Origin of the sequence: Embleya australiensis (genome assembly GCF_051903075.1) — a bacterium.
GTDB lineage: Bacteria > Actinomycetota > Actinomycetes > Streptomycetales > Streptomycetaceae > Embleya.
Genome location: NZ_CP182423.1, coordinates 1,089,475 through 1,320,160, shown reverse-complemented (window position 1 = coordinate 1,320,160; position 230,686 = coordinate 1,089,475). Strand labels below are relative to the sequence as shown.

Genomic DNA, 230,686 nt, shown 5'->3' with positions numbered 1-230,686 from the left:
GCGAGCAGGGGCGCGGCGGCGGTCTGTTCGGTACGTACGGCGGTGTTCGGCCGGAACCCGGCGGCGGCGCAGGCACGATCCAGCACGTCGGCAAGGCCGTTGCCCGCCGCGTAGTGCACCCAACTGCGCTCGGCCAGCGTGTCGATCCGGACCCGCGTCGCGCCGTCGGCGGCGGCCGGATCGTCGGCCGGGACCACCACGACGAACTCCTCGACGCCCAGGTCGCGCAGCGGTCCGTCCCAGCGCGGTGGGGGAGGGCCGACGGCGAGGTCGGCGCGTCCGGCGGTCATGGTCTCGTGCAGTTCGCCGGCGTGCCGGTGGTCCACCAGGCTCACCCGGATCTCGGGGTGGGTGCGGCGCCACCGGTGCAGGACGGGCGGGAGCACGCCGAGGCTGACCGAGTACACCGAGGCGAGGTGCAGTTCGCCGGTCTCCAGACCGGCCACGCGGCGGGCGGCCGAGCGGGCCCGGGCTGCGTCGGCGAGCGCGGCACGGGCGTACGGCAACATCGCGCGGCCCATCGGGGTGGGCCGGACCGAGCGGGGGAGCCGCTCCAGGAGCGGGCCTCCGCTGTCCCGCTCCAGGGCCTGGACCTGGTGCGAGAGCGCGGGTTGGGAGACGTGCAGCAGCTCGGCGGCGCGGGTGAAGGACCCGGCGTCGACGACGGTCACCAGGTATTCCAACTGCCGCAACGTCGCCATAGACACAGTTTATGGCAGGGATAGAAAGTATGCCTTGGACGCATGGGTGGGATGTGCCGCAGAGTCGAGATACAAGGCCGTATGCACCCGAAATACGGCATGAGCAACGAAGGTGCCACCCATGTCTGTCACGCCCGACCTCTCCCGGACCGCCGCGCACACCCCCGCCCCGACCCTCGAAGGGCGGCGGATCGTCGTCGTCGGGGCCGGATCCGGCATGGGCCGGGCCCTGGCCGCGCAGGTGTCGGCCGCCGGGGCCGAAACGATCCTCGCCGGCCCGGACCCGGCCCGGCTGCGGGAGACGGCGGACACCCTGCCCGGGCCGGCCGCGGTCCTGGCCCTCGACCTCGCCGACGAGGACTCGATCGCCGCGTTCGCCGCCGAGGTCGGGAGCTTCGACGACCTGGTCTCGACTGCGGCGATGCCCGCCAACGGTCCGGTCGTCGACCTCGAACTCGCTTCCGTGGAACGCGCGTTCGCGGCCAAGGTGATCGGGCCGATGTTGCTCGCCAAGCACCTGGCCGGCCGGATGCGCGAGGGCGGCTCGTTCACCTTCTTCTCCGGTGTGGCCGCGTGGCGGCCCGCGCCCGGGCGGGTGGTGATGGCCACCACCAACGGCGCACTGGCCTTCCTGGTCCAGGCGCTCGCGGTGGAACTGGCCCCGCTGCGGGTCAACGCCGTCTCGCCCGGCATCGTCGATTCCGGCGCCTGGGACGGCATGGGCGCCGACAAGGAGGCGTTCCTGCGTCAGGTCGCCGAGCGCAACCCGGCGCGCCGGGTCGGTACGCCCGACGACGTGGTCCGGGCGGTCCTGTTCGCGCTCACCAGCCCGTACGTGACCGGTACGGTTCTGCACGTCGACGGGGGTGGGCGTCTCGCCTGACGTCCGGGCTGCGGGCTGCGGGCTGCGGTCTCCGGGCTCCGTGCTCGGGGTGAGCGGCGGGCGGGCCGCGTCGGGCCCGTGTGGCAGGCGCGCCCGTCCGGCAGGATTGGGCCGGATGACGACCAACGGCCCGTGGAGTACCCACGCCCTCGAATTCCGACCCGACACGGTGGTCAAGACGTTTCGCGCCGGAGCGCACGACAACCACCGGCGGGAATGGACCGCGCTGACCCTGCTGCACCGCTTCGCGCCCGACCTGGCCCCGCGCCCGGTGAGCCGGGATCCTCGACCGTCGTGCCCGGTCGTGGTGATGTCCCGGCTGCCGGGGGTCGCGCTGCGCGGCATGAGCGTGCGGGACGAGCGTGTCGACGCATTGGCCACGACGTTGAACACGCTGTACGCGGCCGTCCCGGACGAGGTCGTCCGCGAACTCCCGGTCCGGCCGGGGCAGCAGGACCCGATCATCGCCCGGATCGACGAGTGGGCGGGGTGGGGGATCGACACCACACGCTCGGTCGGTCGGGCCCTCGCGGCGGGCGTGCACTGGCTGAATCGTGGTGGTGGTCGGCGGGCTCTCGGTCGCGGGCAGGTGCCCGCCGTCTTCGGCCCCGGGGACGGGAATCTCGCCAACTACCTGGAGGATCCCGGGGATTGCCCGGAAACCGGAGCGCGCGGGACACGGGCGCGGATCCGGGTCGTGGACTTCGAGGAGTCCGGGCGCAGCGACCGGGCCTTCGAACTCGCGGAGATCACCGAACACGTATCGAGCTGGGTGGACACGTCCCTGGACGTGCGTCGACTGCTCGATCGGGTCGACCTCACCCCGGCGGAGGCCGCGCGCGTGCCGGACTGCCGACGCCTGCTCGCCCTCGTCTGGCTGTTCCTGCTGTCGATGGAGGACCCGGAGAACCCCCGGAATCCGCCGGGGACCGCCGAGCGCCAGGCCGCCCGCCTCACCGAACTCTTCGGCTGAGCAAGGGCGTCGAGGTGCACTCCGCCGGTTTGGGACGGCCGGCGGCATGCCCCGACTCGGCGCGTAGCCGGTCCCGAGTCGGGGAAACATCGGGACGCCCTCGCCCGGTGCCCCGAGCAGACCGTCCCCGACCCGGTCGCGACGCCCCGGCGAGAGCACGCAGCAAGTCACCGTCACCGTCCGACGATCGCCTGCGAGGTGCCCCGTGTCCGGGACCAGTGCAATCCCCCTGCCCAGCGTCCGCCCCGAGGGACGTCCCTTCGACCCACCCGACGTCTTCCACCGACTGCGTGCCGAAGAGCCCCTGCGCAAAGTGTCGTTACCCGACGGCAGCGCGCTGTGGTTGGTCAGCCGGGACCGGGACGTACGCCGCGTCCTGGTCGACCGTCGGTTCGGTACCGCCCGCACGCCCGACCTGCTGCGCCCGACCGGCCCGGACCTGGAGGCGCGACGGGTGGGAAACCTGCTACGCCTCGACCCACCCGAACACACCCGGGTCCGCCGACTGCTCGTCGACGCGTTCACCCCGAGCCGAATACGCGGGATGCGCGCCGACCTCGAACGCACCGTGTCCGACGCCCTGGACGCCCTGGAACGTATGCGACCCCCGGTGGACCTCGTCGCCCACTTCACGCTCCCCGTCCCGTCCCTGGCGATCTGCGCACTGCTCGGCGTGCCCTACGCCGACCGCGAGGGATTCCAACGCCGCACCACCACCCTGCTCGACTTCGCCCGCCCCACCGAGCAGGTGGCCGCGGCGGCGGCCGAGGCGCACGCGTACATGGCCGACCTCGTCGCCCGGGAGCGCAAGCGGCCGGGCGACGGACTGCTCGGCAGCCTCGTCCGGGACCACGCCGACACCCTCACCGACGCCGAACTCATCGGCCTGGCCAACCACTTGCTGGAGGCCGGACACGAAACCGTGGCCGCGACGCTGGGCCTGGGCACCTTCCTGCTCCTTCAAGAACCCGAAGCGGCCGACCGGCTGCGCGACACCGGGGACCCGGCCGCCGTCGCCGACGCGATGGAGGAACTGCTGCGATATCTCAGCGTCATTCCCTACGGCCTGCCCCGAACGGCCCTGACGGACGTGGTGATCGGGGACCATACGATCGCCGCCGGCGATCACGTCGTGGTCTCGCTGGCATCCGCGAACCGGGACGAGGCCGTGCACGACCGACCGGACCGCTTCGACCCCGACCGCCGGCCCACCCCGCACCTCGCCTTCGGACACGGCACCCACCACTGCCTGGGAGCCCAACTCGCCCGCCTGCAACTGGGCATCGCCATCCCCGCGCTGCTGCGCCGATTTCCCACCCTGAGCTGCGCCGTGCCGCCGGAGCGGGTGCGGCTGCGGGCGTCGTCGGCGGTGTATGGGGTCGCCGAACTGCCGGTCACCTGGTGAGCGGCCGGCGGTCGGTCGCGGCCGGGCGACGGCGGTACAGCGCCACGCAGTGGCGGGCCAGTGCGACGGTGGCAAGCAGCGCCACCAGGGCACACACCCCCCGCCAGCCGGCCCGCCCGTACACCCGGACGCCGAGCCAGGAACCCGCGCTGCCGCCGAGGTAGGCGCACGTCATGTAGGCCGTGTTGAGTCGGCCGCGGGCGTCGGGGCGCAGCGCGAACACCCGGGCCTGGTTGGCGACCATCCCGCACTGCATCGCCACGTCGAGCAGCAGCGTGCCGGCGACCAGGGCGGTCAGGCCCCAGGCGCCGCCCCGGGCGCCCGGGACCAGGACGGCGGCGGAGACGAGCACGCCGAGCAGGCAGATCAGGGTGACCGGATCCGACCCGCGCCGATCCACCAGGCGCCCGGCGAGTGGGGTGCAGACCATGGTCGCCGCGCCGACCAGGGCGAGCAGCCCCACCGCCTGGGCGCCGAGGTGGTAGGCGGGACCGGTGAGCAGGAGCGTCAGGCAGGTCCACACGGCGGAGAACCCGGCGAAGACGGTCGCCTGGTACAGGCAGGAGCGGCGCAGTTCCGGCTCGGCCCGCAGCAGTCGCAGCGGCTCGGCGAGCAGTGCGGGGTACGCCTGGCGCGAGGTGGGCTCGGTCTCGGGCAGGGCCCGGGCGAGCGCGGCGGCGAGCAGCGCGACCACGCCCGCCGCCACCAGGTACGGCGCGCGCCAGCCCAGCCCCTCGCCGAGTGCGCCGCTGAACGTGCGGGCGAGCAGCATGCCGCCGATCGAGCCGCTGAGCAGGGTGCCCATCATCGTGGCGCGATGTTCGGCGGCGACCAGTCCGGCCGCCAGCGGGCCGACGATCTGCGCGGCCACGGTGGTGGCGCCGATCACGACCCCGGCGGCGACGAGCACACTCAGACCGGGCGCGCAGCCCGCGAGGAGCAGTCCGGTGGCGGTCACGGAGAGCAGGGTGACCAGGAACGCACGGTTCGGCAGGCGGTCGCCGAGCGGTACGAGCAGGAAGATCCCGAGCGTGTAGCCGATCTGCGTCGCGGTCACCACCAGGGCGGTGGTGTCGGGCGATTCGTGCAGGCCGGCGGCGATCAGCGGGACGATCGCCTGCGGGAAGTAGATGTTGCCCACGCCGACCGCGCAGGTCAGTGCCAGGATCAGGACCAGCCGACGGGGCATTCCCGGCCCGTCGGGCCGCGCGGGAGAAGCGGGATCCGGCGGGAGGCGGACCCCGCTCGGGGGCCCGGGCGAGGTGTCGTTGCCCGTGTCTGTCATATCCGGTAGTCCACGGCACCGCCGCGCCGGCGCCAATGGATGTAGCGTGGAGCTTGATGATCAGCTACGAACTCGGCGTCGAGGACCTCGCCGACACACGGTTCGCCCTCTCCCCGCTGCACGAAACCGTGTGCAGCCTGCGGGTGTTGCGCGAGCCGGGATTGTCCGCGTTGTTGCTGCCGTGGCGCAGGTCGGTGGTCGACCGACTGGACGGGCTCGACACCGACCTCCTGCTGTCCCTCGTCGCGGTCCGGCGCACCCTCCCCGACTACCTGACCCCGCGACCCGGCACCTTCGCGCCGAGCTTCGCCGAGGAACTGGCCGCCGTTCGACGCACCTCCCCGGATCTGGTCCGCCGCGACCTGATCGACACACACGCCCCGGAGCCGGTCCCCGCCCCGCTGCGGGAGGTGGCCGGGGACGACGAAGCGGTGGCCGCGCTACGCGATCGCATCTGCGAACTGCTGGGGCGCTACTGGGAGATCGCCATCCGGCCGACGTGGCCGCGGATCCGGCTCCTGCTCGAAGCCGACATGACCTACCGCGCGCGGCAACTGGCCCTGGGCGGCGCGCGGTCGTTGTTCGCCGACATGCACCCGAACCTGCGCTGGGACAACGGCGTGTTGTACATCGACAAGATGATCGGCCGGCACCACGTGGCGGCGGCCGGTCGGGGACTGCTCCTCGTACCTTCGGTGTTCGCGCACAAACCCGCGCCGCCGCTCAGTGCGGAGGAACCGCCGATGCTGATGTATCCCAGTCGCGGCGTGGCCACCTTGTGGATCCGGGAGCCCGTCCCCGACGCCGGCGCCCTGGCCTGTCTCGTCGGCGCCGCCAAGGCCGAACTGCTCGTCCTCCTCGCCGAGCCGATGGCCGGCGTCGAGATCGCCGACCGACTCGACGTCACGCCGAGCGCGGTGTCCCAACACCTGCGCGTCCTGCACGCCACAGGCTTGGTGACCCGCAGCCGGGCCGGCCGCCGGGTGCTCTATCACCGGAGCACGCTGGGCGACCGGCTGGCCGACGGGCGGCCGGCGGACTGACCCAAAGCGACCGGATTCGGCCGCCGAGTGTTCAGCCGCCGAGGGTACGGCCGCCCAGTGTGCCGAAGCCCGCCTCGACGGCGGCGAGCCCGGCGCGGACATGGGGCGGTTCGGTGGGGGCGGGATCCGCGAGCGCGGCCTCCTGTTCGGCGATCGTGTCGCCGTACAGCCCCCATCGTCGGGATCGGCGTCACGACGGCGGAGGGCGCTTCCCGTGCGGGCCGGGGGATGGCGTGGGGCCGCTCCCGCCGTTGCCTCGACGGGGGGTGGCGGATCGGTTACCGTGCGGGTTTTCGGTGACTACGCGACGCCGATGGCGCCGAGGGCGTACTCGACCGCCCTGGCGAGTTCGTCCGCGGTCACCGGGCGGGCGACGAAGCCGTCGTGGTCGTCGAGTTCGTCGACCCGCTGGTCGGCCACGTCGAGGGCGAGATGTTCGGCGAACTCCGCGACCGCCCCGGCGTCGCCGTCGAAGTCGGCGGCCCGGTCGGTGGGCGCGTCGAAGAGTACGCCGATCCACAGATCCGGATCGCGCAGCACCAGCATCTCGCCCAGATGCACCCCGCACCCGGGCGGACCGTCCTCGTCGCCGACGGCCGGAGAGCGGCCCAGCATCGGCACGCCGCGCTCGTCGGTCGGGCCGCCGCACGCGTGCGCCGACGCGGCGCCCAGCGGACAGCGCCGGCCGTGCTCCTGATCCTCGATGTGCGTGCCGCGTGCCATCACCGCTCCTGTCCACGACTGCCGCCGATGCCGATCGCGACCGATGCCGCGCGCGCCGTATGTCCGCGCGCCCACCGCCTCGCCACGCCGCCGAGTCCAACACGGGGGACGACCGACTCGGAGGCAAACGCGCCGTACCGGACCACGGCATGCCACGAATGCCGTAATCCGACCGTCCGGCGACCCTGCCCGCCCGACGGTGACCGATCGTCACGCGATGTGCGGCCGATACCGGCGCTGCGGGGTTCGGTCGCGCGAGGGTGTCGCGGAAGGGGCACACTCGGACACGTGGTACTGCGACGGCGTCTCGCGGAGTTCCGGCACCCATGGCAAACGGCCCATGCACTGCCGGTACTCACCGTCGCACTGATCGTGGTGATCACGGTCGTGGACCTGATCTCCTCACCCGACGTGCACCTCGGTCCGCTCCTGGGCGTGGCGCCCGCGCTGGCCGCCTCGTTCGCCGGGCCGCGGCTGACCGCCGGGATCGGGGCCGCCGCCGTCGGCGCCCAAATGCTCATCGCCACGCTGCGCGGCGGCCTGGTCACCCGCAACCACCTCATGCAGGTCATCGCCGTCGCCATGATCTCCGTACTGGTGTGGTATCTGTGTCTGCGCCGCGAACAGCGCCGACGCGAGGTGGTCCGGCTGCGTTCGGTCGCCGAGGCCGCGCAGCGGGTCCTGCTTCGGCCGCTGCCGCGTCGGGTCGGCTCGTTGCGGATCGCGTCGTTCTATCTGGCCGCCGACGACGAGGCGCAGATCGGCGGCGACCTGTACGCGCTCGCCCGCACCGACGCCGGGGTCCGCCTGATCATCGGCGACGTCCGCGGCAAAGGACTGGCCGCCATCGGTGACGCCGCGCAACTGCTCGGCGCGTTCCGTGAGGGTGCCCATCGGTTCGCCGCGCTGCCCGAGCTGGCCGCCGCGCTGGAGGAGAGCATCTGCCGCTACCTGGCCGAGTTGTCCCCGACCGACACGGACGCGGACGAGCGTTTCATCACCGGCATCGTCGCGGACCTGCGCGAGCACGACGGCGTGGGCGCGCTGACCACCTTCGGACACCCGCCCCCGCTGGTTCTGCACGACGGCCGGGTGCACACCCTCGACGCGCGGCGGCCCGCACCCCCGCTGGGCCTGTGCCAGGGCATCGACGCCGCCGACTACGTGGTCGACACCTTCACGCTCCGCGCTGGGGACATCCTGATGTTGTACACCGACGGTGTGATCGAGGCCCGGGCGCCCGACGGTACGTTCTATCCCCTGACCGAACGTGTCGCAGGGTGGAGCGACCTCGGCCCCGAGGGGCTGCTCGACCACCTCCGGCACGACCTGCCGGCGTACGTCGGCGGCCGGCTCGCGGACGACGCCGCCGTGGTCGCGATCGAACGCACCCCCACGCCGCTGCCGGGCCGGCACCGCTACGGGGCGGTGGCCGTGTCGAAGGTGGCGCGGTAGGCGCTGGGGGGTACGCCGAGGCGGCGTTTGAAGAGGGTGCGCAGGTTGGCGGGGGTGCCGAGGCCGGATCGGCGGGCCACGGCGGCCATGGACAGGTCGGAGTCCTCGAGGAGTTCGCGGGCCCGGTCGACGCGCGCGTCGGACAACCACTGCATGGGCGGCAGTCCGGTCTCCTCGTGGAAGCGGCGGATGAGGGTGCGCCGGGACAGCCGGGCCCGTCGGGCCAGCACGTCGACGGTCAGCGGTTCGTCCAGGTGGCGCAGCGCCCAGGCGCGCAACTCGTCGAGCCCGCCGCCGCGTTCGGGCGGGGTGGGGTGGGCGATGTACTGCGCCTGGCCGCCCGCGCGATGCGGGGCGGCGACCAGGGCGCGGGCCCGCTGATTGGCGATCGTGGCGCCGAGGTCGGCGCGGATGATGTGCAGGCACAGGTCGATGCCCGCGGCCACGCCCGCCGAGGTCAGCACGTTGCCCTCGTCGACGTAGAGCACCTGCGGTTCGATGCGCACCGACGGGTATCGGTGGGCCAGTTCGGCGGCGCGTTGCCAGTGGGTGGTGGCACGACGGCCGTCCAGCAGTCCCGCGCCGGCCAGGACGAACGCGCCGGTGCAGATCGACACCATGCGGGCGCCTCGGGCGGCGGCCTCGGCGAGGGCGGTGCGCAGTCGCGGCGACGGGGGGTCGGGCGGGACCAGGCCGGGCACGACGATCGTGTCGGCGTCGGTGAGGGCGTCCAGACCGCGGTCGACGAGCAGCGACGGGCCGCCGTGGAGCGGGACGGGGCCGGGGCGCTCGGTGCAGACGGTGACCCGGTACGGGCTTCCCTCCCAGTCGCCGAACGCCTGGATCGGGATGCCGAAGTCCAGGGCCAGGACCCCGGGTTGGGCCAGGACGACGACGTGGTGGGGCGGGCGTGGCACCGGGGCGTCGGCCCCGGTACGGGCTGCGGCGGGCATGGCACGATACTATCGATGAATGGCAATCGTGCCACTGCCTCGGGCACCGATCCGCGGATTACCGTCGGGGCATGGACACAATCGCCGCCGTTCCCACCACGCCCCTGGCCCACCGGACGATCGAGTACGTGCGGGCCCGCACGTCGCGGCCGACCGCGGAGCACAGTTTCCGCAGCTACCGGTTCGCCGTGTTGCAGGCCGCGTACGACAGGCTGCGACCCGGCGCGGACTTCGACCCCGACCTGCTGTTCTCGGCCTGCGCGCTGCACGACCTCGGGACGTCGCCCGACGCGGAGGGCCGGCAACGATTCGAGGTCGAAGGGGCCGACATGGCCGCGGCGTTCCTGACCGAGGGCGGGGTGGCCGCCGCCGACGTCGACCGGGTCTGGGAGGCCATCGCGCTGCACACCTCGGCCGGGATCGCCGAGCGCCGCGGCACGCTGACGTACCTGACCCGCAGGGGCATCGCCATCGACTTCGGCGTGGACACCGAATGCGTCGACGACGCCCAGGCCCGGGCGATCCACGCCGAACACCCCCGGCTACGGATGGCCGAGACCCTGACCGGGGAAATCGTCCGCCACGCCCGCCGGAATCCGCAGAACGCCCCCCGCTACAGCCTCCCCGGCGAACTGCTCCGCGAACGGGGTGAGGACGGGACGGGCCGCACCGGGATGGAGGCGGGGGCGGCGGCTTCGCGCTGGGGCGCGTGAGCGGGTCGTCCCGGGTATGGGGTGCGCTGCGGGTGCGGGGCGGCGGGCGGGAAAACGGTTGAGGGGTGTCGTGGGTGGGCGGTCGGATGGTCGGTGATGAACACAGGACAGATGCACTCCGGTATGCACCCCGTCGACGGCGACCTCGTGTGGCGGCTGGTTGCCGGGCAGTTCCCCCGATGGGCGGGACTGCCGGTGGAGCGGTTCCCGTCGGGTGGCACGGTGAACGCGATGTACCGACTGGGTGCGGACATGGTCGTGCGGTTGCCGCTGGTGCGCGGCGGGGTCGCGGACGTCACGCTGGAGCGGGAGTGGTTGCCGCGCCTCGCCGGGCTGCTGCCGACGGCCGTGCCGGAGGTGCTGGGCGCGGGGGAGCCGGCCGACGGGTACCCCTGGCCGTGGTCGGTGTACCGGTGGCTGGCGGGGGAGAACCCGGAGCCGGGGGCACTGCGGGCACCCGCGCGACTGGCCGAGGACCTGGCCGGGTTCGTGGCGACGATGCGCGGGGTCCGGTTGCCGGGAGCGCCGAAGGCCCATCGGGGCGGACCGCTCGCCGCGCTGGACGCCTCGACCCGGTCGGCGATCGAGGAACTGCGCGCGATCCCGGCGGAGGGCGTCGACTGCGATGCCGCGATCGCGGTATGGGAGGACGGACTGCGGGCCGACGTGGGGCGGGACGAGCCGCCGGTGTGGCTCCACGCCGACCTGATGCCGGGCAACCTGCTGGTGGACGGCGCCGGGCGGTTGACCGCGGTGATCGACTTCGGGTGTGTGGGGCTGGGCGACCCGGCCTGCGACCTGTTCCCGGCCTGGAACCTGCTGCCCGCCGGCGCGCGGCGGACCTTCCGCGACGCCCTCGGCGTCGACGACGCGACCTGGCTCCGGGGCCGGGCCCGCACGCTGTCGCAGGCCGTGATCGCCCTCCCGTACTACCGCGAAACCAACCGGGCGATGACCACCAGCGCCCGCCACGTTCTGGCGGCGGTGCTGGGCGAACGGGACGCTTGATCCACGCGGTTGTCTTCGCCTTCGATCCACGCCGTTGCCTGTGGCCTTGCTCTACACGGTTGCCTGCGGCTTCGCTCTACGCGGTTGCCTTCGCCTTGAGGGTGGCGATGTGGTCGAGGAGGCGAGGATCCGCACGGAACCATTCGCCGCGGAGGCGGAGGTCCTGGAACGCGGCGTGCAGACGGCGTTCGTCGGCGATCGAGCCGGGTTCGGTGTGCAGGACCTCGCCCGGGGCGGACTGGGCCAGTCGCCGGCGCAGGTCGGTCGTGAAGCCGATCTTGATCCGTCGATCGGTGCGGACGAAGTAGACGAGCCCCTCGCCGAGCATGGTGACCTCGGTGGGTTGTCGGCGCGGGCGCCGGCCGGAGGGAGTCTCCTCCTCGTCGTCGCCGGGTAGGCCGTCATGGGCGAACTCGCAGGTGGCGGCCACGTGTTCGGCGCACAGCGGAACCGGGGCGTCGGGGAGGGCCGGTGCACGGCACCCGCCGTCGGGGCGGGGCGCGATGCACAGGCCGGTGGCGTCGCTGATGATGACCTCCTCGGCAGGCCGACCATTCCCGGGTCGTCGACACGACTCCGGGAACCCCCATGTTTCCATCCCGGTCCGACACCCCGACGCCGGGGACGGCGGTGTCGGCACCGTGCTGCCGACCCCCGTCACCCGTGGACTCCCCTGGAGGATCAGGAAGTTGGTCCGATCGTCACCACGTGGGCCCAGTCGGGTGGCAGGTCCGGAGTGTACTCGGGGTTGTCCTCGTTCACGGAATAGCCGTGGACGCGGGGGAACAGGCCCACCACCGTGCGACAGGACGGGCGGGCACTGGGCCAGGGCGTCTGACCGTCCGTCAACACCACGACGACGTCGGGGCGAGGGCTGCGGCGCAGGGCCTTGGCGAACCCCGAGCGCAGGTCCGTACCGCCGCCGCCGAGCAGCGTGATGCCCTCGCCGTCGCACAGCGGTTGCACGATCCGGGCCGCCGCGTCGCACGACACCACGGTGACCAGGTCGCGCCGGCCGCCCACGGCGCGGGAGATGGCGGCCACTTCGAGGAGGGCGCTGCCCAGTTCGGCGTCGCTCACCGACGCGGACGTATCGACCACCACGGCCACCCGAGGCGGCTTGCGACGCAGGCTCGGCAACACGACGCCGGGCACGCCGGCCGAACGGCGGGCCGGCCGGCCGTACGTGTAGTCGTCGGCACCGCCGGCTCCGGCCACCGCCGAGCGCACCGCCGCGCCCAGCAACTGCCGCCACGGCTGCGGCGGATGGAACACCTCCTCGGCCCACCGCCGCCACGACTTCGAGGCATGCCCGGGCCGGCCCCTGATGCCCTGCGCCACCCGGTACCGGACCGCGTCCCGTTCGTGCTCGCTCAGGCCGTGCGCGCCGTCCGGCCCCAGATCCCACTCCCGATCCAACCCGTCGGCGCCGCTGCCGCAGTCCAGCCACGCCAGGTCCTGCGTGACCAGTCCCATCACGATCTCGCGCAGGTAGGTCTCCATCAACTCGCCATTGGACATTCCGAACAAGCCCGGTAGCACGGCGCCTTCGGGCTGGGGCAGTCCGTCGTCGAACGCGTCGTCGTTGATCTCGCAGTCGGCGGCGAGGTTCATCCGCAATCGGTCACCGCGGCCGGTCAATCCGCGCTCGTACGCCACCCGGTCGCTGCGCCCGTGGTGGTCGCGAAGCAGGTGCGACACCTCGTGCACCCATACGGAGGCCAGTTCCTCCTCGGGGGTTCGGGCCACGAACGCCGGTGAGACGTAGCATCGCCAGTGCCGGTCGACGGCCATCGTCGACACGGCCCGCGACTCGACCACGTGCAGCGCGTACAGGGCGGTGGCCAGGTACGGGCGGGCGCGGGCGGCGTACAGGCGGGCCGCGTAGAGCTTGTCCAGGTCGAGGGCTCCCGGCGCGTCGGCGATCATCGGCCGGCCCGTGCGGTCACCGCGGTTCGGGCCGCCGCCCGGTCCGCGCGCCGGGACAGCGACACGGCTCCGGCCAGCCGCTCGATCGATGCCGGCACCTCCCAGTCCTGGTCGCGCAGCGAGGCGAGGGTGGTGGCGGGGACGACCACCAGGTCCGGGGCGCCGGTGTCGAGTGCGCGGACCAGGATCGCCCAGGCCGCGTCCCATCGGGGCTTGTCCGGGCGGTTGCGGACCGCCTCGACGACGCCGTCGAGTACGGCCTGACGCAGGTCTCCGCGCTCGGGCAGGATCGCGCGGGTCGGGTCGGCGAGCAGGTCCTCGGGGTCCGGGAGGTCCATCCGGTCCAGGGCGGCCAGCAGTTCGAGCCCCGGGCCGTCCCCGACGGTGCCCCTGACCAGCAGGGACACCACCTCGCGGGAGGACCCGGCGGCGGTGGCGAAGGCGATCAGCGACACCGTCATGTCCCAGCTGCGCGGCGACGGCCAGGCGCCGCCGCGACGGGTTTCCGTGGTGGGAAGGAGGTGGACGAGCTTGGGGCGGCCGGCGAGCAGGCCGCAGACCGCCCGGCGGGCGAAGGCCACGGCCTCGGCGAGTCGGGTCGGGTCCAGGACGGGCAGGGTGGCATGCGGCCAGGTGCCGCCGAGGCCGCGCACCACGACGTCGTGGTCGTGTACCCATTGGAGGTGTACGAAGCGGTTCGCCATCGGCGGGCTCAGCTCCCAGCCGTCGGCGGCCGACCCGCGCGGGTTGGCGGCGGCCACGATCCGGATGCCGGGCGGCAGTTGCAGGGCGCCGACCCGGCGTTCGAGGACGAGCCGGAGCAGGGCGGCCTGTACGGCCGGCGGCGCGGTGGACAACTCGTCCAGGAACAGCAGTCCGCGTCCGGCGCGCACGAGGCGAACGGCCCACTCCGGCGGGGCCATCGGTACACCGTTGGTCGCCGGATCGTCGCCGACGATGGGCAGGCCGGAGAAGTCCGAGGGTTCGTGCACGCTGGCGATCACGGTGGTGAGCGGCAGGTCCAGGGTCTCGGCGAGTTGGGTGAGCGCGGCGGTCTTGCCGATCCCGGGTTCACCCCACAGCAGTACGGGCAGGTCGGCGGCCACGGCCAGGGTCAGGGCCTCCAGTTGGGTATCGGGGCGGGGCTCGGTGGCGGTGTCCCGCAGGAGAGCCAACAACTCTGCGGCCACGTCGAGTTGGGGCGTGCTGCGCGGTGCGGTGGTGGTGAGTGGGGTGGGTGTGGGCATGGGTGATCACCTTTTGGGTTCGGTGGGGGAGCTTCGGGCGCGCGAAGGTGCGCACGCCGAAGTGCGCACGCAAGCGCGCGGCGAAGTGCCTGCGGCGGCGCGCCCGGCAGCGCACACGTGTGTGCGTCGGCTCGAAGTCCCCGGGTTGGTCGGCGGGTTCGCCTCAGTGCGGGTACATGTTGCCCGGATGGGCGCGGCGGGTGTGTGGGGGACGTGGACGGTTTCGGAGCGGGATGCGGTCGGGCGCCGGTCCGCCCAGGCCCGCTCGGAACAACCCGTGGGTGATCAACCGTTCGGCGGCGTCTTCCAGTTCGTCGCGGAGGAGGCCGCCGCGCGGTAGTGCGTCGGGGCCGAGCAGGCTCTCGACGACGGCGAGTGCGCCGGCGATGTCGCCGTGGTCCAGACGTTCGCGGACGCCCGCGATGCAGTCCGGGCGGCGGTGTGCCGCGTCGATGGCCTGGAGGCAGGGCAGCGGGGTGCCGGTCAGTGCGTGCAGCAGTTCCTCGCGACGGATCTCGTCCGGATCGTGGTCGAGTGGTGCGAGTACGCCGTCGACCAGGCCGATGCGGTGGCGAGCGCCCCGGCATTCCACGATGTCGGGTCGTCCCGAGACGTGGTCCGCGAGGACGGGTGCCGCGCCCGCGACATGGCCCGGTACCAATGCCGCGGCGACCAGCGGGTGCAGCCGATCGGGTCCGATCAGGCCGGCGCGCAGCAGTTCCAGGTCGGGCGGTATCCAGGTGGCCGCGTCGGGCAGGACCGGCAGCCCGGTGATGTCGCCGCCGGCGGGTCGCGGTTCGACGACCGCGATCCGTACCGTCGACGGCCCGGGACCGTCGTCGTCCGCGACCACGTGCAGGACCAGCCGGCGACGGCCCCCGCAGCGCACCGCGACCGAGCCGGTGCCGGTGGGTCGCCCCTCGGCCCGGAGCAGGATCGCGGCCTCGGCGGCCCATCGGTCGACGGCGCACTCGGCCGGGACCGGTCCCGGCCAAGTCGGATCCGGGCCCGAACCGCCGTCGCAGGGCGGCCGGTCGGCCCCGGAACGGATCCACAGCTCGTCGCTGCGGCGGGCGTCCCAGAGATGTCGGTGCAGGTCCAGACGGAACCGTCGATGGGGATGGCGGTGCGGATGGTGACGGAAGCCGGCGACGTCGCGGTGCGATCCGTCCCACAGGGCGAGGGCGATGCGCTGACCGGCGTCCGCCCACGCGGGTGGGGTACGGGCCACCAGGTGCACCGGGCGCGTGCCGCCGGGCTCGCCGACGTCGTACTGCGCCAGGGACACGGTCAGACCCGGGCGCAGCAGCCCGTCAGGAGCGATTCTCGGCATGTGCCAGCGCAGCAGATCCGGTGCCAGACCACGCAGGTCGTTCCGGATCCGGGCGGCGAACTCCCCGCCACGCGTGCGGGCTTCGAAGCGGAGATCGATGTCGACGTCGACACCTGCGGCGGTGCAGGCGGCCTGCCAGTCACCGGCCAGCCGGCGAGCGGTCGCGGTCTCGATCATGGAGGGCGGCACGGCGAACTCGCGCACGCGCAGCCAGAGGGTGAGGCGGGAATCCCGATTCGCGATCGCGGTGAGCATCAGCACTCACCTTGCGCGGTGGGGACCCCCAATCCGTTTACGGAGTGAGTAGTCATCGGCAGGAGCCTAGCGCCCTCGACCGCGGAGGGCCAGGGACCCCCCTGGCTCACTGTGCGAAGGCTCGGCGGCTCGTCGAGAGTGGCGCGTAGGCTCCCCATATGGCGATCTTGGAGATGGAGACGGATGCGGGGCTGGCCGTACGGGCGGCGCGGGCGGGTTCGGCCGTGGTGCGCGGGATGTACGGGACGTCGCCGGAGCGGTTCGACAAGGGCGCCGGAGACTTCGCCACGGCCGCCGATCTGGACGCGGAACAGGCCATCCTGGACATCCTCCGCGACGCGCGGCCCGACGACGCGGTCACCGGCGAGGAGAGCGGCCACACCGGCACGGCCGGCGCGGAACGCCGGTGGCTGATCGATCCGTTGTGCGGCACGTTGAACTACGCCGTGGGCAACATGTTGGTCGCGGTGAACGTGGCCCTGCGGGTGGGTGCCGAGACCGTCGCGGCGGCCGTGGCGGATCCGTTCGCCGACGAGGTGTTCTGGACCGACGGTTCCGGGGCGTACCGTCAACTCGACGGCACAGACCGGGACTTGGTGCCGTCGTCCGGGTCGCGGCTGGTGGATGTGAACCTGGATCCGCCGTTCCCGAATGCGCCGTCGTTCCGCGCGGTCCGGCTCCTCGCCGACCCGGACTTCGTCGCGGGTTTCCGGCCGCGCGTGGTGTCCACCACCCTGGCCGTCGCGTGGGTGGCCGCCGGTCGCCGGGCCGCCTATGTCACCGACGGCGACCTGCGCGACAGCGTGCACTTCACCGCCGGCATCGCGCTGTGTGAGGCCTCCGGTTGCGTGGTGACGGACCTGTACGGCCGACCGCCGTACACCGGGGCGGCCGGCCTGATCGCCGCGGCCGACCGGGAAACCCACACCGCACTCCTGGGCATGATCCGGTAGGTGGGATCGGCCGGACACGCGTCACTCGCCCCGAGGCGCCGATGGGTCGGGGTCGGGGTCGGGGTCGGAAACAGGGTCGGAATCGGGGTCCGGTCGGCGGCTCGGCAGGCGCAGGTGTCGTCGTGTCGTCGTCGTCACCACGACCGCCATCAGGAGCGCGCCCGCCGCATGGGCGAGGGCGAGCATCATCCGGGAGTGCAGGAAACCCATCTCCGACCGGATCTGCCCGTCGAGTGGCCCGCTCCAGTCCGTGCCGACCAGGCCCAACAGCCGGGTGAGCGTGGTGAACACGAGTATCCCCACGGCCGACACCAGCACCGGGGCAGGGCCTATCCCGGCGTGTCCGGCGTCCCCCGCCCGCCGGTGCCCCGAGCGGCACAGGACGCCGAAGCCGCGCGAAGGGCCGTACCAGGCCGAGCGGTTCCGGGAGACCAGCACGGTCCACCACACGACCAGGGCGACCATCGTCACACTCGTGACGAACACCGCCGCGGCCGCCGCGTCGGTGGCGCCGTTCCCGCGCGGCACCATCCGCGCACCGGTCGATATTGCCTCCGGCTCGACCGACGTGTGCACACGCGACGCCAGGCAGGCCCGCCAGTCCCGATAGACGAAATACGCGTACACATCCGCGACTACCACCCCCAACGACGCCGCGCCCGCCGCGATCCCCGCACACCACAAACGCCCGGACGCAACGGGGGACACATCCGAATCCCCCACCCGGACCGCCAAGTTAGCCAAACCCACGGATCGACCGCCCACGGCCCGCCCCTCGCTCTGTAATTCCCGCGCCCCCCAAGAATGCTGACCCGGATGCCCCCCGACCAGCCCAAACCCACATCGGCCCGACCGACCGGCATCGCGGTCGACATGGGCACACATCCCGGCCGGGCGAGGGCCCGATTCGGGTGCTCAGGGTGGATTGGGCGTTGTGTGGGTGTGTGCGGGGCTTCACAGGGAGGTGGGGCGGCGTCAGACTGTCGCGATGAACTCGAATCCCTCCGACCCGGCCGCGGTGCGTGCGCGTGAGTCCGCGGAGGTGGTCGAGGCGCAGCGGCAGAGGGTGTCGAGGTCGTGGGCGTCGAGGCGGTTGCGACACGAGGTCGACCGGCCTGACGGGTCGTATCCGCATTCGTGAGCGGGGCACCGGGGACGTGTTCGACGAAGTGGCTCCGCCTGGGAGGCCGTTGCCGTGTGTTGGCCCACGCGCCGGCGGATCTGGGGCCGGCGGTGGTGGGAAACGCCTCCGACTTCGGCAAGTTCGAGGTGTGAGGCCCCGGGCCGCTCGGGGAGAGCGGCGCGGGGCGGTGGGCTATCCGTGGCGACGAGCCAGGCAGGCGACCCGGACGACTGACCCGCTGCGCGACGGCTACGCCGTCGGGTCGGGGCGCGAGTCGGCGTCCGGCTCGACGTGCGTGGCGTGTTGGAGGGCGTTGTCGATGGTGTCGGCCAGGGCGTGGAGTTGGTCGGCCCAGTCCGGGCGGGACATGGTCAGCGGCGCGATGCGGGCGCAGCCGGTCGTGGTGAGCACCGCGACCGTCTCGGCGGGGGTCAGGGGCACCGCGCCGATCACCGGTCCGGCCGGGCCGGCGTAGGGGTCCAGGTACGGCAGCAGGTCCCGGTCGACGCCGGGCCGGGCCAGACCGGGGCGGGGGTCCACCTCGGTCGGCCCGTACGGACGCAGCTCGGCGAGCGTGTGTTCGATGGCGCCGGCGAGGGCCCAGGCGGGGCCGCCCGGACGGCCCAGACCACACAGCCAGGCACCGGCCCGACCGCCCGCCGCGGTGATCCGCTCCAGGGCCGCGCGTTGCTCGGGGGAGATCTGCGGGTCCGTGGCGGGGTGGGAACCGTCGGGCGGCGAGGCGTGGTTGCTCATACCCCGTTGAACGAGCGACGGCCGAACACGATGCTGTGCACGCTGCGGACACCCGCGCCCACGCGCTACCGACGGGCCTGGGACAGGTGCACCTTGGCGTCGTCGTACGAGGCGTCGCCGGCCGCCGCGGCCGGGCCGTACACCAGGTGGAGCACGCCGGACCCGAACGCCTTCGACGAGATCAGCCGCAGCGGGATCGACCCCTCGCCCTCGGTGAACAGCCGCATGCCGGTGCGCACCGCGATCGGGTGCACGAACAGGTGCAACTCGTCCAGCAGCCCGGCGTCCAGCAACAGGCGCACGATCGAGACCGAGCCGCTGATCGAGATGTCCGCGCCCGGCTCGTCCTTGAGTGCGGTGACGGCGCTCACGACATCACCGCGCAACTGCTCGGAGTTGCGCCAGGTGAAGGTCAGCTCGCTGCGCGACACCACGATCTTGCGCGCGTCGCCGATCGCCTTCCCGAAGGCCGCGTCGTCGCCACCGGCCGTTTCCCGCTCGGGCCAGGCGCCGGCGAAGCTGTCGTACGTCTTGCGACCCAGCAGGAGGGTGTCGGACGTTTCGAGCAGCGCGCCGACGGCCGCACCCATCTCGTCGTCGAAGTAGGGGAAGTGCCACTGGTCGGGCGCCTCCACGACCCCGTCGAGCGAGATGAACAGGCCGGCGGTGATCTTCCTCATGATGTGCTCCAGGTGCTGCGGTCGGTGCGGTGTCGTTGTCATGGAGGTAGACGACGGCCGCCCGCGAAACTCATCGGTGCGGGTGCGACCCGATGGGAAACCGTTCGACGGATGTCACGGCCGGGCCGTCGGCAGGCTCCCGGAATCGTGCGCCGGCAGGCCGCCGCCCAGCTCGCGCAACGCCCGCTCGGACGCCGACCCCGGCTCGGCGGCGAACAGGTCGAGCCCCCGACACGCCGGCTCGTCCGGCAGCGCGACGAGTTCGCCGTGCAGGGTCGGCTCGCCCGCCGTCGGGTGGTGCAGGACGTACACCCGGTCCCGGCGAGATTCCGGCACTGGACGTCGAGGACTTCCTGCGCTGGACGCGGGGTACGCCGGGCATCACGGTTCCGGCGGCGCGGGTGCGCGGGCTGGTCGACTCGGCGGTGCGGCGGCCGGCGGGGGCGGCGGGGCTGCCCAGCGCCGATCGACCCGGCGTCGGCTGACTCGGCACGGCTGATCCGGCGTCCGACCCGGCGCACGCCGACGGCCGCCCGGGTCGGGGCGGCCGTCGGGGGTTCAGCGGGTGGGCGCGGCGAATTCGGGCTGGTCGAGCACCCGCAGCCAGCTTCCGTCGGGCTGGCGCCGGACCACCTGGGCCCGGGCGCCGGAGCCGTCCTTCGGCGGGGTCGAGGTGAGCGCGATGTCGCCGTTGATCAGCGTCGGCAGCGGTTCCTCGGGCTCGAAGTGGGGCCGGTCGGCCAGCACCTTGGCCCACAGCTCGCGGATGGCCTCCCGGCCCACGGTCGTGCTGCCCGGCGGGTAGGCCAGTACGGCGTCCTCCGCGTAGAGCGCGGCGACCCCGGCGGCGTCGCCGGCGTTGGACCGCTCCACGAACAGGCGGGTGATGTCCTCGGGACGCATGGCCTTCTCGTACTCGGACATGGTTCGTGTTCCTTTCCTCGTGGTGTCGCGGCCTTTCGTGGTTCCATCCTGCTCGGCCGCCGATCAGAAATCCAACAGATGGATCCGATGGATGCCAGAAGTGATGGTTATGGTCGACGAGGATGGAGCGGACGTTGGTACGGCACCGCCGCGGCCTGCATGTGGCCCATACACCCCGGACCGGGTACAGCGGATCCGGTACTCCGGTACTCGTCCCCCGGAAGGACGCCCGGGCGCCGCACCCGTTCATAGGGTCGCCGTAGTGTGCGCGGCCCCCGAGGTCGCCGCGCGTGGAATGCGTGGTGTGCGTCCGGAACGGGGCCGAGAAAGTGGCGAGTGTGCGGGATCGAGCGAAATCGCTGTGGTGTGAGGTGTGGCGTGACCGAGGGTGCCTCCGCGCCCCGAACCGGGAGCCGGTCGTCGCCGCGCGGGCGGCGAAGGCGGTCCCGAGCCGGGCGGACGTACTCGACGCCCACGGCGCGGAGTTGCGCCGCATCGAACGCGACCTGCACGACGGCGCCCAGGCCGGTCTCGTCGCGGTGGCCATGCGCCTCGGCGTCGCCCGGGACCTCCTCGGCGCCCAACACCCGGTCGTCGCCGACCTGTTGCGCGAGGCCCTCGAGGGGGCGGAGGAGGTGTTGACGGAACTGCGCGACGTCGTCCACGCCATCTACCCGCCGATCCTGGCCGACCGCGGCCTCGCGGGGGCGGTGGACGCGGTCGCCGCCCGGACCGGGGTCGCCACCGACGTCCGGCTGGGCGAACTCGGCCGACTGCCCGCCGCCATCGAGGCCGCCGCCTACTTCGTCGTGGCGGAAACGCTCGCCAACACCACCAAGTACAGCCGGGCACAACGCGCCCACGTCGGCCTGACCCGCCGCGACGGCACCCTGGTCGTCGAGGTCGCGGACGACGGTGTCGGCGGCGCGGACGAGCGCAACGGCACCGGCATCGTCGGCATCCGGCGCCGCGTGGCCGCGCTGGACGGCCGGGTGGCGATCACCAGTCCGGTCGGCGGACCCACCGTCGTCATCGTGGAGTTGCCGTGCGCGTCGTGATCGCCGAGGACAACGCGCTGCTGTCGGCGGGACTCGAACTCATCCTGTCCGCACGGGACATCGGCGTCGCCGAGGTGGTCACCGACGGCCCCGGCCTGATCGCCGCGGTGCGAACGCACGAGCCGGACCTGGTCGTCACCGATGTCCGGCTGCCACCGACCTTTCGCGACGAGGGACTTCGCGCCGCGCTGGAACTGCGGCGCATCCGCCCCGGTCTGCCGATCCTGGTCCTGTCGCAGTACGTCGAGCACGTCTACGCCCGGGAGTTGTTGTCCGACGGTGTGGGCGGCGTCGGCTACCTGCTCAAGGACCGTGTGGGTCGGATGAGCGAATTCGTGGACAGCCTGCGGCGGGTCGTGGCCGGCGAGACGGTGATGGATCCCGAGGTGCTGTCGCAACTGATGACGGCCGCGGCCGGCAGCCCCCTGGACCCGCTCAGCCCCCGAGAGCACGAAGTGCTCGCGCTGATGGCCCGCGGCCTGGGCAACGGCGAGATCGCCGAGATCCTGTTCATCACCGCCAACGCGGTACACAAGCACGTCGGCGGCATCTTCGGCAAACTCGGCCTGCCCGCGTCCGACGCGGGTCATCGCCGCGTCCAGGCGGTGCTCACGTACCTCCGCGACGGGCGCTGACGGGCGTAGGTCGTCGGCGCCCGGGGGCCGTGTCGGCTTCGATCGGTACAGTCGCCGGCCGGGGCGGAGGCGCGGACGTCGAGGAGGAGCGCATGGCATACGGCGTCGACCCGGACGGGGATACGTCGGCGCGTCGGCGGGCGGCCCATCGTGCCGTGCTCGACCACCTGTTGGGGCTCGTCGCGGCCGCGCCCTGGAGTGACTGTGTGATGCTGCGCGGGAGCATGGCCATGGCCGCCTGGACGGGGGAGCGGGCGCGGGAGCCGGCGGACCTGGACTTCGTGGTGCTGCCCGCGCCGATCGTCCACATCGATCCGTCGGCGCCATACCCCTACCTCGACACCGTCGCGGCCGTACAGCAGTGGCCGGAGGCGGTCGGCGGGGCGGCCGGATACGAGATCTGGGCCGACGGGGAGCGGGAGTTCGAGACGCGCGGCGTGCGGGTGATCGCGCCGCCCGAGGGGCTTCGCTGGGATACGGACCCGGATCCGGTGGGCTCGATCCCGGCATACGAGGACCTGACGCAATGGATCGGGAAACGGCCGGAGGCGGCACCGGGCCTGGTCCTGGACGCGAACGGCATGCGACGGGACGGCGATTGGGACTACGCGTACGACGGGCAGGGCGCGGGCGGGATGCGCATCCTGATCCCCTGGGAGGCGGAGGGGCTGCCGCCGGGGGAGGCGCGGCTCGACTTCGCCTTCGACGAGAAGCTGCACCAACCGCCGGTGTGGACCCGGATACCGCGCGCCGACGGCGGACCGGCGCCGGTGGTGCGTACCGCGAGCCGGGAGTTGTCGCTGGCCTGGAAGCTGGTGTGGCTGCATCTCGACGGCGGCGAGGGCGGCCGACCTCGGAGCAAGGATCTCTACGACGCGGTCCTGCTGGCCGAGGACGAACGCGTTCGGCTCACCCCGGCGTTGCTGCGTCGGGTCGGCAGCGGTTTCATCCGGAGCGTGCCCGAGCACGGCTTCGACCCGGACGCGATTCCGGTCGACGAGTCGGACTGGTCCGCCCTGCTCGCGGACCTCCCCGGCGCGCGCGGCACCGCCCGGGAGTGGCTCGGCCGGCTGGACGCGGCGTTGGCGCCGGTGTTCGCGGCACGGGAAAACTGATCGCCCGCGGGCGACTGCTCGCGTAGGGTGCCCCGGTTGTCGAACCGGGAAGGCGGTCGCGGACGTGGCGCCGAGAAATGTGACGCGGGATCAGCTGGCGGGAGCGGTACGGGCCGCGCTGGGCGGCGGGCGGCGGTTGGCGGGGGTCGAGCGGCTCACGGGCGGCACCCGGAAGGGGGTGTACCGGCTGACGATGGACGACGCGGCGTCGGTGATCGCCTATCTGTGGGAGGACTCGGAGAACTACTGGCCGGCACACGAGGGCGACGACGACGTGGCCGACCCGTTCTCGCCGGGTGTCGGGCTCGACCTGTTCGAGGCGGCGCACGCCCGGCTGGACACGCTCGGGCTGCGGGTGCCGGAGGTGTATCTGGTCGACCGCGACCGGGCTTACTACCCGGCCGATCTCGCCATCGTGGAGGACTTCCCCGGCGAGGACCTGATGACCCGGTTCGAGCGCGACCCGCAGGCGGTGGAGCCGACGATGGCGCGTCTGGTGGAGGGGTTGGCGGCGATGCGCGCGTATCGGGCGCCGACGTACGGCAAGGTGGCGCTGATCGACGGGGGCGGTACGGCGCGGGGCACGTCCTGCGAGGGCGTCGTGCTGGACTCCGCGTTGCGCCACCTCGCCGAGGCGGCCGGGCGCGACGCGAGGATCGCCGGGGCCCATGACCGCCTGGAGGAGAGGTTGCACGAACTCGCCTCGGCGGTACGGCCGCGCGCCGAATACTCGGTGATCCACGGCGAACTGGGCCTGGACCACGTGCTGGTGGACCGGGACGGCAATCCGGTGCTGATCGACATCGAGGACCTGATGTACTTCGACGTCGAATGGGAGCACGTGTTCCTGCGCATCCGCCTCCACGACGACTACCGCCGGGTGGCGGCGGACAACCTCGACGAGGCCCGCCTCGCCCTCTACATGCTCGCCCAACGCCTGTCCCTGACGGCGGGCCCCCTACGCCTCCTCGACGGCGACTTCCCCAACCGAAAGTTCATGCAGGACATCGCCGAACACAACCTCAACGAGGCCCTGTCGCTGGTCGCCCCCGTGTAGTGCCCGAAAGGTCGTAGTCCTAGACGTGATCGGTCGGCGCGTGCGACACGAACAGGCTGGTCGGCATCAGGGCGACCTCGATCGCGGGGATGCCCATCGCCTCGGCGTCCGGTGCCTGGATCAGCATCTGCGGTTGGCCGAGCAGGTACGGCAGTTCGACGCCGAGAGCGTCGGCGAAGGCGGTTATGGCCGAGGAACGCGAACACCGCCATCGGTACCCACACCGTGATCGCCCCCGTGGCCGGGGTGTCGAAGAGCAGTTCGCTGCCGTAGCCCTTCTGCCGGATCAGTACGACCGCGCCGTAGGCGGCGGCCATCGACACGGTGTTCAGCACGAGCGCCTTGACCGGCAGCCAGATCGACCGCAACGCCCGCATCGGTACGAGGAACGTGAGCACCGCGATCGCCGCCAGGACCAGCGGCAACGAGCCGTACACCGCGTCCGCGAAGTCGCCCTGCGCCGGGCCGCCACCCGCGTGCACCCCGGGCGTTGCGCGGGCTGCCGCCAGGACCCGCCCACCGCGGCGCGACCCGCGTTGGTGGCGGGGTCCGTGGCCGTCCACACCTCCACGACCCGCAGGCCCCCGCTGTCCCACCCGGCGGGGGCGATCGCGCCGGCCACACCCCGCTCGGCTGCCAACCGCCGGGCCGGCGCCTTCGCGTCGCCGTCGGTCGCCACCTCGATCGGCTGGGCGATACCCGTGCCGAAGCCGGCCCGCTCGATCGCGGCGAACACCCGCGCGGGCTCACCGCCACGGCCGAGCGCCGGCACCTGGGGCTGCCCCACCCGCATGGTCAGCGCGGGTGCGGCGAGGGCGAGCAGCAGCGCGCCGCCCAGCACGGCCGCCAGGACCGGCCGACGTGTGGTGGTCCGGGCGATCGCCGACCACGCTCGGCCGTCCGCGCGCCGAGTGCGGCGCGGCACGTCCAGCCGGGCGCCGCACGCGTACAGCGGCACCGGCAGCAGGGCCAGCGTGACCGCGACGCTCACCAGCGGCATCAGCAGACCCGCGTAGCCGACGCTGCGCAGGAACGGCACGGGCAGCACGACCAGCGCGGCCAGGGACAGGGCGACGGTCGCGCCGCTGAGCGGGACCGCGCGGCCGGCGGTGGTCGCGGCGCGCACGATCACCTCGATGCTCCCGGCCGGATCGGGTCCGCCCGGATCGGCCCCGCCCACGCGGTCGCGTTCCTCGCGCCATCGGGCCACCACGAGGAGCGCGTAGTCGATCGCGATGCCCAGGCCGATCAGGGCGACCAGGTACTGCACGATGAACGACACGTCGGTGACCCGGGTCAGGCCGCCGACCAGCAGGAACGTCGTGGGGATGGCGATCGCGGCGGTCAGGAGCGGGATCAGGGCGAGGCCGCCGGCGAAGGTCAGGCCGAGCACGACCAACGCGCCCAGTGCGCCGAGCAGGGTCTCGGCGATCGGGCTGCGGGCGGCGCCGCTGTCGCGTCCCGACAGCAGCGGCCGGCCGGTGACCCGTACGGGCGCGCCGGCGACCTCGACCCCGGCCACCGCGGCCCGCACCCGGGCCGGCGCGTCGCCGTACGCCTTCGGCCCCTCGCCGCCGGGCGGGGAGACCAGGGCCACGGTGGTGCGCCCGTCAGCCGAGATCAGCGCGGGGTCGCCGGTGGTCGCGAACGACGCGTGCCGGCCACCGGGCGGGTGGCGCGCCGTACGGCGGCGTCGAACGCGTCGCGCACCTCGACCTCGTCCGCGCGGCGGCCCTCCGGGACGGTCACCTCGACGAGCAGCGGGGCGTCACCGCCCCCGCCTCGCTCGCCTGACCGCTGATCGCCCCGGCCGCAGTGCTGAATCCCGCCTTCGGCGCACACCTGGCCGGCACCTGGCGCCGCCTGCGCGCGCACCGCCCCGTGCGTACCCGCCGGCCCTGACGGCCGCGCCGCCGTCACTCTTTGGCGCCACACCGCTCGCCGGGAGCGGGCCCAACGCGTTTCCTGAGGTGGGGCGGCGTGCCGTCCTCGCCCCCGGGCCGCCCAGGCGACCGGGGGCTCCCGTTCGGACGAACCGCGTCGGCCGCATGCGCGGATCGTGTGTGCCTCGATGCGGCCCCGGAGGGCTTGCGATGACGCCGAAGGCCGAAGTCCGTACCCGCGCGACCCCGCCGCCCACACCCCGAGAGCGCGCCGAGCGCGGCCGGGCGGCGCGGGCGAACACGCCGCGGTCGAGTCACGCCGAGTTCGCGCCGACCCGGCGGCCCGACCCGATCGACCTGATCGAGCGGCAATCGGCGTCGCGGGTACCGGAGTTGGTGCCCATCCGGTACGGGCGCATGGCCGAGTCGCCGTTCCGGTTCTATCGGGGTGCCGCCGCTATCATGGCGAGCGACCTTGCCGGCACGCCGAGTTCGGGGCTGCGGGTGCAACTGTGCGGCGACGCGCACATGCTCAACTTCCGACTGCTGGCCTCGGCCGAACGCCTGCTGCTGTTCGACCTCAACGACTTCGACGAGACGTTGCCCGGGCCGTGGGAGTGGGACGTGAAGCGGCTGGCCGCGAGCCTGGTCATCGCGGGGCGCGAGAACGGTTACACGGACGCCGAACGCGCCGACGTGGTCCGGGCGACCGTACGGTCCTACCGTGAGGCGATGCGCCGCTTCGCGGGCATGCGCAACCTCGACGTCTGGTACGCCAAGGCCGACGCGGATCGGGTCCGGGCGCTGGCGTCCGGGCGGTTGCACAAACGCGGCCGGCGGCAACTGTCCAAGGCCATGGGCAAGGCGCGCGGTCGGGACAGCCTCCAGGCATTCGCGAAGCTCACCCGCATGGTCGACGGCGAGCCGCGGATCATCTCCTCGCCGCCACTGGTCACCCCGATCGCCGAACTCCTGCCCGACGACGAACGGGCCGCGCTCGCCGGGCGGATCGGCGACCTGATCGACCGGTATCGGCAGACGCTCCGCTCCGAACTGCGCCACCTGCTCGGCCAGTACACCGTGGTGGACATGGCCCGCAAGGTCGTCGGCGTCGGCAGCGTCGGCACCCGCTGCTGGATCGTGCTCCTGCTCGGCCGCGACCTGGACGACCCGCTGATCCTCCAGGCCAAGGAGGCCGACGAGTCGGTCCTGGCCGCGCACGTCGGCCCCGCCGAGACGGCCACCCAGGGCGAACGGGTCGTCGCGGGCCAGCGGTTGATGCAGGCCGCCGGCGACATGCTCCTGGGCTGGGAACGGGCGGACGGCATCGACGGACGGCAACGCGACTTCTATGTCCGCCAACTCCGCGACTGGAAGGGCATCGCCGAACCGTCCCTGATGGTGCCGCGCGGAATGCGCGTGTTCGGCGAACTGTGCGGCGCCACCCTGGCCCGCGCGCACGCCCGCTCCGGGGACCGCATCGCCGTGGCCGCCTACCTGGGCGGCGGGGACACCTTCGACCGCGCGGTGACCACCTTCGCGGAAACCTACGCCGACCGCAACGAACGTGACCACGCCGCGCTCCTCGCGGCGGTGAAGTCCGGCCGGCTCACCGCCGAGAACGCGTAGGACGGTGGGCCACCGGGCGTCCGCCCCGTGGCCCACCACCCACCGCTACCGGCTCAGTGCTTGCGCTTGAACTCGTACACCGTCGCGCGCGCCGCGCAGTCGCGCGGCGGGATCATCTCGACGCGCAGCACACCGGTGTGCCGGTCGTAGTCGTTGCCCTCGGTCTCGAAGTCGACGGCCGTGCCGGGGCAGGCGCTGAGCTGCGGAAGCGCGCCGAGCGAGGTCACGTGCCCGGTGACCGTGCGACCGTTCAGCGCCTTCTTCAGTTCGATCTGCAACAGGGGCTTGGCCTCGGGGAACAACTTCCGGTCGGAGTCGTCCGACGCGCACAGCAGCCGCTTCGCGTCCAGGAACGTACAACCCTGGATGTCCTTGACCGGACGGTCCAGTTCGATGGTGCCCGCGAGCGCGAGGTCGCCGCCGGTGCGCCCCGTGGCGGGGTTGAGCAGCGGGGTGGGGAAGACGAGCAGGCGGTTCATCGTGTCCCACTCGCCGGAGACCATCCAGCGGCTGTCGGGGGAGATCGCGGCGAACGAGTTGTTCATCGCCTCGCCGGCCGCCAGGGGGTGCACATACTCGTAGGCCGCGCCCGACGGCGTGGTCACCCGGAACATCTTCGCCGTCGCGTCGCCACCGCCCTGGTACGCGTCGAACAGGTAGCCGCGCGAGGAGTCCGGGTCGCCGATGTGCGACCAGCCCCGCTCGCGCACCGGTGCGGGGATCGAGGTGTTGCCGGTGTAGTACAGGTACGGCTTGGCGCCGGGCGGGCGCACGTTGGCCAGTCCCTGGGCCTGCGACGCGGCGTCGATCTCGTACCGCCCGATCGGCTGCCACCCCTTGATCTCGGACGGGAACGCCGGCTTCGCCCGCGCCGCCTGCTCGTCGGACACCTCCGCCGCGTGCGCCGTGCCCGTGAGCCCGACCGTCGCACACAGCGCGACGCAGGCCGCCCCGGCCGCCACGCCGCGTACCGCCGACCGCAAACCTCGGACCATCGACCTCATGTGCACCGAACTCCTCTGCCGTGCCAGTGCCGTACCGACAGGTCCGGCCGCCAAGACCCTGGCGCAACACGATGGCCGCCAGACACCACACACCTGAACACCGGCGAACCAATGCCCCACGATCCGGAATCCCACCGTCCGCATACCGCCGGCACGCATATACGTTCGACAAGCGCGAACCCGCCGGCAGACTGCGCCCATGACCTACGGAAACGAGTTCCACCCCGGCCGGTGAACGGCCCGGACGAGCGCGAGGCGCTCGACCCCGCACCCTCGCTGTACGCGTACGCCCTGCGGCGGGTGCGCGAATCCCCTGAAGACGAGGTGCCGTTCGGCGCCGGCTTCGACCTGCCCGACGGCCTCGCATCCGACGACCCGCCGTTCTCGTCATGGGACGAGGCGTGGATGGTGGTCCGGGACGCCCTGACACCGCTGCCCGACGACCCCGACATCCTCCGGCGCCGGTTCGCCGAATTCGGCATCGGGACAACCCACGCCAACGCGATCCGGGCCGTGGTGACGGAACTGCCGCTGTCCGCCGAGCAGGAGGCCGCAGCGCGGACCCTCGGCCGATGCCTGGCCTACACCGGCACCGACCCGACCAGCGTTGCCACCGGCATGGCCCTGCTCGGCCGCCTCGGCGGGCCCGAGGACGTCGCGTGCCTGCGGGTGCTCGCCCGGATCGATGATCTCGGCCGGGCGGCCGTCGAGGCCCTGGACGCCCTCGATCGTCCCACCGCCGCGCTGACCTGGTTGGCCCGGCGGATCCGGCGCGCACCGCCGCGCTCGCTCGTCCGCGCCCTGTGGAGCGGGGACGAGGCGGCCGTCCGTACCGAACTCCTCGCGTTCCCGACCCGACCGCCTCTCGTCGGCGGCGCGATCGCGCGTCGGGTCGCCGAGGCCGCGCGGTTGCCCGAACTGCTCGACCGACATGCCGGCGACCCGGAACTGCTCGCCCGGGCGGGTCGCCTGCTCGCTCGCATGGGCGACAATCATCACGATTCGGTCGGACTGCTCACGTATCGCGACGCGGTCGCCCTGTACGAGACCGTCGTCGCGGGAGCCGACCGGCTGTCGCCCACCGTCGAGCACTACGCCGTGCTGCTCTCGCTCGCCCTGGACCTGAGCAGCGGCCCCGGGGTGCTGCTCGACTGGCCGGCGGGTCGGCGGGAGGCCCTGTCGGAATCTCTTGGGCGACTGTTGGCCACGCGGCGCTGGGCCGCGGTGGCCGACACCGCGGTCGACGACGCGGATCCGGTGCTGCGGCTGCGGGTGGAGTGGATCCGGCGCTTCGGGCGGCGGCCCTTCGCCGTGCCGGGCACCCGGGCCGGACTGCGGGTCGAGGTGGTGTGGACCGATCCGGTCGACCGGGAGGCCGTCGAGACCCGGATCCTCCTGGACGGACGCCCGTTGGTCCCGGAGGCATTCGGGCGCGGCGCGGCCAACGGCCCGGAGTACCTGCTCGATGTCGGCCGGCTCCGGGCGGAGGCGGAACCGCACGAGGTGCAGCTTGCGCAGGCATGGTGCACCGAGGGGTGTTGTGGGGCGCTGTACGTCACCATCCACCGTGAGGGTGACGAGGTGGTGTGGCGGGACTGGCGGCGTCCGGGCATGGCCCCGGGCTCGCGGGAGCCGCTGCCGGAACTGCCCGCGTACCGGTTCGACGCCGCGGCCTACGACGCGGAGATCGAGCGCGCCGAGGCCGACGACGCGTGGTCCTGGCCGGCCTGCACCGTGGCCCGGATGATCGCGGCGGGGGTGCGCGCCCGGCCGGAGCTGCTCACCCGGTGGGACGTGCGACCGGGCTGGATCAGCACCGACTTCGAGGATCCGACCACGGCCGTGGTGACCTTCCTGTATGGGCGCGGGGAGGGGTTCCCCCTCCAGTTCCTGTGGAAGGTGCCGGACGACGGGAGGCCGCCCGAGGCGCAGGCCGACGCCGCGTTGCGGCGGTTGGCCGAGGAGGATCCCAAGGGCTACGGGCGGGTGAGCGGGGGAAGCCGGGAGCGGGCCGAGGAACTCGGGTATCCCTGGCCCGACGACGGTTGATGGGTGTGGGTGAGCCGGTGCCCGGTGGTGCGGAATCGGGGGTGGGCGGGGTTCGGGGGGTGGGTGGGGTGGGCAACCGGGGGGTGGGTGTGCTTCCTGTCGAGAGGTGGGGTCGATGACGGACGGGTCCGGTGGGGCGCGGCATGTGATTCCGGCGGCGGTCGAGAGGACCTATGGGGCGGACGATCTCGGGGCGACGGGGTTGTTCGGCGGCGGGTTCATCAACTTCGGCTACTGGCAAGGGATCGATCTCGATCGGGCGCTCACCGAGGAGGATCGCATCGCCAGCCAGCGGGCCCTGTATCGGCACGTGCTGGACGGGTTGGCGCCGGGCGAGGGGTTGCGGGTTCTGGAGGTGGGCTGCGGGATGGGGGCCGGGGGCGTGGTGGCGCTGGAGGAGTACGGTTTCGCCCTCGTCACCGGCATGGACATCCATCCGGAGCAGTTGCGGCGGGCCGAGCGGGCCACCGCCGAGGTGTGTGCCCGCCGGCCCGGGGGGTTGCGGTTCGTGCGCGGGGCGGCCGAGGACATGCCGTTCGGCGACGGCGAGTTCGACTGCCTGTACAGCGTCGAGGCCGCCCAGCACTTCCGGGACCTCGGGGCGTTCGCCCGTGAGGCCGCGCGGGTGTTGCGGCCCGGGGGGCGCATGGTCGTGGCCACGTTCCTCGTTCCCGACGCCGATCCGGTCCGGGCGCGGCGGCCGGCCGAGGTGTTGCCCACGTTCGCCGAGGGCCTGGATGTACCGCACACCGTCCCGGAGTTGACCGACGCCCTCGAACGCGCCGGGCTCGGCGACATCCGGGTCGCCTCGATCGGCGAGTCGGTCTGGCCCGGATGGGACCGCTGGCTGGATCGCACCTGGGCGCCCGGCACCTGGCCGCACAACTTCCTCCTGGCCTACCGCGAGGGCACCCTCGACTACTTCACCGTCACCGCCCACCGCCCCGAGAGCGGGGCCACCGGTCAGGGGTTGCGGCCGCCCAGCAGTCGCACCGCGCGGTCGAAGGCGGAGTCGCGGTCGGCGGCGAACTCCGCGTCGGTGAAGACCGGGGTGCGGAAGTCGACCGGCAAACCCACACCTTCGTAGCCGCGGCCGGTGGGGGAGACGTAGCGTTCGTTGGACAGGGTGAACGCCCAGCCGTTGGGGAGCGTGCGGCCGAACATGTCGGAGAAGATGCCCTGCGTGTTGTCGCCGACGAAGGTGGTGGGCCCCGGGCGTTCGCGCAGGGCCAGGGCGAACGTCTCGCCGGCGCTCACCGTGGCGGGGCCGGTGAGGACCGCGACCGGGCCGGTATAGCGCGGTGCGCCGGTGGCGGGCTCGATCCGGAACGCCTGGGGGCGGGTGAAGCGGGTGGGGTCGTGCGGGTCGTCGCGGGCGCTCTTGACGTAGGCGGGATGGACCCGGTCGGTCAGCCGGGCGGCGACGCGTCGGCCGAGGTCGTCCAAGCCGCCGAGGTTGACCCGCACGTCGATGATCAGGCCGTGCCAGGCGTCGGGACCGGCGGTGCGCCGGGCGGTGACGATCGTGTCGAGGGCGCGATCGAGTTCGGCCGCCTCGACCGCGAACGGGGCCTGGTCGCCGGTGTAGCCGACGAACCGGTTGATCCGCAGATAGCCGATCCGGCCCGGGAGTTCGGCAAAGCCGATCGCGCCCGCGGCGAAGGTCCGCAACGGCGTGCCGCCGAGGTCGCGGCGCTCGACGAAGGCCCGGATCCGGTCCTCGTACGCCTGGTCCAACTCGGGTGTTCCGGAGCGGCCGACCCGCCAGAAGCGATCCAGGGCCGGGGCCCGCAGGGAGGTGTGGCCGTCGCGCAGTGGTTCGGCCATCGTGGTGAGGATCTCGAAGAGGCGATCGTCGGTGGTGTCCGGGCGCACCATCGGCCGATACCTGTCCCGGGCCGCCGCCCAGTCGACGCCGCGTTCGGCGAAGAAGGCGTAGTTCTCCCGGAACGTCTGCCAGAACACGTCGAAGACGGCCCGCGGATCGGCGGGCGCGGACCGCAGGCAGTCGGCCGGGAGCGTGCGGACGCGCCGCAACTCGCGGCGGCCCAGGGTGCCTTCGATGGTCAGGGCGGCCCGATCGGGGCGCCCGGGGAGCCGGCGTACGGTGATCGGGAAGTAGCTGTCGGGGGCGTCGCGGGCGCGGAACCGCACGGAGCCGTCCGGTGTGTGCTCCCGGTACGCGGGGGTGCCGGGCGCACACCCGAGGTCGGTCGTCTCGTACGGCCGCAATACGCCGCCGTCGATCGTGAGGACCGTCCCGTAGCCGTCGGAGCGCCAGATCCCGTCCGGGGCGCGATCCGCGGCGGGGGTCGCCTCCGCGCCGACGGCCACGCCCGCGGAACCGAGCAGAGCCAGGAAAACCGTGCCCATCAGGACGAGTCGATACCGGCCGCGGCACACGCGGCCCACGTGTCGTGTGGTCATGAGCACCACGCTTCCAGGCCCGACGAATCCTCGACACCACCACAGGTCGGAGAACGAACTCCCTCTCGCGAGGCGGTACGTCTCCCCCGACGGCCGGTAGCCGATATGCGCGGTTGCGCGTCGGCGGGCGTGGCCTCGGCGCGGATCAGGGGGCAGGATCGAGGTCATGACCTCATCACCCGCATACCTTCTGCCGAGCGAGATCCGCGTACAGGGCCACGGGCTGTGGCTGCGCGAGTGGAACGACGACGACGTGCCGGCCATGGTCGAGCTGTTCGACGAACCCGAGATCGACCGATGGACGCCGTTGGTCTCGCCGTTCGACGCGGAGGCCGCGCGGGCGTACCTGGCGCGGGCCCGCGCGTCCCGCGCCCTGCATCGGGGCATCCAACTCGCGATCACCCTCGACGGCGGCGAACCGTGCGGCGAGGTGCTGCTGTTCCCGGACGCCGACGGCCCCGACATCGACCTCGGCTCGGAGGCCGCGCGGCCGAGTCGGGTGGGGGAGATCGCCTACGGCATCGGCGCGCGGCACCGCCGCCAGGGTCTGGCCGGCCGCGCGGTGCGCCTGATGACGGACTACGCCCGCGACGAACTCGGAGCCGACGCGGTGATCCTGCGCATCGCCGCCGACAACGCCCCCAGCATCGCCGTCGCCGCGAAGACCGGCTTCCACCTCACCGACGCCAAGCCCGTCACCCGCCCCCGTCCCGACGGCCACGTCGTCCTGAACACCTGGCTCCACCGGGGGCGACGGTAGGCGCGGGGCGGGTGAGTCGCTATCAGCGATCGTTCAGGTGCGGCCAGTGTTGGACGCGGAGCACGGGCGGTAGTTCGAGGCGTCGGTGTTCCATGTACCAGAGAATCAGGCGGCCCTCGGCGTGGTCGCGGATTCCCGACACGCCGGAATCGTGATCCGACGGGCCGTCGACGTATCGCACCGAGGTGGCGTCGGCCAAGCGTTGTGCGAGGGATTCGACATCTGCTCGGACGTCGGCCACGAGCCCGCCGACGACGTGGTCCGCGTCCGGGTCGTACTCCCAGGTCCAATCGCTCACGCGACGGTTTCGCGGGAGGCTTCGTCGAGCATGGCGGCGATCTCGGCGGCTTCGTCCGTCGCTCGGCGCGATCGCCGGGTGTGGCGCGGAAGCGCTATGCGCACGCGGGACACAGGCCTCGGTAGGTGACCTCGACCGCGGAGACCGTGAAGCCGAAGCGTTGGTCGGTGGGGAGGTCGGTCAGGGGGTCGCCGGCCGGGTGTACGTCGCGGATGGTGCCGCACCGGGAGCAGACCAGGTGCTGGTGTGGGCGGTGTGCGTTGGGGTCGTAGCGCTTGGCGCGGCCGTCGGTGGACACCTCGATGACCTCGCCCAGCGAGACCAGCTCGCCCAGTGCGTTGTAGACCGTGGCGCGGGAGATCTCGGGCAGGCGCGCCACCGCGCGCGCGTGGACCTCGTCGGCCGTCAGATGCACGTGGTCGCCGTCGAGGACCTCGGCCACGACGCGCCGCTGCGACGTCATCCGCCAACCACGCGCGCGCAGTCGCTCCAGCAGGTCACTCATATCGCTTCACCTATTCAGGTTCGGTGGAGACCCGAGTTTACCGGCGGAGGTCCGGGTTCCGTTTGAATATGGAATTGGCGCACATCTTGACTTGGACTCTGTCCATCGTAGGATCGGTTCTGGCGATAGCCAAGAGTCGGGAACACCCCACTACGGCAGGAGACGGAGACGTGACGGGACCACCGCCGTGGAACCGCGCGGTGCCGGCCTGACGAAGTCGGCCGCCGGCGCGGGACCCGTACCACGTGGTGAACCGACCGCGATGCGGCCCGGTTCCGCCGATCCGTCGTGTCGCCGCCGACGTGGACCGCACGACCGTAGAGGTTGTCGATGCTCCCGGGCCGAGCACGTCCGGCGAGTCCGGCTTCTCCCCCCGACGTTGCACCGCTCGCATTCCCCGAGTACCACGATCCGCCTGGTCCGGAAGGATTCCCATGTCCGAGAACAATGATGCAATCGTCGTAGACGCGAAGACGGAGGGCGGAGGGGGCTGCCCGGTCGCGCACACGCGCGCACCGCACCCGACCCAGGGCGGTGGGAACCGGCAGTGGTGGCCGGAGCGACTGAACCTGAAGATCCTCGCCAAGAACCCTGCGGTGGCCAACCCCCTCGGCGCGGACTTCGACTACGCCGAGGCGTTCAAGACGCTCGATCTCCCGGCGGTGAAGCGGGACATCGCCGAGGTGCTGACCACCTCGCAGGACTGGTGGCCGGCCGACTACGGCAACTACGGCCCGTTCATGATCCGGATGGCCTGGCACAGCGCCGGCACCTACCGGATCAGCGACGGCCGCGGCGGCGCCGGTGCCGGGCAGCAGCGCTTCGCCCCGCTCAACAGCTGGCCGGACAACGCGAGCCTGGACAAGGCCCGTCGGCTGCTGTGGCCGGTCAAGAAGAAGTACGGGCAGAGCCTGTCCTGGGCCGACCTGCTGATACTCACCGGCAACGTGGCCCTGGAGACGATGGGCTTCGAGACCTTCGGCTTCGGCGGCGGTCGCGCCGACGTGTGGGAGGCCGACGAGGACGTCTACTGGGGTCCGGAGACCACCTGGCTCGGCGACGAGCGCTACAGCGGCGACCGGGATCTGGAGAACCCGCTCGGCGCGGTCCAGATGGGCCTGATCTACGTCAACCCGGAGGGCCCGAACGGCAACCCGGACCCGCTGGCCGCCGCGCGCGACATCCGCGAGACGTTCCGCCGGATGGCGATGAACGACGAGGAGACCGTCGCCCTGATCGCCGGCGGGCACACCTTCGGCAAGACGCACGGCGCGGGCCCGGCCGACAATGTCGGTCCCGACCCCGAGGCCGCCCCGATCGAGCAGCAGGGCCTGGGCTGGAAGAACACGTTCGGCACCGGCAAGGGCGCCGACGCGATCACCAGCGGGCTGGAGGGCGCCTGGACCGCAACCCCGGTGAGCTGGGACAACAGCTTCTTCGAGACGCTGTTCGGCTACGACTGGGAGCTGTCCAAGAGCCCGGCCGGCGCGCACCAGTGGAAGCCGAAGGGCGGCGCCGGCGCGGGCACCGTCCCGGACGCGCACGACCCGTCGAAGACGCACGCGCCGACCATGCTGACCACCGACCTGTCGCTGCGCTTCGACCCGGCGTACGAGCAGATTTCGCGTCGGTTCCTGGCCGATCCGCAGGCGTTCGCCGACGCCTTCGCGCGCGCGTGGTTCAAGCTGACCCACCGCGACATGGGCCCGGTCGTGCGCTACCTCGGCCCGGAGGTGCCCACCGAGACGCTGCTGTGGCAGGACCCGCTGCCGGCGGTCGACCACGAGCTGATCGGCGCCGAGGAGATCGCCGACCTCAAGGCCAGGGTGTTCGCCTCCGGTCTGACCGTGTCCCAGCTGGTGTCCACCGCGTGGGCGTCGGCGTCCTCCTTCCGCGGCAGCGACAAGCGCGGCGGCGCCAACGGCGCGCGGCTGCGCCTCGAACCGCAGCTCGGCTGGGAGGTCAACGAGCCCGACCGGCTGGCCGCGGTGCTGCACGGCCTGGAGGAGATCAAGGCGGCGTTCGACGGCGGTCGCACGGACGGTAAGCGGGTCTCGCTCGCCGACCTCATCGTGCTCGCCGGCGGCGCCGCGGTCGAGCAGGCCGCCAAGGCCGCCGGGGTCGACATCGAGGTCCCCTTCACCCCGGGCCGGGTGGACGCCTCGCAGGAGCAGACCGACGTCGAGTCGTTCGCCGCGCTGGAGCCGACCGCCGACGGGTTCCGCAACCACCTCGCGAAGGGTAACCGGCTGCCGGCCGAGTACCTGCTCATCGACCGGGCGAACCTGCTGACCCTGAGCGCGCCGGAGACCACGGTCCTGGTAGGCGGGCTGCGCGTGCTGGGCGCCAACCACCAGGAGTCGTCGCTCGGCGTGTTCACCAGCACGCCCGGCGTGCTGAGCAACGACTTCTTCGTCAACCTGCTCGACATGGGCACGACGTGGAAGGCGACGTCGGAGGACGCGAACACATTCGAGGGTCGCGACGCGGCCACCGGCGAGGTCAAGTGGACCGGCAGCCGCGTCGACCTGGTCTTCGGGTCGAACTCCGAGCTGCGCGCGCTCGCGGAGGTCTACGCGAGCGACGACGCCAAGGAGAAGTTCGTCACCGACTTCGTCGCCGCCTGGACCAAGGTGATGGAGCTGGACCGGTTCGACCTGGTGTGACGACGACGTCCGGGTCGGCCCACGCGGGCCGACCCGGACGTTGTTCCCACAAGCCGCTGCGCGGTCAGCGCCACCAGTCGTCGTCGGGGGTGACCGGCTGGGCCCGCTTGTGCCGGGTCGCGCGATGGGTCGACTCCAGGCGCGCCGCCACCTCCGGCGCGACGTCGCCGCCCTCCAGGTACTCGTCGATCTGAGCGTACGTCAGACCCAGTGCCACCTCGTCGGGCAGCGCGGGCCGGTCGTCCTCCAGGTCGGCGGTCGGCACCTTCTCCCACACGCTCGGCGGCGCGCCCAACTCCTGGAGCAGCGCCGCGCCCTGACGCTTGGTCAGACCGGTCAGCGGGGTGAGGTCGACACCGCCGTCGCCGTACTTGGTGAAGAAGCCCGTCACCGCCTCGGCGGCATGATCGGTGCCCACCACGAGCAGGCCCAGCTGCCCGGCGATGGCGTACTGGATCACCATGCGCTCGCGGGCCTTGAGGTTGCCGCGCACGAAGTCCCGCAGCTCGGACTCCCCGCCCGCCGAGCCGGACTCCTCGCCCGCCGACTCGGCTAGACCGCGGGCCACCTCGGCGGCCACCGCGTCGGCGCCCGGCTTGACGTTCACCGTGACCGAGCGGTCGGGCCGGATGAACCCCAGCGCGATCTGTGCGTCGTGCTCGTCGGCCTGCACGCCGTAGGGCAGCCGTACCGCGACGAACCGCGCCTCGCGGCCCTCGGCCCGCAACTCCTCGGCGGCGAGCTGGCACAACCGGCCCGCCAGCGTGCTGTCCTGGCCGCCGCTGATCCCGAGCACGTAGCCCTTGGCCGGTGTCGACCGCAGGTAGTCCTTGAGGAAGTCGATCCGGCGCCGGATCTCCACCTTGGGCACGACGGCCGTCCGCACGCCGAGTTCGGCGAGAATCTGCTCCCTGGGGTTTGCCATCCCCGTACTGTACCGAGCGGGGCACGACCCGACGCCGGGGAGCGGTGTCGGCGGCTCACGGGCCGCGCGGTCCGTGGTGGGAGGGGCGATACGCATGGGCAACGGCGCACTGCTTGTGATGGACGTACAGCAGGAGATCGTCGACATGGCCGACGACGGCTCCGGATACCTGGACCGGCTCGGCGCGGCGATCGAAGGCGCCCGCGCGGCGGGCATGTCCGTGATCTACGTGGTGATCGGGCTGCGGCCGGGGCTGCCGGAGGTGAGTCCGCGCAACCGGGTGCTCACCGATTCCGCGGCGATGGGGCTGTTCACCGAGGGCGCCCCGGGCACCGCGATCCACCCCGCCATCGCGCCCCGCGAGGGCGACGTCGTGGTCACCAAACGACGCGGCAGCGCATTCTCCGGCAGCGACCTCGACCTGGTCCTGCGGGCGCGCGACATCGACCGTCTCGTCCTGGCCGGCATCGCCACCAGCGGTGTCGTGCTCTACACCCTGTGTCACGCGCAGGACCTGGACTTCGGCCTGACCGTGCTCGTGGACGGCTGCCTCGACCTCGACCCCGAGGTGCACCGCTTCCTGACCGAGAAGTTGTTTCCGCAGTGGGTGGAGGTCGCCCTGGTCGAGGACTGGCTGAAATCTGTCGCCGGCGCGGTGGAAGAGCAGGCGCAGGCGCAGTGAGCCGACCCGTCGACGCCGCGCCTCAGCGGCTCGGCGGGCGGGTGCCCGTGTAGACGCCGATGGCCCGGTAGCGCAGACCGGGCTGTCGGTACTCCTCCATCGCGTGGGCCAGCCAGCCGATCGACCTGGCCATCGCGAAGACCGCCTCGCCGGCGTCCGGCCGCATGTCCATCGCGTGCGCCAACGCGGCCAGCGCCAGGTCGGCATTGGGGAACACCTCGGCGCGCGCCGCCGGTTCGCGGGTCAGCGCGTCCACGGCACGGATCACCCGGGCGACCCGCTCGTCGTGCTCGGCGTGTTCGCGGAGCAGACCGAGCAACAGGTCGGCGCGCGGGTCGTGTTCGGCGTAGAGCAGGTGGCCCAGGCCCGGCAGGTGCTCCCCGGCGCGCAACCGGTCGGCGACCGCGCCGGTCGGGCCGCCGCCCGCCGGGTCGAGCGCGTCGCGCAGGAAGCGGTACGCCAATCCGATCGCCGCGCCGTGATGCCGGCCGTCGAACACCCCGAGCCCGGCCGAGACCACCGCGTACACGTCCGCCCGGGCGCCGGCCGCCACCCGCGCGGCCAGCGTGGACACCGCCAGGTCGTGGTCGGCCTTGAGCACGAGCGCGGCGTTCAGCAGCCGGATGCGCTCCGGGGTCGCCGCGCGAGCGGTCAGTTTCGGCCACAACCGCGCCGCGAGGGAGGGCCCGGTCGGCGGGGCCGTGCCCGGGCACGGGGGCAGCGTGTCCGCGATCATCGCGAGCAGCGCCTCGCCCGCGCGGACCACGGCCTGCTCCGACAGGTCGAAGCGCAGCGGATCGGCAGTGCCCGCCGCGGCCACGATCATCCGGATACGGTCGGTGAGCCGCGCGGTGGCCGGCAGCGGGGCCACCGTGCGCCGGACCAGATCCGCAGGCCCGGCGGGGGCCTCGAACGGGGGCACCTCGGCGAGGTCCACGCCCCGCCACAACCAGTGCGCCACCGACTCCAGGCGATACCCGGTGAGTTCGGCCACGTCGCGGCCCCGGTAGTAGAGCCGGTCGTCGGCAAGCAGGGTCACCCGGGTGTGGATACGTTCGATCGAGCCGTTGGCGGGGCGGGCGCGCCGGCCGCCGGTCCGGCTCGCCAACTCCTCCACGTCCGCGGCGGCGAACCGGCTGCCCCGCTGTCGCGACTCGCGCACGCTCGTCAACAACCCGCGACTGACGTAGGCGTACACGGTCTCGGGTTTGACCCCCAACCGTTGCGCGACCTGGGCGGTGGTCAGGTAATCCCGGTCACTTTCGTCGCCCGGCACGGCCCGTCTACCAGCCATTTCGTCGCCGCCTTCCGCTCGTATTGAGGCAATCAACATTGACGATAGTTGATCGTCGGGACGACATTCGAGGTGGCCGAAGCGGAACTGTGCGCAGAGCGGGAGGCGTGTCATGTCGGTCGTCGTCGACGGCGGGATCGAAGTACCCAGGGGGCTGAAGGGGGTGGTGGTCACCACCACCGAACTGGGCGATGTGCAGGGCGCGAAGGGCTTCTACCACTACCGGCAGTACTCGGCGATCGAACTGGCCGACACCCGGACGTTCGAGGACGTGTGGTTCCTGTTCGTGCACGGCCGACTGCCCGAGGCCGACGAACGGGCGGCGTTCGCAGCCGAGTTGGCCCGACTGCGAGTGTTGCCCGAGGAGCTGCGCCCGGTGTTGCGCGCCATCGCCACGGCGGGCGAGCGCTTCGATCCGCTCGCCGGACTGCGCACCGCGCTGTCGCTGATCGGCGCCGCGCGTACGCTGCCGCCGCTGTGGGAGTCGTCGCCGGAGCGGCGCCGGGCGGACGCGCTCCTGGTGGGGGCGGTGACCCCGACGATCCTGGCGGCGCTGTACCGGATCCGGGCCGGGGCCGAGCCGTTGCAGCCCCGGGCGGATCTGTCCACGGCGGCCAACTGGCTGTACCTGGTGACCGGCGAGGAGCCCGAACCCGAGCGGGTGGCGGCGATCGAGCGGTATCTGATCGCCACCGTCGACCACGGCTTCAACGCCTCCACGTTCACCGCGCGGGTGATCGCCTCCTCGGGGGCCGACCTGGTGTCCGCGGTGGTCGGGGCGATCGGCGCGTTCTCCGGTCCGCTGCACGGCGGCGCGCCGGATCGGGCGCTGGAGTCGCTGGACGCGATCGGCTCGCCCGACGCGGTCGACGCGTGGGTACGGCCCAGGATCGCCGAGGGCGAGCGGATCATGGGATTCGGCCACCCGGTCTACCGCACCGAGGATCCGCGTGCGGTGATGCTGGCCGAGCTGGCCCGCGAACTCGCCCCGCACACCGACGCGCGGGGCGTCGCGCTGGTGGAGTTCGCCGGCACGGTGCACCGACGGGTGACCGAGATCCTGGCCGAGCTGAAGCCGGGGCGGGAACTGCACGTCAACGTGGAGTTCTACGCGGGTGTGGTGATGGAACTGTGCGGCATTCCCCGGAACATGTTCACGCCGACCTTCACGGTGAGTCGGGTGATCGGGTGGTGCGCGAACATCCTGGAACAGGCCGAGGACACGAAGATCATCCGGCCGATCGCCCGGTACACCGGGCCGCCCGCGCCGCAGCCGGTGCCCACCGGCTGAGGCCGGCCGCACCGGCGGGCCGACCTCGGGGCCGGCCCGCCGGTGGGTGCGCGGACGGTGGTGACCGTCAGGCCGGGTCGGAGGTCGCGCTCATGTCCATGTACATGACCTCCCACAGGTGCCCGTCGAGGTCCTGGAAGCTGCGGCCGTACATGGCGCCCTCGTCCAACGTGTCGTTGGCCGCCGTCGCGCCGGCCGCGAACGCCTTCTCGGCCAGGTCGTCGACGCCCGCGCGGCTCTCCGCGCTCAGGGCCAGGATCGTCTCGGTGGTCCGTGTCGCGTCGGCGATCTCCTTCTTGGTGAAGGTCTTGAAGAACGGCTCCGCGAGCACCATCAGGTGGATCGTGTCGCCGATCACGAACGAGCTCGCGTTCTCGTCGGTGAATTGCGGGTTCGGCGTGAAGCCGAGCGCGGTGTAGAAGGCGGTCGCCTTCGGCAGGTCCTTGGCGGGCAGGTTGACGAAGATCATCGTGGCCATGGTGGGTGTCCGTTTCACGCGTCGCGGTGTTGTCGAAGAGGTGGACGGTCCCGACCGGGAAAACTCATCGGTCGGGCCGGGATCCGTGCTCGACTTCCCCGCGCGCCGCCCCCGGACACGCCACACCCGGGCCCGCCGGCCGAGCCGGGCCGGCCGGATTCAGCGGGCGCTGCCGAGATTCCGGTCGGTCTCGTCGCCTCGGAGCATGAGGGTGACCTCCTCGATGCGGTGGAAACGACCGTCGGGGGCCAGGTCGGCGAAGACGTAGACCTCGGTGCGTACGGTCGAGCCGTCGTGCTTGGTGATGTCGACCGTATGCCGGTCGGCGTAGCGGGACCCGTCGCGCAGTTCGTCGTGGACCTCGACGGAACCAGCGGCCACGATCGTGCGCAAGTGGGCGATGTGCGCGAGGAATTCGGCGCGGTCGGCCCACTCCCCGTCGGTGCGCTGGCGGTAGTCCGGGGCGAAGTGCCGGTCGGCGGCCTCGGCGAGCGGGAGGTCGCGGTCGAAGAGCAGGTCGGTGAGCGCGGCGGCGATACCGGTGGGGGCCATGGGAGGTCCTGTCTTTCTGGTGAGCGGAAGGAAACGAAAGAGATGCGTGCGTGACGCACGCACTTCGTTTGCACACCGTAGCACCATATGCGTGCGCCGCGCACGCTATCCTTTGTGCCGTGGACAACGAGGTGGGATACGAGATCGCCGATGCGCTGGGCCTGCTGTTGCGGCGGACGACACGGGAGCGACTGCACCGGTCATTGACGGAGGGCATGGGCGAGGGGGTGGACGAGGTGACCTACCCGGTCCTGAGCGCGCTGGCCCGGACGGGACCGCGCAGTGCGGCCGATCTGGCACCCGATGTCGGACTCGACCGCTCCGGCGTCACCCGCCGCGCCACCCGCCTGGAGGAGGCCGGACTGGTACGGCGTGAACCGCACCCCACCGACCGGCGGGCGGCGCTGCTCGTGCTCACCGACGCGGGGGAGCGTGCGGTGGTCGAGCTGCGCCGCCGACTGGCCGATCACATCACCGCGAGCCTGGCTGCCTGGCCGCCGGGCGCGGCACGGGAGTTCGCGGGATCGTTGCGCCGCTTCGTCGCCGAGGGCCCGTTCGCCTGACCGGGGCGGTCCGGGTCCGACCTCAGGCGGCGTCGAAGCGCCACCGGGTCTGGCTGTACGTGCCCTTGCCGAAGCCGAAGACGGTGGTCGGCGCCACCCGCAGGACCCGGGCCACATTGCCCCCGCTGCCGTGGAAGGCGCCGTCGCGGACCTCGAACCGCCAGTCGGGGCCGTACTTGCCCGCGTAGGCGTCGGCAATGCGGCGCAGGGACGGATCGTCCGCCAGGGGTACGGCGCGACCCTCGACGACCAGGTCCAGGCCCCGGTCCAGGGCGTTGTCGCCGGTGGTCAGCACGCAGTTCGCATTGGTATGGAGGTTGTGCGCCTTACGTTCGTCGGCGCCGGTGCAAAAGTGCAGCGCGTTTTCCAGCCAGACCGCCAACAGCGGTGTCACGTGCGGTCGTCCGTCCGGCCGCACCGTGCTCAGCCAGAACACCGGGGCGGTCGCCAGGCGGGTGACCGCCACCGACCACGGCACGGGCTCGGCGTCGGGGTGGCTGTAGCGCGAGTCCAGTCGGGTGCGCGGTTCGTGCTGGGACATCGGGCGTCCTCCGGGTGTCGGTGGTGCGCGGGCCCGGCCGGGGCCGGGCGGGATCGTGTGGACCCTTGCGGCCCACTGCAAAGGACTGCCCCGGGTCCGCGAAGTCATCGGTGCGCGCGATTTTCCCCGATATGCGGGCCTTTTCCCGGGGCTGTCGTGAGTCTCGGGTAAAGAGTCCATAAAAAAATCTTTGCCTCCCCTGTCTCTGGTGTCACAGGCGCATCTAGGGTCCGGATGCCCGACGCGAAATCCCGTCTCCGTCGTGACCCGACGGCAGGCGGGAGGTGGGGGTCGGGCTCTGCCGAATCAGCTCGACGTCGTGGGCGCGTAAGGCACCACAGCACCCTGATCGGCGTCGCTTCGCGTCCGGGACCACCTTCCGGGCGGAAGGGGAGACCATCTTGAGTCGAGCGATACCCGGGCGCGGCGGTACGCCGCCGCGAGGCCTCCGGCGTTTCCGTGGCCCGGTGACTTTACTGTCGGCTTCCGTACTCGTGGCCGCGGGCCTTTCCACGGTGACCGGCGCCGCGTCCGTAGCCGCGCCCGTGCGTGTGGACAACACCAGGGCGGTGTGGAACCCCGGACCCGAGGACACCTATCTCAACACCGTCGAAGCCGAGTTCCCCCAGGGCACCGGTGTCGACGGCGAATTGTCGGCCGCGGACAAGGCCCGCAAGGCCAAGGAGGGGCGCGGCGCCAAGGACCGTGAGGGCAACCCGCGCGCGGCGGGGCAACTGCGCCTGCTGGAAGCGGAGTCCCAGCGCACCGGCAAGAGTCCGGAGCAACTGAAGGCCGAGAAGAGCGGTTTGGCGCCGGGTAAACAACAGAACGCCAAACTGCTGACCGTTCTCGTCGAGTTCAACGAGAACGCCAACGACGACTTCTCCGGGTTCAATCGCCGCGCGAGCGTCCAGGATCCGTCCTGTGTCGTGGAACCGCCGGGCACCATCAAGAACGGCCCGCTGCACAACACGATTCCGGACCCGGCGTTGGCCGGGAACGACAACAACACGCCGTGGGTCAAGGACTTCAGCCCCGAGCACTTCAACAAGATGCTCTACACCAAGCAGGGCATCACCGAGCGCATGCGCAAGGACCTGACCGGTCCCGACGGCAAGCCGGGCATCGACGTCTCCGGCTACACGATGAAGAACATGTACGAGGAGATGTCGGGCGGCAAGTACACCGTCTCCGGCACCGCCACCCCGTGGATCAAGGTCCCGCACTCCGAGGCGTGGTACGGCGCCGGCGCCTGCGGCAAGCGTGAGCAGGACATGACCGGACATCCGAGCAACCCGGGTGGCGCGGCCACGCTCGCGATCGACGCGGTGAACGAACTCGCGCGCAGCCAGCCGAACTTCCCGTGGGCCGACTACGACAAGGAGGACACCGGCGACGCCGACAACGACGGCAACACGCAGGAGCCCGACGGCGTGGTCGACCACCTGGTCCTGGTGCACTCGGGCAAGGACAAGTCCTCCGGCGGCGGCGCCGAGGGCACGTACGCCATCTGGGCGCACTCCAGCGCCGTGGCGGGCGGTTACACCGTCCCCGGACAGAACGTCAAGGTCGCCAACTACATCGTGCAGCCGGAGGACTCCGGCGTGGGCGTGTTCGCCCACGAGTACGGTCACGACCTCGGTCTGCCGGACCTGTACGACAACTTCAGCACTCCCGCGCGCGGCGAGTCCGACGTCAACTTCTGGGACCTGATGGCGAGCGGCTCCCACTCGGGCCCGCTGTTCCAGTCGATGCCCGCCAACATGAGCGCGTGGTCCAAGTACACGCTCGGCTGGCTGACACCCCAGGTCCTGAAGGTGGGTGACAAACCCACGATCGCCACCCTGGGCCAGGCCGCCAAGACGCCCAAGGGCACCCAACAGGCGGTCCGGGTCAACCTGCCCGACAAGGTGTTCCGATTCTCCACGCCGCACAGCGGCACCAAGGCGTGGTATTCGAACAACGACCAGGAGTGGGCGGACGTCAAACTCGTCCGCGACCTCGCCGTCCCGACCGGGACCGACCTGAAGTTCCAGTGGTGGAGCGACTATTCGCTGGAGGTGGACTGGGACTTCGGCTTCGTCGAGGTCTCCACCGACGGCGGCACCACGTGGAAGCAGCTGGAGGTCCGCGACGAGGCGGGCACGCTCGTGTCCACCCCGCCGGACTACCCGGACCCGAACGGCAACCTGCGCCGGTTCGGCAAGAGCACCGGGCTCACCGGCGAAAGCAACGGCTGGCGCCACGACCACGTGGACCTGACCGCGTACGCCGGGCAGAACATCAAACTGCGCCTGGGCGTCGACACGGACGCCGCGACACAGGAGAAGGGTTGGCTCGCCGACGACTTCTCGCTCACCAACGGTGGCACCACCGTATGGTCGGACGACGTCGAGCAAGGCGACAACGGCTGGACGCCCCTAGCGGGTTCGGTCGGCTCCGGCACTCGGGGCGCCGGGTGGATCCGCTCCGACGGTACCTTCAACAAGGAGCAGTACTACCTGCTCGAATGGCGCAACCTGTCCGGCTTCGACCAGGGCCTGAAGTACACCTACACGTTCGGCGAGAACGGCAAGCGCTCCAAGCTCGCCTACAACGCGCCGGGCCTGCTGGTGTGGCTCCGGGACAACGAGTACCCGAACAACGGCGTCCTCAACTACCTCGACCGGAGCCCGTCGTTCGGCGCCAAGGGCGAGCTGTTGCTCGTCGACGCGAACCCCGAGCCGTACCGCTTCCCGCACCTGCCGTCGAACGAGGCGGCCAACGTGGAGGCCCGGGTGCAGTCGGCGAACGCGGCGTTCGGCTTCAAGGACACCGCGGGATTCCAGGCCTGCCTCCGGGCCGGCGACCACTGCGCGAACTTCGCCAAGACGGAGCCGGTGCGGTTCTTCTCCGACGTGTTCGGCTACGCGCCGGGTGTCGAGGCGGGCCCGAACGGGTTCGCGGGCAAGGACCGCGACGGTTCCACCGTGGTTCCGGCGCGGGCGCCGTACTCGACCAAGGTGACCAAGCCGGACGGCTCGCCGGACTTCGCGAACTACGGCAAGCCGTTCCACGATTCGGTGACCGGCAACGGCAACCCCGGGCTGGAGAAGGCTTACGGCGTGACCGTGTTCCCGATCACCCCGCTGCCGCATGACACGGGCGCCGTCGTCTGGATCGCCCCCGCACGGAAGTAACCGCTCCACCCGCCTTACCCGCTCCACCCGCTTCACCCGCACGTTGTCGGCCCCCACGACGCAACTCCGGTCGTGGGGGCCGACCTACGTGCGTGAGGAGCCGGTTACGATGCAGAACACGGCGTGCCGATGAGGCGGTTTGTTGCCCGGGTGACCCGAGGGAAGAGGCGAGGGATGTCGGAAGCGGAGTGGATGTCGCGGGATCCGCGCGAGGAGCCCTGGTCGGCGGTCGATCTGCGGCTGGACGTCCCGCATTCGGCCCGGGTCTACGACTACCTCATCGGCGGGAAGACCAACTTCGAACCGGACCGGGTGGCCGCGCAGGCGTCGGTGCAGGCGTGGCCGGCCCTGCCGATCTCGATGCGCACCACCCGCACCTTCATGCAGCGGGCCGTGCGGCACCTCACCGAGCAGTACGGGATACGGCAGTTCCTGGACATCGGCACCGGGATCCCGACCTCGCCGAACGTGCACGAGATCGCGCAGGGCATCGCCCCCGAGACGCGGGTCGCCTACGTCGACAACGACCCGATCGTGCTGACCCACGCGCGGGCGCTGATGTCGAGCACCCCCGAGGGCCGCACCTGCTACGTGGACGCCGACCTGCGCGACATCGACTCGATCATCGACGCCCCGCAGTTGCGCGAGGTGCTGGACCTGTCGAAGCCGGTGGCGCTGTCCCTGGTCGCGATCGTGCACTTCGTGCTCGACGAGGACGACCCCCAGGGCCTGGTGCGGCGCCTGATGGACGAACTCGCCCCGGGCAGCTTCCTGGTGCTGACCGTGTTCACCGGCGACACCGACCCGGTGGGCGTGGGCGGGGTCGGGCGCGAGTACAACGCGCGCGGCATTCCGCTGCAGATCCGGGACCGGAAGGAAGCGCTCGCCTTCTTCGACGGCTACGAGTTGCTGGACCCGGGGGTGACGCTGGTGCACCACTGGCGTCCGGACCCCGACGCGCCGCAGATCCGCGACGCGGACATCGCGATGTACGGCGGGGTGGCGGTCAAGAACGCCTGACCGGGCCCGGCCGCTTGCCCCTCACGTGGCCGCCGCGGTCGCCGTGGTCAGCAACTCCGGGAGCGTGCCCGGGAAATCGGGGGCGATGCGGCCGGCGATCACCCACGCGTCGACACTGTCGCCGAGGGTGTTCGCCACGTGCGCGGTGATCAGCCGCCGGGCCTCGTCGAGTTCTTCGGGGAGCAGGGCCGCGAAGGCGTCGAGAGCGCCGAGCATGCGCAGCGGCGGCTGCGCCGTCTCGACGAACTCACGCATGGTGAGCGCGCCGTCGGCGACCGCGTCGACGTACCAGTTGTCCGCCTCGTCGATCCACTCGCTCGGCCGGTCCCGCAACGGCTCGCGCAGCGGATGGCCGAGTGCGGCGCGGGCGTGGGCGGGTGAGCGCCGCCCCACACGCGCCGCCGCCTCCGGGTCCAAGTGGCAAGCAGCCAGGGCAAGTTCGTCCGGGCAACGGGGCTGGGCGGCGAGGTTGGCCAGGACGGCGCCGGGCAACTCGCCCCGCCGGTGGGCGGCGATCGCCTCCGGCCAGAACGTGTCCGGGACATGCCGGGTCGCGATCTCGGGATTGCGGCGCATCGCCGCGAGCAGTGCCGCCGGTCGCCCGGAGTCGGCCACGGCGCGCCGCAGCCGGCGCAGACCGTCGAACGCGCGCGTCGTATCCAGGAAGGTCCGCATCGTTTCGTACTCGCCGCCGAGCCGCAGCCGGACCCGTCGGTCGAACAGCGCGACGCGGCCCCGGGTTTCCCACAGGCCGAGCAGACCGCGCAGCGTGGCCGGGCCGCCGAGGCCACGGGCCCCGTAGCGCTCGAAAGCGGCCCGGATCAGATACGGATGGTGACCGTGGACCGCCTCGGCGCAGTCGTTCGCCAGTCGGGAACTCAGCCAGGCGCGGCGTTCGAGGGGCAGGCGTACGCGTGGCCGCGCGTCGCGACGGGTGGCCCGGTGGATCGCGTAGGCGGCGTCCGGGCCCGGATGTGCCGACAACAACGCCGCGTTGACGTTCGGGTCGTGCAGCGCGAGCAGCCGCTCGACGGTCGGGGCGGTGGCCACGACGTCGTGGACCAGGTCCCACGTGTGCTCGGGCACCCGCTTCAACGCGGGCAGTACGACCCGTCCGGCCAACGCCGTCCCGGCGCGGGCGAAGCCGCGCACGACCTCGACGGGCAGCGCGGCGACCACGGGGGCCACGATCGTGGGATCCACCCGGCCCAGCATCCCGGCCGGCGAGAACGCGCCCCACCGCTTCCACTCGCCGACCGCCGGACCGGGCAGGACGGCGTCGAACTCGCGGCCCATCACGGCCGCGCCGAAGGCCGAGCCGGTGCCGGTCCCGGCCGAACCGGACAGCCGCGCGGCGTCGGCGCACAACTGCGGGAACGTCCCGCCATGGTCGGGGGCATGTGCGATCAACCACCCCCACGCCGCGAGGTCGTCGCCCGGCAACAACTCGGCCGCCTCGTCGAGCACCCGGTCGATCGCCGCGAGTCGCCGGTAGTGCCGGGGACGCACGAAGAACTCCAGGGTGCGGATCGCCCACCAGCCGGGCGTCGCCGACAACACGATCCGACGCGGCGTCAGCACCCCGCTCACCAACGCGGCTTCGAGCGGTCCGGTGGCCCACTGCGACCGAAACGGCTCGGGCGGCGCGACGACCAGTTCGAGGGCGACCGGCGCCGGGCAGTTCCGGTCCGCGAGGAGGATCGTGCGGGCGAACTCCCGGATGGGTTCACGGCGATGGGCCTCGATCACCTCGTCCCAGTCGGGCGTCTCGGCGGCGAGCAGACGCTTCTCGCGCACGTCGGCGGCATGCGGCCAAGAGCTTCGGTCGGTGGGCTTGTCCGGTGTCCCGCGGCCGAGTTCCGGGACGGGATCGGCGCCCGGTCCGGCCGGACCGAGCCGGGCCCGGACCCGCGCCGCCAACTCCGGATCGGCGCACCGCAACAGCAGCTCCGCCGTCGCCGGGGTGCCGGCGCCCATCCGATCCCTCCCCGATCCGTGCCGTTGCGAAGGTGTCATGATCCCACCCGTCGTCGGCGAACCACGGCCGGGACCGGAACACTTCGGCGCTCCCACCGACCGACGACTCACCGACGCGGCGGGCGAAGCACGTTCCGCACGACCCGGTCGGCGGCGCGTTGTTGGGCGAGGGTTTCGTCGAAGGTCGCGTCGAGTCCGAAGTTCATCGAGACCACCGCACCCCGTCGGCCGTCCTCGGTGAAGCCGGTGGTCACGATGGAGCCCGAGTCGCCTCCGTCGTGTCCCCAATAACGCTCGTCGCCGGTGTCGGTCAGCGGGCGGGAGACCAGTCCGAGGCCGTACTCGCCGCCCGGCCAGAACTTCCGCAGCGCGGCGTCGACGGGACGGGTGCTCTTCATCGCGGCCAGTTCGGCCGGGCGGAGCAGGCGTCCGACGAGCAGTGCCCGGAAGAAGACGTCGAGATCGCGCGTGGTGGAGACGATGCCGCCCGCCGGGTAGGCGGGGATCTGGGAGGTGACGTCCACGAGTTTCCCGTCGAAGCGCTGGTATTGCAGCGCGTGCGGCAGGCGGATGTCGGGCGATGAACCGGGCCAGTAGGTGTGGTCCATGCCCAGCGGGCGGAAGATGCGCCGCTCGAACTCGGCGGCCCACGGTTGCCCGGTGACCCGTTCGATGATCAGCTCGGCGATCAGGTAGCCGGTGTTGGAATAGGCCCAACCCTCGCCCGGCTCGAAGAGTTTCGGCATGGCGACCGCGTCCTCCACCAACTGCCGGGTGGAGTACCGCTGATACCGCAGCTTCAGGTACTCCGCCTCGGTGTTCCACGACGGGATGGCGTCGGGCAGGCCGGAGGTGTGCTGGAGCACCTGGCGGATCGTGATCGCGCGACCGGCCACCAGCCCCGGCAACCATCGTTCGATCCGGTCGTCGAGCCCCAAGCGGCCCTCGCCGACGAGTTGGAGCACCACGGTCGCGGTGAGGGCCTTGGACGTGCTGGCGATTCGGAACGCGCCCTCGGCGGGGATCTCCCGGCCGGTGCGCACATCGGCGACGCCGACCCGCGCGGAACAGGTGACCGGGCCGGCCGTCGCCCTGGCCTGGACGGCCGGGATGCCCAGGGCCGACACCGCCTCGGCGTCACGCCGCAGCCGGCGATGGTCGGGCACGCCGTGGAGCACGCCGGCGCCGGCCCGCTCGCCGGCGATCGGCGAACAGGGCGGGGACGCCGCCGCGCCCACGGCGGGCGGCGCGATCAGCACGCCGGCCGCCGTGGCGCCGAGGGCCAGGGCCAGGGTCAGCGGAAGGGTACGAAGGTGTTCTGCCATGGCCGGAAAGCTAGCCGGCGCCGGGCCGGCCGCCGATACCACCGGCCGCAGGCGTTTCGGTACAGCGGGCTGTAGTGCGGGGGCGGACCCCTGTTCGCATACTGACCGTCATGTATGCGGCGAACGCGGTGCGTGCCTGCGCCTACCTGCTCGGCAACACGTTCGCCGCGCTCGGTGGGCTGCTCTTCCTCCCGCACCCGGGGACGGTGGGCGACTGGGCGGACCGTCGGCGATCCGCCGCGCGGCGCCGGCTCGGGGTACCGAGCGGTTCGGCGCCGACCACGCGCCGGTGGCTGGTGCTCAACGCGGCGACCGGCGTGCCGGCGGGCCTGCTCGCGCTGCTCGTGGTCGGCAACACGATCGTCGGCGTGATCGGGCTGACCGCCTGGTGGGCGTTTCCCCCCGCCGACCGGCCACGATTGTGGGTGGACGTACCGATCGACGGCTGGGGCGACGCGCTGGCCCTCGGTGTCGTCCAGGTCGTCGGCCTCGGCGCCGTGGCGTGCTTCGGGCTGCCGCCGCTCGCCCGCGCCCAGGCCCGGCTGCTCGCGTCGTCGCGGGCGGAGCGGCTGGAGCTGCGCGTGGCCGCGCTGACCCGGACCCGGGCCGACGTACTCGACGCGCACGGCGCCGAACTGCGCCGGATCGAGCGGGATCTGCACGACGGCACGCAGGGTAGGCTCGTCGCGATGACGATCCACCTCGCCCTGGCCCGGCAGGCCGTGCGCGAGGATCCGGACACGGCCGAGGCGCTGATCGAACGGGCGCATACGAGCGCCGAGGCAGCGCTGGCCGAACTGCGCGACGTGATCCGCACGATCTACCCGCCGATCCTCGCCGACCGGGGCCTGTCCGGGGCATTGACGGCGGTCGTCGCCCGGTCGGGGGTGCCCGCCCGGCTCGATGTGGGCGACCTGGGCGACATACCCGCAGCCGTCGAGACGGTCGCCTACTTCACCGTCGTCGAGGCGCTGACCAACGCGACCAAGCACAGCGGGGCCTCCGTCGCCACCGTGACGCTCGACCGCGAGGCCGACCGCCTGCGGATCCGGGTCACCGACGACGGCACGGGCGGCGCCGACGAGACGCGCGGCACCGGACTTGCCGGAATACGTCGACGGGCGATGGCGCTCGACGGCGAGGTGACGGTGGACAGCCCGGTGGGCGGTCCCACCTCGATCATGGTGGGGTTGCCGTGCGGTTGGTGATCGCCGAGGACAACGTGCTGCTCGCGGAGGGCCTGCAACTCATCCTCGCCCGACACGGATTCGATGTCGCCCGCGTCGTCGACACGGCCGACGACCTGCTCGCGGCGGTGGCGGAGGAGGAACCGCAGGCGGCCATCGTCGACGTACGCCTGCCGCCGTCGTACCGCGACGAGGGCCTGCAAGCGGCGATCGAAGTGCGCCGTCGCCGACCGGACTTCCCCATCCTGGTGTTGTCGCAGTACATCGAGCAGACGTACGCGACCGAACTGCTGTCCACCGGCCACCACGGCGTCGGCTACCTGCTGAAGGACCGGGTCGGCCGGGTCGCGGAGTTCGTCGAGGCGCTGCGCAAGGTCGCGGCCGGCGGCCTGGCGCTGGACGCCGAGGTGATCGCCCAGGTCGTGCGCCGCCGGGACGATCCGCTGACCGTGCTGACCACCCGCGAGCGCGAAGTCCTCGGCCTGATGGCCCAGGGCCTCGACAATACGACCATGGCCGCCCGCATGCGGGTGACGGACAACGCGGTGCACAAACACATCGGCAACATCTTCGCCAAGCTCGGCCTTGCCGCCGGCGACGCCGGACACCGTCGCGTCCTCGCCGTGCTCACCTACCTGGACGCGTCGCCCCGCTGACGCCGGCGCCGCGGACCGGCCCGCGCAGCAGCGCCATCGCCGCGTTGTGGCCGGGGATGCCGCTCACCCCGCCGCCGCGCCGGGCGCCGGCCCCGCACAGCAGGATGCGCTCGTGGGCCGTTTCGACACCCCACGTCCCGGGCGGTTCGTCGTCCGGCGTGTACGGCCAGGACAGGTCGCGGTGGAAGATGTGCCCGGCCGGCAGCCCGAGTTCGTCCGCCAGGTCGAGCGGCGTGTGCACCTCCAGGCACGGGTCGCCGTTCGCGTCGCGCAGCAGGCAGTCCTCGATCGGCTCGGCGAGCACGTCGTCGAAGGAGGCGAGCATCGCGCGCAGCGCCTTCGCCCGAGCGCCGTCGTGGTCGTCGGCGAACAGGCGCGCGGGCATGTGCAGGCCGAACAGCGTCAGCGTATGCACCCCGGCGGCCCGGGGCCCCGGACCGAGGATCGAGGGGTCGGTGAGGGTGTGGCAGTACATCTCGCCGGGTGGCAGTGTCGGCATCCGCCCGGCCGCGGCCTGCTCGTACGCGTCGGCGATGTGGGCGTAACCCTCGTTGACGTGGAAGGTGCCCGCGAACGCCCGGCGCGGGTCCGCGCGCGGATCGCGCAGGCGCGGCAGCCGGGCCAGCACCATGTTGACCTTGAGCTGCGACCCCTCCGGCGCCGGGCCGGCGGCCGGCTCGCCCAGCAGTCGGCCCAGCGTTTCCGGCGCGACGGCGGCGAGTACGTGGCCGCCCGCCACGCGATACTCCGTGTCGCCGATCGTGTAGTACACCTCGCCGTCGGGGTTCACGGCGGTCACCGTCGCGCCCGTGCGCAGGTGCGCGCCCGCCGTCCGCGCCGCGTCGGCCAGGCTCGCGGTGACCGCGCCCATGCCGCCCACCGGGACGTCCCAGTCGCCCGTACCGCCGCCGATCACGTGGTAGAGGAAACACCGGTTCTGCCGCAGCGCGGGGTCGTGCATCGGCGCGAACGTGCCGATCAGCGCGTCGGTGGCGACCACGCCCCGCACCGTGTCGTCGGCGAACTCCGCCTCGATCAGGCCCGACAGGGGTTGGGCGAACACCGCGTCCCAGATCCGCTCGTCGTCCACGAGGCGGCGGAACTCGGCCTCGGAGCGCAGCGGTTCGGTGAGGGTGGGGAACACCCGCCGGGCCAGCCGGCCGGTGGCCGCGCCGAACCGCTCCCACGCGTCGGCGTCGGGCGCGCCCGCGAACCGGGTCAGTTCGGCCCGGGTGCCCGCCCGGTCCCCGGTGTCGACGAGCAGGCCGTCGGCGCCGCGTGGGGTGTACGACCCGATCCGCCGGCGCCGCGTCACCAGGGGCAGCCGCAGGTCCTCGACGATCTTTCGGGGCAGCAGACTGACCAGGTACGAGTAGCGCGACAACCGCACGTCGACCCCGGGGAACGGCCGCGCCGACACCGCCGCGCCGCCGACCTCGTCGAGCCGTTCCACCACCACGACCGAGCGCCCCGCCCGCGCCAGGTAGGCGGCGGCGACCAGGCCGTTGTGGCCGCCGCCGACCACGACGACGTCGAATCTCCCACCGTCACGCACCACATCCGCCTCCGGAATCACCCATCTGGCGCCACACGGCCACGCCACCCACAGGCAGCCTAGGTGTGTTCACCCGGGAGCGGGCCCGACACACCCAGCGCGCGATCGCGAGTGGTGGGGGCGCAACTCCCGCGCGGGCGGGGCAGTTGAAGATCCGACGGGCCACCGCTCGTCGAGAACGCCCGAAGAGCACGGGAGCCGGATTTTGCCGTGTGGGACGTGCTGAGGCGCACCCTCGAGGCGGGTGCGCCGGGCGCGATGACCCGCATCGACGACGGCCGCACACCGTGAGCCGCACGGCAGGGGCCGGGCGGTAGTCCCGGCGGCCGGGGCGGCTATCGCGTCGGGTCGTCGGGTGGGCCCAGGACCCGGTCGAGCGCGTCCTGGGCGATCCGGCGCATGGCGTCGGCGTCGTCCAGGTAGCAGCCGACCGCCAGGCCGTCGCGCAGCAGCATGAGGATGTCGGCGGTGGTTCGGGGACGGGCGTCGCCGGCCGCGGTCAGCAGGTCGGCCAGCATCGTGCGGAACCAGGTCCGGTGGTCCAGGATCGTGCTGCGCACCGGATGCGCGACCTCCGGGAATTCGGCGGCGGCGTTGATGAACGGGCAGCCCCGGAAGCCGGGTTTGCGACCGATCTCGACGATCAGGTCGAAGAGCCGCACCAGGACCTCGCGCGGCGGCAGGTCGGCGGAGTCGGCGAGGAAGTCGGCGACGATCCGGCGCTGCGCCTCGAACTGCTCCGTCAGATACGCGTGGACGAGCGCGTCCTTGGCCGGGAAGTGGTGGTAGAAGGTCGCCTTCGCGACGGCCGCCTCGGCGATGATCCGGTCCACCCCCACGGCATGCACACCCTCCGCGTAGAAGAGCGCGCTCGCGGTGTCGAGCACGCGGCGGCGGGCCGGGCTCTCGCGGGATCGATCGGAGGTCGTCGTCGTAGGCACACCTTGACTTTACCAGACAGGTCTGTCTACCGTCGGATCCATCAACCGAACAGACAGATCTGTCTGCCACCACCTGGAGAAGGGCGGGACCACCATGAGCCTGTACACCGCGATCGCGACCTCGGCCGGACGAGACGCCCGGGCGGTCAGCTCCGACGGGCAACTCGACGTCAAGCTGGGCCTGCAGCGCGAACTCGGCGGCGACGGGATCGGCACCAACCCCGAGCAGCTGTTCGCGGCCGGCTACTCGGCCTGCTTCGCCAGCGCGATGCAGCTGGTGGCCAAGCGCCAGGGCGTGGACGCGGCCGACGCCTCGGTCACGGCCGAGGTCGACCTGAACCCGAACGGCGACGGCGGCTTCGGACTGGGCGTGACGCTGCGCGTGGAACTGCCGGAGCACCTGTCCGCCGAGCAGGGCCGCGCCCTGATCGAGGCCACCCACCAGGTCTGCCCGTACTCCAACGCCACCCGGGGCAACATCCCGGTCGAACTCGTCGTCGAGTAGCCGAGTAGTCGGCCCCGAGGGGTCAGTCCGCCGCGTGTTCCCCGTCCCGGTCGTCGCCGGGCGGGGCGGGGCGGGCGGGGCCGCGATAGGTCAGCGTCTGGCTGTAGACGATGTTCGTGGTGGTGCTGCCGAACTGCGCGAGGCGGTCGATGATCGCCTCCAGATGCGGCATCGACGTGGCCGCCACCTTGAGCGTGTAGCAGTCCTCGCCTGTGGTGCGCAGACACTCCAGGATCTCCCGCCGCTCCTCCAGCAGGCGGTGCAGCGGGCCGTGCCGACTTCCGGGGTACTTCAGGCGCACCACGGCCAGCACGGCGAAGCCCGTCCGAGCGAGGTCGACCTCCGCCCGGTAGCCGGTGATCACGCCGACCGCCTCCAGACGCCTGACCCGCTCCGTGGTCGCGGACGCACTCAGACTGACCCGACGCCCGAGTTCGGTCAGCGGGATACGACCGTCGCGTTGCAGCTCACCCAGGATGGCCCAGTCGGTGGCATCGAGATCCTCGGACATTCGGCCAGACTACCGGCGGATCCACGGCGATCCGGCCGCAAGGGCACGAATTATGTCTTCAGTCCTCGGGTTGCCGCCGGATAGCCTCGATCCATGCAACTCGGTGTCAACGTCCCCAATTTCGGCCCCGGCACGGATCCGGGCATGCTGCGCGACTGGGCACAGACCGTGGAGGGGCTGGGATACGACCTGCTGATGGTCTCCGACCACATCGCGATCACGCCCGACGTCGCGGAGCAGTACCCCGCCCCCTTCTACGAACCCTTCACCACGCTCGCCTGGCTGGCCGGCGTCACCCGGCGGGTCCGGCTGGGCACCACGGTGCTCATCGTCCCCTACCGACACCCCCTGCTCGTCGCCCGGATGGCCGCCAACCTGCACCGGTTGAGCGACGAGCGCCTGGTGCTCGGCGTGGGCGTCGGCTGGGCGCGGCAGGAATTCGCCGCACTCGGGCTGGCGTTCGAGCGCCGAGGCCGAACCACGGACGAGCACCTCGCGGCGATTCGCGCCGCGTGGGCGGACGGCGAGGACGACTACCGCGCGGGCGGTATCCCGATCTGGGTCGGCGGCAACAGCGACGCGGGCATCCGCCGCGCGGTGCGCCTCGGCGACGCCTGGCATCCGCTGCGCCGCACCATGCCGTGGATGCACGCGGCGGTCGACCGGATGCGCGACATCGCCGAGGGGGAGGGCCGGGCGATGCCGGCGCTGGTGCCCCGGATCGCGCTGCACGTCACCGACGAGCCGCTGCCCGACGCCACGCGACTCGCGGGCGAGGGCACGATCGAGCAGGTTCTCGACGATCTGGACGGCCTGCGCGGCCTGGGCGCCGAGACCGTCGTGCTCGATCCGTTCGACGGCGACCCGAACGAGACCCGGCATCCCGGCGCCGCGTGGCGCATGCTGGCCCGGGTCGCCGAGCGACTGCGTACCCCCAACGGCGAGCGCACCCCGCCCGGCGGGCGCACCCCTTCCGGCGAGCACACCCCGCCCGCCGATTCCACCGAAGCGAAATGACGGAGACGCGATGACCGTGTCGGACGACGAACTCATCCACCTGCGCCGCTGCGTGGAACTGGCCGCCGAGGCCGTGGCGGCCGGCGACGAGCCGTTCGGCTCGGTCCTGGTCGCCGCGGACGGCACCGTCCTCGCCGAGGACCGCAACCGCGAGCGCAGCACCGGGGACCCGACCCGCCACCCCGAGATCGAACTGGCCCGCTGGGCGGCCGCGCACCTGACACCCCCGGAGCGGGCGGCGGCCACCGTGTTCACCTCCGGGGAGCACTGCCCGATGTGCGCGGCGGCGCACGGCTGGGTGGGCCTCGGCCGCATCGTCTACGTCAGTTCGGCCGAGCAGACCGGCGAGTGGCTGGCCGAACTGGGTGTTTCGGCCTCCCCCGTACGCGCCCTGCCGATCGGGGAGGTCGTACCCGGGCTCGTGGTGGAGGGCCCGGTCCCGGCGCTGGCCGAGGAGATCCGCGCGCTGCACCGCCGCTTCCGCGGCCAGGGTTGACGGCCGGTCGAGGGGCCGGCGGACGGCCGGCCCCTCGACCTGCTCAGGGGGTGGGCCGGGGTGACGGTCGCTCGGGGTGTCCCGGGCGCCAGATGCGCGGCCCGATGTCGAGGGCGAGGGCCGGGACGAGCAGGCTGCGGACCAGCAACGTGTCCAAGAGCACGCCGATGGCCACGAGCAAGCCCTGCTGCAGCGAGGTGACCGTGGGGATGACGGTGAGCGCGGCGAAGGTCGCGGCGAGCACGAGTCCCGCCGAGGTGATCACGCCGCCGGTGACCGTGAGCGCGGTCAGCATGCCCTCGCGATGGCCGCGCAGCCGGACCTCCTCCCGGGCCCGGGTCATCAGGAAGACGGTGTAGTCGATGCCCAGCGCGACCAGGAACAGGAAGCCGAACAGCAGCAGACCACGATCGATCCGGGGATGACCGAGCGCGCGGAAGACCAGCACGGCGGCACCGACGGCGGCGGCGTACGAGAGCACCACGGACAGCAGCAACACGATCGGCGCAACCAGTGCGCGCAGCAGCACCACGAGCATGATCAGCACGATCGCCAGGACCAGCGGGATGAGCAATTTCTCCTCCCTGCCCTGCGCGTTCGAGGTGTCGAGGGCGACCGCGCTCTGCCCGCCGACGACGGCCTCGGACACCCTCCCGGGGGCATGATCGAGGGTGATGCGGATATGGTCGACGGTGCGTCGGGCCGCGCCGGTGTCGGGGGCGTCGGCGAGGACCGCACCGATGTGCGCCCACCCACCGGCGGTCCGGTCGACCCTCGCGGCGGCGACCCCCGGGACGCCGCGGATCATCGCCGCCGCGTCGCCGCCGACGGCCGAGGGCACGTACACGTCGGCCGGCGCGGCGGACCCGGCGGCGAAGTGCCGTGCCAGGAGTTGCTGCCCGGTGACCGAGTCGACCTTCTTGGTGAACTGCTCCGCCTGGGTCTGGCCCGTGGACGCGGCGGTCGCGCCCAGTGCGAGGGCGGCCAGGACCACGGCGGTGCCGATCCAGAGCGCGCGGGGGGCACGTCCCACCAACCGGGCCACCGCCGGCCACAGTCCGCGTGCCCGCTCGGCGGCGACCGGCTCGGCCGGCGCGTCCGGGGTATACCGGGGCACGAACGGCCAGAACGCCCACCGGCCGAGGATCACGAGCAGGGCCGGCAGCAGCGAGGTCATCGCCAGCGAAACCACCGCGACGCCGACGGCCACGACCGGGCCGAGTCCCCGGGTGGAGTTCATGCTGCCGAACACCAGGCACAAAGTGGCCACGATCACGGTCAGCGCGGACGCGACGATCGCCGGCAGGCACCTGGTCAACGCCTGCACCATCGCCTCGTGCCGGTCCTCGTGCCGGCGCAACTCCTCGCGATAGCGGGCCACCAGGAGCAGTGCGTAGTCGGTGCCGACGCCGAGGACCAGCACGGTGAGGACGTACGCGCTCTGCCCGTTGACCAGCAACCCGGCGTGCCGGGCGAGCAGATACACCACCCCGTTGGCGACCTGGGCGCCCAAGGCGACCGAAAGCAGCGGGATCAGCCACAGGATCGGACTGCGGTACGTGATCAGCAGGAGCAGCGCGACCAGGCCGAGAGTGGCACCGAGCAGGGCCAGATCCAGGCCGGAGTAGACGTCGATGAAGTCGGCGATGTTGCCGGCGCGTCCGGTGATTCGTACGTCGAGCCCGGCCGGCGCGTCGGTCCGGGCCAGGTCGCGTAGCTTGTCGACGCCGTCGCCGAGCACGGCGTTGTCGTTCTTGGACGTGCGCAGCGCGACGCTCAGGAACGCGGCCCGACGGTCCTCGGCGACCACGGGCGCCGGCACGGGCGCGGCGGCGCCCTCGGCCGCGAGGGCCGCCCGGTCGCGGTCGACCTTGGCCAGGTCGGTGGCGGACAGGCCGCTCTCGCGGGCGTAGACGACCACCGCCGTGGCGACGTTCTTGTCGGCGAAGTGCTTCTCGCCGATGTCCATGGCCTTGGTCGACTGGGCGTCGGCCGGCAGCCAGGTCTGCGGGTCGTTGTCCTGGACCGAGCCGATCTTCGCGGCGAGCGATCCGCCGACGGCTATCAGCAGGACCCAGATCGCCAGGACCGCCCACTTGGAGCGGCGGCCCGCGACGACGCGGGCGTAACGCGTCCATCCGGGCGTGGCGGACGGACCTGGTGAAGCGGGGGGCTGTATCGCCGCCCGGGTTGTGGCCATGTCTACCTCGTGGATGCGGTCGAAAGCGGTAGGGGAGAAGGGCGCCGGTCGACGGGTGCCGGGCGCCGGTGGTCGCACGTCGGCCGGGGCGGGCCGGCGGCATGGGGGGAGCCGAGGGGCGGTCGCGTGCGGTCGCCGTGCCGGTGGCGGGCACCGGACCGCCCCTCGGCGGCCTTTTTTCCGAGGGTCGTCGACGCGGGTCAGTACGAGATGGCGACCCGGGTCGCGAACAGGGCTCGGTCGTCGATGTGGCCGAGGATGAAGTCGGCCAGGTCGGCGCGGGAGAGCCGGGTGGGGCGCTCCAGCGGTGGGGTCTGGTCGGGGCTGTACCGGTAGGTGCCGGTGCGCGGTCCGTTGGTGAGCATCGGGACGCGGATCACGGTCCAGTCGAGCTGGTAGGCGTCGAAGAGGTCGTGCTCCATGCGGGCCATGTCGGCATAGGCGTGCCGGTGCAGGGGTTTGACGATGAGGTTGGTGACCAGGCGCTGGGCCGCCGGGACCCTGGCGCCCGAGTCGAGTGCGCCGGAGGAGAGGCAGACCAGGCGGCGGACGCCCACGGCGGTCATCGAACGGCGCAGATTGGCGGTGCCCCGCGAGTAGATCGTGGTGGGCTCGCGGGTGGTGGCGCCGAGTGCGCTGAGTACGGCGGTGTGGCCGGGCACGACGGCGTCGATGGTCTCCGGATCCAGGGCGTCCCCGGCGACCACGCGCAGGTGTTCGTGTCGGGTGGTGACGCGTCGCGGATCGCGGGCGAGGGCGGTGACGCGGTGGCCGGCGACCAGGGCCTGCGCGACGAGCCGCATGCCCGTGCCGCCGGCGGCGCCCACGACGAGCAGGTTCACGGCGCGGTCGGGTTCGTCTGCGGCCGGCCGGCGGGGCGACGGAAGGGCGGCGCGCCCGCGAGCTTGCCGCCGTCGATCGGCAGGGTGGCGCCGGTGATGAACGAGGACGCGTCGGAGCACAACCACACCACGGCCGCGGCGACTTCGTCGGGCAGACCGATCCGGCGCATCGGCATGGCCTGGGCGGCGGCCTGTCGGGCCTGCTCCCCGGCGGCCTCCAGCTGCTCGGTGTGGATCGGGCCGGGCGCGAGCGCGTTGATCCGGATGCCGGCGTCGGCGTAGTCGAGCGCGGCGGTGCGGGTGAGCCCGATCAGGCCGAACTTGCTGGACACGTACCCGGCCAGACCGCCGACCGCCTGGAGACCGGCGGTGGAGGACATGTTGACGATGGCGCCGCCGTTGCCGCTCGCGAGCATGGCGGGGATCTCGTACTTCAGGGCCAGGAAGACGCCGCGCAGGTTGACGGCGAAGGCGCTGTCGAAGGCGGCCACGTCGACGTCGGCGAGCGGGGTGGGCGGGTGGCCGCCGCCGGCGGCGTTGTTGACCGCGGCGTCCAGCCGGCCGAAGCGGTCGACGGTGGTGGCGACCAGTCGCTCGACGGCGTCGGGGTCGGTGATGTCGGTCGGCACGGCGAGCGCCCGGCCGTGGGCCGCGTCGAGTTCGTCGGCCAGCGCGGTCAGCGCGTCCGCGTCACGGGCGGCGAGCACGACCCGCGCACCGGCGTTGTGCAGGGCTCGGGCGGTGGCGGCGCCGATGCCGCGACTCGCACCGGTCACGATCGCGACGCGGTCGGCGAGAGGTTGCTGGAGGGTGGACATGGTGCACTCCCGAATCGAGGTGGGGCAGGGTGTGGAGAGTGCGAATCCCGCGTATCGGGACGCCCGGGCAGGCCGGGGTATCCGCGATCCGCGAGGTCGCGTAGAATTCAATGGACAGACAGTAAATCCAAAATTGGGAAAGGGGCAAGCCGCGTGAGTCCGCGCGTGTACAAGTCCGACAAACGCCAGGCCGCAGCCGAGGACACCCGACTGCGCATCCTGACCGCCGCCCGCTCGCTGCTCGCGGCCGCCAAGCCCACCCAGATCACCCTCGACGCCATCGCCAAGGCGGCGGACGTGTCCCGCCAGACCGTCTACAACGCCTTCGGCACCAAGGCCGGCCTGCTCGAAGCCCTCTTCGACGGGCTGGCCGCGCGCGCGGGCGTCGACCTGTCCGAGGCGTTCGCCGCGCCCGACGTGCACGCGGCGCTGCGCCGGTTCACCGAGACCTTCTGTCGTTTCTGGGCCGCCGACCCGGTGGTGATCCGCAGGCTGCGCGGCATGGCGGTGCTGGACGCCGACCTCGACCGACTGCTGCGCGAGCGCGACGACATGCGCCGCACCGCGCTCGGCTCGCTCCTGGCGGCCCGGGGGGTGGAGGTCGGGTCCGAGACGATCGACGTCGTCTGGCAACTCACCGGCTTCGAGATGTACGACGGCCTGGCCCGCCGCGACCCCGAGCGCGACCCGGCCGGCCCGATCGCCGACGCCGTCACGGCCGTATACGCGGCCGCGCGCGACTGACCGGCAGGCCTGCGCCGAGCCGGCCGCCGGGTGACCCGGGTAATGGCCGGCCGGCGCCCGAGGGGTACTCGCGTCCTGGGTCTCGTGGACGACGCGGGCGGCGCGGTGGGTTGCCTAGCGTCGGACGCATGAAATCACAACGTTTGTCCCTTGCCTACGGCCCGGCGGCCGTCTCCGTGACGTCCCCGGCCCCCTCTCCGTCGCGCGGTGATCCCGCCCTGGCGCTGGCGGCCCACGCCTTTCCGCTGCGCAGCACCGTCCCGGGCGGGCCCGACACGGATCTGGCGGCGTTCGGCACGATGCTCCGGGGCGTGGAGGTGGTCGGCGCGGGAGCGGCCACCCACGGCTCGGGCGAGTTCGGCACCGTCAAGCATCGGTTGTTCCGACATCTCGTCGACCACCACGGCTTCCGCGGCCTCGTGCTCGGGATCCATCCGCGCGCCGGAGCGCGCCTGGACGCGTGGGTGCGGCACGGCGCCGGCCACCTCAAAACGATCATGGACGAGGAGTTCCGCGCCGACGACAGCCCATGGAACACCCTGGAGACGCTCGACGTGTTCCGCTGGATGCGGCTGTGGAACGTGCGCGGTGCGCCGGGCGCGGTACGGGTGCTCGGGATCGGGAGCGAACTCTCGCACGCCGACCGGGCCGAGGCCGCGGCCGACGGGGTGATCCGGTGGCAACGCCGGATCGGCGCCGGGGTGTTCGTCTTTGCGCACAACACCGAGGTCGCCGCAGGAAGCGGGGCGGGGGACGAACCGCCGAACGCGGGGCGGGCGTTGCGCGAACGGCTCGGCGGTCGGTACGCCAACGTCGGATTCACCTTCGGCCAGGGCTCGTTCGGCGCGATCGACGCCACCGCCCCGGGGCGGCCCCGGCGCCGCTTCGACCTCGGACCCACCGGGCCGGGCGCCGCCGAGTTCGTCCTCGGACAGGTGTGTCGACGCGACTGGTATCTGGACACCCGCACGGTCGCCCCCGGGCTCGCCCGTGACTGGTTGGCCGGCGCCCACCCCACCCGCGGCGTCGGCGTCGTGTGGCCGTGCGACGAGTACACGAACACCCGCCTGCACCCGGCCTACGACATCCTCGTCCACCTGCACCACGTGGGCGCCGCACACCACCGCTGAGGCGCACCGACGCGGCCCCGCCCGATCAGCGCCGAACGGCCTCCGCGGCCCCGAAGCGTTCCGTGAACGCCGTCCGGTTGGGCGAGTCGGGGGAGGGGTCGTGGATGGCGAAGACGACGTGTTCGAAGGCCGTCGCGAAGGGGCCGTCGGGGGCGAGGTGGTCGTGGAACGCGCCGGCGACCTCGCGCGGGTCGTTGCGGAACACCCCGCATCCCCAGGCGCCCAGGACCAGGCGGCGGGCGCCGTGATGCCGGGCCACCGCCAGAACGCGGCCCGCACGGCGGCGAAGGGTCTCCCGGACGCGGCCGTGCGCGGCGGGGTCGCGCTGCAGGGTCTCGCCGGCGTTGGGGGCGGCGCAGGTCAGGAACGACACCGGGAACGGCTCGTCGAGGAGGCGACCGTGCTCGTCGCGGTGCACCGGGACGTCGGGGGACCAGATGACCCGGTCGCTGTAGAGGAGATCGGGTCCGGCTCGGTGGGCGGCGTAGTAGTCGGGGGCCCGCAACAGGCACGGATACAGCAGGCTGTTGCGGCACAGGTCCTCCTCCTGGGCCCGGGCACCGCGCAGGTAGCCGCCGCCCGGGTTGCGCGCGGAGGCGAAGTTGAGCACCGCGATCGTGCCCGAGCCCGACCCGGACAGGCGCCGCGCGGCCTGGAGGCTGCCCTCGCCGGTCACCAGGACCTGCGTCGACGGCCCGGCGCCGACCGGGTGCGGGGCGAGCGGCTCGTCCGGGGGATGGCCGACGGTGCCGGACATCGCCGCGTGCAGCGCGGGCCCCACCCGGACCGTGCCGTAAGGGGTCGAGTATTCGCCCGTGGCGACGATCCGGGCGTTCACGGCCGCGATGTCCCGCAATCTGCTGTTCACAGGCTCGTACGCTAGAGGTTTGCCACGCGAGGGCCCAATTACTCTCGGCACGCGGCGCGTCGCTCGGCCGGTGATCGAATCGATCAGGAATGAAGAAGCACGGTCGCCGAGCCGGCGGCTAGCGTGATCGCCACACACCGCCGACCCGCCGGCGCCGACCCACCGAAAGCGCCCGACCGCGAGCACAGGAGTCAGGATGAGCAAGGCCCCGAGGACGAATCCGCGGTCGCCCGCGCCGCACGCCGCGGACACCCACGATCTGATCCGCGTGCACGGCGCCCGGGTGAACAACCTCAAGGACATCGACGTCGAGATCCCCAAGCGTCGGTTGACCGTCTTCACCGGCGTGTCCGGCTCGGGCAAGAGTTCGCTCGTCTTCGGCACGATCGCCGCGGAGTCGCAGCGGCTGATCAACGAGACCTACAGCGCCTTCGTCCAGGGCTTCATGCCGACCCTGGCCCGGCCGGAGGTGGACGTCCTCGAAGGGCTGACCACCGCGATTCTGGTCGACCAGCAGCGCATGGGCTCCGACCCGCGCTCCACGGTCGGCACCGCCACCGACGCCAACGCGATGTTGCGCATCCTGTTCAGCCGACTCGGCAAGCCGCACATCGGCCCGCCCAGCGCGTACGCGTTCAACGTGCCCTCGGTCCGGGCGAGCGGCGCGATCACCGTCGAGCGCGGTACCAAGAAGGCCGTGAAGGCGTCGTTCCAGCGCACCGGCGGCATGTGTCCCGGCTGCGAGGGCCGGGGCACCGTCTCCGACATCGACCTCACGCAGCTCTACGACGACTCCAAGTCGCTCAACGAGGGCGCGCTCACCGTCCCCGGCTACAGCATGGAGGGCTGGTACGGCCGGATCTTCGGCGGCTGCGGCTTCTTCGACCCGGACAAACCGATCCGCAAGTTCACCAAGAAGGAACTGCACGACCTCCTGTACAAGGAGCCGACCAAGATCAAGGTCGACGGGATCAACCTGACCTACGAGGGGCTGATCCCGAAGATCCGCAAGTCGATGCTGGCCAAGGACATCGACGCGCTCCAGCCGCACATCCGGGCGTTCGTCGAGCGGGCGATGACGTTCGGGACCTGCCCCGAGTGCGGCGGCACCCGGCTGAGCGAGGGGGCCAGGTCGTCGCGGATCAAGCGGGTGAGCATCGCCGACGCGTGCGCGATGCAGATCAGCGATCTGGCGGAGTGGATCCGAGGCATCGACGAGCCGTCGGTGGCGCCGCTGCTCGCCAACCTCGGGCACTCCCTCGACTCGTTCGTCGAGATCGGCCTCGGCTACCTCTCGCTCGACCGGGCGTCGGGCACGCTCTCCGGCGGCGAGGCGCAGCGGGTCAAGATGATCCGCCACCTCGGCTCCGCGCTCACCGACACCACGTACGTCTTCGACGAGCCCACCATCGGCCTGCACCCGCACGACATCCGGCGGATGAACGACCTGCTGCTGCGCCTGCGGGACAAGGGCAACACGGTGCTCGTGGTGGAGCACAAGCCGGAGACGATCGGGATCGCCGATCATGTGATCGACCTCGGCCCCGGCGCCGGCTCGGCGGGCGGCACGGTCTGCTTCGAGGGCACCGTGGACGAGTTGCGCAAGAGCGACACCGTCACCGGCCGGCACTTCGACGACCGGGCCAGGCTCAAGGAGCGGGTACGCAAGCCCACCGGCGCGCTGGAGATCCGCGGCGCGGCCACGCACAACCTGCGCGACGTCGACGTGGATGTGCCGCTCGGGGTGCTCACGGTGGTCACCGGGGTCGCGGGCTCCGGGAAGAGTTCGCTCGTGTACGGCTCGCTGGTGGGCGGCTCGCAGGCCGCCGGCGAGGGTGTCGTGTCGGTGGACCAGGCGCCGATCCGGGGTTCGCGGCGCAGCAATCCGGCGACGTACACCGGGCTGCTCGACCCGATTCGCAAGGCGTTCGCGAAGGCGAACGGGGTGAAGCCGGCCCTGTTCAGCGCCAACTCCGAGGGGGCCTGTCCCACCTGCAATGGGGTCGGCGTGGTCTACACCGACCTGGCGATGATGGCCTCCGTGGCGAGTGTGTGCGAGGAGTGCGAGGGCCGGCGGTTCGACGCATCGGTGCTGGAATACCACCTGGGAGGGCGCGACATCAGCGAGGTGCTGGCGATGTCGGTGAACGAGGCTCGGGAGTTCTTCGGCGCGGGCGAGGCGCATACGCCGGCCGCGCACACCATCCTCGGGCGGCTCGCCGACGTCGGGCTCGGCTACCTTGGTCTGGGGCAGCCGCTGACCACGCTGTCCGGCGGCGAGCGGCAGCGGCTCAAGCTGGCCACGCACATGGGCGACAAGGGCGGGGTGTACGTCCTGGACGAGCCGACCACGGGTCTGCACCTCGCCGACGTCGAGCAACTGCTCGGGCTGCTGGACCGGTTGGTCGACGCGGGCAAGTCGGTGATCGTGATCGAGCACCACCAGGCGGTGATGGCGCACGCCGACTGGATCATCGACCTCGGGCCCGGGGCGGGGCACGACGGCGGGCGGGTGGTGTTCGAGGGCACGCCGGCGGATTTGGTAGCGGCCCGGTCGACGCTGACCGCCGAGCACCTGGCGGACTACGTGGGGGGCTGAAGGGGCGGGGGGTCGGGGGGTCGGCGCGTCCCGGCTCGGCGGTGCGTTCCGCCGGGCAACTCCCGTGCATGGAGCCATGATGCCTCCGAGTAGCGGTCACAACCTGACCGCTACCGATGTGAGGCTGGGGACATGGATGCGAGGAGAGGCGAGGGATCCGTCGTGATCGTGGGCGGGGAAACGAAGGGGGGTCGGTTGCGATGACCGTTCTCGACGCGCGGGCGCTCAACCGGGCGACCCTGGCACGGCAGTTGTTGCTCGATCGGGTGGACATGGCGCTGGCGGCGGCCGTCGCGCACGTCGGCGGTCTCCAGGCGCAGGAACCGCAGGAGCCGTTCATCGGGCTCTGGTCGCGGTTGCGCGCGTTCGACCCGGCGACGCTGTCCGACCTGGTGACCGGACGCGACGTGGTGCGCACCCACCTGATGCGCCGCACCGTGCACCTGGTCACCGCCGCCGACGCACTGGCCTGGCGGACCCGTCACAACGCGATGTTGCGGCAGCGGGTGATGGGCGTGTACCGCCGTGAGCTGGACGGGATCGATCTCGACGAACTGGCCGCGCAGGGCCGGAAGATGATGGCCGACGGGCTGCCGCGCTCGATGTCGGAGTTCGCCCGGGCGCTCGCCGATCGTTGGCCCGACGTGTCGCCGAAGGCGCTGGGGGAGATGCTGATCGCGCTCGTCCCGGTGGTGCAGCTCCCGCCGCGCGGGGTGTGGCGGACCCGGGCGGGTGTGCGCAACGCGCTCGTCTCCTCGTGGCTGGGGCGCGAGGTCGACCCGCCGGCCCCGGAGGACGCGGATCCGGTCGGCGAAGCGTTGGTACGGCGCTATCTGGCCGCGTTCGGTCCCGCCTCCTCGGCCGACCTGCGCGCCTGGTGCGGCCTCGCGGGTCTGCCGCGCGCGGTTGCCGCGGTGCGCCCGGAACTGGTCTCGTTCCGGGACGAGCGGGGGCGCGAACTGCTGGACCTGCCCGACGCGCCGCGCCCCGACCCCGACACCCCCGCCCCGGTGCGCTTCCTCCCCGCCTTCGACAACGCGCTCCTGGGCTACGACGACCGCACCCGGATCGTCGACGACGCACACCGGGGCCTGTCGGTCGCCGGCGTGCGCGTGGTCCTGCTCGACGGCCGGGTCGGCGCGACGTGGAGCGTCGAGGGCGGGGCGGTGACGGTCACCCCGCTGCGGTCGTTGTCCCGGGCAGAACACGCCGCCGTGGGCGAGGAGGGGCAGGCGTTGGCGTCGTTCCTGTCCGACGGCGAGAACGATCGGGTGCGGATCGGGTAGGCCGCCAGGTGGTCCGCTCGTCCGGCTGTCAGGCGGGAGGTTGGGTCAGGTCCTCCTCGTCGGCTTCGGTGAGGATGCCCTCCGGGCTGATGTAGAGGTTGTCGATCGGAGCCTGGCCGTAGCCCGCCTCGACAATCTCCTCGATCCGTTCGCAGATCTCCTCCGGTGACGCCGTTGCGGCACGATCTCCCTCGGGGCGTCCCCGCTTGCCGACGTGTTGGCCGAAGAGATCCGCGATCCGTTCGTCGAGCCCGACGCGGACCCGGGTTCCCGGCACCACCGCGACGCGGAACCGCACGCTGTCGACGGTGAGCGTGGCGGTGCTGCCGTCGATCATCTCGAGGAAGGGACGATAGAACTCTTCGTAGAACTTCGCCTTTTCCATGGGATCGCCTTCCTCCCGGCGCCGCTTTTGGGCGGGGTCGGCCACGTGCAGGTGCCACCGGCCGTCGGCGGGATTGACCCGCGCGACGGAGGCGATGCGGGCATTGGGCGCGACGAGCGCGCCGAAGACGCCCGGCATGCGCACCGTGGCGAGCTTGCGGGTCTGGTCGATCGCCGTGCCGAGCAGCCCCGCGACCCCGGCAACGGCGAAACCGCCGCCGGCCGCACCCACACCGCGCCCCTTGGCCTCCCAGACCTGGCAGGTGCCCGCCCCCAGGTTGAAGAACACGATGTCGGGCAGGTTGGCCGCGGCGAACGCGGGATCGAGCGTGTATCCGACGCCCGCTCCCCCGTAGGCGGCGGCGTGGCGGGACAGGTGGCGCGGGAAGGTGAAGCCGGTGATCCCGGCGGTGTACACGGCCAGTGTCACGCCCGTGAAGTAGGCAAGGGCGCGCTTTTCGCCCGCGTCCAGCGCCGCCAGGATCGGCGTGTCGTGCAGGTGGCCGCCCGCGGCCGTATAGGCGGACACGCGCAACGACGCGACGCGCCAGGTCGCCTCGTATGCGGGGTGTGGTCCCGCCGGGTACAGCCCGATGCGCAGCGACGCGTTCGTCAGTCCGGCCCACGTGTAGGGCGCGTTCGCCGCCAGCGCGGGAATGGCCGCCAATCCGGCCGCGGGTATTCCGCCGGCCAGGTGCGGCACCAGCGCGGCGCCGGCGGTGTTGGCCAGATTGATCAGTCGCGGCGCCGGGTCGCCCACCCCGGCGGGAGCGGCGAGGACCGGCTGACAGTTGCCGACGGCGGCGTGGAACTGGTAGGCGAAATGCGGCACTTCGACCTCCATGGGGTCAGGTGCGGGGAGGCGGAATGCCTCACTTCAACCTATCCGCCACGAAAGACCGTCGTCTGGCGAATGGCCAAGAGTGGGACGGCGGCGGGCGCGGTGTGAGAACGAGGGCGAGAGTGCGGATGGAGGAAGCCGCCCGGGGGATCGGTCCGGGAAATACTTGCGGGTGTCTGATATCTGTTAATACAATGTCACACCTTACAAAGCTGTCGTGTCATCCGCTCGTGCCCGGCAAGTCCCCACCCCCGCCCAGGAAGAAGGCGCCCGCATCGTGATCGCCGCCATCGAGACCGTCGACTACCACGCCGCCGGCGAACCCTTCCGGATCGTCTCCCGTGGGCTGCCCGTGATCGCCGGGGACACCGTGGCCGAGCGGCGGGCGATCGTACTCGGGGCGGGGGGTACCGCCACCGCGCCGCGGCCCGGCCCGCTCGACGACATCCGCCGACTGCTCACCCGCGAACCGCGCGGGCACGGCGGCATGTACGGCGGTTTCGTGGTCCCGCCGGACGACGACGAGGCGCATCTGGGGGTGCTGTTCTGGCACAAGGACGGCTACTCCACCGCGTGCGGCCACGGCACCATCGCGCTCGGCGCGTGGGCGGTCGACTCGGGGCGGGTGGCGGCGCCGGCGGACGGAACGGCGCGGGTGTACATCGACGTTCCCTCCGGTCGGGTCACCGCCATCGTGCACCGCCGCGCCGGGCGGACCACCTCGGTGACCTTCCGCAACGTGCCCACGGGCATCGCCGCCAGGAAGATCCCGGTGACCACCTCGCGCGGCCCGGTACAGGTCGACCTCGCCCACTCCGGGGCCTGCTACGCCTCCGTCTCGGCGACCTCGCTCGGCCTCGCCGTCACCCCGGAGCAGTTGCCCGAGATCACCGCGATCGGCCGGGAGATCCGCGCCGCGCTCGCCGACGAGCCGGCCACCCGGCATCCCGACGACCCGCGCCTGTCCGGGGTCTACGGCGTCATCCTCCACGAGGAACTGCCGGACACCGGGACCGGACTCCACCAGCGCAACGTCACCGTGTTCGCCGACGGCCAGATCGACCGGTCCCCGTGCGGTTCGGGGACGTCCGCGCGGCTGGCGCTGCTCGCCGACAGCGGTCGGATCGCGGCGGGCGACGAACTGCGCCACGAGTCGATCATCGGCACGATCTTCACCGGCAGGGTCGTCGGGACGCACGCCGCCGGTGTGCTCACCGAGGTCACCGGCACGGCGTATCGCACCGGCGAGCATCGGTTCCTGCTCGACGCCGACGACACGCTCGGGACGGGGTTCCTGCTGTGACAGCGACGGATCAACTGCCCACGATCGCCGTCGAGTTGACGCCCGCGCAGGCGATCGGGACGATCGAGCGCACGCTGCTCGGCGGACTCGATCCGGAGAGTGCACCGCCCCGGTCGAGCGTGGCCGTGCCCGCCGGCGAACTGCTCCTGATGCCCGCGGCGGTCTCGTCGCACGTGGGCGTCAAGATCGCCGGGGTCGCCGTCGGCAATCCGGCCCGAGGGCTGCCCCGGATCACCGGCAGCTACCTGCTGCTCGACGGGCCCACGCTGCGACCGTTGGCGCTGTTCGACGGCGCCGCGCTGACCGCGCTGCGGACGCCCGCGGTCAGCGCCGTCGCCGTCCGGCGGCTGGCCGTCCCCGACGCCGGGCACCTGGTGCTGTTCGGTACGGGTCCGCAGGCGTACGGGCACCTGGCGGCCCTGCTCGCCGTCCGGCCGCTGAAACGGCTCACGGTGGTCGCGCGACGCGTCGAGGCGGCCCGGGAACTGGCCGAGCACGCCCGCGCGTTCGGCCTCGCGGCGACGGTCGGGACGCCGGAGGCGGTCGCCGACGCCGACATCGTGGTGTGCGCGACCACGGCCCGTGAGCCGCTGTTCGACGGCGCGCTGGTGCCCGCCCACGCGGTCGTGGTGGCGGTGGGCTCACACGAGCCGACGGCGCGGGAGGTCGACACCGCGCTGGTTCGGCGCTCGGCCGTGTACGTCGAGGCGCGCTCCGCCGCCGCCAAGGAGGCCGGCGATCTGCTCCTCGCCGGGTGGGACGCGGGCCGCGACGCGGGGGTGAACCTCGCGGAGTTGGTCCGGGGGGAGAGGACGGTCCCCGAGGACCGGCCGCGGTTCTTCAAGAGCGTCGGGATGTCCTGGGAGGACCTGGCCGTCGCGGTGGAGATCCACCGGCGGCACGGGGGAAATTGACCCACGAATCCGGGCTCGGAATGCACCCTGTGGCTGGTCGATCGCGCGCCTAGGTTTGTGTTTGCCACCAGGCGAACCACACCGCACCGCACCTCCACAGAACAGGCCACGCCATGTCGTCCCGAGTCGCCACGCCACGCCGCAGGACCGCCGCCGCCGAAGCCCCCGGCGGCGGTACCACCATCGCCGAGACACCCTCCCGCCGTCGGCCGGGGCTCGTGCTCGCGCTGTTGGCCTTCGCCCAACTGATCATCTCGATCGACTACAACATCGTCTACGTCGCGCTCCCCGAGATCGGCACCGGGCTCGGCTTCTCCGCGCAGAACCTCCAGTGGGTGATCAGCGCCTACGCCGTGGCCTTCGGCGGCTTCCTGCTCCTCGGCGGCCGGGCGAGCGACCTGTTCGGGCCGCGTCGGATGTTCACGCTCGGACTGTCGCTCTACGCCGTCTCGTCCCTGCTCGGCGGACTCGCCGGATCGCCCGCGCTGTTGATCGCCGCCCGGGCGATCCAGGGCATCGGCGGCGCCTTCCTCTTCCCCGCCACGCTCACCCTCGTGTCCACGAGCTTCGCCGAAGGGCGGGAACGCAACCGGGCGTTCGCGGTGTGGGGCACCGCCGGCGGCAGCGGGATGATCCTGGGCTCGCTCCTGGGCGGCGTGCTGACCCAGTCCCTCGGCTGGGAATCGGTCTTCTTCGTCAACGTCCCGCTCGCCGCCCTCGCCGCCGCCCTCGCGTTCCCGCTGATCACCCCCGACGCGGCGCGGACCAGGGGCCGTTCGTTCGACCTGACCGGCGCGCTCACCTCCACCGTCGGAATCACCGCCGTGGTCTACGCCCTCGTCCAGGGACCCGAATCCGGCTGGACCGCAGCCCCGGTGCTCGGCGCCGCGCTCGCCGGCCTCGCCCTGCTCGCCGCCTTCGTCGCCGTCGAACGCCGCAGTGCCGACCCGCTGTTGCCGCTGCGCCTGTTCGCCAACCGCAACCTCACCGTCGGCACCGGCGTCACCTTCCTCTACATGGCCACCTTCGGCACCCTGCTCTACTTCCTGACCGTCTACTTCCAGGGCGTGCACGGCTACAGCGCGCTGCGCACCGGGCTGGCCTTCCTGGTGCCGATGGCCGCCATCGCGGTCGGCTCGCAGACCGCGGGGCGGCTGGCCACCCGGTACGGCATCCGCCCGATCCTGATCGCCTCGCTGCTGACCGGTGCCGCCGGCGCCGCGATCATCGCGCCGACCATGTCCGCCGACGCCTCGTACGCCGCCCTGATTCCCGGGCTGGTCATCCTCGGCATCGGCCAAGGCGCGGGCTACACCCTGATGTTCGGTGCCGCCTCGACCGGGGTGAACCCCACCGACCAGGGCATCGCGTCCGGTATCGCCTCCACCAGCCAGCAGATCGGCGGCGCCGTCGGCCTGGCCCTCCTGGTCGCCATCGCCAACGCCGGCCTGGGCGAGCACACCGGCGAGGCGCTGCGCGTCGCCACCGCCGACGGCCTGCGCACCGCGGTGTACCTGGCCGCCGCCGGCATCGTGCTGACGGCCCTGGCCGCGCTGGCCCTGCGCAGGCCGGCCGCCCGCGAGGTCGCCGTGCACGCCCCCGTCCACTGAGCACCCACCCCCGCCGCGCGGCGCCACCCCACCCGGGGTCGGCGCCGCGCGGCGTTTCGCGGGCGGCGTCACCCGCCACCCGCGCGGTGCCGGGTCAGTCGCCGGTGGGGTGGCTCTGCTCTTCGAGCAGTGTGCGCAGCCGGGCGTGGGGGAGGCCCGGGGTGCGGTGACCGTCGCGGCCTACGGTTTCCTCGGCGGTGGTCAGGGCGTTGAGGACCGCCTCCTCGACCGCCTGGACGGTGGCCGTGTAGAACGGGTCGATGCGGCCCCACGGGATGTGGCGCAGCGTGTCGTAGTCCTCGTCCGTGGCCGGGGACTGGGGGAAGCCACTGGCCAGGGCGCCCCGGTTGGCGGTGGAGAAGGCCAGGAAGATGTCGCCGGAGAAGTGGCTTCCGGTGGTGCCGGTGCGGGCCAGGCCCATCGGGACCCGGCGGGCCAGCGCCGTGCACTGGCCGGGGAGCAGGGGCGCGTCCGTGCCGACCACCACGATGACCGAGCCCGCCCCACCGGGGGCGAACCAGTCGGTGTCCTCCATCGGGTTGTCCTCGGTCATCCGGCGGCCGACCGGTACGCCCGCGACGACGAGTTCGCGGCGCGCGCCGAAGTTGGCCTGGACGAAGGCCCCGACCGTATAGCGGGCCGTGCCGTACTCGACCACCCGGCTGGCCGTGCCCGAACCGCCCTTGAAGCCATAGCAGTTCATGCCGGTGCCGCCACCGACGCAGCCCTCCTCGACCGGGCCCGGGGCGGCCGAGTCGATCGCGGCGACCGCGTGTTCGGGGCGGACGTGCGAGCCGTTGATGTCGTTGAGGTAGCCGTCCCAGGTCTCGGCGACCACGGGCAGCAGCCACTGCCGGGCGAGGTCGGGCCGGTTGGCCACGGTCCAGTCGATCACGCCGCGGTGTACGGGCCCCACCGCGTGCGTGTTGGTGATCAGGACCGGGCCCGCCAGGCTGCCCGTCTCGTCGAGCCAACTGCCGCCGGTCATCTCGCCGTTGCCGTTGAGCGCATACCGTCCGGCGGCACACGGCAGGCCCACGTCGGCCCGCCCGCGCGGCAGCAGGGCGGTGACACCGGTGCGTACCGACGTGCCCTCGACGAGGGTGGTGTAGCCGATCTCGACGCCGGGGACGTCGGTGAGCGCGTTGGCCGGCCCGGGTGTGCCGTCGAGGCGGATGCCCAGGGCGCGGGCGCGGGGCCGTCCCGACGGGGTGGCGGTGAGGGGGGATGCGGCGGGGACGTTCACGCGGTGCCTTCCGGGGTGTGCTGGGAAGCCGGGGTGTGCCGAGGAGAGGTGTCGGGACCGGTCGTCTCGGGATCCGGGACGACCCGGTCCGGCCGCAGGTCCGGGCAGTTGGTGGCCTGCCGGGCGTGGGCCAGGATCAGGGCCAGGGCCCGCTCGGGCGGCAGCGAGGAGTTGCGGCCGACGATGTGCAGGCCGTAGCCGTCCTCCAGGGTGACCAGGTTCGCGGCCACGTCCGGGATCGGCTCGGTGAACCGGAAGTGGCCCTGGGCGCGCCCGATTTCCAGGATCGAGCCGTACATGGCGACCTGACGGTCGTACAGGCTCTGCGCCAGCGTGGCGTATTCGCTCTCGTCCCGGGCCGCGGCGCTGAACTCGTACAGCACCACCGCGAGTTCGTCCCCCGGACCGGCCGGCAGCCCGAGTCGGGCGCAGGCCACCAGCTTGTCCCGGGCATCGGGCAGTCGGGAGGCGGTGTCCGTGCGGGAGGTGTAGAAGCGGTCCGCGGCCTGTTGGTAGACCTGCCGCAGCAGGTCGCCGAGATCGCTGAAGTAGTAGTTGACCGAGCCTCGCGCGACGCCCGCCACCTCGGCGATGTCGGCCACCCGCAGCTGGGCCAGCCCGCGTCGGCCGACCGCCTCGGTGGCCGCGTGGACCAGCTGCTCGCGCCGCGCCGTCTGATTCCTCGGACGTGCCATGCACCATTCCTTGTCTTCAGTGCCAAATTATTGTCAACCCATTGACGTGGGACTCTTCCATATCGTTGACTCCGGCGTCAAAGAACTGACAAGGGAGCCACATGGCCGAAACCCAGGGCAGCCGGCCGCCCGCCGGCACCCCGCCGCCGCAGTCGCCGGCCTACGCCCAGGACCTGTCCCGTTCGCTGGGCCTGCGCGAGAACATGTTCATCACGCTGTCCGCGGTCACGCCCGCGTCGAGCGTCTTCATCATCATGCCGTCGGTGATCAGCGGGCTCGGCGGCGCGGCGGCACTGGCCTTCGCGCTCGCGGCCGTCGCCGGGATGCTGATGGCCTTCTGCTACGCCGAGTTGTCCAGCGCCTTCCCGATCACCGGCGGCGAATACGCCTTCGCAGCACGTACCCTGGGCCGCGCCACGGGCTTCGCGCTGTTCGCGCTGGCGCTGCTCGCCGGGGTCCTGACGGTGGCGGTGATCGCCCTCGGCACCGGCGACTACCTGGGCGTGGTCTGGGACTCGCTCGGCGGCAAGAAGACCGGACTGGCCGTGATCGCGGTGGCCTCGCTCGTCTCGGTGCTCGGGATCCGCACCAACGCCTGGGTCACCGGGGTGTTCCTGGCCGTCGAACTCGCCGCGATCGCCGTACTGGCCTGGCTGGGTCTGGTCAACGTCGAGCAACCGATATCCACGCTGTGGACGCCGCACGCACTCGGCGAGGACGGCGTGCTCGTCGGCGCCTCGGCCGGGCTCATCTCGTCCTTCGCCGCCAGCGCGCTGTTCGCCTACAACGGCTACGGCACGTCGGTGTACTACGCCGAGGAGACCCGACAGGTCTCCTCGATCGGCAGGATCGTGATGTGGTCGCTCGGGATCACCGTGGTCGCGGAGTGCCTGCCGCTGGTGGCGGTGCTCCTGGGCACGCCGAGTACAAGCGCACTCATGGCGGCTCGGTCCCCGATGAACTACTTCCTGCTCGAACGCGGCGGCGACACGGTCAACACCGTGGTCAGCCTGGGCATCGCGATCGCCATCGTCAACGCGGTGATCGCGATCATGCTGCAGATCGGCCGACTGGTGTACTCCTCCGCCCGCGACCGGGCCTGGCCCGACGTGGTGGGCCGGCCGCTGGCCGCGGTGCACCCGCGCCTGCGCACCCCCGTCCTGGCCACCCTGCTCATGGGCGCCGCCGCGATCGTCGTCGCCTGGCTCGTTCCGCTGGACAAACTGATCCTGGCCACCGGCGCCAATCTGGTGCTGTTGTACATCTTCGTCGCCGTCGCCGCGCTGTACGGCCGGATCTCCGGGGCGACCGCCCACGCGACGTACCGGATGCCCGCCTGGCCGTGGGTTCCGGTGGCCGCGATCGGCGTGATGGCGTACGTCCTGTACGAGTCGATCGACGCCGACTGGCGCCCGGCCGGCATCGCCGTGGCCATGGTCGCGGCGGGATACCTCTACTACTACGCCTACCTGTACCCCAGGCGCGAGCACCGCTGGACCATGCCCGACGCGGTTCGGGACACGACCGAGTAGCCGATCGCCCCCCGGGGGGTCGGGGCCGTCCCGTGTCGGCCCCGACCCACCCGCTCAGGCCGCCGTGAGGCGGCGCCAGGGGCGGGAGTCCGCGTCGGCCGGGGTGCCGTCGAGGACATGGGCGGTGCGGCCGGCCGGCTCCAGGGTGACGGTGGCCAGGCTCGCCCAGCGCGCGCCGAGGGGCTGCGCGGGATCCGGGACGCACGTCACCGGCGGCTCGCCCGGCCCGGTCACCAGGAGCCGGGCCAGCCCGGCGGGCGTGGCGGGCGGCTCGGTGTGGGCGAGCCGGGCCCGGACGAAGTCGTAGCGCTGCCCCGAATCGGGCTGGTACAGCCGGGACTTCTCCGCCTCGGCGGGTACCGGCGTCAGGAAGTGGTTGGTGCGCAGCAGGTATCCCTCGGCCGGCTCCGGCCGGATCTCGAACACCCCGACGGGGCTCAGGTCGAGCAGCACGGCCTCGCCCTCGTCGAAGAGCGCGAACGACCCGGACGAGGCGAGGGGCGCGCCGCGAATGATTTCGACGGCCTCGGCGACGCCGCCCGCCTCGCCGAGCACGATCGCGGCGAGGACGTGCATCGGCACGCCGCCGATGCCGTCGCGCTGGTGGCCGAGGATGTTGAAGTGCAGGGCGAGCCCGGCACTGTTGACGCCGATCTTGCCGAGGATGCCGTGTTCGGTGATGCCGACGAAGTCGTACCGGCCGCCGCGCGACTCCACCGTGTGCCACAGGTCGCGAAGTTCGACGTGCCAGTCCCAGGTCTGCACGCCGAACGTCCGCGCCGTGCGGCCCGGCTCGCCCGGGACGCGGCGCACGATCGTGGTGCACTCGCCCGGGGGCACGACCGCGCTGCGGGCCAGGATCTCGGTGCGCGCGTTGAGCGCGGCCACCCGCCACGGGTCGAGGCCGGCGCCGTGCGCGATGCCCTCGATCTCGGCCCGGGCACCGGCGTGGAAGTCCCCGATCGTGTCGAGGGCACGTTCGGCGTCGGCACGCACCAGGTCCGGCGTGATGCCGCCCAGCGCGAACAGGCGGTCGTACGCGTCGAGTGCGGCCGGGATGCCGTCGCGCAGTTGTTCGCCGCGCGCGACGCCGCGCGTGTGCGGGGGGCGAGGGGAGGGCGGGACTTCGAGCGTGGTCACGGGCGTCCTTCCGGGGAGCGCGGGTGGAGGCGGACCTCGCCGCCGACGACGGTGGCCAGTACGGCGTTTCCGGGCTGCGCTTCGGGTGTGAGGGTGAGCGGATCGGCCGCGAAGACGGTGAGGTCGGCGAGGAAGTCCGGGGCTATGCGGCCGAGTTCGGCGCCCGCGCCGGCTGCGCGCGCGGCGGCGACGGTCATCCCGGCGTAGGACTCGCGGGCGGTGAGCGCCTGATCGGGCTGAACGGGCGCCGAGTTCGGCTCCTCGACGGGGCGGCGCAGTTGGCAGTCGGCGAGGCCGACGCGCGGGTCGCCGGGGCCGATCGGCCAGTCCGAGCCGAGTGCCACCACGGCGCCGTGGTCGAGCAGGTCGCGGGTACGCCAGCCGTGCGCGACCCGGTCCGGCCCGATCCGGCGCGACCAGTTGTCGGTGCCGTCGGCGCGGGTGTGCCGGGTGGCGTGCGCGGGCTGGAGGCTTGCCACCACGTCGAGTTCGGCGAAGCGGCCGAGGAGGTCGTCGGGGATGGACTCGATGTGCTCGATGCGGTGTGGGGCCTGTTCGACCGGGCCGACCTCCTCGATCACGTCGAGGGCGAAGCGCACCGCCCGGTCGCCGATCGCGTGGGTCGCGGTCGGGATGCCGCGTTCGGTGAAGAACCGCATCGCGGCGCGGTAGGCGTCGACGTCGCGCCACAGCGGCTCGCGGTTCTCGCCGTGGGTGTCGGGGTGGTCGAACCACGCGGTGCCGTTGTCGGCGGTGCCGTCGAGCATGAACTTGGCGCCCGCCACGTGCCAGCGCCGACCGCGGCGGCCCTGGAGGTCGGCCACGTGTTGCCAGACGTCCGGGCCGGAGTCGGCCGGCACGAGCGGGGAGCAGCGGATGCGCAGCGGCAGCTCGCCGTGGGCCTCGATGTGCCGGTACACCGCCTCGGACGGGTCGGCGAAGTCGAGCGCGTGCAGCCCGGTCAGACCGCCGGCGGCGAGCAGTTCGAGCCGGTCCCGGACGAACTCCGCGGCGGTGTCCAGGGGGACCTCGGGGTAGTGCGCGAACACCAGGTCCATGGCCTGGAGTTCGACGATGTAGCCGGTCGGGCGGCCGTCCGGGCCGACCTCGACGGACGAGGCGTCGGTGAACGTCTCGCGGCCGGTCAGGCCGATCAGCTCGACCACGTGCGGGCTGACCACCAGGGCGTGTGCGTCGCGGGTCATCAGGGAGATCGGCACGCCGGGGAATCGTTCGCCGAGGACGAGTCCGGTCGGGTCGCCGGTGAAGACGTTCACGTCGAGGTCGTAGCCGGTGATCCAGGCGTCGGCGGGCCGCTCCCGCACGGCGCGGGCCAGCCGATCGCAGACCTGGTCGAGGGTGCCGGCGCCGAGCAGGTCCACGCCGCTGCCGATGGAGATCGAGCCCCAGACCGGATGGGCGTGCACGTCGACGAGGCCGGGCAGGATGGTCGCGCCCGGGAAGTCGTGGACGACGGTGTCGGGGCCGCGCAGCGCGGCGATGTCGGCGGCGGGGCCGACGGCGACGATGCGGTCGCCGGTGATGGCGACGGCGTCGGCGCGGTCGAGCGGGTCTGGGCTTGCGGGGGCTGCGGGCGCTTCGGGAGCGGCGGTGGGCTGTTCGAGGTGCCGGGCGAACAGGATGACGTCGGCGTACACGCGGTTTCCTTCGGTCTTGCCGGGTGCTCGGGGTGCTCGGGGTTCTCGGAGCGCTTGGGGCGCTCGGTTGCCGGGGTGCTCGGGTGGCTCGGATTGCGTGGGGTGCCTGGTGTCGTCCGGGTGGGGTCACGCCCTCGGGATCGTGCCGGTCGCGCGGGCGACGCCCCAGTAGATCGCCGCGGCCGTGATCATCCCGGACGGGATGGCCAGGTCCACGTCCGCCATCGCGGCGGCGATCGGCCCGGTCCAGAAGCTGGTGTTCACCCACATCGCGGAGACGAGGCCGCCGCCGAGCAGCGCGAGTACGCCCGCAGGGTGCACGCCGCGGTGGTACCAGAACGGCCCGCCGCGGCGTTGTTCGAGCAGGTCGGCCCCGTGGTATCGATTGCGCCGCAGGATCAGGTCGGTCACCGCGACCGCCATCGCCGGACCGGTCGCCACGACCACGAGTTGCAACATCGTCTGCACGCTGTCGAGGAAGTCGACGACCAGGATCGCGTACAGCGTCATGGCGGTGCCGAGCACGCCGATGATCAGTACGGCGGGGATGCGGGCGAGCCGGACGCCGACGGACTGGATGGACAGGCTCGCGCTGTAGGCGGTCATGCCGTTGTTGGTCATTGTGTTGACCACGACCGCGATCACGAAGACGGGGATGAACCAGCCCGGCAGGATGCTTTCCAGCGCGGCTTCGGGGTCGCTCATGTCCAGGCCGGTGGCGGCGAGGGCGCCCACGGTGGTGAAGACGACGCTGGGCAGGTACGCGCCGACGGCGGTCCAGCCGGCGATGGCGTACGGGTTGCTGTCGCGCGGCAGGTAGCGGGCCAGGTCGGGGCTGTTGGCGTAGGACAGCGGGGTGGAGGCGATGATGGTGAACCCCGCGCCGAGCGCGGCGGCGAGGGCCGCGCCGTGCAGCGGTTCGGCCGGCGTGTACGACCAGTCGGTCTCGGCGAGCACGTAGCCCGTCACCACGATGAACACGACGGTCAGGAACACGCTGAGCCCGGAGTACAGGCGCACGATCGTGGCGTATCCGTAGATCGCGATCAGGATCGTGCCGGCCGCGATGGCGCAGATCACCGCGGCGTCGACGGCCGAATCGTCGGGCAGGCCGTAGCGTGCGGCCAGGCCGATGCCGGCGACCGAGGCGGCCGACCAGTTCAGCGCGAGGTAGGCCGCGGCGATCAGCCATCCGGTCAGGACCAGGACCACCTTGTTGCCCAGGACGCCGTACATCGCGCGGGAGATCACCGACCCGCTGGTGCCGGCGACGGGGCCGGAGGCGGCGATCACGCCGGTACAGATCCACAGCAGGTTGCCGGCGAGGATGAGCCCGATCGCCTGGATGAGGGACAGGCCCATGATGATCAGCGTGGCGCCGACGACAAAGCTCAGATAGCTCACGTTCGGGGCGGCCCAGACCGCGAACAGCCGGCGGGCATCGCCGCCGCGCTCGTCGGCGGGGACCTGGTCGATGCCGCGCGTTTCCCGGTGCCCGGCGGATCCGGAGGCGGGTATGTCCTGCGATCTCGCGTCGGGAGTGGGCTTGGTGGTGGTCATCGGGGCCTCTCGGGGTCGGCCGGCCGAGCCGGTTATTGGTCGCATGGCCAACTGGCTAATGGTCGCACATCCAATAAGCTGTGGGCCATGGCGTCAAGACCCCAACCCATCCGCGTTCGCAAGCTGCCCGACGAGCGCCGCGCGGAGATCCTGCGCAGCGCCGCGCGGATCGCCCTCGAAGAGGGCCTGGAACGCATCACGCTGCGCCGGGTCGCCGACGAGTTGGGGGTGCGGCCGGGGCTGATCGGCCACTACTTCCCGGCCGCGGACACCCTGGTCGCCGAGGCGTTCACGGACGCGGCGACGAAGGAGCGCGACACGTTGTTGCCGGCGGACGAGGAGGGGCTGGCGCCGATCGACCGGCTGGCCCGGTTCCTGGTCCGGCTGGCCGACGGGACGTATCTCGACCTGAGCCGGCTGTGGCTGAACGCCCGTCACCTCAGCCGATTCAAGGAGGGCCTGCGCGACGCGGTCGGCGCCCAGGAGACGGTGACCCGTACCGCGCTCACCGCCCTGATCGAAGCGGGCGTCGTGGCAGGGGAGTTCGACACCGACGACGCCCTCGGCGCGGCCCTGCACATCCTGGTCACCGTCGACGGCCTCGGCTCCTACGCCAACGCCGACGCCAACGCCGATGCCAACGCCAACGCCGATGCCGACGCCGACGGCCGGCTCGACCACCCGGCGCTCGACGACATGGCGATCACCACGGCGGAACGCGAACTCGGCCTGGAACGGGGCACGTTGCGGGCGCGACTCTGACGAGGGCGGCGGCGTCGGGCTTGGCGCCATCCGGAAACCCGGTTGCCGGGCGCGATGCGGGCGGCGGAGGATTTCGCCATGTCACAAGCCAGGTCCGGGGATTTCGCGTTGCGGCCGTACCCGAAGATGTCCGCGAAGGCGCGACCCGGGGCGGGCGGTGGGCGCGAGTGGGTGGCGGCGGAGAAGGTGCACGGGGCGCATTTCGCGGTGGTGTGCGACGGCTCCGGGGTGCGGCCGGCCAAACGGCGCGAACTGCTGTCCGACGAGCTGCTGGACGACTTCTTCGGGATCGCCAGGATCTGGCCGGGGTTGGCCGTGGGCGCGGCGCGCTTCGCCGCCTCGTTGCGGGCGGTGTGGGGTGAGGCGGCCTCGGTGACCGTGTACGGCGAGTTGGCCGGTGGGTGCTACCCGCATTCGGACGTCCCGGCCGATCCCGCCGGCGAGCCGGTGCAGACCGGCGTCTGGTACGCGCCCGACCTGCACTGGTTGGTGTTCGACGCGGCGGTGGAGACGGCGGACGGGCGGTGCTGGATCGCGGACCGCGCGTTGCGGTCGGGCGCGCCCGACGCGGGGCTGCGCTGCGTGCCGGCGCTCGGGCACGGCTCGGCGCACTCGCTCGGGGATCTGCCGTGTGTGTTCGCGAGCCTGGTCCCGGGCCTGCTCAGGCTGCCGCGCATCGAGGACAACCTCGCCGAGGGGTATGTGCTCAAGCCGGCCGGGGAGTGGTGGGAGCACGATGGGGCCCGCCCGGTGATCAAGGTGAAGCAGGACGGCTTCGCCGAGGACCGCCGCTTCGCCGGCTCCCGGCCGTACCTGGCCCCGCCGGAGGGCGCGGCCGGGGTGCCGGCGTGGTTGCTGGTGCGAGCCGCGACGCTGCTCACGCCGACCCGCGCGGCCGCGGCGGTGAGCAAACTCGGGCCCCGGGCGGCCCTCGACGCGGTGGCCGAGGAGATCTCCCACGACGCGGCGGAGGAGATCGCCGACGAGGTGGGCGGCCTGTCGGACGCGCAACTGCGGAGCCTGGCCCGGGCGTTGGAGTCGGGGGCCCGCGCGCTTGCCCGGTTCGACGCCGCCGAACGCGAGGGCGCGCGAGGCGGGCGCGGGCGCGGGCGCGGTTCGGGGTGAGTGTGCCGCGCTTGTGCGGGTGGGTATGTGGGTGGGCCTGCGGGCGGGGCGCGGCGGGCCGAGTGCCGGTCCGCCGCGCCCCGCCCGTCGGGCTCAGCAGCTCAGGTTGTTCCCGGGCGTGGTGCCCAGGATCGATACGAACGACTGGTAGCTGTTGATCCGGCTCTGCACCTGCGCGGGATTGCCGCCGTTGCATTCCAACGAGCCGTTGATGCTGCGGATGGTCTCGCCGAAGCCCGCGCCGTTGACCATCGCGTTGTGCGGGGTCATGGTGCCCGGCCCGTTCTGGGTGTTCCAGTACCAGAGGCCGGTCCGCCAGGCGACGGCCGGGTCGTTCTGGAGGAGGTTGGGATTGTTCAGCAGGTCGATGCCCAGTGCGTCACCCGCCGCCTTGTAGTTGAAGTTCCAGCTCAGTTGGATCGGGCCGCGTCCGTAGTAGGCGGCCTGGCCGGCGGGGCATCCGTAGGGCCGACCGGCGTCGCAGTAGTGCGGGTAGTTGGCGGTGTTCTGCTCGACGATGTAGACGAGGCCGCCGGTCTCGTGATTGACGTTGGCCAGGAACGCCGCCGCCTCCTGCTTGCGCACCGTGTCGCTGCCGGTCTTGGCGAAGCCCGGGTAGGAGCCGAGCGCGGCGGTCAGGCCGGCGTAGGTGTAGAACGGGTTCCGGTTCGGGAACATGCGCTCGAACTGCGCCTGGCTCACCACGAAGTCGCCGGGGTTGCCGCCGTTGCCGCCGGTGCTGCCGTCGGTGGTGGATCCGGTGGTGGTTCCGGTGGTGGATCCGCCGCACGCGTACGGCTCCCAGTACCAGGTGCTGATCACCGGGTCGTAGCCCGGGTTGGCGTTCTTGGCCCGGTAGTAGTTGCCGTTCGTGTAGTGCACCACGTCACCGACCGCGTAGGACCGGCCGGCCACCCAGTCCGGGTAGGTACAGGTGCCGCCACCGCCGGTCGTACCGCCGGTGGCCCCGCCCGTGGAGCCGCCGGTGGTGCCGCCGCCTCCGCATGCGCCCTGGTCCGTCCATACGTCGGCGGTTCCGGGGGTCTCGCCCTGGGTCCACCACTTGGCGCCCCAGTTGTGGCCGTTGTACGAGGCGGTGGCGCCGCCCGTGTAGACGGCCGACGCGTTCCATCCGGCCGCGCAACTCGCGGCGGCGGCGGTCGAGGCGAAAGGCAGCGCCGCCGCCCCCATGCCCACGATCGCGATGGCCAACAGGAACCCGATGATTCGTTTTCTCGCCATGGAAAGCCCACTCCCCGGCGCGCGAAACACGCCGCGCCTGATCGACGGAAGTACCGATGCGGGTACTTCGACTGCCGTGCCGGGACCGGCGCCTGCCTCGTTCGAGGCCCCTGGACGGGATGGTGCGGGGCTCACTCAATACCAGTGGTCTATACCAGTCAAGACTTTGCGTGTGATTGCCTGCGTGCGTCGGAACGGCCGCGTCCCGCAAGACCGTTGGTTGCGGTCGTGCGGGACGCGGGGTGGTGCGGTGGCCTACCGGGCCCGATGCGGTGGCTGCGGCGGGCGGGAGGTTACAGCGCGCCGCACTGGTCGGACTTCGGTCCGGAAACCTTGTTGGGGATGCCGCCGTTGGTCGGCGGCGGGGTGTTGAGGCGGCAACTCAGCGGCCCGGCGACGGTATTGCCGGCTACTACCGTGATGCCCCGATTGAGGCTCAGGTCGGCCGGGCCGCCGAGCCTGGACCACAGGAGCATGACCGGGCCGGTGCTGCCGCTTGCCGCGACCGGGCCGCCGACGGTGGTGTCGGTCAGGACGAGGACGGTCGCGCCCCGGGAGGAGATCGGGCCGGTGACCGTGGAGTTGGTGGCGATGAGGCCGGCTCCGGGCTGCACCAGGATCGGGCCCTTGACCGTGGCGTTGTCCAGGCAGGTGATGCCCGACGTGACGGCCAGGGGCTTGGCGGTGCTGCCGCGGATGGTGGTGGTGCAGGCGGCCGGGTCGACGTCGCCGACCTTGACCGGCTGTTCGGCCTTGACGCCGCCGACCGTGACGGTGAGTGTGGCCACGCCGGGGCGTAGGCCGGTCAGGGTGCCGTAGGCCGGGTCGTAGGCCACGATCGTGCCGCCCGGGGCGGAGGCGGGCGAGCCGATGTGTACGCCGGTGCCGCCCCACTGGGCGGTGACCGGCCAGGTGACCGGGACGGTGCGGCCGTCCTGGGCCATCGTGGTGGTGACCGGTTGGGTGTTCAGCACGCCGAGCGTGGCCGGGGCCTTGAGGGCGACCGACTCCGCGTACGGCTTGACCTCGGCGCGCAGCCACGCGGCGTCGTCGGTCGGCACCGCGAACGGGTCGGTGACGCGGCCCTTGGCGGGATCGATGCCGAGCATGGTCCAGCCGACGAAGCCGCCGCGGTCGGGCTCGGCGGCCGGGCCCTTGCTCGAGTTGCCGTTGATCAGGTACGGGACACCGTCGACGCTCGCGGCGTGGAACGCGCCGACGTGGCCGCTGACCATCGCCGCCGACTTGCCGCTGTCCGCCCGGAACGCGCCGAGCCACTGCTCGACCATCCGGGCTTCCTTGCGGTCGCCGAGTTGGCTGCCCTTGTCCGGCAGGGGGTCGTTGGTGGGGTGGTGGTCGAACAGCAGCAGGCCGGTGATGTTCGGATCCTTCGCCGCGTCGTCCAGCGCCTTGCGCAGCCCTGCGACCTGCTCGAAGCCGCCGCCGCGCAACGTGCCCATGGAACTGTCCACGGTGACGAAGCGGGTGCCCTTGTGGTCGAACACCTTCGAGGTCTCGCCGAAGGCGGCCTTGAAGTTGGCGATGTTCCCGGGGCCCATCACCTCGTGGTTGCCCGGCACGTAGTGCCACGGGATGGTGCGGTTGGTGTACTGGTCGAACTCGTCGAGCAGCGTGCGGGCGAGCGCGAAGTCCTCGGGTGCGGCCTCGTCCACGAAGTCGCCGGTGATCACCATGAACTCCGGCTTGGCTGCCGCCACTTCGCGCAGCGTGCGGCGCGCGTCCCGCACCCGGTCGCTGTTCGGGTCGCGGGCCACGAACTGGGCGTCGGACATCACCGCCACGCGCAGCGGCTTGGCGTCGACGGTGCCGTTGGTGAGGATCACCGGGTCCTTGACGTACGGCTGCTTGGGCAGTTGTACGTCCGGCGGCACCTGGACCCGCAGGTCGCTCAGGCCGAGCCGGCCGGTGTACTGGCGCTCGGCGTTGGTCTCCATCAGCCGGAACCGCTGGAAGGTGAGCGGGTATTGCACCCCGGCCGGGACCGGGAACTCGACCTTTTGCCAGCCCTTCCAGGTGACCATCGGGGCGTCGAGGTTGGACACCACGCCCGCCGCCGTCCGGTACTGGATGCGCGGCCAGGCGCCGTTGCCGTCGCCCTCGATCCACATCGTGAGCGCGCGGGGCTGGCCGGGCAGGACGATGCCCTCGGGCGCGATGGCGTACTGGCCGCGCGTGCCGGTCGACGTGGTGAAGTCGTAAGCCAGGGACAGACCCGGCTTGCCGTCGGGCCCGGGCGCGGGGTCGACCGAGCCGCCGGGGGCGCGGTCGTTGCCCGACTTCCAGGCGGCGGCGTTCGAGAAGTCGGCGAAGGACTTCTCGGTCATGCCGACGGTGACCGCGACGGCGGTCTCCAGTGTGCCGACGGTGAGCTTGAGGGTGGCCGAGCGGCCGTCGGCGAGCGCCTTGAGGTTCAGCGTGCCGTCGGCGGCGGGGGTGACCTCGACGATGCCCTCGCCGCCGGTGACCTTGACGTCGGCGGCCTCGACGGGCGCCGCGTGGCCGGTGGCGTCGTAGCCGGTGACCGCCAGGTGCGCGGAGGCGCCGGGGGCGGCCAGGCCGACCGGGTCGTCGCCGGCGGTGACGCGCACGGGTGCGCCGAGCACGGTCAGCGGCAACTTCGCGTCCTCGGCGCCCTTGGCCTTGATCGTCACCGACGCCGGGCCGGAGGCGCGACCGGTCACCACCGCCTCGGTGCCGTTGCCGGCCACGGTCAGCTTCGCGGCCGTGTCCGTCGACCACTTGGGCTTGGGTACCGCGCCCTTGACCGCGCCGAACGACTCGTCGTGCGGCAGCGCGCGTACGGTCCGGCGCAGCCCGGGGAACACCCGCGCGCCCGTGTCGACCGTCGGGACCGGCCGCAGCCGGAAGCCGCGCGTCTCGCCGGAGCCCGGGGTGGTGAACAGGCCCAGGCCGTTCGCCACCGGTCGTTCGCCGCCGTTGTCCGACGGGCTGCTCACCACACCGGACTGCGCCTGTCCGGGCAGGCGCGCGACCATGTCGGCGGAGCCGCCGCCGTCCATGTTGAGCGCGTTGTGCGCGCCCATGTCCCGCATCAACACGGCCAGGTTGGCCAGGTTGATGCCCGGGCTGTCGGCCTGGCGACCGTCGATGGTGACCAGGTACATGCGCCTGCCGTCGGCCGAGAAGCCCACGGCGGTGCGGGCGTTGGGCTCGTTGCCGTCGTTCTCGCCGGACTCGGTCGCGACCCCGTCGCGGACCAGGACCTGGTAGCCGCCGACCGCGACCGCGACCTCGCCGAAGGAGGCGCGCGGCCTGTAGCCGATGCCGACCGGGTCGCCGGCCTTCAGCTCGCGCAGCCGGTCGGCGCCGCCGTCGCGGCCGACCAGCAGCGTGGTGCCGTCGGCGATCGGCCCGCCGCCGAGCCGGTCGCGCACCGCGACGACGCGGCCCTCGCGGATCTCGACCTCGACCACGTTGCCCGAGCCGCCCGCGACGTGCGCCAGGGACGCGTTGCCCCACGCCGAGGTGAACACGCCGACGCCGCCCTCGGGCAGGCCGTAGGTGTTGACGCCCGACAGCGGCACCTCTCGGCCGCCGGGCAGTGTGGCACTGCCCTCCAGGAACACCTGTGCCATCCGGGCCAGTCCGTCGGTACCGACGGTCACGGCCTGGTTCCAGCCCTCGATCGGTGCGTGGATCAGACCCTTGTCGCGCGAGACGCCGGCGCCGAGCGGGGCCTCGGAGGCGTTCATGTCGAAGTAGTCGCCGTTGATGGCGGCCACCGCCCCCGCGTTGCGAGCTTGCTCGGACACGGTCTGCCGGGTCGTCACCTTGCCCGAGGACAGGTAGTCGACGCTCAGGCCCTTGGTGTTCAGGTCGGCGACCAAAACGTTTCCGCGGATCCAGCCGGCCCGGCCGACGCGGTCGAAGGACGTCCGGGTCAGGCCGGGCGCGATCGGGGTGACCTCACGGCGGGTGACGACGGACTCGCCGGGACGGTCGAGCACGAGGCCGTCGGCGGCGGCGCCGCCCGCCTGCGGCTTCGCGGCGGTCTGCGGCGCCTCGTCGGCCAGGGCGGCGGGGGCGGCGGCGGTGAGGCCGGCCACGAGCAGGGTGGTCAGGGCGAGCGCGGCCGCCGCGGGGCGGGGGCGGGCCGGGCGCAGGCCCATGCGGGGTGGTGACACGGGGACTTCAGCTCCTCAACGCATGCGAGGATCCACCGATCGGAGCACGGCGGCGCGGCCTCGCGCAATGGCTCGGCCCGGTCGGGAGCACCGGGCCACAGGCAGCCAATCGCGGTCGAGGGACCCGAATGCCACGTTCCGGTTAACCGGTTGTCGCCCGAGGGCGAACACCGTCCGCGAGTCCGCAGGAATGGGGCGGATCGGTTGGAGCCGGGTGCGGGGGTGGAGCGGGGGCCGGGGCGCGTGGCGTGGGCGGGTGGCGTGGGCGGCTCAGGAGTCGGGCCGGGTCGTCGGCGCGGGGGTATCGGTTTCGGAGTTTTCAGAGCTTTCGGTGTTTTCGGAGATTTCGCGGTTTCCGTCCGCGAGTTCCTGGAAGACGGTGATGTGCAGGTCGGCGGGTGCGTCGAGCCTGGAGTTCAGGGACTGCCACGGCGTGACGGTCGGGGGTGCGACCGGGGTGGCGCCCGCGTCGACGAGGCGATCGGTCACGGCCCGGCCGTCGGTGACCTCGAAGGCGACCCGGATCCGGGGCGCGACCTGGCGGCCGACCTCGACGTCGTCGATCATTCGCTTCTGCTGCGGGTTCGCGATCTCCAACGTGGCCCGACCGGCGTCGAGGATCGCGACACGGGCTCCGCCGTCCCCGGAATAGGCCGCCTCCTCGGGCAGGCCGAGGGCGTCACGGTAGAAGGCGAGCGCGGCGTCGAAGTCCTCGGCCTCGACGACGAGACGCAGTTGGCGTACGGGGTGTGACGAGGCGGGGGCCGGGGCTTGGGCCGGGGCCGGTGGCTTCGGGGCTTCGGGGTGGGGCATGGTCGTTCTCTCCCGGGTGGAAATGGGCCGAACGACCCCACTATTCCGACACCCGCCCCGAAAGCCCCGGCAACGCGCCCGAAAAATCGGATCGTCATCACGGGGTGTGCGTGTATGTCGGGTGTCTCGAGTCTTGACCGGCCTTTTGTGCGCGGCCTAGCTTGTTTGGCGCCAAACAATCCTCGGGGGAGAACGAACGCCAAGGAGAGCGGTATGGATCTGCGCCACTGGCTCGAGGCCGCCGTGACATCCAACGAGCACTGGGCGGCGGGGTTCGGGTCCTACCGGGGCCATCCGGCCCTGGACGTGGACGACGAACGATTCGCCGAGGTCTTCGCCACGTTCACCGAGCGGCTGACGGACAACTACCCCTTCTTCCATCCGCGTTACGCCGGCCAGATGCTCAAGCCGCCGCATCCGGCGGCGGTCGTGGGCTACCTCGCCGCGATGCTGATCAACCCCAACAACCACGCCCTGGACGGGGGACCCGCGACCGCCGAGATGGAACGCGAGGTCGTACAGCGGCTCGCCGACATGTTCGGGTACGACACCCACCTCGGGCACCTCACCACCAGCGGGACGATCGCCAACCTCGAAGCGCTCTTCGTGGCGCGCGAACTCCATCCCGGGAAGGGCATCGCGTACAGCACCGAGGCGCACTACACCCACGGGCGCATGTGCGGCGTGCTGGGCGTGGAGGGACACTCCGTACCGGTGGACGACCTCGGCCGCATGGACCTCGACGCGCTGGAGGAACTGCTGCGGACCGGACGGGTCGGCACGGTCGTACTCACCGCCGGCACCACCGGCCTCGGCGCCGTCGAACCGATCCACGAGGCGTTGGAGTTGCGCGAGCGGTACGGCATACGGATCCACGTCGACGCCGCCTATGGGGGATTCTTCACCCTGCTCGCCGGACTGGACGGCCCGGAGGGGCTGCCGGCCGCGCCGTGGCGGGCGATCGCCGAGTGCGACTCGATCGTGGTGGACCCGCACAAGCACGCCCTCCAGCCGTACGGGTGCGGTGCCGTGTTGTTCCGCGACCCCTCGGTCGGCCGGTTCTACCTACACGACTCGCCCTATACCTACTTCACCTCCGACGAGTTGCACCTCGGCGAGATCAGCCTGGAATGCTCACGCGCCGGCGCGGCGGCCGCCGCGCTGTGGCTGACCTTCCAACTGCTGCCGCCCACCCGGGAAGGGCTGGGCCGGACACTGGCGGCCGGTCGACGTGCGGCGTTGCGGTGGGCGGAGTTGATCGAGGGGTCCGACCGGCTGGAGCTGTACCAACCCCCGGAGTTGGACATCGTGAGCTACTTCCCGATCACCTCGCCGTACACCCTCGCCCGAATCGACGAGGCCGCCGCCCGCGTCCTGCACGAGGGCATGCGCGACACCGACGACCCGATCTTCCTGAGCACACTCCGAATAGACGCCGCCCGCCTGACCACCCGCCACCCCAAACTCACCGCCGACGCGGAAGGCGCCCGAATCCTCCGCAGCGTACTGATGAAGCCGGAGTCGGAAGCCTACGTAGCCCACCTTCACAACCGCGTGGAGCAACTCACTGGCCTATGAGGGGACATGGGACCGAGCCCACGCCGCGCCGCCGCGCCGGTCGGGGCGGGTCGAGTCGGGTCGGGTCGATCCTTCGACAGGGCCTTCCCGAGTGGGTCGGGCGTCCCCGGCGCGCGTTGCGCTCTTGGTTGCGGGTGGCTGGTGCGGAGCCGGCCTGAGTCGGTGGTGGGCCGCCGCCGGCGTGCGGGGCTCCGAGATGCATTGCTCCCGACGAGACGGGTGTATTGCTCAGCGGGAAACCGGCGGCTGGCAGCGGGGGAGCGGGCGTGTGGTGGGGTCGGGTTCTCCGGGTGCCTTCCGGAGTGGGTCGGGCGTTCCCGGCGCGCGTTGCGTTGTTGGTTGCGGGTGCCTGGTGCGGGTTGTCCAGAGTCGACGGTGGGCCGCCGCCAGGCCCGAAGCTCCAGACGAGATGGGTGTGTTGGTCGGTGAAAGCCAGCCGGCAGCGGCGTGCGGCGTGGGCGATCGAGTCGAGCTCTCCAGGCAGCCTTCCCGGTGGGCCGGGAGTTTTCGGCGGGTGGTCGGCGTGTGGGTGGCGAGGGTTCACAGAACCGGACAGCGTGAGGTGTTGGAGCCTCGGTGCGGAAGAAAACCGCAGGTCAGTGTGAAGGGAAGCCGTGTGGAGCGCCTCGGGATCCGGTTTTGGCCCTCACTGGGCACGTTCGGTCTTCTCGACGGCCTTTGTGGGGTCGCAGCACGCGAAGTCGGCTTCCACTGCGCAGTTTCGGTCTCCACACCGGCGTTGAGGGGGTCGGAGCGCACGAAACCGGCACTCGACGCCCGACTTTCCGCCTCGACACCACAAAACCGCAGGTCACCGGAGCTCGAAGCCCACGACCGCCCAACGCGATCCGGTTTCGAACCCCAACTCCTCTCCAACCGCCCCCAACCCACTCGGGAAGGCTCCCCGGCGCACTCGACCCCACCGCCCTCCCCGCACCGGCACCCCCGCAGTCCAAGGTGCAACTCTCGCCGCCACCAAACGACCCACTCGGGAAGGCCACCCAGGGAACCCAAGCCGAGCCCCCTCCCGCCCCTGCTGCCGGCCGGTTTTCGCCGAGCGACACATCCGTCTCGCCGGAACTCCCGGGTCTCGGAGTTCCGCACGCCGGCGGCGGCCCACCACCGACTCTGGCCAGCCCCGCAACAGCCCCGCAACCCAAGGCGCAACGCGCGCCGAAAACACCCGACCCACTCCGGAAGTCACCCGGGGAACTCGACCCCACCACCCACCCCGCCCTCCGCTGCCGGCCGGCTTTTCGCCGAGCAACGCGCCCGTCTCGTCGGGGGCTTGGGGTCTTGGAGTCCCGCACGCCGGCGGCGGCCCACCGACTCTGGCCAGCCCCGGACCGGGCACGACGCAACCAACATCGCAACGCGTGCCGGGAACGGCCGACCCACTCGGGAAGGCTCCCTGGAAGGACTCGACCCGACCACCCTCCCGCTCCCCTGCGGTCGACCGGCTTCTCGGCACTCTGCTCGGCTGTGCGGGGGGTGCCTCTATGTCTTTCGTCAAGCGTGAGCGGGTCATGCGGCGACCGGTTCGGCCGGGCGGGATTCGTAGAACGTGCCGTCTCTGAGCATGGCGAACAGGACGCTGATGCGTTGTCGGGCGAGGCGGAGGAGGGCCTGGGTGTGGGTCTTGCCGCGGGTTCTGCAGCGGTCGTAGTAGGTGCGGGCGGCCAGGCCGTCGAGGATCAGGCGTATGCCGTAGCGGAAACGCTCTGCGGAGTCGGTGGCCGTCAGGGCGTCGAGTGCGGGGTCGACGTCGGGGTATTTGTGCGCGTCGATGTCGACGGTGTGCTCCTCCCAGGCGCCCCGGGCGACGAGTTCGTCCCGCGCCTGCTCCTCGATGGTGTGGCCGAACACGAAGTGGAGCAGGGCGAACGCGGCCAGGGCGGCCTCCTCGCGCGGCGCCCCGGCGGCGATGACCGCCTGGATGGCGACCCGGCCGACCCGCAGCGTGTTCGGTTCGCGCACGTAGGTGCCGGAGACGACCCGGGCGCCGTCGCGGTGGGACATCAGCGCGGTGCGCAGTCGCCAGGCCAACTCCGCGAGCCGATCCAGGCCCGGTTGGTCGGGATCGACGTCGCCGACGCCCTCCATCAGCCGCTCGGACATCGCGTCCGACAGCGCCTGCTTGTGCGCGAAGTGCCAGTAGAGGGCGCTCGGTTGCACGCTGAGCACACCGGCGAGCCGACACGCGCCGCCCCCGGAGTTCGACCGGCACGACCCGGTGGCCGGCCGGGAGTTCGTCGCCGACCGCTTCCGGGGCGCGGGCTGGGTCGTACCCGCGCTGTTGGACGCCATGTGGGACGTGCCCGACTTCCGTCTCGACGCGGCGAGCCAGGTACACATGCAGCGCTGGTCGAAGGGCCGCGTCGTGCCGGCCGGCGAACTCGCGAGCGTGGGTGGCGAGTACCGCACGGCGTTCGCCCGCTACCGGCACGAGATGGCCGACTACGTCGAGCGGTGCCAACGCCTCGCGCTCGACAACACGCCGGCGATCCTGCCCGGGAGCCGGACCGCGGTGTGGGTGCGCGATCGCACCACGCGCATGTCGCCGTGGACGCGGCACCTGCCGCGCCTGCCGTGGGCGAGCGGCGACTGGACGGACGAGGCCGCGGGCGCGCTCACGCTCCGGGACTACGCGGCGCGAGCGGGTTCGGTCGAGCGGATGGGCTGAACCGCGCGTGGCGGGACGCCCGATCCGGTCCGGGTCGGTCAGGGGGCCGCCGGGCGGGCGTGGCGATCGAGGAAGGCTTCGACGAGGGCGTCGGTGTAGGGAGGGTCGACCGGCTCGTCGGTGATCAGAACCCGGTAGTAGAGCGGGCCCACCAGTCGGTCGGTCTCGCCGGCGATGTCGAGGTCGGCGGGCAACCGGCCGTCGGCGATGGCGCGTTCCAGGGCGAGGCAGTCGCGTCGGCGTTGCGCGTCGAGCCACTTGGCGCGGAAGTCGCGGCCGAACGCCGGATCGTGCTGGGCCTGGGCGATCAGCGCGCGGAAGACGGCGCCGGAGTCGGACTTCGCGAGGAAGTACGCGAGCCGGCGCAGGTAGTCGCGCAGGTCGCGGGCCAGGTCTCCGGAGTCGGGCACCGTCAGGTCCTCGGCGGCGTCCTCGAGGAAGGCGTCCATCAGTACGTCGGTCTTGGTGCTCCACCACCGGTAGATGGTCTGCTTGGCCACCCCGGCGCGGGCGGCGATGCCCTCCATCGTGACGCCGGCGAAGCCCTTCTCGACGAGCAGGTCGTCGGCCGCCTCGATCACCGCCAGGCGGGCCTGTTCACTGCGCCCGTGTCGGTTGCCGTGGTGCTGTCGAGCCGATTGGCCGGGGGCGTCCGATCCGCCGACGGTGGGGGTGGTGCGGGCGTCGGCGCCCGGTGTCCTCGATGTCATCTCGCCTCCTCGGGTCGAGGGTATTGCATCCGGAAAAGACGGCTAGCGTAGACGCGACGTTGCGTCTACGCTAGCCGACATGACATTCACTCACACGCTTGCCGACCCCCGCGTCCGCACCGCCCTCGACCGGATGTTCGCCCTGGCCGAGCGCGACGACGCCATCGCAGCGACACTGCCCGCCGGCTACGCCTCGATGTCGGCCCACGACAAGGCCGACGCCGCGGCGGGGATCCACATGCCGATCTCCGCCGCGGGCGGGGTGCTGCTCTACAACCTGGTCCGGGCCACGCGTCCGACCACGGTGGTCGAGTTCGGCATGTCGTTCGGGATCTCCACGCTGCACCTGGCCGCGGCCCTGCGGGACAACGGCGCGGGACGCGTGTTCACCACGGAACTCAGCAAGGAGAAGATCGCCGCCGCCCGCGGCACGTTCGCCGAGACCGGCGTGGACGACCTGATCACCGTGCTGGAGGGGGATGCCCTCGACACCCTCGCCGCACTGGACGCGTCCGCCGACTTCGTACTGCTCGACGGCTGGAAGGACCTGTGCCTGCCGGTGCTGCGCCTGCTGGAGCCGCGCCTGCGGCCGGGCACGCTCGTGGTGGCCGACGACATCGACCAGAGCTCGATGCAGCCGTACCTGGACTACGTACGTGACTCGGGCAACGGCTACGAGAGCGTGAGCTTCCCGGTCGAGGACGGGATGGAGATCAGCTGTCGCCTGTGACGGGGCCAGGTCGGGTGCGGCGGTAGGGAGGCGCGGCGGCCGGGGCCGGAGGTCGGGGGTCAGCCGAATCGCGTGCGGGGGGTGGGTTGCCGCGCGCGATTCGGCCTATCGGTCGCGCCGGGCGGTTTCTAGACTCCCCATGGGTTCCACCGGGATCGTGGGGCGTCGGGCCGAAATTCGGCCGCGGCCCCGGGCGTCGACGCGGGTGTTCGACCCGTTCATTCGCCATGCCATCCAGGGGGACACCGTGCGCGTCCGGAGGTCGGATCGCACGTCCCGACGGGCGTTCGCGCCGCCGCCGATCCCGCTCGCACCGGGACCGTCGGCGGGGACAGACCTGCCGTTCGGGTACGGCCGACCCGTGGTTCCGGACGAACGGGGCCGCCATAGCCGGGAGTTCGTCGATCAGGAGTGGGGGTCTCGGGGGAGGCTCGTGCTCGCGGCGCTGCTCCTGGTCGCCGGCGCCGTCGTCGCCACCGTCCTGTTGACCGGTGGTGACGACTCCGCCGACGTGGCGGCGTCACCCGCGCGGTCGACGTCTTCCGGGCCGGGCACCTCGGGGGCGCCCGGCTCGGAGGCGTCCGGTTCGGCTCCGGCGCCGGCGTCGGCTCCGAACACCGCGAGCCCGCTCGCTGGCGAACTCCTGGCCGTTTATCAGCCGCAGCAGGTGACCAGACGCGCCGTCGAGGGCGGGATCCGGGTGACCTGGCAGGCGCCCACGCGCACCGAAGGGATCGCGGGATACCTGGCCATCGCGCAAAGTCCGTCCGGTACCTACCAGAAGACCGCCTTCCCGGCTCGGGACACGATGGACGCCGTGCTCTCGGGGGGTCCCGTGAACGCCGACTCGTGTGTGGTCGTGGTGACCCTGGTCGGCGGAGCAGCCGGGATGAAGGTGGCCCCGGGCGGACCGGTGTGCGCGGCGGGTGGGCCCGGTGCGTCCGGGGCGGCGTCGCCGAAGGCCGCGACGAGGAAACCGGAATCGAAGCCCTGACCGAAATCGAAGCCGAAGTCGATGTCGACGCCGCGTCCGTGACGCCCGGCTCGGTCCCGCCGGACCGTGGTCGAGTCGTCCGTCCGTCCGCGCCGCGCCGCACTTCGCCCGACCGAAGGAGCCCTCGTGACCGACCCTTCCGCGGTGCCCGCGTGGCCCGTCGTCCGCATCGAACTGTCGACGGACGGCAGGGTCCGGGTGGACGGGACCGAGGTTCCGGTGCCGCCGGGTGCCGACCCGCGTGCGACCGCGTTGGAGGCCGCCTCGGCGACGGCGCGCCTTCTGGGTCGTCCGGTGCGAGCCGACGCAATCGAGCCGGACGGCACCCTGTTTCCGCTCATCGTCGCCGAGGATGGTGAGGTGGCGGCGGCGGACGATCCGGTTTCCCCGCCCCAGAAGCGACGCTCGCGGCCGGGCCGACGCAAGCGGGGCTCGGAGGCCGCGGCTGCGCCCGCTCGGGAGGCCGCTGGACCGGGTGGGGCGACGGGGATGTTCGGCGGTCCCGAACCGACGAAGCGGGGTGTCTCGGCCGGGCGGGGCATCGGACTGACGCCCATACCCATGGCGCCGGAGGAACTCGTGCCGCCGACGGGCGGGTTCGCGCTGCCGAAGGTGGAGTCGACACCGGCGGCGAGTGCGCCGACACCGGCAGCGGCGGAGCCCGCTCCGACGGCCGCGCCCGCGCCGATGCCCGCGTCCACTCCGACGGCCGCGTCCACTCCGACGGCCGCGCCCGCTCCGACGGCCGCGCCCGTGCCGATGCCCGCGCCCGCGCCCGCGCCCGAGCCGATGCCCGCGCCCGCTCCGACGGCGGGTCGACAGACCGGGGCGGGGGTCGACTCCGGGTCGGGCGCACCTTCGGCCTCGGTTCCGGGTTCGGTCCCCGATGCGGCTTCGCCCGACGTGCCCGCGCCCGCCTGGGCGCCCGCCCCGGCCCCGACGCCCACCCTCGCAGCGGCTTCCGCGCCCGCAGTCCCCGCCGAGCCCGCCCCCGAGCAGACCTCGTTCGTGCACGCCGTCGCCCCGCCGGCTCCGGAGGTGGTCGACCCCCTTCCCGACGTGCCCTCCTGGCAGCCCCCGGCCCGGCGTACCGCGCCGGCGTCGGTGGACGACGAGCCGCAGGTGTTCTCGTTCGCGGCGGAGCCCTCCGTACCGCCAACGCCGACGCCCGCGCCGGCCCCCGCCTCCCCGCCCGGACCGACCATCGAACAGGCCCGCGCCGTCGCCGAGATAGCTCGGTTGCTCCAAGCCGGCGACAGCGAGCGGGCGATCACGCTGGCCGCCGCCCTCGACGCGGCCGTCGAGGCGGGGACCGACCATCGGGCCGTGCCCGCCGCACGTGAGGTGCACGCGTACGTGGCGCTGATGACGGATCGGCCCGGACTGGCAGTGGAGTTGTACGCCGACGCCGCCCCGGCCTGGCTCGATCTGCCCGAGGAAACCGCCCGGATGGCCCGGAACGCGCACTACTCGTGGTTGCGCGTCGTCGAGCCGGAGTCCGCGTACGACCTCGGCTCGGCCGTACTGCGGGCCTACGAGACCGTGCCCGACGCCCCCGGGCGCGAGGCGGTCCGCGACCGTATGCGCGCACTGCGCTCCCGCCTGTCCGACGGGTAGTCCGAAGTAGCCCCGAATGGGGTCCGACGCGCCCCGGCGCGCGACCCCGAAACCGGGTTGTCCCGATCACGCGGGGGCGATGATCCGGATTGCGTCCACACATCGTCGACTACCGACCGGTAACGGGGTGAAGGGAGGTCGCAACCCCTGCGCTAGGGTGACGCCGTGCCCTCACCGCTCGCCGGCCGTTTCACCCTCGTCGACCCGGTCGGAACCGGAATGTCCGGCTCGGTATGGCGGGCGTTCGACCATCGGTTGGACGGCTACTGTGCCGCCAAGCTGGTGCGTCCGACCGACGCGGGTCTACTGCTGCGCGTGGTGCGCGAACAGGGCTTCCGGCTGGAGCACCGGCACGTCGCGTCGCCTTACACGTGGGTGGCCGACGGTGATGTTCTGATCGCGATGGAGCTGTTCGCGGGCGGATCGCTGGAGTCGCTGATCCGCGACTACGGCGCCCTGCCGGAGTCGTACGCGGCGGCGATTCTCGGCCAACTCCTCGACGCGTTGGATCACGTACACACGGTCGGCCTCCTGCATCGGGACGTCAAACCGGCAAACGTGCTGCTCGATGTGACCGGACACGACATGCCCCGCTGTCTGCTGGGGGACTTCGGTCTGGCGCTGCCCCGCGAGGGACCGAGACTGACCGAGTCCGGGCACGTGGTGGGCACCCCGGGCTACCTGCCGCCGGAGGCATCGCTCGGTGCGGCGCCCGACGTGCGGCGCGACTTGTACGCGCTGGGCGTGCTGGCGTGGCAGCTGCTCACCGGCCACGAGGACCCGGCCGACGAGCCGCCGACCATGCCGACCGGGGGTGGTCCGCTGTGGGACCTGGTGGCCGCGTTGACCGCCGCCGACCCGCACGAGCGGCCCGAGAGCGCCGCGGAGGCGCGGGCCCGGTTGCGCGACATCGAGGGCGGCGCCGGACAACGGAGGCCGGTGGTACCGGCGTTCACCGCCGACGGGGAGCCGATCGAGGTTTTCGACGTGCTCGGTCCGCTGCCCGAGTACGCCCCGGTGGGTCCGGTCCTGCGGGGCATGCCGCGCGACCCGGAGATCCGGATCGACGGTGGCCCCGGAGCCCGGGGGAGCGCCGCGCTGCGATTCGTGCCGCTGCCCGGACCCACGCCGCCACCTGTCTACGGACCCACATCCGGCGTCACATCCGCGCCCGCAACCGCACCCACGCCCGCACCCACGCCCGCACCGACGCCCCCACCCACACCGGCCCCCGCCACGCCGCCCAGCCGCGACCCCGGCCTTCCCGGCACGTCTTCGGGCCCCTTCCCGCCTCTCTCGCCGCAGGCCGGGGATCCACGCCCGTCGACACGTGTCGCGCGGCGGCGCGGGTGGCTGCTCTTGGGCGGGCTGCTCGCCATGGCGGCGACCACGGCGTGGTTGACCGTCGGCAACGACTCGGCCGAGCCGCCCGTCCCGGAGCCGACGCCGCAGATGACGGACGCCGCCGTGACGGAGGCCGTGTCCCCCGGCAACCGATCGGCACCGTCCCCGCGCGGCACCGGCCCCTCGACGCCAGTCGCGGGTGGTGCCCCGTGCGCCTTCTACGAGGTGTCGACCGAGGCGCGCACCACCTCGGGCGCGTGGGTGCGCTGTACCTATGGCGACGACGGGACGTTTCGCTGGACCCCACTCGGGATCCGGTGACCCGAGTCGGAGCCGGGCCCCGACCCCTACCCTGTGCCGAAGGCCACGCGAGGACCCGTCACCGACCCCGAAATTGCAATTGCAAACGGGTCGTTCGAGGGGCATCATGCGACGATGACGAAGGCACCGGGGGACGAGGAAGCCATCGCGCGCAACCGCGCGCGGCAAACCCAGTGGTACGGCGAGCCGTTGCAGGATCGCTTCCGCCGGCTCCTGGGACGCCTGGGCGCGTCGCAGTTGGAACTCGCCGCCGTGCTGGGCCTGTCCGCGCCGATGCTCTCCCAACTGATGTCCGGGCAGCGGGCCAAGATCGGCAACCCGGCCGTGTTGTCCCGACTCCAGGAGATCGAGGCGCTGGTCGCCTCCGCCGACTTCGAGCGCCTGCCCGCCGCCGAGCGGGCCGGTGCGCTGGAGCGGATCAGGTCGCATCAGCCCAGTACTCGCACGGCGTTGCGACTGAACGGGCCGGAGGTGCTGACCGGGCCGGCCGCCGATCCGGTCGTCTCGGTGCAGGCCGTGTTGCGGGCGGCGGCCTCGGCCGCCGAGATCGAGGCCGCGGCCGAACTGCTCGCGGCGGAGCATCCGGGCCTGGCCGAGGTGTTGCGCGTATACGGCAACGGGCGCACCGCCGATGCCCGCGAGCACTTCCGGGCCACGGTGCCGCTGCCGTCGTGGTGACCCGGCGGCCGGCGACGCCGCCGACCGCCGGATCGCGCCCGCCTCATCCCGCGGCGCGCGACACCTTGTCCTCGGCGGCCCCGTGCCGCAGGGTGTACGACGGCAACTGCCCATAGGTTTCGCGGTACATCGAACCGAAGCGCCCGAGGTGGCCGAAGCCCCAGCGCAGGGCGATGTCGGTCACCGTGTCCCGGGACCTGCCCTCGGCCACGTTGATCAGGTCGGCGTGCGCGCCCGCCAGACGCACCCGGCGCAGGTGGCCGACGGGGGTCACGCCCAGGTGCACGCGGAACTTCTCCTGGAGGGTGCGCACGCTCATCCCGGCCGCCGCGGCCACGGCGCCGACCGAGATCGGCTCCCCGGCGTGTTCGGCGCAGTACGCCAACGCCCGGCGCAGCCCGTTCGGTTCGTCGGCCCCCGAGCCGGTCCGAAGCGGACCGGCGCCGTGGGCGGGCGCGCAGGAGAGCAGGCCGTGTACGAGGACCTGCTCGAAGTGCCGGGTCGCCGTGCGCGAACCGACCAGGTACCCGCCGCCGGAGTCGACCATCGTGGCGAAGTCTCGGGCCAGGGAGAGCCACTGCCGCACGCCGAGGTCGCCGGCGTCCAGGTAGGGCCCCAACTCGCGGGAGCCCCAGGGCGAGCGGACCACGCCGTTGCCCATCGCGCGCTGCATCACCTCGCCGGGGATGCGCAGGAGCACCACGGATGTGTCGGGCTCCCAGGACAGGCGCGACGGGCGGTCGGGGCCCAGGACACAGGGGGAGAGCGTGTTCTCCGTGCCGTCGATCAGCACCCGGCCCCAACCGCGGTGGCGGATGGGGATCAGGTAGTCCGGCGAGCTGCCGTCGAGGTACACGTCGGCCCGAGCGCCGTAGGCGAGTTCGTGGATCGTGACGATGCCCTCGTGCAGGGCCCGGAAGGTGGCGTTGATCCGACCGCCGGGCACGCGAAGGCGGTGCGGGCCCAGGCGGGACGCGACCGCCGCATGCACTGCGGCCGGGTCGGTACCGCGGTAGAGCACACGTCGGTGGGGGCCGGCATCGGTCGGCCGGGGGCGCGGTATCGCGGGCGCGGACCCGGGGCCGCCCTGCTTCCGCTCGACCAGGACGGGTCGGAAGTCTGTCGATGCGGACATGATCTCCTGGCTTTTCACGTCGCGGGGACGGTTCACGGGGGATACGGTGCGCCCGTCGTCGCGGCGCGGCGGGCGCACCGACGCGACGGACGGGTCCCGGATCGGCGACCCGGCGGCCGGGTCGTGGGCAGCGGCGCGGCTGCCCGCGGGCGGGAGAATCGGGCGCCGGTGATACGTACCCGTCGGCCCCATTTGCCCGTCCCGCATTGCGTCCGCCGATCGTTTGGGACATTCGAATGTCACGGACCGCGTTCGATTGAACGCCGGTTTGTAGATTGTGTATCGGAGCGGGAATCGACATAAGGTCGAGGACGTTACCTAGGACTGGTAAATTCACCGGTAACTACGTGGGCCGCGTAGGGTCGGCTCAGTCACGGGGGCTCAGAATGTCGAAAATTGAAGACCGAAACCCGCTGCCTACCGCGTTGTTGGCCACCCCGGCCATGATCAGGGCCTGCGCCGACCGCGATCTGGGGGCCATATTCCGGCTCGCCCAGGAAGACCTCGGATTTACTCTGAGCAAATTGGCGCGGCTGTGCGAGATGACGCCGAGTCGCGTCGCCGATTACGTCAAGGGAAGGGCTCAGGTCCGCCAACAGCACGTGGTCGAGCGTGTTTCCCAGGGCCTGCGCATTCCCGGGGAGATGCTGGGTCTGGCCCCGCAGCCGTGGGAGGAGGACGTGCCCGCGCAGGCGCCCGACCCGGTCGCGCCCGGGACCCCGCTCCCCGCGCCGCGCAGCGCCGGCACCGACCGCCGCGAGCCCGGGCAGCGCGGCGTGGCCGACTACTGGGAGCCGGCCCCCCGGGACACCTCCCCGCACGCGCCGCACCCGTTCGGCGACGCGGTCGAACTCTCGCTCGACGTGGACATCGTGGTGGACCGGGACGGGCACGTGCGGCTGACCTACCGCCAGGTGGTGCTCAACCTGACCGGCCGCCCGCTCACCCGGATGGTCCGGGAGTTGTGGTTCGAGCGCACCCGAGGCCGGCTCACCATCACCCCCACCGACGCCTGCGACCGGCAGATCGCGATCCAGCGGCTGTACGACACCACCGGGCTGACCAAGTTCGCCTGCCAGATCTCGCCCCCCGTGCCGCCCGGGGAGACTACCGTCATCGAATACGTTTGCGAGGGAGGGCTGTTCGTGGATGCGACGTACTGGCACCAGGCCATCGCGCGGCCCACGCGGCAGTTCTCCCTGAGCGTGACCCACCACGGTGTCGCCGAGTTCCGCGGGTGCGGCGCGGTCGAGGAACATCCGGACGGCTCGGAGAACTCGATCACCCAGCACACCCGCTGGAGCCTCGACGAGGACCGACTGCACGTGACGCTCTCCAGGCAGGACCTGGTCGCCAACGAATACGTGACGCTGCGTTGGGATGTGGTTCATGACAGTGCGTGACGAGGTCGAGGCGGCGATCCGCGCCTGGCACCGCTTCGAGATCGAGCGGGGCGGTGCCGCGATCATCGACTTCGACTTCTTTCCGCCGGCCGATCCGGTGCCGGCCGCGGGCAGCCGGCTGGAGGTGTACGCGCGGCTGAGCGCGCTCGCGGCGGCGCCGGAGGTGGCCGAGGTGCCCGGCCTGGCCGGCCGGCTGGCCGCCGATCTCGCCTATCTGGGAACGCAGTTGGGCGAACGGCCGGCGCTCGGTCCGTATGTGCGGGCCACCCAGGGATGCGCGGTCGCGGGCTGGTCGGCCGACTACGTCGGCGAACGCGGCCTGCTGGCCCAGCGGCTCCTGGACAAGCTGGGCATCGGCTGGCACGGGGCCACCGATCGGGATCTGCGCGTCCTGGAGGAGCCGGTGGCCCCCGAGGAGGTGTCCGCCGGGATCCGGGCGGACACCGCCGCGTACGAGCCGGCCGTCCGTGCGCTCACCGGCGCGCACGCGGCGTACGAGCTGAGCATCGAATGTGTCGACGTCGACGCCTACTGGGCCTACTGGCTCGACGGCGCCGGGCTGAACGTGCGGCTGCGGCTCAATCCGCGCAACGCCCGCTTCACCCGGGCCGGCACCCGGCAGTTCGCCCTGCACGAGGTGCTCGGCCACGGCCTCCAGGCGGCGAGCTTCGCGGACCGCTGCGGCGGCGAGGACGTGCCGTGGGTGCGGGTGCTGTCCGTACACGGGCCCACCCAGGTGGTCCTGGAGGGCCTGGCCCAGGCGATGCCGCTGCTCGTGGCACCCGACGACGACGTGCTGATCGCCCGTGTACGACTGGACCACTATCTGCAACTGGTGCGCAGCGAACTGCACTTGGCGATCAATCGGGGCGTCGGCGTCGGCGCGTGTGCGGCGCACGCCCGCGCGCGGGTGCCGTTCTGGGACGACCAGCAGATCGCGGACCTGATCGGCGACCGGGGGGCCAACCCGCTCCTGCGCTCCTACCTGTGGGCGTATCCCGCCGGATTCGACTGGTTCGTCCGACTGATCGAGGAGGGCGGCCCGGTGGCCCACGAGGTGGTGCGCGCGGCCTACCGCAGCCCGCTGACCCCCGACGACCTGCACCGCCTCTGGGCCGAGGGGCCGCGCGTCGGCGGCAGCGGAAACCCGCCGCCGCCGCGTCCGCTTGCCCAACCCTGACCCCGCCCACCGGGCCCATGATCGGGCCCGGTCGGCCGCTCAGGAGCCGGCCCGCGCCGCCGTCAGCCGCCGCCGCGCCGCGCGTGCCCCCGGCGAATCCGTGACCCCGCCGACGGCGTACGCGTGCAGCACCAACGCGCCCGCCGCGTCCGCCGCGACCGGGTCGGTTACGCGCAGCCAGCAAAAGTGGGCGTTGGCGGCCATCCGTGCCGGCGCGTCCCCGGCCCCGCCGTCACCGAGTGTGGCCGCCTCGGCGTACAACCGCACCGCCACCTCGGGGTGCCCGGTGGCGAGCGCCACGTATCCGTAGACCTCGCGCGCGGCCAATCGCTCCGCCGGACCGGCCGCCGTCGTGCCCGTGCGGGAGTCCAACTCGGCGGCCAGCGTCAAGGCGCCGGCGTGGTCCCCGGTGCCCATCGCCGACCGGATCAGGTCGAGGAGTCGGCGCTGTTCGGCGCCGGGTGTCGGCACGCCGGCGCCGAAGGTGTGCGGCGCGGGGGCCGGCGGATGTGCGTTCGCGGCCGGTCGCGGCGGGGTCCACGAGGGGGGCGCCACGTCGGTCCCGGCCCCGGTCGGCGCGGACGGTGCCACCGTCGGCGGCGGCGCGACCTCGGTTTCGGTCGGCTCGGCCGCCGAGGAGGATCCGGGTCGACGCAGGCCGAATATGCCGCGACGACGCATGGCCGGGATCGGTGCCCCCGCCTCGGCGATCGAGCGATCCGCGTAGACGTCCAACGGGAAGATCGTGCCGTCCGGCTCCCGGGCGTGTACTCGCACCGGCTGCCCGAGCAGTCGCGCCCGCTCGGCGACCACCGCGAGCGCGGCCCCTCGCGGATCGCCTCCCGGGGCCACGACGACCACCTCGCCGGCCACGCGCACGGAGTGATCGGCCGAGATCTCGACGAGGACGACGGGTTGATCGGCTGCGACGTCAATTGCCACGAAAGGCTCCTCGATATCAGAATCGGCTCTTACGCGACACGACGGTGACGCGCAGTGGAAATCCGGTTACGGCGCCGATCCACGGAGGCGCGATCGAATGCCTTCGGCGCCGTCGACGGCGACCCCGGCCGGAATGAAACGGGGCGGAACCGAGCGGAACAGAATCGGAGCATACATAGGACAGCGTTCGACGAACAGCGACGGGACCTCGAACGGCGCAACAGTTCGACGTCGAACCCTTGGGTTCCGATATTTCCCGGCAGCCGATTCACGGCATCGATGTTTCCGGCGTATTACCATCCGTCGACACCCCCGGACCGCCGCCCGCCGGGGGCGACCCGGCGGCCCGGGTCCGCAATGTCCCGCATTCCATGCGGTTACCTTTCGGTTTACCGAGAACGGGTAACCGTGGCGACCTTTGCGCATCCCCCGCGCGCCGGGATCCTGGCAACCGCCAGGCACGATCTCGCATCGGCGGAGAGACGACGCATGAAACTCACGAACAAGGTCGACGTTCTCGGCGGGCCCAGGGACACGATCGAGTTCCCGTCCCCGGCCCGGACGGCCGCGGCGATCCGGCGGCTCGCGGCGGTGTACCCGCACACCGCCCTGCCGAGCATCCACGAGGAACTGGTCGCCGTCCGGCGACACGCCACCACCCTGCGGGCACCGGGCGACCCCGACGACTCGCGCGTGGACCCGCTGACCAAGGCGCTGGCGCGCGGTGTGTCCGCATGGGCCCTGCACGACCTCGGCGACACGCGCGAGGCACTGGCGATGGCCCAGGCCGGACTGCTCGACGCGGTCGTGGAGGCGCGGGACCCCAGCGCCGAGGTCTGGCTTCGCGGCGTACAGTCGCTGATCGCCTACCGCGCCGGCTGGGTCCACGAGGCACTGCGCTACGCCCGACTGGGCGCCTCCGTACGGGACATGGGGGTGGGTACCGCATCGGTCTGGCTGCACTCCCTGGTCGCCCTCACCCAGGCCACCCTCGGCGACGCCCTCGCCGCCTCGGCGGCACTGCGCGAGGCGGCCGACGCGCGCAAGTTGGGCCGCCGCGACGAACTGGACGAGATCGGCGGCCTGCTCGCCTTCGACCCGGCCGAACAAAGCGCCTACGAGGCACTGACCCGGGTCTTCATCCCCGGCGCCGAACGCCGCGCGATCGAATGCGGCGAGACCGCGCTCGGCATGTACGCCGCGATCACACCCGAACGTTATTCGAGCACCGACGAGATGATCGCCCGGGTGTCCATCGCGCTCGCCTACGCGAACCTGGACGAGATCGACGCGACCACCCAGGCACTGCGCCCCGTGCTGCGCATCGAACCGTCCTGGCGCGTCGACGGACTGCGCTCCCTCGTCATGCTGGTGCACGGGCGTCTTCGCCGGCCCATGCGCGTGCGCGAGACGCGGGTGCGCGAACTCCAGGAGGAAATCGAGACTTTCTGCCAGACGCCGCTGTCCGTGGACACCCACACCTGAGCCGGATGAATTCCCGGGAACCTCGCCGGCGCCACCGCGCGAGCACGTCGCGCACGCCGACGGGCGGACCCGAAGCCGGAGTTCGCGCCGCGACGCCACGGTCAGGAGGCCACCCGCCCCTTCAGCCGCATCGCCGCCAGGACCCGCTCCTGCGCCAACGCGCGGGCGGCCTCGTGCGACGTGACCCCACGACGCGCGCTCTCCTCGTACACCCGCACCGCGTTCTCCCGCAACTTCGTGGACACGCTCGCCCGGATCACCTCCGCGTCGGGCCGGAACGCGGAATACCGCGCGTCCATCGCGAACCCGGCGGCCACCACGCCACCCGCGTTCGCGATGAAGTCGGGTACCACCACGACCCCGCGCTCCGCGAGGACGCGCTGCGCGGCCGGCGAGGTGGGCAGATTGGCACCCTCCACCACCAAGCGGGCGGTGATGCGATCGGCCACCTTCTCGTCGATCACGTCCTGCAGCGCCGCCGGGACCAACACCTCCGCCGGCACCACCAGTTCGGACCCCAACGCCTGCACCACCCCGCCGGCGTACTCCTTGACCGCGAGATCGCCGAACTCCGCGTGCAGACGCGACAGGCGCTCGACGTCCAGACCGGCCGGGTCGTACAACGCCCCGTGCACAGAGGAGACCGCGACCACCGTCGCGCCCAGCTCGGCGAACCGGCGCACCGCCGCGGAACCGACCGCGCCCAGCCCCTGGATCGCCACCCGCGCCCCGGCCAGGGGCAGGCCGATGCGCGCGGCCAGCGCGTCGGCCACCTCCGCGACCCCGTACCCGGTCACCCCGAGTCGGTCGTACGGCACCCCGCCCAGCACGGAATCGGTGCCCACCGCGGCCCCGCGGTCGCCCAGTTCGTCCTGGATGATCGCGGCGTCGTCCTCGGTCAACCCCATGTCCAGGCCGAACACGTACTCGGCGGGCACCTCGTTCGACAACGCCCGGGCAAACGCCCGCAGTACTGCCTCCTTGTCCCGACCGGTGGGATCGCCGACGATCCCGGCCTTGGCGCCCCCGTAGAAGAGGTCGACCGCGGCCCACTTCCACGTCATCACCCGGGCCAACCGGGCCACTTCGCCGGTGGTCACCGTCGGGGACATCCGGGTACCGCCCTTGCCCATCCCACGGGCGGTGTTGTCGATGACCAACACGCCCTTCATACCCGTTCGGGTGTGCGACACGGAGACGACCTTCTCCGGCCCCCACTGATCCATCAGCGACAGGACATCCGACATGGCGAAGCACTCCTCGAGGCCCAACGATCGATTCGGTCGACGTGCTCCAACAGCGTCGTGGCCGACACCACGGGTGCCAAGATCCGCCAGACCGCGACCTCTTTCGAGCCAGGGCAAGGAACTCTGATGCTCAACCCCCGTTCGAGCCAGGCCAAGGACATGTGATGCTCAACCCCCTGCATCTGCGCACGCTCGTCGAGGTGGTGGTCACCGGATCGTTCGCCCGCGCCGCACGCCGCACCGGATACACGGCCTCCGCCGTGTCCCAACAGATCGCCGCACTGGAACGGGCGGTGGGCACGCCGCTGTTCGAGCGCGAGGCGCACGGGATCCGACCGACCGGGATGGCCTTCACGATCGCCGAACGGGCCCGCGAGTCGATCGCCGTGCTGGACAGCCTGGAGCGCGATATCCGCGACGTGGTCCAGGGCCGCAGCGGGCGCCTGCGCCTGGGCACCTTCCCGACCGCCGGGGAACGCCTGGTCCCGTCAGCGGTGGCGGAGTTGACCCGTTCGCATCCCGGCGCGGAGATCCTGCTCGACGAGGCCGAGCCCGACGACCTGCTGCCGCAGGTGCAAAAGGGCGACCTGGACCTGACCCTGGTCTTCGCCTACGACCTGGTGCCGCGGGTGTGGCCCGTCGAACTCACGGTGTTCCCGCTGATCGAGGAGACGCTGGTCCTACTGGTACCGACCGGGCATCACGCGCTGCGGCGCGCCGACGGGATCGACCTCGCGGACCTGGCCGAAGAGCGCTGGGTGGCCAGCAGGCCGGGAACCGCGGGTGCCACCAGCCTGTTCCGGATCTGCGCGGCGCACATGTTCGCCCCCAAGGTGGCCTTCCGGAGCAATGACTACGACGTGGTCCAGGGTCTGGTCGCGGCCGGCGCGGGGGTGGCCATCGTGCCCGGTCTGGCCTACCAGCCCCGGGAGGGCATGGTCGCCATACCGCTGGCGCAGACCCCGTCGCACCGCCGGGTGTTCGCGCTGTATCGCACCGCCAACCACAATCCGCTCCTGAAGGCCGCCCTGGACGCGTTCGTGCTCGCCGGGCGATGCCTGCAGGGCCGTTTCGTGCGCGCCGACGAGTCGATCCGGTCGACGCCCGAAGAGGAAGCGGCCCCGGTAGCCGACCTCGAGAAGGCGGTTTGATCGGTTCGACCGACGTCTGACGCGTGACCCGGACCGGTTTCTTTTCCGGTGTAGGGTCGGGTTTCCGATATTCGAGACGGCGGTCCGGCGGTGGCCGTGATCGCCGATTCGAAATGTCGCGGGAAATTGGGAAGGGCGCGACGCTCGGGGAGCGGACGTGCGGTGGGAGCGGAACTCCGGCACGTGCTTCAAGGGGACTACGGGAGGGGTACCGCCTCCAAATCGGGAGAAAATCGGACCGATCGGTCCGCCGGTGCCACCCGACGCGATCACGCGTGAGCGTCGCTCCACCGTGGGCGCCGACTGCCGCGAGCCGGACGGCCCGCGGTCGGCGGCCGGAAGAGAGGGGCGGTGCCGTATTACCGATCCATTCGCCCGCCACAGTGAAGCAAAGCGCGGATCCCGACGTCAAGGACGGGTGGCGAATATCCATTCTGCGCGACCGGGGTATACCGGCGGCATTCCGATTTCGGCGTGGAAATACGCGCCCTTGGACGCGGATGGCCCTATGGTGTCCCCGATGCGCGCGCCGACTCGCACTGTCGGGCGCGCAGGGAGGTCTCGCTCGAGACCGGACGGCGCGTGCTCGGCGCGCGTCGAGGATCCAGGGGGGAGCCGCACATGATCGACCCGGCTTCGGTGCCGGCCATACCGGTGACCGTGATCGAGATGACCGACCGGGGCGAGACGGCGGTGGACGGCGTTCTCGTGCCCGCGCCACCGGAGTTCGCCCGCGCGGAGGCGATTCGCTGGGTCTCGGTCAAGGCGTTGAGCCTGGGTCGGCCGGTCCGCGCCGTGGCGGTGGAGGCGGACGGCACCCGATGGCCGCTGATCGTCGATGTGGACGGCGAGGTGACGGCCGTGGACGCACACCCGACTCCGGACGCCCGGCCCGGTCCGCCGGGGGCCCCCGTCGAGGAAGCTCCCGCTCGGCCGGCCGGCCGGCAACCCGCCGCGGCGCCGGTGCGGTTCGAGACGGTCGAGGTCCCGCGTGCGAGAGGTGTCGAGCCCGTCCAGGCGCCCGTGCCCGCACCCCCGGCGGTGTCCGCGGCAGCGCCGCCCGTGGCCGAATCCGCCCCCGAACCCGCCGCCGCCGAGCACCGACACGACCTGCTCGTACGGATCCGCGCCGCGGTGGAGGCCGGGGACTGGACCGAGGCGCGCGCCCGCGCCGAGCAACTCATCGCGGACGACCCCCACCCTCCGCGCGGCGCCCGGGAAGTGCGCGCATATGTCGCGGCCCTGAGCGGCGAGCCCGAACTGGCCGCCCGGATCTACGCGGAGCTGGTGCTGGAGCCGGAGGCGGACACCGAATCGGAAGCGGTGCTCCGGCGGCTCGCGGGCAACGCGTACACCAGCTGGCGGCGCGTGGCACGGCTGCGGGCCGGCCTCGACGTCGGCCCCTCGGTGCTGCGGGCCCAGGTACGAGTTCACGGAGCCGACGACCCGGCGACGGAGGTCGCTCGGCGTTGGTTGGAAGAGCTGCGTCTGTTGGACTGACGGCCCGAGTCGCCCGGATTCGATACCCGGGGCCCGGCCGGTGCCGTGCCGGGCGGACGGTCCGTGGGGCATACTCCCGCTGGGGCGGTGTCCGACGGCATCGACCGGGGGCGAGCGCGGGCACTTTCAACCCCGCATCGGCGAACACCGCCGCCGGCCCGGTCACATGGGTGCGCGTCGCCTCATCGGTACGAGCCCGGAAGGCCCGCACCCGGTCCGGGCAGGCCTGGACGATCCCGCCCGGGCACCGGTCGCGACGGCGCGAGGCGGGCACGACCCGTCGCCCGGCGGCGCAGTCCCTGTCAGCAGCGGTCCTCGGGCCGACGACTCATCGAGGTGGGACGATCTGATGGTCCAGCGTCCGGACGGTGCCGGGAACGGCGTCACGAGCACATACGACCGCGGCGACCTCGAGCCGCGCGAGCCGGAACCGGCGGGTCGCACGCCGAGCGCGCTGATCCCTCCGGACGACCTGTGGTGGCCCGCTCCCGCCCCTGCCCCGCACAACCCCGAGTCGGCGACCGGCGACGGGTTGCTGCCGCCGGACGAGGACTGGTGGCCCGCGGCGGACGCGGCGAACCGCGAGGCGGCTGCGGCGACGCCGGCCGGCGCACGGTCCGCCGGAGGGTGGACACCCCCGCACCGGGCGTCGGTTCCCCTGTGGTGGCCCAAGAGCGCGCTTTCGCATGAAGCACCACCGAGCGCGCCGTCCCCGGAGGCAGCCCCGGTCGGGAATGGACTCGCCGCCTCGTCCCCGACCGCCCCACCGGCCGAACCCGAACCCGGGGGCACCGAAGTGCGGTTCGCCAAGCCTTCGGTCGGCGAGCCCCCGGCCGCCGAGGTCGCGACCCCCGAACCGCCCGCCACCATCCCCACCACGTCGACCGCCGGCACCCCCACGACCTCCCCCGCGTCGTCCGCTGCCGGGAGCGACCCGGCCGATCCGCCGCCCTACGTCTCGCCGTACGCCGGTTACGAGGACCTGGACGAGGACCCGCCGCCGCGACAGGCCGCCCTCCCCCCGACGTCGGTGGACTCGGACGACCCACCGCCCCCCTACGTCTCGCCCTACGCCGGCCTCGACGACGACGAGCCGACCTACGACATCCCGTCGCCCACCGGCGCGAACCCGGTCGCCGACCAGGAGCCGGCGACCGGCTCGGACGGTGCGGCGACGGCCGGCTACTTCCCGCGCGCGCACGACTGGGAATGGGCCGAGGAGAAGTCGGACCGCCGGAAGTTCAAGCCGATGCTCCTGGTGGCGGCGGGAGCGGCCGGGTTGTTGGTGGTGGTCGTGGGCGTGGTGCTGCTGGCCGGCGGCGAGGACAAGAAACCGAGCGCCGGGCCGGCCCTGCCCAGCACCGTGAAGCCGGCCCCTTCCGCGGCCAAGGGGCCCGCCGGCCCAGCGCATCCGTCCGCCTCGGCGAGCGGATGGGTCACCCAGACCGCGCGTCCGGTCGACCAGGCCCAACTCGCGGCCCGCCAGGCCCGTTCCGTCGCGGTGAGCGGCTTCGACAAGACGTTCAAGCTCTCCTGGGAGGCGCCGGTCGACGCGCGGAACGTGAGCGGCTACGTGGCCGTGGCGCAGACTCCGGCGGGCAGTCTCATCGAGCGTGTCCTGGTCGGCGCCGACGAACACGTCGCGGTGTTCGCGCAGGCCCCGAGCACGTCGTGCTTCGTGGTGACCACCTTGATCGGGGAGGCCGACGGGGTGCGGGTGGCCCGGGGCGAACCGGTGTGCCCCGCGGGCAACAAACCCACGACTCAACCCAGGAGTTGATCGATCCGGACGGTCGTGGCCGAGGACGCGCGGCGCGGCGCGCAGGCCATCCCATTGGCGCGTAGAGCCTCACGCGATCTGGATAGTGGGTGGTGAGGGGGCCGGCTACTGTCGGCGTGCGCCTTGCATCACTCGGCCCCGACAGTCCTACGGAGCACCATCTCGTGACAGACCCCACTCTCGGCCGGTTGCCACCGACGACACCGATGTGTGGAGGTCGGTCCGTCGCGCGAGGGCACGCGCGAGAGGGCTCGCCGGTGGGCCGCGATGCCGAACGCCGAACGTTTGGAGACATGCATCGTGCCGTGGGACCTGCTGCCGATGGACGATCCGCCGCCACCGACCTACATCGTGCCGTCGGACGTCAAGAAGCCGTTGCCTCCGGATCCCGGCACGGGCGTGCCCTTCGCGGGACCGTTGCAGACGATCGTCGACTACGGCTTCTACATGGTCCTCGTCGTCTGCGTGGTGGGATTCCTGCTGTCCGCGGCCAAGTTGGCGATGACGTATCGCGACGGCGACGCGGAGGGGACCCTGTTCGGCGCGGGTTGGGTCATGGTTGCCTGTGCCCTGGCCGGGAGTTCGGCGTCGATCGCGAAGGCGATCGTGTGACCCGGCGTCCTCGGGATCGGTGTTTGGCCGTCCTCGTCACGCCTCGCCGACCGTTGTAACGCCGGGGGACCCGTGTCACGTCGGACGGAAGAGCCAAAGGAAAACCCATGGTTGCCCCGCGCCGCGGTCGTGGTCGAGGCGGCACCCGCGGTGGAGGCGCCCACCTATGTCAGCCTCGGACCGCAGGCTCCTCAAGGCGGCATCGCGCCGCCCGGAGCGGGCGGACTGCCCACCTGGTCGCCACCGGAGTCGGCCCGACCCCCCTGGTGGTGGGTGGGCTGCCATGGCGGAGCGGGTGAGAGCACGCTCGCGCTGGCGGCTTCGCAGGGCGCCGCGGCGGAGGGCAGGGGGTGGCCGATACCCCCGCCGGGGGGACATGCCGGGGTGGTCCTGGTGGCCAGGACCCATGCGGGTGGCCTGCACGCCGCGCAGACCGCGGGGAGGCAGTGGGCGTCCGGTGCGTTGCAAGGGATAGACCTGCTCGGACTGGTCGCCGTGGCGGACGCACCCGGTCCACTGCCCAAGAGCCTCCAGCAGTGGCTGAAGTTGATCGCCGGAGGGGTGCCGCGCCTGTGGCGCGTCTCATGGAACGAGGCGTGGCGGCTCGGTGAGTGGCCCGATGCGCGCAACTCGGGCAAGGACGTACGGAAGTTGGCATCCGAACTGGCCGACCTCACCAACTACCGAAACAGCGGGGAGTAACAATGGCTTTGATCGCAGCGACCCTCACGGGGTTCAAGGACGGGAAATCGGACACCATCGAGGACCCGAAGCCGACCGCGCCCGCCGGACTGGGCGACGGCATCAACACCCTGCTCAGCTACGGCGCGTGGATCGTCACCGTGGTGTGTGTGATCGCGGTCCTCGCCTGCGCGGCGCGGATGGCCATGTCGCACAAGAGCGGCGGCAGTGGTGAGCACATCATGAGCCTCGGCTGGATCATGGTCGCCGCCATCCTGGTCGGCAGCTCCGCGACGCTCGCCCAGTTGTTGCTGGTGAAGAAGTAGGCCGAGGGGTCCCCGGGGAACGACAGTGGCCTTTCTACGGCGGGACAAGTCCGGCGACCGGATGGGGGACGACGGAAATCCGTTCACGCAACGGGGATTCATCGCCGCCGCGGCGGGATTCGGCTTCCTGTGCGTCGTCGCGCTCGGAGTGGTCGTCTTCGAACCCGACGGGCCGCCCTCGTCGGGGCGCGCCGCCGAGGGAGCCACGACATCGGGGCCGAGCGTTTCGTCGACCACGAGTGCCGGCGGACCGGCGGCACCGGGCGGAGCGGGTCCGGCCGACGCGGTACGTCGGTGTCCCGCCCTGTCCGACCAGGACCAGAGCATTCCCACCACGCGGCAACCCGACGGCGTGGTGTGGGAGCCCTACCACGGCGTCGGACTACCGGTGTCGCGGGCGGCTGGCCCGGCCCTCGCCGACTCCGGCACGGTGCGCTGCTACGCGCACACCCCCGTCGGCGCGCTGATCGCGGCGGCCCAGGCGAGCGAACGGTACGAGACGACGGAATCCCCGACGCTGGCCGCGGGCACGATGTTGGCCGCGGGCCCCGGGCGGGAGAGTTTCCTGGCCCGAGCCCGGTCCGCGGCGACCTCGCGCGCCGTGGCGGAGAGTCCGGCGAACGAGGACAAGCCGCAGTTCGTCGGCTTCCGAGTGGAGGGCTACTCCGCCCAGGCGGCCACGGTCACCCTGGTCCGCATGCGCGAGCGCGCGGCCACGTTCGACGCCACCACCTGGACGGTGGTGTGGGACGACGGCTGGCGTCTGCAACTGCCCCCGGACGGCAGCCGCCCATCGGCTCGATCCGTGCCGTCACGCGCCGGCTATGTCGCGTGGACGCCCTGACGATCCCCGGATCGGCATCGGGCACCTTCCGACCGCGCTCGTACGAGCGGCACCGGTCGAGGCATCGAGGAGACGAACGTGAGCGCACCCGAGATCCGCACCTACGGCAACTGGCGCAAGCCGACCTCGCCGGGCGTCATGGGCCTGGGACTGGCCGGGACGCTGATCCTGCTCGGCGGCATGATCATGATCATCATCGGCATGATGATCTCGCTGGTCGTCGCGATGTTCCTGGCTGTGCTGCTCGTGGTCGTGCTCGCCCCCCTGCTGTATCGAGACCGACAAGGACGTACGGGTTTGCAGTGGCTGGTGGCCCGAGGAGCATGGTCTCGGGGAAAGATGAAGGGGCAACACCTCTACCGATCCGGCCCGCTCGGCCGGGTCCCGTTGGGCACCTGCACGCTGCCGGGGCTCGCCGCCGCGTCCCGCCTGTACGAGGCCCGCGACGCCTACCAGCGCCCGTTCGCACTGTTGACCGTGCCCTCGACCAACGACCACACCGTGGTGATCGAATGCGACGCCGACGGCGGCTCGTTGGTCGACACCGAACAGGTGGACACCTGGGTCGCCTACTGGGGCCAGTGGCTGGCCGCGCTGGGCAACGAACCCGGGATCGTGGCCGCCTCGGTCACCGTGGAGACCGCCCTCGACACCGGAGAACGCCTGCGTCGCGAGGTCTTCGACCACCTGCGCCCCGACTCGCCCGAACTCTCCCGCCACGTGCTCAACGAGGTGGTGGAGTTGTACCCGGTGGGTTCGGCCCGGGTCTCCTCCCGCGTCGCGCTGACCTTCTCCGGAGCTCCCCGGCCCGGGGTACCCAAGCGCACCCCGGAGGAGATGGCCACCGAACTGGGCACCCGCCTGCCCGGGTTGTGCGCCACCTTGCAGATGACCGGGGCCGGACAGGCGCACCCGATGAGCGGCGGCGACCTCGCCGAGGCCGTCCGGGTCGCGTACGACCCCAGCGTCGCGGGCCTGATCGACCAGGCTCGTTCCGAAGGCGGCGCTGGCATCACCTGGAGCGATGCCGGGCCCAGCGCCACCCAGGAGGCGTGGGACCACTACCGCCACGACGGCGCGCTGTCGGTGACCTGGGCGATGTCCGACGCTCCGCGCGGCGAGGTGTTCTCCAACGTGCTGGCCCGACTGCTCGGCCCGCACCCCGACATCGACCGCAAGCGGGTCACCCTTTTGTACCGTCCGCACGACTCCTCCACTGCCGCCGGCATCGTCGAGCGCGACGTCAAGGACGCGATGTTCAAGGCCAAGCAGGCCAAGGTCGGCAACGCCCGCGACTCGATCGCGGTGCGCGCCGCCCAGCAGAGCGCCCAGGAGGAGGCCACCGGCGCCGGACTGGTGAAGTTCGGCATGCTCGTCACCGCGACGGTGAACGATGCCGACGGTCTGGAACTGGCCGCGTCGGCGATGGACAACCTGTCCGCGTCCGCGCGAATCGCCATCCGCCGGGTCTACGGCTCGCAAGCCTCGGCGTTCGCCGCGGCGTTGCCGCTGGGCCTGGTGTTGCCGAAGCACCTCAAGGTGCCGCAGACCATCCGGGACGCGATGTGAGTGCCGACCCGGCACCGACCGCGAATGCGCCGGGCGCTCGCGCACGCGCCAGGGAGAACGGGGCGAGATGACCACGTACCACCCCACGGGGGTCGTCCCCGAGGACGACGAGACGACCAAGGCCGGTCACCGGCGTGGCAAGCGGCAGAAGTCGCTGCCGCACGGGCAGGCGCAGCCGACCGCGCCGAAGAAGGAGAAGAAGCCCCGCGTAGTGCGTCCGCGCACCGCGGGCTGGCGCGGTTGGACCGGTTACGGCGCGGGCTCGGTCGGATATGTGGAGGCGGCGCCCGAGTGGCGCGGCACCACCGTCCAGGTCTGCGGCCTGTGGCCGTTCGCGGCCGGATCCGGGACACCGGCGGTCGGTGTCCCGCTGGGTCGTTCGCTCACCGGCGGCGGCACCCTGTGCTGCGACCCGATCAGCTGGTTCCAACGCGCCAAACTCATCCTCAACCCCAGCGAGTTCGTGCTCGGCAAGCCCGGCCTGGGCAAGTCGACCATCGTCCGCCGCCAGGCCCTGGGACTGGCCGGATACGGCGTCAACCCGGTGGTGTTCGGCGACCTCAAGCCCGACTACGCCGACCTGATCCGGGCCCTCGGCGGCCAGGTCATCACGCTCGGCCGAGGTCGCGGCTTTCTGAACGTGCTCGACCCGGGCGAGTCCAGGGCCGCCGCGGCGCGTCTGCCCGAGGCCGCGCGGCGTTCGCTGCTCGCCGACGCTCACGGCCGGCGGCTGAACGCGGTCGCGTCGCTGATCACCGTGCTGCGCGGGAATCCGCCCGCCGACCGCGAGGAGACCATCCTCAACATGGCGCTGAAACTGCTCGACGACCGTTTCGACGGTGTACCGGTGCTCGGCGACCTGCTCTCGGTCATCCAGGAGGCGCCCGAGGCCCTGCGCGCGGTCGCCCTCGACCGCGGTGACCTGTCCCGCTATCGCGAGATCACCGAAAACCTCGAATCCTCGCTGATCGGCCTGCTCGGCGACGGCCGGCTCGGTGAGATGTTCTCCCAGCCGACCTCCGAACCGATGCGCCGGGACAGCCCCGTCTGCTTCGACGTCAGTGCCATCGACGACGGCGAGAGCTCCCTCCAGGCCGCGGCGCTGCTGGCCTGCTGGAGCTACGGCTTCGGCGCGATCTCCGTCGCCCAGGCACTGGCCGACGCGGGATTGGAACCGCGACGCAACTACTTCGTCATTCTCGACGAACTCTGGCGTGTGCTGCGCGCCGGTCGCGGTCTGGTCGACCGGGTGGACGCGCTGACCCGACTCAACCGTCAACGCGGCGTGGGCATGGCGATGATCACCCACACCATGTCCGACCTCCTCGCACTGCCGACGGAGGAGGACCGGATGAAGGCCAAGGGCTTCGTCGAGCGAGCGGGCATGGTGATCACCGGCGGTCTGCCCGCGGCGGAGATGCCGCAACTCAACTCGGTCGTACCGATGACCAGCGCCGAGCAACGCATGATCGAGGACTGGTCCACACCGCCGTCCTGGGACTCCACCCGCGGCGAGGAGGCACCGCCGCCCGGGCTCGGGAACTTCATGGTCAAGGTCGGCGGCCGGCCCGGAATTCCGGTCCACGTCGATCTCACCCCGGCCGAACTCGACGTGAACAACACGAACAGGCGGTGGGGCAATGTGTAATTTCGCGCCGGTCAACCCGTACGGCCCCAACATCGCCGACAAACTCAAGGACAACCAATACGACTCCGGGGAACTGGTCCGGGGTGACTTCGCCTGGACCGACACGTACGCGATCGGCAAGATCGGTTGCCACGAGTTCCATCCCGACGAAAGCTTCAACTGGCACAGCGCCTGCACCCTCAAGGACAGCGAGTGGGAGTGGGCGGTCAAGAAGTGGGCCAGCGACAAGACCAACAACCCCTACAGTTTCCTCGGTCAGCCGATCGAGTGGGCCCGTTTCGAACTGAGCCAACTCGCCACGGAGGTCTTGAGTTGGTGGCTCAAGGTCGACGCCCCCTTCACCGGCGGCAAGGACCGCAACGCCTCCGGCATCACGGATATGCTGCGCAGTCACACGATCTTCATCACGACGATCGTCGCGGTGCTGTCGTTGTTGTGGGTGGCCGGGAAGATGGCGTTGTCGCGCAACCCGATGGCCGTGGGAGCGATGGCCAAGGCGATGTTCACGCTGGTCGTGGTCACCACGTCGAGCATCGCGTTCTTCGGTCTACTGCTCAAGGCGGGGCATACCTTCACGCAATGGTTCATGATCAGAGGCTTGTCCGGTAAGGGCGACACCGCGATCAATCAGACCGAAGTCTGCAACGCCGTACAGAAGTACCTCGAAGTGGCGCCGATGGGCAGCACGGAACACCCGATCAACTTCGTGCTGTTCCTGATATCGGCGGTCCTGCTCATCGTCACCGGCGTCATGCTCTATCTGTACATGCTGGCGAGACTCATCGGCATGACCCTACTCCTGGGAGTCATGCCGATATTCGCGGCCGGGTCGGGAACGCAAACCGGCAAGGCGGCGCTGCTGAAGTGCTTCAGCTTCGCGGTCGGCTTCGCGCTGCTCGAACCCACGGCCGCGTTCGTGATCGTCCCGGTGTTTCGCATGTGGGCGGATCCCGCCGACGGAAGTACGGCCGAGGGCCTGGCCAGCGTGATCCTCCTGGGCGCGGGCACCCTTTCGTTGCCGGCGACGATGCGCATGGTCAATCCTTTGGTCGGACTCGTGGCCGAGGACGGCAAGGGAGCCCACGGCGCGGTGATGGGAACCCTGGCGGCGGGCGCCAAGGGTGTGGCCGCACTCGGCGCGGTCGCCGCCACGGGCGGCACGGGCGCGGCCGCCGCGATGGCCAAGGGAGCCCGCAACCGACGCGGGAATCGGCCGCCGCCGCCCAACCGCCGGCCCGGACCGTCCAATACCGGCCCGTCGAACAACGGCCCGTCGAGTCCGTCGCGAGACCGCTCGACGCCAAACCCGCCGAGCCCGGCACCCGTGTCCCTGGTCAAGCGGCCCCCGGTGCCCGCACCGCCGATGCCGCCCTCTCTCCCGACGCCGCCCCCGGTGCCGAAATCCGCGGCGATCAACACGGCCGCGAAGTTCGTGGCGCAGGCCGCGCTCCCCAGCGTCACCGGGCTGCCTCCCGGCACCGGCAAGCTCGCCTTCGCCGCCTCCAATACCGGCCTGGGTCTGGCCGCCCAACACCAGTTGAACAAGAGCGGTGGAGGCGACGAGAACCCGTTCCGGATCGAACCCAAGTACCGCGAGCCGCGACACCCGCAGCAGCAGATTCGAGTCCTCACCCCCGGCGGTCCCGCCGGCGGCGCCCCGGCACCGCAACGCTGGTGAACGCCGCGCGCACCCGGGTTCGCGACCGTCGTGCCCGAGACAGGAGGTAGCACATGAGCGCCACGCAGAAGCGCAGAGGACCCAACGTCGAACTCGAGGCGCTGGTCTTCCTGTTTGGCCTGATTGCCCTGGTGGCGGTGCACGTGATGGCCTGGTTCGCCGCCTCCTGGGGCGGCGGGCCGACCGAGCAGCCGGGCGGCAACCCCCTTGTGCTCGGGGTACGCCTGGCCACCAGTGACTATCGGTGGCCGGGTGCTGCGGCAACCGTGTACCTGAGTCTGCAACTGCTCGCCGTGCTCGTCCTGATCGGCATCGGATGGTCGGTGTGGAACAAGACCAGGGGCCGCAGCGAGCGCATCGACCGAGCCATTCGCTACCTCGCCTCGCCGCGCGAACTGCGGCCCTCCACCACGCCCGAAGTCCGGCGTACGGCGGGGAAGTTCGGCCTCGACAAGGACACCACCCCCGGGGTATTCATCGGCAGGACCGTACGCGGCGGCAATGAGCTGTGGGGCTCGTGGGAGGACATGCACGTCGATATCTGGGGCCCGCGTACGGGTAAGACGGCGACCAGGGCGATTCCCAACATCGTCGCCGCGCCCGGGGCCGTGGTGGTCACCTCCAACAAGCGCGACGTGGTCGATGCCACCCGCGCCATCCGTGAGGACATGGGCACCGTCTACATCTTCGACCCGCAGAACCAGGCGGGTGGCAAACCGGTGTTCTGGTGGAACCCGCTCACCTACGTCGGCGACAGCATCGTGAAAGCGGTCAAGCTCGCCGCCCGCTTCGTCTCCGTCAACCGGCAGGAACACGCGCGCAGCGACGCCTACTTCGAGCCCGCCGCGCAGGACCTGTTCGCCAACATGCTGCTCGCCGCCTCGATCGACAAGCGCCCGATCACCGACGTCTACGTCTGGCTGACCCGTCCGACCGACGACACCCCGGTGCGCATCCTGCGCGAGCGGGGCCACCGGATGCCCGCCGAGGCCGTGGAGTCGGTGATCGGACAGCCCGATCGCCAGCGTGCGGGCGTGTACGGCACGGCCATCCAGATGGCGTCCTTCCTGATCGCTGAGAACATCAACGAATGGGTGACGCCGGGCAGCGATCCCAGCCGGCCCGAGTTCGACTACATGGCCTTCGTGCGATCCCCGTCGGACACCCTGTACCTGCTGTCCGAGGAAACCAACAAGATCGCCGCCCCACTGGTGATGGCGCTGACCACGATCCTGGCCGAGGAGGCGGAGAACTACTCCCGCGACTCGCCCAACGGACGTCTGCCCATCCCGGCCCTGTTCGTGCTCGACGAGGCCGCGAACGTGTGCCCGTGGAAGGCCCTTCCCGACAAGTACACCCACTTCGGCTCGCGCGGCGTCATCGTGATGGTCATCCTCCAGTCCTGGGCCCAGGGCGTCTCGGTCTGGGGCGAGAACGGTATGTCCAAGCTGTGGGGTTCGGCGAACATCCGGGTCTACGGCGGCGGTGTCTCCGACGTCTCCTTCCTGGACAACCTCGCCAAGTCCGCCGGAGTGTTCGAGCCGCGGACCACCTCCACCAGCCACAAGTTCGGCGATCACCGCGGTATCAGCCGGGCCAGCCGCGCCGAGGCGGTGCTGGACGCGGCCGACCTGATGTCCATGCCGCGCGGCAGGGCCTTCGTCCAGATCAGCGGCTCGCGGCCGACCCTGGTGCGCACGGTTCCGTGGTGGGAGACCGAATACGCCGACCGGATCCGAGAGTCGCTCGCCACCTACGACCCGTCCCAGGTGATGGTGGCGGCCAAGGTGAACATGGCGAAGGCCGTGGGATGAGCGGCGAGCTTCCGGACGACGACGTCTGGGGACAGGGCGACGCTCCCCGGCGGCTGCGCGAGAGCGTCGCCCCGGCGGACGCCGCCGCCCGGTCGGCGCCGGCCCCGGGCGTGCCGCGCGACCCGACGCCCGAGCCGGACCCCGACTTCGACGAGGAGCCGGAACCGGAGTTCGTCTTCGAATCGGTCGACGCCTTCGTCGTCGAATACCTCGCCAAGGTGATCGAACGGCGGCTCAACCGTTCCTCGCTGATGTGGTGTTCGGGCTGGTGGCGACACCCCGAGGCGGTCATCCGGCTCACCGCGATCTGGCGCGCCTTCGAATACCTGCGTCACGACGCGGCGTTGGGGATGTCCAACTGGTGGCTCCAGCACGCCGATCCGCACCTGCGCGTGCTGATGGACCCGGAGATGGGCCCGTTCGTCGCCTGCGACCCGCGTGAGGGTCACACCGAGCGCCCCCTCGCCGAACTGCCCCTCGAGCCCTCGCCGCCCGAGATGTGGGACGACCCGGCGTTCCGAGTGGCGCCCCGCGACCCCGACGCGACCTGGTACGACGAGGTCGCCCCCGACGCCGACGAGGACATCGAGGCCGACGCCGAGACACCCCCGGAACAACCGAAGATCCGCAAGGAGCAGTACGACCTCCAAAAGGGCAAACTCAACCGGGTCGGCGGGCCGTGAGCCGCCGCGGACACCCGATTGGCGACAGAAGGGATGAGCGATGACCCAGGCCGTCGAATTCGGCCCCAACGGTGGCCCCCAGTCGATCGGCGACGCGGTCGCCACCTTCCAGCCCATCGTCTCCGCCGTCTCCAAGCGGCTCGACAAGGCACGTAGCTTCCTGAAGAACAAGCGCAAAGCACACTACAAACCCATCACCGCGGCAGCGCGGCGCGTGGCAACCAACACCGTGGACCGGGCCAGAACGGCGAAGTTGTACGCGCAGAACTCCGGGATGCGGGCCGGCGCTCGTGCCTACCGCAAGTTCGAGAACCAGGCCAGGAAGGGCGACTCGAACCAGGCCAAGGCGCGCATGCACGCAAGCCGCAGCCGAGCCCAGATCATGCTGCTCCAGGACATAGCGGCCGGCAACACCCGCCGGTTCGCCCCCGGACTCCAGCGACGCAGCGCGGCCCGCCGTCAGGCCGCGGCGGCGCGCAAGGCCGTCCTGCGACGGCAGAAGTCGGCCGTCGCGCGACGCAGGGCGGCCGGGTTCGCCGCGGATGCGGCGCCCGCGCGCGAGCGGCTCCAGCAACTGATGCCGCACGGCCGGGTGCCCGAGCGGGCGCGCGAAGCGTTCAACCTGTAGTGGCCGGATGATGGAGTCCCGGGCCGGGAGGCGACGTGAGTGAGCAGAGCGGGCCGTCGGCGAACGAGGCCAACCCCTGGACCGCGGACGCGAGTCGGGGCGCGGCGGGGGCGCCGACGGTGCCCGGGTCGAGCGTGTGGTGGAGGAGAGGTTTCAGTCCGTTGGGCATGCGCTCCGGCGCCCGGACCGGGGCAGGCTCATCCGCGCCGGACCCGAAACCGCGTGGGTTCGACCCCGTGGTGCAACCGCTGGTGACGCCGAAGTCCTACCGTGAGCAACTGGGACAGGACGGCCTGGCCGAACCGCTCGAGCGAAACCTCGTCGGCGGCGGTACCGGGGGGCCGACTCGCGCGGCGGGCCCCGCCCGCGAACACGTGGCCCCGGTGCGCTGATCCGCCGGGCCCGATCCGCGCCCGCGGGAGACGTCGACGCTTCGGCGAGCCGCATGGCTTGCCGAAGCGTCCCGGATCCGGGTCTGCTACTTGAGCGACTTCAACCGGCGCGGCTCGAACGGCCCGTGCCCCTGGAAATACGGGTAGGGGATCTTGCGGTAGACGGCACCCGAACCGCCCGCCTCCTCGTAAGCCCAATACGAACTCCGAGCGTCGTCGACCCACTTCTCGAACAGCACGACGTGCCCGGAGTTGCCCGCATCGGAGTCGAGCAGGATGTCGCCCGCCGTCAACTCGTTCTTCTGGATGGCCACGGTCATCCCGGTCATCGTGACCGTGGTCGGCCCGGCCTCCACCCCCCAAGCCATGGTGACGAAGCCCGAGCAGTCGGTCCGGTAGTACTGCTTGGTTTTGCCGTCGGCCATCAGACCCATCTTCGTGGTGCCCTGGTCGTAGGGTATGTGCGCGTCGGTCCACACCTTGGCCCGCGCCAGGATGGCCTGCCGATCCGCGCCCACGATCGCGGGCACCCCGTTGCCGGCGCCCTTCAGTGAGTACTTCTCCCTGGCCAAGCGGATGATCTTGTCCGCGTAGTCCCGGGGTTTCATGTTCTTCGGGTCCTCCAGGTCCGGCATGCCGTCCGAGGCGAACGTCGTCCCCGCGGGCGGGCTGACCCAGACGTAGGGGCCGCGCAGATAGCCCGCGAAGATCAGATCGGGCATCTTGAGCTGGTCCCCCGGCCGTACGTTGGGGATCTTCCCCTCCTCCTGGAACTTGCGGATCTTCTCGGCGATCGAGCACAGGTAGTCACCGATCGCGATGATCGCGTCGGCCGGGTTCCCGACCTCCTTCTTCCCGTCGCCGTCGCCGTCGCGGCCCGCGCCGTTGCCGTTCTCTCCCCAGGTGTCCGGCATGAACTGGCCGAGCCCCTGGGCCCGACCCCGGTCGTCGTTCACCTCCGGGGGGTTCCAACTGGTCTCGGTCTCGATCAGCGCCGCCACCAGGGGCGCGGTCAGGTCGCTACAGGCCTTGCCGGCCTTTTCCAACTGGGGGATGTACTTGCGGTACTTCTCCGGGATCGAGGTCGGATCCAGCGAGTCGCTCGAACCGCCCCGGATCATGGTCGTGGCCTTGTCGACGGCCAATTGATCCAACCCCGTCACGGAGCATCCCGCCAACGTCACACCCGCGAGCACGGCGGCCAGTGATGCCGGCCCCCTTCGCCGGACCGCGCGCGCTCGCGAACCGCCCCCATCGCTCACTGTCCCCACGCCCGTCGTCCCTTCGAGAAACCCCATACCGCGATGACCGTGCCCGGTCGCCACCGGGCGAGCGCCCGCCGGCGGCGCGAGGCGGCGGACACCTCGCGGCGCACCGAACCGGCCACGACCGCCCACAACTCCCACGCGTCGTTCGCCTCCGCGTCCGTGGCGACCCGGTCGCCGTACGCGCAGTCGTTGACCAGATCCGCCAGCGCCGACAACCGGGTGCCGACCTCCTCGGGCAACAACACGCCGCCCAGCACCGCGATCTCGCGGGCCGTGGACGCGCTCGCGGCGGGTACACCGGCCGCTCGGCCCAGTTCGCCGCCGATCGACTGCCAGGCGGCCAAGAGGCGTTCGTCGGCCGGCTTCGCGCGCCGTCTGCGCCGTTCCACGTACGGGACCGCGGCGCCTGCCGCGAGGTATCCGAGCACCAGGAGCGCGCCGATCGCCGCCGGCAGGATCCACCAGGCGAACCCCGCGTCCGTACCCGAACCGGAGTGTTTCGCCCGGTCGTCCGGTGCGGCGCGGTGCTCGGTGCCTTCGATGCCCGCGTCCGCCTGCTCCCGGGAGACCCGGGCCGGCGGTGCCGAGGCCGGTGTTCCGGGCTGCGCGACGTCCTGACCCGGCGCCCGCTCCCGCTCGCCCGACTCGCCTCGCCGGCCCGGGGTCGGGGAGAACGGAACCCATCCGGCGCCGGCGAACTGCACCTCGGGCCACGCGATCACATCGCCCGCGCGCACCTCGCGGACCCCGCCGCCGACGTCGGTGCCCGCGGAGAATCCGACCACGACCCGGGCCGGCAGGCCGAGCGAGCGGGCCATGACCGCGAACGCGGTGGCGAACTGCTCGGACGTGCCGACCTTGCCGGACTCCAGGAAGTACTGGAGATTGCGATACGAGTGGCCGGGCGTGGCGGTGGTGTCGTAGCGGTAGTTGGTACGCAGCCAGGTCGCGAGCCGAAGTGCCTGCTGGTACGGGAAACTGCTGCCGACCGTGGCCTCCTCGGCCAGTCGGCGAAACACCGGCAGGGCCGCGAAGGGCTCGCCGCCGGCATCCCGTTCCGGCAACGCGATGTCCGCCGGGTTCGCGCCGACCCGGAGGAACTGCAGGCGGTTGGGGTCCGGCACCGGGATCCGCGCGTCGAACGCGTAGCGTGTCCCCGGAGTCAACCGCCGGTGTGCGATCACCGCGCCGCTGCCCGGATCCACCGAGATCTCCGGGCCGCCGGCCGGATTCACCTCGCTCGGCCGGTCGGCCGTCGGCAGCCAGATACCGCCGAGTTCGCGGATCGTCACCTGGTGCGACTCGCGCAGCTTCGCCACCGCGTGCGTGTCGGCCTCGTCGGGGATCCGGCCGGTGGTCGGTCGCAGATCGACCGAGGGCGCCCAGCGCACCCCGTCGTACGTGTCGAACACGGCCAGCCGCCAGGTGCGATCCGCCGGTGCCGGTCCCGCGACGGTGAACAACGGGCGCTCGGGGGTCTGCAACCACGCGGAGATGCGATCCAGGGGACTGGCACCGCTCACCCGCAGATCCACGGGCGGGTCGACCAGTCGGTGCAGGTCCGGTGCGGCCCGCCGATCCGCGCCCGGGAGCGCGGGACCGACCAGGCCGGCGAACAGCGCGCAGGCGAGCACCAGCGGCACGCCCACCGACAGGTTCCGCAGCGACGACCCGCGCCCCGGACGCCGCGACGACAGCAGCAGGCCGATCGACCCGATCAGGAACATCGACGCCGCGACATTGTCGCCGGGACCGCCGACGCCGAGCACCACCGGGACCGCGAACAGGACCAGCGCGGGCAGAGCCGGCACGACCACCGTGCGGGTGCGCAGGGCCAGTTCGGCGCCTGCGAAGGCGGCGAGCCAGACACACGCCGCCGGCAGAACCAGCAACCGCGCATCGCCGGCCGCCGGCGCCACCACGCCCAACACCGCGTGCGGCGCGTCCAAGAGGTCCCGGCCGATGTCGCGGATCAACCCGGCGCCCGGCAAGACCCCACCGACCGCGCCCGCCCGAAAGAGCGTCGCGGACATCGCCGACAACCAGCAGACGACCGTCAGCACGAGCGACGGCCACAACGGCCGAGTGACCCGCGGAGCGGAAGCGGCCTCCGCGGCGGTCGACTTCGCGGCGTCCTCGGCGGCGGCCCGAGTCGGCCGCGAACACAGCACGGACAGCAGCACCGGGGTGAGCGCGCACGGCACGATCACCGGCAGCAGGTCGCGCGGTTCGAAGATGCGGACGAACGCCGCACCGACGGCGAGCGCGGCCATCGTCACGGGCACCAGGGACCGAAGTGCCCGGCGCCGCGCGTCACGCCACGCGCGCTCACCGGCGGTGGAGGCACCCTCGGACGGGGCCCCGGCGGCGGATTCGTGGAGCGTCACCGCCGGTTCGCCCGTGTCCCGGGCATCTCTCGGGCGCACCGCGGGATCGTCGACAATGATGGTCACCGGGATATCTCCTTGCGCCACGCCACGGCCATCTCTTCCAGGCCCGACACCCGGATCTGCGCCACCCGCAGCACGTTCGGGGCCGTGCCCTCGGCTCGCCCGGCGCCGTTTCGGCCGCCGTCGGACGTCGTGGGCGGGACGCTGCGGATCAGCAGCACCCGGTCGAAACGGCCGCCGACCCGATCCAGTCGGGACAACCCCGGTGTGTCGACGCCACCTGTGACCACGACCAATGTGTCGCCGGCCGCGGTGCGTTCGACCTCGTCGAAGGCCGCCGACAGGGAGTGGTCCTCGCTCGCGGAGACGTCGGCGAGCAGGTCCAACCAGTGCTCGGCGCCGCGATGGTCGCCTACCGGAGCGGGCAGCGCGCCCCTGCCGGTCAACACCCGCAGGGGGAAGTTGTTGCGCGCGGCGGCCAGCGACACCGACGCCGCGATGTCGACGGCGACCTCGAACGCCTCCTCGCGCGCGTCGCCCTCCGGCCCCTCGGCGTAGGCGGCCGACCCGGTGTCCAGGACCACCGTGGTCTGCGGCAGGCTCACGTCGATCAGCGTGCGGACCATCATCGTTCCCGTGCGCGCGGTCGAACGCCAGTGCACCCGGCGCAGGTCGTCGCCCAGGACGTACTCGCGCAGCGAGTGGAAGGTGAGTGTGCCGTCGTCCGCGGTGTCCGAGTTCGGGCCCTCGAGGTGGTGTGTGCGCCCGGCCGGCAACGACGCCAGTGCGACGGTGCGCGGACGCACCAGCAGTGTCTCCAACTCGCCGTGCCGGCGCGAGCGCCGGGTCAGGCCGAGGGGATCGCCGCGCACCAGGTACATCGGGCCGATCTCCACCCGGCCGCGGCGATGCGTAGGCAGTGCGTAACGTGCCCGCAACTCGCCGCCCGCCGGTACCGCCGGCAGATCCACGGGGGGAATCACCAGCCCCGCGACCCGGTCCTCGGCGCGCAACCCGCGCAGCGCCCGCCGCCCGGTGTTCGCCAACGTGACCCGGCCCTGGGCGACATCACCGCGCGCGACCTTGGCCGGCACCACCTCGCGTACGGCGGCCACGGAGGAGCGGCGCATCGTCCAGAGGACCGCAACGGCCACCGCGAGCAGTGCGGCGACGCCCAGGACCACCGCCTCGCGGTAGCCGAGCCCCCACCCGACGCCGGCCAGGAGCACGCCGCCGGCCAGCACCCCGCGACCGCTGGACGACAACATCACCCGTTCGCCTTCGACGCCGTCGCGGCCGGGACACTCACCTGCGCCAGGACCTCGTCGAGCACGCCGGCGGCAGTGATCCCGCTCAACTCGGCCTCCGGCGTGAGCAACAGACGGTGCGTCAACACCGGGCCGGCGAGTGCCTTGACGTCCTCGGGCAGGATGTGGCCCCGACGCTGTGCGGCCGCGCGCACCCGGGCGGCGCGAACCAGCGACACGCTGCCGCGTGGTCCGGCGCCGAGGCGGGTGTACGGCGACTCGCGCGTGGCGTGCCCGATCCGTACCGCGTACTCGACGACCGACTCGACCGCCTTCACCCGGGTGCGGGCGATCTGTACGAACTCCTCGATGTGCCGGGCCGTGGCAATGGTGGGCAGCGAGTCGATCGACGGCGCGCCGCCGGTTCCGGAGGCGACCGCCACCTCGGAGCGCAGGTCCGGATATCCGAGCGACATGCGCATCAGGAACCGGTCCAACTGGGCCTCGGGCAGCGGATACGTGCCCGACATGTCGACCGGGTTCTGGGTGGCGATCACCAGGAACGGGCGGGGGACCGGGTGCGCGACGCCGTCCACGGTCACGCGCCCCTCCTCCATGACCTCCAAGAGCGCGGACTGGGTCTTGGGCGAGGCCCGGTTGATCTCGTCGCCGATGACGATGTTGGCGAAGATCGGTCCGGGCAGGAACTCGAACGTGTTGGTCGTCTGACGGAAGATCGACACGCCGGTGATGTCGGACGGCAACAGGTCGGGGGTGAACTGCACACGCTGCCAGGTGGCGTCGAGCGAAGCCGACAGGGCGCGGGCCAAGGTCGTCTTGCCGGTGCCGGGCACGTCCTCGATCAGCAGGTGCCCCTCGGCGAACAGGCAGATCAGCGCCAGTTCGATCTGCTCCCGTTTGCCGACGACCACCCGTTCGATGTTGTCGGCCAGGGCTGTGAAGCACTCGCCGAACAGGGCGAGTGCGTCCGGGGCGGGGAACGCGGGGGCGGTTCGACGATCGTCGTTCGTCGTCGAGGGCATCGTGGTCACGGCGCTCCAGGTCGTTCGGCCGGCCGCCCGGTGCCGGGGCGGTCGCGGAGGGGTGGGGCTTGCCGCGTCGTGGCGCGCGTGCAATCGCCGAGGGGGTCGGGGAACGCGTTGGTGCCCTCCGTGCGGGTCCGGAGGGCACCAACGCGAGTGGGCGATCCGACGCGTGGTCAGGCGCGGCGCATCGCAACGAGGGTCGGCGTTGGGGACGGGTCCGGCGCTACTCGCACTGCCAAAGTTCCGACGACGAGAAGGTGCCCCTGCTGGAATTCGGGGTGCGGATGTACAGGTCGCTGACCCAGCCCGTGGCGGGTTCGCCCGTACCCCGGAAATCGACCTTGTCCCAGATCGAGCTGCTCACATTGGTTCCGGTTCGGACCTGGTGCTCACCCTTGACCTGGCAGAAGACCTTGATGTCGCCGACGTAACTGCTTCCGATGTAGCCGGCTCGTGTGGTACCCGCCACCGAGGGGCCCGTTCGGATGCCGATCGCGATGTTGTTGTTGATGTTCGGGCCGACCTTGTAGGTCTGGGCGGGTGGTGTCAGATCCAGTCGCCCGGTGCCCTTGGCGCTGGTGCCCGCCTCGTTCCGGGCGGTCACCGTCACGTCGTAGGCGGCGCTGTTCTTGAGTCCGGTCACCACGTAGCTGCTCTGGTCCGTCGTCGTGCTCTTGCCACCGACGGTGACCGTGTAGGTCGAGCCGGTGGTCCCGCTCCACTTGATCGTGCCGCCGTGACCGCCGGCCGAGGGCGTGGTCGCCGTCACCTTCGGCGCGGCGGGCACCACGCACGGGCGTACGGCCGTGGAGGCGGTCGACTTCTTCTCGACGCCGTCGGCGAACAGCGCGGTGACGGTGAAGCTGTACTCCGCCGAGCACTGGCCGCCGGTGACCTTGAACGAGAACGGACCCTTGCCGCCGACGGTCACCGGCTGCGCCTTCATGCCGTCCTTGAGGCCGTCGATCCGATAGCTCTCAGGGGTCGCACCCTCGGAAGGGGAGAACGTCACCGTGATGAATCCGGCGCCGGAGGTCGCCTTGGGTGTTCCCGGAGCGGCCTGCTTGGGCGGATCGGGGGTCTTCGTGGCCGAAGGCGAAGTCTGCGTCGCACTCGGCGAAGTGGACGCCGTCGGGGTGCTGCTCGCCGTGGCCGTGGCCGTGGCTGTGGCCGTAGCCGTGGCTGTCGCGGTCGCCGTGGGCAGCGGCGGCGCGGTGACGGTGACGGTCGTGGTGGGCTCGGGCCTGGAGGTGGCGCCGCCGCCCTGGGTCGGCCGATGCGTGGGCGTGACGTCGCCCGGCCGGTTCTTGCCGTCCCCCTCGTGGTCCCGTGTGTCGGGGTCGGGCGGGACGTTGCCGCGCCCCGGATTGTCCGGACGCTGCCGGTCGTCCGGCGGCGGCGTCGTGGGCGGCACGCTCGGCGGCACCTCGTCCCCGGGGACCGGATCGCCGCCCTTTTCGTCGTACTTCTTGACCTGGTGCAGCGTGCCGTCGCCGTCCACGACCACCGCGGCGGCGTGTTTCTCGTCGTTGACCCAGAGCAGGCCATGGTGGACGAACGTCTCCAGATCGCCGCTGACCCCGGTGACCTTGACCGGCGCCTCCAGCTTCGCCTGCCGCGTGTCGTAGACGATCAGCGAACCGGCGGTCTTGTCCGCGACGTAGACCTTGGCCCCCAACACCTGGGGTTCGCCCAGGGAGTTGTCACCGGTGCCCAGCGGCACGGCGGACACCTTGCCTGCCGCGATGTCCACCAGGACCAGGGTGCCGTTCGCGCTGCCGAGGACCGGCAACACCTGCCCCTCCGTCCGGCCGGGGATCACCGTCTTGTCGGCGCCGCCCTTGAACACCTCCGACGGCAGGGTGACGGTGCGGTCCACGCCGTTCGCGCCCAGGACCTTGGCGGCGCCGGCGACGGGGTCCACGACCACCGGGGTGTCGGCCACCAGCGCCAGTGTGATGGCGCTGCCGGGGTCGGCGACCTTGACCGGCGCGCCGGCGGTCGTACCGCGGATCGGAACCACCTCGCCGCGGGCGGGAATCGGGATCCACAGGGTGCCCTTGGTGTCCGCCTGGGGACGGCCGATCGCCTTGGTCCCGAGCGGAATCGGCGGTCCGAGCGGCGCGAGCGTGGTCGGGTCGATCGGCCGCACCACGGCGGTCGTGGCCTCCGGTGCCAGGCCGGCGTCGACCAACCAGGCCCGGTCGCCGCCGGTGAGCAACTGCATGCCGGCGTCGCCCATGTCCAGTGACAGCGGCGCGGTCAGCTGAGCCGGATCGATCCGGGTGACCTGGCCACTGGAGCGATCCAGGACCAGGACGGTCTCACCGTCCTCGCTCACCTGGTAGTCGGCGCCGGGAGCGAAGGGCAGCCGTACTCGACCGGTGACGTCGCCGGAGAGGCCGTTGACATGGACCATGCTGCCGTTCGCGCTCGGCAACCAGGCGCCGATGTCGGCGAGGTCGGCGTCGGCACCCGCGGCGCCGACGCCGATCACGATCGACGTCGCGATCAGCGATCCCGCGGCGGCCACGGCGACGACGGTCGTCGAACGTTCCCGGCCACGGCGCAAGGAGGCGACGGCCTGGGCGAGATGGCTGCGGGGCGAGTCGATCGAACCGGTCGCGCCGACGGCTCGACCCGAACGCGGCGCGGGCTCGGAATGTGCGGACTGGGACATGGATCCTCTTCCCGGAACAGGGAACGAATGGCAATCCTTGCTTTTGGCGTGACGCCGAACTATCCGAGTTGCGCGAAAGTGACGCGCGATGCGGACAGCGGCGGACGGCGAAGGCTCATCGACTCTTCGTGGGCGGAGGCGGGGAACCGGTTGGACGCGGCGGGTACATCGTGAGCGTCGTCAGCACCTGCTTGTTCAACTGCTCCCTGGTGGTCTCGAAGACCCCGACGCCGGACGCGGTGATCGCGACCGGGATCCGAGACCCCTGGGGCAGCGTGTCGATCGCCCCGGTGGCGACGTTCAGCGCCGCCAGTCCGGCGGTGCCCCGTTGGCGGTCCGCCGAGCTGCGGATGGTCCCGTACGCGATGCCGGTGTCGGATACGGAAGCCAATTCGACCTCGTTGTTACGGTCGTCCTGGGAGTGGCACACGGCCGTGCCGCGCATGTCCACGGCCAGCGGTCCGACGACGAGGTAGCGGGTGTCCGGCGAGTGCCGCCCGACGAGCAGCGGGTGTTGGTCGTCCGGTTTGTCGTCCCGGGCGGTGCGACACGGCACCTGGGCCAGCGCGGCCCCGGTGATCAGGTCGTGCACGACGTACAGCACCTCCTGCGGCGTGTTTCCCTCGGCCGGCGTCCACCACGCCGCGACCACGGCCGTGTCGGTCACGCTCACCGGTACACCCAGGGCTCGTCCCTGAGGGGCGACCGAACCGCTGTTCCAGCGGCCGGCGACCTCGAAACCGCGAGCACAGGGGTTGGTGCGTGAATAGGTCGAGCGGCACCGCTCCGGCGGCGTACCCGTCTTCTGGCCGGGCGCGGCCTGCCATGTCTCGTTGAGCATGCCGGCCCAGGTGGGAAGCAGCGGGAACGAGAGCATCGAGCAGGTGGCGCCCAGCAGGCAGCGCCGTGAGGTCGGCCCGTCGACGCCGACGGGTGTGGACTCGCCGGTCTCCGGGTTCCACAGCACACCCTTGTCGATCGCACCGCGCTGCCGTGAGGAGGTGTCGTCGGGGAACAGCACCCCGCCGCTGCCGACCCTGGTGGGCACTTCAGTCAGTCGTTCGCTCACGTCCCGCACCAGGTGCTGGTGCGGAGCCACGTCCCGACCACTGCTGGTGACCACGAAACTGTCCGTTACCACGACCCGTCGGGCCCGGACGAGTCCGTCCTCGGGGATCGTGCCCACGCGGACCAGCACGACGTACTCGACGTCGCGAATGGTCACCAGCGTCAGGCTCGGCGTGCTCTGGTCGCGCAGCGGGAGCACCGGCTTGGACCACCACCACACCTTGCCGTCGGACGCGCCGCGCGCGATCACCGCGGTCTTGGTCGGGGTCCGCGACTTGGCCTGCGCCGACGGGATGTCGCCGCGTCCGTCGACGCTGATCAGCGCGCCCACCTTCGGGGCCACCACGTACACGCGGTCGCGGACGTCGGCCTGCCAGCCGTTCGTCGTGTCGTACGGGGCCGGGACCACGAGCTTGGGCGCCTTCGCCGGTTCCGCGATGGGATTGCGCACCCTGGGGGCACCGGACACGGCGGCCGAGCACGCGGTGAGCAACAGCGCCGCGGCGACCATCAGGATCAGAGGAAGGGGTGGGCGTCGGCGAATCACGGACTTCCGTTCCGGTCGGCGGAGCGACGGCGCTTCGGCGTCCGGGTGTTCGCCGGGACGCGTGGACGCGCGCGCACGGACGCGTGGGACCGGTGCCGCGCCGGCGCGTGAGGAGCCTAGGGCGGTGTCGTGGGCCCCGATAGGTCGGAAAGCGCGGAATCGGGAAAAGGGAGGCGGGTATCGGCCGACGGCGCCCCGGAGCCCACGGTGTCGTCGGACTCGGCGGTCAGCGGCCGGAGTTCGCTGGGCGGACGGATCGTTTGGAGACGGGGAGCAGACCGGTGCGGGCGATGGAGGCGGCGTAGCCGCCGTCGACGCGCATGGCGTGCGGGTCCGATATGGCGCGGGAGCCGCCGGGACCGCGGGAGAGAGTGCGTACCGACGACACCCGCTGAGGGGGCGAGGCCGACGCGGCGGGTGCCGGCGGTGTGGGTGTGGCCCGGTTGTGGACCGGTTCGGTGCCGGGACCCGACGGCAGGGGGCCGAGCTGCGGCCGGCGTGGGGCGGTGGCAGGTGTCGGGGAGGGGGCCAGGGCGGCCCGGGTGGGTTCGACCACCGGTGGGGTGAGCGGCGCGGGTGGGACCTTCGGCGCGGGCGGGGCACTCGGCGCGACGGAGACGGTACCGGCCACGGGCATCGAACGGGATGCCGACGGGGGCCGGCGCAGGTGTGTCGAGTAGAGCGCGACCAAACGGGCCAGGAGGTGCCGCATCAGCTCCGCCATCGCCGACACCATGGGTGCGGCGAGCCGCCGGTTCGATCTCGCCCACAGTCCGCGCAGCCACTCCCACCACACGCGAGAGACGGTGACGACGAACTCGCGGGCCCGGAGCACGCCGGGCAGCTGCCGCAACCAGGGGTGCGCGCCGTCGGCAGCCGGAACCCACATCGGGGCCGGGCGTACGGGCGAGCCCGGAACCGTCCAGGCGATCGACCCCTCGGCGATGCGCGTACCCAGTACCCGCAATCCCGGCTCCCCGGACAGCGGGCGGCCGATACCGATGTCCGAGGTCGGCACCAGCGCGTCCAGGCGGCGCAACAACGTATCGGCCTCGGGCGCCCGAAGCAGCACGGCGCCGTAGGCCAGGCCCCACAACTCGTCGAGCGCATAGAGGGGTTCGGCGATTTGCTTCTGCCAGATCGCCGGGTCGACGATCGTGGCGGCCTTGTCGACAGGCGCGGGCGGGCGCCAGGTCGAGATGGGATCGCCGATCGTTGTGGGCTCGGCGGAGCGGTTCCGATCGAGAACACCGGTGAGGTCGCCGGCGCCGACGGTCCCGATCCACGAGGCCGTCCAGGCCGCCGAGTCCGGGCCGAGCGCGCCCAGGGAGGCCATGTCCCACACCTGGTGTGCGACGGCGGCCTCGGCCGCGAGGGAGCGCAGGATCGAGCGCGACGCCCAGTCGGCCGCCGTGGACATCGTGGTCGCGGCGGTCGGGTCGGCCGCGGCGAGGGCGTCGAGGGCACCTCGCGCGGTCGGGAGGATCACCCCGTGTTCGGCGAACCGCTCTTCCAACGCCCGTAGTTCGCGCTCGGAGCGAATCGTCCCCGGCGTCAGCGCCCGCCGGATCCGGGCCACGGCCGTGTGCAGGGCGATACCCAACTCCGCGTCCAGGGCGGCGAGTTCGCGACCAAACGACTTGCCCATGCAGCCCCCGTCCGACCCATCGTTTCCGTGGTCGTGGTCCGTACCGCGCGCACCGCGCGTATGTCGCGCCTGTGCACCACGCCCACCCAGCATCCCACGCGGAGTTCGATGACCGGGAGTCGTGGCGGGTCGACAAGCGCCAGAGCCGCTGGTCCTGCACGCCACATTCCCTCAGCCTGTGCGGACTTGGCCCGATGCGCGAGATGACGCAGGCTGGTCGCATCGAAGGGCCTTGACCCGACTGCAGCGGGCGCTCGCCTTCGATGCGAACCCGACGGTTCTCCCGAACCTACCCTCGCCATCCTTCGGGAACGGAAGGAAATCCGACATGATTTGCTCTGCTTCGTCCATGGGTGGAGGCCGCGAAGGCCGCGGAGGCGGCACCCGAGGCGGAACTCGCACCGGCGGCACGAAGCCTCCGCAGAGCGTGCACTGGTCGGTCGAGTTCTGCGACCGGTCGGCCGACCACCCGACGTCCGCCGAGGCGGTTTCAGGGAACTGAGCGGCGCGGGCTCGGGCGACAGCCGGGCGTTCCCCCTCAATGGCGCGGGGGGACGTACCCTCCCGGCACTCGCCGCCCGAGCCCGCACCGCCCGTACCCGTACGGCATTCGGGGTCTCACCCCCGCCCGATCCCGTACGCGTCCACGACGGCCCGGATGCGCGACCCCCATCGCGCACCCGGGCCGTCGTGTTTGTGCGTTGCGGGCCGGCTCCGCAGTCGGAGTCCGTACCTTGCGAGGCTTTCGACGACGTGCCGAGGACAGCCCGAACAGGCGGCGGGGCCGGGCCCGTTCGGACCCGGCCCCGCCGGTCGTACTCCCTGCCGTGACGCGTCAGCCGGCGCCGGGCCGGCCGCTGCTCGTGCCTCGGTAGCCGAGATCCTGCGCGGCGAAGTCCTTCCGCACCACGTGTGCGGAGGAGACCGTCGCGACCGTGGCCGCACCGCGCACGACCGACGCCGAGTTGGTGCCGTAAGCGAGCGGGAACAGCCTCGCCTGCACACCGGCGGCGGCCTGGTAGCTCTGGCCGGCGGCCCCGATCGTCGCGTTCACCGTCGCCGGGGCGACGAGGAACGTGAGTACCTCCACCGAGTCCCTGGGCGGGTCGGTCCCCGCCCTGGGGGTCATCAACTTCGTCTGACCGCCCGTCGGCCGGGCCGCGGCGAACTGCACACGATGCGTGAGGTACGCCGTGTCCCGGGTGATCGCGGGCCACGCCCCGGTCTTGAGCCGGACCAGGTAGTAGTCCGAGATGTCGACCCAGGTGTGCCCCGAGTTGGCCGAGGGCGCGAACTGGGTGCCCTCGGAGTAGTCGTTCCAGGTGGTCAGTTGCACCCAGTCGGCGCCGCCGGAGATGCTGTTGTCCCAGGAGACCCGCAGGTTCTCGGTGTTGTTCGCCTCGTCGTAGATCCCCTGGTTGGGACGCTCGTCCTGCACCGCGACCGGCTGCATCCAGATCTTTCCGAGGCTGTGCGCCTTGGCGATGTCCGACCGGATGTTGCCCTGGCGGTTGGGACTGCGATTGCCCCAACTGGAGAACCCGTAGCTGACCGGGGCGTACTTGTCGGCGTTCGCCGAGAAGTTCAGGAACACCGGGACCAAGGCGACCTTGGTCCGATGGGAGTTCTCCATCGCGGTGATGAACTGCCCCCACCACTGCGGTGTCTGCTGCTCCGCCTTGAACGGGGAGATCACCACCCGACCGTCCGGGAGACGCCGGACGGAGGCAGAGGACGCCAAGTCGGCCATCGATGCGGCGAGACCGGTGGGAGTGACGTCCTTGAGCGAGGTCATGTCCGGCATCGGCACGATCGTGAAGCCGGGATCGGTGCTCTCGGCCGCCTTGATCAGCGTCTTGAGCCTGCTCCAGTGCGCACCGGTGGTGTTCAGTACGTCGACGGTGAAGCCGTCGACACCGGCCGCGGTCGCATCCCGGATCTCCCGCTGCATGTCCGCGAGTTGCCAATCCCCGGACAGTGGCGCGCGTGGCACCGGCCGATCCCGCAGCAGACCCCCGTAGGCGGCGTGCTTGCCGCTCTCGCCCGCCGGGTCGAGGTAATTGCGCTGGTAGTAGTCCTGATTCGGCTCCTTGTTGTCGAGGGAGGCGGGGTAGGGGGTGAAGTAGTGCGCGTACACCTTCTTGTCGCTCGCGCGCAGCGCCGCCGTGGACGGCATCTCGAAGGGCAGCGCTCCGGTGGTGGGGGTGGACGGATCGGTCCAGCGGACCGAGAGCCGGGGAGCCTGGGCGGCCCCCGCGCGTGTGGACTGGAAGACGCCCTGCGCGCCCTTGGCCGCGGTCAGCGCGAAGGAGTACGACCCGTTGCCGGTGAACGTCGAGGACACGTCGATGGACCCGACCTGCCCCACGGCGAACCCGTCGCGCGAGCCCACCTCGTCCCCGAACGCCGGCTGCCGGTTCCAGGTCAGCGTCTTCGCCGACCAGGAACCGGTGACCTTGTGCACCCGTACGGAAGTGTCGGTGGTCCGGGCCGAGTACAGGTCCAGACTCAGCCGCACGTCCCGGGCGCCCGCGGGCACGCCCGCGACGGTGAACCGCAGGAAGGCGCGACGCTCGGAGCGCGCGACCCCCTCGCAGGTCTCCGGACACACCGACAGCCAGGTCTGCGAGTCGTGGGTCTTGGCCGGAGCCACCTGACTCACATAGGCGTTCTCGGTGGTGGGCACCGTCGTCTTGGAGTTGTCCGAGTCACCCGACGCGACCCCGAAGGTGACGGCACCGCCGACCAACAGGAACGCGGGCAACACGAATTTGAGCGAACGAAATCGCAAGGGCCCTCCACGGTACTTCGAGGCAACCGAAGTCGACTTACCCGCGATCGGCAGGGGTTCGAATCGGGCCGGGACCCGGCACGGTCCGGCCTCGGAGGGGACACCGGCGCGGTACGACGTCGGGAGCCTAGAGCAGGGTCCTCCGGGGTGCGAGGTGCGTCGGGGGATCCGCGTATTCGGGATGTCGGGCCCGGCGCGGGCGTGTTCGGAGAGTGGGCCGGCCCACTCAGCGTGCGGTGCCGGGCCGGTGGGGGCCGCGTCGACGAGGGCGGCGGCCGATCAGCAGAAGGGCACCGACACCGGAGATCAGCACGGCCGCGGACGCCCCGGCGATCCGCAGTACACCGTCGCTCGCGCCGGTCTGCGCCAGTTGGCCGGGCACGTCGCCGGACGCGGGTGGGGTGCGCTGGTCGTCGGGGGGCGTCGACGCCGAGGTGGGTGTCGCCGTCCTGTCGGGTGCGTGCGTGGACGACGCGGACGCGGAGGCCGAGGGGCTCGGCGGCTTCGAGGTCGACGTGGTGGTGCTCGGCACGGCCGTCGTCGGCGGAACCGTGGTGGGCGGTGTGGTGGTCGGCGGCTTGGTGGACGGCTTGGGTGACGACGGCGCGCATTCCTTGCCACCGTTCCAACCCGCGATCAGGTCGGTCGGGAATTTCGCATCGGGATAGCGCGGCAGGGGGTTGGCCTTGCCGTCGAAGATCTTGTCGTTGCCGTACAGATCGATCTGGCCGAAGCACGGCGGCGCGTAACGGGAGATGTCGAGGGCGGCACCGCGATGGGCACCGGTGAGCGATGCCGTGCGCGATCCGAGATAACGCTGCACCCCGGAGGTCTTCCAGGTGGGGCCGTCCGCGCTGTACGCGGCGAGGGTGACTTTGTACGTGCAGGACTTGGCCACGTTGCCGGCGACGCGCACGTCCACCTTCGTGGCGAGCGAACCCAAAAGGCCCGCCCTGGACCAGGTCTTCCCGGCGTCGACGGACCATTCGATGGCGACCGACCCGCACGCTTTGGCGTCGTCGTCGGCCGCCTGGGCCGGTCCGGTGGTCGCGATGGTGGCGGCCAGGGCCGCGGCGCCGACGCCGAGGCCCGTGGCGATCCGGCCGGGCAGGCTTCGTCCGGCCGTCGTGTCGGTGTGACTTCGTTGCACTGTGTTGCTCCCCGGACTGGGTGAGGGGTGACGACTCGATCCATCGGCGGAGGGAGTCCGGGGGCAGGTTGGCGCCGTGCGTGCGTCCGTGGAAGGGCGAGTCGGTCACCCGGGACGGGTATACGCGCGGGTAGGAATCAAAGGACTGCGCTGTCGGGCGTCGCCGGGCGTCGGGTGCCCGGGTACCGGGGTGCGTCGGCGTTCAGACCATCCGGGCGTCGGCTCCTTCCGACAAGACCCGACCCACCCAATCCCGTACCGCCGCCCCGGTCGACGTGGCCTCGGTCGACTCGCGCCGGTCGAAGACCCGGAAGCGGGCCGTGTCGTCGGCCGCGAGGCGTTCGAACAGGACCGCCTTCTGGTGGAGTTGGGCCGGGTCGAGCAACTTTTCGTGGTCTTGTGTGCGCAACCGCTCGACCATGGCCTCCGGTTCGTCCACGTTGAGCAGGACGATGCCGGGGAGCGGTCGCCAATCGGCGACGGTCGCCAGGAACCGTCGCGCGCTGCGATGAGCCCGGTCGATGTCGTGGGGATGGCGGGTGACCGCGTCCTCGACGGCCGCCGTGTAGATGCCACGCTGCTCGACGACGGTGCGCCCGGCTGCCAGGAACAGCCGGGCGGATTCGTAGCGATGGGTTTGCATGGCGATCAGCGTCAGGGTCTCCGAGGCGGAGCGCCCACCCCTGATGTACGGATCACCCCCGACCGCCTCGGCCAGCGCCATCAGCGTGGCGAAGTCCGGTCGGGCGTTCGGTTCGCGAGTGGATCCGACGAAGATGCGAGGGGGCGAGACGATCGAGCGCAACAGCGCGGAACTCACCTCGTACGCCTCGAGTCCCTCCACCCCCACGAGCAGTCCGGGGCGTCTGACGCGCCCACCCGTCGTGACCTTGGATTCGCGTTCCCGGGTAGGGCCTTGCGTTTTCTGTGGCATGGTCGAAGCCTGCGCCGAGACGAGCGTTCGACAATAGGCCGCGACGGGCATCAGCGGCGGGTAAACCCTTAGGTAATAAGGAAGTTCGCGGCGTTCCAGCGCAGCGCCGGGGGTCGGTGGCCGCTCGTTCGGTGGTCGGCTACCGCACGACGGCGTCGAGAGCCGAAGGGGCATCGGGAGCCGGGGATCCGTCGAGGGCCGGCGAGGTGTCGGTGACGACTACACAGGCCATGGTCCGGGCCAACTCCCGGTCCACGACGGCGGACAGATCGCCCGCTCGGGCGGTGTCGCGCTGCTGTGCGGCCCCGGTGCCCTCCGTGAGTACCCGCTCGATCGTCGTCTCGACCCGGTCCAGGTCGTCGGCCTCGCGCAGGTACGGGGCCATCTCGGCCACCAGGGCACGGACCACCGCGGCCGCAGGACGTGTCACTGCGGCCACGGGGTCGATCAGGTCGTGCGCGAGCCCGAAGCGCGCCGCGTACCGGATCGCCCGGTGGGCGATCGCCGGCGAGGGCGCGGGAGGCGTCCGGTGCGCGACGACGGCACGCGAGGCGTACCGGTAGAGCGCGCGAAACAGAGCCGCGATCGCGACGGTCACCTCGACATCGGCGATGGCGTCACAGACGCGGAGTTCGAGCATGGGCGTGTGCGGCGACAGGCGGAGCGGGGGGTGCAATGTCTCGCGGGGAGACTCCGTGGACCCGACGCCGCCCCCGGTCGGCGTCGGGGCCGAGGCCCCCAGACGGTGCCGGCGCCAGCTGGCGTGACCGGTGTCACGACCGGCCCAAAACGGCGAACTCGCGGACAGCGCCAACAGTGTCGATACGTGCGGCATGATCCACGCCATCGCCCGGGTCGCCGTCTCGCCGTCCTCGGCCTCGACACGGACGAACATGCCGCACGTGTGTCGACCGCCGACCGATTCCGCCGCGGCCGGGTCGTCCCGACCGAGCAGGGGCGCGGTCCCGCCGGCCAGCGCGCCCAGGTGCAGGCCCGCGGCGCGCTGTACCAGGATTCCCCGCAGCGCTACCAACTCGCCGCGAATGTCACCCAGTTCGTGGTGCGCGGAACCGACCATCCGGATCGTCGAAGCGGTCTCCCGATCCCCGATGAAGGCGCCGATCGGAAGTCGGTCCACAAGTCCGCGAGCCGACGGGACCACTCGTCTCGTGGCCAAATCGACGACGTGGAACTCCTCTTCGATACCCAGCTTGAGCACAGTGACCCCTTCATCGGCCTCGGCAGGAACGCCGACAGGGTCCGGGTACCCGTGTTCGTGGACCCCCGTCCCGTCGCCTGCCGCTTCGGACCCGTTCGATCGGCGTCCGGAACAACGGAGCCCATCGTCGCCGCGAGCCCGGCGGGGGCAAAAGGACGGGGTGGTTACCACGTATGGGTAAATCCTCCGGTAGCCCGGATGTTCGGTGTGGTTCAATCCGCCTCGGGCGGGGCGTCGGGCGGCCGCGGGGGCACGGCCGGCCTCGTGTGGGCACTCCACGGCGAGACGGGCGCCGGGGCGGGCGCGGCGGACCGGCGCCGCAGCGCGTAGCCCCCGGCGGTGGCGACCAGGAACGCGGCCACGGTCCCGCCGACCGGGACACCCCAGTCGGTGGCCGTGGACGACGTGTCGCCGCCGGGGGTCCCGGCCGTTTCGCGCGCGGACCCGGCAGCGGCGCCCGACGGGCTCCGGGTGGGCGCCGGCGCTTGCGTTCGCGCCCGTGTGTCGTTCTCGGGGTCGATCGGCTGGTCCGGGCGCCGGATGGGAGTGCCCTCCACGGACACCTCGAGCGTGATCGGGACGACGACACCGCGTTGGGGTCCCTGGGCACCCGAGATCGAGACCTGGATGTAGTACGGCCCGCGCAGTGCGTAGTGATCGTCCTTGAACTCCTTGAACGAGCCCTTGGTCCCGTCGAAGTTCTCGTACTTCTTGCCGTCTCCCACGGTCCACGCGCCCGAGGACACCTCCAGATGCGAGGCGCCGGGCCGGAGTTGGTTCGGCGGGGCGTCGGTGTTGGGAATGGCCTCGCGCAGCGGGTTGTAGAGGTTGACGATGAAGCGCGGGCCCTGCTTGTGCGGGAAGTCGGCCGGAATGTCGACGGAACCCTTGACCGACAACTTCTGGCCCGCCTGCACCTGCACACGCCAGAACAGGAAGTCGCCCACGACCAGGCTCTCCCGATGCACGCCGGAGAAGAGTGTGCCCGCGCCGTTGAACGAATAGCCGCCGGCGGCATCGGTCGCCGCGGGGGGTTCGGCGCCGGCCGCCGAGCCGGGCAGGGCGATCGGCGAGATCACGGTCGTGACGGCGGCGAGGGCGGCGGCGGTGGAGGCGGCTGCGCGGCGGCTGCCCGGGAAACGGCTCACGGTCGGCTCCGACGGCGCGAGGTGCCGGCCACGAATGAGCCCAGAGCGCCGCCGAGCAGGAACGCGGTGGCGATGAGGGCGACGGTGGTCGTGGTGCCGGGACCGTCGTCGGCGCCGGTCGCGCGGGCGGGTACCGGAGCACGGGAGTCGGAGTCGGTGGCTCCGGAGGGACCCCCGGCGTTCGTGTCGGCGGCGGTGGGCGTGGGGGCCGGGTCGGGCTCGCCGCCGGGCCGTGTGGCGTCCGCCCGCTTCGGATGGCTGATCAGAAGTTCGAGCAGGATTCCGCGTTGGGGGTCGACCTCGGCGTTGTGCGAGATGCGCAGACATCCGATGCCGTCCGGCGCCTTGGCGGTGCTGTGTGTGCCGCCGGTCGCGCCGGTGGTGACGATGTTGTTCGCCTCCAGGGCCACACCCTCGCTCAGAATCCAGCTCTGCGGCAGGTCCGGCGGACCCGAGCGGATGAACAGATGGGTCAGGAACGCCGAGTTCTCCCGGCCGTCCTCGTGGCGCATGCGCTCGGTGAAGATGGCGGTGGCGCCGATAGCCAGGTCCTCGTCCGGGTTCTTACGGATCCGATACCAGAGGTCCCGGCTGGTGACGAACGTGTCGAGATACTGGCCGTCCTCGACCATCGGTGCGTCCGGGCAACCGGTCGTCGCGCCCTGTACGGGCCGTCCAGACGCCTTGTACGGGGTCGCGGCCCGGCGGAAGAGGCTGGACATGTTCGCCACCAGCGAGTCGGTGTCCTTCGCGTCGGCGTAGGCCCCGCCGCCCGCGGTGGTGATGCATTTGAGCTGGTCGCGGGCCGCCCCGGAGACGTTGAACCCCACCGCGTCCACCGTCAAGCGGGTACCGTTCGCGGTCAACTCCTTCGCCACCTCGCACGGTTGCGGCGGCGCGCAGGTGTCCTCGCCGTCCGACACGAGGATCACACGCCGCTCGCCCTGCGTCCCGAGGTCGTTCGAGGCTGCACGCAAGGCGTTGCCGATCGGGGTGAATCCGACCGCGGTCAACTCGGCCACCCGCTGCCGGGCCGCGACCTTGGCGCCCGTGGTCAGCTCTTCGACCGGTACCAGGAGCCGAGTGTCCGCACACCCCTGGACCTTGTCCGTACCGGCATAGGTCGATCCGTACACGCGGACGCCGACCCGGGCGGTTGACGGAGCCGCGTCGATGATCCGGTTCACCGCCTGCTTGGCGGCCTCCAACCGCGTCTGCCCGCCACCGGCGTCGTTCTGCTTCATCGAGCCGGACAGGTCGAGCACCAACTCCACCCTGGCCGGCTCCGGCGCGCCCTGCGGCCTCGGATCGGCCGCCGCCACGGAAGCGGACCCGCACAGCGCGAGGGACATCGCGCCCAGCGTCACGGCCGAGCAAGTGCGTAGGTATCGGATCACAGAGACGATCATGGGAGCCGGAACCTCCGATGCCAAGAGGGAAGGCCCATCGGAGTCGCCGCACCGATCGTGGTCCGGCCCGACCCGGGGGCCGAAGAACGTGGCGAACAGCCGGATCGCGCGAGCGGGGAGGCGGTGGCGCAACGGCGCCCTGCCGGTGGCGGACGGCGACGGGGTGGCGCCGAGGGCGAGGCTGGTGTTGGGTGGGCCCAGCGTCGTATCGGCTTCGGTGCCGGGTTCGGTTCCCGATCACAGGCCCAGAAGCGCCGTTGCTCAGCGTAAGACTTCTTGGACCCAGCGGGTCTTGGCAGCACGGTCACCAAGTCGCAGTCTTGTCCAACGGCCTTGCAAGCCAACGGATTTCCGCCGCTTCGGCGGCAGGCCTGCGGCTGCGCCGACTTCGCTCGACCTCGGGGAAACCCCGACCGTCGAGGGCACGGGACAGTCCCGAGGCCATGTGGATCCGGCCGACGGAGCACACGCGGGGGCGCAACACGTGCGGCCGACGCTCCGGGAGGTCCGGTGATCCGGGCGGTCCCGGTGGTCCGGCACCGGCCACCGTACACAAGACACATTCAAGGGGACGCATGTCGATTCGGACTGTGGGTGTCGAAGAAGAGTTTCACATTGTCGACCGTCGGACGGGGAGGCTGAGCCCGGCGGGTACGGAGTTGCTCGCCGAGCTCCCGAAGGCCGGTTTCACGGGTGAGGCCAAGGAAGCGTCCATCGAGACCAACAGCCAACCGCACCGCGAGTTGGCCGACTTGCGTGCCGACCTGATCGGCTCTCGCAGTCTGCTGGCCGGCGCCGCCGACAAGATCGGTGTGGCGGTGATCGCGTCGGGCACCGCGCCGCTGATGGACCTGGCGGACTCACCGCAGGCCCCGGGCGACCGCTACGCCTCGATCAAACGCGACTACGCCCAGGTGGCGGACGAGCAGGTGATCTGTGGGATGCACGTCCACGTAGGGATCGAGGACCGTGACGTGGCCGCGCGGGCGATGGCCTGGATCTCCCCGCATCTGCCCACCCTCCTCGCGCTGTCGGCCAGCTCCCCCTACTGGCTCGGCGCCGACACCGGATATGCCAGTTGGCGCAACATGCTCTGGCAGCGCTGGCCGTCGGCGGGGCCGGCCGACGGCTTCGCCTCGGCGCGGGAGTACGACGCCATGTTGGAAGGCATGGTGCGCTCCGGCGTGATCCTCGATATCGGCATGCACTACCAGGACTTGCGGCTGTCCTCGCATGTGCCGACGATCGAGATGCGCATCTGCGACGCCTGTCCGGACGTGGACACCTCCGTACTCATCGCCGTGCTCTTCCGCGCTTTGGTGCACCGCGCGATCCGAGCCGTCGAGGCCGGGGATCGAGCCCCGCAACATTCACCGGCGTGGTTGCGCGCCGCGACCTGGCGGGCCGCGCGTTCGGGTCTGGAAGGACAGTTGATCGATCCGACGACGATGGCCGGCGACTCCGCGCGCACGGTGATCTGGACATTGATCGAGAACCTGATGCCGGATCTGGTCGCGGCGGGGGACTTTGCCTTCGTACGCGCGGTGACCAAGCGCATGTTGGATGCCGGCAGCAGCGCCGCACAGCAGCTTCGCACGGCCGATCCGTCGCCGAGGGCGGCGGTGGAATTGTTGCGGGCGCAGACGGTGGCGTTCGGGGAGATGCCCGGTGCGAGTACGGGTGCCGCCGCGCGGAAGAAGCCTTCCGGCGGGACGGGAGAGGCGGAGGAAGCGCATTCGAGCGTGGAAAGTGTGGAGCGGGTGAGCGATACACCCACTCTGGTTGCCTGATGAGGGAACGGGTGCACGGATTGCCGTGCACCCGTTTTTCGTATGGGTTTTGTGATGTGGTGGACGGAAACGTCGAAGCGGCCGGGGCATCGCCCCGGCCGCTTCGACGTTTCCGTCAAGATCGGAATTTCCTAGCGCTCCAGTCCGCGGCCCTGTTCCCGCTGCCGCTGGCGGGCCGCGTCCTGGCTCGCGCCGGCGACGCGCCGCAGCCGGGCGTTGTGCGAGGCGGACGCGCCGGCGGCAGCGCGGGATTGACTCTTGCCGGCCTTGCGTGCTTGGGCGACCGGCCGGGAGGCCTGACGCAGACGATCGGGCATCCGACTGCCGGGACTCGCGGTCGTTCTCGTCGGGCTCATCCGGGGGGCGGACTGGGGAGCGGGACTTTGCGGACGGGACGCACCCGCGCGGCCCGAGGCCGCGTTGCGCCCCTGCTGCGCAGCCGTGCGACGTTTGAGCGAGGCCGCCGCAGCCCTGCGTTTGCCTATGGCTGCCACGGCCGCACGAGCCGACCCGCCGAGCGAGCGCATCCCGTTGCGGGTACTTCGGCCGATGTCGCGACCGACGCGATAAGCCATGCCCAGACCTCTGGCCGTGCCGATCACCGCGCCCCAGGTGCCCCGCGCGACCTGCTCCATGCGGTTCCTCAGATATGCGGGGACGGAGGCGACGAGGCGACGGCTGCCCCGGTACGCGGTTCCGGCATTTCTGGCCGCAGTCGCCAACTTCTGTTCGCCCCGGATCTTGGCGGCGGAGATGGCTGCGTTTGTGTATCGCTTGGCGGTGTTGGTGCCTCGGGTGAGGGCGCTGCGGGAGTTGATGTATGCGGCCGTCCCTTGACGGGCGACGGTCCGCCCGGTCGCCTTGGCGGCGGAGATGGCTGCGTTTGTGTATCGCTTGGCGGTGTTGGTGCCTCGGGTGAGGGCGCTGCGGGAGTTGATGTATGCGGCCGTCCCTTGACGGGCGACGGTCCGCCCGGTCGCCTTGGCGGCGGAGATGGCTGCGTTTGTGTATCGCTTGGCGGTGTTGGTGCCTCGGGTGAGGGCGCTGCGGGAGTTGATGTATGCGGCCGTCCCTTGACGGGCGACGGTCCGCCCGGTCGCCTTGGCGGCGGAAATGGTGCTGTTGGTATACTTTTTGGCGGATTGCCTGGCACGGGCCGTCGCGACTCTGGCCGCTCTGCGCAACGGGCGTCGACGGGGGGCGTAGCGGGCATTCTGGCGGGCCGGGCCCCGGCCTGCGGCGGCTCGGCGCATCCGCGAAATGCGGGCGGTACGCCGTTGGGCGCGAGCCGCGCGAATGCGATTGATTACACCCCGACGGGAACGGTTGCCGCTGTTTCCCGGACCACCCGATGCGGACGGACCGAGCCAGGGATTGAGTCCTTGTGACACCGAGCAGCCTTTCGTCGCATGCGCGTAGGCCCGACGGTAAGCCTCCGGGGTGCGGGGTCGAAAGGACGTGACGCGCGGATAGCCCGTTCACGCGAGGGACGGGGAGCGGAGGCGGTGTTCGAGGCGCCGCAACTCCGGTTCGAGAGCGCCCAGTTGCGCGGCCTGGGACGGCCGGCGGGTTGACTCCGCGGTGCGTAGGGCTTCGATGGTGAGGCGCAGTTCCCGGAGGAGGCGCGCCTGATCGGCGCGGGCCCGGGGCGAGGTCGCGGGTGCGCCCGTGACGGCCAACGCGGCCGAGCGCAGGTCGGCTTCGGCCGATCGGGGAACGGGTCCGGGATGTACGGCACTTCGCGCCAGAACGTCGGCGGCTCGGGCCATCGGGCCGGGCCGGCCGGGTTCGTCGCGGAGGGACCAGGCGGCCAGGACGCCGGCGGTTTCGCGGGCGAGGCAGGCCCAGAGGGCGGGCCGGTGGGGGGATCCGGTGCGGATTCGGCGGCGAGCGCGGGCCACCTCGGACGCGGCCCGGGTCCAGGTGGGGACCGGAGCCGGGCGCGGGTTCGTGTCCGCGTGGGGATCGGGGCTCGGGACGGAGTCGGCGTCCGGTCGGTCGGGCCACTGCCGGCGGAGTCGGGGGAGGGTCAGGTCCGCGCCGAGCCGGCGGCCTCCGTAGCGGATGGCGGGGGTTCCGTCGGGTGAGGGGAGGGCGACCGACAAGCCGACGGTTTCACGCGACTCGGCACGGCGTGGTCGCACGATCAGGCCGTACGCCGCGAGACGGCGCAGGAAGTCCTGTTCATCGCGGGCACTGACCGCCGCGGCGCGCATGTGACGTGCCAGGGTGACCTGTTCGGGCTCGGGACGACCTCGGCGGATGGCGCATTCGGCGTTCGCACGGTTGTAGCCGGGATGCCCCAGTCCGTCGCGCCTGCCCTCGACGGGAGTCAGCCGGAAGCGCTGTTCGAGGTCGGCGCAGACGGCGGACGCGATGACCCGGTCCCGCCAGAGATCGGCGCGGGTGCCGTCCTCGCGGACCAGGCCGACGGCGATGTGGATGTGGTCGTTACCCCGCTTGGATACCCCGTGGCGCACGGCGACCCAGCGGCAGGGGGCCCTGCCGGAATCGTCACCGAAGCCCAGGCGGTCGACGAGGGTTCGGGCCGCGTCCGCCCATTCGGCGTCGGTGAGCCGTCGGTCGTCGGGGCCGGTGGAAAGCGCGGCGGTCCAAACCGATCCGTGTTTGACAACGGTACTGAACAGCCGCCTGGGAGCGTCGAGTTGGGCGGCCAGTGACATCGGGTCGAGGTCGAGGTCCAGTCCGGCCGCGGCGGCTATCGGGTGCGGGTCCACGTGCTCGTTCGATCGGCCGGGGCCGAACAGGTAGGTGACGAGTTGGGCCATGTCGTCGTGGCGCTCGGCGGCGCCGGAGATCTTGGCGATCACGCGGCGGGTCCGGTGCCGGTGGAGTCGAGGCGGTCCAGTGACGCGGCGAGCCGGGTGGTGAGGTTCGTGAGGGTGGCCGGGTCGTGGCCGGTGGAGCCGGAGGGGCCGTCGCCGATGCGCGCCAAAGCGTCTGAGATGTGCGCCAATTGCCGGCGTACGGCCAGGAGTTCGGCGTAGAACGCGCGTCGTTCGGTGGCGGTGGGCGCGTCGTTGGCGGCGGATTCCACCAGGAGTCTGGGGACGCTCACCCCCTGTGCGGCGGCCTTGGCGCTCACGAAGGTGTATTCGGCCTCGGTCATCAGCACCTTGGTCACCCGCCGCCGTCCGCCCGGCTCACGAGGAAGCCGGGCCCGAGTGGGCCCGTCGCCGCTTGGGCTCGGCGCGCCGGGGAGGTCCTGATCGGTGGGCATTCGGGGCTCCCTGGTCGCGACCGGTGGGGCGAGGGATGTGTGTTCGAGGAGCCAGTATCCGGGGAGTGAGGAGGGAAGGGAAGGCGCGGAAGCAAGATAGTGCGCGAGGTAACCTGATTTCTTTCGATGAACTTTCGTTATTGCACGGTTGGTTGGCAACGTCGGGGTCGTTTGCGGCCGGCTCGGGTCGTGAGCGGGTGGGCAGGGTGGTGGGGTCCCGGTCCCGGCTCTGCTTCGCGGCGCCGGGACGACACACCGGTGCATCACGATGCGAAGGAGCCCGGCCGGGCCGGGGTTGCCCGGGGCGCCGCGCGCCTCCGAACGGCCGGTGCCGCGCACCGGATGCCCGCCCGCAGCGCGGCCGGCCGTCGGGTGAGACACGTGCGCTCCGCGCCCGTGCCCGGTCGCCGGTCGGGCCGGGGTTCGCCGCGGGTGCGCGGGGGCCGCGCCGCGAACCCCCGGGTTCGGTGGGCCCGTTGGCCGTGATGCCGGTGTCCGGTTGCCATCCGGGTCGGGTACTACCCGGCGTCGACGGACCCCGTGTCCTCGTCCACGCCGAATCCGCCCTCGTGGAGGCGGGAGTACGGCTCGGCGTCGACGCCGATGGACCGGACGCCGAACCGGGGGGTTGCCCGGCACGCCCGGCATGTCCGGGACCCCGGGAACGCCCCCGCCGCCCTTCGGGCACCAGGCGCGGTCCGCACCGGCCGGTTCTGTTCCGCGCCGACCCCCGCCTCCGCGCCGAACACGCGGCCGGTCGCCTCGCGCGACCCACCGCCGAGGGTGTTCACGACGGGCGGCATCCGGTGGAGTGTCCGCGTCTGCGTCCACGTGACACCGCCGCCGCTCGCGAGCTCGGCGGCTTCGGCATGTCCGGCGAAGATCGTCCCGATCCGCTCCCACGCCTCGGGGTCGGCCGTGCGCGTCGTGCCGCCCAACTCACCGGGCGGGTCGATGATGTCGCGCGTGGCCGGTGTGGATCACCGGAGCGGTGATCACCACCCCGGTGCGGGGGGCGAACCGACCCGGGGTGGCCAGCAGCGCGTTAGCCATCCGGATCAGCGCGGCGGGCACGTTCGCGGTCGGGTGGGGTCGGGCACCGAGCCCGCCTGCCCCCGGGTGGAAGTGGAACGTGTCCGTCCCCGACGCGACCGCCCCGCCCATGGCCCCGATCCGGCCGACCTGCTTGGTCGGGTCGCGGTGCGGCACGCGGACGGACTCGACCTCCCCGCCGCCGAGCACCCGTCCCGCATGGCGACCGACGCACCACCGGGCCGCACCCCCGCGATCGCCTCGGAACACCGGCCGGACCGCCCGGGTCAGCTGGTCCTGCTCCCGGAACCGGGCCGGAGCGAGCGCCGCCGCCGGGAGTGCGGTGGTGTGTACGTCGTGACCGCAGGCATGCGCCCGGTGCCATCCACGGTCGAGCGGTACGGGACGTGCGCGGCCGTGGACCGGAAGGGCGTCGACGTCGGCGCGCAGCGCGACGGTGCGACGCGCCGCCGCCGAGGCGGTGGTCGGAGCGATGTCGCGGACGAGTGCGGTTCCTCGGGTACGGACGCGGGGGGCGAGTCCGGCCTCGCGCAGGCGCTCGACCAGCTTTTCGGCGGCGCGTGCCTCCTCGAAGTCCGGCTCGGCGCGCATGCACAGGTCGCGGCGGAAGGCGATCGGCTCGGGGTGAGCGTGTCGATCTCGTGGATGATTCGGCGCGCCGCGGGCCCCGTCGCGGGTGGCGCCGCTCGCCGAGGGGATGTCCGGCGAGCTCGGGGCGGCAGTGCCCACGACCGGTGTTCGGGCGGGCTCGGGAGATGGGCCGAGGGTCGCGGGTGGGCCGCGCGGCATGGGCCTCGGCGCCCGATGGGCCACACACCCGACCGGCGCTCCCTTCTTGGCCGGGCACCGGAGGAGATCACACCTCGGGTGTGGTGTCCAGACGAAAAAGATGTCTGGACACCACACCCGACGCGCGATCTGGCGGAGCCTGCCCGGCTCCAAAAAGGGAGTCACCGGCCGGGCGCGCGGCCCACCGATCACCGAGTCCCACACCGCGCGGCGGAACCCCTCCGCCCATCTCCCGAGCCCTTACGAGCGCCGGACGGGTTGGCAAAGCCCGCCCCGAGCTCGCCGGACATCCCACACCAAGGAGCACCACCCGTGACCAAGCCCTCGGCACTCCGAATCATCCGCGACATCGACGGGTTCACCCCCGAGCTGATCGCCTTCCGCCGCGACCTGCACATGCACCCCGAGGTGGCCTTCGAGGAGACCCGCACCACCGAAAAGCTGGTCGAGCGCCTGCGCGAGGCCGGACTCGCCCCCCGCGTCCTCTCCTGCGGGACCGGACTCATCTGCGACATTGCTCCGACCACCGCCTCGGCGGCGGCGCGTCGCACCGTCGCGCTGCGCGCCGACATCGACGCCCTTCCGGTCCACGACCTCAAGGACGTCCCGTACCGCTCGACCGTGGACGGCAAGACGCACGCCTGCGGCCACGACGTACACACCACCGCACTCCTGGGGGCCGCGCTCACTCTGGCCCGGTTCCGGGAGCAGAACCTGCTGACCCGGCCCGTCCGGCTGGTGTTCCAGCCCGCCGAGGAGGTCCAGCCCGGTGGCGCGCTGGTCGCCATGCGGGACGGGCTGCTCGGCGACGGGGAGGTCGAGTCCCTCCACATGCTGCACTGCGACCCGACCAAGGAGGTCGGCCGGATCGGGGTCCTGGACGGGCCGATCACGTCGGGGACGGACACGTTCCACTTCCACGCCGAGGGCAAGGGCGGCCACGGCGCCCGACCCCACCTGACCGCGAACGTGCCCGCCGCGCTGATCCGGATGGCGAACTCGCTGCTGGCCATCCCGGGTCGGTTCGCCCCCCGCGACGGCGTGGTGATCAGCACCCCGGTGATCCACACCGGTCACGCGCGCAACATCATCGACCCGCGCGGCGAGTTGGGCGGCACGATGCGCACGGCCGACCCCGAGGCGTGGGAGCGGATCGGGGCGATCTTCGCCGAACACGTCGAGGCCGCCAAGCTCGCGAGCGGCAGCGGTGTCACGTGGACGCAGATGCTCCACCGGATGCCGCCCGTCGTGAACAGCCTCGGCTACCGGTCGCGCGAGGCGATCGTCGACCTGTTCGGCGAGGAGGCGGTGGTCGACACGGAGCAGAGCCAGGGCGGTGAGGACGGCGCCTGGTACCTGAAGGGCGTCAGCAACGTCCCCGGGGTCCCGGACATGCCGGGCGTGCCGGGCAACCTCGTTCGGCTCGGCGTGCGGTCCCGCGGGGTCGACCCCGAGTCGGCCGCCCACCTCCACGAGGGCGACTTCGACGTGGACGAGGAGGCGATCGGCGTCGGCGCCGCGTACCTGACCCGGATGGCGACCGCCTCGATGGTCGACCTCACGACCGACTGACCCTTCGATCCCGGGGGTTCGCGGCGCGGCCCGGTGCCCGCCGCGAGCTCCCGGCCCGACCGGCGGCCGGCGGGGACGGGGTCGGCGACTCGGACCGAAGTCCGTGGCCGAGGCCGTGACCGGCCTCGGCTGGGCAAAATCGCCGACCCCTGCCGGTGGCTCCCACGAGCGACCACCGCCCAGTGTAGGCCCGGCGCCGCCGGTTCCGGGCCGCGTCGGGCGGCGCCGTCGTGCCGGCTTGCGCCGGGTCGCGTGGGTGGGGGTCACCTGCCGTCGGGGTACGGAGGGTAAAGGCTCGAAAATCGCACACCTATGCATCTTGCCTGCCCCTTCCGGTAGTTGGGGTTCGTGGTTACCCTCTGTGCGTGCTGACGATCTCGGCGGGCAGCGATCATCGATACCTCACCGATCAGGTCGGGCGCGGTGCGGAGCACTACTACCTGAAGGCGATCGAGGTCGCGGGGGAGCCGCCCGGGGTGTGGTTGGGGGCGGGGGCCGCGGCGTTCGGGCTGCGTGGTGAGGTCGATGCCGAGGTCATGGAAAGGCTCTATGGGGACCTTGTCGACCCGGTGAGCGGTGCCGCCTTGGGCGCGGCGCCGCGCAGGTATCGGACGGTGGAGCAGCGCCTCGCCGACGCGCTCGCCGCGTTGCCGGACGAGGCGACGCCGGAGGAGCGGGCGGCCGTCGTCGCTCGGGTGCAGGCGACCCAGGTTCGGGCGGTGAAGTATCTCGACCTGACCTTCTCGGCTCCGAAGAGTTGGTCGGTGTTCCATGCGGCGCTGCAGGCGGACGGGCGATACGAGGAGGCCCAGGCGGTTTGGGACGCGTGGATGGCGGGGGTTCGGGCCGGGATCGATCATCTGCAGGAGCACGCCGGTTTTTCTCGGGCGGGGCACAACGGGGTGCGGCGGGTGGACGCGCACGAGTGGACGGTGGCGGCTTTCCGGCAGCACACCTCGCGTGATGAGGAGCCGCAGTTGCATGTGCACTGCGCGGTGCTCAATCGGGTGCGGTCCGTGGAGGTGCATCCGTATACGGGGCAGCGGATCGAACGTTGGCGAACTCTGGACGGGCGGGCGGTGTACGCCCAGCGTCCCGCGGCGGCGGCTCTCGCGGAGCGGGTGGCGGAGGAGGCGTTGACCCGGGCGCTGGGTGTGCGGTTCGCGTTGCGGCCGGATGGTCGGGCCCGGGAAATCGTAGGGGTGGGCGCGGAGTTGCGTGAGCGGTTCTCCTCGCGGCGGCGGGCGATCTCGGCGAAGGTCGAGGAGATGGTGGCGCTGTATCGGGCGGTGCACGGACGGTCGCCGTCGGCCTACGAGTTGACGTGTCTCGCGCAGACCGCGACGTTGCACACTCGGGCCCCGAAGAAGAAGCACGCGGTGCCGCGTGAGGAACTGCTGGCGCGGTGGGAGCGCGTGGTCACCTCCACGTTGCGCGAGTCGTTGGCGGGAGTGGCGCGTCGGGTGCTCGACGCCGGTGCGGAGCCGGTGTCGGAGCCGGCGTTCGACCCGGACCGGGTGGTCGCGAAGGCGATCGGCCAACTGACGTTGACCCGGCCCACCTTTCGGCGGGCCGAGTTGGTGGCCGAGTTGAATCGGCAACTGCCGGACGGGTTGGGCGGTTTGTCGCCGGATGGTATTCGGGGGTTGCTGGACGAGTTGGTGGCGCGGGCGTTGTCCCCGGCTGCGGGGTCCGGTGGTGCGACGGTGGTGCGGCTCGCGGCGCCTGATCCGGCCGCGGGGGTGCCGGCGGCGCTGTCGTTGTCGGACGGGGCGTCGCGGTACGCGCGGCCGGAGGCGACGCTCTATACGACGATCGAGCAGTTGGATGTCGAGGCGAGCATCATCGCCTACGCCGCTCGGCGGCAGGCGCCCTGTGTGCGGACCGAGTTGGTGGAGGGGTTCCTGGCGGGTGGGGCGCTCGGGTCGGATCAGGCGGCGGCGGTGCGGGACTTGGCCACGGCCGGGCGTTTCGTCGACGTCCTGGTGGGCCCGGCCGGGACGGGCAAGTCGTACACGATCGCGGGCTTGTGCGCGCTGTGGGAGGCGGGCGGCGGGACGGTCAAGGGTTTGGCGGTCGGGCAGCGGCAGGCGCGGGTGATGGCCGACGAGGGGGTTTCGCGCGTGGCCAACGTGCGGCGGTTCCTGATCGCGAACGCGGCGATCGCCGCCGGTGAGTCGGTGCCGGATCGTGAGTTGTACTCGTTTCACGCGGGCGAGTTGGTCATCGTGGACGAGGCGGGGACGTGTTCGACGGCGGACTTGGCGAGCATCTTGTCGCTGGCGGCCGACGCGGGGGCGAAGGTGGTTTTGGCGGGTGATCACGGGCAGACGGCCGAGATCGGCGCGGGCGGCATGTTCGGTCTGCTGGCGCGTGATCTGCCGCATGCGCATGTTCTGGAGGAGGTGCGCCGGTTTCGGGACGGGTGGGAGCGTGCGGCCAGTCTGCGTTTGCGCGAGGGGGATGCGGAGGTCTTCGCCGAGTACGACCTGCGCGGTCGGGCGCACGGCGGTGGCGTCGAGGAGATGAAGGACGCGGCCTATCGGGCTTGGTTGGCGGACCATCTCTCGGGTGTGGACGCGCTGTTGGTGGTGCCGACGCGGGAGTCGGCGGCCGAGTTGTCGGGGCGGGCGCGGGCGCATCTGGTGCGGCTCGGGAGGGTGGAGCACGAGGGTGTGGCGCTGGCGGACGGGAACGTGGCCGGGCGTGGGGATCGGGTGCAACTTCGGCGCAACGACCCGTCGTTGACGAGTTCGGGGCGGGGGCACTGGGCGACGAACCGGGATGTGGTTCGGGTGTTGGCCCGGCACGGGGACGGTGGTTTGACCGTGGCGTACGAGGATGGGGAGACCCTTCGGGTGCCGGCGCGGTATGTGCGTGACCATGTCGAGCTGGCCTATGCCGGGACGGTGCACGCGGTTCAGGGGCGTACGGTCGACGCGGCGCATGCGCTGGTCACCACGGGCATGACGCGTGAGCAGTTGTATGTGGCGCTGACCCGGGCCCGGCTGGCCAATCACGTGTACCTGGCCGCGAGTGGTGGGGAGGCGGCGCATCCGCGGGGGGTGTTCGCGGCGGTGCTCGGGCGTACCGAGGCGCAACGTTCGGCGACCGAGGCGTTGCGGGAGGCGTTCGCCGACGCGGAGTCCCTGCGGACTCGGGTGCCGGTGTGGAGCGATCTGATGGAGCAGCGCGCCGCGGCGGGTTGCCTGGATGTGGTGCGGGCGGAACTGGGTGCGGAGGGTGGGGATCGGGTCGAGGAGGAGGCGGCGTTCGGCGCGCTGACGCGGTTGATGCGGCGGGTGGAGGACGCGGGGTACGACGCTCACGGCATGTTGCGAAGGGTCATCCGGGAGCGGCGGTTGGCGGACGCGGACAGTGTGGCGGAGGTGCTGCATTGGCGGGTGGAACGGGAGTTGGCGCGGGTGGCGGAGGCGACGGGCGGGCGGGGGTTGTCCGGGGCCAGGTCCGGATATGCGGCTCGTTCTCCGTCGGTGTCGGAGTCGGACGCGGTCGGTGTGCATCTGCGGGAGTTGGCCGCGGCGATGGATCGGCGTGTGGTCGAACTGGGGCATCAAGCGGCGGACTCGCCGCCGGGATGGCTGGTCGAGCGGTTGGGTGCGGTGCCGGTGGATCCCGGGGCGCGGGAGGAGTGGGTGCGTCGGGCGGGACTGGTGGCGAACTATCGGGAGGCGTACGGGTATACGCATCGGGGTGATGCCATCGGGCCGGCTCCGGCGGTGGATGCGGTGGATGCGCGGCACGCGTGGGATCGTGCCGCCGAAGCCTTGGGTGCGACCGGTGAGACGCATCGGTTCGCCGTTGCGTCGACGGCCGAGCTCCAGCGTTGTCTGGATCGGTACGAGCGGGAGGAGCGGTGGGCTCCGCCGCATGTGACGGACCGGCTGCGGGCGAGTGCGGGGGAGCAGGCGCGTTGGCGTCGGGCGCGGGCGGAGGCGTTGATGCGTTCGTGGACCGCGGTGTCGCCGGAGGAGTCGGCGGCCGCGAAGCGTGCGGCCGAGTCGGCCGAGTCCCGGTACGCCGTCGCCGAGTCCGAGGCGCGTGTGCTGGAGTCGATCCACGCCACGCGTGCCGCCTGGTACACGCATACGGCCGAGGCTCGCGAGCAGGCGCGTGCGGCCCGTGTGGAACTCGACCGCCGCGAGCGGGTCGCTGCGGCGTCGGGCGGAGCGAGGTCGTCGTGGTTGCGCCGGTTCGGCGGAGGGCGTTTCGATCCGGTGCCGGCGTCGCGGTGGCGGAAGCCGAAGGAGGTCGCGCCTGGTGCACCGCCTCCGGTGCGGCCGGAGACGGGGCCGGTGGTACCCGCGGGTGATGTGTCCGGGGCGGCGGCCGAACCGATGTCCCTGGAAGAGGCCGCGGCGCGTGCGGCCCGGGCCCGCGCGATCATCGACGGCCGTCGCCGGGTGGTGCCGGATCCGACCGCCGCCGGCTTCACCGCGGTGGTCGCGATCCATCCGCAGGAGCCGCCGGTCGTCGATGCCTTGCCCGGCCCGGACTCCACCGCCGGGCGTGCGCCACGTGATCGCGGCGTCGAACGGGACCCCGGCTGATCTGCGTTCGGATGATGTCGACTCTCCTGGTGTCCGGATGCCGAGATTCGAGTCTCATCATTCGACATGCCGGCGTACGGTGGGGTGCATCGGTTCGCGACGTGGACACGCGTGAATCGGGCTGCGAGAAGGCGAGAGATGAGGGGCGTCATGTCGAAGGAATCCGCCGTATACACGCACGGGCACCACGAGTCGGTGCTGCGGTCACACACCTGGCGGACCGCCGCCAACTCGGCGGCCTACCTGCTCGATCGGATCGAGCCGCACATGAGGATCCTGGACATCGGGTGCGGGCCGGGCACCATCACGGCCGACCTGGCGGCACTGGTCCCCGACGGCGGGGTCACCGGTGTCGACCACGCGCCGGACATCCTGGACCGGGCGCGCGCCACGGCCGCCGAACGCGGGCTGGACAACGTGGAGTTCGCGGTGGCCGACGTACACGCCCTGGACTACCCGGACGACACGTTCTGCGTCGTACACGCGCACCAGGTGCTGCAACACGTGGGCGACCCGGTGCGGGCCCTGCGGGAGATGTACCGCGTGACCAAGCCGGGCGGGTTCATCGCCGCCCGGGACGCGGACTATCCGGCGATGGTCTGGTTCCCGCCCGTGCCCGGCATGGACGAATGGCTGGACCTGTACCTGCGGGTGGCCCGCGCCAACGGCGGCGCGCCGGACGCGGGGCGGCGGCTCAAGTCCTGGGCGCTGCAAGCCGGTTACCCCGACATCACCGCCACGTCGAGCACATGGTGCTTCGCCGACTCGGCGGAACGCGCCTGGTGGAGCGGCCTGTGGGCGGACCGCACCCTGGCCTCGGCCTACGCGGACCGCGCCGTCGCCGGCGGCCACGCGACCCCCGACGAACTGCACGCGGTCTCGAACGCCTGGCGGCAGTGGGGCAGTCGCGAGGACGGCTGGTTCTCGGTGCAACACGGAGAAATCCTCTGCCGCAAAGCGGGTCGATAACAGGCTCTTTGAAGGCTGAGCAAGCCTTCCGAAAGTATTCGTTGACACGAATATTCGTGTTGGTGAATACTTGAGGCATGGACGAACTCCTTGTCGCGCTGGCCGATCCGGCTCGCCTGCGGCTTGTCGTGTTGTTGGCGGAGCGGCCTCGGCCGGTCGGGGTGTTGGCTCGGTTGGCCGAGGCGCGGCAACCGCAGACGACCAAGCACCTCCAGACGTTGGAGCGGGCCGGGATCGTCGCGTCGCAGCGCAGCGGGCAGCGTCGGATCTATGCGCTGCGGCCCGGTCCGCTGCGGGAACTGGCCGACGCGCTCGGGCGGATCGCCGATTCGGCCGAGCGCGTCGGCGGGCCGGGGGAGACCCACGACCGCTACGGGCGCGGCCTGGAGGTGGAGCGGCTCGCCGCCGGGGAGGCGGGGTGGGCCGACGGCCGCTCGTTCGGGTTCGCCCGGTCGTTGCCGGCGCGGCCGGGTGTGCTCTGGCCGTATCTGACCGAGGCGGCTCTGCTCGGTCGCTGGTGGGTGCCCGACGATCTGCGGGTCGCCGAGTTGGTCTTCGAGGCGCGACCAGGTGGGCGGGTCGTGCTGGAGTATCGCGACGCGGAGGACCTCGACGACAGCGGCCCGGTCGTGGGCCGGGCGGAGGGCGTCGTCGACGAGGTACGCCCCGGCGAGCACCTCGCGTACCGGCTCTCGCCGCTGCTGCCCGACGGCGGGCCCGCCTTCACCTCCCACGTCGAGCTGGACCTGCGCCCCGACGGCGCCGGCACCGGGCTCGACGTGCGATGGCACATCACCGACAGCACCGTCGAGTCGGCCGACTTCATCGCCGGCATCGAGATCGGCTTCGGCCAAAGCCTCGACAAGCTCGCGGCGACCCTCGCCGCGGCCGCGCACACCCCCGACACCAGGAGCACGCGATGAGCACGCAGACCGCCGGCCGCAGGATCGTCACCAACATCGCCCTGTCCCTCGACGGCCGCTACGCCCGCCCCGACGCCCCCGAGGACATGAGCTGGGTGATGCCGTACGCGCTCACCGACGTCGCCCGCGACCACCTCACCCACCTGTGGGAGCCGGCCACGACGGCACTGCTCGGGCGGGTCAACGCCGAGGGGTTCCTGGGCTTTTGGCCCACGATCATCGGCGCGGAGGGCGTCGATCCGCGCGACGAGGGCTTCGCGAAGTGGCTCGTCGGGACCGAGAAGGTCGTGCTCTCCTCCACTCTCGGCCAGGCGCCCGCTCCCTGGGAGCGGACGACGATCGTGAACAAGCCGACCGCCGAGGTGGCCGCCGACCTCAAGGCGACCGAGGGGGGCGACATCCTCGTGCTCGCCAGCGCCGGTGTGATCAAGGCGCTGCTGGCCGCGGACGCGGTCGACCGCCTGGCGCTCACCGTGTTCCCGGTCTTCCTCGGCGGCGGCCCGCGCCTGTTCGAGGACGGCCTGCCGGCGACCGAGTGGACGCTCACGGCACAATCCGCGGGCGAACACGGCACGCTGTGCCTCGTCTACGACCGCGTCCGCGCGGGGTCCGTCGGGTGACTCCGGAGCGACCCGGCGCGGTCACGGCGCCGGCGGTGTCGGGGCGCGGTGGTGCGGGTCGGCGGTGAACCAGGCTCGGGCCAGGTCGGCGACGGCGGCGAGGGTGCCAGGTTCGGCGAAGAGGTGGCCGGCGTGGGGCACGACCGCCAGTTCGCTTTCGCAGCGCAGCCGGTTGCGGGCCTGTTCGTTCAGGGCGAGGACGCCCGTGTCGTCGCCGCCGACGATGAGCAGGGTACGGGCGGTGACCTCGGGCAGGCGGGGTGTGGCCAGGTCGGGCCTGCCGCCGCGGCTGACGACGGCGCTCACCCTGTCGCCGAGGTCGGCCGCGGCCCACAGCGCGGCGGCGGCGCCGGTACTGGCGCCGAAGTAGCCCACGCTCGCCGTTCGGGCCTCGGGTCGTTCGCGGAGTCGGTGGGTGACGGCGACGAGGCGCGCGGCCAGGAGTTCGATGTCGAAGACGTTGCCTCGGGCCTGTTCCTCGGTTTCGGTGAGCAGGTCGAAGAGCAGGGTGCCCAGGCCGGCGCGGTTGAGGACGTCTGCCACGAAGCGGTTGCGGGGGCTGTGTCGGCTGCTGCCGCTGCCGTGCGCGAACACGACGATGCGGTCGGCTCCGGCGGGGAGGGTGAGCCGGCCGCGCAGGCGCACGGCGCCGACGGGCAGGTCCACGTCCTCGTCCGTCGGGCCGGCCCCGCCGGACGGGCCCGGTGTCGGGTTCCGGGCGGTGGCGCGGGCCAGGCAGTCGACGACCTCCTCGTCGGTGGTCTGGGAGAAGTCCGAGTAGAACTGTCCGACCGCCATGAAGCCGAGGGGGTTGTGCAGGCAGACCAGTTCGTCGGCGTCCGCTCCCGCCGACCAGCCGGACGGCGCGACGGGTACGGCGAGGATCACGCGGGCGGCGCCGCGGGCCCGGACGGTGCGGCAGGCGGCGAGGGCGGTGGAGCCGGTGGCGATGCCGTCGTCGACGATCAGGACGGTGCGGTCGGCGAGTTCGGGGGGCGGTCGGCGGCCCCGGTAGCGGTGCGCGCGCTCGGCCAGCAGGGCCCGCTCGCGCTCCTCGATGTCGCGCAGCGTGGTCGCGGAGACGCGCGAGCTGCGCACGACGTGGTCGTTGAGTACGCGCGTCCCGTCCTCGGCGATGGCGCCCATGCCCAGTTCGGGGTGGGACGGCACGCCGAGTTTGCGCACCAGACAAACGTCCAGGGGCGCGTGCAGGGCGTCGGCCACCTGCGCCGCGACCGGTACCCCGCCTCGGGGCAGGCCCAGGACGAGCACGTCCTCGCCGGCGAGGTGGGTCAGCCCGGCGGCGAGTTGTCGACCCGCGTCGACTCGATCGGTGAAGAGCATGGTTCCTCCTCCGTGCGAACGCGGGGAAGAGGCCGGGGCTCGGGCCGTGGGGGATGGTTCCGGGGGACGCGGCCCGGGCGATCGGCGCCCGCCGGTCCGACGCGGGTGGTTCCGGCGCGGGCGCGGTGGGTGATCGCGGTCGCCGATCTCGGCTCGTCCCGCTCCTTCGATTCTGCGACCCCGGCGCACCGAGTGCCCGTCGTCGCGACGACGGCGCGCGCACGCGAGACAGAGGGCGGACGGACGAGGGACAGTGGAAGGACAGCATCGCCATCGAGGGGGGTTCCCAGGACCGGGAGCTGTCATGACAACCGGACGTCGGCCCGTGGTGGTCGGAGTCGAGAACTCGGCGGCGGGCATGCTCGCCGTCTCCTGGGCCGCCGACGAGGCCGCCCGACACGCGCTGCCGCTGCGCCTGGTCCACGCGTCGGAGTGGCCGGCGGATCCGGCGGGTGCGGAGGCCGCGGCGGAGTCGAGCCAGCACGACGGCCGGCTGCATCGGGCGCACGTCTTCGACTGGTCGGTCGAGACGTATCCCGAGGCCGAGGTCCCCGTGGTGCGCCGCAGTTGGGCCGAACGTCGGCGCGCGGCCGACGAGGCGCTGTTGGACAAGGCGCGGGTGGTGGCGGCCAAGCGCAGACCGGATGTGGCGGTGACCACGGCGGCGGTGGACGGGCGGCCGGTGGACGTGTTGCGGGTGGAGGCGCGTGAGGCGAGTGTGCTGGTGCTCGGGTCGCGCCGGTTGTCCGCGTTGACCGAGTTGTTGACGACGGGCAGCATCGCGGTTCCGGTGAGTGCGCACGCGCCGTGTCCGGTGGCGGTGGTGCGTGGGCCCGAGCCGATCACCGGGGAGCCGCCGGCGGTGGTGGTGGGCGTCGACGGGTCGGCCGGGTGCGAGCGGGCCGTCGGGTACGCCTTCGAGACCGCCTCGTTGCGCGGCGCGGGCCTGCGGGCGGTGCATGTGCGTCCGCCGACGGCGAGCATGGTGGCCGCGTTCGGCAGCGAGGCAGAGGTGGAGGAGGCGCTGATCCGGCTGGGCGAGACGTTGGCGGGGTGGAGCGAGAAGTATCCGGACGTGTCGGTGGAGCGGGTGACGATTCTGGGCCATCGGGTGCGCGCGTTGGCGGATGCGGCGGCGGAGGCGTTGTGTCTGGTGGTGGGCAGTCGGGGAATGGGCGGTTTCCGCGGCATGCTGCTGGGTTCGGTCACCAATGGGCTGATCCATCACGCTCCCGGGCCGCTGGTGATCGTTCCGCAGGGCGGCGACCTCGGGTGAGCGCGTGGCGGGCTCGCGTACGGGTTCGGGAACCGGCGCGCGCCGGTGCGGGGAGTCCGGCGGCGCGGCGCGGGTGGATCACGGACGGGTCGTGGACGCGTCGCGGTGCGGGATCCGGGTAGGCGGGCGGAGGAGTGCTCGGAGCGCGAGAGCCGTCGGGGACGCGTCGGGGAGCGATCCGAGCGGGAGACGGACGGGAGGTCGCGGGGACGGACGCCGCCGAAAGACCCCGGGGCGGACCCGGGGAGCGATGCGAGGGAGACAGAGCGATGACCATTCCCATGCCGGTTGACCCGGATACCCGCCCGCCGCAGCCGACGCCCTGGCCGAGCCCGGGCCCGGGGCCCGTGCCGGGGCCCGTGCCGGAGCCGCCGCGGCCGGGGCCCACGCCCGAACCGGAGCCGGGCCCGGAGCCCGAGCCGCAACCCGTGTGACCTCGGCGATCGGGTCGGCCTGGGGCCGGTCGGGGACGCGATGCGAGCGTGCCCGGTACGGGTTGGGCGGGCCCGAAGACGGGCGTAGCGTGGATGGGTGGGGGTGCCGCACGCAATCCCGAGCGGAACGGATGTGAGCGTCGTGATCATCATCGGACTCTTCATCGCGGCGGCGAGCGTCGCATTCGCGGCCCTGCTCGTCGCGTACAACACCTCCGGGGGTCCCGAGTACACGGTGAGCATGTTCGGCACGGACATGGTCACCCTCGACACACTGGCGGCGTTCCTGGCCGGTCTGGCGCTGGCGCTGTTGTTCTGCGCGGCGCTGGCGATGGTGGCGACGGGGATGCGGATGCGGGCGCGGCGGCGCAACTCCGCGGCCCGCGTGGGGGATTACGACCGGGGTGGCCGGTTGGCCCGGTACCGGACCGCGCACGAGTGGCAGGCGGATCCGGCGCGGACCGAGCGTGCGGATGTGCGTGGGGAGCCGACGGCGCCCGCGCCGCAACGGCCGCCGGAGCCGCCGGAGGGCAACGTTTGAGGGTGGTCGCGCGTGAGGAGGCCGGCTCGGCGGATGGTCGAGCCGGCCTCGTCGTTCGTCCCTCGTCGTTCGTCGCGCGGTGGGGCGGTGTCAGTCCGGGGGGATGCGGCTGCGGCCGGTGGAACTCGGGGTGTCGCGCATCTCGCCGAGGGCCTTGGTCTCGACGAGTTCCTTGAAGCGCAGCAGGTCCGGCCGGACCCGGGTCGCGGTGAAGGGCGGGGTGGTCTCCGTGGTGTCGGTGAGGCCCTCGGGTTCGACTTCGGTGACGACATCGATGGTGGTGTGGTCGGCGTCGACCTCGCGGAAGGTCACGAGCGCGTGGTGGCGGGGTTCGTCCGACACGGTGCACCAGGAGATGCGTTCGTCGGGGAGTTCCTCGGTTTCGGTGCCGAATTCGCGGGTCACGCCCGCGGTGTAGGTCTTCCAATAGTGGTGGTGGGCGTCGAGCCGGACCACCTCTTCGACGCCGTCCATGAACTGCGGGTACTCCTCGAAGCGGGTCCACTGGAGATACGCCGTGTGCAGCGGGACGTCCACGTCGACCGACTCGGTCACGGCGGTCATACCGGTCACCTCCCACGGTGGGACGAACGATATGTCTGCGGCCTGCCCTGGGGTCGCGCGCCCAAACGATGTCGGTGCGGCGGTACGGGCGCGGGTGGGGTGGGGGGATGCGCGCGGGGTGGGAGGGGAGGATCGAGGTCCGGTCGGGCGAAATCGCCGCCACCGGAGGACGCCACCGGAGTGTGGTTGCTACGTTGGTGGCATGGCGGTGATGACGTTGCGGATTCCCGACGATCTCGACGCCTCGATCCGGGCGGGCGCGGCGGCGGCGGGGCTGTCGCTGAATGCCTATATCGTGCGGGCCGCGCGCCGGCAGGCGGTGCTGGACGCCGCTCGGCAGTTGGCCGCGCTGGGTCTGGGCGAGGAGTTGTGCGGCGAGGGCGACGGGCTGTGAGGCGTGGCGAGATCTGGACGTTGGGCGACGGCCGCGATGTCCTGGTCGTCTCGCTGGACGGTCTCGAACAGGCCTATGCGGCGGTGCTCGCGATCGTGCTGCAACCGGCGGGCCGTTTCCCGGACACGGCGATGTCCGTGGTGATCGAGCAGCCGCTGCCGTCGACCGCGGTGGCGGTCGACCTCCAGCAGTTGCGCACCGCCGGGTTCGACGACGCGAAGCTGGTCGGCACCGTGGCCCGCGAGGTGATGGAGCGGGTCGATCAGGCGTTGCGCGCGGTGCTGGACCTGTAGCCGGGTTCTCCGGCCGGGGCGGTCGGGGAGTATCGCGTCGTCGACGCGACGCCGGGGTGTGGGGTGATCGCGGAGATCACGGTCGGGGCGGTGCCGGGGTCCCGGAGCTTGACGCGGAACGAGTCGGGCAGCTGTTCGGGGCCGATCGCCGGGGCGGTGCTCGTCCCTTGCAGGCGCAGCCGTTCCCACGCCTCCTGGTGATCCTCGTAGTACACCTGCCGGACCTGCGGCATGGCTTCGAGCGTGGTGGAGATGTCGGCGCGCTGGGCGGTGGTGACGGGGCCGGTGGCGCAGCCGCCCGTACGGGGGTCGCCGGCGTGACACAGGAACACGGAGAGGTCGGCCTTGCCGGCCCAGTAGTCGGCGCCCGGCGGCAGGTTGTCGCCGGCTCGGGTGGGGGTTTGCGGGGCGCCGGCCCCGCCGCCGTCGTCGGAGCAGCCGGCGACGGTGGTGAGCGACATCAGCGCGGCCGCGCAGCCCGCGGCGATGGTGCCGGTGCGTGGTGTGACGTGTTTGGTCATCTTCGTCCCCAAGTGGTGAACGTCTTGGCTACTCAGCGTAGTTGGCGCGTCTCGTGGTGCCGGGTCATCCGTCGTGGGGTCGGCGGGTGCGTCTGGTGTCGACGTTGGTGGTCAGGGTGGTGAGGAGGTCGGGGAGTTGGGCGACGGTCGGCTCGGGCAGTCCGGTCACGGTTTCCTCGGCCAGGGTGCACCATGCCTGTTTGATCCGCTCGACCAAGTCCGTGCCGCTGCCGGTGAGTTCGACGACGGAGGCGCGTTTGTCGGTGGGTGCAGGGGTGCGGCGGATATGGCCGGCGGCTTCGAGTTTGCGGGTCATCAGGGTGACGCTGGGCGGCTCGCAGCCGAGGGCGTCGCTGAGTCGGCCCTGGATCATCGGGCCGTTGCGGGCGAGTTCGAGCAGCAGTGCCTCCTGGCCGGGGTGCAGGCCGAGCGGGGCGAGCAGGGTGGTGATCCTGGCCCGGTGGCGCAGGCTCAGCAGGCGGATGGCCTGGTTGAGGGCGTCGGCCCGGTCGAAGTCCATGGCTCTTCTCTCTCGGCTCTCCTCGACGGATTGCTTATGCGCATAACATTATCCATGCGTCAGGAGCGGCCCGGCGGCGGCGGTGGTGGTGGTGCTTGCGGGCGGTCGCGGAGTACGTCCAGCACCGCCCGGACCGCGGCGCGTTGCGGTGAGCCCCGGCGGATCGCGGCCGTGATCGTCCGGGTCTGCGGGGTGGCCAGTTCGCGGGTGAGCACCCGATAGCGGTGGTCGACCGCCAGGCCCGGCAGCAGCGCGATGGACAATCCGGCCTCGACGTGCTGGAGCGTCATCATGTAGTTGCTGAACCGGCACACCACCCGCGGCTCGAAGCCCGAGCGGCGGCACAGGCGCAGCGCGAGGTTGGCCATGTACGACTGCGGCATGTCGAACGCCCACGGCTCGTCGGCGCAGGCCGCCAGGTCCGCGGTGCCGCGCCCGGCGGCGGGATGCCCGGGCGGGACCACCAGCACGATCGGGTCGGTGCCCAGCGGGACCAGGTCGAGGTCGGGGCCCAGCGGCAGTTCGTCGAAGTCGGTGGTGGTGATGATGACGTCCGCGTCGCCGACGCGCAGCGCCGGCATGCTCTCGTGCGGTTCCAGCTCCAGCAACTGCACGTCCAGGCGCGGGTGTTCGCGGGCCAGCCGGGTCACCGCGGGCACCGCCATGGAGTGGATGGCGCTTTGGAACGCGCCCAGGCGCACCAGTCCGGCCGGTTCGTCGGCGAAGCCGCGCAGTTCCTCCTCGACGCCGTCCATGTGGTCGAGGATCGCTCGGGCGCGGTGGGCGAGGATCAGCCCGGCCGAGGTCAGCCGTACCCGGCGGCCGGTGCGCTCCAGGAGGCGGGTGTGGGTCTCGGCCTCCAGGACGGCGAGCTGCTGGGAGACGCTGGACGGGCTCAGGTTGGCCGCCTGGGCGACCGCGCGGACGGTACCGAGGGTGTGCAGTTGGCTGAGCAGCCGCAGCCGCCAGGGGTTCATCATCCGGCCATTGTTGTACGGCAGAGCCGAACAGCGAGGCCACAATCGTGCGCTGGACGTGTGCTTCGGGCCCGATCTACCGTCGGGACATGGCTGCTTCGACCACTTCCTCGTCGTCCTTCGCCGACCCGTTCTGGACCGACGCCGAGCGGCATCTCGTGCGCTACGGCGGCGAGTTCACGCGCGAGATCATCGACCGTGCCGCCGGGAGCTTCGTGTTCACCGCCGACGGCCGGCGCATCCTCGACTTCACCTCCGGGCAGATGAGCGCGATCCTGGGTCACGCGCATCCGGCGATCGTGGGCACGGTGCGGCGGCAGGTGGCGACCCTGGACCACCTGTACAGCGGCATGCTCAGCCGTCCGGTGGTCGACCTCGCCCGGCGGCTGGCCGAGACGCTGCCGGATCCGTTGGAGAAGGTGTTGCTGCTGACGACCGGCGCCGAGTCGAACGAGGCGGCGATCCGGATGGCCAAGCTGGTCACCGGCCGGCACGAGATCGTCTCGTTCGCGCGGTCCTGGCACGGGATGACCCAGGCCGCCGCGTCCGCGACGTACAGTGCGGGACGCAAGGGCTACGGGCCGGGCGCGCCCGGCAACTTCGCCATTCCGGTGCCGAACGTGTACCGGCCGGACTTCGTCGCGGCGGACGGAGCGCTCGACTGGCGGCGGCAGCTGCACTTCGCTTTCGACCTGATCGACGCGCAGTCGACCGGCAGTCTGGCCGCGTGCCTGGTGGAGCCGATCCTCAGCTCGGGCGGCATCATCGAGTTGCCGGTCGGCTATCTGGCGGCGCTGCGCGACAAGTGCCGGGAGCGCGGGATGTTGCTGATCCTCGACGAGGCGCAGACCGGCCTGTGTCGCACCGGGGACTGGTACGCGTTCGAGCGCGACGGCGTCGTGCCGGACATTCTCACGCTGTCCAAGACGCTCGGCGCGGGGCTGCCGCTGGCCGCGGTGGTCACCAGCGCGGAGATCGAACAGCGGGCGCACGAGCGGGGGTTCCTGTTCTTCACCACGCACGTCGCCGACCCGCTGCCGGCGGCGGTGGGCAACACCGTGCTGGACGTGCTGATCGCGGATCGGCTGGACGAACGGGCCCGATCGCTCGGCGCGTTCCTGCGTCGGGGGCTGGTCGAACTCGCCGAGCGTCACCCGGTGGTCGGCGACATCCGCGGTCGCGGGCTGCTCGCCGGCCTCGAACTGGTCGTCGACCGGGACGACGCGAAGCACGGCTCCGACGAGTTGGGCGCGCGGGTCACCCGGCGCTGTCTGGAGTTGGGGCTGCACATGAACATCGTGCAACTCCCGGGCATGGGCGGGGTGTTCCGGATCGCGCCGCCGTTGACCGCGACCGAGGACGAACTCTCGCTCGGGCTGGGCATCCTGGACGAGGCGATCGGCGACGTGTGCGCGGGGGTGCGGTAGGTGGGCGGGGCCTGTGGCGGGTGGGCCTGCGCGGTGGCTTCCGGAAGGAGGTTCAGGTTTGTGATAGCTTCTAACTGAAATGCGGGGATGTGGCTGCGTGTGCGAAAAGGTGGCGGGTCATGGCGGAAACCGAGGCGAACACCCCGCGTGAGCGCTACCGGACGCAGGTGCGGACGGAGATCAAGCAACACGCGTGGGAGCAGATTGCCACGGCGGGTGCGTCCGCGCTCTCGCTCAACGCGATCGCCAAGCAGATGGGCATGAGCGGGCCCGCGCTCTACCGCTACTTCGCCGGCCGTGACGAGCTGATCACCGAGTTGATCCGGGACGCGTACCGCAGCATGGCCGACGCCGTCCGGGTCGCCTTCGAGGGCGGCGCCGACGTGGCCGAGACGGCGCGCGCCATGCGCCGGTGGGCGCTGGCGGATCCGCAGCGCTACCTGCTGATCTACGGCACGCCCGTCCCCGGCTACCACGCCCCCGACGACATCACCGCGATCTCCGCCGAGATCATGACCACCCTGCTCGACATGTGGAGTGCGCAACCGCCGGCCGAGCACGCCACGACCGCGTTGGAGGCGCACCTGGCGCGGCACCGACGCTGGGCGGGCGAGCACCCCGCGCCGCCGGCCGTGCTGCACCGGGCCCTGATCTTCTGGACCCGGCTGCACGGCGTGCTGTCCCTGGAACTCGCCGGCCACTTCGTCGGCATGGAGTTCGACCCGGAACTGCTGTTCGAGGCGGAGATCGCCGCATTGCAGGGGTAGCGCGGACGGCGAGGTCAACCGGCCCCGGCGGACAGCGGGCCGGCGGGGCCGAAGGCGAGGCGGGCGAACCGTTCGCCGATGCGGCGGTGGGCGGCCGGGTCCGGGTGCAGATCGTCGGGCAGCGGGAGTTCGGCCTGGTCCGCCGCGCCGTACAGGTCGAGGCCGTCGAGGTGGTGCAGGTTCGGGTCGTCGGCGGCGCGCCGTGCGACGATCCGGGCCAGCTCGTCCCGGATCACGGTCAGGGTCAGCCGCCCGGCGGCGACCTGCGCACGATCGCCCGTGGCCACGAACCGCAGGCGCCCCTCGCCGAACGCGGCCGGGTCCACGGCGCACGGCCCCGGGGTGTGCTCATGGATGGCGCAGTGGATCGGCGAGACCACCAGCAGCGGGGTGTCGGGGTGTCCGTCGCGGATGGTGTCGAGGAATCCGTGCACCGCCGGGCCGAACGCCCGCAGCCGCATCAGGTCCGCGTTGACGATGTTGATGCCGATCTTGAGGCTGATCAGGTCCGCGGGGGTGTCGCGCATGGCGCGGGCGGTGAACGGGTCGAGCAGGGCGCCGCCGCCGAAGCCGAGGTTGATCAGCTCCACGCCGCCCCGGGCCGCGGCCAGGGCCGGCCAGGTCCCGGTCGGGGTGGTCGCGTTGGAGCCGTGGCTGATCGAACTGCCGTGGTGCAGCCACACCTTGCGCCCGTGCGCCGGCGCCGCGTGGATGGCGGCGTCGCCGCGCAGCGCGACCAGCTGGGTGCTCTCGTCGTGCGGCAGCCAGATCTCGACGTGCTTGTCGTGGGTGGGCAGGTCGGTGAAGCGCAGGGTGCGCACCGGGCCGGGCCGGGTGTGTGCGGTTCCGCCGGCCGGGTCGATGGTGAGCGTGTCGCCGTCGGGCACGCTCGCCCGGGCGGTGAGGCTTCCGTCGACGAGGAGTTCGTACACGCCGTCCGGGCGCGGCGGGGCTCCGGGGTAGACGCGCTTGCCGGCCACGACGTCCAGTTCGAGGACGGCGGCCCGGGTGCGCAGCGCCAGTCGTACGCCGGAGGGTTGGGACTCGGCCATGGCCAGTTGCCCGTCCGGGATCTGCCGGCGGGCGTGCGCGGGCAACCGGTGGGGCACCACGCCGCGTTCGGTGTGCTCCAGGTCGAGGGCGCCGCGCAGCAGGTCGGCGGTGATGGGGGTGGTGGTGTGGGCGTACGGGGTGTGCATGGGCTCGGTCTCTTCGTTCTGCGGAGATGGCGGGGGAGGGGTCAGGAGGTGGTGGGCCAGGTGCGCAGCAGGCCGTCGAGCGCGTCGAGGATCGCGGTCCAGCTCTGTCCCGAGTCGGGGGAGCTGTGCTCGAAGCCGCCGGCGGACTCCAGGTCGACGAAGCCGGCGAAGACGCTGCCCAGCAGCCGGACGGCGTGCGTTTGGTGCGGTTCGGCCAGGTCGTATCCGCGCAGCAGCGCGCGCATCATCCGCGCGTGCCGGATGCCGGCGCCGGCGGCGGCCGGCTCCGGGTCGAGCCGGTATCGCGCGGCGGCGAAGCGGCCCGGGTGGGCGAGGGCGTAGTCGCGGTAGACGTTCGCGAAGGCGGTCAGCGCGTCCTTGCCCGCGCGTCCGGCGATCGCGGCGGAGGCCCGGTCGGCGAGTTCCTCCAGCGCGAGCAGCGCGATGCGGGTCCTGAGGTCGTGGGCGTTGGCGACATGCGAGTACAGGCTCGCAGTCCGCACGCCGAGCCGCCGGGCCAACTCCGCGGGCGTCGCCTGCGCGAACCCGACCTCGTCGGCCAGCTCGGCCCCGGCCCGCACCACGTTTTCGGTGGTCAGCCCCACGCGCGTCATGCCCGGCCTCCTCATCCACTCTCGGATTCACCTGAATGGATTATGTGCATGCCTAATGTGTTTAGGCAAATGGCATGCCTGGTTGGACCGAGTGGGCTCTCGGTGCGGAGGCGCGCGGCGGATGGCGTGAAGACTGCCCGGCATCGTGGTGTCTCGGGTTGGCGATTCGGACGGACTCGGTGATCGCTCTTCGTCCGCGGCGACGATTCGAGGTGTTCGGGCGCTGCCTACCCTGAGCGTCCACTGCGGCAGTCGCGCCGTTCTCCGAGGAGGTATCCAGCATGGGACGATCCGATGCGGTCGGGTCCGGTGTCCGGACGGTGGATCCGAGCATTCGTACGTCGATCGCCGCCGCATCGGGGGGCGAAGGGCGTACGTGCTCCGCCGTTCCCGCCGGTGGTGCACGATGAGAGGCGCCGCGCGGGCGGCGGCCGGCGCGGTGGCCGTGGGGATGCTCGCCACCGGATGCGGCGGCACCGGAGCGTCGAGCGCGGGCGGGAGCGACACGATCACGATCGGTATCTCCGAGGACCCCGCCAACCTGTCTCCGCTCACCTCGCTGTCCAAGATCACCTCGCTGATGACGCGGTTCTCCTACGACGCGCTGGTCAACACCACGGTCGACGGGCAGATCGTCTCCGGCGTGGCCGAGAAGTGGGAGTCCGATCCGCTGTCGGCCACGTTCACCCTGCGGCGCGACGTGCGGTGCGGCGACGGCCGGATGTTGACCGCGTCCGCCGTCGCGGCGCAGTACAACTACATCGCCGACCCGAAGAACACCTCACCGCTGTACGGCCTGGCCGTGACGCCGGGAACGGTCGCCACCGCGGACGACGCCACCAACACGCTCGTCCTGCGCACGCCCGAACCCACCCCGTTCCTGCTGCGCGGCGCCTCGCAACTGCCGCTGGTGTGCCCCTCGGCGCTCGCGGCGCCCGACTCGCTCAACCACGCCACCGACGGCACCGGCCCCTACCGGCTCGTCGAGGCTGCGACCGGTGACCACTTCACCTACACCAAGCGGCCCGAATACGTCTGGGGGCCGGGCGGCGCGAACTCCACCGAACTGCCCGAGCGGCTGGTGTTCAAGGTCGTCGCCAACCCCTCGACCAGGGCCAACCTGCTGCTGGGCAAGCAGCTCGACATCGCCTCCGTGACCGGCGCCGACCGGGTCCGGCTGACCGCGGCGGGGCTGAAGTACCGCGTCCAGCGCGACCCGTACGGGATGTTCCTGTACAACGAGGCGCCCGATCACGTCACCGCCGATCCCGCGGTGCGCTGGGCGCTGACCGCCGCGCTCGACCTCAAGCAGCTGGGGGCGGTGGCCACCGGCGGCAAGGGCTCGGCGCCGACCCGGGTCGCGGTCACCATGCTGCCGACCTGCCCGGCGGACGCGGTGAGCGCCAACATCCCGCCGCACGACCCGGCGCGCGCGGCGGCCGCGCTGCGCGGGGCCGGGTGGACCAAGTCGGGCGGGCACTGGACCAAGGACGGCAGGCAACTGTCCATCGTGCTGCCCTACTCGGCGACGGCCGGCTCGGAACTGCTGTCCGCGGTGGAGCTGGCGGTCGACCAGTGGCGCTCGTTCGGGGTCAAGGTCAACCGTCGGCCGCTCACCGCCGGGATCACGGGAGAGGTGCTGGCCTCCGGGCAGTGGGACATCTCCTGGACGCCGATCACGCTGACCCAGCACGACCAGCTCGTGCCCTTCTTCAGCGGCGCCAAGGCGCCCGACGGGCTCAACTTCGGCGGCGTCGACAACCCCGAGTACCAGCGCCGGGTGGGCCTGGCCATGAGCAAGCCGGACGTCGCCGGCTGCGACGAATGGACGGCGGCCGAGGCCGAGTTGGTCAAGCGGGTCGACGTGATGACGTTCGCGGACATGCTGACCCCGTACTTCGCCACGCGCGGCACCACATTCGCCATCGACGGCGCCGGAATCGACCCGATGTCACTGCGCCTGAAGCGCTGAGGCCGGTGGAGGTGCGGGTTCGGCCCAAACCCGTACCTCCACACGACCACGCGACGAGCCGCCGCATCCGAGCGGGGGTCAGAGGAGGTCCTTCATGAACTCGGTGGGCCAGGCAGCGGAGAAGGGTTTGGGGAGCCAGACGGGTTCACCGACATGGAAGACGGTCGGGGCCGGGTAGATGCCGTGGATCGCGTCGCGGAAGAGCAGCACCTCGCCCCTGCGGCGGTCGACGACCAGGTACAGCGGGATGCCGCTCGCGGCGTACTGGCGTGGCTTGGCTGCCGGATCGTCACGGTCGAGGTCCTCGCGGCGGGTGGAATTCGACGTTACCTCCACCAGCATCAGGATCCCGGCGGGGGACATGGCCTTGCCGGCTCGGACCAGGACGCGGCGGGACGGGTCGAACACGACCAGGTCGGGGGTGCGCTCGGACGCGCCGAACTCCACCGAGGTGTTCTCCCGCAACGCCCGCTCGGCGGCGCCCTCGCGCGGCAGGGAGGCGAGGAAGGAGCGCAGGTTGTCCAGGATGTCCCCGTGCGCCGCGTCGGGTGCGGTCATCATCACGATGCCGTGTGGCGTCGATTCGAACGTCACTGGTTCGGCCAACGCGGCGAGTTCGGGTACCTCGCGTACGTGGTCGAGAATGCGGCCGGCGACGAAGGCGATGTAGTCGGGATCGTGGACGTCGGGCGCGTGTTCGGATTCGGCGGGATCCATGCTCACAGTCTAGTGAGCGGGTCCGCGCCTTCCGGGCTCTCGCGGTTGCTCGGCGTTTGTCGGTTGTCGGTTGTTCGGACAACGGGCGTGACGTGGGGGTTGTCGGCGTATGAGGATGGGGGTATGTCAGTCAACAGTGTTCCGCTTCCGCGTCAGGTTGCCGACTCCTATGTCGACGAACTCGTTGTGCTCGATCCGGTGATGGGGACGTTTCTCGGGGTTGCGGAGTGTTCCGGGCGGTTGCCCGATCTGTCTCCCGAGGGGCAGGAGGCGCGGGCCGCGTTGGCTCGGGGCACGCTTGCCGCGCTCGCCGAGGCCGAGCGGCGGGAGGGGGCGGAGGTGGCGGTCGAGCGGCGGTGTGCGCGGCTGTTGCGTGAGCGGTTGACGGCCGAGTTGGCCGTGCACGAGAGCGGGGAGGGGTTGCGGACCGTCGGGAACATGGGCACGCCGATGCACTTCGTGCGTGAGGTGTTCACCGTGACGCCCGCGGAGACGGACGCGGACTGGGTCGCGATCGTCGAGCGGCTGCGTGCGGTCTCGCACGCGCTTTCGGGCTACCGCGAGTCGCTGGAGCTGGGCCTGGAGCGCAAGTTGTACGCGGCGCCCCGCCCGACCGGGGCGTGTGTCGCCCAGCTCGGCGAGTGGGCCGACACCGACGGCAACGGGCGCGGCTGGTTCGAGGACTTCGTCGCCGCCGGCCCGCAGGCCCTGCGCGCCGAACTCGACGAGGCCGCACGCGCGGCGACCGCCGCCGTGGTGGAGCTGCGCGACTGGATGCGCGACGTGTACGCCCCCGCCGTCGCCGACGCCCCCGAGGTCGTCGGGCGCGAGCGGTACGCCGTGTGGTCGCGGTACTTCAACGGCGCCGACCTCGACCTGGACGAGGCCTACGCCTACGGCTGGTCGGAGTACCACCGCCTCCTCGGCGAGATGCGCCACGAGGCGGAGAAGGTCCTGCCCGGCGCCGCGACGCCGTGGGCGGCGCTCGCGCACCTGGACGAGCACGGTACGCACATCGAGGGCGTCGACGAGGTGCGGGCCTGGCTTCAGGCCCTGATGGACGAGGCGATCGACCACCTCGACGGCACCCACTTCGACCTCGCCGAGCGGGTGCGCCGCGTCGAGTCGTGCATCGCCCCGCCGGGAAGCGCCGCCGCGCCGTACTACACCCAGCCGTCCGAGGACTTCAGCCGCCCCGGCCGGACCTGGCTGCCGACGATGGGCCGCGACCGGTTCCCGGTCTACAACCTCGTGTCGACCTGGTACCACGAGGGTGTCCCCGGCCACCACCTCCAGCTCGCCCAGTGGGCGCACATCGCCGGCGACCTGTCCCGCTACCAGGCCACCGTCGGAGTGGTCAGCGCCAACGCCGAGGGCTGGGCGCTGTACGCGGAACGCCTCATGGACGAACTGGGCTTCCTCACCGACGCCGAGCGCCGCCTGGGCTACCTCGACGCGCAGATGATGCGCGCCGCGCGGGTGATCGTCGACATCGGCATGCACCTGGAACTGGAGATCCCGGCCGACGCGCCGTTCCATCCCGGCGAGCGCTGGACCCCGGACCTGGCGCAGGAGTTCTTCGGTGCGAGCAGCAGCCTCCCCGACGCCTTCGTGGACAGCGAGTTGACCCGCTACCTGACCATGCCCGGCCAGGCGATCGGCTACAAGCTCGGCGAACGCGCGTGGTTGTCGGGCCGGGAGAACGCCCGACGGGCGCAGGGCGCGGCGTTCGACCTGAAGGCGTGGCACATGAGCGCGCTGTCGCAGGGGTCGCTGGGTCTGGACGATTTGACCGACGAACTCTCCGCGATTCCCGCGCCGTAGGCCGGACCCGCCCGCGGTTCCCGACCGGATCGGCTGTACCGGTCGGGATCCGCGGTGGGCGGGCCATACGGTGGGCGGGCCGTGCGGTGCGACGGGCTACGCGGCGACGAGCGGGAGGGTGTGCAGGCCGCGCAGGATGTTGTGGACCCGTCGCGTGGGCGCCCGGTCGGGCGCGGCGGCGAGGGTGTGGAAGCGGCCGCCCAGGGCGGTGAGCACCGCGTCGAGTTCGAGGACGGCCAGGTGGTTGCCGGCGCACTGGTGCACGCCGAGGCCGAGCGCGAGGTGGTCGCGGCTGTCGGGGCGGGTGATGTCGAACGTGTCGGCGCTCGGGCCCCATTTGGCGCGGTCGCGGCCCGCCGAGCCGTAGAGCAGGAGGAGTTGTTCGCCGGCCGCCACGACGGTATCGCCGATCCGGATGTCGCGGGTGGCGCGGCGGCCGAACCACTGGATCGGGGCCTCCATCCGCAGCGCCTCGGCGAAGACCGCGTCGCCCGGGACGGCGCGCTCGCGGATCAGGCGCCACTGCGCGGGGTGTTCGGCCAGCAGGTGCAGCGCGGTGGTGACGGCGTGGATGGTGGTGTCCATGCCCGCGACGGTGTAGGAGAGCATCAGCGGGACGGCCTGGGATTCGTCGATGTCGCCCCGGTCGGCTGCGGCGTGGATCGCGCCGAGCCAACTGTCCGGCGCCACCCGCCCCCGTGCGGCGAAGCGGTCGAGGTAGGCGAACATCTCCTCGGCGCGCGGAAACGCGGCCCGGGTGCGCGCGGTGTCGGGGCCGAAGGTGTCGAACGTCGCGTCGGCGAGGTCGAGCAGCCGGGCGCGGTCCCGGTCGGGTAAGCCCATCAGGCGCATGACCGTGCCGGAGACGAACGGCGCGGCCAGGTCGGCCACGCCGTCGAAGACCTCGCCGCGCGGGAGTGCGTCGACCAGTGCGCGGGCGTGCGCGTACATGTCGGCGGTGAGGGATTTCAGCGCCCTGGGGGCGAGTTGGCGCGAGAGCACCCGGCGCAGGCGCGCGTGGGCGGCGCCGTCGGTGCCCACCACGGTGTCGGTCAGGACCCGCTCGTTGACCTGCTCGGTCAGGGCCAGGGCCCGTTCGCTGGAGTAGCCGATCGGATCGCGCAGCGCGTCGGCGACGGCCGCGTGGCGCGGCAGGGCCCAGACGGCGTGCGCGTCGAGCCGTACGGCGGGGCCGAGTTCGCGCAGCCGGGCGTAGGTCGGATAGGGGTCGGCGAGGACGGCGTCGTCGAAGAGATCGATTCCGGAGGAGACGTGCACGATGGCCCCTTTCGTCGCGAGGCCGGAGCCCGCGTGTGGTGCGACCGCCGCCGACGGTGATCGGAAGGCAGGGCGGCCATGATCGGCCGAGCCCGGACCCCGGTCAAGGGCGCACGGACGCACGAACGGCGCAGCCGGGCGCCCCATGCGGACCCGGCCCCTCCGGGGGGTCCGGGACCGCGGGGGCGCCCGGCTGCTTCGGTGCCGCCGATCGGCGCGACGCCGCCTTGCGGCGGCGGGAGTTCGGGTGGGGCGAGCCGGCGGGCCCGGCCGGGAAAGGAGGTTCGGGCGGGCCCGTCGGTGGGGGTCAGGAGCCCATGGTCGGCAGGTACCGCGGGGCGCGCCAGGCGTGGAGGTGGTGTTCGATCGAGGCGCCCAGGGACAGGAGTTCGCCGTCGCGCAGGTTGCCGGTCATCAGGAGCAGGCCGATCGGGAGTTCGCCGACGGAGCCCGCCGGTACCGACATCGACGGGTATCCGGACACGGCGGCGGGAGTCGAGGACGGGATCACATCGTTGTCGCCGCGCGCACAATCGGTGGTCCAGGCGGGCGGGTTGGTCGGCGAGGCGATGGCGTCGAGCCGTTCGGCGGCCAGCGTCTCGTCGATCGAGCGGCGGGCCAGGTCCGTCAACTCGGCGCGCATCGCCCGGTATCGCGGGTCGGTGGTGGGCGGCGCGACCAGGGCCTGTTCGAACAGCTCCTGGCCGGCGAAGCAGGTCTGCTCGGCCGGGTGGGTGCGGTTGAACTCGATCAGCGCGGCGAGATCGCGCGGGCCCTCGCGGGTGGCCAGGTAGGCGTCGATGTCGCGGTGGAACTCGCTGAGCAGCGCCGGGAATTCCAGTTCGCCGATGCGCTCCTGGTAGGGGAGCTTCACCTCGACCACCTCGGCGCCCGCCGCGCGCAGGCGCCCCGCGGTGCGGGTCATCAGCGCGTCCACGTCCGGGCCGAGCGTGGGCAGGCGCCACAGCCCGATGCGCTTGCCGCGCAGCCCGTCGGGGCGGGCGGAGGCGGCGGTGAGGTCGAGCGGGTCGCCCGGGCGCGGTACCGGGCCCTCGGCGAGCACCGCCAGGGTCAGCGCGGCGTCGGTGACGTTGCGGGCCATGGGTCCGGCGGTGTCCTGCTCGGCGGAGATCGGCACCACGCCGGACTGGCTGACCACGCCCAGGCTGGGTTTGACGCCGACCACGCCGTTCGCCCCGGAGGGGCACACGATCGAGCCGTCGGTCTCGGTGCCGATCGCCACCTGCGACAACGACGCGGCGAGCGCGGCGCCGGAACCGGCCGACGAGCCGCAGGGGTTGCGGTCCAGGACGAACGGGTTGCGGGTCTGGCCGCCCACCGCCGACCAGCCGGAAGTGGGCCTGGCGCCACGGAAGTTGGCCCATTCGGACAGGTTGGTCTTGCCCAGGATCACCGCCCCCGCCGCGCGCAGCCGGCTCACCAGGACCGCGTCGGCGTCGGGCGGGCTGCCGGCCAGTGCCGTCGAGCCGGCGGTGGTCGGCAGGTCGCGGGTGTTCACGTTGTCCTTGAGCAGGACGGGGATACCGTCGAGCGGACCCCGGCTCTGCCCGCGCCGATGCCGGGCGTCACTGGCGGCGGCCTGGCGCAGCGCGGTCGGGTCGGTGCGCAACACCGCCTTGATCGTGGGATCGACGGTCTTGATCCGCCACAGGTAGGCGCCGGTGAGCGCGGTCGAGGTCAACGATCCGCGCGCCATGCGGGTTTGTAATTCCGGGATGGTCACGGTGTCGAGATCGATGCCCAACCTCGGCGGCGCGCCCGCGGCCGACGGTGTGCCGTCCGGGCCGGCGGCGGCGTCCGCGTGGGCACCCGGAGCGCCGGCGAACAGGCAGCCGGCGACCAGGGCGGTGACCAGTGGGGTGACTCGTCTCTTCGTCATGGGAAAGACCATGGGAGCCATCGCACTACACGGCCGATGTCCGACACAAGCACCGCCGGTGTCGCCGGGACGAGGTCGTCGGGGGGATTTGGTGGTGCTTCGAGAGGATTGGCTCCGGGGGCGGGGGGACGAATGGGGCCGATGGGAGCCCTGCGGCAAACATCGGCAAGTGGGTGCGGGGCCGTTAGGGTGTCGCCCGTGATCACACAGCGATGGACATGGGGCGGCGATACGAGCGTCGCCAGGATCGGCTACGGGGCGATGCGGTTGACCGGGTGGCCGCAGGGCGAACCACTCGCCAGGGACACGGCGTTGGCCATTTTGCGGCGGGCCGTGGAACTGGGCGTGAACCACATCGACACTTCCAACTACTACGCGCGCGACGGGATCTCGGCCAACGAGCTGATCCGGGAGGCGCTGCACCCCTACCCCGACGACCTGGTGATCGTGACCAAGGTGGGCGCGCTGGTCGAAGGCGCGGACGTGGCGCGGCCGGCGGCGGACAAGACCGGACTCACGCCGGACAACCTGCGCCGCGGCGTCGAGGCGAACCTGCGCTCGCTCGGCGTGGACCGCCTGGACGTGGTGAACCTGCGGATGGGCGACCTCGACCGGAGCCTGACCCCCCTGGCCGGGCCCCTGGAAACCCTGCTCGCGCTGCGCGAGGAGGGCCTGATCCGGCACCTGGGCATCTCCAACGTCACCGCCGCCGAGTTCGCCCAGGCCCGGACGATCGCGCCGATCGTGTGCGTCCAGAACCTGTACAACCTGTCCCGGCGCGAGGACGACGCACTGGTCGACGCCTGCGCGGCGGCCGGCATCGCCTACGTCCCGTACTTCCCCGTCGGCGGCTTCCAACCACTGGCGGCCGCCCGCCTGGACGCGGTGGCCGCGCGCCACGGGGCGAGCGTGTCGCAGGTGGCGCTCGCATGGCTGTTGGCCCGCTCGCCCAACATCCTGCTCATCCCCGGGACCGGCTCGCTCGCCCACCTGGAGGAGAACATCGCCGCCGGCGCACTGCGGCTGACCGAACAGGACCTGGCCGAACTGGGTTGAGCCGGCCCCGGGTCGAGGACGGCGCGGCGGCGGCTACGGGTCGGAGCGGGTCAGCGCGTACAGCACGACGTCGACCCGGCCGCCGTGCAGGCGGCCGGCGTTGCGCAGGATGCCCTCCCGGTGCAGGCCCGCCCTGACGGCCGTCTTGCGCGCGGGGATGTTCCCGACGGCGGCCCGCAGTTCGAGGCGTTCGAAGCCCTGCTCGATCAGCAGCCAGTGCCCGAGCTCGCGGGTGGCCCGGGCGGCGATCCCACGTCCGCGAGCCCACGGGGCGACCCAATGGCGCACCTCGGTGACCAGGTCGTCCCAGTCGGTGCGGCGCAGCCCGATCGCGCCGAGCAGTCGGTCGTCGGCCGGGTCCGCGATCACGAAGTGGATGCCGTCGCCCGACTCGCGCCGGGTGTGCGCCGTCTTCGTGCACCAGTCGACGGCCGCCTGTGGCGAGTACGGGCGCGGCAGCGGTATCCAGCGTTGGATCACCTCGTCCGCACAGGCGGTTCGGGTGTCCTCGACATCGCCGGCGGTGAACGGTCGCAGAGTGATCGGGCCCGCGGGCAGGACCCGTTCGGGAAAGACGTCGCTCACGGACAGGATTCGCCCCCTCGTCTCGAGTCGCACGATTGTGTCGCCCCGACCGGGCACGGCGTAAGGGTCCCGCGCGGAATTCACCCGCTGCGCCCAATTCCCAGTCCCCGCCGGAGCGGCGCGGATGACAGTGTTGCTCCGTGCGGGGGACGCCGGCGTCCGGGAAGGCCGGACGCGCGTTCGCGGTTCACCGAGACGCGGAACGGCGGATCCTCCGCACGGCCCGAGCAAGGAGACGGCGGCATGCCACACGTACGGTTGAACGGCGCGGATCTGTACTACGAGGTCACGGGCGAGGGCGACCCGCTCGTCCTGGTCCACGGCTCCTGGACCGACCACACCGGCTGGGGGCCGATCCTCCCGGCGCTCGCCGCCTCCTACCGCGTGCTCGTGTACGACCGCCGGGGCCACAGCCGCAGTACCGGCGGGACCGGACCGGGCAGCCGCTTCCAGGACGAGGACGACCTCGCGGCGCTGCTCGAACGGCTCGACCTGGGGCCGGCGCACGTCGTCGGCAACTCCTTCGGCGCCTCCACGGCCCTCGGACTGGGCGCGCGCCGACCCGAGTTGTTCCGCAGCCTGGTCGCGCACGAGCCGCCGCTGTTCGCGACCGTGGCGAACGACCCGCAGCTGCGGCCGCTGATGCGCGTGGCCCAGGATCGGATCGACGCGGTGGTCGAGCGGCTGAGCGCGGGCGACGACCGGGGCGGGGCGCACCTGTTCGTCGAGGAGGTCGCGCTCGGGCCGGGGATGTGGGAGCGGCTGCCCGACCGGGCACGCGAGACCTTCGTCGGCAACGCGGGCACGTTCCTCGACGAGCTGAACGATCCGCACTGGGACGAAATCGACGTCACCGGGCTGTCCGCGCTCACCGTCCCCGTGCTGCTGAGCTATGGCACGACCAGCCCGCCGTGGTACGCGAAGATCGTCGGCGGCCTCGCCGAAGCGATCGCACACGCGCGGATCCGCACCCTGGACGGCGCCGGACACGTTCCCCACACGACCCACCCGGAGCTGTACGTCGCCACCGTGACGGGTTTCCTGGCCGATGTGACGGCAGGCTGACCCGCAAGCGGCCGGCCGGGCTCAGCCTCGACGGCCGAGCCCGGCGCCGAGGCCGAGATCGCGGCCGGCCTGCTCGGCGGGCACGCCCTCCGAAGCGGTGTCGATCACCTCGTCGAGCACGTCGCGAGAGCGCAGCAGATCGGTGATCATCGTGTCGATCCGCTCGCGCTCCGCGGTGAGGTTGACCAGCAGTACCGGCGTGGCTCGCTCGTTCGCACGGCCGTCGGTGTCCCGGATGCAGGGCAGCAGTTCGGCGATCTTGCGGCTGTGCAGGCCGGCGGCGTACAGGGTCTGGATGCGGATCACCCGGTCGACCGCCCACTCGCCGTACTCCCGTTGGCCGCCGGGGGTGCGTTCGGCGCGCAGCAGGCCCTGGGCCTCGTAATAGCGCAGGGAGCGCTCGCTCACCCCGCTGCGCCGGGCCAGTTCGCCGATCCGCATGTCCGCACCTCGCCGTGAACGACCGCTTGAACCTGACACTGATGTCAACTCCTACTCTGCCGGCACGACGAACACAGCGTCCACGCAGGAGGAGGAGACGACGATGGGTGATCCGACCGGCAGGGTGGCACTGGTGACCGGCGGCAGCCGAGGCATCGGCGCGGCGATCGCGAAGCGGTTGGCGGGCGAGGGGGCGGCGGTCGCGGTGACCTACGTCGACGCGGCCGACCGGGCGCGCGCGGTGGTCGAGGAGATCGAGGCGGCCGGCGGGCGGGCCGTGGCCGTACGGGCGGACCTGACCGAGCCCGACGCCGCGGCCGAGGCGGTCGAGCGCACGGTCGCGGAACTGGGTCGCATCGACATCCTGGTGAACAACGCGGGCTTCCTCACCTACGGCCCGCTCACCGAGGTCTCCGACACGGAACTGGACCGGGTGCTCGCGGTGGACATCCGGTCCGTGTTCACCGCGGCGCGGGCCGCGGCCCGGTACATGGGCGAGGGCGGGCGGATCATCGGCATCGGATCGTGCTTCAACGGGCGGGTGCCCGGGGCGAACTTCGTGCTCCAGGCGACGGCGAAGTCGGCGCTGCTCGGGCTGACCAAGGGCCTGGCCCGGGAGTTGGGTCCGCGCGGGATCACGGCCACCCTCGTGGACCCGGGCCCGATCGACACCGACATGAACCCCGCCGACGGCGACAGCGCCGACTTCCAACGATCCCTCACCGCCCTCGGCCGCTACGGCCAAGCCGAGGACATCGCCGCCGCGGTGGCCTATCTGGCGGGCCCGGGTGGTCGATACATCACCGGCACCACCCTCGCGGTGGACGGCGGATACACCACCTGAGGCCGCGTCGTTCCCGTCCGCGAGACAACGGGGGCGGACGGGGACGCGTCGCCCGGCCGGGGCCCGACCGGGCTCCGGCCGGATGAACGGCCCACACGGCGTGGGTACTTCCGCCGTGCGGGCCGCTCGGGTCGGGCGCGGTCAGCGCCACGGGTCCTTCGGGTTCCAGATCAGCGGCGGCGTGTTGGTGAGAATGCGCCGGATGACGGCCATCATGGTGGTCACCTCCTCTTCGAAGCGGACGAACCGGTAGGGGACTTGGTGGTGCGGCTCAGGGTGAACGGGCGCGGCGCGGCGGCGTTGGTCACGACCGGCCGCGCCGCACCGCCGACGACGCTCAGGCGGGCGTCGTCGGCCAGCGCCGCCACCGTGTCGGTGGCCATGGTCTGGGCGATGACGGCGCCGCCGCACACGAACGGGCCCGTGCTGAAGGGCAGATACGGGCCGCACGCCTGCGGTCGGGCCCAGCGTTCGGGCCGGAAGAGATCGGGCCGACTCCAGCGCCGTTCGTCGTGATGCAGGAGGTAGGGGCTGACCGACAGGATCGTGCCGGGCGGCAGCGCCACGCCACCGAACTCGACGGCGTGCGGCGTCGGGCGGCCCACCATCCATACGAACGGACGATGCCGCGCGGCCTCGCGCACGATCCACTCGGCGGGCCACGGCCACGGCTCGCCCGGCACGCCGTGCAGACCGGCCAGCAGCACGCTCCAGGCCACGGCGTAGCCGACGTTGCCCACGATCGACCGGTACAGCAGCAGGTACAGCTCGGCCACGACCGGGTCCGGCGTCTCCTCGGGACAACCGCCGATGACGGCGTCGAGCAGATCGCGCGGCTCGCCCGGATCGACGCCGCGTGCCCGGCGTCGCGCGATGTCTCGGGTCAGCGCCGCGAACAGCCTCGGGCGCAGCAGCTCCGTGCGTACCCGGCCGCGAATGGTGGGTGAGCGGATCAGCAGACCGGCGCCGACGGATCGCGCCAGCAGGAGCCGCAGTTCGGGGGGCGACGTCGGATGCAGCAGCAGGTCCGCCAGACATCGATACACCAGCGCGGGGCCGGCCTCGGGCCATCGTGCGCTCGTGGGGAGTTCGGCCACCGCCTCGGCCAAGTTCCGGCGATACTCGGGTAATCGCGGTCGGATGGTGTTGCGTATCGTGTGGCCGAGCGCGATCTGGGCCGATCGCGAGGGCAACAGGTCGCCATAGAAGGTGGACAGCCCTCCGTTGAATTCCGGATCGCGCAGCACCACCAGGGCCAGGTCCGAGTCGCCCACGCACCAACCGCCCCAGGGCAGTGGGAAGACATCCGTGGCACGAGCGCGGGACAGGCCGTCGAGAAATCCCAACGGATCCCGGTGGAACTGACGCAGATCTCCCCTACCCATCGAGCGGTCTCCCCCTCCGGCAGGCGGCTGTCGGCCACGGCGGACGCACACGCCCGCCCGCCCCGCGACAGGACCGGCGACCTCACGTCAGTATCGGCCGCCCCCGGCTGCCGAACAAGGCGGCAATCCAGCCGAATCGCCCCCCGCGACACTAGGTTCGACGACGTCGGCGACCACGCAGCTGACGTTGTCGGGGCTGCCGCAGTCGTTGGCGAGGGCGACGAGTTCGCGGACGGCGCGGCCGGGGTCGGGGGTCTCGGCGAGCACGCGGTGGATCTCCTCGGGCGGCACGACCGTCGACAGGCCGTCGGAGCAGAGCAGGTATCGATCACCCCGGCGAGCGTCCCGCAGCCGCAGGTCGGGGGTGGCGTCGCTGCCATGGCCCAGGGCCTTGAGCAGCAGTGATCGCTGGGGGTGGGAGGCACCCTCCTCCGGGGTGATGCGACCCTCATCGACCATCGACTGCACGATGGTGTGGTCCTGCGTGACCTGGAACAGCCTCCCGCCGCGCCGGAGGGCGCGGCGCGGCACGTCGGCGGGGTGAGCGGTCGCGTTCCCGGGGGCGGGGAGGGCCGACGTGTGGGGCGGTGTCGGCCGTGGCGTCCGGGTGAAACGGTGGGGTGTGTCCGGGGATTCGGCGGGACGCGGAGGCGGATCGCGCGGAGACTGGGTGCGGCCGGGCGTACGCGCGGCATGCCGGACAGCAGGAGGTGCCCCATGCGGGTGACGTTGGCGACGTGGAACCTCGAGAACCTGTTCCTGCCGGGGGAACAGGACGGCCCGAAGACGCAAGCCGAGTTCGACGCGAAGCTGGATTCGCTCGCGGCCACGATCGATCGGCTGAACCCGGACCTGCTCGGGGTACAGGAGGTCGGCAACCCGGACGCGCTGCACGACCTGGTCGGCCGCCTGGACGGGACGTGGCACACCGAGTTGTCCGCGCACCCGGACGGCCGGCGGATCCGGGTGGGGTTCCTCAGCCGACACCCGCTCACGGTGACCGCCGATGTCACCGCCTTCCCCAGCCAGTTCACCCCGCTGCAGACCGCGGACACCGGCGCGCCGCTGAACGCGATGGGCCGCGGCGGGCTCGCGGTCACCCTGGAACCGGTGCTCGGTCGGACCCTGCACGCGGCGGTGTGCCACCTGAAGTCGAAGCTGCTGACCTATCCGGGCAATCGGCACAGCCCGAAGAACGAGGGCGAACGTGCCCGCTACGCCGCGTACGCGCTGTGGCGGCGTGGCGCCGAGGCGACCACGATGCGTGCCCTGGCGGACGAACTCCTCGGTGGCGACGGTCGCACCCGCGACGTGATCGTGATGGGCGACCTCAACGACACCCCGCTCGCCGCGACCACGCAGATCCTGTACGGCCCGCCCGGCTCGCAGATCGGCACCGGCGGATTCGAGCATCCGGACAAGGCCGACGCGGCGCGGTTGTGGAACCTCGGCCTGAAGATCCCCGTGGAGCAGCGGGTCTCCCGTGTCTTCGAGGGCCAGGGCGAACTGATCGACCACCTCCTGGTCAGCCACCAACTGCTGCAACGCCTCGAGGAGGTGTTCACCGGCGCCGACGGCCCGCTGCCGTCGATCAACGCGCAGCCCGTCGAACGCCAGGGCGCGGCCGGCTCCGACCACGCCCCGGTGGCCGCGCATCTGACCTTCTGAAGCCCCGGCGCCGCAGCGCCGCGAGATCGACCCGTCGCGGGCCGGCGGCATCGAACGCCGGCCTCGGGGCAGGCGCGAGGAGACGGACACAGAAGGGTCTCTTCGCGATGAGGACAACGACGACCGGACTACGAAACACCGCCGTGGGACGTTCCGCGGCGGGCGGTACCGCGGTGGCCGCGGCAGGGCGCGCGGGATTCGTGGCGCGAGGCGTGGTGTACCTCCTGGTCGGCGTCCTGGCCCTGCGGATCGCCGTCGGCGATTCCGGCCGGCAGGCCGATCGGGGCGGTGCGGTGCAGGAGTTGGCCAGGCAGCCGTTCGGCGGCTTCCTGGTGTGGGCACTGGGGATCGGCCTGGCCTGCATGGCGTTGTGGCGGCTGTCCGAGGCGGTGTTCGGTGCGGCGGGGCCCGGCGGGCGCGACGCCTCCACGCGGCTCGCTTCGCTGGCCCGATTCGGGTTCTACGCGTTCGTCGCCGCCTCGGTGATCGCGTTGGCTGCCGGGCGCAAGAACGGCTCCGGCGGCTCGGGCGGCTCCGAGGAGGGGGCCTCCGACAAGCAGTCCAAGGGCGCCACCGCCGAGGCGCTGGATCTGCCCGCCGGCCGCTGGCTGGTGGCCGCGGCGGGCCTCGTGGTGGTCGTCGCCGGGGTCTGGATCGCGGTACGGGCACTGCTGCGCAAGTATCGCGACCACCTCGAACTCGGGCGCATGTCGACCCGCACCGAGCGGGTGGTCGACACGCTCGGCGTCGCCGGCGGGGTCAGCCGAGGCGCCGTGTTCACCGCGGCCGGGGTGTTCGTCCTGGTCGCGGCGGCCAAGTACGACCCGGACAAGGCCAAGGGCCTCGACGACACGCTGCGCACCTTCGCCGACACGGCGGCGGGTCCGCCGCTGCTCGGGGTGGTCGCGGTCGGGCTGATGTTGTTCGGGGTGTTCTCGTTCGCCATGGCACGGTGGCGAAAGGTGTGACATGTCGGGTGCTCCCGGGCCTCGAGTCCCGGGAACGGCGTCGGCGGCCGGAACGTTTTTGCCCGGTCGCGGCAGTGACCCCGAGCCGTCCCCCTCGTCGCCGAACCCGGGAGCGCCATGCCCGACACCTCGTGCGCCCCGTCCACCGTCCGCCACCCGCTCGGCGGCGCCGACGACGGCGCCGGTCTCTTGTAGGAGTCTACGGAGGGCCGGTCCCGGACCCCGGGCGATTTCGGGTCTTCGACCGCTAACCGGGCCCACCGGAGGTGCTGTGTACTCCTCACACAGGTATCCGGACAGTGGAGGCTCCCCGATGGTCGTGCCGACCGCACCCGCGCGCAGCCCGCAGGACCTCGACGAGGCGATCACCGGCGGGATCGGCGACAGCCCGCCGCGGCCGGACGGCACGCTCAAGGTGCGCGGGGAGTTCGCCTACTCCTCCGATCTGTGGGCGGAGGACATGCTGTGGGGCGCCACGCTGCGCAGCCCGCACCCCTATGCGCGGATCGTCTCGATCGACATCGGCCCGGCACTCGCTCATCCGGGCGTGTACGCGGTGCTGACCCACGAGGACGTGCCCGGCGAGAACGTCTACGGCCTCAAGGTCGCCGACACGCCGGCGCTCGCCGAGGACGTCGTGCGCTACCAGGGCGAGCCGATCGCGCTGGTGGCCGCCGACCACCCGGAGACGGCGCGGCGCGCGCTGGAGAAGATCGTGGTCGACTACGAGGTGTTCGAGCCGATCACCGACCCCGAACGGGCCGCGCACGACGACACGTTGCCCAACCTGCACCCCGGCGGCAACGTGGTGCGCCACCAGCCGATCACCCGGGGCGACCCGAACGCCCGGGCCGACGTCGTGGTGTCCGACGTGTACACCGTGGGCATGCAGGACCAGGCCTTCCTCGGACCCGAATCCGGCCTGGCCGTCCCGGACGGGGACGGCGGCGTCGACCTGTTCCTGGCCACGCAGTGGTTGCACGTGGACCAGCGGCAGACCGCGCGGGCGCTCGGACTCCCGTTGGAGAAGGTGCGGTTCACCATGTCCGGGGTCGGCGGCGCCTTCGGGGGCCGCGAGGACCTGTCCATGCAGATCCACTGCTGCATGCTGGCGCTGCGCACCGGCCGCCCGGTGAAGATGGTCTACAACCGCGAGGAGTCCTTCTTCGGCCACGTGCACCGGCACCCGGCCAAGATGTACTACGAGCACGGCGCGACCAGGGACGGCAGGCTCGTCTACGTCAAGGCGCGGATGTACTTCGACGGCGGCGCGTACGCCTCCAAGACCCCGGTCGTGGTCAGCAACGCCACCTCGCTCGGCGTCGGGCCGTACGAGGTACCCAACGTCGTGATCGAGGGGTGGGGGCTGTACACCAACAACCCGCCGTGCGGCGCGATGCGCGGCCTCGGCGCGGTACAGCCCGCCTTCGCCTACGAGTCGCAGATGGACAAGCTCGCGAAGGCGTTGGGCATGGACCCGGTGCGGCTGCGCCGGCTCAACGCGATCGCCGAGGGCTCGACCATGCCCACCGGGCAGGTACTGGACTACCCGGCCCCGGTCGCCGAGTTGTTGGAACGCCTGGAACGCCTGCCCCTGCCGCCGGAGCACCGCGCCGGGCCGGTGGACGTACGGGAGTTGCCGGGCGGCGGATCCAACACCACACACGGCGAGGGCGTCGTGCGCGGCGTCGGCTACAGCGTGATCATCAAGAACATCTCCTACGCGGAGGGCGCCGACGACTACTCCACGGCGCGGGTGCGCCTTGAGGTGGTCGGCGGCGTCCCGATCGCGATGGTGCACACCGCGGCGGCCGAGGTCGGCCAGGGCCTGGTCACCGTGCAGCAGCAGATCGCGCGCAGCGAACTCGGCGTGGAGCGGGTGAACATCCACCCCAACGACACCGACGTCGGCGACGCGGGGTCCAGCTCGGCGTCCCGGCAGACCTACATCACCGGCGGCGCGGTCCGGGACGCGTGTCGGGCGGTACGCGAGGTGCTCTTCGCGCGCGTCGCCCTGCGGTTCGGCGAGGACCCCGCCGACCTGTCGCTGAGCGGCGGCAAGGTCGTCTCCGCGACCACCGGCGTCCTGGCCGATCTGGTCGACGTGCTCGGCGACGACACGATCGAGCAGACCCGGGAGTTCCACCACCGGCCGACGTGGGCGATGGACCCGGTGAGCGGGCAGAGCCCCCGGGTGCACGTGCAACACGCCTTCTCCGCACACCGGGCGGTGGTGGACGTGGACACCGAACTGGGCCTGGTCAAGGTCGTGCGCCTGGACTGCGCGCAGGACGTCGGCAGGGCGGTCAACCCGGACGCCGTCGTCGGGCAGATCCACGGCGGCTCCGCACAGGGACTCGGGCTCGCCGTGATGGAGGAGATCCTGGTGCGGGATGGCCGGGTGCGCAATCCGTCGTTCACCGACTACCTGATCCCGACCATCGTGGACATGCCGCCGATGACGGTGGACGTGATCGAGCGGGCCGACCCGAACGCGCCGTACGGGGTGCGCGGTGTCGGCGAGCCGCCGACGATTTCCACCACCCCGGCGATCGTGAACGCCATCCGTGACGCGACGGGGCTGAACCTGACGCACACCCCGGTCGGGCCGGAGCACATCTGCCGCATCGAGCCGTGACGACCGCGCCGAGCCGGCGCACCCCAGTACATCCAGGTGCAGTCCGCACCTCGATTCTCCGCACCCACGAATGGAGTCACCGTGACCGCGCATGCCCAGGAAACGCCCGCCCGAGAGCGCGAACGCGCCTGGATGGACGAGGCGATCAGGCTCGCCACCACCAGCGTGAGCGGCGGCGGCGGCCCGTTCGGCGCGCTCGTCGCCAAGGCCGACAAGGTGATCGCGGTCGGGCACAACCGGGTCACCGCGACGCTGGACCCGACCGCGCACGCCGAGGTGAGCGCGATACGGGCCGCCTGCCGGGAGTTGCGCACCTTCTCGCTCGACGGCTGTGTCCTGATCACCTCGTGCGAACCGTGTCCGATGTGCCTGTCCTCCGCGCTGTGGGCGCGCGTCGACCGGATCGTCTACTGCGCCGACCGGCACGACGCCGCGGTGGCCGGATTCGACGACCGCAAGTTCTACGACCTGTTCGAGAAGAAGCCGAGGTCGATGTGGCCGACCCGGGTCGAGCAGTTGGAACTGCCCCACCGAACCGCGCCGTTCGACGCATGGCTGGCCAAATCCGACCGCGTCGACTACTGACCCGGCGCGCCGTCGCCCCGCGGCGAAGCCCGCGTCGGCGAACCGTCAGTGCCGAACCGGGTGTCGCGTCATGAAGGTCATCAGCCGATCGGTGTCCGCGTCCGTCCAGTTCGGCGGGGGCAGGGCGGCCGCCCACGCGACGGTGGGTCCGTTGCCGTAGCGGTGCCCGTGCGGGGACGTGGTGCCGAAGGAGACCGCGAGGTCCACCGTCGTCTGCCAGAACGTGACGATCGGGTACCAGCGCACCTCGCGCGTGATGTCCGGACCCAGTGGCGCGCGCAGCCACGCCGGCCGGTCGAACAGCAGATCCGGGCTCCACCACACCACGGGGTCGGACGCGTTCTGGAGGTAGACGACCCGCGGATGCTCCCACGGGCCGGGCGGCCGGCGCAGATCGTCGGCGGGGAACTGGGCGAAGCGTACGTTGCGCCCGGCGTCGTACACCGGCCGCCACACCGGAGTGCCCCGGTCGCGGTCGTCCTTGATGCGATTCCACAACCGGCTCGCGAACGGCGGCCCCTCCAGGACCACCGCGTCGGCGCCGTCGATCAGTGCGGCGGGGTCGGCGAAGACGGAATCGGTGGCGTACGCGCCCAGGGACTCGCCGCCGAGCACCAGTTTGGGCCGATCCTGCGGTGCCAGTGCCGACCACCGCTCGCGGACCGCGTGATACAGGGCCCGCTGGGCGCGTTCGGCGCGCGAGCGGTCGACCAGGAAGGAGACCCAACTCGGCAGATACGAGTACTGGATGGCGACCATCGCGGTGTCGCCGTCGTACATGTACTCCAGCGGCGCGGCCAGGTTCGGGTTGACCCAGCCGCTGCCGGTGGTGCCGTGGACGGCGAGCACCGCGCGGGTCCACGCGCCGGTGCGGTCGAGCTCGCCCACGGCCAGTGCCGCGGCGCCTCGGAAGTCGGTGTCCTCGGGGTCCTCGCCGATGTACACCCGGATCGGGGTGGTGGCGGGCCTGCCGCTGAACGCGGTGATCAGCGCCGGATCGGTGGCCTCCGAGACGAACTTGCGGCCGTTGGCCCCCAGGCTCTGCCAGGACACGAGCGAGCCCGGACCGCCGGAGCGCAGCGGCGAGTTCGGGCGCGGGAGATTGGGGTCCACGACACGGTTGACGGCCTTGGCGGTGTGGTCGACGAAGCCGATGAAGCCGCGCTCCCACACCACGTCGTGCAGGGCGGCCACGACCAGGAGGGTGATCGTGGCCAGCCCGAGCCCGTACGCCAGGGGCCGGGGCAGGTGCCGGCCGAACCACCGGATCAACGCGCGGGCCGCCAGTCGCAATCCCCGGGCGAGGACGAGCAGGAGCAGCCCGGTGCCCAGCGCGATCACCACGATCATCAGGCCGTTCCAGGGCGAGGACGGATTCAGGCCCTGGAGCGAACGCAGCCGGCGCTGGGCACGCGCCGACCACACGAGGCCCACCACCGTGCCGACGCCGGCCACGACGCAGTACATCCGCCAGGCGACGACCCGAAACCGCGCGTCGGGGCGGCGGGCGACGACCGCGCGCACCGCCGTGGCCGCGAGCACGCCGAGGGTGTAGCCGGCGATCCCGGCCAGGCCGCCGATCAGCCCCTGCCAGGGCCACGGGCGCGGCAGCAGCGAGGGGGTCAGCGACAGCCAGAAGAACACGGCCGCCCCGCACATCCCGACCAGGTCGAGCCGACGGCGCACCACCCGGCGGGACTTCGCCGGGTCCCGGCGGGGCCGGGCGAGCAACCGGCGCAGTCGCGAGGACGGTGCCGGTGGCGGGGGAGCCGCGTGGGACCCCCCACCGCCGGCAGCGGCCGGGCACGCCTCGGTCGGGGGGTCCGTCCGCCCGCCGCCGGCGTGGCTCGGCTCGTCGGCCGGCTCCGGCCCGGTCCCTGTGTCCACCATCCGACCAGCGTCCCCCGGGGGTGCGCCGGCACCCTGCTGCGACATGGGTGCCGGCGCGGACGTCACCGGTTCGGCGGTGGCGTGATCGGGTGACCCGCGGTCAGAGGGGGGCCGGCCCGGCGAGGGTCAACGCGTCCAGGCCTGGTTCCAGGTGCCGTGGCAGGCGTAGAGGCGGATCGCCGCGCCGTCGCCGGAGTTGTTGTTCCAGATGTCGGCGCACATGTTGGCGGTCTTCGTGTAGAGCGTGTTGTTGCGCAGCGCGAACTGCTGGGCGGGATTGCCGCTGCAGTAGGCGAGTTGTACGACGGTGCCGGACGCGGTGCCGCCCCAGGCCGCGTCCATGCACAGGCCCTTGGTGCGGATCGTGCCGTCGGGGCGGATGTCCCACTTCTGGTTCACGTCGCCGTTGCACGACCACAGGATCAGTGGTGTGCCGTCGGAACCGGCCGACCCGCTCAGGCACTTCCCGGAGGCCGGGTTGCGCAGGGGGCTGCCGGGGACGTCGGGCTTCGACGGCGGCATCGCCGGCCCCGGGCCGCCGATCATGGGCTTGGGCGCCTCGCTCCGCGGCTCCTGCTTGACAGGCGTCTGCTTGGGCGCGGGCGGTGCGGTGGGGCGCTGCGTCGTGGGCGGCGGATCGGCGGCGGGCGGCGTGGTCGCCGGCGGGCCGGCCTCGCCGGGTGCGCCCGGGGCGCCCGGCGATCCGTCGGCTCCGGGCAGGCCGTTCGCGCCGGGCAGCCCGTCCGCCCCGGGGGCTCCCGGTGCCCCGGGCGCGCCGGGCGATCCCGGCAGGCCGTCGGCTCCGTTCGCCCCGGGTGCGCCGCCCTTGCCCGGCGCGCCGGACTTGGCCCCCGCGGCCGAGACCGTGCGGTGGTGGGTCGCGGTGTCGCCGCTCGCGCTGCTCTGGGCCAGGGTCACCGCCAGCGTGCTGACGGTGACGATGCCGGCGGCGGAGGCGAGCGAGATCCATACCCGCCGCCCGGGCAGGAGGCCGCGCGTGGGACGGGGCGGCCGGCGGGCGTACGCCTGTGCGAACGACGGCGCGGCCCCGGCTGCCGGGGATGCCGACGAACCGCCCGGCGGGGCAGGGGTGTTGGGTTCATTGGGTGCGGACACGAACTACTCCTCCATCAGCCACGGCCATCGGCCACAAGCCATGCGTCGGCGCCGGGATCGGCCGACGAAACCCGGTCAATCGGAGCCCACCAATCGCGGCAGGTCCATGTCGTCCAGGACCATCAACTGCTGCGTGTCCGGAGCGTCGAGATCGGCCATCCGCATGGCCTGACGTTCCGTCATCTGCTGGAACACCTGCCGCGCGGTACGGCCGTTGCCGAACTGCGCGCCGCGCGGCATCGCGGTGAACAGCTCGCCGAGCGCTTCGCGCGCGGCGGTGCTGAGTTCGTAGCGGTGCCGGCCCGCGTGGTGTTCGACGATGCGCACCAGGTCGCCGGCCGAGTAGTCGTCGAACAGCAGGCTGCGGGTGAAGCGGGAGGACAGACCCGGGTTCGACGCGATGAACCGCTCCATCTCGTCCGGGTATCCGGCGACGATCACCACGACCTCGTCACGGTGGTCCTCCATGAGTTTGACGAGGGTCGCGACGGCTTCGCCGCCGAAGTCGTTCGCCACGCCGGCGGGCACGAGGGCGTACGCCTCGTCGATGAACAACACGCCGCCCCGGGCCCGGTTGAACGACTCGGTCGTCTTGGGGCCGGTGTGCCCGACGTATTCGCCGACCAGGGCGCTGCGGTCGACCTCGACGAGGTGGCCGCGCTCCAGCAGTCCGAGGGCCTTGAGCAGCCGGCCGTACAGGCGCGCGATGGTGGTCTTGCCGGTGCCCGGGTTGCCCGCGAAGACCAGGTGCCGGCTGAGCGGCGGCGCGGGCAGTCCGGCTTCCTGGCGCATGCGGACCGTCTGCATCAGCTTGACCATGCCGCCGACGTCGCGCTTGACCCCGCCGAGGCCGACGAGTTCGTCGAGTTCGGCGAGCAGGTCGTCCAGGGTCTCCGGCGGTGGCGGTGCCTCGCCGAGTTCGGCCAGGTCGACCACCGCCGGCGCGGCGGGGGCGGGGCTCGCGCCGACCGGGGCGACCCCGCCGACCGGGGCCGGTTTCGTGGGCCGGGGCGGCGCGCCGGGGGTACCCGGCGACGAGTCGGGCAGGGTCGAGGTCTCGACCCGGACGGACACGCAGTCCTGGAACACCGGGCGGGCGCCGTCGGAGTGGCCGACGTCGCGCGCGCAGTCGAAGATCCGACAACCGACGAACCTCGGCTCGGCGTCGCGGCCGATGTGCAGCGCGGGGTAGGCGCACGCCGACAGGTCGCTGTGTTCGATCAGGCCGCCCGCACCGTCGCCGAACAGGATGCCGTTCTTGCCGGTGCCGTCCACCCGGATGCCGCGCACCGTCGGTGTCGCGTCGCGCCCGAGCACCAATCCGCTGCCGGCGACGGCGAAGATGCCACCCCCGTCCATGCGCATCCGGGCGCCGGACTCGACACTGACCCCGGCGCTGCCGCTCTCGGCGATCCGGGTCGCGTACAGCGTGGCGACCGCGTCCGCCCCGATCTCGACGCCGGTGCGGCGGGATCGGCTCACCACACACTCGCGCAGTTCGGATTCGGTGGCCGAGCGCAGCCGAACCCCCGTCTCGCCGCCCTCGATCCGGGAGGCGACCATGGTCAACCCGGCCGCGTCGGCCACATGCACCCCGCACATGCCGGCGTCGGTGACGGTGAGGTCGGCGATCTCCGCCTCGGCGCCCGCGACCACCGCGAGGCCGTGTTCGTCGCTGCGGTCGAGTCGACAACCGCCGATCCGGGCCCGGGAGTTCTCGCCGAGATGGACCGCGGTGAATCCGGAGCGGGTGATCAGCGACGCGGTCATCGTCACCTCGGAGACGCCGAGCGCGACGACGCCGTTGCCGGCCGGGGCCTCGATCCGGCAGCCGTCCGCGCTCAGGCGCGCCGCGCCGCCGGTGGCGATCGCGCTGGCCTTGGCGTCGGTGATCCGGCAGTCGTTCAGGTGTACGCGGGCCTCGTGTTCGGCCTGCACGCCGCTGCGGCCCGCCGCACGGATCCGGCAGTCGACCAGGCGCAGTTCGCCGCGGTCCTCGACCAGGGCGCCGTTGCGTCCGGCGCGGTCGAGCGTGGTGTCCAGGGCGAGCAGCCGGGCGTCGCCGCGTACCCGCAGCGCCGAGCCGGAGGTGTCGCGCACCCGCAACCGGTCGGCGATCAGCACCGCGTGGTCCGACAGCGCCACGCCGATGCCGTCGATCGTCTCCAGGAGCGTGTCCTCGATCCGGGCCCGGGCATCGCCGGCCAGGACCAGCGCGCCGTGCCGGGCCCCGCGCAGCCGGCCGCGACGGATCACCAGGACGCCGCCGCCGGTCGGATCGCCGAGGTCGGCCTCCAGGGTGTCGGCGAACCCGAGCGCGGCGTTGTGGGCGGCGCCGGCCGCGCTCGTCGAACCGACCACCTCCACCCGGCCCCGGTCGAGTTCGCACCCGTCCAGGGTCAGGCCCGCCGCGTCCTCCACCCGCACCACCGGCTCCGCCGGGTCGGCGCCGCGCAGCACGAGGCCGCGGACCACGCAGTCGGGGGCGGCCACGGTCAGCGCGACGCCGTCGGGCGCGCGCACCACGACCGTGCCCGCGCCGTGCTCCGCGCGCAGCACCACCCGCCGCTCCAGGCGCAGCGTCTCCGGATACTCGCCGGGGGCGATCACGATCTCGGCGCCGACGGGCGCGCCGGCGAGCGCCGCCGTGATGGTGCGCCGGCTCCGGCGGCCCCCGGGGTCGACGTGGATTGCCGTAGTGCTCATCCGCTACCCGTTCCCGATCCCGGCAGGAGGTTGTCGGACGAGGTCCCGTCCGGTACATGACCGATCCACCGCACGGTCGCGGGGCTGAGCACCAGCAGGCCGAAGAGTTTCTCGGCCAGCTTGCCCAGCCCGCCGATGAGGAAGATGTCCGCCGGCCCCTGGCGGTGGATCAACCGGCTGCCCATCGTGTGCTGGACCAGGGCCCGCAGCGCGCCCACCGAGGCGGTGTCGAGGATCCCGCCGACCGCGGAGGCCAGACCGGCCAACGCGGCGTCGCCGCCGGTGAGTTTGATGATCGCGCCGTCGGCGCCGCGGACCCCGAAGATCGCGGACTGCGCCGCGCCGCTGACGAACCCGGCCACCGAGCCGGTGGCCAGGCCCAGGGTGAACTCGTAGGTGCCGCCGCGCCAGCGCACCGGGCGCTCGTTCGCCCCCCACTCGGTGTTGTGGCTGTCGTCGTTGGGCCGCCAACTCGGAGCCATCCCGTAGTCGATGTTCGACCAGTGCACCTTCCAGCCGCCCCGGTTGGCCGCCAGGTGCGCGGCCGCGACGGTGCCCTTGGTCATCGAGCTCAACGCGGCGCCGAACGCGGCGCGGCCGACGTCGACCACGCTCAACCCGCCGCCGGAGATCACTCGGACCATGGAGAGCACCACGAGGTTCACGGTGAAGTCGAGCAGGAACTCGTGGGTCATGTCGATGCCGATGGATTGGATCGCCCGAAGCATGAAGGGCTCCGGCACCACCTCGCCATCCTCGGACGGCCCGTAGCCCCATCGGTTGGGTTCGCGGTAGGTGCGGTTCAACGCGCGGTATTCGTTGGCGAGGCCGGTGAAGTGGGTCTCGCGACCGATGATGGCGGCGCCGTCGGCGCTGAACTCCTGGATGTAGCCGGGGATCGTGCGCTCGTTGATCACGGTGATGCCGTCGATGTCGTAGCGCCGCGCGTGCTTGTTGAAGTTGTTGATCTCCAGGAAGGTGTCGTCCGCGAGTTTGATCTTCGCCTGCGCGATGATGCCCTGGTCGGACTCCTGCCACAGGTGCCGGTTGAACCGCGTCTCGGGGTTGGGGCGGAAGTCGCGGACCCGGAACGGGCTGTCGGTGAAGAAGTCCCTGAAGAAGTTGGTGTATCTGCGCGCCGGGATCTCCTGGACGACCTGGTGGTCCAGGCTGGTGATCCGGTCGGACCACCGGGCGCCCTTCTCCCAGCCGGGGAGCGGGTTACCGTTGCGGTCGAACCAGTGCCGGACACGATCGCCGACGCCGTCGCCGAAGTTCATCACGTTGTTGTTGGCGTCCAGTTTGTTCCAGTGCCAGACCTCGTTGCCCGCGGCGTCGACACCGCGCCAACCCTGGACGCTCAGGCCCTCGCCGAGTTGTCGGTGCTCGCGGATGAGGTTGCCGGCCGCGTCGAAGTCCTGGAACGACTCGCGGTCGAAGTGCCACGGCGTGAGCTGCCGTTCGAACGCGGTGAGGCGCTTGCCGCCGATGGTGGGATCGAGCGCGTCGTGCCACCGGAACTCGCGCGAGTTGCGTCCCATGGTGCCGATGATGTCGACGCGTCCCACCCCGTCGGGCGTGGGGAAGGCGTCCATGCGGGCGACGACCATGCCGTGGTGGTCGTACCGGATCCAGTTCCCGGCGTGCGCGTCGATCAGGCCGCGGGTGTTGGCTCCCGCACCTCCGGCGCCGCCGGCGGGCCTGGGCCGGTAGTCGATGAACGTGCCGTCGGACAGGCCGGTGCGCACCACCCGCCACTCCTTGGTGCCGGGGGAGTACCAGTCGCCGTCTTCCACGTCGTCGGTGATCCGGTCCTGCCAGGTGATCTGCCGATCACCCGTGCCCGGGGTGACGGCGAAGTCGCCCTCGTGGAAGGTGCGATGGCCCCGGAGACCGTCGGCACCCTCGGTCCACGGCAGGTAGCCGGGGCGGTGCGCCACCTGTGCTCCCGCGACGTCGGGCAGCCGGACGTCGCCGACGGTGAGGGTGTCGCCGTTGTGCAGGGGCCGCACCTCGCGGACGATGTCGCCGGTGTGGGCGACGTCGATGACCGTCTTGTTGTTGGAGATGAACTGTACGCCGTGCCCCTCGGGACCGCCGCCCGCCGGCTCCTGCTTCCAGGTGCCCACGCGCAGCCGGTTGTCCTGTGCCAGCCACGGGTGCCGGGTGAGGTCGGCGGCGCGGAACTCGCCGCTGAACATGTTGCGGAAGAACACCGGGGGTCGCTGCTCGGCGAAACGTTCGAACTTGAGGAAGTCGCCGTTGTGCAGGGTCTTGCCGAGCCCGTTGATGTTGCCGTCGGCGTGCCGGGAGACCCAGTCGCGCTTGGGGATACCGTCCGCTCCCAGTTCGAGCTGGTGGTAGCGGCGCACGTCGTGCAGGCCGAATTGGAAGCGGCCGAACTTCTTCTGGGCGTGGACGATCTCGTTGGTGATCGGGTGGCGCATGGTGTCGGTCCAGCCGCGGCTGAGGCCGGTGTCCCAGTGCCGGGTGCCGGACGCGATGGCCCGGAAGTCGGCGTCGAAGCGCACCCACCTGCTGTCGGCGGCGAACCCCTGGGCCGCCGGCCGGTGGCGCAGGTCCGTCAGTACGTGCCCGCCGTCCGCGCTGAGCTGGAAGTGCCTGACCCGCACGTCGGAGCCGAACACGCTCTTGACGTCGAACCAGCTGCGGGTGCTCTCGCCCCAGTGCCGGGTGCCGTCGTGCATGAGATTGCCGTTGATGTCGAACTCGGCCCACCGACCGCGCTGATTGACCAGACTGAACGTGCCCAGCGAGGCGGACGAGTGGTGGGCGTCGAGGAAGCCGCCGTGGGGCAGGACGCGACGTTCGAACACGGTGACCTTGAGGTGGCTGATCAGGTGCACGTGGCCGGCGTCCGCCCCCTTCGGGTCGACCACGCCGCCCTCGAACCATTTCGGTCGGCCCGGAACGGGGACACGGATGCCGTGGGCGTCGGTGCGCACCAGCGACCATGTGCCCTCGCCGCCGCCCGCCGGATACGTGACCTCGAAGTGCCGATTCGGGTCGATGCCGCCCCGGGCGCCGACGATGTCGATGCGCTGGAACTCCAGGCGCCCGCCCGGGTCGAACCGCTGGAATTCGCCGGCGCGCGCACCGACGCCGCCGATCCGGTACCCGCCGCCGGGTTCCGGGGTCGCGCGCAGCTCCGGGAGGTGGTCGAGGTGGCCGCTCAGGACCCGCAGGTCGCCCGGTGTGGTGCTGAGGAACCGGGTGTGCAGGGGGTCGCCGATGCGGGCGTCGGACAGCCCGATCATGTCGAACCGGTGCACTCCCGCGCCGTCGTCCACCCGGAACACGGTGATCCCGCCTTCCTCGGTCACCGGCCGCGCGGTCACGTGGAAGTCGAGGCGGCCGGCCGGGTCGAACAGGCGGAACTCGCCGTCGGCACCGGCGACATGGAACCCGCCGCCGGGGCGGATGTGCACGGTGGTGGTCGCGATGTCGGCGAGCGTGTCGTCGACCAGGGTGTGTGCCCCGCCGGGGTGTACCCGGACGAGTTGCGACAGGTCGACGCGGTCCACGCCGGTCAGGCGCAACACCTGGAACTCGAACACGCCGGTGGCGGAGAACCCCCGAACCATGCCGGTGTCCCCGTGGATGACCCGGAGTGTGCCGTCGGGGCGCGCGACCACCGAGAATCCGAGGTTGTGGCCATCGGCGCCCTTGAGCAGGTTCAGCGGGTCGGGCGCCGCCGCCCCGGCGACCGGGGCCGGGGTGAAGACGAACTCGTGTGTCGCGGCGCCGTCGGCCCCGCGCAGGCCGATTACGTCGTAGCGGTGTGCGCCGGCCATGTCGACGACGACATGGCCGGTGCCGTCGTCGATCCGGAAACCGAGGCCCGTCCGCGTCCCCGGTCGTTCGAACCCCTCGCCGATGACCCCGGGCTGGGGTACGACGTGTGCGTTGGGGACGGCGGTGAGGTGCCCGTCGACGAGTGTGCCGATGCCGCGTTCGATGCGCACGAACCGGCCGTCGAACGCGCCGCCGCTCAGGCGGGTCGCGTCGTAGCGGTGCGCGCCGTCGAGGCCGTGCGCGGTGAACGACCCGTCGGGGTCGGTGAGGCGCAACTCGTCGCCGGCGCGGGTGACGGTGAGGTTCGTGTCGGGTACGCCGCTCTGGTCGCTCGGGTGCGGCACGGGGACGTCGGGGGTGCCCACAGGCGTGTGCACGAACCGCCCGGCCTGGGGACCGCCGGTCAGCGTGAGCGTGTTGTGGGTGTGCGCGCCGACGTTGTTCACGACGATCTTGCCGCCGGGGTGATCCACCAGGTATCCGCCGCCGTGCTGCGGCGTCACGGTGGCGACCGGCACGATCCGGCCGTCGCCGTGCACCAGTCGCGGCGCTCCGCCGGCGGCGTCGGGCAGTCGGATGAAGCCGCCGGGCGCGCCGCCGCCGGTCAGCGGCAGCGCGTCGTGCGAGAACGCCCCTCCCGGGGTGTACACCCGCACCGCGTGGGGCTGCCCGCTCGTGCCGGTGACGTGGAAGGTGTTGTCGACGATGCCCACGTGCGCGGTCGTGGCCGGCGTGCCGTCATCCGCGCGCAGGTGCGGCAGCCTGCCCGGGCCGCCGACCGGGGTGAACACGTGCAGGCCCGTACCGGCGCCGGCGGGGGTGGTGAGGGTCACCACGTCGTGGGCGCGGGCGCCGCCGGCGTCGACGTGGAACTGGCCGCCGGGGTGCTGGATCCGGAACTCGTTGCCGATCTGGCGGATGACGGTCGTGCCGGGAACCGGCCGGCCGTCGGCGTGGGCGATCAGGGGCGTGTCGACGTGCGGCGAGCGGATGTGGCCGCCGGCCAGGCCCAGGCGGTCGATGCCGGTCAGCGGCAGCGAGTTGTGCGAGAAACGACCGTCGGCGCCGAAGACGCGCACGGTCGGGCCGGTGCCGGTCGGGACGACGTGGAGCATGCCGCCCGCGTGTTCCGGCATGGTGACGGCGCCGAGTGTCCGGGTGGCGTCGGGGCCGACGAGGGTGCGGGCGCCGCCGCCGTCCGGGGTCAGTACGTGCAGCGCCAGGGGGTGGCCGTTGGAGCCGATCAGGCGCAGGCCGGTGCCCGACGGGGTACCGGTCGCCGGGTCGTGGAGCCGGAAGCCGCCGGGTGTGGGCACGACAATGCCCGCGTCGTTGAACCGCACGGGCGGCCCGCCCGCGTTCAGGATGTTGCCTTCGTCGTCGAAGTGGGCGACCCCGAGGGTGCGGTTGTCCGGATCGACATGGATCGCGACCAGGGTGTGGTCGTGTTCGCCGCCGGTGAGGGTGATGCGCCGCTCGATGCGGTCCAGCCGCCCGCTCTCGCCGGACACGTCGAAGTCCCAGCGGCGCACCTCGACGTTCGCCACGACCTGCCGCTCGACCCGCACGATGTCGTTCCCGGCCGGGCCGGTCACGCGCGAGGGGGTCAGGTGCGCCGCGTCCGCGCCGCCGGTGATCCGGATGCCCTCGATGCCGCCGCCGTCGCCGACGCGGTACTCCAGGCGTGTGCCGGACAGCCCCGGGATGTCGACCACCCGCTGTCCGGGGCCGGCGACGGTCGGCACGGTCGACCCGGTGGTGGTGACGTGCGGGAGCTGCGGGGTGGGCAGCGTGGTCAGTTCGACGGCCTGCCCGGGGACGGGGCCGGTGACGTGGGTGTCGATGATCTGGTCGTCGAGGAGGCGATGGTTGTTCGCCGCGCTCAGCTCGTAGTCCCAGCGCTGGGTGCCGCCGTCGCCGAGGTTGCGCTCGATCCGCAGCACTTCCCGGTCGCCGACGGTGATGTGGTTCGCGGAGATGTCGGTACGACCGCCGGGATCGACGTGGATGTCGACGGTGCGGCCGGCCTGCGTGCTCGGCAGGACCCGTACCTCGATGCCGTTCAGGCCGGGGATGGTGCGGAACGTGTGCGCGAAGTCGTAGCTCGCGCCCCGCATCATGAACACGTCGAGGTTGTGCGTCGCCCCGTTCGCCGGGACGAAGTGCGCGCCGCCGGTGAGGCCGCCGGACACGGTCGGCACACCCGGCAGGCCGCCAGGCGTGCTGTGCACCACTGGGCCCGACGCCGGGCCGCCGAGGACCACGCGGCTGCCGTTGAGGTCGATGTGCGTGCCGGTGCCGCCCAGGCCCTGGACACCCTTGACGTCGACCCCGCTCGCGCCGGGCCCCACCAGGGAGGTCTCGCCGTCGGCACCGGTACGCAGCCCGCCGAGGTGGGGCGTGTTCACATCGGCCACGTGGATCGGCGCGCCGGTGTGGGCGGTCGCCGGCTGGGCGATCGCGGGCAGGCCGCCGACGTTGGGCGTCGCGACGTGTCCGAGGGCGCCGACGCCGGTCACCGAGGGGACCGTGACGTGGCCGGTGTTCGGCATCGCGCCGGCGTTCGGCGTCTGGATGTGCGAGGTGAGCGGGAGGGCGCCGACGCCCGCCACGTCGACGTGCGGCAGGGCCGGCGTGGTGACGTCCGGCATGGCGACGTGGCCCGGTTGCGGCAGGGCGACGGTGCCGAGGCCGTCGAGTCCGGTGTGCGTGTTCGCCCCGGACGTGGGCAGGTCGTGCACCAGCGCGCTCGATCCGGGCAGGCCGAGTTGGATCTTGCCGGCCACGCCGGCGCCGACGGTGTCCAGGTTCGGGATGCTGATGTGTCCCACGGCGGCCGGCAGCGCGTTGATCCCGGTGTTGCCCAGGCCGGTGATCCCGTGCGGGACGGTGAGGTTGCCGGTGAGGTGGGTCAAGCCCAACCCGGTGAACGAGAACGAGGGGATGTCGGCGATCCTGGCGCCGATTCCGGGAAGGTGCGTGAGCGCGTTCAGCCCGCCCATGTCGTGTACGAAGTTGCCCAGGCCGGGGAAATTGCCGGCGTGGAAGCCGGTGCCGAACGTGTTCAGGGACGGCAGGTTGATCACGTCGAAGTGGCCGAAGCCGTTGGTGAACTTCGTGGACAGCGGCGGCATGTCGAACGCGCCGCCGAGCGGGCCCGAGTGCACCGAATCGAACGAACCCAGGTGCATGTTGGGCAGCTTGATCAGCTCACCGCCGTGCCCGAACGCGTTGAATCCGGCGTTGGCGGCGGCGGAGATCTTGGAGCCCGCGCCGATGAACTTGCCGTCGAGGAACGCGCCGTAGCGGTACATGCCGAAGACGCCGCGGTCGATGAAGCCGATCCGGAAGGCGAGCCCGAGGCCGTTGGGCATCTCGTCTGCGGCCACCGGCAGGAACAGCCGCAGCCCCTTGAAGCCGCTCAGGCCGTGCGCGATGGAGGTGCCCAGGTTCTTGAACGTGTTGAGTGTGGTCGCCACCGCACGCAGTCCGAAGAACGTCTTGGCGCCGGCCAGGTTGATCACGGTGAGTTCGGCGGCGAGGGGGAAGAACTTGAGTCCGCCGCCCAGTTTCGCGAACCCGGGCCCCATGGTCAGCAGGGGACCCAGTTTCAGTCCCTGCGCGCCGCCCCTGATCCACGCGCCCGCTGCGGCCACCGCGTCGTCGATGCCCAACCCGACCCGGCCGAACAGGCCGAACGAGTTGGCGCCGCCGCCGAAGAAGTTCTTGGTACCGGTGATCCCGCGTCCGCCGATGCCCTTGATGCCGCTCCACAGCTGACCCAGGTGCAGGCCCTTGGTCGTGGGCGCGATCATGCCCAGGATGCCCAACACGAGCTGGGTGACGCTCGCCTTGCCGTGCGCGAAGTCGATCGCGGTCTTGATCAGGAGCGCGACGTTGAGGGCGATGCTGAGCAGCGCGAGCGGGCCGCCGAGGAAGATCGCGGGAATGGCCAGGATCAACGCGATCCAGCCGAGCGCCTTCCAGAACTCCTCGCACTCGTCCACGGGGGAGGCGATGGACTGGCCGGCGGCCATGATCTTACGCGCGGCGGTGTCGGCCGCGGTGGACAGGATCGACTTGGCGTCCTCCGCGGTGGTCTTGTGCGCGGCCCGCCCCTCCTTGTCGTCCTCGGACAGTGCGGCGGCGGCGGACAGCGCGGTGTCCGCGCGGTGTTGCTCGTGACGCATCACGCCGACGTAGGCGGTCAGCGCGGCGCGCACGTCCTCGTGGGCCTTCTTGAACGTGGAGATGTAGTTGCGCAGGTTCCCGTCGATGACGCCGCGCAGCGCCTCGGCGGTCTTGCCGACGAAGATCACGCTGGAGGTGTTCTTGACCTCGGTCAGACCGCTGTCGATGGTCTTGGCCAGCTCGACGAACGTCAGTTCCGCGGCGATCACACGGTCGATCCGGTCGGCGTCGCCGGGAGTCGGATCGCTGTCGAGGCCGAGCGCACTCCAGTCCCCGGGACGAGCCATCGAAGCGCCTCTCTCGCTCGATTCGTGCAACCACGGCGCTCTTTTGTACGCGCCAATGGTTCGCCGGGTTCATTCTTCCTCGCGACAATCTCGGTTGAACCCACGATGGTTGCGGCGCGTACAGAAATGGGAGCGGTTCGCGGCGCGGCCGCCCACCACGCGAGTCGGGCAAGGAACAGGAGGTCCGAATGGCGGATTTCGCCATCGACTACACCAACCTGCACGAGATCAATACCAAGCTCAGAGAACTCGCCAAGCAGGCCGATTCGGGCACCGGCGGGGCATTTCGCGAGCTGGGCGAGGCCGGCGCCGCCGAGCGCCGCGCCGCCCTGGGCACCTCCGGCCTCTCGACCTCGTTCAACAGCTTCTACCACCACTCCAAGTCCCGTACCGCCAAGGCCAAGGAGGGGCTGAACAAGCTCGCCGACAGCTTCAAGGCGGTATCCGACCTCTTCTTCGACCAGGACTCGAGGATCTCCGGTTCGGCGGGACTGATCACCACCGGCCTGGGCATCGACCAATGGCGCAACGCCAAGGCCGCGCACGACAAGTGGCTCGCGGACAAGACCAAGTGGGACGACTACCTGGCCTCGATCGGCGCCACCGAGTACTTCCGCGATCACCCGAACGAGACCATCCGACACGCATGCCACGATCCGGAGGCGCCCGCGTGGTGTGCCGCCTGGATCGCCAAGGGCGAGGACAGCGCGCCCCCCAAGCCCGGCGACGAGCCCCCCAAGCCCAGTGACAAGCCGCCGACTTCGCACCACTACGAGGACGAGCACGGCAAGATCGACGTGAGTGTCGAGTTGGACAAGGACAACAACATCGTCAAGGAGACGTCGAAGATCACCAATCCGCAGGGGCAGACCTACGAGACGACCACCACGTACAAGGGTCCCCCGGAATGGGTCGACGACGTGCCGGGCGCGGGCAAGGACGGAAAGCCGGGCCGGATCGACGTCCGCGACTACTCGATTACCACCACGTTGAGCGACGGCACCAAGAGCACGTCGGACTTCACCATCAACAAGGACGGCAGTGGCACCATGATCAGCCACTCCGGGAAGACGACCGAGCACTACATTCGCGACGGACCCAAGAGCGAGTGGAAGCGCGATCCCAAGTACGCCGACGAGGACGCCGGCAGCGACGGTACCGAAAAGGGCGGGGGCGTGCAGAAGCCGCCGCCCGGAGGCAAGCTCGACTGACGCTCGCCGCACCGTCGTTCGCGACGACCCACCCCGACTCGTTCCCGAGGAGACCCCCATGGGCGCCAACATCAAACTCACCTACTCCGAGATCACCCGGGTGTCCAACCTCCTGGACAACAGCGTCGAGCACACGCTCGTGCCCCGGATGAAGGAGGCCAAGACCGAGGTCGACAACGTGCTCACCACCAACCTCGTTCTCGTCAAGGCCAGTCCCGCGCTCCAGGCGCAGTACGAGAAGTTCAGCACGGCGCTCCAGGCCGCGACGGAGAGCATCAAGGGCTACGCGCAGCAGTTCCGGCAGATCATGCAGTCCGTTCAGGACATGGACAAGGACATCGCCGACAAGGTCAACTCCTCCCAGTAGCGGCCCGCCCGCGCGTCCCCACCCGACACCCGAACCCCCCCGGAGGACCCGATGGCCGACATCAAGGTCGATTACGACGAGATCCGCAGCGCCGCCACCCGGATGGGCACCAAGCTGAGCGACATCTCCAAAGAACTCGGCGACCTGGAGACCCAGGTCGCCACCCTGCTCCAGAACGGCCTGGTGTTCGAGAAGGCCAGCCCCGCCCTGCAGGAGGCCTACAACACCTTCAGCACGCAGATGAAGAACTCGGCGGGCAACATCGCGGCGTATGCCAAGAACTTCACCGACATCGCCGACTCGCTGGGCAGCTCCGACACCAAGCTGATGGGCGACATCAACGCCGCCGTCGCGAAGATGAAGGCGGAGGCGGCGGCGCACAAGTAGCCGCCGGCCGACCCCTCTTCGGCTGGGGCGCCAGGGCCCGTCGGCACGTTCCGGAAGTCCGCAGCGGACGGGAACGTGCCGACGGGCCCCGTGCCGCCGGTCAGCCGTCCAGGACCGTCAGCGGCACCTGGACCGCGATCGCCGCGCCCGAGTCGCCCGCGGTCCAGCCCCGGCCCGGGCCGAGCGGCGTGCGCACCTGCTCGGCCGACAGCCGGGCCCCGATCAGGTCCGCCTCGCCCAGCGTCTTGGGCCCGAGCAGCAGGCCGCGCCGCGAACGCCGGGCCATGCCGACCCAGCCCAGCGAACTCATCGACTCGGCCAACCCGGCCAACAGCAACCCCTGACCGTGGTCCCGGCCCGACGTCGCGATCCGGCGCAACACCGAGTCGGCGGCACAGGCCAGCATCAGATCGGCGTCGTCCACCACGACCACCACCGGATGCTCGCGCACCGAGGTCAACGCCTCCACCAGCACCTCCGGCTCCGGATCGGGGTCGGTGAGCACCTGCGCCAGGCCGTGCGCGGACAACTTGCGCAACTGCGAGTCACGCGGGGTCAGTACGACCAGCCGGGTGCCGCCCATCAGCAGCGACACACACATCGCAGCCAGTGCCGTGGTGCGCCCACTGCGCGGCGGCCCGGCGACCATGAACGACCCGCCGCCGTCCGCGAAGTCGTAGGTCAGCGGCGCGACCGCGTCGCCGCCCACACCCAGCAGTGCTTGGAACGGCTTGCGCAGCGACTGCGGCATGCGGTCGTGCGCCTCCTGGAAGCCGATCAGCGTCGGCATCTCGTTGACCCGGAACGGACGCCGTACGTCCGGCACGTTGCTGTCGCGCGCGGTCGCCCGCCGACCCAACTCCCGCATGGCCTCGGCCTGGTCGCTCTGGTCGTTCGCCGACGGGTCTTCTCCGTCGACGGCCGCCGCCACCGGCGCGTCGGTGATCGACGGCAACAAGGCGATCTGCGCCTCGATCGCCCCCGGCGCGAGCCAACCCCGCCCCGGCGCCACCGCCGCCGGGATGCTGTTGCGGGGCATCCCGATGAGCGTGTAGTCGCCCGGGTCGGTCTGGCGCAGCAGCAGCCGATGGTCGTTGTGCGCGGCCAGGCGCCCGCCGAGCAACAGCCGCTCCGACGTGGCGATCACATGGATCCCGGCGCCCTGGCCCTCGCGCAGGAGCCGCACGACGTCGCCGTACAACCGGCCGCCGTCGTAGTCGTCGAGCATGGTGCTCAGCGCGTCCCAGCCGTCCACCATGAGCACCAGGTGCGCGGGCCGTTGGTCCTTGCCCACCTTGCCCCGCAGTTCGGTGACGTCCGCGCAGTCGTGCCGGGCGATCAGCCGCTGTCGAAGGGTCAGTTCGGCGGTCAGCCGGTTGATCAGCCGCTCCATGCGTTCCGCGTCGTGGCGCGAGACGACCGCGCCGCAGTGCGGCAGCGCCTCCAGCACGCTCAGGCCCCCGCCGGCCGCGTCGATCGCGTAGATGTGCAGATCGGAGCACGGGATGGTGAGCGCCGCCGCGCCCGCGATGGTGCGCAGCACCTGGGTGCGGCCCGAACGTGGTGCGCCGATGACGTAGAGGTGGCCGAAGGACGCGAAGTCGATCGCGGCCAGCCGCCGGGCCTGTAGGTGCGGGATGTCGAGCAGGGCGTAGGGAACCATCGGTAGTGCGCCGGGCGCCGGTTCCGGGATGGCGGGCAGCTCGTCCAGCCGCATGCGGTCGTCCAGCGGCGGCAGCCAGGGGCTGGGCTGCGGGCGGAAGTCGGGCAACCTGTCCGCGGCTTCGCGCAGCGCGTCCACCAGGGCGCGCAGGTCGGTCGGCAGTTCCTGGGACAGCCCGGTCATCGGGTCCTCGTGCGGGTCGAAGTGCGACTCGGGTCCCGTGTCCGTGTCGTTCTCGACGTCGGCTTCGGCTTCGGAGAAGTCGAGCGGGCGGCCGAGGCGCTGCCAGCCGAGCCGGATGCCGCGTACCGGCCGGGACGCGGCGGCCTTGGCGACCGAACTCGGCAGCGCGCCGGGGCGTTCCGCGCCGACGAAGGCGGTCTGGAACGGCGTGGGCGGGCCCTCGCCGCGGCGGACCAGGGCACGTCCCGGGTTGTTCGGCGAGATGCCGGCGGCCTCGATGCCGTCGATGATGTCCTGGCTCTCCGAGCGGTCGGTCACCCGTAGGGCCATGCGCAGGTTGGTGTTGGCCTTGATCTCGTTGCTGACCGAGCCGCCGGGCCGCTGGGTGGCCAGCAGCAGATGCAGGCCCAGCGAGCGGCCGCGCTGGGCGAGGCTGATCAAACCGGGTACGAAGTCCGGCAGTTCGCGCACCAGCGTGGCGAACTCGTCGATCACCAGAAGCAGTCGGGGCAGCGGGGGCAGGCGCGGATCACGCGCGCGCTTGGCCCGGTACTCGGTGTGGTCCTTGGCCTCGACCTCGTTCAGGACCGTCTCGCGGCGGCGCAGTTCGGCATCCAGGGAGGCCAGCGCGCGTTTGACCAGGTGGCCGTCGAGGTCGGTGATCATGCCGAGGGTGTGCGGGAGTTCGGCGCATTCGCGGAACGCGCTGCCGCCCTTGTAGTCGACCAGCACGAACGTCAACTCGTCCGGACGGTTGACCGCGGCCAGCGACGCGATCATCGTCTGGAGGAGTTCCGACTTGCCCGAGCCGGTGGTGCCGCCGATCAGGCCGTGCGGGCCGTCGCGGACCAGGTCCAGGCGCAACACGCCCTCGTACCCGCTGCCCAGGACGAACGTGGTGGACGCCGGGCGGCGCGCCCAGGCCCGGAGCAGCACCTCGGCGTCCGGCGGTTCCTGGCCGATCAGCGGCAACAGCGCGACCTCGGACGGCAGTCCGGAATCGCTCTCCACGGTGACGTCGAGCACCGGCGCGAGGGCGCGCGCGACCTCCTCGCACCAGGCGGGGTCGACCAGGTCGGCCCGGATGCCCTTCACCTCCGGCACGTGTGACGCCTTCAGGTCGAGTCGGCCGCCGTTCGCCGTCACCACCGCCGTGCACTCCTCCGGCAGCAGGTGCTCGCGCTCCTCCAGGCACAGGCTGAACACGCGTACGGCCGGGCCGTTCGTCAACACGTCGATCATGCCCGGCACATCGCGCAGGCGGCGGGCGCCGTCCAGGATCACCAGCACGTCGGGCTCGCGCTGCAGGGTGGGGCCGAGCGCCGACTGCGAGGAGTCCGTGCGGGTCTGCACGTCGGCGATCAACTCGTTGACCCGGTGTGCGGTGCTCTCCGGGTCGGTGCCGAGGGCCACCACCGCGGCGCCGAGTCGGCCGGGACGCAGGTGCGGCAACCACCGGACCCACTGCCAGGCTTCGGCGTGCTCGTCCTCGGTCAGCACGACGATGCGCACGTCTCGCGGGCTGTGCAGGACGGCGGTCTGGATCACCGCCCAACTCGCGATCCGGCGCGGCAACTCCCCGGAGGCGCCGATCCCGACCACCCCGAAGGCGGTCATCTCGACCCCGAACGGCACGTCCGCGATACGCCAGTTGACGTTGCGGTAGTGGTTCTCCCGGGCCTGGTCGTCGATGCTCTTGAGGGACGCGCGGGTGAGGGTGCCCAGTCGGATGGTCAGGTGGTCGGAGTCGCGCCGCCGGCGCTGCCACAGGGCCAGGCCCGGGCCGGTCGCGGTCAGCAACAGCGCCGCCGGGTCCGGGAACGTCGAGTTGCGCAGCCCGCGTTCCTCGACGGTCGCGCGGCGCATCTCGGTTTCCAGGGCCGATCGGCGGATGCGATAGACCCGCTTCGCCTCCTGGTAGTCGCGGCGACCGGTGCGCTTTCCGGAGATCCAGTTGCCGACCGCCATCAGCGGTGTGAAGAACACGAAGACGACGAAGAACAGGCTTCGGAACAGGAACATCATCGCCAGGCCCATCAGGAGCGGGGCGATCATCATCAGGAAGGGAAACGGGCGTTTGCTGGTGTCGGTCGGCGGACCCATCATCCGGATCGACTCGGCGTCCAGGTGCGGGGCGATGCGCGGCGGCCGGTTGTACTCGATGCCGAGGCCGTCCGGGGCCGGGCGTACCGCGGCCTCGGGCTCGTCCGGCGGGCCCGGGCGCAGCAGGTGCTCGCCGAGGGACAGGTCGGCGTAGGTCGGCCAGGGGAGCGAGCCGTCGTCGAGCGGCGGCAGTTGGCCGACGGGCGGCAGCGGCGGCTGTACGGGCTGTCCGTCCGGACCCGTGGGCGGGGGCTCGGTCGAGTGGCCGCCGGGCCCGCCCTCCTGCGTGCCGGCGGGCTCCTCGGTGGACAGCGGCGTGCCGGTGATCGGATCGACGGGCGGCGGCGGGGTGAGGCTGCGCAGGCCGCAGTCGGCCTCGTCGGCGTCGTCCGGGAGGGCGACGGTGACGGAGCCGTCCGTGCCGACCGTGATCCAGGTGCCCTGTGCGGGGGCGCCGCCGCCGTCCAGGCGCAACGCGCACGCCCGATCGGTGCCGACCTCGTGCCGGCCGGGGCCGAGCCGCCACACCCGGCCCGCGCCGGGGCCCGAGACGTGCCGCACGGTGACCAGGACCGGATCGGAGCCGGGCGGTCGCCACGCCCGGGTCGCGGTCTCGGTCGGCGCGGGAGCGCCGAGACCGATCACCGCGCCGGCGCGGATGCCGCTCGCGCCCACGCGCGCGTCGGGATTGAGCCGCCGATCACCCAGGAACAGATCGGCGGCGCCCAGCACCGACCCGAGGTCGGCGACGGTCGCCGAATCGGGCACGTCCAGCAGGTGATCGGAGCGTCGGCCCTGCGGATCGGTGGTGGTGAGAGCGAGATTCACGGGCATGCAACTCTCTCGCGGGGTGGGGGAGGGGGTACGGACCCCGCCTCGCCCCGGCGGGGGTGTCCGGGGGCGAGGCGGGGCCGCGGTGGGCCTGCGCGGCGGATCTCGGCGGATCGGGCCGCGCCGTCCGGTACCGGACGGCGCGGCGTCACCGAGATCCCGCGGGACAGGCCCTCAGGCCCTGGAGCCGGGGGGGAACGGCTCGGGGGCGGGATCGGGGGTTCGGTCGGTGGGGGTGTCGGTGGGCGGATCGGGTTGGTCGGGGGTTGGTTCGGCGCGGGGACGTGCGTCGGGCCCGTCGGTTGGTTCGGCCGGGGGAGACGGGTCGGGTCTGTGGGTGGGCTCGATGATCGGGGACGGATCGCGGCCGGTCGGCGGTTCGGTGACGGGGGGTCGGCCGGGGGTGTCGGCGGGTTCCCGGCGGGGGGTTGCCTCTCGGCGGGCCGAGACGGCGGGGGAGCCGGTGGGTGTGCCGGCGGCGGGGGCGCGGAATGTGGCCGTCGCGCTCGATTCGGGTGCGGGGCGGGCCGAGGCCGGCTCCGCGGTCGAGGATCGTGCGGAGACGGCCGCGGCCATGGATTCGGCCGGTTCCCCGATGGCCACCGGCTGCGCCGCCCGCGGCTCGGCGGCGGTGGATTCGGCCCCGGCCTCCTCCTCGGCGAACCACGCGGCGTGGTCCACTCCGGAGCGGGCCACCGGCGCGGGTACCGGCGGCAGCACCGGCGGAATGGTCGGCAGTACGCGGGCCAGCGCCGCGCCGAGGGAATGGCACACGACCACCAGCGGCGTGCCGGGCAGAGCGACCCGTCCGTGTCGATCGGTGAGCAGTGTCCGGATGTGTCCCCGTCCCGGCCCGCCGAGCAGCAGCCGCAACGGCGGTTCGTCACCCGGAGGTTCGGTCAGTTCGGGCGGCAGCGGATCCGGCAGCTCCGGGGTCACCAGGAACGTGGGCAGCCCCAGCCGGGGCGGCCTGCCGCGAGCGGTCCGGTACGCCTCCCGCACCGGCTGTCCGGCCACGTCGCGGTGCACCCCGTCGGCGACCACGACCTGCCCGGTCGGCAGCCTGGCGTCCAACTGGGCCGCGACCGCCTGGAACAGGGCCGGTCCCGAACGCGGATCACCCTGTACACACACCATCGCCGGACCGACGACGAGGTCGACGAACACGCACTCCCGGTCCCGCTCGCCCAGCGCGACGACGACCGGCCTGGTCCCTTCCGCGTCCGGCGTGACCGACGGCAACTCCGCCCGAACGGCCGTCCAGGCCCACGGGTCGTCGGGGACCGCCCGCCAGACGCCGCGAGGCGACGGCATCCCGGCGGCGGCGAACAACACCGTCACCGTGTCCTCGCCGACGATGGCGGCATACGGCTGAGCGGGCGTAGCGGCGAACTTCGCGGCCACCAGCGCACGTTCCGCGTCCCGCCAGGTCGTCGCCGCACCCAGGCCCCGCACCAGCACCCGTACCGAGCGCCGATACCGCAGCCAGGCCCGCGCCGGGCCGCCGAACGCGTAGGCGGTCAGCGCGATTTCCCGCCACAACCGCCGCGCCGCCGCCTTCCACCCGCCCATTCGCATCGCGAAGAACCGGAGGATCAGGAAGACCACGAGCGCGGCGGCCGAGATGCCACCCCAACGGAGGATCGTTTCGCGGTGGTCCGCGAAGAAGTCGAGCGGATCGATGTTCCTCATCTGCCGGGTAGCTCCCCACATCGGGCATCCACGACAGCACCCGACCGTGCTGCCGCGTGGTCCGCGCGACACTGTATGGAATTTCGGGTGCTCATCCGCCGCCGCGCTCCTCCAGGGCCTGGCGCAGGGCGCGGATCGCGTAGTAGGTACGGGACTTCGCCGTTCCGACCGGTATGCCGAGCAGTTCGGCGGCCTGCTTGGGATCACGATCGCTCAACACCGTCTCGGCGATGATCTCGCGATGCGCGGCGGTGAGCGAGGGCAATGCGTCGGCGACGGCCATCTTCCAGAGCAGGGGCTCCCACTGGTCGTCGGCCAAAACGTACTCCAGGGGCTCCGGGCTGCACTCCTGGGGCCGGGAACGACGCGCGCGGCGGTCGTCCATCACGATCCGGCGCGCCACCGTCGCCAGCCACGGCATCAGGTTGGACGTGTCGTCGGCGATCGTGCCCGCGTGCCGCCACGCCCGCAACATGGTCTCCTGGACCACGTCCTCGGCCCACGGCCGGTCGCCGCCGGTGAGTTTGAGGCAGAACGACAACAAGGGTGTGGAGTATTGCCGATAGACGCGTTCCGCGAGGTCAGCGGGTTCCGTGAGGTCTGTGGGCTCGCCGTCGGGTGTCGAGCAGGCCTGGCCGCCGGTGTCACGGCCTCGGGTACAAAAAGACGTCACGGGCCCGGACCCTCGCTTCCCGGATGTGTCTCGGCTCGAACCGCGAACACTAACCACGGCGTGTTACAAGGTTGTTGGATCTGCGCTGAATTTGAGGATTCGCCGGCCGCCGCCGAAACCCCGAGTACGGCTCCCGGCAGGGCCGTTGGCGAGCGTCGATCTCGGGTGTCCCCATCCGGGACCCTCCCTCTCTCCGGCGACCGCGACACAACCGCGTTCATCCACACCTCCGAACCGAGGTTTCCCTGCGCACACGCGCTCCGCCGTTCGCGGGTTGCATGCCCTCGATCCGAAAAATTCGGGCGAGGGGCGGCGTGTCCGTGGCCGCCGATAGCTTCCCCGCGTGGACCGGACGGCTGTCGGGCCGACCGCACACGAGAAAAGGAAACCGAGAGCCCATGTCCATGTGGTTGATGCTCGCGAAGGTCGAACCGTCGGTGCCGGCGGCGGTACTGGAGCGGCCCGAACTGATCGAGACGCTCTTTTTCGACCCGGCCGACGAACCCGAGCGAATCGACCCGTCAGACCGACCCGATCCGGAACAGGCGGGGGTGCTCCCCGGCGAGTTTCGTCCGCGCGCGGACTCCTACAGGTTCGACTACCGCCTGCTCGCCGCGGTCGCGGAGAGCAGGGCGCAGGCCGAGCAGGGCACGGCCGACTGGGAGGCGGCCTTCCCCTGGTTGGCCGGGGCGACCGGGCACGAGTGCGACGAGGTCGAGGAGTACGAGTTCTGTTACGGGCCCGCCTTCGTCCTCGCCCCGGACGAGGTCCGTCGGGTGGCCGAGGGCCTGGTCGCCGAAGGCTGGGCCCGCGCCGGCGGGGCGGCCCGCTGGGATGGGGAGTGCGAGGAGCACGAACTGGAGGACCTGGGTCCGTTCTTCGCCGCCGCCGCGGCCGAGGGCAGGGCCGTGATCGGTGGGGTGGACTGAGCCGGGTGGACCCCGTCGTATCGGCCGATGGGCGCAGCCCGGCGTGCCTTCGACCGATTCGGGGATAAAGCTTGCGATAACTCAGGGTATGCGTCGCCGGCACGCGGTGCGCACGGGTCGCCGGGAGATGTGGGTATATGACGATCGATCGACGAGGATTCCTGACCGCTTTGGGGGTCGGCGGTGCGTTGGTGCTCACGGGGTCGACGGCCGACGGATCGGTGCGCGGCGCCGTGAGCCGGCCGGCGCCCCGGGCGCGCACGTACGCCGGGACGCGGACGCCGACGGCCGGGCCGCCGGACTGGTCGGCGTTGAAGGCGCGCCTTGACGGTCGGTTGTTGCTGCCCGCGGACCAGGGATACGACGTGGCCCGGCTCGGCTTCAACGAGTTGTACGACCGGCAGTTGCCGGCGGCGGTGGCCCGCTGCACGTCGGCGACGGATGTACAGAGCTGCCTGGACGCGGCCCGAGGCCACGGCGTGCCGATCGCCGCGCGCAGCGGGGGGCACAGCTACCTCGGATACAGCGTGCCCGACGACGGGCTGGTGATGGACCTGCGGCCGATGGCGCGGATCGAGGTGCACGACGACGGCACGGTGGACGTCGGCGCGGGCGCCCGGCTGATCGAGGTGTACGCCGGACTGGCGCAGGCGGGCCGACTGCTGCCGGGCGGCTCGTGTCCGACGGTGGGGATCGGCGGGCTGACCCTGGGCGGCGGGATCGGGGTGCTGACCCGCAAGTACGGGCTCACCTGCGACCGGCTGGTCGCGGCCGAGGTGGTCACCGCCGACTCGCGCGTGCTCACCGTGTCCGAGTGCGCCGAACCGGATCTGTACTGGGCGCTGCGGGGTGGGGGCGGCGGCAACTTCGGCGTGGTCACGCGGTTCACGTTCCGCACGGAGCCGGCGCCCCCGCTCACCGTGTTCTCGCTGCGTTTTCCGGCCGGCGCGACGCCCTCGGTGGTCGGGGCCTGGCAGGGGTGGATCGCGGACGCGCGGCCGGAGCTGTGGTCGAACTGCGTGATCTCCGGCGGCACACCGCCGACGTGTCGGGTGGGCGGCTGCTACGTCGGCACTCCCGACGCGCTGAACCCGCTCCTGGACACGCTGGTCGCCGCGGTCGGAACGCAGCCCGGAACGCGCAGTGTGCAGGCGAAGAACTACCTGGACGCGATGAAGTACATGGCCGGCTGTTCGACCGACACCATCGCCCAGTGCCACCCGACGTTCGAGGGCGGACGACTGACCCGCGAGGCCTTCGTCGCCGTCTCCCGCGTGCTGACCGCCGCGCTGGACGGCCAGGCGGTGGTGGGCCTGATGGCCGGCCGCGTCGGGCTGGACCTGCTGCTGGACTCGATGGGCGGCGCCGTCGCCGAACTCGCCCCCGACGCGACCGCCTTCCCGCACCGCAAGGCCCTGGCCACCGCCCAGATCTACGCGAACACCACGCCGGCCGGCCAGGCGGCGGCCACCGAGGCGGTCGACGCGGTCCGCGACGGCCTCGCCGCACTGGGCGCGACGGGCGCCTACGTCAACTACATCGACGCGACCCTCCCCGACTGGGGCACCGCCTACTACGCCGGCAACCTCCAACGCCTGAAGTCGGTGGCCCACCACTACGACCCCACAGGCGTCTTCGCCTTCCCCCAATCCGTCACCAACGCCTGATCCCCGCCGACCGTCGCGGTATTCGATGGTGCGGCTCGGGATCCGGTGTCAGGATGGCGGCTTCGGCGATTTCGGGAGGCCATCCGCGTGCCCACGCCTGCCGACTACCTGGAAGCGGCGCGTACGGAGAAGGACGGTTCCGCCCTGCATCGCCTCGCGCGGCGTCCCTATCCCTTCGTGTGGCACGCCCTGGCCGCCAATCCCCACACCCCGTCCGCCGTTCTGCTCGAACTGAGCACGGCCCGTGACGGCGCCTGGAACGACAACATGCTCCTACGCCTGTTGGCGGAGCACCCCGGCGCGGATCGCGTCGTGCTTCGGGCCGTGCTCGATGCCGTGGCGGCGAGGCTCGACGAGGGCGAACGGCCCTATGCCGCGGCGCTCGCCCTCGCGGATCGCCCGGAAGCGGAGGCCGACGAGGTGCGGAGGCTCGGGACGCTTCGCGGCGCCTCCGCGCGCCTCCGCACCGGGCTTGCCCTGCGCCTCAGTGCCCGCGTTCGGGTCAGTGAGCCGCCTGGTACTTCGCCACGATGTCACCCGGTACCCGGCCGCGGGCGTTGATTTCGATGCCCTGTGCCTTGGCCCACTCCCTGACCTTCACCGGGTCCGGGCCGTCGCCGGTCTTGTGGGCCTTGACGGCGGTGCGGCGCGACGTGCCGGTCTTGCGGCCGGCGTGGAAGTACGGGCCGAGGGCGTCCAGCAGTTGCTGGTAGGTGTCCTGGCCGAGGTCGATCTCGTAGGTGACGCCGTCCAAGCCGAACGTATGCGTTGCGATGTCTTCACCCTCGTTGCCGGTGATGTCATCCGTGTAGAGCGTGACTACGCGCTGAGCCATTGGTGAGAATCCCCTTCCTGGGAGCGGGCTGATCGTAACGGAAAGGGGGTCCATGTCGCCCGCCCGGCGGCCGGAAGATCAGGTGATTCGGCTCGCTTCGGAATTGTCGGGCGGCGGAAACGGCTTTGGATACGATCCGATCTTTATCCCGATCGCGCATCGAAGAGAAGCATCGCATTTCCACGCGTCGCTATTGTCGTCGGGACGAAGTCCCGGCGTCGGTACTTTTGGCATTGCTCCGGAAGTGGCGAGGGATCGGGTTGCCGGCGCGGCGTCAGCCGGCGCGGGTGATCCAGGTCGTGCGTCGGGTCCGCAGGGCCAGGTCCTCACGGGTGAACAGGCTGTGCGGGGACTCGGGGTCGAGGAGGCGGTCCAGGGCGGTGCGGTCCTCGGGGGTCAGGAGCCGGCCGATCCGGGTGCGGAGGCCGGTGAAGGTGGTGTGGGCGTAGCGGGTCACCGCCGGGTTCCGCGAGGCGGGGACGTGCAGCGTTCGGGTGCGTTCGGACTCGATGGCGAAGCCGGCCGCGACGAGTTTTGGGGCCCAGTCCGCATCCCGGTGGGAGGCCATCGCCGCGTGTTGCCGGTCGATCGTGGCGTGGCAGCGGTCTTCGAGGCCGGGGCTGTCCGCCGGCGCCTCGGGCGGGAGGAAGCGGGGGAAGGCGGCCAGTTCGATCATGACGAACAGGCCGCCCGGACGGAGCAGTTCGCGGACTTGGCGCAGGGTGCGGTCCGGGTCGCTCATGTGGTGCATCGAGGCGGACGCCCAGACCAGCTCCGGGCGGCCGAGGTCGGGCGGCGTCGGGGTGTCGAGGTCGGCCCGCACGATGCGCAGACGCTCGTCCACGCCGTCGGCGACCGCGTTGTCCCGCAGGCGATCCAGGTGGGCGGGGGCGGAGTCGACGGCCGTGACCCGGGAGTTCGGGAAGTGCCGGAGCAGGGCGAGCGTACCGGCGCCGGTTCCGCAGCCCAGGTCCACGATGTGACGAGGCTCGGTCCCCGAGGGCAGCGACGCGGTGACGGCGTCCATGTGCTCGGCGAGGACTTCCGCGTCCAGGTCCAGGGTCTCCGTGAGGTCGGCCTCGGCGTGGTCGTGCGTGTGGGCGGTGTGCGCGCCGTGATGTGCGGGGTGGGTCATGCCGTCACGCTAGGCGGATCGCGCGCCGCCGACCCGATGGGTTGCCGGATGCGCAAGGCGATCCCGAGAGGAGTTGCCGTACGCGCAAGGCACGAAGCGGACGGGGCGCGAATTCGCGCCCCGTCCGCCGCCGGTGTGCTCAGACGCCCGCCGGGTCCTTCTCGCTCGCCGCGCCGACGAGGGGCTTCGGCGCGACCGCCGGCGCCGGGCCGCCTTCGCTCAGGCCGAAGCGGTCGTGGAACCTGCGCAGCGGGCCGGGCGCGTACCAGGCCGAGCGGCCAAGCAGCCGCATCGCGACGGGGACCAGCACGCCCCGTACGGCGATCGCGTCGATCAGGATCGCCAGCCCCGTACCCATGCCGAACATCTGCATGAAGCTGATCCGGGCCGTCCCGAAGGCGAAGAAGCTGACCGCGAGCAGCGCGGCGGCGGCGCTGACGATGCGTCCCGTGTGGCCGAGGCCGTTGACCACCGCGGACTCGGTGTCCTCGCCCTCGTCGTGCAGTTCCTTGATCCGGCTGAGCACGAACACCTCGTAGTCCATCGACAGGCCGAAGGCGATGCAGAACATCAGCACGGTCATCGACGTGTCCATCGGCTGCGGGGTGAAGCCGAACAGGGAGGCGAGGTGGCCGTCCTGGAACATCCAGGTCATCACGCCCAGGGCCGCGCCCAGGCTGATCATGTTCAGGAGCAGTGCGCGCAGCGGCTGGACGACGCTGCCGGTGAACAGGAAGAGCAGGAGGAAGGTGGTGACGGCGACCAGGGCGATCGCGGCGGGCAGTCGACCGCCGATCGAGTCCTTGGAGTCGACCAACTCGGCGTCGGTGCCGCTGACCAGCGGGTGGGTCCCGGGGGGCGGCGTGACCGCCCGTACGTCGGCGACCAGGTCCTGGGCGGCGTCCGACTTGGGGGCCAGGGCGCCGACCACGTCGATGCGCTGGGCGTCCGGGCGGCCCATCGCCGGGTTGCCGGCGCCGGGCGCGGCGAGCCGGCCGCCGATGTACGTGCCGGTGGAGGTCGCGACGCGGACCACGTCCCTGTGCCGGGACAGTTCGCTCGCGTACGCCGCCAACGGGCCCTCGGCCACCGGACCGTTGATCACGATGTGTACGGCCGCGGCGTCGTTGCCGTCGAAGTTCGTCCGCAGCGCGGTCGAGACCTCCCGGCTCCGCGCGTCCTCGGGCAGCACTCGTTCGTCGGCCGTGCCGAACGTGATGCCGAGCAGCGGGCTTGCGGCAAGCAGCAGTACGGCGAGCACCGGAATCGCGGTGAGCGCGGGACGTCGCATGACGGTGCCGGCGATCCGTCCCCACAGGGGCGTGCGGGCGGAGGCGGGGCGGTCGAACCTCGCCCACGGCATGCGGCCGCTGTTGACCCGGTGCCCCAGGAGGGCGAGCAGCGCGGGCATCACGAACAGGGTGGCGACCGCGGCGACGATGATCACGCCGACCCCGGCGTAGGCGAACGAGCGGAGGAAGAACTGCGGGAACACCAGGAGTGACGCGAGCGCGGCGGCGACGGTGGCGGCGGAGAACGCGACCGTACGGCCCGCGGTGCGCACGGTGTGCCGGACGGCGTCGTCCACGTTTGCCCCGGCCGCGAGGTGTTCGCGGAATCGGCTGATCATCAACAGGGCGTAGTCGATGCCCAGGCCGAGGCCGAGGGCCGTGGTCAGGTTGATCGCGAAGACCGAGACGTCGGTGAGGCCGCCGAGGACGGCGAGTTCGGCGAACGTGCCGACGACGGCGACGGTACCGATGACCAGCGGCAGCAGCGCCGCGACCACGCTGCCGAAGACGACCAGGAGCAGGAGCAGGGTCAGCGGAACGGCGATCACCTCGGCCAGCACGAGGTCCTTCACCACCTGCTCGGACAACTCGTCGCCCACGGCGGTGGCACCGCCGGCCTGGACGGTGAGCCCGGGTCCGTACCGCCCCGTGTAGTGCTCCAGGATGCCCTTGACGTTCTCCGCGCGCTCGCTGTCGTCGCCCTTGACGTGGGCGAGCACCATCGCCTGTCGGCCGTTCTTGGAGCGCAGCTCCGGGATGCCCGCGTCCCAGTAGGAGATCACGTTGTCGAGGTGTTTCTCCTTTTTGAGATCGGTGACCAGGCTCTGCCCGCCCTGCCTGGCCGCGGGGCCGTCGACGCCGCCGTCGGGGGCGCGGACCAGCAGGACCAGGTTGGTCTCCCCGCCGAACTTCTTGTCGATGACCTGTTTGGCGCGGGTGGACTCGGAGGCCGAGTCGTCGAACCCGCCCCCGCTCAGCAGTTTGCCGAACGCGCCGGCGCCCAGGACGCCCATCAGGACCACGAGCAGACCCGCGACGACGAGTACCAATTTCGGCCGGCGAACCGTGAGTTCGGCTATGCGTTCAAACACGGGTTGTCTCCTTGGGCTCTTGCCATAACAAAAGAAAAGACCTGGAATGCGCCGTCCGCGGCGCTCCCTGCCACGCTTGATGACCCTAGTGAGGTACAAGAAACTTTGGCAGTGTTAGATTTTCTTCACAGGGTGCGCCGGGCTCGTGGCGCGCCGGAACCTTCGTCGTAAGGTCGTCGCATGTCTCCAGCCGAAGCCGGATCGACCGTGCCTGCGCCGCCGGCGCCTTCCGCGCCGCTCACGCTGCGTGAGCGGCGTCGGGCCGCCGCCGTGCGGGAGATCCTGAGCGCCGCCGAGGAACACATCGGCCGGGAGGGACCACACTCGTTGTCGCTGCGTGCGGTCGCCCGCGGCCTGGGGATGACCGTGCAGGCGCTCTACCACTACTTCCCGAGCCGGGACGACCTCGTCACCGCGCTCATCACCAAGGCGTACGACGACCTGGCGGACGCGGTACAGGTCGCGGTCGACGCCGTCGCCGACCCGGGCCTGTCGCGCATGGTGGCGGCCGCCGAGGGCTACCGCCGGTGGGCCGTCGCCAACCCGGAACGGTTCCAGCTGATCTACGGGGCACCGCTACGCCACTACGCGGCGCCCACCGACGGCCCGACCACCCAGGCCGTGCGCCGGATGAGCGCGATCTTCGAACGCGAGCTGTTCGGCGGGCTGACCACGCGGCAGCTGGCCGCCGCGGACATCCCGCCGCTGTCGCCGGCGCTGCGCGAGGAGTTGGAGCGGCTGCCACCGGACGGGCTGGGCTCACTGCCGCCACCCGCCGTCGCCATCATCCTGAGCGCCTGGGGCCACATGCACGGCCTGGTCTCCCTGGAGGTGTTCGGCCACACCTCGTTCGTCGACACGCACCAGGCGGAGATCTTCCGCGTCGCGATGCACACGATGCTCGCGGACATCCACCGCCGCATCCCACCGGCGGATCGGGCCGCCGCGGCGCGGCGGTCCCGCCCGTAGGCCGTCCGCGGGGCGCCGGCCGAGGGGCCGGTGGCGGTTGCCCACGGCGCGACCGCCCCACGGCGCCGCGCCCGACGACGCCGCGGCGGCGATTGCCTCGACCGGTCCGAAGCGCTTGCCGACGCGTGGGCGGCGCGGTCAGGGGATGACCGGGACGCCCGGGTTGACCAGGCCGTTGCCGCCGACGACGGTGTTGTCGGCGGTGACGGTGGTGGGACAGGCGGCGGTGTACGAGAAGGCGTGGATGGCGAGTCGGTCCGGGCCCGTCGCGCCGGTCAGGTCGGCGCGGTTGGCGTGAAAGACGGTGCCGCAGCCCCAACCCGGGAACTGCGCGTGCACCTGGAAGCCGTCGTTCGTGGAGTCGCGGCCCGTGTTGTCCTCGATCAGGTAGCCGTTCCCCTTCACGTCGACCCACGAGTCGTCGTAGTTGTTCCCGGTCAGGCCCGTGCCGTCGAAGGTGTTGCCCGCGACCCGGCCGCCGGTGGTGCCCTCCTTCAGGTCCACCGCCTCGCCGCCCACGTCGGGGCCGATCACGTTGCGCAGGATCTGCACCCGATCGCTGCGGTCGGCAAGCGTGTTGGCGGTACCGACGTACACGCCCTCGCCCATGCCGCGATTGTCCCGGCCGGTGTCGTAGATCCGCGAGTCGACGATCGCGCCGTCGCTGCTGGAATTGCGGAAGTGCACGCCCTCCATGGTGAGTTCGTGCACGGTGACGGAGTCCACCAGCACGCCGCGGGCGGCATCGATCATGATGCCCTTCTGGGCGTGGGTGAGGGTGATGCCGCGTACGGTCCAGTAGGCGGCGCCGTCGAGATGCAGGGCGTAGCCGCCGCCGGTGCCGGTGCGCAGTACGGCGTTGGTGGAGCCGACGAGGGTGATCCGGGCGTCGGCGCGACCGGCCCTGGTGGTACGGAAGTTGCCGGTGTACGTGCCGTCGGCGAGACGGATGGTGGCGCCCGGGGCGGCCGCGGCCAACGCCGACTTGAGCTGCGCCGACGTCGACACGAGCACGACCGGGTCGGTCGCGGACACGGTCGCGGCGGCGTGGCCGGGCGGCGCGACGGCGAGCACGGTGCCGAGCATGGTGGCGAGGGCGCTCACCAGGGCGAGCGACAGGGTACGGATGCGCATCGGGCAACCTTCCGTCGAGACGGTGACGGGACGCGTGCGGGCGAGCCGGGCCGGTGCATCCACCAGCGTGCGGCATCGGCGCGTAGAGGTCTAGACCAACACGGTGCCCACGTGTGCCCGGGGCGCGTTTGCGCCCCGAATGGGTTGATTTCGGGGACATCGGGTCATTCGGAGGTCGTCGGCGGGGGAGGATGGGCGAGGTCGACGAGAGGGAGGCCGCGGTGGCGATGCGGACGGTTCGAAGGGCCCTGGTCGCCGCGGTCGCGGCGGTCGCGATGACCGCCGTCGGGGCCGGCGTGCCCTCGACGGCGAGCGACACGGCCGCCGCGACGGGCGGGTCCGCCGCGTCGGGGGCCGGCCACGAACAGACCCGGGCCGCCGTGGACTTCGCGATCCGCTCGGGCGTGCCGGGCGTCATCGTCCGCGCCCGGGACGCGCACGGCGCCTGGCGCGCCACGGCCGGTGTCGCCGACCTGCGTACGGGCCGCCCGCCCCGCCCGGTCGACCGCTTCCGGGTGGGCAGCATCTCCAAGCCGTTCATCGCCGTGGTCCTGCTGCAACTGGAGGCCGAGGGCCGGCTGAGCCTCGCGGACAGCGTGGAGAAATGGCTGCCCGGCCTGGTCCGCGGCAACGGTAACGACGGCCGCGCCATCACGCTGCGGCAACTCCTCAACCACACCGGCGGCGTTGCCGACTACACGGACGACCCCGACCTGCACCTCCTGGGCAAGACCTTCCTGGACCACCGCTACGACACCTGGACACCGGAACGACTGGTCGCGATCGGACTGAAGCACGCACCGACGTTCCCGCCCGGCGCCGGCTGGAACTACACCACCACCGCGTACGTCCTCGCCGCGATGGTCGTCGAACGGGTCACCGGCCACACCTACGCGGCCGAGGCCGAGCGGCGCATCCTCGTCCCGCTCGGGCTGCGCTCCACGCTCCTGCCCGGCACGTACCCCCGCATCCCGGCGCCGAGCGGGCGGATGTACACGAAGTTCCCGGACGACCCGGACCAAACGGTGTACGACATCACCGAGTTCGACCCGTCCTGGGGGTGGGCGGCCGGTGAACTGGTGTCCGACACCGCCGACCTGGACCGTTTCCTCGCCGCCCTGATGCGCGGCCGGCTGCTGCCCGAGGCGCAGATGGCCGAGCTGACCACCACCGTGCCCTCACCCGACTTCGGCGACGGCCAGGACGACGGCCTGGGCGTCTTCCGCGCCACGCTGCCGTGCGGCACACAGGTGTGGGGACACACCGGTTTCCTGCCGGGTTCGCAGAGCATGGCCTACACCACCCGGGACGGCGGACACAGCCTGGTGGTCAACTTCGACACCGACTGGGCGGGCGACACCGACGCCGCCGGCTACCTACTCCTCGCCGAATTCTGCGGCACGCCCCCGCCGTCGGCGCTCACAAGCCCGCCACCCACGCCCCCAGGGCCGCGTAGTCGGCCGCGGTGAGCCCGTGCACGGCGTCGACGCGGTGCAGCAGCGCCGGCGCTGGATGGTGAGCCTCGACCCAGGCCCGGTCGCCGTCACCGATCTCGTCGTCGACCCACACGAACGGCCGCCCCGCCGCCCAGGCGACGAGCGCCCGGGTCTTCCAGTGCAGCCCGGCCCGATCGGCGTGCGCGTCGACGGCGGCCGGCTCCGGCCAGACCACCACGGGCAGCCGCGGCAGCCCGAGCCGAGGCGACACACACTCGTTCGCCTCGTGCATCCAGGTCGTCGCCCACACCACGTCACAGCCCAGCGCCGCCAACCGTGCGCCGTGCGCGGGATCGACCCTGGCCAACAGCGGATTCGCGAAGGCGTCCGGCACGTGCGGAACGAACCGGTAGGTCGGATAGCCATCCGGATACTGCTCCGCCGACGCACCGAACGGTATGAGGGGTCCGTCGACATCAAGAAAAAGAAGCGGCCGCTGCCCGGAGTCGATCACGTGCGCACGATAGCGGCAAACGGACCCGGTGAGGGGTGGCTTGACTTCAAGTGTGGTTGAACTCCTAGCGTCGTCGGGAACGAGAGGGGTTCGGCTGTGACGACACTTGTTACGGGTGCCACCGGGAACACCGGTCGGCATGTGGTGGCGGAGTTGGTTCGGCGCGGGGAGAAGGTTCGGGCGTTGACGCGTGATCCGGTCGCGGCCGCGGGGAGGTTGCCGACGGGGGTCGAGACGGTGGTCGGGACGCATACGTCGCCGGAGGGGTTGGGTGCCGCCCTCGACGGTGTGGATCGGCTGCACGTCACGGTGACGGCGGGAGCGGCCGAGGCCGGGCCGGAGTTGGTGCGGCGAGCGGTCGAGGCGGGTGTACGGCGCATCACGGTGGTGTGGGGCGGTTGGGTCGGGCCGGTCGAGCAGGCCGTGGCGGACTCGGGGGTGGAGTGGACGCGCCTGGAACCGCAGGAGTTCATGTCCAACACGTTGACCTGGATCGACTCGATCCGGGCCGAGGGAGTGGTGCGCGAGCCGTACGACTTCCCCAGCGCGCTGGTGCACGAGGCCGACATCGGCGCGGTGGCCGCGGCCGCCCTGCTCGACGACGGCCACGCGGGCCGCGTGTACAACCTCACCGGGCCCGAAGCGCTGACCACACGCGAGCGGATCGCGATCCTGGCCCGGGCGATCCACCGCGACGTCGACTTCGTCGCGATCACGCACGAACAGGCCGTGGCCAGGCTGATGGCCGGTGGTGTGTCGCGGGAGGACGCCGACTATGTGATCGGTTGGTACGCCGACCCGCCCGCCGAAGCCGGCACGGTGGTCGACACCGTCGAACGGGTCACCGGTCGGCCCGCCCGTACGTTCGGTCGCTGGAGTGCCGATCACGCGGGTCGGTTCCGGTGAGGGTGACGCTGTCGGCGAAGGCGCGGGCCAGGGGGGTCAGGTCGTCCCAGCGGCGTACGGCCCAGCCGACCGGCAGGCGGGGCAGGGCCGGGATGGGCAGGAAGCGTACGGGATCGGTGTCGGCGGGAGCCCGCCGGTCGGGCAGGGCCGGCACGAGGGCGTGTCCCAGGCCGAGTTCGACCAGCAGGATGGCGGTGTCCCAGTCGGCGACGCCCGATTCGGGCGGGACGCGGATGTCCAGTTTCGTGAAGGCCGCGTCGAGGTGGGCCCGCGAGGAGGAGTCCTCCGGAGGCCGGATGTAGCGGATGCCGGCCAGGTCGGCCGCGTCGACGTGGGCGCGTTCGGCCAGTGGGTCGTCGGCCCGGACCGCCAATACCCAGGGAAGTTCGGCCACGCAGCGCTGTTGGATGCCGGGAATCGGGCCGCCGACGGTGATCCAGGCGAGGTCGAGGGTGTTGGAGGCGAGCGCGTCGAAGCAGCTGCGACTGGAGGTCTCGGTGCGAAACTCCAGACTGGCCCCGGGATATCGGCTGCGGAAGGCGACGACCGCCTCCGACATGAAGTGCCGCACGGTCGTCGCGCCCGTGGTGACCCGGACGGATCCCGTTTCACCGCAGGCCAGTTCGTCGAGCCGACGAAGGGCCACATCCAGTCCGGCGATGCCGTCGGCCGCCGCCGCGTGCAGCAGTCGGCCCGCCGCCGTGGGGGCCACGCCGCGCGGGTGCCGCTCCAGGAGTTGCACCTTCGTCTCCCGTTCCAACCGCTTCACGTGCTGGCTCACCGCCGACTGGGTGCACGCGAGGTCCCGGGCGACGGCGCTCAGGCTCCCGGCCCGGCACACCGCGACGAAGATACGGAGGTCATCGAGGGTCATGGCCCCAAGGTAAGGCTTGGGAAGTTGGCAGCAAACCCGAGGATTGACTTGGGTTGCCGCCCGGTTCGATCATCGGAACCGGGCGGCAACCCGACCCGACCACGCGTCCCCGTCCGGACGGGAGACAGCCCGGCGGGACGGGTGCCGACCCTCGTCGCCATCGAAAGGAAACCGTCCGTGCCCGCTTCGACGTCGCCCCACGAGCCCGTCGCCGTGCCTCCCCGAGCCGTAGCGGTCCTCGGGCCGGGAGGAGTGGGCGGGCTGCTCGCCGCCCTGCTGTCCCGGGCCGGCCACCGCGTGACCTGCGTCGCGGGCAAGGAAACCGCAAAAGCCCTGCGCCGGAACGGAATTCGGGTACGCAGCGGGCAGTACGGCGAGTTCACCGCCCACGTCGACGCGGACACGCGCCTGCGCGAACCCGTCGATCTGTGCCTGATCACGGTCAAGCACACGGGACTACACGACGCGCTGGAGCGCATCCCGGCGGAAACGATCGGGGACGGGGTGATCCTGCCGCTGCTCAACGGCGTCGAACACCCGGCCCTGCTGCGCGAATACTACGGCGAACAGGCCGTCGTCCCGGGCGTGATCCGCGTCGAGTCGACGCGTCTCGCGCCGGGTGTGATCGAACACGGCAGCCCGTTCACGGAGATCGACCTGGCCGGCCCGCCTGAGCGCGTCGAGCCGTTGGCGGCGCTGTTCACCGAAGCCGGTGTGCGCACCCGCGCGGTGGGCGGCGAGGCGGCCGCGTTGTGGGCGAAGCTGGCCTTCCTCGCCCCCTTCGCGCTGCTCACCAGCCGCTACGGGCTCACCATCGGCGAGGTGCGGACCGGGCGGCGCGCGGAACTGCTCGCGCTCGTCGAGGAGGCCGCCGCGGTCAGCCGGGCCTGTGGCGTCCCCGTCGATCCGGCGCACTCCCTGGCGCTCTACGACTCGTTCCCGGAACAGACCAAGTCGTCCATGCAGCGCGACGTCGAGGCCGGCCGACCCACCGAACTCGACGCGATCGGCGGCGCGTTGCTGCGCGCGGGCGCGCGACACGGCGTCCCCGTACCCGTCGCGACCCGGCTGGTGGCCGAACTCACCTCGTAGTGAGGCCGCTTCGGTCCGCTCGGGCATGACCCGGACCCGGGGCGGCACGCGTCAGCGGAACACCGTCCACTCCACGTCGATCCGACGTACGCCCGCCGGGTCGGTGACGGCGAGGGCGGAGGCGATGCGATCGTCGATCACCACTTCCTCGCCGGGGCCGAGCGGTTGCGAGGTCCGTCCCCGGCGCAGGGTGGTCACGCCGTCCGTCGTCGCCGAGGCGGGGCGGGACACGCGCCAGTGGCCGGGTTCGATGCGTTCGAGTACGGCGTGTACCGGCGCCACGAACTCCCAGTCCGCGGGCACCGACAATCTGCAGGCCGCCCGGTCACGGCCGACCACGAACCGGCCGGGCCCCTCGCGCATGCCGAGGATGCCGAGAGCGGCCACGACCCGGGTCCACGCGCCGCCCTCCTCGCGCCGGAGCTTGGAGTCGCAGGCCCGACACCACCACTGCGCGCGATCCGGCCACACCACACACCCGCCGAGCCGGACCTCCCCGGCCCGAGCGCGCTCGCGCAGGGGCGCCGCGGGCATTCCGTACACGATCGGCACAACCGCCGCCGCACACACCGGGCACCGCGTCGACATCGACCACCCTCCCCGTCACCCGTTCGCCGAACCACCTGCATACCACCCCGACGCGCGGCGGCCCGGGCGGCCCGGTCCCGGACCGGGCCGCCCGGGCCGAGGGGTGGGGTCGTCAGGGGGTGACCACGGTGTGGGCCTGGTAGATCCTGGGCTTCGGGTCGGGCACGCCCAGTTCCTCGAGGATGGGGATGATGGTCTTGCCGAACTCCCGGAAGGCCTCCTCCGATTCCCAGACGTCGACGACGAGCCAGCCGTCCGGGGTGGCGGCGGAGGTGTGCGAGATGAGGCCGGACACGGGCCAGTCCGAGAGGTTCTTCACCGGGCCGGCGCGGCCGGAGACCTTCTCCGCGCTCTGCTCGTACTGCCTGCGGGTCATCCCCGGGACATCGAAGACGGCGACGATCGGCATGCTGGGCTCCTGTTCGGGAGGTGAACGTGGTCGTGGACGTGGAAGAGTCCGACCAGCCGAGTGCACCATCAGCCCCCGCCCCCCCGCATGCCGACTGACCCGAACGGGCGTGCCGGAACCGGTGGTCTACCCGACGTACTACCGCAACCTGTTTCCCGACCTGCGCGGCGAGCTCACCGCCGCGACACTCCGGGCGAGGGCCGCCGGCAGCGGGCTCTGGCCCCGGGACGCGACCACCACCGGTGCCGTGATCACCGGCATCCCCTCGACCACCGACGATGTCGTGATCCTCCCGAAGCTGTGCCGCAGACTCGACGACTACCTCCGGCTCGGCGACCCGTCCCTGGTGGGCTGACGCCCCGCCGGCCCTGGGGTTGACCTTGACACGATGGCAACGTTTTGACTGTCGCCGAGGAGGTGGTCGCGATGGCCATGGCGAAACAGGGCACGATGCGAGGTCTGCGGGGACTGGCGGACGACGATCCGTCGGTCCGGGTGCGCGTGGCGCTGGCGGCCGGCACGAACCCGGACCCGGGATTCGTCCGCACGCTCGTGGAGCGGTGCGGGATCGACCCCGACTTCCAGGTGCGCGAGACGTTGACGTGGGCGCTCACCCGCCACCCGGCGCCACTGACGGTCCCGCTGCTGGTTGAGCAGGCGCGTTCGGAGCGGGCGCGGGCACGTAGCCAGGCGTTGCACACGCTGTCCAAGATCGGGGATCGGCGGGCGTGGCCGGCGATCACACCGGCGCTGCTGTCCGACGCCGACGACGAGGTGGCGCGCAGCGCCTGGCGGGCGGCGGTGGTACTGGTGCCCGAGGATGCCCGGCACGAGCTGGCCGTAGTGTTGGCGACGCAGCTCGGGCGCGGCGAACACGAGACGCGGCTGAGCCTCAGCCGGGCGCTGATCGCGCTCGGGGAGGCGATGTTGCCGACACTCGGCGCCGCGACGACGGACCCCGATCCCCGCGTGCGTGCGCACGCGATCGCGACGGAGCGGTTGTGGCGCGACCCGGATGTCGGATTCGAGTTCGCGATCGAGGAGGCGAAGCGTGTCGCGGCCCTCGGCGGGGCCGGTGCGGAAGGGCGGTAGGCAGTGTTGATCGGTGACGTCGCGCGACGGTCCGGGGTCAGTGCCCGCATGCTCAGGCATTACGAATCGCTCGGACTGGTGCGGCCGACGGGTCGCACCGGTTCGGGCTATCGGGAGTATTCCGGCGAGGACATCCGGCGGATCTTCCACATCGAGAGCCTGCGGTCGTTGGGACTGTCGCTGCGCGACGTCGGGCGGGCGCTCGACGATCCCGCCTTCGCGCCCGCCGAGTTGGTCGACGATCTCATCGGGCGCACGCGCGAGCGGATCGCCGCCGAGACCCGATTGTTGACGCGACTGCGGCGGATCGGTGCCGCCGAACCGGCCGGCTGGGAGGACGTGCTCCAGATCGTCGCGCTCCTCCAGGCGTTGGGGTCGCAGAGCGCGGGCGCGCGGCAGCGGGCGGCGTTGTCCGCGATCGACGAGGGGCCCGTGCCGGTGGAGGCGCTGGTCGAGGCCGTGCTGGGCGAGTCGGACCCGAACGTGGCAGGCGCCCTGCGCTGGGCCTTGGCGCAGGCGGGCGAGGACGCGCCGACGCTGCTCGCGGCGGGACTCGACGCGCCGGAGGCCGAGGTACGCGAGCGTGCCGTCCGCGCCATCGCCGAGATCGCGAACGCCGGGGCGACCGCGCTGCTCCGGGACGCGCTCACCCACTCCGACGAGGTGGTCCGCGGGCAGGCGGCGTTGGCGCTGGGCGTGCGCGGCATGGCGGACGCGATTCCGACGCTGCTCGACATGATCGTGGCGGAGCGGAACGACGCCGACGCGGCCGACGCGCTGGGCGTGCTGGCCGGCGACCCGACGGTGGCGGAGCGTATCGCCGGTGGCCTGGTCGACTGCCTCGCGCATGCCGCGGCGAGGCCGTCGGCGCGGCGCCGGTTGACCCAGGCCCTGGCGGACATTCCGGGAAGTACGGCGTCACGGGCGCTGGCGGAGCTGTCCCGGGACGCGGACCGCGTCGTCGCGTCGACCGCGACGTACATCCTCGAGTTGCGCGGTGCGCGATAGCGGTGGGTGCGGGGTGCCTCGGCGAAGTCCGTTGCCGTGGTCCCTTTTTCGTGGGGGCGGCCGGGCATCTCGCCGACGGATGACAGGAGTTCGGCACGTGGATCATCGGGGCCCCGACTCCGTCCCGGGATTCGCCGCCGCCTAACCTGTTGATCGACTCGGGAGCTCGATGGACATGACGAACTACGCTCGTATGTACCGCTTCGGAATGACGCCCTGGGAGTCGTACGGGAAGGCCTCGGGGGAAAGCATCGCGGCGGTACTCGCTCGTGAGGACGTCGACCGACCGCGACCACTCGGCCGAGCGCTCGATCTGGGGTGCGGGCGTGGCCAGTTCACCCCGGAACTCGCCCGGCGGGGCTGGCACGCCGTGGGCATCGACTACGTGCCGGCCGCGATCGAGGCGGCGCGACAGCGGGGCGACGAAGGTGCCACCTACGTCGTGGGCGACGTGACCGACCTCGGATCGGCCGATCTGGGCACCTTCGATCTCTTCCTCGACATCGGCTGCTTCCAGGGCTTCGACGTCGACCAGCGAAAGGCCGTCGGCCGCGGGGTCACGGCCCTGGCCGAGCCCGATGCCACGCTGCTGATCCTCGCGTTCGGCCCGACCCGGTACCGCTCCCTCGTGGGCGGCACGAGTCGGGACGAGATCGAAGCCGCGTTCCCCGACTGGGAGTTGTCGACCGTCGAGCCGGCCCCCACGGCGGGCCTGGGCCGGCCGATGAACCGGACCAAACCCCAGTGGTTCCGGCTGCGCCGCCGGTCCTGATCCGCGCGCGGATGCCGGCGCGCCGCGCGTCTGGGCACCGTCGGGCTACGACTCGCCGCTGATCCTGGCCGAGCCGATCGAGGCGGCGGCGATCGTCCTGGCGGCGGTCTGCGTCGAGGAGCCGGAGTTCAGCTCGGTGAGCGACGTCCGGTCGAGCGCGTGGACGACGAACTCGTAGGTGTTCACGGTCGACGGCGAGCACGGCCCCTGGTAGCCGTACAGGCTCGCGCTGCCCCGGTAGTAGACCTGCCTGGCTCCGGCCGGCACCGACGGCCGATAGGCGTGGTCGACGTTCTGGGGCAGCGAGGTGGTGCCGACCGGGATGTCGTAGATGACCCAGTGGATGAGGTTGGCGTTGTCGAGATCGCGCATGACGATCGCGTAGCTCTTGGCGGCGGCCGGCGCGCCCGACCAGGCCAGGGGCGGGGACTCGTTCCTCTTGGCCGGGTCGTGGCCGCCACCGCTGGTGCACTCGTGGACCTTGGGGATGAGGCCGCCGTCCGCGAACGCGGCGCTGGACAGGGCGAAGGCGTTGCGATCCGCCGGGGACGCCGGCGCAGACGATGCCGAGGATGCCGACGCGGCGACGGGCGAGAGGCCGACGGCGCAGGTGACGAGCAGGGCGCACAGCACGATTCGTGTGCTTCTCACTGGAGGCTCCCGTGGATGCTTTTGGCGTGCGGTGGATTCAGCCTAGGCATCCCGGATTCCGGCGGCCAACACCTCATACGAAGGCCGAGTTTTCCATTTCGGTCAACATCTCAGCCGGATTCCCGTCCGACAACGAAGCGCCGGTGCCGACCGCGACGTCTACTCGGGATAGGTGTACTCGGCGCCCGGACCGGCGGGGGAGGAGTAGCCGTTCGAGACCACGGTCACGTTCACGGTGGTGGGGTCGGTCGGGCCGCCTCGGGCCGCCTCGGGGCTTGCGCAGCCCTCGATGGGGGGTGTCGGCCGGTGCGGATAGGTTGGCGGTATGAGTCTTTCGCTGTCGTTGTTCCTG

189 protein-coding genes and 4 pseudogenes (2 of these 193 running past the window's edge) are annotated in these 230,686 nt (G+C 72.1%); 97 read left to right on the top strand and 96 right to left on the bottom strand.

The features are described from left to right. Positions 1-701, bottom strand: partial view of a LysR substrate-binding domain-containing protein gene (locus tag ACMXN5_RS35960; protein ID WP_439679089.1) — the 5' portion only. The gene continues 226 nt to the left of window position 1, outside the view; 701 of the gene's 927 nt are visible here — the first part of the coding sequence; it begins with the start codon at positions 699-701; the stop codon falls past the left edge of the window. Between the two features lie 121 nt (positions 702-822). On the opposite strand from ACMXN5_RS35960, the gene ACMXN5_RS35955 reads away from it, so the two are divergent. The 3 genes from ACMXN5_RS35955 to ACMXN5_RS35945 all read left to right on the top strand — a co-directional run bounded on the left by ACMXN5_RS35955 (position 823) and on the right by ACMXN5_RS35945 (position 3,962). Next, positions 823-1,584, top strand: coding sequence for an SDR family oxidoreductase (locus tag ACMXN5_RS35955; protein WP_439679088.1), 762 nt, complete (start codon positions 823-825; stop codon positions 1,582-1,584). A gap of 115 nt (positions 1,585-1,699) precedes the next feature. After that, positions 1,700-2,557: a phosphotransferase family protein gene (locus tag ACMXN5_RS35950; RefSeq protein WP_439679087.1), complete on the top strand. Its 858-nt coding sequence runs from the start codon at positions 1,700-1,702 to the stop codon at positions 2,555-2,557. Between the two features lie 205 nt (positions 2,558-2,762). Further along, on the top strand, positions 2,763-3,962 hold the full coding sequence (locus ACMXN5_RS35945; protein ID WP_439679086.1) for a cytochrome P450: 1,200 nt from the start codon (positions 2,763-2,765) through the stop codon (positions 3,960-3,962). Here the strand turns inward: ACMXN5_RS35945 and ACMXN5_RS35940 are convergent. Then, positions 3,952-5,151, bottom strand: a complete 1,200-nt coding sequence (locus tag ACMXN5_RS35940) for an MFS transporter (protein WP_439679085.1) — start codon at positions 5,149-5,151, stop codon at positions 3,952-3,954. The genes ACMXN5_RS35945 and ACMXN5_RS35940 overlap by 11 nt on opposite strands. A gap of 152 nt (positions 5,152-5,303) precedes the next feature. On the opposite strand from ACMXN5_RS35940, the gene ACMXN5_RS35935 reads away from it, so the two are divergent. Further along, complete coding sequence (locus tag ACMXN5_RS35935) at positions 5,304-6,290, top strand: ArsR family transcriptional regulator (protein ID WP_439679084.1); 987 nt, start codon at positions 5,304-5,306, stop codon at positions 6,288-6,290. A gap of 300 nt (positions 6,291-6,590) precedes the next feature. Here ACMXN5_RS35935 and ACMXN5_RS35930 read toward each other — a convergent pair whose 3' ends face one another. Beyond that, on the bottom strand, positions 6,591-7,013 hold the full coding sequence (locus tag ACMXN5_RS35930; RefSeq protein WP_439679083.1) for a hypothetical protein: 423 nt from the start codon (positions 7,011-7,013) through the stop codon (positions 6,591-6,593). Between the two features lie 288 nt (positions 7,014-7,301). Here ACMXN5_RS35930 and ACMXN5_RS35925 point away from each other — a divergent pair, with 288 nt between their 5' ends. Then, a complete protein-coding gene (locus ACMXN5_RS35925; protein WP_439679082.1) occupies positions 7,302-8,468 on the top strand; it encodes a PP2C family protein-serine/threonine phosphatase in 1,167 nt (388 codons plus the stop codon). On the opposite strand, the gene ACMXN5_RS35920 is transcribed toward ACMXN5_RS35925, so the two are convergent. Next, positions 8,432-9,421 carry a GlxA family transcriptional regulator gene (locus ACMXN5_RS35920; RefSeq protein ID WP_439679081.1) on the bottom strand — a complete coding sequence of 330 codons (990 nt, stop codon included), beginning with the start codon at positions 9,419-9,421 and terminating at the stop codon, positions 8,432-8,434. The genes ACMXN5_RS35925 and ACMXN5_RS35920 overlap by 37 nt on opposite strands. Before the next feature lie 71 nt (positions 9,422-9,492). Between ACMXN5_RS35920 and ACMXN5_RS35915 the strand changes: the two genes are divergently transcribed. Together ACMXN5_RS35915 and ACMXN5_RS35910 are read left to right on the top strand one after the other, a co-directional pair. Continuing rightward, positions 9,493-10,134, top strand: a complete 642-nt coding sequence (locus ACMXN5_RS35915) for an HD domain-containing protein (protein ID WP_439679080.1) — start codon at positions 9,493-9,495, stop codon at positions 10,132-10,134. A gap of 96 nt (positions 10,135-10,230) precedes the next feature. After that, positions 10,231-11,142 (top strand): aminoglycoside phosphotransferase family protein, encoded by a 912-nt coding sequence (locus ACMXN5_RS35910; protein WP_439679079.1) that lies wholly within the window; start codon positions 10,231-10,233, stop codon positions 11,140-11,142. A gap of 76 nt (positions 11,143-11,218) precedes the next feature. Here ACMXN5_RS35910 and ACMXN5_RS35905 read toward each other — a convergent pair whose 3' ends face one another. From ACMXN5_RS35905 to ACMXN5_RS35890, 4 genes are all read right to left on the bottom strand, one after another. Next, on the bottom strand, positions 11,219-11,740 hold the full coding sequence (locus tag ACMXN5_RS35905; RefSeq protein ID WP_395795952.1) for a GIY-YIG nuclease family protein: 522 nt from the start codon (positions 11,738-11,740) through the stop codon (positions 11,219-11,221). A gap of 83 nt (positions 11,741-11,823) precedes the next feature. Continuing rightward, complete coding sequence (locus ACMXN5_RS35900; protein WP_439679078.1) at positions 11,824-13,071, bottom strand: vWA domain-containing protein; 1,248 nt, start codon at positions 13,069-13,071, stop codon at positions 11,824-11,826. Then, positions 13,068-14,318 (bottom strand): AAA family ATPase, encoded by a 1,251-nt coding sequence (locus ACMXN5_RS35895; protein WP_439679077.1) that lies wholly within the window; start codon positions 14,316-14,318, stop codon positions 13,068-13,070. Before ACMXN5_RS35895 ends, ACMXN5_RS35900 begins: the two co-directional genes overlap by 4 nt. 163 nt (positions 14,319-14,481) lie before the next feature. After that, positions 14,482-15,906, bottom strand: a complete 1,425-nt coding sequence (locus ACMXN5_RS35890) for a hypothetical protein (RefSeq protein ID WP_439679076.1) — start codon at positions 15,904-15,906, stop codon at positions 14,482-14,484. Positions 15,907-16,064: 158 nt separating this feature from the next. On the opposite strand from ACMXN5_RS35890, the gene ACMXN5_RS35885 reads away from it, so the two are divergent. Beyond that, positions 16,065-16,859, top strand: a complete 795-nt coding sequence (locus tag ACMXN5_RS35885; protein ID WP_439679075.1) for an inositol monophosphatase family protein — start codon at positions 16,065-16,067, stop codon at positions 16,857-16,859. Positions 16,860-16,880: 21 nt separating this feature from the next. Here ACMXN5_RS35885 and ACMXN5_RS35880 read toward each other — a convergent pair whose 3' ends face one another. The 5 genes from ACMXN5_RS35880 to ACMXN5_RS35860 form a co-directional block, all read right to left on the bottom strand. Next, positions 16,881-17,567 (bottom strand): hypothetical protein, encoded by a 687-nt coding sequence (locus tag ACMXN5_RS35880; protein ID WP_439679074.1) that lies wholly within the window; start codon positions 17,565-17,567, stop codon positions 16,881-16,883. A gap of 664 nt (positions 17,568-18,231) precedes the next feature. Further along, positions 18,232-18,738: a hypothetical protein gene (locus ACMXN5_RS35875; RefSeq protein WP_439679073.1), complete on the bottom strand. Its 507-nt coding sequence runs from the start codon at positions 18,736-18,738 to the stop codon at positions 18,232-18,234. A 65-nt stretch (positions 18,739-18,803) separates the two neighbouring features. After that, entirely contained in the window at positions 18,804-19,418 is a 615-nt protein-coding gene (locus tag ACMXN5_RS35870; RefSeq protein WP_439679072.1) for a dihydrofolate reductase family protein, read from the bottom strand. 114 nt (positions 19,419-19,532) lie between these two features. Continuing rightward, positions 19,533-19,754: an MmyB family transcriptional regulator gene (locus tag ACMXN5_RS35865; protein WP_439679071.1), complete on the bottom strand. Its 222-nt coding sequence runs from the start codon at positions 19,752-19,754 to the stop codon at positions 19,533-19,535. A 222-nt stretch (positions 19,755-19,976) separates the two neighbouring features. Further along, a complete protein-coding gene (locus ACMXN5_RS35860) occupies positions 19,977-20,342 on the bottom strand; it encodes a YybH family protein (protein ID WP_439679070.1) in 366 nt (121 codons plus the stop codon). A gap of 371 nt (positions 20,343-20,713) precedes the next feature. On the opposite strand from ACMXN5_RS35860, the gene ACMXN5_RS35855 reads away from it, so the two are divergent. From ACMXN5_RS35855 to ACMXN5_RS35840, 4 genes are all read left to right on the top strand, one after another. Continuing rightward, entirely contained in the window at positions 20,714-21,400 is a 687-nt protein-coding gene (locus tag ACMXN5_RS35855; protein WP_439679069.1) for a sensor histidine kinase, read from the top strand. Continuing rightward, positions 21,388-22,035 (top strand): response regulator transcription factor, encoded by a 648-nt coding sequence (locus ACMXN5_RS35850; RefSeq protein WP_439679068.1) that lies wholly within the window; start codon positions 21,388-21,390, stop codon positions 22,033-22,035. The genes ACMXN5_RS35855 and ACMXN5_RS35850 overlap by 13 nt, the downstream gene beginning before the upstream one ends. A gap of 92 nt (positions 22,036-22,127) precedes the next feature. Beyond that, positions 22,128-23,150 carry a nucleotidyl transferase AbiEii/AbiGii toxin family protein gene (locus ACMXN5_RS35845; RefSeq protein WP_439679067.1) on the top strand — a complete coding sequence of 341 codons (1,023 nt, stop codon included), beginning with the start codon at positions 22,128-22,130 and terminating at the stop codon, positions 23,148-23,150. Between the two features lie 79 nt (positions 23,151-23,229). Beyond that, on the top strand, positions 23,230-24,207 hold the full coding sequence (locus ACMXN5_RS35840; RefSeq protein WP_439679066.1) for a phosphotransferase family protein: 978 nt from the start codon (positions 23,230-23,232) through the stop codon (positions 24,205-24,207). A gap of 328 nt (positions 24,208-24,535) precedes the next feature. Here ACMXN5_RS35840 and ACMXN5_RS35835 read toward each other — a convergent pair whose 3' ends face one another. After that, on the bottom strand, positions 24,536-25,804 hold the full coding sequence (locus ACMXN5_RS35835; protein WP_439679065.1) for an MMPL family transporter: 1,269 nt from the start codon (positions 25,802-25,804) through the stop codon (positions 24,536-24,538). A 23-nt stretch (positions 25,805-25,827) separates the two neighbouring features. Next, positions 25,828-25,956, bottom strand: coding sequence for a hypothetical protein (locus ACMXN5_RS35830; RefSeq protein WP_439679064.1), 129 nt, complete (start codon positions 25,954-25,956; stop codon positions 25,828-25,830). A gap of 344 nt (positions 25,957-26,300) precedes the next feature. Here ACMXN5_RS35830 and ACMXN5_RS35825 point away from each other — a divergent pair, with 344 nt between their 5' ends. Continuing rightward, positions 26,301-27,719: a DUF2252 domain-containing protein gene (locus ACMXN5_RS35825; protein ID WP_439679063.1), complete on the top strand. Its 1,419-nt coding sequence runs from the start codon at positions 26,301-26,303 to the stop codon at positions 27,717-27,719. Between the two features lie 53 nt (positions 27,720-27,772). On the opposite strand, the gene ACMXN5_RS35820 is transcribed toward ACMXN5_RS35825, so the two are convergent. Beyond that, positions 27,773-28,723 (bottom strand): hypothetical protein, encoded by a 951-nt coding sequence (locus ACMXN5_RS35820; RefSeq protein ID WP_439679062.1) that lies wholly within the window; start codon positions 28,721-28,723, stop codon positions 27,773-27,775. Positions 28,724-28,954: 231 nt separating this feature from the next. Between ACMXN5_RS35820 and ACMXN5_RS35815 the strand changes: the two genes are divergently transcribed. Both ACMXN5_RS35815 and ACMXN5_RS35810 read left to right on the top strand, forming a co-directional pair. Further along, positions 28,955-30,772, top strand: a complete 1,818-nt coding sequence (locus tag ACMXN5_RS35815) for a hypothetical protein (RefSeq protein ID WP_439679061.1) — start codon at positions 28,955-28,957, stop codon at positions 30,770-30,772. A gap of 115 nt (positions 30,773-30,887) precedes the next feature. After that, positions 30,888-31,550: pseudogene (locus ACMXN5_RS35810) on the top strand (class I SAM-dependent methyltransferase); the annotation flags it as partial. 185 nt (positions 31,551-31,735) lie between these two features. Here the strand turns inward: ACMXN5_RS35810 and ACMXN5_RS35805 are convergent. Continuing rightward, the gene (locus tag ACMXN5_RS35805; RefSeq protein ID WP_439679060.1) at positions 31,736-33,199 is read right to left on the bottom strand and encodes a S41 family peptidase; all 1,464 of its coding nucleotides are present in this window, start codon (positions 33,197-33,199) and stop codon (positions 31,736-31,738) included. A 166-nt stretch (positions 33,200-33,365) separates the two neighbouring features. Here ACMXN5_RS35805 and ACMXN5_RS35800 point away from each other — a divergent pair, with 166 nt between their 5' ends. Then, positions 33,366-33,959, top strand: coding sequence for a GNAT family N-acetyltransferase (locus tag ACMXN5_RS35800; protein WP_439679059.1), 594 nt, complete (start codon positions 33,366-33,368; stop codon positions 33,957-33,959). Between the two features lie 22 nt (positions 33,960-33,981). On the opposite strand, the gene ACMXN5_RS35795 is transcribed toward ACMXN5_RS35800, so the two are convergent. Together ACMXN5_RS35795 and ACMXN5_RS35790 are read right to left on the bottom strand one after the other, a co-directional pair. Continuing rightward, on the bottom strand, positions 33,982-34,257 hold the full coding sequence (locus tag ACMXN5_RS35795) for a hypothetical protein (RefSeq protein WP_439679058.1): 276 nt from the start codon (positions 34,255-34,257) through the stop codon (positions 33,982-33,984). A 94-nt stretch (positions 34,258-34,351) separates the two neighbouring features. Further along, on the bottom strand, positions 34,352-34,762 hold the full coding sequence (locus ACMXN5_RS35790) for a Fur family transcriptional regulator (protein WP_439679057.1): 411 nt from the start codon (positions 34,760-34,762) through the stop codon (positions 34,352-34,354). A 434-nt stretch (positions 34,763-35,196) separates the two neighbouring features. Here ACMXN5_RS35790 and katG point away from each other — a divergent pair, with 434 nt between their 5' ends. Then, positions 35,197-37,428 (top strand): catalase/peroxidase HPI, encoded by a 2,232-nt coding sequence (gene katG / locus ACMXN5_RS35785; RefSeq protein ID WP_439679056.1) that lies wholly within the window; start codon positions 35,197-35,199, stop codon positions 37,426-37,428. A 64-nt stretch (positions 37,429-37,492) separates the two neighbouring features. On the opposite strand, the gene nadE is transcribed toward katG, so the two are convergent. Then, positions 37,493-38,353 carry an ammonia-dependent NAD(+) synthetase gene (gene nadE, locus ACMXN5_RS35780; RefSeq protein ID WP_439679055.1) on the bottom strand — a complete coding sequence of 287 codons (861 nt, stop codon included), beginning with the start codon at positions 38,351-38,353 and terminating at the stop codon, positions 37,493-37,495. Between the two features lie 94 nt (positions 38,354-38,447). Here nadE and ACMXN5_RS35775 point away from each other — a divergent pair, with 94 nt between their 5' ends. Continuing rightward, on the top strand, positions 38,448-39,035 hold the full coding sequence (locus tag ACMXN5_RS35775; protein ID WP_439679054.1) for a cysteine hydrolase family protein: 588 nt from the start codon (positions 38,448-38,450) through the stop codon (positions 39,033-39,035). Between the two features lie 22 nt (positions 39,036-39,057). Here the strand turns inward: ACMXN5_RS35775 and ACMXN5_RS35770 are convergent, their stop codons facing one another. Beyond that, complete coding sequence (locus tag ACMXN5_RS35770; protein WP_439679053.1) at positions 39,058-40,329, bottom strand: citrate synthase; 1,272 nt, start codon at positions 40,327-40,329, stop codon at positions 39,058-39,060. Between the two features lie 112 nt (positions 40,330-40,441). On the opposite strand from ACMXN5_RS35770, the gene ACMXN5_RS35765 reads away from it, so the two are divergent. Beyond that, on the top strand, positions 40,442-41,620 hold the full coding sequence (locus ACMXN5_RS35765) for a citrate/2-methylcitrate synthase (RefSeq protein ID WP_439679052.1): 1,179 nt from the start codon (positions 40,442-40,444) through the stop codon (positions 41,618-41,620). 67 nt (positions 41,621-41,687) lie between these two features. Here the strand turns inward: ACMXN5_RS35765 and ACMXN5_RS35760 are convergent, their stop codons facing one another. Both ACMXN5_RS35760 and ACMXN5_RS35755 read right to left on the bottom strand, forming a co-directional pair. After that, positions 41,688-42,098: a VOC family protein gene (locus ACMXN5_RS35760; protein WP_439681352.1), complete on the bottom strand. Its 411-nt coding sequence runs from the start codon at positions 42,096-42,098 to the stop codon at positions 41,688-41,690. 159 nt (positions 42,099-42,257) lie between these two features. After that, positions 42,258-42,650, bottom strand: coding sequence for a nuclear transport factor 2 family protein (locus tag ACMXN5_RS35755; protein WP_439679051.1), 393 nt, complete (start codon positions 42,648-42,650; stop codon positions 42,258-42,260). A gap of 119 nt (positions 42,651-42,769) precedes the next feature. Here ACMXN5_RS35755 and ACMXN5_RS35750 point away from each other — a divergent pair, with 119 nt between their 5' ends. Beyond that, positions 42,770-43,213, top strand: coding sequence for a MarR family winged helix-turn-helix transcriptional regulator (locus ACMXN5_RS35750; protein WP_439679050.1), 444 nt, complete (start codon positions 42,770-42,772; stop codon positions 43,211-43,213). Between the two features lie 22 nt (positions 43,214-43,235). On the opposite strand, the gene ACMXN5_RS35745 is transcribed toward ACMXN5_RS35750, so the two are convergent. Next, complete coding sequence (locus tag ACMXN5_RS35745) at positions 43,236-43,754, bottom strand: pyridoxamine 5'-phosphate oxidase family protein (protein WP_395795921.1); 519 nt, start codon at positions 43,752-43,754, stop codon at positions 43,236-43,238. A 467-nt stretch (positions 43,755-44,221) separates the two neighbouring features. Between ACMXN5_RS35745 and ACMXN5_RS35740 the strand changes: the two genes are divergently transcribed. Further along, positions 44,222-46,933 (top strand): immune inhibitor A domain-containing protein, encoded by a 2,712-nt coding sequence (locus ACMXN5_RS35740; protein WP_439679049.1) that lies wholly within the window; start codon positions 44,222-44,224, stop codon positions 46,931-46,933. Positions 46,934-47,107: 174 nt separating this feature from the next. Then, a complete protein-coding gene (locus ACMXN5_RS35735; protein WP_439679048.1) occupies positions 47,108-47,953 on the top strand; it encodes an SAM-dependent methyltransferase in 846 nt (281 codons plus the stop codon). A gap of 21 nt (positions 47,954-47,974) precedes the next feature. On the opposite strand, the gene ACMXN5_RS35730 is transcribed toward ACMXN5_RS35735, so the two are convergent. Together ACMXN5_RS35730 and ACMXN5_RS35725 are read right to left on the bottom strand one after the other, a co-directional pair. Then, positions 47,975-49,930, bottom strand: a complete 1,956-nt coding sequence (locus tag ACMXN5_RS35730; RefSeq protein ID WP_439679047.1) for a hypothetical protein — start codon at positions 49,928-49,930, stop codon at positions 47,975-47,977. A gap of 107 nt (positions 49,931-50,037) precedes the next feature. Next, positions 50,038-51,255 carry a serine hydrolase domain-containing protein gene (locus tag ACMXN5_RS35725; protein ID WP_439679046.1) on the bottom strand — a complete coding sequence of 406 codons (1,218 nt, stop codon included), beginning with the start codon at positions 51,253-51,255 and terminating at the stop codon, positions 50,038-50,040. Positions 51,256-51,365: 110 nt separating this feature from the next. On the opposite strand from ACMXN5_RS35725, the gene ACMXN5_RS35720 reads away from it, so the two are divergent. After that, positions 51,366-52,463 (top strand): sensor histidine kinase, encoded by a 1,098-nt coding sequence (locus ACMXN5_RS35720; protein ID WP_439679045.1) that lies wholly within the window; start codon positions 51,366-51,368, stop codon positions 52,461-52,463. Continuing rightward, a complete protein-coding gene (locus ACMXN5_RS35715; protein WP_395795916.1) occupies positions 52,451-53,098 on the top strand; it encodes a response regulator in 648 nt (215 codons plus the stop codon). Before ACMXN5_RS35720 ends, ACMXN5_RS35715 begins: the two co-directional genes overlap by 13 nt. On the opposite strand, the gene ACMXN5_RS35710 is transcribed toward ACMXN5_RS35715, so the two are convergent. Next, complete coding sequence (locus ACMXN5_RS35710) at positions 53,070-54,653, bottom strand: phytoene desaturase family protein (protein ID WP_439679044.1); 1,584 nt, start codon at positions 54,651-54,653, stop codon at positions 53,070-53,072. The two genes, ACMXN5_RS35715 and ACMXN5_RS35710, sit on opposite strands and share 29 nt — an antisense overlap. Before the next feature lie 335 nt (positions 54,654-54,988). Further along, positions 54,989-55,594 (bottom strand): TetR/AcrR family transcriptional regulator, encoded by a 606-nt coding sequence (locus tag ACMXN5_RS35705; protein WP_439679043.1) that lies wholly within the window; start codon positions 55,592-55,594, stop codon positions 54,989-54,991. Between the two features lie 94 nt (positions 55,595-55,688). On the opposite strand from ACMXN5_RS35705, the gene ACMXN5_RS35700 reads away from it, so the two are divergent. After that, entirely contained in the window at positions 55,689-56,099 is a 411-nt protein-coding gene (locus ACMXN5_RS35700) for an organic hydroperoxide resistance protein (protein WP_078982245.1), read from the top strand. A gap of 22 nt (positions 56,100-56,121) precedes the next feature. Here the strand turns inward: ACMXN5_RS35700 and ACMXN5_RS35695 are convergent, their stop codons facing one another. Beyond that, on the bottom strand, positions 56,122-56,610 hold the full coding sequence (locus tag ACMXN5_RS35695; protein WP_439679042.1) for an Lrp/AsnC family transcriptional regulator: 489 nt from the start codon (positions 56,608-56,610) through the stop codon (positions 56,122-56,124). Positions 56,611-56,703: 93 nt separating this feature from the next. Here ACMXN5_RS35695 and ACMXN5_RS35690 point away from each other — a divergent pair, with 93 nt between their 5' ends. Further along, positions 56,704-57,627 (top strand): LLM class flavin-dependent oxidoreductase, encoded by a 924-nt coding sequence (locus ACMXN5_RS35690; protein WP_439679041.1) that lies wholly within the window; start codon positions 56,704-56,706, stop codon positions 57,625-57,627. Between the two features lie 10 nt (positions 57,628-57,637). After that, entirely contained in the window at positions 57,638-58,123 is a 486-nt protein-coding gene (locus tag ACMXN5_RS35685) for a nucleoside deaminase (protein WP_395795909.1), read from the top strand. A 43-nt stretch (positions 58,124-58,166) separates the two neighbouring features. On the opposite strand, the gene ACMXN5_RS35680 is transcribed toward ACMXN5_RS35685, so the two are convergent. The 3 genes from ACMXN5_RS35680 to ACMXN5_RS35670 all read right to left on the bottom strand — a co-directional run bounded on the left by ACMXN5_RS35680 (position 58,167) and on the right by ACMXN5_RS35670 (position 61,983). Further along, complete coding sequence (locus ACMXN5_RS35680) at positions 58,167-60,323, bottom strand: MMPL family transporter (protein ID WP_439679040.1); 2,157 nt, start codon at positions 60,321-60,323, stop codon at positions 58,167-58,169. A 200-nt stretch (positions 60,324-60,523) separates the two neighbouring features. Beyond that, on the bottom strand, positions 60,524-61,165 hold the full coding sequence (locus tag ACMXN5_RS35675) for an NAD(P)-dependent oxidoreductase (RefSeq protein WP_439679039.1): 642 nt from the start codon (positions 61,163-61,165) through the stop codon (positions 60,524-60,526). Beyond that, a complete protein-coding gene (locus ACMXN5_RS35670; RefSeq protein ID WP_439679038.1) occupies positions 61,162-61,983 on the bottom strand; it encodes an SDR family NAD(P)-dependent oxidoreductase in 822 nt (273 codons plus the stop codon). Before ACMXN5_RS35670 ends, ACMXN5_RS35675 begins: the two co-directional genes overlap by 4 nt. Positions 61,984-62,136: 153 nt before the next feature. Here ACMXN5_RS35670 and ACMXN5_RS35665 point away from each other — a divergent pair, with 153 nt between their 5' ends. Together ACMXN5_RS35665 and ACMXN5_RS35660 are read left to right on the top strand one after the other, a co-directional pair. Continuing rightward, the gene (locus tag ACMXN5_RS35665; RefSeq protein WP_439679037.1) at positions 62,137-62,727 is read left to right on the top strand and encodes a TetR/AcrR family transcriptional regulator; all 591 of its coding nucleotides are present in this window, start codon (positions 62,137-62,139) and stop codon (positions 62,725-62,727) included. 128 nt (positions 62,728-62,855) lie between these two features. Then, a complete protein-coding gene (locus ACMXN5_RS35660; RefSeq protein ID WP_439679036.1) occupies positions 62,856-63,857 on the top strand; it encodes an erythromycin esterase family protein in 1,002 nt (333 codons plus the stop codon). 25 nt (positions 63,858-63,882) lie between these two features. Here the strand turns inward: ACMXN5_RS35660 and ACMXN5_RS35655 are convergent, their stop codons facing one another. Next, positions 63,883-64,725 carry a TIGR02452 family protein gene (locus ACMXN5_RS35655; protein ID WP_439679035.1) on the bottom strand — a complete coding sequence of 281 codons (843 nt, stop codon included), beginning with the start codon at positions 64,723-64,725 and terminating at the stop codon, positions 63,883-63,885. A 196-nt stretch (positions 64,726-64,921) separates the two neighbouring features. Here ACMXN5_RS35655 and ACMXN5_RS35650 point away from each other — a divergent pair, with 196 nt between their 5' ends. Then, positions 64,922-67,324, top strand: a complete 2,403-nt coding sequence (locus tag ACMXN5_RS35650) for an ATP-binding cassette domain-containing protein (protein WP_439679034.1) — start codon at positions 64,922-64,924, stop codon at positions 67,322-67,324. Positions 67,325-67,524: 200 nt separating this feature from the next. Then, positions 67,525-68,610: a winged helix DNA-binding domain-containing protein gene (locus ACMXN5_RS35645; RefSeq protein WP_439679033.1), complete on the top strand. Its 1,086-nt coding sequence runs from the start codon at positions 67,525-67,527 to the stop codon at positions 68,608-68,610. 28 nt (positions 68,611-68,638) lie between these two features. On the opposite strand, the gene ACMXN5_RS35640 is transcribed toward ACMXN5_RS35645, so the two are convergent. Continuing rightward, positions 68,639-69,838 (bottom strand): hypothetical protein, encoded by a 1,200-nt coding sequence (locus ACMXN5_RS35640; RefSeq protein WP_439679032.1) that lies wholly within the window; start codon positions 69,836-69,838, stop codon positions 68,639-68,641. 271 nt (positions 69,839-70,109) lie between these two features. On the opposite strand from ACMXN5_RS35640, the gene ACMXN5_RS35635 reads away from it, so the two are divergent. The 3 genes from ACMXN5_RS35635 (at position 70,110) to ACMXN5_RS35625 (ending at position 73,662) form a co-directional block, all read left to right on the top strand. Next, the gene (locus ACMXN5_RS35635) at positions 70,110-71,138 is read left to right on the top strand and encodes a proline racemase family protein (RefSeq protein WP_439681351.1); all 1,029 of its coding nucleotides are present in this window, start codon (positions 70,110-70,112) and stop codon (positions 71,136-71,138) included. Continuing rightward, complete coding sequence (locus ACMXN5_RS35630) at positions 71,135-72,052, top strand: ornithine cyclodeaminase family protein (protein WP_439679031.1); 918 nt, start codon at positions 71,135-71,137, stop codon at positions 72,050-72,052. The genes ACMXN5_RS35635 and ACMXN5_RS35630 overlap by 4 nt, the downstream gene beginning before the upstream one ends. Positions 72,053-72,165: 113 nt before the next feature. Further along, on the top strand, positions 72,166-73,662 hold the full coding sequence (locus ACMXN5_RS35625; RefSeq protein WP_439679030.1) for an MFS transporter: 1,497 nt from the start codon (positions 72,166-72,168) through the stop codon (positions 73,660-73,662). 94 nt (positions 73,663-73,756) lie between these two features. On the opposite strand, the gene ACMXN5_RS35620 is transcribed toward ACMXN5_RS35625, so the two are convergent. Continuing rightward, the gene (locus ACMXN5_RS35620) at positions 73,757-74,908 is read right to left on the bottom strand and encodes a DmpA family aminopeptidase (protein WP_439679029.1); all 1,152 of its coding nucleotides are present in this window, start codon (positions 74,906-74,908) and stop codon (positions 73,757-73,759) included. Continuing rightward, positions 74,905-75,603, bottom strand: coding sequence for a TetR/AcrR family transcriptional regulator (locus ACMXN5_RS35615; RefSeq protein WP_439679028.1), 699 nt, complete (start codon positions 75,601-75,603; stop codon positions 74,905-74,907). Before ACMXN5_RS35615 ends, ACMXN5_RS35620 begins: the two co-directional genes overlap by 4 nt. 101 nt (positions 75,604-75,704) lie before the next feature. Here ACMXN5_RS35615 and ACMXN5_RS35610 point away from each other — a divergent pair, with 101 nt between their 5' ends. Continuing rightward, positions 75,705-77,135, top strand: coding sequence for an APC family permease (locus ACMXN5_RS35610; protein WP_439679027.1), 1,431 nt, complete (start codon positions 75,705-75,707; stop codon positions 77,133-77,135). 54 nt (positions 77,136-77,189) lie between these two features. Here ACMXN5_RS35610 and ACMXN5_RS35605 read toward each other — a convergent pair whose 3' ends face one another. The 3 genes from ACMXN5_RS35605 to ACMXN5_RS35595 all read right to left on the bottom strand — a co-directional run bounded on the left by ACMXN5_RS35605 (position 77,190) and on the right by ACMXN5_RS35595 (position 81,493). After that, on the bottom strand, positions 77,190-78,275 hold the full coding sequence (locus tag ACMXN5_RS35605; protein ID WP_439679026.1) for a C45 family autoproteolytic acyltransferase/hydolase: 1,086 nt from the start codon (positions 78,273-78,275) through the stop codon (positions 77,190-77,192). Continuing rightward, a complete protein-coding gene (locus tag ACMXN5_RS35600) occupies positions 78,272-79,933 on the bottom strand; it encodes an amidohydrolase (RefSeq protein ID WP_439679025.1) in 1,662 nt (553 codons plus the stop codon). Before ACMXN5_RS35600 ends, ACMXN5_RS35605 begins: the two co-directional genes overlap by 4 nt. Positions 79,934-80,059: 126 nt before the next feature. Next, positions 80,060-81,493, bottom strand: coding sequence for a purine-cytosine permease family protein (locus tag ACMXN5_RS35595; protein WP_439679024.1), 1,434 nt, complete (start codon positions 81,491-81,493; stop codon positions 80,060-80,062). A gap of 87 nt (positions 81,494-81,580) precedes the next feature. Between ACMXN5_RS35595 and ACMXN5_RS35590 the strand changes: the two genes are divergently transcribed. Continuing rightward, positions 81,581-82,255 carry a TetR family transcriptional regulator gene (locus ACMXN5_RS35590; protein ID WP_439679023.1) on the top strand — a complete coding sequence of 225 codons (675 nt, stop codon included), beginning with the start codon at positions 81,581-81,583 and terminating at the stop codon, positions 82,253-82,255. A 78-nt stretch (positions 82,256-82,333) separates the two neighbouring features. Next, positions 82,334-83,380, top strand: a complete 1,047-nt coding sequence (locus tag ACMXN5_RS35585) for an RNA ligase family protein (protein WP_439679022.1) — start codon at positions 82,334-82,336, stop codon at positions 83,378-83,380. A gap of 93 nt (positions 83,381-83,473) precedes the next feature. On the opposite strand, the gene ACMXN5_RS35580 is transcribed toward ACMXN5_RS35585, so the two are convergent. The 3 genes from ACMXN5_RS35580 to ACMXN5_RS35570 all read right to left on the bottom strand — a co-directional run bounded on the left by ACMXN5_RS35580 (position 83,474) and on the right by ACMXN5_RS35570 (position 89,601). Next, positions 83,474-84,622, bottom strand: coding sequence for a glycoside hydrolase family 19 protein (locus ACMXN5_RS35580; RefSeq protein ID WP_439679021.1), 1,149 nt, complete (start codon positions 84,620-84,622; stop codon positions 83,474-83,476). A gap of 293 nt (positions 84,623-84,915) precedes the next feature. After that, positions 84,916-88,788 (bottom strand): phosphodiester glycosidase family protein, encoded by a 3,873-nt coding sequence (locus ACMXN5_RS35575; RefSeq protein ID WP_439679020.1) that lies wholly within the window; start codon positions 88,786-88,788, stop codon positions 84,916-84,918. 270 nt (positions 88,789-89,058) lie between these two features. After that, a complete protein-coding gene (locus ACMXN5_RS35570) occupies positions 89,059-89,601 on the bottom strand; it encodes a VOC family protein (protein WP_439679019.1) in 543 nt (180 codons plus the stop codon). 213 nt (positions 89,602-89,814) lie between these two features. Between ACMXN5_RS35570 and ACMXN5_RS35565 the strand changes: the two genes are divergently transcribed. Then, a complete protein-coding gene (locus ACMXN5_RS35565) occupies positions 89,815-91,179 on the top strand; it encodes a pyridoxal phosphate-dependent decarboxylase family protein (protein WP_439679018.1) in 1,365 nt (454 codons plus the stop codon). Positions 91,180-92,703: 1,524 nt separating this feature from the next. Here ACMXN5_RS35565 and ACMXN5_RS35560 read toward each other — a convergent pair. Continuing rightward, a pseudogene (locus ACMXN5_RS35560) lies at positions 92,704-92,859 on the bottom strand (IS110 family transposase); the annotation flags it as partial. Positions 92,860-92,862: 3 nt separating this feature from the next. Next, positions 92,863-93,282, bottom strand: a pseudogene (locus ACMXN5_RS35555) (TetR/AcrR family transcriptional regulator C-terminal domain-containing protein); the annotation flags it as partial. A gap of 130 nt (positions 93,283-93,412) precedes the next feature. Here ACMXN5_RS35555 and ACMXN5_RS35550 point away from each other — a divergent pair. After that, positions 93,413-93,862 (top strand): hypothetical protein, encoded by a 450-nt coding sequence (locus ACMXN5_RS35550; RefSeq protein ID WP_439679017.1) that lies wholly within the window; start codon positions 93,413-93,415, stop codon positions 93,860-93,862. Positions 93,863-93,900: 38 nt separating this feature from the next. Here ACMXN5_RS35550 and ACMXN5_RS35545 read toward each other — a convergent pair whose 3' ends face one another. After that, complete coding sequence (locus ACMXN5_RS35545; RefSeq protein WP_439679016.1) at positions 93,901-94,572, bottom strand: TetR/AcrR family transcriptional regulator; 672 nt, start codon at positions 94,570-94,572, stop codon at positions 93,901-93,903. A 79-nt stretch (positions 94,573-94,651) separates the two neighbouring features. On the opposite strand from ACMXN5_RS35545, the gene ACMXN5_RS35540 reads away from it, so the two are divergent. From ACMXN5_RS35540 to ACMXN5_RS35520, 5 genes are all read left to right on the top strand, one after another. Further along, on the top strand, positions 94,652-95,302 hold the full coding sequence (locus tag ACMXN5_RS35540; protein WP_439679015.1) for an O-methyltransferase: 651 nt from the start codon (positions 94,652-94,654) through the stop codon (positions 95,300-95,302). A gap of 361 nt (positions 95,303-95,663) precedes the next feature. Further along, the gene (locus ACMXN5_RS35535) at positions 95,664-96,296 is read left to right on the top strand and encodes a hypothetical protein (protein WP_439679014.1); all 633 of its coding nucleotides are present in this window, start codon (positions 95,664-95,666) and stop codon (positions 96,294-96,296) included. A 126-nt stretch (positions 96,297-96,422) separates the two neighbouring features. Further along, on the top strand, positions 96,423-97,913 hold the full coding sequence (locus ACMXN5_RS35530; RefSeq protein ID WP_439679013.1) for a hypothetical protein: 1,491 nt from the start codon (positions 96,423-96,425) through the stop codon (positions 97,911-97,913). 165 nt (positions 97,914-98,078) lie between these two features. Beyond that, a complete protein-coding gene (locus ACMXN5_RS35525) occupies positions 98,079-99,578 on the top strand; it encodes a serine/threonine-protein kinase (protein WP_439679012.1) in 1,500 nt (499 codons plus the stop codon). Positions 99,579-99,692: 114 nt separating this feature from the next. Then, positions 99,693-100,256, top strand: a complete 564-nt coding sequence (locus tag ACMXN5_RS35520; RefSeq protein ID WP_439679011.1) for a helix-turn-helix domain-containing protein — start codon at positions 99,693-99,695, stop codon at positions 100,254-100,256. Between the two features lie 43 nt (positions 100,257-100,299). Here ACMXN5_RS35520 and ACMXN5_RS35515 read toward each other — a convergent pair whose 3' ends face one another. Continuing rightward, positions 100,300-101,391: an AraC family transcriptional regulator gene (locus ACMXN5_RS35515; RefSeq protein WP_439679010.1), complete on the bottom strand. Its 1,092-nt coding sequence runs from the start codon at positions 101,389-101,391 to the stop codon at positions 100,300-100,302. A 386-nt stretch (positions 101,392-101,777) separates the two neighbouring features. Here ACMXN5_RS35515 and ACMXN5_RS35510 point away from each other — a divergent pair, with 386 nt between their 5' ends. Then, a complete protein-coding gene (locus ACMXN5_RS35510; RefSeq protein WP_439679009.1) occupies positions 101,778-102,794 on the top strand; it encodes a helix-turn-helix domain-containing protein in 1,017 nt (338 codons plus the stop codon). Further along, positions 102,781-103,974, top strand: a complete 1,194-nt coding sequence (locus tag ACMXN5_RS35505) for a hypothetical protein (protein WP_439679008.1) — start codon at positions 102,781-102,783, stop codon at positions 103,972-103,974. Before ACMXN5_RS35510 ends, ACMXN5_RS35505 begins: the two co-directional genes overlap by 14 nt. Before the next feature lie 39 nt (positions 103,975-104,013). On the opposite strand, the gene ACMXN5_RS35500 is transcribed toward ACMXN5_RS35505, so the two are convergent. Further along, the gene (locus ACMXN5_RS35500) at positions 104,014-104,916 is read right to left on the bottom strand and encodes a hypothetical protein (protein WP_439679007.1); all 903 of its coding nucleotides are present in this window, start codon (positions 104,914-104,916) and stop codon (positions 104,014-104,016) included. Positions 104,917-105,405: 489 nt separating this feature from the next. Here ACMXN5_RS35500 and ACMXN5_RS35495 point away from each other — a divergent pair, with 489 nt between their 5' ends. Further along, positions 105,406-106,401: a hypothetical protein gene (locus tag ACMXN5_RS35495; protein ID WP_439679006.1), complete on the top strand. Its 996-nt coding sequence runs from the start codon at positions 105,406-105,408 to the stop codon at positions 106,399-106,401. A 101-nt stretch (positions 106,402-106,502) separates the two neighbouring features. On the opposite strand, the gene ACMXN5_RS35490 is transcribed toward ACMXN5_RS35495, so the two are convergent. Continuing rightward, positions 106,503-107,648, bottom strand: coding sequence for a Glu/Leu/Phe/Val dehydrogenase (locus ACMXN5_RS35490; RefSeq protein WP_395794503.1), 1,146 nt, complete (start codon positions 107,646-107,648; stop codon positions 106,503-106,505). Positions 107,649-107,812: 164 nt separating this feature from the next. Between ACMXN5_RS35490 and ACMXN5_RS35485 the strand changes: the two genes are divergently transcribed. The 14 genes from ACMXN5_RS35485 (at position 107,813) to ACMXN5_RS35420 (ending at position 122,954) form a co-directional block, all read left to right on the top strand. Then, positions 107,813-108,799 carry a LysR family transcriptional regulator gene (locus ACMXN5_RS35485; RefSeq protein ID WP_439679005.1) on the top strand — a complete coding sequence of 329 codons (987 nt, stop codon included), beginning with the start codon at positions 107,813-107,815 and terminating at the stop codon, positions 108,797-108,799. Between the two features lie 621 nt (positions 108,800-109,420). Beyond that, positions 109,421-110,299: a tetratricopeptide repeat protein gene (locus ACMXN5_RS35480; RefSeq protein ID WP_439679004.1), complete on the top strand. Its 879-nt coding sequence runs from the start codon at positions 109,421-109,423 to the stop codon at positions 110,297-110,299. 349 nt (positions 110,300-110,648) lie between these two features. After that, entirely contained in the window at positions 110,649-112,079 is a 1,431-nt protein-coding gene (locus ACMXN5_RS35475) for a hypothetical protein (protein WP_439679003.1), read from the top strand. A gap of 267 nt (positions 112,080-112,346) precedes the next feature. Further along, entirely contained in the window at positions 112,347-112,691 is a 345-nt protein-coding gene (locus ACMXN5_RS35470) for a hypothetical protein (RefSeq protein ID WP_395794511.1), read from the top strand. A gap of 111 nt (positions 112,692-112,802) precedes the next feature. Continuing rightward, entirely contained in the window at positions 112,803-113,393 is a 591-nt protein-coding gene (locus ACMXN5_RS35465; protein WP_439679002.1) for a DUF6668 family protein, read from the top strand. A 2-nt stretch (positions 113,394-113,395) separates the two neighbouring features. Beyond that, positions 113,396-113,698, top strand: coding sequence for a hypothetical protein (locus ACMXN5_RS35460; protein ID WP_439679001.1), 303 nt, complete (start codon positions 113,396-113,398; stop codon positions 113,696-113,698). Between the two features lie 25 nt (positions 113,699-113,723). Beyond that, positions 113,724-114,542 carry a hypothetical protein gene (locus tag ACMXN5_RS35455; RefSeq protein ID WP_439679000.1) on the top strand — a complete coding sequence of 273 codons (819 nt, stop codon included), beginning with the start codon at positions 113,724-113,726 and terminating at the stop codon, positions 114,540-114,542. 78 nt (positions 114,543-114,620) lie between these two features. Continuing rightward, on the top strand, positions 114,621-116,111 hold the full coding sequence (locus ACMXN5_RS35450) for an SCO6880 family protein (RefSeq protein WP_395794519.1): 1,491 nt from the start codon (positions 114,621-114,623) through the stop codon (positions 116,109-116,111). Between the two features lie 67 nt (positions 116,112-116,178). Next, positions 116,179-117,759, top strand: coding sequence for an ATP/GTP-binding protein (locus tag ACMXN5_RS35445; RefSeq protein WP_439678999.1), 1,581 nt, complete (start codon positions 116,179-116,181; stop codon positions 117,757-117,759). Then, a complete protein-coding gene (locus ACMXN5_RS35440) occupies positions 117,752-119,437 on the top strand; it encodes a hypothetical protein (RefSeq protein ID WP_439678998.1) in 1,686 nt (561 codons plus the stop codon). Before ACMXN5_RS35445 ends, ACMXN5_RS35440 begins: the two co-directional genes overlap by 8 nt. Before the next feature lie 53 nt (positions 119,438-119,490). Beyond that, the gene (locus tag ACMXN5_RS35435; protein WP_439678997.1) at positions 119,491-121,251 is read left to right on the top strand and encodes a type IV secretory system conjugative DNA transfer family protein; all 1,761 of its coding nucleotides are present in this window, start codon (positions 119,491-119,493) and stop codon (positions 121,249-121,251) included. After that, the gene (locus ACMXN5_RS35430) at positions 121,248-121,934 is read left to right on the top strand and encodes a DUF4913 domain-containing protein (protein WP_439678996.1); all 687 of its coding nucleotides are present in this window, start codon (positions 121,248-121,250) and stop codon (positions 121,932-121,934) included. The genes ACMXN5_RS35435 and ACMXN5_RS35430 overlap by 4 nt, the downstream gene beginning before the upstream one ends. Before the next feature lie 40 nt (positions 121,935-121,974). Continuing rightward, entirely contained in the window at positions 121,975-122,562 is a 588-nt protein-coding gene (locus ACMXN5_RS35425; protein WP_439678995.1) for a hypothetical protein, read from the top strand. A 35-nt stretch (positions 122,563-122,597) separates the two neighbouring features. Beyond that, the gene (locus ACMXN5_RS35420; protein ID WP_439678994.1) at positions 122,598-122,954 is read left to right on the top strand and encodes a hypothetical protein; all 357 of its coding nucleotides are present in this window, start codon (positions 122,598-122,600) and stop codon (positions 122,952-122,954) included. 86 nt (positions 122,955-123,040) lie between these two features. Here ACMXN5_RS35420 and ACMXN5_RS35415 read toward each other — a convergent pair whose 3' ends face one another. The 13 genes from ACMXN5_RS35415 to ACMXN5_RS35355 form a co-directional block, all read right to left on the bottom strand. Beyond that, positions 123,041-124,117: a transglycosylase SLT domain-containing protein gene (locus ACMXN5_RS35415; RefSeq protein ID WP_439678993.1), complete on the bottom strand. Its 1,077-nt coding sequence runs from the start codon at positions 124,115-124,117 to the stop codon at positions 123,041-123,043. A 95-nt stretch (positions 124,118-124,212) separates the two neighbouring features. Further along, positions 124,213-126,675, bottom strand: a complete 2,463-nt coding sequence (locus tag ACMXN5_RS35410; RefSeq protein WP_439678992.1) for a DUF3488 and transglutaminase-like domain-containing protein — start codon at positions 126,673-126,675, stop codon at positions 124,213-124,215. Further along, positions 126,672-127,880: a DUF58 domain-containing protein gene (locus ACMXN5_RS35405; RefSeq protein ID WP_439678991.1), complete on the bottom strand. Its 1,209-nt coding sequence runs from the start codon at positions 127,878-127,880 to the stop codon at positions 126,672-126,674. Before ACMXN5_RS35405 ends, ACMXN5_RS35410 begins: the two co-directional genes overlap by 4 nt. Further along, the gene (locus ACMXN5_RS35400; RefSeq protein WP_395795057.1) at positions 127,880-128,902 is read right to left on the bottom strand and encodes an AAA family ATPase; all 1,023 of its coding nucleotides are present in this window, start codon (positions 128,900-128,902) and stop codon (positions 127,880-127,882) included. The genes ACMXN5_RS35405 and ACMXN5_RS35400 overlap by 1 nt, the downstream gene beginning before the upstream one ends. A gap of 226 nt (positions 128,903-129,128) precedes the next feature. Further along, entirely contained in the window at positions 129,129-131,585 is a 2,457-nt protein-coding gene (locus ACMXN5_RS35395) for a hypothetical protein (protein ID WP_439678990.1), read from the bottom strand. A 115-nt stretch (positions 131,586-131,700) separates the two neighbouring features. Beyond that, positions 131,701-133,200: a hypothetical protein gene (locus tag ACMXN5_RS35390; RefSeq protein ID WP_439678989.1), complete on the bottom strand. Its 1,500-nt coding sequence runs from the start codon at positions 133,198-133,200 to the stop codon at positions 131,701-131,703. Between the two features lie 226 nt (positions 133,201-133,426). Further along, entirely contained in the window at positions 133,427-134,848 is a 1,422-nt protein-coding gene (locus tag ACMXN5_RS35385) for a hypothetical protein (protein ID WP_439678988.1), read from the bottom strand. A gap of 835 nt (positions 134,849-135,683) precedes the next feature. Then, positions 135,684-137,639 (bottom strand): endo-1,3-alpha-glucanase family glycosylhydrolase, encoded by a 1,956-nt coding sequence (locus ACMXN5_RS35380; protein ID WP_439678987.1) that lies wholly within the window; start codon positions 137,637-137,639, stop codon positions 135,684-135,686. 226 nt (positions 137,640-137,865) lie between these two features. Then, a complete protein-coding gene (locus tag ACMXN5_RS35375; RefSeq protein ID WP_439678986.1) occupies positions 137,866-138,789 on the bottom strand; it encodes an LAETG motif-containing sortase-dependent surface protein in 924 nt (307 codons plus the stop codon). 202 nt (positions 138,790-138,991) lie between these two features. Beyond that, the gene (locus ACMXN5_RS35370) at positions 138,992-139,723 is read right to left on the bottom strand and encodes a hypothetical protein (protein ID WP_439678985.1); all 732 of its coding nucleotides are present in this window, start codon (positions 139,721-139,723) and stop codon (positions 138,992-138,994) included. A gap of 139 nt (positions 139,724-139,862) precedes the next feature. Continuing rightward, positions 139,863-140,942, bottom strand: coding sequence for a carboxylate-amine ligase (locus ACMXN5_RS35365; RefSeq protein WP_439678984.1), 1,080 nt, complete (start codon positions 140,940-140,942; stop codon positions 139,863-139,865). Positions 140,943-141,154: 212 nt separating this feature from the next. Then, complete coding sequence (locus ACMXN5_RS35360) at positions 141,155-142,090, bottom strand: hypothetical protein (protein ID WP_439678983.1); 936 nt, start codon at positions 142,088-142,090, stop codon at positions 141,155-141,157. Next, positions 142,087-143,499 (bottom strand): vWA domain-containing protein, encoded by a 1,413-nt coding sequence (locus ACMXN5_RS35355; protein ID WP_439678982.1) that lies wholly within the window; start codon positions 143,497-143,499, stop codon positions 142,087-142,089. The genes ACMXN5_RS35360 and ACMXN5_RS35355 overlap by 4 nt, the downstream gene beginning before the upstream one ends. Before the next feature lie 575 nt (positions 143,500-144,074). On the opposite strand from ACMXN5_RS35355, the gene ACMXN5_RS35350 reads away from it, so the two are divergent. Continuing rightward, positions 144,075-145,289 carry a carboxylate-amine ligase gene (locus ACMXN5_RS35350; protein WP_439678981.1) on the top strand — a complete coding sequence of 405 codons (1,215 nt, stop codon included), beginning with the start codon at positions 144,075-144,077 and terminating at the stop codon, positions 145,287-145,289. Positions 145,290-145,420: 131 nt separating this feature from the next. Here the strand turns inward: ACMXN5_RS35350 and ACMXN5_RS35345 are convergent, their stop codons facing one another. The 5 genes from ACMXN5_RS35345 to ACMXN5_RS35325 all read right to left on the bottom strand — a co-directional run bounded on the left by ACMXN5_RS35345 (position 145,421) and on the right by ACMXN5_RS35325 (position 150,312). Continuing rightward, positions 145,421-145,645 carry a hypothetical protein gene (locus ACMXN5_RS35345; protein WP_439678980.1) on the bottom strand — a complete coding sequence of 75 codons (225 nt, stop codon included), beginning with the start codon at positions 145,643-145,645 and terminating at the stop codon, positions 145,421-145,423. A 1,122-nt stretch (positions 145,646-146,767) separates the two neighbouring features. Continuing rightward, on the bottom strand, positions 146,768-148,120 hold the full coding sequence (locus ACMXN5_RS35340) for a relaxase/mobilization nuclease domain-containing protein (protein WP_439678979.1): 1,353 nt from the start codon (positions 148,118-148,120) through the stop codon (positions 146,768-146,770). Next, the gene (locus ACMXN5_RS35335) at positions 148,117-148,530 is read right to left on the bottom strand and encodes a hypothetical protein (protein ID WP_439678978.1); all 414 of its coding nucleotides are present in this window, start codon (positions 148,528-148,530) and stop codon (positions 148,117-148,119) included. Before ACMXN5_RS35335 ends, ACMXN5_RS35340 begins: the two co-directional genes overlap by 4 nt. 518 nt (positions 148,531-149,048) lie before the next feature. Continuing rightward, on the bottom strand, positions 149,049-149,333 hold the full coding sequence (locus ACMXN5_RS35330; RefSeq protein WP_439678977.1) for a hypothetical protein: 285 nt from the start codon (positions 149,331-149,333) through the stop codon (positions 149,049-149,051). A 136-nt stretch (positions 149,334-149,469) separates the two neighbouring features. Beyond that, positions 149,470-150,312 carry a M20/M25/M40 family metallo-hydrolase gene (locus ACMXN5_RS35325; RefSeq protein WP_439678976.1) on the bottom strand — a complete coding sequence of 281 codons (843 nt, stop codon included), beginning with the start codon at positions 150,310-150,312 and terminating at the stop codon, positions 149,470-149,472. Between the two features lie 372 nt (positions 150,313-150,684). Between ACMXN5_RS35325 and ACMXN5_RS35320 the strand changes: the two genes are divergently transcribed. From ACMXN5_RS35320 to ACMXN5_RS35300, 5 genes are all read left to right on the top strand, one after another. After that, positions 150,685-151,944, top strand: a complete 1,260-nt coding sequence (locus tag ACMXN5_RS35320; RefSeq protein WP_439678975.1) for an amidohydrolase — start codon at positions 150,685-150,687, stop codon at positions 151,942-151,944. A gap of 365 nt (positions 151,945-152,309) precedes the next feature. Beyond that, the gene (gene mobF / locus ACMXN5_RS35315) at positions 152,310-156,515 is read left to right on the top strand and encodes a MobF family relaxase (RefSeq protein WP_439678974.1); all 4,206 of its coding nucleotides are present in this window, start codon (positions 152,310-152,312) and stop codon (positions 156,513-156,515) included. A 150-nt stretch (positions 156,516-156,665) separates the two neighbouring features. Continuing rightward, complete coding sequence (locus ACMXN5_RS35310; protein WP_439678973.1) at positions 156,666-157,484, top strand: class I SAM-dependent methyltransferase; 819 nt, start codon at positions 156,666-156,668, stop codon at positions 157,482-157,484. Positions 157,485-157,561: 77 nt separating this feature from the next. Continuing rightward, a complete protein-coding gene (locus tag ACMXN5_RS35305) occupies positions 157,562-158,407 on the top strand; it encodes a metalloregulator ArsR/SmtB family transcription factor (RefSeq protein ID WP_439678972.1) in 846 nt (281 codons plus the stop codon). Further along, positions 158,404-159,027: a dihydrofolate reductase family protein gene (locus ACMXN5_RS35300; RefSeq protein ID WP_439678971.1), complete on the top strand. Its 624-nt coding sequence runs from the start codon at positions 158,404-158,406 to the stop codon at positions 159,025-159,027. Before ACMXN5_RS35305 ends, ACMXN5_RS35300 begins: the two co-directional genes overlap by 4 nt. A 21-nt stretch (positions 159,028-159,048) precedes the next feature. On the opposite strand, the gene ACMXN5_RS35295 is transcribed toward ACMXN5_RS35300, so the two are convergent. Then, a complete protein-coding gene (locus ACMXN5_RS35295) occupies positions 159,049-160,371 on the bottom strand; it encodes a phosphoribosyltransferase family protein (protein ID WP_439678970.1) in 1,323 nt (440 codons plus the stop codon). A gap of 304 nt (positions 160,372-160,675) precedes the next feature. Between ACMXN5_RS35295 and ACMXN5_RS35290 the strand changes: the two genes are divergently transcribed. Beyond that, on the top strand, positions 160,676-161,647 hold the full coding sequence (locus tag ACMXN5_RS35290) for a universal stress protein (protein WP_439678969.1): 972 nt from the start codon (positions 160,676-160,678) through the stop codon (positions 161,645-161,647). A gap of 567 nt (positions 161,648-162,214) precedes the next feature. Continuing rightward, positions 162,215-162,622, top strand: coding sequence for a hypothetical protein (locus tag ACMXN5_RS35285; RefSeq protein ID WP_439678968.1), 408 nt, complete (start codon positions 162,215-162,217; stop codon positions 162,620-162,622). A gap of 90 nt (positions 162,623-162,712) precedes the next feature. On the opposite strand, the gene ACMXN5_RS35280 is transcribed toward ACMXN5_RS35285, so the two are convergent. Further along, a complete protein-coding gene (locus ACMXN5_RS35280; RefSeq protein WP_439678967.1) occupies positions 162,713-163,186 on the bottom strand; it encodes an SRPBCC family protein in 474 nt (157 codons plus the stop codon). Between the two features lie 202 nt (positions 163,187-163,388). Here ACMXN5_RS35280 and ACMXN5_RS35275 point away from each other — a divergent pair, with 202 nt between their 5' ends. Together ACMXN5_RS35275 and ACMXN5_RS35270 are read left to right on the top strand one after the other, a co-directional pair. Continuing rightward, the gene (locus ACMXN5_RS35275) at positions 163,389-163,580 is read left to right on the top strand and encodes a toxin-antitoxin system HicB family antitoxin (protein WP_439678966.1); all 192 of its coding nucleotides are present in this window, start codon (positions 163,389-163,391) and stop codon (positions 163,578-163,580) included. Then, entirely contained in the window at positions 163,577-163,873 is a 297-nt protein-coding gene (locus ACMXN5_RS35270) for a type II toxin-antitoxin system PemK/MazF family toxin (protein ID WP_439678965.1), read from the top strand. The genes ACMXN5_RS35275 and ACMXN5_RS35270 overlap by 4 nt, the downstream gene beginning before the upstream one ends. Here ACMXN5_RS35270 and ACMXN5_RS35265 read toward each other — a convergent pair. The 3 genes from ACMXN5_RS35265 to ACMXN5_RS35255 all read right to left on the bottom strand — a co-directional run bounded on the left by ACMXN5_RS35265 (position 163,843) and on the right by ACMXN5_RS35255 (position 165,894). After that, positions 163,843-164,394 (bottom strand): permease-like cell division protein FtsX, encoded by a 552-nt coding sequence (locus ACMXN5_RS35265; RefSeq protein WP_439678964.1) that lies wholly within the window; start codon positions 164,392-164,394, stop codon positions 163,843-163,845. The two genes, ACMXN5_RS35270 and ACMXN5_RS35265, sit on opposite strands and share 31 nt — an antisense overlap. Before the next feature lie 64 nt (positions 164,395-164,458). Then, positions 164,459-164,914, bottom strand: a complete 456-nt coding sequence (locus tag ACMXN5_RS35260; RefSeq protein WP_439678963.1) for a MarR family winged helix-turn-helix transcriptional regulator — start codon at positions 164,912-164,914, stop codon at positions 164,459-164,461. Positions 164,915-164,973: 59 nt separating this feature from the next. Further along, a complete protein-coding gene (locus ACMXN5_RS35255) occupies positions 164,974-165,894 on the bottom strand; it encodes a LysR substrate-binding domain-containing protein (protein WP_439678962.1) in 921 nt (306 codons plus the stop codon). 86 nt (positions 165,895-165,980) lie between these two features. On the opposite strand from ACMXN5_RS35255, the gene ACMXN5_RS35250 reads away from it, so the two are divergent. Next, entirely contained in the window at positions 165,981-167,318 is a 1,338-nt protein-coding gene (locus ACMXN5_RS35250) for an aspartate aminotransferase family protein (protein WP_439678961.1), read from the top strand. A 119-nt stretch (positions 167,319-167,437) separates the two neighbouring features. Beyond that, positions 167,438-168,085 carry a TetR/AcrR family transcriptional regulator gene (locus ACMXN5_RS35245; protein ID WP_439678960.1) on the top strand — a complete coding sequence of 216 codons (648 nt, stop codon included), beginning with the start codon at positions 167,438-167,440 and terminating at the stop codon, positions 168,083-168,085. Positions 168,086-168,099: 14 nt separating this feature from the next. Here ACMXN5_RS35245 and ACMXN5_RS35240 read toward each other — a convergent pair whose 3' ends face one another. Together ACMXN5_RS35240 and ACMXN5_RS35235 are read right to left on the bottom strand one after the other, a co-directional pair. Next, positions 168,100-169,284: a GDSL-type esterase/lipase family protein gene (locus ACMXN5_RS35240; protein ID WP_439678959.1), complete on the bottom strand. Its 1,185-nt coding sequence runs from the start codon at positions 169,282-169,284 to the stop codon at positions 168,100-168,102. 41 nt (positions 169,285-169,325) lie between these two features. Next, positions 169,326-169,898, bottom strand: a complete 573-nt coding sequence (locus ACMXN5_RS35235) for a TetR/AcrR family transcriptional regulator (RefSeq protein ID WP_439678958.1) — start codon at positions 169,896-169,898, stop codon at positions 169,326-169,328. Positions 169,899-170,304: 406 nt separating this feature from the next. Between ACMXN5_RS35235 and ACMXN5_RS35230 the strand changes: the two genes are divergently transcribed. Then, entirely contained in the window at positions 170,305-171,870 is a 1,566-nt protein-coding gene (locus ACMXN5_RS35230; RefSeq protein ID WP_439678957.1) for an ABC transporter substrate-binding protein, read from the top strand. A 78-nt stretch (positions 171,871-171,948) separates the two neighbouring features. On the opposite strand, the gene ACMXN5_RS35225 is transcribed toward ACMXN5_RS35230, so the two are convergent. Then, entirely contained in the window at positions 171,949-172,587 is a 639-nt protein-coding gene (locus tag ACMXN5_RS35225) for a Uma2 family endonuclease (RefSeq protein WP_439678956.1), read from the bottom strand. Between the two features lie 123 nt (positions 172,588-172,710). Here ACMXN5_RS35225 and ACMXN5_RS35220 point away from each other — a divergent pair, with 123 nt between their 5' ends. After that, positions 172,711-174,411 (top strand): DUF885 domain-containing protein, encoded by a 1,701-nt coding sequence (locus ACMXN5_RS35220; RefSeq protein WP_439678955.1) that lies wholly within the window; start codon positions 172,711-172,713, stop codon positions 174,409-174,411. A 96-nt stretch (positions 174,412-174,507) separates the two neighbouring features. Here ACMXN5_RS35220 and ACMXN5_RS35215 read toward each other — a convergent pair whose 3' ends face one another. Together ACMXN5_RS35215 and ACMXN5_RS35210 are read right to left on the bottom strand one after the other, a co-directional pair. After that, positions 174,508-175,689 (bottom strand): cytochrome P450, encoded by a 1,182-nt coding sequence (locus ACMXN5_RS35215; protein ID WP_439678954.1) that lies wholly within the window; start codon positions 175,687-175,689, stop codon positions 174,508-174,510. A gap of 307 nt (positions 175,690-175,996) precedes the next feature. Then, the gene (locus ACMXN5_RS35210) at positions 175,997-177,589 is read right to left on the bottom strand and encodes an amidase family protein (protein ID WP_439678953.1); all 1,593 of its coding nucleotides are present in this window, start codon (positions 177,587-177,589) and stop codon (positions 175,997-175,999) included. 198 nt (positions 177,590-177,787) lie between these two features. Here ACMXN5_RS35210 and ACMXN5_RS35205 point away from each other — a divergent pair, with 198 nt between their 5' ends. Then, positions 177,788-178,645: an oxidoreductase gene (locus tag ACMXN5_RS35205; RefSeq protein WP_439678952.1), complete on the top strand. Its 858-nt coding sequence runs from the start codon at positions 177,788-177,790 to the stop codon at positions 178,643-178,645. 33 nt (positions 178,646-178,678) lie between these two features. On the opposite strand, the gene ACMXN5_RS35200 is transcribed toward ACMXN5_RS35205, so the two are convergent. Then, positions 178,679-179,230: a GNAT family N-acetyltransferase gene (locus tag ACMXN5_RS35200; protein WP_439678951.1), complete on the bottom strand. Its 552-nt coding sequence runs from the start codon at positions 179,228-179,230 to the stop codon at positions 178,679-178,681. A gap of 243 nt (positions 179,231-179,473) precedes the next feature. Between ACMXN5_RS35200 and ACMXN5_RS35195 the strand changes: the two genes are divergently transcribed. Next, on the top strand, positions 179,474-180,295 hold the full coding sequence (locus ACMXN5_RS35195) for an alpha/beta fold hydrolase (RefSeq protein WP_439678950.1): 822 nt from the start codon (positions 179,474-179,476) through the stop codon (positions 180,293-180,295). A 21-nt stretch (positions 180,296-180,316) separates the two neighbouring features. On the opposite strand, the gene ACMXN5_RS35190 is transcribed toward ACMXN5_RS35195, so the two are convergent. Next, the gene (locus tag ACMXN5_RS35190) at positions 180,317-180,736 is read right to left on the bottom strand and encodes a MerR family transcriptional regulator (RefSeq protein WP_439678949.1); all 420 of its coding nucleotides are present in this window, start codon (positions 180,734-180,736) and stop codon (positions 180,317-180,319) included. A gap of 103 nt (positions 180,737-180,839) precedes the next feature. On the opposite strand from ACMXN5_RS35190, the gene ACMXN5_RS35185 reads away from it, so the two are divergent. After that, a complete protein-coding gene (locus ACMXN5_RS35185; protein ID WP_439678948.1) occupies positions 180,840-181,580 on the top strand; it encodes an SDR family oxidoreductase in 741 nt (246 codons plus the stop codon). A gap of 221 nt (positions 181,581-181,801) precedes the next feature. Here the strand turns inward: ACMXN5_RS35185 and ACMXN5_RS35180 are convergent, their stop codons facing one another. Both ACMXN5_RS35180 and ACMXN5_RS35175 read right to left on the bottom strand, forming a co-directional pair. Next, a complete protein-coding gene (locus tag ACMXN5_RS35180) occupies positions 181,802-182,965 on the bottom strand; it encodes a cytochrome P450 (RefSeq protein WP_439678947.1) in 1,164 nt (387 codons plus the stop codon). Between the two features lie 87 nt (positions 182,966-183,052). Then, positions 183,053-183,484: pseudogene (locus tag ACMXN5_RS35175) on the bottom strand (PP2C family protein-serine/threonine phosphatase); the annotation flags it as partial. Positions 183,485-183,688: 204 nt separating this feature from the next. Here ACMXN5_RS35175 and ACMXN5_RS35170 point away from each other — a divergent pair. From ACMXN5_RS35170 to ACMXN5_RS35155, 4 genes are all read left to right on the top strand, one after another. Beyond that, complete coding sequence (locus ACMXN5_RS35170; RefSeq protein WP_439681350.1) at positions 183,689-184,633, top strand: endonuclease/exonuclease/phosphatase family protein; 945 nt, start codon at positions 183,689-183,691, stop codon at positions 184,631-184,633. 107 nt (positions 184,634-184,740) lie between these two features. After that, positions 184,741-185,601 carry a DUF1206 domain-containing protein gene (locus ACMXN5_RS35165; RefSeq protein WP_439678946.1) on the top strand — a complete coding sequence of 287 codons (861 nt, stop codon included), beginning with the start codon at positions 184,741-184,743 and terminating at the stop codon, positions 185,599-185,601. 313 nt (positions 185,602-185,914) lie between these two features. Further along, entirely contained in the window at positions 185,915-188,239 is a 2,325-nt protein-coding gene (gene pucD, locus ACMXN5_RS35160) for a xanthine dehydrogenase subunit D (RefSeq protein WP_439678945.1), read from the top strand. A gap of 81 nt (positions 188,240-188,320) precedes the next feature. Beyond that, on the top strand, positions 188,321-188,824 hold the full coding sequence (locus tag ACMXN5_RS35155) for a nucleoside deaminase (RefSeq protein ID WP_439678944.1): 504 nt from the start codon (positions 188,321-188,323) through the stop codon (positions 188,822-188,824). Positions 188,825-188,869: 45 nt separating this feature from the next. On the opposite strand, the gene ACMXN5_RS35150 is transcribed toward ACMXN5_RS35155, so the two are convergent. The 4 genes from ACMXN5_RS35150 to ACMXN5_RS35135 all read right to left on the bottom strand — a co-directional run bounded on the left by ACMXN5_RS35150 (position 188,870) and on the right by ACMXN5_RS35135 (position 202,830). Then, positions 188,870-190,714: an alpha/beta hydrolase gene (locus ACMXN5_RS35150; RefSeq protein ID WP_439678943.1), complete on the bottom strand. Its 1,845-nt coding sequence runs from the start codon at positions 190,712-190,714 to the stop codon at positions 188,870-188,872. 126 nt (positions 190,715-190,840) lie between these two features. Beyond that, positions 190,841-191,830, bottom strand: a complete 990-nt coding sequence (locus tag ACMXN5_RS35145) for a ricin-type beta-trefoil lectin domain protein (RefSeq protein ID WP_439678942.1) — start codon at positions 191,828-191,830, stop codon at positions 190,841-190,843. A 75-nt stretch (positions 191,831-191,905) separates the two neighbouring features. Further along, a complete protein-coding gene (locus ACMXN5_RS35140) occupies positions 191,906-194,536 on the bottom strand; it encodes a right-handed parallel beta-helix repeat-containing protein (RefSeq protein WP_439678941.1) in 2,631 nt (876 codons plus the stop codon). Continuing rightward, positions 194,533-202,830 carry a hypothetical protein gene (locus tag ACMXN5_RS35135; protein WP_439678940.1) on the bottom strand — a complete coding sequence of 2,766 codons (8,298 nt, stop codon included), beginning with the start codon at positions 202,828-202,830 and terminating at the stop codon, positions 194,533-194,535. The genes ACMXN5_RS35140 and ACMXN5_RS35135 overlap by 4 nt, the downstream gene beginning before the upstream one ends. Positions 202,831-203,018: 188 nt before the next feature. Between ACMXN5_RS35135 and ACMXN5_RS35130 the strand changes: the two genes are divergently transcribed. Genes ACMXN5_RS35130 through ACMXN5_RS35120 form a run of 3 tightly spaced genes read left to right on the top strand, consistent with a single transcriptional unit; the run spans position 203,019 to position 204,795 of the window. Then, on the top strand, positions 203,019-204,041 hold the full coding sequence (locus ACMXN5_RS35130; RefSeq protein ID WP_439678939.1) for a serine/arginine repetitive matrix protein 2: 1,023 nt from the start codon (positions 203,019-203,021) through the stop codon (positions 204,039-204,041). A 58-nt stretch (positions 204,042-204,099) separates the two neighbouring features. After that, a complete protein-coding gene (locus ACMXN5_RS35125; protein ID WP_078982172.1) occupies positions 204,100-204,408 on the top strand; it encodes a hypothetical protein in 309 nt (102 codons plus the stop codon). Between the two features lie 51 nt (positions 204,409-204,459). After that, positions 204,460-204,795, top strand: a complete 336-nt coding sequence (locus ACMXN5_RS35120) for a WXG100 family type VII secretion target (protein ID WP_439678938.1) — start codon at positions 204,460-204,462, stop codon at positions 204,793-204,795. Positions 204,796-204,895: 100 nt separating this feature from the next. Here ACMXN5_RS35120 and ACMXN5_RS35115 read toward each other — a convergent pair whose 3' ends face one another. The 3 genes from ACMXN5_RS35115 to ACMXN5_RS35105 all read right to left on the bottom strand — a co-directional run bounded on the left by ACMXN5_RS35115 (position 204,896) and on the right by ACMXN5_RS35105 (position 211,940). After that, entirely contained in the window at positions 204,896-209,578 is a 4,683-nt protein-coding gene (locus ACMXN5_RS35115) for an FtsK/SpoIIIE domain-containing protein (protein WP_439678937.1), read from the bottom strand. Between the two features lie 171 nt (positions 209,579-209,749). Then, positions 209,750-211,267 (bottom strand): hypothetical protein, encoded by a 1,518-nt coding sequence (locus ACMXN5_RS35110; protein WP_439678936.1) that lies wholly within the window; start codon positions 211,265-211,267, stop codon positions 209,750-209,752. Positions 211,268-211,358: 91 nt separating this feature from the next. Next, entirely contained in the window at positions 211,359-211,940 is a 582-nt protein-coding gene (locus ACMXN5_RS35105) for a sigma-70 family RNA polymerase sigma factor (protein ID WP_439678935.1), read from the bottom strand. Between the two features lie 398 nt (positions 211,941-212,338). Here ACMXN5_RS35105 and ACMXN5_RS35100 point away from each other — a divergent pair, with 398 nt between their 5' ends. The 3 genes from ACMXN5_RS35100 to ACMXN5_RS35090 all read left to right on the top strand — a co-directional run bounded on the left by ACMXN5_RS35100 (position 212,339) and on the right by ACMXN5_RS35090 (position 215,097). Then, positions 212,339-212,869: a hypothetical protein gene (locus ACMXN5_RS35100; protein WP_439678934.1), complete on the top strand. Its 531-nt coding sequence runs from the start codon at positions 212,339-212,341 to the stop codon at positions 212,867-212,869. Positions 212,870-213,006: 137 nt separating this feature from the next. Beyond that, positions 213,007-214,536 (top strand): FAD-binding oxidoreductase, encoded by a 1,530-nt coding sequence (locus ACMXN5_RS35095; RefSeq protein ID WP_439678933.1) that lies wholly within the window; start codon positions 213,007-213,009, stop codon positions 214,534-214,536. Positions 214,537-214,623: 87 nt separating this feature from the next. Then, positions 214,624-215,097: a hypothetical protein gene (locus ACMXN5_RS35090; RefSeq protein WP_439678932.1), complete on the top strand. Its 474-nt coding sequence runs from the start codon at positions 214,624-214,626 to the stop codon at positions 215,095-215,097. Here ACMXN5_RS35090 and ACMXN5_RS35085 read toward each other — a convergent pair. The 3 genes from ACMXN5_RS35085 to ACMXN5_RS35075 form a co-directional block, all read right to left on the bottom strand. Continuing rightward, entirely contained in the window at positions 215,039-215,371 is a 333-nt protein-coding gene (locus ACMXN5_RS35085) for a histone-like nucleoid-structuring protein Lsr2 (protein ID WP_380007840.1), read from the bottom strand. The two genes, ACMXN5_RS35090 and ACMXN5_RS35085, sit on opposite strands and share 59 nt — an antisense overlap. 274 nt (positions 215,372-215,645) lie before the next feature. Next, on the bottom strand, positions 215,646-216,506 hold the full coding sequence (locus ACMXN5_RS35080) for a class I SAM-dependent methyltransferase (RefSeq protein WP_439678931.1): 861 nt from the start codon (positions 216,504-216,506) through the stop codon (positions 215,646-215,648). Between the two features lie 139 nt (positions 216,507-216,645). Then, entirely contained in the window at positions 216,646-218,889 is a 2,244-nt protein-coding gene (locus ACMXN5_RS35075) for an MMPL family transporter (RefSeq protein WP_439678930.1), read from the bottom strand. A gap of 180 nt (positions 218,890-219,069) precedes the next feature. Here ACMXN5_RS35075 and ACMXN5_RS35070 point away from each other — a divergent pair, with 180 nt between their 5' ends. Beyond that, a complete protein-coding gene (locus tag ACMXN5_RS35070) occupies positions 219,070-219,858 on the top strand; it encodes a TetR/AcrR family transcriptional regulator (RefSeq protein WP_439678929.1) in 789 nt (262 codons plus the stop codon). A 138-nt stretch (positions 219,859-219,996) separates the two neighbouring features. Here the strand turns inward: ACMXN5_RS35070 and ACMXN5_RS35065 are convergent, their stop codons facing one another. Next, positions 219,997-220,992 carry a right-handed parallel beta-helix repeat-containing protein gene (locus ACMXN5_RS35065; RefSeq protein WP_439678928.1) on the bottom strand — a complete coding sequence of 332 codons (996 nt, stop codon included), beginning with the start codon at positions 220,990-220,992 and terminating at the stop codon, positions 219,997-219,999. Positions 220,993-221,219: 227 nt separating this feature from the next. On the opposite strand from ACMXN5_RS35065, the gene ACMXN5_RS35060 reads away from it, so the two are divergent. Continuing rightward, positions 221,220-222,461, top strand: a complete 1,242-nt coding sequence (locus tag ACMXN5_RS35060; protein WP_439681349.1) for a serine hydrolase domain-containing protein — start codon at positions 221,220-221,222, stop codon at positions 222,459-222,461. On the opposite strand, the gene ACMXN5_RS35055 is transcribed toward ACMXN5_RS35060, so the two are convergent. After that, on the bottom strand, positions 222,412-222,942 hold the full coding sequence (locus ACMXN5_RS35055; protein WP_439678927.1) for an HAD domain-containing protein: 531 nt from the start codon (positions 222,940-222,942) through the stop codon (positions 222,412-222,414). The two genes, ACMXN5_RS35060 and ACMXN5_RS35055, sit on opposite strands and share 50 nt — an antisense overlap. A 96-nt stretch (positions 222,943-223,038) precedes the next feature. On the opposite strand from ACMXN5_RS35055, the gene ACMXN5_RS35050 reads away from it, so the two are divergent. Beyond that, positions 223,039-223,848 (top strand): NmrA family NAD(P)-binding protein, encoded by an 810-nt coding sequence (locus ACMXN5_RS35050; protein WP_439678926.1) that lies wholly within the window; start codon positions 223,039-223,041, stop codon positions 223,846-223,848. Here ACMXN5_RS35050 and ACMXN5_RS35045 read toward each other — a convergent pair. Next, the gene (locus ACMXN5_RS35045; protein ID WP_439678925.1) at positions 223,784-224,722 is read right to left on the bottom strand and encodes a LysR family transcriptional regulator; all 939 of its coding nucleotides are present in this window, start codon (positions 224,720-224,722) and stop codon (positions 223,784-223,786) included. The two genes, ACMXN5_RS35050 and ACMXN5_RS35045, sit on opposite strands and share 65 nt — an antisense overlap. A gap of 177 nt (positions 224,723-224,899) precedes the next feature. Between ACMXN5_RS35045 and ACMXN5_RS35040 the strand changes: the two genes are divergently transcribed. Next, positions 224,900-225,814 carry a ketopantoate reductase family protein gene (locus ACMXN5_RS35040; protein WP_439678924.1) on the top strand — a complete coding sequence of 305 codons (915 nt, stop codon included), beginning with the start codon at positions 224,900-224,902 and terminating at the stop codon, positions 225,812-225,814. A 51-nt stretch (positions 225,815-225,865) separates the two neighbouring features. Here ACMXN5_RS35040 and ACMXN5_RS35035 read toward each other — a convergent pair whose 3' ends face one another. Together ACMXN5_RS35035 and ACMXN5_RS35030 are read right to left on the bottom strand one after the other, a co-directional pair. Beyond that, positions 225,866-226,348, bottom strand: coding sequence for a hypothetical protein (locus ACMXN5_RS35035; RefSeq protein ID WP_439678923.1), 483 nt, complete (start codon positions 226,346-226,348; stop codon positions 225,866-225,868). 166 nt (positions 226,349-226,514) lie between these two features. Continuing rightward, complete coding sequence (locus ACMXN5_RS35030) at positions 226,515-226,811, bottom strand: hypothetical protein (protein WP_439678922.1); 297 nt, start codon at positions 226,809-226,811, stop codon at positions 226,515-226,517. A 109-nt stretch (positions 226,812-226,920) separates the two neighbouring features. Here ACMXN5_RS35030 and ACMXN5_RS35025 point away from each other — a divergent pair, with 109 nt between their 5' ends. The 4 genes from ACMXN5_RS35025 to ACMXN5_RS35010 all read left to right on the top strand — a co-directional run bounded on the left by ACMXN5_RS35025 (position 226,921) and on the right by ACMXN5_RS35010 (position 229,683). Then, entirely contained in the window at positions 226,921-227,166 is a 246-nt protein-coding gene (locus ACMXN5_RS35025; protein ID WP_439678921.1) for a hypothetical protein, read from the top strand. 71 nt (positions 227,167-227,237) lie between these two features. Continuing rightward, a complete protein-coding gene (locus tag ACMXN5_RS35020; RefSeq protein ID WP_439678920.1) occupies positions 227,238-227,903 on the top strand; it encodes a HEAT repeat domain-containing protein in 666 nt (221 codons plus the stop codon). 3 nt (positions 227,904-227,906) lie between these two features. Continuing rightward, on the top strand, positions 227,907-228,911 hold the full coding sequence (locus tag ACMXN5_RS35015) for a HEAT repeat domain-containing protein (protein ID WP_439678919.1): 1,005 nt from the start codon (positions 227,907-227,909) through the stop codon (positions 228,909-228,911). A 175-nt stretch (positions 228,912-229,086) separates the two neighbouring features. Continuing rightward, on the top strand, positions 229,087-229,683 hold the full coding sequence (locus tag ACMXN5_RS35010; protein ID WP_439678918.1) for a class I SAM-dependent methyltransferase: 597 nt from the start codon (positions 229,087-229,089) through the stop codon (positions 229,681-229,683). 45 nt (positions 229,684-229,728) lie between these two features. Here the strand turns inward: ACMXN5_RS35010 and ACMXN5_RS35005 are convergent, their stop codons facing one another. Continuing rightward, positions 229,729-230,334, bottom strand: a complete 606-nt coding sequence (locus ACMXN5_RS35005) for a YbhB/YbcL family Raf kinase inhibitor-like protein (RefSeq protein ID WP_439678917.1) — start codon at positions 230,332-230,334, stop codon at positions 229,729-229,731. Positions 230,335-230,659: 325 nt separating this feature from the next. Between ACMXN5_RS35005 and ACMXN5_RS35000 the strand changes: the two genes are divergently transcribed. Then, positions 230,660-230,686, top strand: the beginning of a protein-coding gene (locus ACMXN5_RS35000) for a DUF7691 family protein (RefSeq protein WP_439678916.1). Its footprint extends 570 nt past the window's final position; only the first 27 of its 597 coding nucleotides appear in the window; the start codon lies at positions 230,660-230,662; the stop codon falls past the right edge of the window.

Coding starts and splice junctions, on each gene's coding strand:
- ACMXN5_RS35085 (WP_380007840.1), bottom strand. CDS start 215,371: ATGGCTCAGCGCGTAGTCACGCTCTACACGGATGACATCACCGGCAAC.
- katG (WP_439679056.1), top strand. CDS start 35,197: ATGTCCGAGAACAATGATGCAATCGTCGTAGACGCGAAGACGGAGGGC.
- ACMXN5_RS35440 (WP_439678998.1), top strand. CDS start 117,752: ATGTGTAATTTCGCGCCGGTCAACCCGTACGGCCCCAACATCGCCGAC.
- ACMXN5_RS35355 (WP_439678982.1), bottom strand. CDS start 143,499: ATGATCGTCTCTGTGATCCGATACCTACGCACTTGCTCGGCCGTGACG.
- ACMXN5_RS35095 (WP_439678933.1), top strand. CDS start 213,007: ATGACGATCGATCGACGAGGATTCCTGACCGCTTTGGGGGTCGGCGGT.
- ACMXN5_RS35470 (WP_395794511.1), top strand. CDS start 112,347: ATGCCGAACGCCGAACGTTTGGAGACATGCATCGTGCCGTGGGACCTG.
- ACMXN5_RS35445 (WP_439678999.1), top strand. CDS start 116,179: ATGACCACGTACCACCCCACGGGGGTCGTCCCCGAGGACGACGAGACG.
- ACMXN5_RS35895 (WP_439679077.1), bottom strand. CDS start 14,318: ATGCCCACACCCACCCCACTCACCACCACCGCACCGCGCAGCACGCCC.
- ACMXN5_RS35915 (WP_439679080.1), top strand. CDS start 9,493: ATGGACACAATCGCCGCCGTTCCCACCACGCCCCTGGCCCACCGGACG.
- ACMXN5_RS35485 (WP_439679005.1), top strand. CDS start 107,813: ATGCTCAACCCCCTGCATCTGCGCACGCTCGTCGAGGTGGTGGTCACC.
- ACMXN5_RS35900 (WP_439679078.1), bottom strand. CDS start 13,071: ATGATCGCCGACGCGCCGGGAGCCCTCGACCTGGACAAGCTCTACGCG.
- ACMXN5_RS35240 (WP_439678959.1), bottom strand. CDS start 169,284: ATGCACACCCCGTACGCCCACACCACCACCCCCATCACCGCCGACCTG.
- ACMXN5_RS35035 (WP_439678923.1), bottom strand. CDS start 226,348: ATGCCCGCGGCGCCCCTGCGCGAGCGCGCTCGGGCCGGGGAGGTCCGG.
- ACMXN5_RS35505 (WP_439679008.1), top strand. CDS start 102,781: ATGACAGTGCGTGACGAGGTCGAGGCGGCGATCCGCGCCTGGCACCGC.
- ACMXN5_RS35335 (WP_439678978.1), bottom strand. CDS start 148,530: ATGCCCACCGATCAGGACCTCCCCGGCGCGCCGAGCCCAAGCGGCGAC.
- ACMXN5_RS35195 (WP_439678950.1), top strand. CDS start 179,474: ATGCCACACGTACGGTTGAACGGCGCGGATCTGTACTACGAGGTCACG.
- ACMXN5_RS35310 (WP_439678973.1), top strand. CDS start 156,666: ATGTCGAAGGAATCCGCCGTATACACGCACGGGCACCACGAGTCGGTG.
- ACMXN5_RS35435 (WP_439678997.1), top strand. CDS start 119,491: ATGAGCGCCACGCAGAAGCGCAGAGGACCCAACGTCGAACTCGAGGCG.
- ACMXN5_RS35115 (WP_439678937.1), bottom strand. CDS start 209,578: ATGCCCGTGAATCTCGCTCTCACCACCACCGATCCGCAGGGCCGACGC.
- ACMXN5_RS35345 (WP_439678980.1), bottom strand. CDS start 145,645: ATGAGCCCGACGAGAACGACCGCGAGTCCCGGCAGTCGGATGCCCGAT.
- ACMXN5_RS35825 (WP_439679063.1), top strand. CDS start 26,301: ATGACGCCGAAGGCCGAAGTCCGTACCCGCGCGACCCCGCCGCCCACA.
- ACMXN5_RS35230 (WP_439678957.1), top strand. CDS start 170,305: ATGAGAGGCGCCGCGCGGGCGGCGGCCGGCGCGGTGGCCGTGGGGATG.
- ACMXN5_RS35395 (WP_439678990.1), bottom strand. CDS start 131,585: ATGTCCCAGTCCGCACATTCCGAGCCCGCGCCGCGTTCGGGTCGAGCC.
- ACMXN5_RS35760 (WP_439681352.1), bottom strand. CDS start 42,098: ATGGCCACGATGATCTTCGTCAACCTGCCCGCCAAGGACCTGCCGAAG.
- ACMXN5_RS35490 (WP_395794503.1), bottom strand. CDS start 107,648: ATGTCGGATGTCCTGTCGCTGATGGATCAGTGGGGGCCGGAGAAGGTC.
- ACMXN5_RS35645 (WP_439679033.1), top strand. CDS start 67,525: ATGACCGTTCTCGACGCGCGGGCGCTCAACCGGGCGACCCTGGCACGG.
- ACMXN5_RS35935 (WP_439679084.1), top strand. CDS start 5,304: ATGATCAGCTACGAACTCGGCGTCGAGGACCTCGCCGACACACGGTTC.
- ACMXN5_RS35940 (WP_439679085.1), bottom strand. CDS start 5,151: ATGCCCCGTCGGCTGGTCCTGATCCTGGCACTGACCTGCGCGGTCGGC.
- ACMXN5_RS35300 (WP_439678971.1), top strand. CDS start 158,404: ATGAGCACGCAGACCGCCGGCCGCAGGATCGTCACCAACATCGCCCTG.
- ACMXN5_RS35385 (WP_439678988.1), bottom strand. CDS start 134,848: ATGGGCAAGTCGTTTGGTCGCGAACTCGCCGCCCTGGACGCGGAGTTG.
- ACMXN5_RS35295 (WP_439678970.1), bottom strand. CDS start 160,371: ATGCTCTTCACCGATCGAGTCGACGCGGGTCGACAACTCGCCGCCGGG.
- ACMXN5_RS35120 (WP_439678938.1), top strand. CDS start 204,460: ATGGCCGACATCAAGGTCGATTACGACGAGATCCGCAGCGCCGCCACC.
- ACMXN5_RS35245 (WP_439678960.1), top strand. CDS start 167,438: ATGGCGGAAACCGAGGCGAACACCCCGCGTGAGCGCTACCGGACGCAG.
- ACMXN5_RS35520 (WP_439679011.1), top strand. CDS start 99,693: ATGACGAAGGCACCGGGGGACGAGGAAGCCATCGCGCGCAACCGCGCG.
- ACMXN5_RS35765 (WP_439679052.1), top strand. CDS start 40,442: ATGTCGGTCGTCGTCGACGGCGGGATCGAAGTACCCAGGGGGCTGAAG.
- ACMXN5_RS35130 (WP_439678939.1), top strand. CDS start 203,019: ATGGCGGATTTCGCCATCGACTACACCAACCTGCACGAGATCAATACC.
- ACMXN5_RS35545 (WP_439679016.1), bottom strand. CDS start 94,572: ATGACATCGAGGACACCGGGCGCCGACGCCCGCACCACCCCCACCGTC.
- ACMXN5_RS35060 (WP_439681349.1), top strand. CDS start 221,220: ATGCGGACGGTTCGAAGGGCCCTGGTCGCCGCGGTCGCGGCGGTCGCG.
- ACMXN5_RS35540 (WP_439679015.1), top strand. CDS start 94,652: ATGACATTCACTCACACGCTTGCCGACCCCCGCGTCCGCACCGCCCTC.
- ACMXN5_RS35425 (WP_439678995.1), top strand. CDS start 121,975: ATGACCCAGGCCGTCGAATTCGGCCCCAACGGTGGCCCCCAGTCGATC.
- ACMXN5_RS35330 (WP_439678977.1), bottom strand. CDS start 149,333: ATGCCGCCCGTCGTGAACACCCTCGGCGGTGGGTCGCGCGAGGCGACC.
- ACMXN5_RS35800 (WP_439679059.1), top strand. CDS start 33,366: ATGACCTCATCACCCGCATACCTTCTGCCGAGCGAGATCCGCGTACAG.
- ACMXN5_RS35590 (WP_439679023.1), top strand. CDS start 81,581: ATGGCGTCAAGACCCCAACCCATCCGCGTTCGCAAGCTGCCCGACGAG.
- ACMXN5_RS35065 (WP_439678928.1), bottom strand. CDS start 220,992: ATGCGCATCCGTACCCTGTCGCTCGCCCTGGTGAGCGCCCTCGCCACC.
- ACMXN5_RS35700 (WP_078982245.1), top strand. CDS start 55,689: ATGAGCCTGTACACCGCGATCGCGACCTCGGCCGGACGAGACGCCCGG.
- ACMXN5_RS35210 (WP_439678953.1), bottom strand. CDS start 177,589: ATGACGAAGAGACGAGTCACCCCACTGGTCACCGCCCTGGTCGCCGGC.
- ACMXN5_RS35920 (WP_439679081.1), bottom strand. CDS start 9,421: ATGCCCGCCGCAGCCCGTACCGGGGCCGACGCCCCGGTGCCACGCCCG.
- ACMXN5_RS35770 (WP_439679053.1), bottom strand. CDS start 40,329: ATGGCTGGTAGACGGGCCGTGCCGGGCGACGAAAGTGACCGGGATTAC.
- ACMXN5_RS35905 (WP_395795952.1), bottom strand. CDS start 11,740: ATGGAAACATGGGGGTTCCCGGAGTCGTGTCGACGACCCGGGAATGGT.
- ACMXN5_RS35860 (WP_439679070.1), bottom strand. CDS start 20,342: ATGTCCGAGTACGAGAAGGCCATGCGTCCCGAGGACATCACCCGCCTG.
- ACMXN5_RS35950 (WP_439679087.1), top strand. CDS start 1,700: ATGACGACCAACGGCCCGTGGAGTACCCACGCCCTCGAATTCCGACCC.
- ACMXN5_RS35805 (WP_439679060.1), bottom strand. CDS start 33,199: ATGACCACACGACACGTGGGCCGCGTGTGCCGCGGCCGGTATCGACTC.
- ACMXN5_RS35125 (WP_078982172.1), top strand. CDS start 204,100: ATGGGCGCCAACATCAAACTCACCTACTCCGAGATCACCCGGGTGTCC.
- ACMXN5_RS35185 (WP_439678948.1), top strand. CDS start 180,840: ATGGGTGATCCGACCGGCAGGGTGGCACTGGTGACCGGCGGCAGCCGA.
- ACMXN5_RS35660 (WP_439679036.1), top strand. CDS start 62,856: ATGAAATCACAACGTTTGTCCCTTGCCTACGGCCCGGCGGCCGTCTCC.
- ACMXN5_RS35430 (WP_439678996.1), top strand. CDS start 121,248: ATGAGCGGCGAGCTTCCGGACGACGACGTCTGGGGACAGGGCGACGCT.
- ACMXN5_RS35595 (WP_439679024.1), bottom strand. CDS start 81,493: ATGACCACCACCAAGCCCACTCCCGACGCGAGATCGCAGGACATACCC.
- ACMXN5_RS35165 (WP_439678946.1), top strand. CDS start 184,741: ATGAGGACAACGACGACCGGACTACGAAACACCGCCGTGGGACGTTCC.
- ACMXN5_RS35140 (WP_439678941.1), bottom strand. CDS start 194,536: ATGAGCACTACGGCAATCCACGTCGACCCCGGGGGCCGCCGGAGCCGG.
- ACMXN5_RS35875 (WP_439679073.1), bottom strand. CDS start 18,738: ATGAGCAACCACGCCTCGCCGCCCGACGGTTCCCACCCCGCCACGGAC.
- ACMXN5_RS35685 (WP_395795909.1), top strand. CDS start 57,638: ATGACCGTGTCGGACGACGAACTCATCCACCTGCGCCGCTGCGTGGAA.
- ACMXN5_RS35725 (WP_439679046.1), bottom strand. CDS start 51,255: ATGGCAGAACACCTTCGTACCCTTCCGCTGACCCTGGCCCTGGCCCTC.
- ACMXN5_RS35885 (WP_439679075.1), top strand. CDS start 16,065: ATGGCGATCTTGGAGATGGAGACGGATGCGGGGCTGGCCGTACGGGCG.
- ACMXN5_RS35745 (WP_395795921.1), bottom strand. CDS start 43,754: ATGTCCCAGCACGAACCGCGCACCCGACTGGACTCGCGCTACAGCCAC.
- ACMXN5_RS35610 (WP_439679027.1), top strand. CDS start 75,705: ATGGCCGAAACCCAGGGCAGCCGGCCGCCCGCCGGCACCCCGCCGCCG.
- ACMXN5_RS35110 (WP_439678936.1), bottom strand. CDS start 211,267: ATGAGGAACATCGATCCGCTCGACTTCTTCGCGGACCACCGCGAAACG.
- ACMXN5_RS35020 (WP_439678920.1), top strand. CDS start 227,238: ATGGCCATGGCGAAACAGGGCACGATGCGAGGTCTGCGGGGACTGGCG.
- ACMXN5_RS35010 (WP_439678918.1), top strand. CDS start 229,087: ATGACGAACTACGCTCGTATGTACCGCTTCGGAATGACGCCCTGGGAG.
- ACMXN5_RS35625 (WP_439679030.1), top strand. CDS start 72,166: ATGTCGTCCCGAGTCGCCACGCCACGCCGCAGGACCGCCGCCGCCGAA.
- ACMXN5_RS35955 (WP_439679088.1), top strand. CDS start 823: ATGTCTGTCACGCCCGACCTCTCCCGGACCGCCGCGCACACCCCCGCC.
- pucD (WP_439678945.1), top strand. CDS start 185,915: ATGGTCGTGCCGACCGCACCCGCGCGCAGCCCGCAGGACCTCGACGAG.
- ACMXN5_RS35225 (WP_439678956.1), bottom strand. CDS start 172,587: ATGGATCCCGCCGAATCCGAACACGCGCCCGACGTCCACGATCCCGAC.
- ACMXN5_RS35265 (WP_439678964.1), bottom strand. CDS start 164,394: ATGACCAAACACGTCACACCACGCACCGGCACCATCGCCGCGGGCTGC.
- ACMXN5_RS35570 (WP_439679019.1), bottom strand. CDS start 89,601: ATGCCCCACCCCGAAGCCCCGAAGCCACCGGCCCCGGCCCAAGCCCCG.
- ACMXN5_RS35480 (WP_439679004.1), top strand. CDS start 109,421: ATGATCGACCCGGCTTCGGTGCCGGCCATACCGGTGACCGTGATCGAG.
- ACMXN5_RS35405 (WP_439678991.1), bottom strand. CDS start 127,880: ATGTTGTCGTCCAGCGGTCGCGGGGTGCTGGCCGGCGGCGTGCTCCTG.
- ACMXN5_RS35290 (WP_439678969.1), top strand. CDS start 160,676: ATGACAACCGGACGTCGGCCCGTGGTGGTCGGAGTCGAGAACTCGGCG.
- ACMXN5_RS35670 (WP_439679038.1), bottom strand. CDS start 61,983: ATGTCCACCCTCCAGCAACCTCTCGCCGACCGCGTCGCGATCGTGACC.
- ACMXN5_RS35220 (WP_439678955.1), top strand. CDS start 172,711: ATGTCAGTCAACAGTGTTCCGCTTCCGCGTCAGGTTGCCGACTCCTAT.
- ACMXN5_RS35640 (WP_439679032.1), bottom strand. CDS start 69,838: ATGGAGGTCGAAGTGCCGCATTTCGCCTACCAGTTCCACGCCGCCGTC.
- ACMXN5_RS35650 (WP_439679034.1), top strand. CDS start 64,922: ATGAGCAAGGCCCCGAGGACGAATCCGCGGTCGCCCGCGCCGCACGCC.
- ACMXN5_RS35755 (WP_439679051.1), bottom strand. CDS start 42,650: ATGGCCCCCACCGGTATCGCCGCCGCGCTCACCGACCTGCTCTTCGAC.
- ACMXN5_RS35475 (WP_439679003.1), top strand. CDS start 110,649: ATGGTCCAGCGTCCGGACGGTGCCGGGAACGGCGTCACGAGCACATAC.
- ACMXN5_RS35510 (WP_439679009.1), top strand. CDS start 101,778: ATGTCGAAAATTGAAGACCGAAACCCGCTGCCTACCGCGTTGTTGGCC.
- ACMXN5_RS35400 (WP_395795057.1), bottom strand. CDS start 128,902: ATGCCCTCGACGACGAACGACGATCGTCGAACCGCCCCCGCGTTCCCC.
- ACMXN5_RS35275 (WP_439678966.1), top strand. CDS start 163,389: ATGGCGGTGATGACGTTGCGGATTCCCGACGATCTCGACGCCTCGATC.
- ACMXN5_RS35180 (WP_439678947.1), bottom strand. CDS start 182,965: ATGGGTAGGGGAGATCTGCGTCAGTTCCACCGGGATCCGTTGGGATTT.
- ACMXN5_RS35930 (WP_439679083.1), bottom strand. CDS start 7,013: ATGGCACGCGGCACGCACATCGAGGATCAGGAGCACGGCCGGCGCTGT.
- ACMXN5_RS35735 (WP_439679048.1), top strand. CDS start 47,108: ATGTCGGAAGCGGAGTGGATGTCGCGGGATCCGCGCGAGGAGCCCTGG.
- ACMXN5_RS35495 (WP_439679006.1), top strand. CDS start 105,406: ATGAAACTCACGAACAAGGTCGACGTTCTCGGCGGGCCCAGGGACACG.
- ACMXN5_RS35695 (WP_439679042.1), bottom strand. CDS start 56,610: ATGTCCGAGGATCTCGATGCCACCGACTGGGCCATCCTGGGTGAGCTG.
- ACMXN5_RS35150 (WP_439678943.1), bottom strand. CDS start 190,714: ATGGTGGACACAGGGACCGGGCCGGAGCCGGCCGACGAGCCGAGCCAC.
- ACMXN5_RS35730 (WP_439679047.1), bottom strand. CDS start 49,930: ATGGGCGCCGGCACCCCGGCGACGGCGGAGCTGCTGTTGCGGTGCGCC.
- ACMXN5_RS35845 (WP_439679067.1), top strand. CDS start 22,128: ATGGCATACGGCGTCGACCCGGACGGGGATACGTCGGCGCGTCGGCGG.
- ACMXN5_RS35070 (WP_439678929.1), top strand. CDS start 219,070: ATGTCTCCAGCCGAAGCCGGATCGACCGTGCCTGCGCCGCCGGCGCCT.
- ACMXN5_RS35775 (WP_439679054.1), top strand. CDS start 38,448: ATGGGCAACGGCGCACTGCTTGTGATGGACGTACAGCAGGAGATCGTC.
- ACMXN5_RS35890 (WP_439679076.1), bottom strand. CDS start 15,906: ATGCTCACCGCGATCGCGAATCGGGATTCCCGCCTCACCCTCTGGCTG.
- ACMXN5_RS35350 (WP_439678981.1), top strand. CDS start 144,075: ATGTCGATTCGGACTGTGGGTGTCGAAGAAGAGTTTCACATTGTCGAC.
- ACMXN5_RS35615 (WP_439679028.1), bottom strand. CDS start 75,603: ATGGCACGTCCGAGGAATCAGACGGCGCGGCGCGAGCAGCTGGTCCAC.
- ACMXN5_RS35565 (WP_439679018.1), top strand. CDS start 89,815: ATGGATCTGCGCCACTGGCTCGAGGCCGCCGTGACATCCAACGAGCAC.
- ACMXN5_RS35030 (WP_439678922.1), bottom strand. CDS start 226,811: ATGCCGATCGTCGCCGTCTTCGATGTCCCGGGGATGACCCGCAGGCAG.
- ACMXN5_RS35135 (WP_439678940.1), bottom strand. CDS start 202,830: ATGGCTCGTCCCGGGGACTGGAGTGCGCTCGGCCTCGACAGCGATCCG.
- ACMXN5_RS35305 (WP_439678972.1), top strand. CDS start 157,562: ATGGACGAACTCCTTGTCGCGCTGGCCGATCCGGCTCGCCTGCGGCTT.
- ACMXN5_RS35870 (WP_439679072.1), bottom strand. CDS start 19,418: ATGAGGAAGATCACCGCCGGCCTGTTCATCTCGCTCGACGGGGTCGTG.
- ACMXN5_RS35370 (WP_439678985.1), bottom strand. CDS start 139,723: ATGCCACAGAAAACGCAAGGCCCTACCCGGGAACGCGAATCCAAGGTC.
- ACMXN5_RS35045 (WP_439678925.1), bottom strand. CDS start 224,722: ATGACCCTCGATGACCTCCGTATCTTCGTCGCGGTGTGCCGGGCCGGG.
- ACMXN5_RS35690 (WP_439679041.1), top strand. CDS start 56,704: ATGCAACTCGGTGTCAACGTCCCCAATTTCGGCCCCGGCACGGATCCG.
- ACMXN5_RS35280 (WP_439678967.1), bottom strand. CDS start 163,186: ATGACCGCCGTGACCGAGTCGGTCGACGTGGACGTCCCGCTGCACACG.
- ACMXN5_RS35260 (WP_439678963.1), bottom strand. CDS start 164,914: ATGGACTTCGACCGGGCCGACGCCCTCAACCAGGCCATCCGCCTGCTG.
- ACMXN5_RS35100 (WP_439678934.1), top strand. CDS start 212,339: ATGTCCATGTGGTTGATGCTCGCGAAGGTCGAACCGTCGGTGCCGGCG.
- ACMXN5_RS35460 (WP_439679001.1), top strand. CDS start 113,396: ATGGCTTTGATCGCAGCGACCCTCACGGGGTTCAAGGACGGGAAATCG.
- ACMXN5_RS35720 (WP_439679045.1), top strand. CDS start 51,366: ATGTATGCGGCGAACGCGGTGCGTGCCTGCGCCTACCTGCTCGGCAAC.
- nadE (WP_439679055.1), bottom strand. CDS start 38,353: ATGGCAAACCCCAGGGAGCAGATTCTCGCCGAACTCGGCGTGCGGACG.
- ACMXN5_RS35235 (WP_439678958.1), bottom strand. CDS start 169,898: ATGACGCGCGTGGGGCTGACCACCGAAAACGTGGTGCGGGCCGGGGCC.
- ACMXN5_RS35255 (WP_439678962.1), bottom strand. CDS start 165,894: ATGATGAACCCCTGGCGGCTGCGGCTGCTCAGCCAACTGCACACCCTC.
- ACMXN5_RS35820 (WP_439679062.1), bottom strand. CDS start 28,723: ATGAGGTCGATGGTCCGAGGTTTGCGGTCGGCGGTACGCGGCGTGGCG.
- ACMXN5_RS35080 (WP_439678931.1), bottom strand. CDS start 216,506: ATGACCCACCCCGCACATCACGGCGCGCACACCGCCCACACGCACGAC.
- ACMXN5_RS35250 (WP_439678961.1), top strand. CDS start 165,981: ATGGCTGCTTCGACCACTTCCTCGTCGTCCTTCGCCGACCCGTTCTGG.
- ACMXN5_RS35515 (WP_439679010.1), bottom strand. CDS start 101,391: ATGTCCGCATCGACAGACTTCCGACCCGTCCTGGTCGAGCGGAAGCAG.
- ACMXN5_RS35910 (WP_439679079.1), top strand. CDS start 10,231: ATGAACACAGGACAGATGCACTCCGGTATGCACCCCGTCGACGGCGAC.
- ACMXN5_RS35580 (WP_439679021.1), bottom strand. CDS start 84,622: ATGGCGAGAAAACGAATCATCGGGTTCCTGTTGGCCATCGCGATCGTG.
- ACMXN5_RS35190 (WP_439678949.1), bottom strand. CDS start 180,736: ATGCGGATCGGCGAACTGGCCCGGCGCAGCGGGGTGAGCGAGCGCTCC.
- ACMXN5_RS35790 (WP_439679057.1), bottom strand. CDS start 34,762: ATGAGTGACCTGCTGGAGCGACTGCGCGCGCGTGGTTGGCGGATGACG.
- ACMXN5_RS35680 (WP_439679040.1), bottom strand. CDS start 60,323: ATGGCCACAACCCGGGCGGCGATACAGCCCCCCGCTTCACCAGGTCCG.
- ACMXN5_RS35585 (WP_439679022.1), top strand. CDS start 82,334: ATGTCACAAGCCAGGTCCGGGGATTTCGCGTTGCGGCCGTACCCGAAG.